Origin of the sequence: Planococcus sp. MB-3u-03, from assembly GCF_002833405.1 — a bacterium.
Lineage (GTDB): Bacteria > Bacillota > Bacilli > Bacillales_A > Planococcaceae > Planococcus.
The window spans coordinates 2640212-2870897 of the sequence record NZ_CP025135.1 but is presented as its reverse complement, the minus strand read 5'-3'; the positions used below and the strand labels follow the sequence as shown (position 1 = coordinate 2870897).

Annotated in this window: 226 protein-coding genes, 17 pseudogenes and 4 riboswitches (2 of these 247 cut by a window edge); of the genes and pseudogenes, 180 read left to right on the top strand and 63 right to left on the bottom strand. The window is 49.1% G+C overall.

The features are described from left to right. Positions 1 to 321, bottom strand: the 5' portion of a protein-coding gene (gene rluF, locus CW734_RS15620) for a 23S rRNA pseudouridine(2604) synthase RluF (protein WP_101191657.1). It extends 387 nt beyond the left edge of the window; only the first 321 of its 708 coding nucleotides appear in the window; it begins with the start codon at positions 319 to 321; its stop codon lies off the left edge, out of view. 209 nt (positions 322 to 530) lie between these two features. On the opposite strand from rluF, the gene adh reads away from it, so the two are divergent. From adh to CW734_RS15600, 4 genes are all read left to right on the top strand, one after another. Next, the gene (adh, locus tag CW734_RS15615) at positions 531 to 2051 is read left to right on the top strand and encodes an aldehyde dehydrogenase (RefSeq protein ID WP_101191655.1); all 1521 of its coding nucleotides are present in this window, start codon (positions 531 to 533) and stop codon (positions 2049 to 2051) included. A 19-nt stretch (positions 2052 to 2070) separates the two neighbouring features. Next, positions 2071 to 2430 (top strand): DUF779 domain-containing protein, encoded by a 360-nt coding sequence (locus CW734_RS15610; protein ID WP_101191653.1) that lies wholly within the window; start codon positions 2071 to 2073, stop codon positions 2428 to 2430. A 181-nt stretch (positions 2431 to 2611) separates the two neighbouring features. Then, a complete protein-coding gene (locus CW734_RS15605; RefSeq protein ID WP_058382723.1) occupies positions 2612 to 2800 on the top strand; it encodes a hypothetical protein in 189 nt (62 codons plus the stop codon). Next, the gene (locus CW734_RS15600) at positions 2793 to 3380 is read left to right on the top strand and encodes a Fic/DOC family protein (protein ID WP_101191651.1); all 588 of its coding nucleotides are present in this window, start codon (positions 2793 to 2795) and stop codon (positions 3378 to 3380) included. The genes CW734_RS15605 and CW734_RS15600 overlap by 8 nt, the downstream gene beginning before the upstream one ends. Before the next feature lie 77 nt (positions 3381 to 3457). Here CW734_RS15600 and CW734_RS15595 read toward each other — a convergent pair whose 3' ends face one another. Next, positions 3458 to 4285 (bottom strand): AAC(3) family N-acetyltransferase, encoded by an 828-nt coding sequence (locus CW734_RS15595; protein ID WP_101191649.1) that lies wholly within the window; start codon positions 4283 to 4285, stop codon positions 3458 to 3460. A gap of 136 nt (positions 4286 to 4421) precedes the next feature. Between CW734_RS15595 and CW734_RS15590 the strand changes: the two genes are divergently transcribed. Then, positions 4422 to 4898 carry an acyl-CoA thioesterase gene (locus CW734_RS15590; RefSeq protein WP_101191648.1) on the top strand — a complete coding sequence of 159 codons (477 nt, stop codon included), beginning with the start codon at positions 4422 to 4424 and terminating at the stop codon, positions 4896 to 4898. Positions 4899 to 4907: 9 nt separating this feature from the next. Here the strand turns inward: CW734_RS15590 and CW734_RS15585 are convergent, their stop codons facing one another. After that, positions 4908 to 5426 (bottom strand): DUF421 domain-containing protein, encoded by a 519-nt coding sequence (locus tag CW734_RS15585; protein WP_101191646.1) that lies wholly within the window; start codon positions 5424 to 5426, stop codon positions 4908 to 4910. Between the two features lie 340 nt (positions 5427 to 5766). Between CW734_RS15585 and CW734_RS15580 the strand changes: the two genes are divergently transcribed. Then, positions 5767 to 5979, top strand: coding sequence for a hypothetical protein (locus CW734_RS15580; protein WP_101191644.1), 213 nt, complete (start codon positions 5767 to 5769; stop codon positions 5977 to 5979). A 35-nt stretch (positions 5980 to 6014) separates the two neighbouring features. Here CW734_RS15580 and CW734_RS15575 read toward each other — a convergent pair whose 3' ends face one another. Together CW734_RS15575 and CW734_RS15570 are read right to left on the bottom strand one after the other, a co-directional pair. Next, complete coding sequence (locus CW734_RS15575; protein ID WP_101191642.1) at positions 6015 to 7034, bottom strand: SEC-C metal-binding domain-containing protein; 1020 nt, start codon at positions 7032 to 7034, stop codon at positions 6015 to 6017. A 107-nt stretch (positions 7035 to 7141) separates the two neighbouring features. Beyond that, positions 7142 to 8044: an acetamidase/formamidase family protein gene (locus tag CW734_RS15570; protein ID WP_101191640.1), complete on the bottom strand. Its 903-nt coding sequence runs from the start codon at positions 8042 to 8044 to the stop codon at positions 7142 to 7144. A gap of 177 nt (positions 8045 to 8221) precedes the next feature. Between CW734_RS15570 and lepB the strand changes: the two are divergent. The 3 genes and pseudogenes from lepB to CW734_RS15560 form a co-directional block, all read left to right on the top strand. Continuing rightward, positions 8222 to 8475 (top strand): annotated as a pseudogene (lepB, locus tag CW734_RS19490) (signal peptidase I); the annotation flags it as partial. Positions 8476 to 8564: 89 nt separating this feature from the next. Then, positions 8565 to 8723, top strand: a complete 159-nt coding sequence (locus tag CW734_RS19485) for a S26 family signal peptidase (RefSeq protein WP_269801517.1) — start codon at positions 8565 to 8567, stop codon at positions 8721 to 8723. 288 nt (positions 8724 to 9011) lie between these two features. Beyond that, complete coding sequence (locus CW734_RS15560; RefSeq protein WP_198551093.1) at positions 9012 to 11261, top strand: purple acid phosphatase family protein; 2250 nt, start codon at positions 9012 to 9014, stop codon at positions 11259 to 11261. Positions 11262 to 11294: 33 nt separating this feature from the next. Here CW734_RS15560 and CW734_RS15555 read toward each other — a convergent pair. After that, positions 11295 to 12459 (bottom strand): annotated as a pseudogene (locus CW734_RS15555) (pyridoxal phosphate-dependent aminotransferase). Between the two features lie 85 nt (positions 12460 to 12544). On the opposite strand from CW734_RS15555, the gene CW734_RS15550 reads away from it, so the two are divergent. From CW734_RS15550 to CW734_RS15515, 8 genes are all read left to right on the top strand, one after another. Then, the gene (locus CW734_RS15550; RefSeq protein WP_101191636.1) at positions 12545 to 13339 is read left to right on the top strand and encodes a carbon-nitrogen family hydrolase; all 795 of its coding nucleotides are present in this window, start codon (positions 12545 to 12547) and stop codon (positions 13337 to 13339) included. A 46-nt stretch (positions 13340 to 13385) separates the two neighbouring features. Then, positions 13386 to 13492: riboswitch (SAM riboswitch) on the top strand. A 72-nt stretch (positions 13493 to 13564) separates the two neighbouring features. Then, positions 13565 to 14578, top strand: coding sequence for a methionine ABC transporter ATP-binding protein (locus CW734_RS15545; RefSeq protein WP_101191634.1), 1014 nt, complete (start codon positions 13565 to 13567; stop codon positions 14576 to 14578). Further along, entirely contained in the window at positions 14568 to 15239 is a 672-nt protein-coding gene (locus tag CW734_RS15540) for a methionine ABC transporter permease (protein WP_101191632.1), read from the top strand. Before CW734_RS15545 ends, CW734_RS15540 begins: the two co-directional genes overlap by 11 nt. Before the next feature lie 12 nt (positions 15240 to 15251). Then, a complete protein-coding gene (locus CW734_RS15535) occupies positions 15252 to 16082 on the top strand; it encodes a MetQ/NlpA family ABC transporter substrate-binding protein (RefSeq protein WP_101191630.1) in 831 nt (276 codons plus the stop codon). A gap of 190 nt (positions 16083 to 16272) precedes the next feature. Beyond that, complete coding sequence (locus tag CW734_RS15530; RefSeq protein WP_101191628.1) at positions 16273 to 17211, top strand: carbohydrate kinase family protein; 939 nt, start codon at positions 16273 to 16275, stop codon at positions 17209 to 17211. 17 nt (positions 17212 to 17228) lie between these two features. After that, on the top strand, positions 17229 to 17675 hold the full coding sequence (locus CW734_RS15525) for an OsmC family protein (RefSeq protein WP_101191626.1): 447 nt from the start codon (positions 17229 to 17231) through the stop codon (positions 17673 to 17675). A 150-nt stretch (positions 17676 to 17825) separates the two neighbouring features. Then, positions 17826 to 19418: an ATP-binding protein gene (locus tag CW734_RS15520; protein WP_101191625.1), complete on the top strand. Its 1593-nt coding sequence runs from the start codon at positions 17826 to 17828 to the stop codon at positions 19416 to 19418. After that, complete coding sequence (locus CW734_RS15515; protein WP_101191623.1) at positions 19418 to 20086, top strand: response regulator; 669 nt, start codon at positions 19418 to 19420, stop codon at positions 20084 to 20086. The genes CW734_RS15520 and CW734_RS15515 overlap by 1 nt, the downstream gene beginning before the upstream one ends. Positions 20087 to 20229: 143 nt before the next feature. On the opposite strand, the gene CW734_RS15510 is transcribed toward CW734_RS15515, so the two are convergent. Beyond that, positions 20230 to 20442, bottom strand: a complete 213-nt coding sequence (locus CW734_RS15510; protein WP_101191621.1) for a hypothetical protein — start codon at positions 20440 to 20442, stop codon at positions 20230 to 20232. Positions 20443 to 20693: 251 nt separating this feature from the next. Here CW734_RS15510 and CW734_RS15505 point away from each other — a divergent pair, with 251 nt between their 5' ends. The 15 genes and pseudogenes from CW734_RS15505 to CW734_RS20120 all read left to right on the top strand — a co-directional run bounded on the left by CW734_RS15505 (position 20694) and on the right by CW734_RS20120 (position 32025). Further along, positions 20694 to 21674, top strand: coding sequence for a tripartite tricarboxylate transporter substrate binding protein (locus CW734_RS15505; RefSeq protein WP_101191619.1), 981 nt, complete (start codon positions 20694 to 20696; stop codon positions 21672 to 21674). Positions 21675 to 21796: 122 nt separating this feature from the next. Then, complete coding sequence (locus tag CW734_RS15500; protein ID WP_101191617.1) at positions 21797 to 22255, top strand: tripartite tricarboxylate transporter TctB family protein; 459 nt, start codon at positions 21797 to 21799, stop codon at positions 22253 to 22255. Positions 22256 to 22270: 15 nt separating this feature from the next. Then, positions 22271 to 23771: pseudogene (locus CW734_RS15495) on the top strand (tripartite tricarboxylate transporter permease). Between the two features lie 11 nt (positions 23772 to 23782). After that, complete coding sequence (locus tag CW734_RS15490; protein WP_232787094.1) at positions 23783 to 25162, top strand: SLC13 family permease; 1380 nt, start codon at positions 23783 to 23785, stop codon at positions 25160 to 25162. A gap of 140 nt (positions 25163 to 25302) precedes the next feature. Then, a complete protein-coding gene (locus CW734_RS15485) occupies positions 25303 to 25689 on the top strand; it encodes a DUF302 domain-containing protein (RefSeq protein WP_101191615.1) in 387 nt (128 codons plus the stop codon). A gap of 33 nt (positions 25690 to 25722) precedes the next feature. Then, complete coding sequence (locus CW734_RS15480) at positions 25723 to 26841, top strand: MBL fold metallo-hydrolase (RefSeq protein ID WP_101191613.1); 1119 nt, start codon at positions 25723 to 25725, stop codon at positions 26839 to 26841. 171 nt (positions 26842 to 27012) lie between these two features. Next, the gene (locus tag CW734_RS15475) at positions 27013 to 27273 is read left to right on the top strand and encodes a metal-sensitive transcriptional regulator (protein ID WP_058382748.1); all 261 of its coding nucleotides are present in this window, start codon (positions 27013 to 27015) and stop codon (positions 27271 to 27273) included. A gap of 161 nt (positions 27274 to 27434) precedes the next feature. Continuing rightward, complete coding sequence (locus CW734_RS15470) at positions 27435 to 27914, top strand: DsrE/DsrF/DrsH-like family protein (RefSeq protein WP_058382749.1); 480 nt, start codon at positions 27435 to 27437, stop codon at positions 27912 to 27914. 29 nt (positions 27915 to 27943) lie between these two features. After that, a complete protein-coding gene (locus CW734_RS15465; protein WP_058382750.1) occupies positions 27944 to 28309 on the top strand; it encodes a rhodanese-like domain-containing protein in 366 nt (121 codons plus the stop codon). Positions 28310 to 28327: 18 nt separating this feature from the next. Then, a complete protein-coding gene (locus CW734_RS15460) occupies positions 28328 to 28624 on the top strand; it encodes a rhodanese-like domain-containing protein (protein ID WP_068870424.1) in 297 nt (98 codons plus the stop codon). Between the two features lie 44 nt (positions 28625 to 28668). Further along, on the top strand, positions 28669 to 29226 hold the full coding sequence (locus CW734_RS15455; RefSeq protein WP_101191611.1) for a sulfurtransferase TusA family protein: 558 nt from the start codon (positions 28669 to 28671) through the stop codon (positions 29224 to 29226). A 103-nt stretch (positions 29227 to 29329) separates the two neighbouring features. Then, positions 29330 to 30451 carry an MBL fold metallo-hydrolase gene (locus CW734_RS15450; protein ID WP_101191610.1) on the top strand — a complete coding sequence of 374 codons (1122 nt, stop codon included), beginning with the start codon at positions 29330 to 29332 and terminating at the stop codon, positions 30449 to 30451. A gap of 311 nt (positions 30452 to 30762) precedes the next feature. Further along, positions 30763 to 30990, top strand: coding sequence for a sulfurtransferase TusA family protein (locus CW734_RS15445; protein ID WP_068870419.1), 228 nt, complete (start codon positions 30763 to 30765; stop codon positions 30988 to 30990). A gap of 59 nt (positions 30991 to 31049) precedes the next feature. Next, positions 31050 to 31826, top strand: a complete 777-nt coding sequence (locus CW734_RS15440; RefSeq protein ID WP_101191608.1) for a sulfite exporter TauE/SafE family protein — start codon at positions 31050 to 31052, stop codon at positions 31824 to 31826. Between the two features lie 73 nt (positions 31827 to 31899). Further along, positions 31900 to 32025: a hypothetical protein gene (locus CW734_RS20120; protein WP_145990613.1), complete on the top strand. Its 126-nt coding sequence runs from the start codon at positions 31900 to 31902 to the stop codon at positions 32023 to 32025. A gap of 239 nt (positions 32026 to 32264) precedes the next feature. Here CW734_RS20120 and CW734_RS15435 read toward each other — a convergent pair whose 3' ends face one another. The 4 genes from CW734_RS15435 to CW734_RS19235 all read right to left on the bottom strand — a co-directional run bounded on the left by CW734_RS15435 (position 32265) and on the right by CW734_RS19235 (position 34346). Further along, complete coding sequence (locus tag CW734_RS15435; protein WP_101191606.1) at positions 32265 to 33362, bottom strand: ABC transporter ATP-binding protein; 1098 nt, start codon at positions 33360 to 33362, stop codon at positions 32265 to 32267. Between the two features lie 65 nt (positions 33363 to 33427). Beyond that, positions 33428 to 33580, bottom strand: coding sequence for a helix-turn-helix domain-containing protein (locus CW734_RS19245; RefSeq protein WP_232787093.1), 153 nt, complete (start codon positions 33578 to 33580; stop codon positions 33428 to 33430). Positions 33581 to 33609: 29 nt separating this feature from the next. Next, positions 33610 to 33882, bottom strand: coding sequence for a hypothetical protein (locus CW734_RS19240; RefSeq protein WP_232787092.1), 273 nt, complete (start codon positions 33880 to 33882; stop codon positions 33610 to 33612). Positions 33883 to 34004: 122 nt separating this feature from the next. Next, positions 34005 to 34346, bottom strand: coding sequence for a hypothetical protein (locus tag CW734_RS19235; RefSeq protein ID WP_232787091.1), 342 nt, complete (start codon positions 34344 to 34346; stop codon positions 34005 to 34007). Positions 34347 to 34861: 515 nt separating this feature from the next. On the opposite strand from CW734_RS19235, the gene CW734_RS15425 reads away from it, so the two are divergent. The 12 genes and pseudogenes from CW734_RS15425 (at position 34862) to CW734_RS15375 (ending at position 47178) form a co-directional block, all read left to right on the top strand. After that, positions 34862 to 35065: an ATP-binding protein gene (locus CW734_RS15425; protein WP_257968680.1), complete on the top strand. Its 204-nt coding sequence runs from the start codon at positions 34862 to 34864 to the stop codon at positions 35063 to 35065. A 437-nt stretch (positions 35066 to 35502) separates the two neighbouring features. Continuing rightward, a complete protein-coding gene (locus CW734_RS15420; RefSeq protein ID WP_101191602.1) occupies positions 35503 to 36486 on the top strand; it encodes a LacI family DNA-binding transcriptional regulator in 984 nt (327 codons plus the stop codon). A 229-nt stretch (positions 36487 to 36715) separates the two neighbouring features. After that, positions 36716 to 37663, top strand: coding sequence for an ABC transporter permease (locus CW734_RS15415; RefSeq protein ID WP_101192220.1), 948 nt, complete (start codon positions 36716 to 36718; stop codon positions 37661 to 37663). 16 nt (positions 37664 to 37679) lie between these two features. After that, positions 37680 to 38571 (top strand): annotated as a pseudogene (locus CW734_RS15410) (carbohydrate ABC transporter permease). A gap of 87 nt (positions 38572 to 38658) precedes the next feature. Continuing rightward, entirely contained in the window at positions 38659 to 40188 is a 1530-nt protein-coding gene (locus CW734_RS15405) for an extracellular solute-binding protein (RefSeq protein ID WP_332871005.1), read from the top strand. A gap of 14 nt (positions 40189 to 40202) precedes the next feature. Beyond that, positions 40203 to 41666, top strand: a complete 1464-nt coding sequence (locus tag CW734_RS15400) for a glycoside hydrolase family 32 protein (protein WP_101191601.1) — start codon at positions 40203 to 40205, stop codon at positions 41664 to 41666. Between the two features lie 114 nt (positions 41667 to 41780). Beyond that, positions 41781 to 42737: a carbohydrate kinase family protein gene (locus tag CW734_RS15395; RefSeq protein WP_101191599.1), complete on the top strand. Its 957-nt coding sequence runs from the start codon at positions 41781 to 41783 to the stop codon at positions 42735 to 42737. Positions 42738 to 42810: 73 nt separating this feature from the next. Beyond that, positions 42811 to 43416, top strand: a complete 606-nt coding sequence (locus tag CW734_RS15390; protein ID WP_157824174.1) for a YesL family protein — start codon at positions 42811 to 42813, stop codon at positions 43414 to 43416. Positions 43417 to 43631: 215 nt separating this feature from the next. Beyond that, positions 43632 to 44112: pseudogene (locus CW734_RS19775) on the top strand (LysR family transcriptional regulator); the annotation flags it as partial. 345 nt (positions 44113 to 44457) lie between these two features. Beyond that, complete coding sequence (gene topB / locus CW734_RS15385; protein WP_101191595.1) at positions 44458 to 46566, top strand: type IA DNA topoisomerase; 2109 nt, start codon at positions 44458 to 44460, stop codon at positions 46564 to 46566. Between the two features lie 36 nt (positions 46567 to 46602). Continuing rightward, the gene (locus CW734_RS15380) at positions 46603 to 46809 is read left to right on the top strand and encodes a heavy-metal-associated domain-containing protein (protein WP_101191594.1); all 207 of its coding nucleotides are present in this window, start codon (positions 46603 to 46605) and stop codon (positions 46807 to 46809) included. A gap of 168 nt (positions 46810 to 46977) precedes the next feature. Continuing rightward, the gene (locus tag CW734_RS15375) at positions 46978 to 47178 is read left to right on the top strand and encodes a hypothetical protein (RefSeq protein WP_101191592.1); all 201 of its coding nucleotides are present in this window, start codon (positions 46978 to 46980) and stop codon (positions 47176 to 47178) included. 39 nt (positions 47179 to 47217) lie between these two features. Here CW734_RS15375 and CW734_RS15370 read toward each other — a convergent pair whose 3' ends face one another. Next, positions 47218 to 47922 carry a Na-translocating system protein MpsC family protein gene (locus CW734_RS15370; RefSeq protein ID WP_101191590.1) on the bottom strand — a complete coding sequence of 235 codons (705 nt, stop codon included), beginning with the start codon at positions 47920 to 47922 and terminating at the stop codon, positions 47218 to 47220. Positions 47923 to 48077: 155 nt separating this feature from the next. On the opposite strand from CW734_RS15370, the gene CW734_RS15365 reads away from it, so the two are divergent. Continuing rightward, entirely contained in the window at positions 48078 to 48563 is a 486-nt protein-coding gene (locus CW734_RS15365; protein ID WP_101191588.1) for a DUF2243 domain-containing protein, read from the top strand. Positions 48564 to 48583: 20 nt separating this feature from the next. Here CW734_RS15365 and CW734_RS15360 read toward each other — a convergent pair whose 3' ends face one another. Continuing rightward, the gene (locus tag CW734_RS15360; protein WP_101191587.1) at positions 48584 to 49168 is read right to left on the bottom strand and encodes a protein-L-isoaspartate(D-aspartate) O-methyltransferase; all 585 of its coding nucleotides are present in this window, start codon (positions 49166 to 49168) and stop codon (positions 48584 to 48586) included. Positions 49169 to 49275: 107 nt separating this feature from the next. On the opposite strand from CW734_RS15360, the gene msrA reads away from it, so the two are divergent. The 6 genes from msrA to CW734_RS15330 all read left to right on the top strand — a co-directional run bounded on the left by msrA (position 49276) and on the right by CW734_RS15330 (position 53462). Beyond that, on the top strand, positions 49276 to 49947 hold the full coding sequence (msrA, locus tag CW734_RS15355) for a peptide-methionine (S)-S-oxide reductase MsrA (RefSeq protein ID WP_101191585.1): 672 nt from the start codon (positions 49276 to 49278) through the stop codon (positions 49945 to 49947). A gap of 116 nt (positions 49948 to 50063) precedes the next feature. Then, complete coding sequence (locus tag CW734_RS15350; RefSeq protein WP_180956291.1) at positions 50064 to 50264, top strand: PLD nuclease N-terminal domain-containing protein; 201 nt, start codon at positions 50064 to 50066, stop codon at positions 50262 to 50264. Continuing rightward, the gene (locus tag CW734_RS15345) at positions 50261 to 51142 is read left to right on the top strand and encodes an ABC transporter ATP-binding protein (protein ID WP_101191584.1); all 882 of its coding nucleotides are present in this window, start codon (positions 50261 to 50263) and stop codon (positions 51140 to 51142) included. The genes CW734_RS15350 and CW734_RS15345 overlap by 4 nt, the downstream gene beginning before the upstream one ends. Continuing rightward, entirely contained in the window at positions 51139 to 51924 is a 786-nt protein-coding gene (locus CW734_RS15340; RefSeq protein WP_101191582.1) for an ABC transporter permease, read from the top strand. The genes CW734_RS15345 and CW734_RS15340 overlap by 4 nt, the downstream gene beginning before the upstream one ends. 207 nt (positions 51925 to 52131) lie before the next feature. Continuing rightward, positions 52132 to 52959, top strand: a complete 828-nt coding sequence (locus CW734_RS15335) for a metallophosphoesterase (protein WP_101191580.1) — start codon at positions 52132 to 52134, stop codon at positions 52957 to 52959. A 23-nt stretch (positions 52960 to 52982) separates the two neighbouring features. After that, positions 52983 to 53462: a GNAT family N-acetyltransferase gene (locus CW734_RS15330; protein WP_101191578.1), complete on the top strand. Its 480-nt coding sequence runs from the start codon at positions 52983 to 52985 to the stop codon at positions 53460 to 53462. A gap of 84 nt (positions 53463 to 53546) precedes the next feature. On the opposite strand, the gene CW734_RS15325 is transcribed toward CW734_RS15330, so the two are convergent. Then, a complete protein-coding gene (locus CW734_RS15325; RefSeq protein ID WP_101191576.1) occupies positions 53547 to 53873 on the bottom strand; it encodes a CHY zinc finger protein in 327 nt (108 codons plus the stop codon). Positions 53874 to 54020: 147 nt separating this feature from the next. On the opposite strand from CW734_RS15325, the gene CW734_RS15320 reads away from it, so the two are divergent. From CW734_RS15320 to CW734_RS15305, 4 genes are all read left to right on the top strand, one after another. Continuing rightward, positions 54021 to 55034 carry a GTPase gene (locus CW734_RS15320; RefSeq protein WP_101191574.1) on the top strand — a complete coding sequence of 338 codons (1014 nt, stop codon included), beginning with the start codon at positions 54021 to 54023 and terminating at the stop codon, positions 55032 to 55034. Positions 55035 to 55115: 81 nt separating this feature from the next. After that, a complete protein-coding gene (locus CW734_RS15315; RefSeq protein ID WP_101191572.1) occupies positions 55116 to 55796 on the top strand; it encodes a response regulator transcription factor in 681 nt (226 codons plus the stop codon). Continuing rightward, positions 55786 to 57189 carry a sensor histidine kinase gene (locus CW734_RS15310; RefSeq protein ID WP_101192218.1) on the top strand — a complete coding sequence of 468 codons (1404 nt, stop codon included), beginning with the start codon at positions 55786 to 55788 and terminating at the stop codon, positions 57187 to 57189. Before CW734_RS15315 ends, CW734_RS15310 begins: the two co-directional genes overlap by 11 nt. A 178-nt stretch (positions 57190 to 57367) precedes the next feature. After that, the gene (locus CW734_RS15305; protein WP_101191570.1) at positions 57368 to 58543 is read left to right on the top strand and encodes a S1C family serine protease; all 1176 of its coding nucleotides are present in this window, start codon (positions 57368 to 57370) and stop codon (positions 58541 to 58543) included. A gap of 69 nt (positions 58544 to 58612) precedes the next feature. On the opposite strand, the gene CW734_RS15300 is transcribed toward CW734_RS15305, so the two are convergent. After that, positions 58613 to 58840 (bottom strand): hypothetical protein, encoded by a 228-nt coding sequence (locus tag CW734_RS15300; protein ID WP_101191568.1) that lies wholly within the window; start codon positions 58838 to 58840, stop codon positions 58613 to 58615. Between the two features lie 55 nt (positions 58841 to 58895). Beyond that, positions 58896 to 59600 (bottom strand): type 1 glutamine amidotransferase domain-containing protein, encoded by a 705-nt coding sequence (locus CW734_RS15295; protein ID WP_101191566.1) that lies wholly within the window; start codon positions 59598 to 59600, stop codon positions 58896 to 58898. Between the two features lie 163 nt (positions 59601 to 59763). Here CW734_RS15295 and CW734_RS19480 point away from each other — a divergent pair, with 163 nt between their 5' ends. The 5 genes from CW734_RS19480 to CW734_RS15275 all read left to right on the top strand — a co-directional run bounded on the left by CW734_RS19480 (position 59764) and on the right by CW734_RS15275 (position 62662). Next, a complete protein-coding gene (locus CW734_RS19480) occupies positions 59764 to 59886 on the top strand; it encodes a hypothetical protein (RefSeq protein WP_269801467.1) in 123 nt (40 codons plus the stop codon). A 52-nt stretch (positions 59887 to 59938) separates the two neighbouring features. Beyond that, on the top strand, positions 59939 to 60520 hold the full coding sequence (locus CW734_RS15290; RefSeq protein WP_232787090.1) for an STAS domain-containing protein: 582 nt from the start codon (positions 59939 to 59941) through the stop codon (positions 60518 to 60520). Positions 60521 to 60741: 221 nt separating this feature from the next. Beyond that, positions 60742 to 61026 (top strand): hypothetical protein, encoded by a 285-nt coding sequence (locus tag CW734_RS15285; RefSeq protein WP_101191564.1) that lies wholly within the window; start codon positions 60742 to 60744, stop codon positions 61024 to 61026. 23 nt (positions 61027 to 61049) lie between these two features. Next, positions 61050 to 61880: a manganese catalase gene (locus CW734_RS15280; RefSeq protein ID WP_101191562.1), complete on the top strand. Its 831-nt coding sequence runs from the start codon at positions 61050 to 61052 to the stop codon at positions 61878 to 61880. Between the two features lie 74 nt (positions 61881 to 61954). Further along, positions 61955 to 62662, top strand: coding sequence for a YqjF family protein (locus tag CW734_RS15275; protein WP_101191560.1), 708 nt, complete (start codon positions 61955 to 61957; stop codon positions 62660 to 62662). A gap of 27 nt (positions 62663 to 62689) precedes the next feature. On the opposite strand, the gene CW734_RS15270 is transcribed toward CW734_RS15275, so the two are convergent. The 6 genes and pseudogenes from CW734_RS15270 to CW734_RS15245 all read right to left on the bottom strand — a co-directional run bounded on the left by CW734_RS15270 (position 62690) and on the right by CW734_RS15245 (position 68855). After that, positions 62690 to 63082 carry a YndM family protein gene (locus CW734_RS15270; protein WP_101191558.1) on the bottom strand — a complete coding sequence of 131 codons (393 nt, stop codon included), beginning with the start codon at positions 63080 to 63082 and terminating at the stop codon, positions 62690 to 62692. A gap of 83 nt (positions 63083 to 63165) precedes the next feature. Further along, entirely contained in the window at positions 63166 to 64041 is an 876-nt protein-coding gene (locus CW734_RS15265; protein ID WP_101191556.1) for an SDR family oxidoreductase, read from the bottom strand. A gap of 151 nt (positions 64042 to 64192) precedes the next feature. Then, a pseudogene (locus CW734_RS20115) lies at positions 64193 to 64826 on the bottom strand (superoxide dismutase family protein). Positions 64827 to 64896: 70 nt separating this feature from the next. Next, positions 64897 to 67512 carry a YfhO family protein gene (locus CW734_RS15255; protein ID WP_101191554.1) on the bottom strand — a complete coding sequence of 872 codons (2616 nt, stop codon included), beginning with the start codon at positions 67510 to 67512 and terminating at the stop codon, positions 64897 to 64899. A gap of 19 nt (positions 67513 to 67531) precedes the next feature. Continuing rightward, a complete protein-coding gene (locus CW734_RS15250) occupies positions 67532 to 67927 on the bottom strand; it encodes a GtrA family protein (RefSeq protein WP_101192217.1) in 396 nt (131 codons plus the stop codon). Then, the gene (locus CW734_RS15245; RefSeq protein WP_101191552.1) at positions 67917 to 68855 is read right to left on the bottom strand and encodes a glycosyltransferase family 2 protein; all 939 of its coding nucleotides are present in this window, start codon (positions 68853 to 68855) and stop codon (positions 67917 to 67919) included. Before CW734_RS15245 ends, CW734_RS15250 begins: the two co-directional genes overlap by 11 nt. 631 nt (positions 68856 to 69486) lie before the next feature. On the opposite strand from CW734_RS15245, the gene CW734_RS19230 reads away from it, so the two are divergent. The 5 genes and pseudogenes from CW734_RS19230 to serA all read left to right on the top strand — a co-directional run bounded on the left by CW734_RS19230 (position 69487) and on the right by serA (position 72220). After that, on the top strand, positions 69487 to 69657 hold the full coding sequence (locus tag CW734_RS19230) for a hypothetical protein (protein WP_232787089.1): 171 nt from the start codon (positions 69487 to 69489) through the stop codon (positions 69655 to 69657). Positions 69658 to 69662: 5 nt separating this feature from the next. Next, positions 69663 to 69848 carry a hypothetical protein gene (locus CW734_RS19225; protein WP_232787088.1) on the top strand — a complete coding sequence of 62 codons (186 nt, stop codon included), beginning with the start codon at positions 69663 to 69665 and terminating at the stop codon, positions 69846 to 69848. A 24-nt stretch (positions 69849 to 69872) separates the two neighbouring features. Then, positions 69873 to 70001, top strand: a pseudogene (locus CW734_RS19760) (aminotransferase class V-fold PLP-dependent enzyme); the annotation flags it as partial. A gap of 15 nt (positions 70002 to 70016) precedes the next feature. After that, entirely contained in the window at positions 70017 to 70634 is a 618-nt protein-coding gene (locus tag CW734_RS19220) for a pyridoxal-phosphate-dependent aminotransferase family protein (protein ID WP_332871002.1), read from the top strand. Next, positions 70634 to 72220, top strand: a complete 1587-nt coding sequence (gene serA / locus CW734_RS15230) for a phosphoglycerate dehydrogenase (RefSeq protein WP_101191549.1) — start codon at positions 70634 to 70636, stop codon at positions 72218 to 72220. Before CW734_RS19220 ends, serA begins: the two co-directional genes overlap by 1 nt. A 55-nt stretch (positions 72221 to 72275) precedes the next feature. Here serA and CW734_RS15225 read toward each other — a convergent pair whose 3' ends face one another. Next, positions 72276 to 73076 (bottom strand): HAD family hydrolase, encoded by an 801-nt coding sequence (locus CW734_RS15225; RefSeq protein WP_101191547.1) that lies wholly within the window; start codon positions 73074 to 73076, stop codon positions 72276 to 72278. A 306-nt stretch (positions 73077 to 73382) separates the two neighbouring features. Here CW734_RS15225 and CW734_RS15220 point away from each other — a divergent pair, with 306 nt between their 5' ends. From CW734_RS15220 to CW734_RS15060, 33 genes and pseudogenes are all read left to right on the top strand, one after another. Beyond that, a complete protein-coding gene (locus CW734_RS15220) occupies positions 73383 to 74600 on the top strand; it encodes a nitric oxide synthase oxygenase (RefSeq protein WP_101191546.1) in 1218 nt (405 codons plus the stop codon). 75 nt (positions 74601 to 74675) lie between these two features. Further along, a pseudogene (locus tag CW734_RS19755) lies at positions 74676 to 75386 on the top strand (YebC/PmpR family DNA-binding transcriptional regulator). Positions 75387 to 75605: 219 nt separating this feature from the next. Beyond that, entirely contained in the window at positions 75606 to 77195 is a 1590-nt protein-coding gene (locus tag CW734_RS15210) for a class I adenylate-forming enzyme family protein (RefSeq protein WP_232787086.1), read from the top strand. Next, a complete protein-coding gene (locus tag CW734_RS15205) occupies positions 77188 to 78414 on the top strand; it encodes an acyl-CoA dehydrogenase family protein (protein ID WP_101191544.1) in 1227 nt (408 codons plus the stop codon). The genes CW734_RS15210 and CW734_RS15205 overlap by 8 nt, the downstream gene beginning before the upstream one ends. A 34-nt stretch (positions 78415 to 78448) precedes the next feature. Further along, entirely contained in the window at positions 78449 to 79429 is a 981-nt protein-coding gene (locus tag CW734_RS15200; protein ID WP_180956290.1) for an NADPH:quinone oxidoreductase family protein, read from the top strand. Between the two features lie 13 nt (positions 79430 to 79442). Next, a complete protein-coding gene (locus CW734_RS15195) occupies positions 79443 to 80219 on the top strand; it encodes an enoyl-CoA hydratase/isomerase family protein (RefSeq protein WP_101191541.1) in 777 nt (258 codons plus the stop codon). A 57-nt stretch (positions 80220 to 80276) separates the two neighbouring features. Further along, positions 80277 to 81389 (top strand): TRAP transporter substrate-binding protein DctP, encoded by a 1113-nt coding sequence (dctP, locus tag CW734_RS15190; RefSeq protein WP_101191539.1) that lies wholly within the window; start codon positions 80277 to 80279, stop codon positions 81387 to 81389. A gap of 75 nt (positions 81390 to 81464) precedes the next feature. Beyond that, complete coding sequence (locus tag CW734_RS15185) at positions 81465 to 82787, top strand: TRAP transporter large permease (protein WP_101191537.1); 1323 nt, start codon at positions 81465 to 81467, stop codon at positions 82785 to 82787. 15 nt (positions 82788 to 82802) lie between these two features. Beyond that, on the top strand, positions 82803 to 83351 hold the full coding sequence (locus tag CW734_RS15180) for a TRAP transporter small permease (protein ID WP_101191536.1): 549 nt from the start codon (positions 82803 to 82805) through the stop codon (positions 83349 to 83351). Positions 83352 to 83375: 24 nt separating this feature from the next. Next, positions 83376 to 83969: a TetR/AcrR family transcriptional regulator gene (locus CW734_RS15175; RefSeq protein WP_101191534.1), complete on the top strand. Its 594-nt coding sequence runs from the start codon at positions 83376 to 83378 to the stop codon at positions 83967 to 83969. Positions 83970 to 83987: 18 nt separating this feature from the next. Further along, positions 83988 to 84731 (top strand): 2-phosphosulfolactate phosphatase, encoded by a 744-nt coding sequence (locus tag CW734_RS15170; RefSeq protein ID WP_101191532.1) that lies wholly within the window; start codon positions 83988 to 83990, stop codon positions 84729 to 84731. Positions 84732 to 84743: 12 nt separating this feature from the next. After that, a complete protein-coding gene (locus tag CW734_RS15165) occupies positions 84744 to 85526 on the top strand; it encodes an enoyl-CoA hydratase/isomerase family protein (RefSeq protein ID WP_232787085.1) in 783 nt (260 codons plus the stop codon). Between the two features lie 16 nt (positions 85527 to 85542). Next, positions 85543 to 86388: a 3-hydroxybutyryl-CoA dehydrogenase gene (locus tag CW734_RS15160; RefSeq protein WP_101191530.1), complete on the top strand. Its 846-nt coding sequence runs from the start codon at positions 85543 to 85545 to the stop codon at positions 86386 to 86388. Between the two features lie 16 nt (positions 86389 to 86404). Continuing rightward, positions 86405 to 87457 (top strand): phosphotransferase family protein, encoded by a 1053-nt coding sequence (locus CW734_RS15155; RefSeq protein ID WP_232787084.1) that lies wholly within the window; start codon positions 86405 to 86407, stop codon positions 87455 to 87457. A gap of 70 nt (positions 87458 to 87527) precedes the next feature. Then, positions 87528 to 87872 carry an FAS1-like dehydratase domain-containing protein gene (locus tag CW734_RS15150; protein ID WP_101191528.1) on the top strand — a complete coding sequence of 115 codons (345 nt, stop codon included), beginning with the start codon at positions 87528 to 87530 and terminating at the stop codon, positions 87870 to 87872. 78 nt (positions 87873 to 87950) lie between these two features. Beyond that, on the top strand, positions 87951 to 88310 hold the full coding sequence (locus CW734_RS15145; RefSeq protein WP_101191527.1) for a MaoC/PaaZ C-terminal domain-containing protein: 360 nt from the start codon (positions 87951 to 87953) through the stop codon (positions 88308 to 88310). A gap of 51 nt (positions 88311 to 88361) precedes the next feature. Next, on the top strand, positions 88362 to 89135 hold the full coding sequence (locus CW734_RS15140; protein ID WP_101191525.1) for an SDR family NAD(P)-dependent oxidoreductase: 774 nt from the start codon (positions 88362 to 88364) through the stop codon (positions 89133 to 89135). An 18-nt stretch (positions 89136 to 89153) separates the two neighbouring features. Further along, the gene (locus CW734_RS15135) at positions 89154 to 90536 is read left to right on the top strand and encodes a short-chain fatty acid transporter (protein WP_101191523.1); all 1383 of its coding nucleotides are present in this window, start codon (positions 89154 to 89156) and stop codon (positions 90534 to 90536) included. A 16-nt stretch (positions 90537 to 90552) separates the two neighbouring features. After that, on the top strand, positions 90553 to 91536 hold the full coding sequence (locus CW734_RS15130) for a quinone oxidoreductase family protein (RefSeq protein WP_101191521.1): 984 nt from the start codon (positions 90553 to 90555) through the stop codon (positions 91534 to 91536). Positions 91537 to 91741: 205 nt separating this feature from the next. After that, the gene (locus CW734_RS15125) at positions 91742 to 92923 is read left to right on the top strand and encodes an acetyl-CoA C-acetyltransferase (protein ID WP_101191519.1); all 1182 of its coding nucleotides are present in this window, start codon (positions 91742 to 91744) and stop codon (positions 92921 to 92923) included. After that, on the top strand, positions 92916 to 93818 hold the full coding sequence (locus tag CW734_RS15120) for an NAD(P)H-dependent flavin oxidoreductase (RefSeq protein WP_101191517.1): 903 nt from the start codon (positions 92916 to 92918) through the stop codon (positions 93816 to 93818). The genes CW734_RS15125 and CW734_RS15120 overlap by 8 nt, the downstream gene beginning before the upstream one ends. Continuing rightward, on the top strand, positions 93802 to 94620 hold the full coding sequence (locus tag CW734_RS15115; RefSeq protein WP_101191515.1) for an enoyl-CoA hydratase-related protein: 819 nt from the start codon (positions 93802 to 93804) through the stop codon (positions 94618 to 94620). Before CW734_RS15120 ends, CW734_RS15115 begins: the two co-directional genes overlap by 17 nt. A gap of 162 nt (positions 94621 to 94782) precedes the next feature. Beyond that, positions 94783 to 96195: an MBL fold metallo-hydrolase gene (locus tag CW734_RS15110; protein ID WP_101191513.1), complete on the top strand. Its 1413-nt coding sequence runs from the start codon at positions 94783 to 94785 to the stop codon at positions 96193 to 96195. Positions 96196 to 96274: 79 nt separating this feature from the next. Beyond that, positions 96275 to 96643, top strand: coding sequence for a rhodanese-like domain-containing protein (locus tag CW734_RS15105; RefSeq protein ID WP_101191511.1), 369 nt, complete (start codon positions 96275 to 96277; stop codon positions 96641 to 96643). Between the two features lie 141 nt (positions 96644 to 96784). Continuing rightward, positions 96785 to 97765 (top strand): LacI family DNA-binding transcriptional regulator, encoded by a 981-nt coding sequence (locus CW734_RS15100; RefSeq protein WP_180956289.1) that lies wholly within the window; start codon positions 96785 to 96787, stop codon positions 97763 to 97765. After that, the gene (gene rbsK, locus CW734_RS15095) at positions 97765 to 98640 is read left to right on the top strand and encodes a ribokinase (protein ID WP_101191509.1); all 876 of its coding nucleotides are present in this window, start codon (positions 97765 to 97767) and stop codon (positions 98638 to 98640) included. Before CW734_RS15100 ends, rbsK begins: the two co-directional genes overlap by 1 nt. Continuing rightward, positions 98637 to 99023: a D-ribose pyranase gene (rbsD, locus tag CW734_RS15090; protein WP_101191507.1), complete on the top strand. Its 387-nt coding sequence runs from the start codon at positions 98637 to 98639 to the stop codon at positions 99021 to 99023. The genes rbsK and rbsD overlap by 4 nt, the downstream gene beginning before the upstream one ends. A gap of 26 nt (positions 99024 to 99049) precedes the next feature. Next, positions 99050 to 100552: a sugar ABC transporter ATP-binding protein gene (locus tag CW734_RS15085; protein WP_101192212.1), complete on the top strand. Its 1503-nt coding sequence runs from the start codon at positions 99050 to 99052 to the stop codon at positions 100550 to 100552. Then, entirely contained in the window at positions 100533 to 101477 is a 945-nt protein-coding gene (locus CW734_RS15080) for an ABC transporter permease subunit (protein ID WP_232787083.1), read from the top strand. The genes CW734_RS15085 and CW734_RS15080 overlap by 20 nt, the downstream gene beginning before the upstream one ends. Before the next feature lie 12 nt (positions 101478 to 101489). Next, a complete protein-coding gene (gene rbsB, locus CW734_RS15075; RefSeq protein WP_101191503.1) occupies positions 101490 to 102413 on the top strand; it encodes a ribose ABC transporter substrate-binding protein RbsB in 924 nt (307 codons plus the stop codon). Between the two features lie 221 nt (positions 102414 to 102634). Continuing rightward, entirely contained in the window at positions 102635 to 104134 is a 1500-nt protein-coding gene (dacB, locus tag CW734_RS15070; RefSeq protein WP_101191501.1) for a D-alanyl-D-alanine carboxypeptidase/D-alanyl-D-alanine endopeptidase, read from the top strand. A 178-nt stretch (positions 104135 to 104312) separates the two neighbouring features. After that, positions 104313 to 105035 carry a gamma-glutamyl-gamma-aminobutyrate hydrolase family protein gene (locus CW734_RS15065; protein WP_101192211.1) on the top strand — a complete coding sequence of 241 codons (723 nt, stop codon included), beginning with the start codon at positions 104313 to 104315 and terminating at the stop codon, positions 105033 to 105035. Continuing rightward, positions 105036 to 106006, top strand: a pseudogene (locus CW734_RS15060) (dipeptidase). It abuts the gene before it with no gap. A 37-nt stretch (positions 106007 to 106043) separates the two neighbouring features. Here CW734_RS15060 and CW734_RS15055 read toward each other — a convergent pair. From CW734_RS15055 to CW734_RS15040, 4 genes are all read right to left on the bottom strand, one after another. Further along, on the bottom strand, positions 106044 to 106934 hold the full coding sequence (locus tag CW734_RS15055; protein WP_101191499.1) for a YihY/virulence factor BrkB family protein: 891 nt from the start codon (positions 106932 to 106934) through the stop codon (positions 106044 to 106046). Between the two features lie 111 nt (positions 106935 to 107045). Continuing rightward, positions 107046 to 107405, bottom strand: a complete 360-nt coding sequence (locus tag CW734_RS15050; protein WP_101191497.1) for a YolD-like family protein — start codon at positions 107403 to 107405, stop codon at positions 107046 to 107048. 115 nt (positions 107406 to 107520) lie between these two features. Further along, the gene (locus CW734_RS15045; protein ID WP_232787082.1) at positions 107521 to 108837 is read right to left on the bottom strand and encodes a hemolysin family protein; all 1317 of its coding nucleotides are present in this window, start codon (positions 108835 to 108837) and stop codon (positions 107521 to 107523) included. 84 nt (positions 108838 to 108921) lie between these two features. Further along, the gene (locus CW734_RS15040; RefSeq protein ID WP_101191495.1) at positions 108922 to 109551 is read right to left on the bottom strand and encodes a YfbR-like 5'-deoxynucleotidase; all 630 of its coding nucleotides are present in this window, start codon (positions 109549 to 109551) and stop codon (positions 108922 to 108924) included. 104 nt (positions 109552 to 109655) lie between these two features. On the opposite strand from CW734_RS15040, the gene CW734_RS15035 reads away from it, so the two are divergent. From CW734_RS15035 to CW734_RS15025, 3 genes are all read left to right on the top strand, one after another. Then, a complete protein-coding gene (locus CW734_RS15035) occupies positions 109656 to 110132 on the top strand; it encodes a metal-dependent hydrolase (RefSeq protein ID WP_101191494.1) in 477 nt (158 codons plus the stop codon). A gap of 62 nt (positions 110133 to 110194) precedes the next feature. Next, entirely contained in the window at positions 110195 to 110383 is a 189-nt protein-coding gene (locus tag CW734_RS15030) for a hypothetical protein (protein WP_101191492.1), read from the top strand. 239 nt (positions 110384 to 110622) lie between these two features. Continuing rightward, complete coding sequence (locus tag CW734_RS15025; RefSeq protein ID WP_101191490.1) at positions 110623 to 112266, top strand: SLC13 family permease; 1644 nt, start codon at positions 110623 to 110625, stop codon at positions 112264 to 112266. Positions 112267 to 112281: 15 nt separating this feature from the next. Here CW734_RS15025 and CW734_RS15020 read toward each other — a convergent pair whose 3' ends face one another. Continuing rightward, complete coding sequence (locus CW734_RS15020; protein WP_101192209.1) at positions 112282 to 113478, bottom strand: MFS transporter; 1197 nt, start codon at positions 113476 to 113478, stop codon at positions 112282 to 112284. A 119-nt stretch (positions 113479 to 113597) separates the two neighbouring features. Then, a complete protein-coding gene (locus tag CW734_RS15015; protein WP_058382819.1) occupies positions 113598 to 114029 on the bottom strand; it encodes a hypothetical protein in 432 nt (143 codons plus the stop codon). Positions 114030 to 114193: 164 nt separating this feature from the next. On the opposite strand from CW734_RS15015, the gene CW734_RS15010 reads away from it, so the two are divergent. From CW734_RS15010 to mdrP, 13 genes and pseudogenes are all read left to right on the top strand, one after another. Further along, a complete protein-coding gene (locus tag CW734_RS15010) occupies positions 114194 to 114871 on the top strand; it encodes an SOS response-associated peptidase (RefSeq protein ID WP_101191488.1) in 678 nt (225 codons plus the stop codon). Between the two features lie 27 nt (positions 114872 to 114898). Further along, positions 114899 to 115780: a patatin-like phospholipase family protein gene (locus CW734_RS15005; RefSeq protein WP_180956288.1), complete on the top strand. Its 882-nt coding sequence runs from the start codon at positions 114899 to 114901 to the stop codon at positions 115778 to 115780. Next, positions 115780 to 116226: a GNAT family N-acetyltransferase gene (locus CW734_RS15000; RefSeq protein ID WP_101191486.1), complete on the top strand. Its 447-nt coding sequence runs from the start codon at positions 115780 to 115782 to the stop codon at positions 116224 to 116226. The genes CW734_RS15005 and CW734_RS15000 overlap by 1 nt, the downstream gene beginning before the upstream one ends. Positions 116227 to 116375: 149 nt before the next feature. Next, complete coding sequence (locus tag CW734_RS14995) at positions 116376 to 116585, top strand: DUF896 domain-containing protein (protein ID WP_101191484.1); 210 nt, start codon at positions 116376 to 116378, stop codon at positions 116583 to 116585. 39 nt (positions 116586 to 116624) lie between these two features. After that, entirely contained in the window at positions 116625 to 117494 is an 870-nt protein-coding gene (hslO, locus tag CW734_RS14990) for an Hsp33 family molecular chaperone HslO (RefSeq protein ID WP_101191482.1), read from the top strand. A gap of 121 nt (positions 117495 to 117615) precedes the next feature. Continuing rightward, on the top strand, positions 117616 to 118218 hold the full coding sequence (locus tag CW734_RS14985; RefSeq protein ID WP_101192207.1) for an alpha/beta hydrolase: 603 nt from the start codon (positions 117616 to 117618) through the stop codon (positions 118216 to 118218). A gap of 113 nt (positions 118219 to 118331) precedes the next feature. Then, complete coding sequence (locus tag CW734_RS14980) at positions 118332 to 119303, top strand: glutaminase (protein ID WP_145990611.1); 972 nt, start codon at positions 118332 to 118334, stop codon at positions 119301 to 119303. Positions 119304 to 119459: 156 nt separating this feature from the next. After that, positions 119460 to 121508, top strand: a complete 2049-nt coding sequence (locus tag CW734_RS14975) for a catalase (protein ID WP_101191479.1) — start codon at positions 119460 to 119462, stop codon at positions 121506 to 121508. A gap of 124 nt (positions 121509 to 121632) precedes the next feature. Next, positions 121633 to 122745 (top strand): YsnF/AvaK domain-containing protein, encoded by a 1113-nt coding sequence (locus CW734_RS14970; RefSeq protein WP_101191477.1) that lies wholly within the window; start codon positions 121633 to 121635, stop codon positions 122743 to 122745. 94 nt (positions 122746 to 122839) lie between these two features. After that, on the top strand, positions 122840 to 123040 hold the full coding sequence (locus CW734_RS14965; protein ID WP_068870287.1) for a YwbE family protein: 201 nt from the start codon (positions 122840 to 122842) through the stop codon (positions 123038 to 123040). A gap of 15 nt (positions 123041 to 123055) precedes the next feature. Beyond that, the gene (locus tag CW734_RS18400) at positions 123056 to 123229 is read left to right on the top strand and encodes a hypothetical protein (RefSeq protein ID WP_157101670.1); all 174 of its coding nucleotides are present in this window, start codon (positions 123056 to 123058) and stop codon (positions 123227 to 123229) included. 76 nt (positions 123230 to 123305) lie between these two features. Then, on the top strand, positions 123306 to 125432 hold the full coding sequence (locus CW734_RS14960; RefSeq protein WP_232787081.1) for an ATP-dependent helicase: 2127 nt from the start codon (positions 123306 to 123308) through the stop codon (positions 125430 to 125432). A 31-nt stretch (positions 125433 to 125463) separates the two neighbouring features. Then, positions 125464 to 126739: pseudogene (mdrP, locus tag CW734_RS14955) on the top strand (multidrug efflux MFS transporter MdrP). A 49-nt stretch (positions 126740 to 126788) separates the two neighbouring features. On the opposite strand, the gene CW734_RS14950 reads toward mdrP, so the two are convergent. After that, positions 126789 to 127100, bottom strand: coding sequence for a DUF3243 domain-containing protein (locus CW734_RS14950; RefSeq protein ID WP_068870281.1), 312 nt, complete (start codon positions 127098 to 127100; stop codon positions 126789 to 126791). A 163-nt stretch (positions 127101 to 127263) separates the two neighbouring features. Here CW734_RS14950 and CW734_RS14945 point away from each other — a divergent pair, with 163 nt between their 5' ends. Next, positions 127264 to 128127: a VLRF1 family aeRF1-type release factor gene (locus CW734_RS14945; RefSeq protein ID WP_101191475.1), complete on the top strand. Its 864-nt coding sequence runs from the start codon at positions 127264 to 127266 to the stop codon at positions 128125 to 128127. 29 nt (positions 128128 to 128156) lie between these two features. On the opposite strand, the gene CW734_RS14940 is transcribed toward CW734_RS14945, so the two are convergent. Both CW734_RS14940 and hmpA read right to left on the bottom strand, forming a co-directional pair. Beyond that, positions 128157 to 128840 (bottom strand): IucA/IucC family C-terminal-domain containing protein, encoded by a 684-nt coding sequence (locus CW734_RS14940; protein WP_101191473.1) that lies wholly within the window; start codon positions 128838 to 128840, stop codon positions 128157 to 128159. 96 nt (positions 128841 to 128936) lie between these two features. Then, complete coding sequence (gene hmpA / locus CW734_RS14935) at positions 128937 to 130118, bottom strand: NO-inducible flavohemoprotein (protein WP_101191471.1); 1182 nt, start codon at positions 130116 to 130118, stop codon at positions 128937 to 128939. Between the two features lie 216 nt (positions 130119 to 130334). Between hmpA and CW734_RS14930 the strand changes: the two genes are divergently transcribed. Further along, positions 130335 to 130769, top strand: a complete 435-nt coding sequence (locus CW734_RS14930) for an RrF2 family transcriptional regulator (RefSeq protein ID WP_058383791.1) — start codon at positions 130335 to 130337, stop codon at positions 130767 to 130769. Between the two features lie 26 nt (positions 130770 to 130795). Here CW734_RS14930 and CW734_RS14925 read toward each other — a convergent pair whose 3' ends face one another. Both CW734_RS14925 and CW734_RS14920 read right to left on the bottom strand, forming a co-directional pair. Further along, positions 130796 to 131218, bottom strand: coding sequence for a pyridoxamine 5'-phosphate oxidase family protein (locus tag CW734_RS14925; RefSeq protein ID WP_101191469.1), 423 nt, complete (start codon positions 131216 to 131218; stop codon positions 130796 to 130798). A gap of 67 nt (positions 131219 to 131285) precedes the next feature. Further along, the gene (locus CW734_RS14920) at positions 131286 to 131516 is read right to left on the bottom strand and encodes a hypothetical protein (RefSeq protein ID WP_101191467.1); all 231 of its coding nucleotides are present in this window, start codon (positions 131514 to 131516) and stop codon (positions 131286 to 131288) included. A gap of 134 nt (positions 131517 to 131650) precedes the next feature. Between CW734_RS14920 and CW734_RS14915 the strand changes: the two genes are divergently transcribed. From CW734_RS14915 to CW734_RS14900, 4 genes are all read left to right on the top strand, one after another. Further along, positions 131651 to 132670 carry an STAS domain-containing protein gene (locus CW734_RS14915; RefSeq protein ID WP_101191465.1) on the top strand — a complete coding sequence of 340 codons (1020 nt, stop codon included), beginning with the start codon at positions 131651 to 131653 and terminating at the stop codon, positions 132668 to 132670. A gap of 146 nt (positions 132671 to 132816) precedes the next feature. Continuing rightward, positions 132817 to 132923, top strand: a riboswitch (TPP riboswitch). A gap of 87 nt (positions 132924 to 133010) precedes the next feature. After that, a complete protein-coding gene (locus CW734_RS14910; protein ID WP_157824199.1) occupies positions 133011 to 133850 on the top strand; it encodes a lipoate--protein ligase family protein in 840 nt (279 codons plus the stop codon). Next, positions 133847 to 134791 carry a lipoyl synthase gene (gene lipA / locus CW734_RS14905; RefSeq protein WP_101191463.1) on the top strand — a complete coding sequence of 315 codons (945 nt, stop codon included), beginning with the start codon at positions 133847 to 133849 and terminating at the stop codon, positions 134789 to 134791. The genes CW734_RS14910 and lipA overlap by 4 nt, the downstream gene beginning before the upstream one ends. Positions 134792 to 134838: 47 nt before the next feature. Next, positions 134839 to 135336 carry a DUF4825 domain-containing protein gene (locus tag CW734_RS14900; protein WP_101805561.1) on the top strand — a complete coding sequence of 166 codons (498 nt, stop codon included), beginning with the start codon at positions 134839 to 134841 and terminating at the stop codon, positions 135334 to 135336. A gap of 100 nt (positions 135337 to 135436) precedes the next feature. Here the strand turns inward: CW734_RS14900 and pepT are convergent. From pepT to CW734_RS14875, 5 genes and pseudogenes are all read right to left on the bottom strand, one after another. Then, a pseudogene (gene pepT, locus CW734_RS14895) lies at positions 135437 to 136654 on the bottom strand (peptidase T). Positions 136655 to 136977: 323 nt separating this feature from the next. Next, positions 136978 to 138146, bottom strand: a pseudogene (locus CW734_RS14890) (M20 family metallopeptidase). 93 nt (positions 138147 to 138239) lie between these two features. After that, positions 138240 to 139073 (bottom strand): MetQ/NlpA family ABC transporter substrate-binding protein, encoded by an 834-nt coding sequence (locus CW734_RS14885; protein ID WP_101191459.1) that lies wholly within the window; start codon positions 139071 to 139073, stop codon positions 138240 to 138242. 89 nt (positions 139074 to 139162) lie between these two features. Continuing rightward, positions 139163 to 139813 (bottom strand): methionine ABC transporter permease, encoded by a 651-nt coding sequence (locus CW734_RS14880; protein WP_101191457.1) that lies wholly within the window; start codon positions 139811 to 139813, stop codon positions 139163 to 139165. After that, complete coding sequence (locus CW734_RS14875) at positions 139803 to 140834, bottom strand: methionine ABC transporter ATP-binding protein (protein WP_101191455.1); 1032 nt, start codon at positions 140832 to 140834, stop codon at positions 139803 to 139805. Before CW734_RS14875 ends, CW734_RS14880 begins: the two co-directional genes overlap by 11 nt. Before the next feature lie 132 nt (positions 140835 to 140966). Next, positions 140967 to 141079, bottom strand: a riboswitch (SAM riboswitch). A gap of 180 nt (positions 141080 to 141259) precedes the next feature. Beyond that, a riboswitch (SAM riboswitch) is annotated at positions 141260 to 141373 on the top strand. 99 nt (positions 141374 to 141472) lie between these two features. Here CW734_RS14875 and CW734_RS14870 point away from each other — a divergent pair. Together CW734_RS14870 and metX are read left to right on the top strand one after the other, a co-directional pair. Beyond that, positions 141473 to 142762 (top strand): O-acetylhomoserine aminocarboxypropyltransferase/cysteine synthase family protein, encoded by a 1290-nt coding sequence (locus CW734_RS14870; protein WP_101191453.1) that lies wholly within the window; start codon positions 141473 to 141475, stop codon positions 142760 to 142762. Positions 142763 to 142774: 12 nt separating this feature from the next. Continuing rightward, positions 142775 to 143794: a homoserine O-acetyltransferase MetX gene (gene metX, locus CW734_RS14865; RefSeq protein ID WP_101191451.1), complete on the top strand. Its 1020-nt coding sequence runs from the start codon at positions 142775 to 142777 to the stop codon at positions 143792 to 143794. 58 nt (positions 143795 to 143852) lie between these two features. Here the strand turns inward: metX and CW734_RS14860 are convergent, their stop codons facing one another. Further along, positions 143853 to 144083 carry an excisionase family DNA-binding protein gene (locus CW734_RS14860; protein ID WP_101191449.1) on the bottom strand — a complete coding sequence of 77 codons (231 nt, stop codon included), beginning with the start codon at positions 144081 to 144083 and terminating at the stop codon, positions 143853 to 143855. 183 nt (positions 144084 to 144266) lie between these two features. Between CW734_RS14860 and CW734_RS14855 the strand changes: the two genes are divergently transcribed. The 11 genes and pseudogenes from CW734_RS14855 (at position 144267) to trhO (ending at position 157012) form a co-directional block, all read left to right on the top strand. Further along, on the top strand, positions 144267 to 145130 hold the full coding sequence (locus tag CW734_RS14855; RefSeq protein ID WP_101191448.1) for a DMT family transporter: 864 nt from the start codon (positions 144267 to 144269) through the stop codon (positions 145128 to 145130). 80 nt (positions 145131 to 145210) lie between these two features. Beyond that, positions 145211 to 145903 carry a response regulator transcription factor gene (locus tag CW734_RS14850; RefSeq protein ID WP_101191446.1) on the top strand — a complete coding sequence of 231 codons (693 nt, stop codon included), beginning with the start codon at positions 145211 to 145213 and terminating at the stop codon, positions 145901 to 145903. A gap of 137 nt (positions 145904 to 146040) precedes the next feature. Next, positions 146041 to 148185 (top strand): sensor histidine kinase, encoded by a 2145-nt coding sequence (locus CW734_RS14845; protein WP_101191444.1) that lies wholly within the window; start codon positions 146041 to 146043, stop codon positions 148183 to 148185. Between the two features lie 188 nt (positions 148186 to 148373). After that, positions 148374 to 149624: a mechanosensitive ion channel gene (locus tag CW734_RS14840; protein WP_101192205.1), complete on the top strand. Its 1251-nt coding sequence runs from the start codon at positions 148374 to 148376 to the stop codon at positions 149622 to 149624. Positions 149625 to 150087: 463 nt separating this feature from the next. Beyond that, complete coding sequence (locus CW734_RS14835) at positions 150088 to 150357, top strand: hypothetical protein (RefSeq protein WP_101191442.1); 270 nt, start codon at positions 150088 to 150090, stop codon at positions 150355 to 150357. Between the two features lie 3 nt (positions 150358 to 150360). Further along, positions 150361 to 152007, top strand: a complete 1647-nt coding sequence (locus CW734_RS14830) for a solute symporter family protein (RefSeq protein ID WP_101191440.1) — start codon at positions 150361 to 150363, stop codon at positions 152005 to 152007. Positions 152008 to 152019: 12 nt separating this feature from the next. Continuing rightward, positions 152020 to 152574 (top strand): hypothetical protein, encoded by a 555-nt coding sequence (locus CW734_RS14825; protein ID WP_232787280.1) that lies wholly within the window; start codon positions 152020 to 152022, stop codon positions 152572 to 152574. 21 nt (positions 152575 to 152595) lie between these two features. Continuing rightward, positions 152596 to 154165: pseudogene (gene mbcS / locus CW734_RS14820) on the top strand (acyl-CoA synthetase MbcS). Between the two features lie 122 nt (positions 154166 to 154287). Further along, positions 154288 to 154899, top strand: a complete 612-nt coding sequence (locus CW734_RS14815) for a DedA family protein (RefSeq protein WP_101191436.1) — start codon at positions 154288 to 154290, stop codon at positions 154897 to 154899. Positions 154900 to 154945: 46 nt separating this feature from the next. Then, positions 154946 to 155896 (top strand): 2-hydroxyacid dehydrogenase, encoded by a 951-nt coding sequence (locus tag CW734_RS14810; RefSeq protein ID WP_101191435.1) that lies wholly within the window; start codon positions 154946 to 154948, stop codon positions 155894 to 155896. A 153-nt stretch (positions 155897 to 156049) separates the two neighbouring features. After that, positions 156050 to 157012: an oxygen-dependent tRNA uridine(34) hydroxylase TrhO gene (trhO, locus tag CW734_RS14805; protein ID WP_101191433.1), complete on the top strand. Its 963-nt coding sequence runs from the start codon at positions 156050 to 156052 to the stop codon at positions 157010 to 157012. A 51-nt stretch (positions 157013 to 157063) separates the two neighbouring features. Here the strand turns inward: trhO and CW734_RS19475 are convergent, their stop codons facing one another. After that, the gene (locus tag CW734_RS19475) at positions 157064 to 157192 is read right to left on the bottom strand and encodes a hypothetical protein (protein WP_257983493.1); all 129 of its coding nucleotides are present in this window, start codon (positions 157190 to 157192) and stop codon (positions 157064 to 157066) included. After that, positions 157185 to 157979, bottom strand: a complete 795-nt coding sequence (locus tag CW734_RS14800) for a MerR family transcriptional regulator (RefSeq protein ID WP_101191431.1) — start codon at positions 157977 to 157979, stop codon at positions 157185 to 157187. Before CW734_RS14800 ends, CW734_RS19475 begins: the two co-directional genes overlap by 8 nt. A 205-nt stretch (positions 157980 to 158184) precedes the next feature. Between CW734_RS14800 and CW734_RS14795 the strand changes: the two genes are divergently transcribed. From CW734_RS14795 to CW734_RS14785, 3 genes are read left to right on the top strand one after another with little or no spacing between them, the layout of a single operon-like run. Further along, positions 158185 to 159666 (top strand): aldehyde dehydrogenase family protein, encoded by a 1482-nt coding sequence (locus CW734_RS14795; protein ID WP_101191429.1) that lies wholly within the window; start codon positions 158185 to 158187, stop codon positions 159664 to 159666. Continuing rightward, positions 159600 to 160847, top strand: coding sequence for a saccharopine dehydrogenase family protein (locus CW734_RS14790; protein ID WP_374703202.1), 1248 nt, complete (start codon positions 159600 to 159602; stop codon positions 160845 to 160847). Before CW734_RS14795 ends, CW734_RS14790 begins: the two co-directional genes overlap by 67 nt. Before the next feature lie 16 nt (positions 160848 to 160863). Then, positions 160864 to 162054: an acyl-CoA dehydrogenase family protein gene (locus tag CW734_RS14785; RefSeq protein ID WP_101191425.1), complete on the top strand. Its 1191-nt coding sequence runs from the start codon at positions 160864 to 160866 to the stop codon at positions 162052 to 162054. Positions 162055 to 162151: 97 nt separating this feature from the next. On the opposite strand, the gene CW734_RS14780 is transcribed toward CW734_RS14785, so the two are convergent. Continuing rightward, positions 162152 to 163063, bottom strand: coding sequence for a diacylglycerol/lipid kinase family protein (locus CW734_RS14780; RefSeq protein WP_101191423.1), 912 nt, complete (start codon positions 163061 to 163063; stop codon positions 162152 to 162154). Positions 163064 to 163157: 94 nt separating this feature from the next. On the opposite strand from CW734_RS14780, the gene CW734_RS14775 reads away from it, so the two are divergent. From CW734_RS14775 to CW734_RS14755, 5 genes are all read left to right on the top strand, one after another. Further along, complete coding sequence (locus CW734_RS14775) at positions 163158 to 164336, top strand: alanyl-tRNA editing protein (RefSeq protein WP_101191421.1); 1179 nt, start codon at positions 163158 to 163160, stop codon at positions 164334 to 164336. Between the two features lie 71 nt (positions 164337 to 164407). Continuing rightward, on the top strand, positions 164408 to 166546 hold the full coding sequence (locus CW734_RS14770; protein ID WP_232787080.1) for a beta-propeller domain-containing protein: 2139 nt from the start codon (positions 164408 to 164410) through the stop codon (positions 166544 to 166546). Between the two features lie 143 nt (positions 166547 to 166689). Next, positions 166690 to 167829 carry a zinc-dependent alcohol dehydrogenase gene (locus CW734_RS14765; protein WP_101191417.1) on the top strand — a complete coding sequence of 380 codons (1140 nt, stop codon included), beginning with the start codon at positions 166690 to 166692 and terminating at the stop codon, positions 167827 to 167829. 88 nt (positions 167830 to 167917) lie between these two features. Next, the gene (locus CW734_RS14760) at positions 167918 to 168673 is read left to right on the top strand and encodes a threonine/serine exporter family protein (RefSeq protein ID WP_058382863.1); all 756 of its coding nucleotides are present in this window, start codon (positions 167918 to 167920) and stop codon (positions 168671 to 168673) included. A 12-nt stretch (positions 168674 to 168685) separates the two neighbouring features. Beyond that, entirely contained in the window at positions 168686 to 169153 is a 468-nt protein-coding gene (locus CW734_RS14755; protein WP_101191415.1) for a threonine/serine exporter family protein, read from the top strand. Between the two features lie 446 nt (positions 169154 to 169599). Here CW734_RS14755 and CW734_RS14750 read toward each other — a convergent pair whose 3' ends face one another. After that, positions 169600 to 171606, bottom strand: a complete 2007-nt coding sequence (locus CW734_RS14750) for a sensor domain-containing protein (RefSeq protein ID WP_101191413.1) — start codon at positions 171604 to 171606, stop codon at positions 169600 to 169602. 267 nt (positions 171607 to 171873) lie between these two features. Here CW734_RS14750 and CW734_RS14745 point away from each other — a divergent pair, with 267 nt between their 5' ends. From CW734_RS14745 to CW734_RS14730, 4 genes and pseudogenes are all read left to right on the top strand, one after another. Continuing rightward, positions 171874 to 172785, top strand: coding sequence for a DMT family transporter (locus CW734_RS14745; RefSeq protein WP_101191411.1), 912 nt, complete (start codon positions 171874 to 171876; stop codon positions 172783 to 172785). A gap of 167 nt (positions 172786 to 172952) precedes the next feature. Further along, the gene (locus CW734_RS14740) at positions 172953 to 174677 is read left to right on the top strand and encodes an ABC transporter ATP-binding protein (RefSeq protein WP_101191409.1); all 1725 of its coding nucleotides are present in this window, start codon (positions 172953 to 172955) and stop codon (positions 174675 to 174677) included. Then, positions 174670 to 176492 (top strand): annotated as a pseudogene (locus CW734_RS14735) (ABC transporter ATP-binding protein). Before CW734_RS14740 ends, CW734_RS14735 begins: the two are co-directional and overlap by 8 nt. Before the next feature lie 109 nt (positions 176493 to 176601). After that, the gene (locus CW734_RS14730; RefSeq protein ID WP_232787079.1) at positions 176602 to 177492 is read left to right on the top strand and encodes a GNAT family N-acetyltransferase; all 891 of its coding nucleotides are present in this window, start codon (positions 176602 to 176604) and stop codon (positions 177490 to 177492) included. A 46-nt stretch (positions 177493 to 177538) separates the two neighbouring features. On the opposite strand, the gene CW734_RS14725 is transcribed toward CW734_RS14730, so the two are convergent. Beyond that, positions 177539 to 178057 (bottom strand): YusW family protein, encoded by a 519-nt coding sequence (locus CW734_RS14725; RefSeq protein WP_101191407.1) that lies wholly within the window; start codon positions 178055 to 178057, stop codon positions 177539 to 177541. Between the two features lie 146 nt (positions 178058 to 178203). On the opposite strand from CW734_RS14725, the gene kynA reads away from it, so the two are divergent. Genes kynA through CW734_RS18385 form a run of 3 tightly spaced genes read left to right on the top strand, consistent with a single transcriptional unit; the run spans position 178204 to position 179945 of the window. Next, positions 178204 to 179058: a tryptophan 2,3-dioxygenase gene (gene kynA, locus CW734_RS14720; RefSeq protein ID WP_101191405.1), complete on the top strand. Its 855-nt coding sequence runs from the start codon at positions 178204 to 178206 to the stop codon at positions 179056 to 179058. Between the two features lie 15 nt (positions 179059 to 179073). Beyond that, on the top strand, positions 179074 to 179784 hold the full coding sequence (locus CW734_RS14715) for a glycerophosphodiester phosphodiesterase (RefSeq protein WP_101191403.1): 711 nt from the start codon (positions 179074 to 179076) through the stop codon (positions 179782 to 179784). Then, positions 179781 to 179945 carry a hypothetical protein gene (locus tag CW734_RS18385; protein ID WP_157824171.1) on the top strand — a complete coding sequence of 55 codons (165 nt, stop codon included), beginning with the start codon at positions 179781 to 179783 and terminating at the stop codon, positions 179943 to 179945. The genes CW734_RS14715 and CW734_RS18385 overlap by 4 nt, the downstream gene beginning before the upstream one ends. Before the next feature lie 60 nt (positions 179946 to 180005). On the opposite strand, the gene CW734_RS14710 is transcribed toward CW734_RS18385, so the two are convergent. From CW734_RS14710 to CW734_RS14695, 4 genes and pseudogenes are all read right to left on the bottom strand, one after another. Next, positions 180006 to 181025, bottom strand: a complete 1020-nt coding sequence (locus tag CW734_RS14710) for a DUF2804 domain-containing protein (RefSeq protein WP_101191401.1) — start codon at positions 181023 to 181025, stop codon at positions 180006 to 180008. A 99-nt stretch (positions 181026 to 181124) separates the two neighbouring features. Beyond that, positions 181125 to 181988, bottom strand: coding sequence for a DegV family protein (locus CW734_RS14705; protein ID WP_101191399.1), 864 nt, complete (start codon positions 181986 to 181988; stop codon positions 181125 to 181127). Between the two features lie 109 nt (positions 181989 to 182097). After that, entirely contained in the window at positions 182098 to 182667 is a 570-nt protein-coding gene (locus CW734_RS14700; RefSeq protein WP_101191397.1) for a glycerol-3-phosphate acyltransferase, read from the bottom strand. A 75-nt stretch (positions 182668 to 182742) separates the two neighbouring features. Beyond that, positions 182743 to 184117: pseudogene (locus CW734_RS14695) on the bottom strand (dipeptidase). A 150-nt stretch (positions 184118 to 184267) separates the two neighbouring features. Here CW734_RS14695 and CW734_RS14690 point away from each other — a divergent pair. The 3 genes from CW734_RS14690 to CW734_RS14680 all read left to right on the top strand — a co-directional run bounded on the left by CW734_RS14690 (position 184268) and on the right by CW734_RS14680 (position 187775). Continuing rightward, complete coding sequence (locus CW734_RS14690) at positions 184268 to 185542, top strand: hemolysin family protein (protein WP_101191395.1); 1275 nt, start codon at positions 184268 to 184270, stop codon at positions 185540 to 185542. A gap of 137 nt (positions 185543 to 185679) precedes the next feature. Beyond that, complete coding sequence (locus CW734_RS14685) at positions 185680 to 186216, top strand: RNA polymerase sigma factor (protein WP_068870191.1); 537 nt, start codon at positions 185680 to 185682, stop codon at positions 186214 to 186216. Positions 186217 to 186326: 110 nt separating this feature from the next. Continuing rightward, positions 186327 to 187775, top strand: a complete 1449-nt coding sequence (locus tag CW734_RS14680) for a phospholipase D family protein (protein ID WP_232787078.1) — start codon at positions 186327 to 186329, stop codon at positions 187773 to 187775. Between the two features lie 714 nt (positions 187776 to 188489). Here the strand turns inward: CW734_RS14680 and CW734_RS14675 are convergent. Both CW734_RS14675 and CW734_RS14670 read right to left on the bottom strand, forming a co-directional pair. Further along, a pseudogene (locus CW734_RS14675) lies at positions 188490 to 190049 on the bottom strand (ABC-F family ATP-binding cassette domain-containing protein). Positions 190050 to 190086: 37 nt separating this feature from the next. Further along, positions 190087 to 190269 carry an SE1832 family protein gene (locus CW734_RS14670; RefSeq protein WP_101192202.1) on the bottom strand — a complete coding sequence of 61 codons (183 nt, stop codon included), beginning with the start codon at positions 190267 to 190269 and terminating at the stop codon, positions 190087 to 190089. A 159-nt stretch (positions 190270 to 190428) separates the two neighbouring features. On the opposite strand from CW734_RS14670, the gene CW734_RS14665 reads away from it, so the two are divergent. The 14 genes from CW734_RS14665 to CW734_RS14600 all read left to right on the top strand — a co-directional run bounded on the left by CW734_RS14665 (position 190429) and on the right by CW734_RS14600 (position 205532). Then, complete coding sequence (locus CW734_RS14665; protein ID WP_101191393.1) at positions 190429 to 192252, top strand: cation:proton antiporter; 1824 nt, start codon at positions 190429 to 190431, stop codon at positions 192250 to 192252. Between the two features lie 152 nt (positions 192253 to 192404). Further along, positions 192405 to 192974 (top strand): NADPH-dependent FMN reductase, encoded by a 570-nt coding sequence (locus CW734_RS14660; protein WP_101191391.1) that lies wholly within the window; start codon positions 192405 to 192407, stop codon positions 192972 to 192974. A gap of 143 nt (positions 192975 to 193117) precedes the next feature. Next, the gene (locus tag CW734_RS14655) at positions 193118 to 195277 is read left to right on the top strand and encodes a DNA topoisomerase III (protein ID WP_101191389.1); all 2160 of its coding nucleotides are present in this window, start codon (positions 193118 to 193120) and stop codon (positions 195275 to 195277) included. A gap of 14 nt (positions 195278 to 195291) precedes the next feature. After that, positions 195292 to 195780, top strand: coding sequence for a Cys-tRNA(Pro) deacylase (gene ybaK, locus CW734_RS14650; protein WP_101191387.1), 489 nt, complete (start codon positions 195292 to 195294; stop codon positions 195778 to 195780). A gap of 55 nt (positions 195781 to 195835) precedes the next feature. After that, a complete protein-coding gene (locus CW734_RS14645) occupies positions 195836 to 196480 on the top strand; it encodes a YczE/YyaS/YitT family protein (protein WP_101191385.1) in 645 nt (214 codons plus the stop codon). Between the two features lie 161 nt (positions 196481 to 196641). Further along, positions 196642 to 197277 (top strand): class I SAM-dependent methyltransferase, encoded by a 636-nt coding sequence (locus CW734_RS14640; RefSeq protein ID WP_101191383.1) that lies wholly within the window; start codon positions 196642 to 196644, stop codon positions 197275 to 197277. A 13-nt stretch (positions 197278 to 197290) separates the two neighbouring features. Next, the gene (locus CW734_RS14635; RefSeq protein ID WP_058382886.1) at positions 197291 to 197764 is read left to right on the top strand and encodes an S-ribosylhomocysteine lyase; all 474 of its coding nucleotides are present in this window, start codon (positions 197291 to 197293) and stop codon (positions 197762 to 197764) included. 11 nt (positions 197765 to 197775) lie between these two features. After that, positions 197776 to 198711, top strand: coding sequence for a PLP-dependent cysteine synthase family protein (locus CW734_RS14630; RefSeq protein ID WP_101191380.1), 936 nt, complete (start codon positions 197776 to 197778; stop codon positions 198709 to 198711). Continuing rightward, positions 198708 to 199841, top strand: a complete 1134-nt coding sequence (locus tag CW734_RS14625) for a bifunctional cystathionine gamma-lyase/homocysteine desulfhydrase (protein WP_101191378.1) — start codon at positions 198708 to 198710, stop codon at positions 199839 to 199841. The genes CW734_RS14630 and CW734_RS14625 overlap by 4 nt, the downstream gene beginning before the upstream one ends. Positions 199842 to 200089: 248 nt before the next feature. Further along, complete coding sequence (locus tag CW734_RS14620; RefSeq protein ID WP_101191376.1) at positions 200090 to 202201, top strand: immune inhibitor A domain-containing protein; 2112 nt, start codon at positions 200090 to 200092, stop codon at positions 202199 to 202201. Positions 202202 to 202349: 148 nt separating this feature from the next. After that, entirely contained in the window at positions 202350 to 202808 is a 459-nt protein-coding gene (locus tag CW734_RS14615; RefSeq protein WP_101191374.1) for a MarR family winged helix-turn-helix transcriptional regulator, read from the top strand. Beyond that, on the top strand, positions 202805 to 203830 hold the full coding sequence (locus CW734_RS14610) for a YhgE/Pip domain-containing protein (protein WP_101191372.1): 1026 nt from the start codon (positions 202805 to 202807) through the stop codon (positions 203828 to 203830). The genes CW734_RS14615 and CW734_RS14610 overlap by 4 nt, the downstream gene beginning before the upstream one ends. Then, entirely contained in the window at positions 203722 to 204264 is a 543-nt protein-coding gene (locus tag CW734_RS14605) for a YhgE/Pip family protein (RefSeq protein WP_101191370.1), read from the top strand. Before CW734_RS14610 ends, CW734_RS14605 begins: the two co-directional genes overlap by 109 nt. Positions 204265 to 204341: 77 nt before the next feature. Beyond that, the gene (locus CW734_RS14600; RefSeq protein ID WP_101191368.1) at positions 204342 to 205532 is read left to right on the top strand and encodes a glycine C-acetyltransferase; all 1191 of its coding nucleotides are present in this window, start codon (positions 204342 to 204344) and stop codon (positions 205530 to 205532) included. A 964-nt stretch (positions 205533 to 206496) separates the two neighbouring features. Here the strand turns inward: CW734_RS14600 and CW734_RS14595 are convergent. After that, positions 206497 to 207696 carry a M20 metallopeptidase family protein gene (locus CW734_RS14595; RefSeq protein WP_180956287.1) on the bottom strand — a complete coding sequence of 400 codons (1200 nt, stop codon included), beginning with the start codon at positions 207694 to 207696 and terminating at the stop codon, positions 206497 to 206499. A 147-nt stretch (positions 207697 to 207843) separates the two neighbouring features. Here CW734_RS14595 and CW734_RS14590 point away from each other — a divergent pair, with 147 nt between their 5' ends. After that, positions 207844 to 208968 carry a mandelate racemase/muconate lactonizing enzyme family protein gene (locus CW734_RS14590; protein WP_101191366.1) on the top strand — a complete coding sequence of 375 codons (1125 nt, stop codon included), beginning with the start codon at positions 207844 to 207846 and terminating at the stop codon, positions 208966 to 208968. After that, positions 208965 to 210377, top strand: coding sequence for a YfcC family protein (locus tag CW734_RS14585; protein WP_101191364.1), 1413 nt, complete (start codon positions 208965 to 208967; stop codon positions 210375 to 210377). The genes CW734_RS14590 and CW734_RS14585 overlap by 4 nt, the downstream gene beginning before the upstream one ends. Positions 210378 to 210422: 45 nt before the next feature. On the opposite strand, the gene CW734_RS14580 is transcribed toward CW734_RS14585, so the two are convergent. From CW734_RS14580 to CW734_RS14570, 3 genes are read right to left on the bottom strand one after another with little or no spacing between them, the layout of a single operon-like run. Beyond that, on the bottom strand, positions 210423 to 211172 hold the full coding sequence (locus CW734_RS14580; protein WP_101191362.1) for an amino acid ABC transporter ATP-binding protein: 750 nt from the start codon (positions 211170 to 211172) through the stop codon (positions 210423 to 210425). A 31-nt stretch (positions 211173 to 211203) separates the two neighbouring features. Next, positions 211204 to 211905, bottom strand: a complete 702-nt coding sequence (locus CW734_RS14575) for an amino acid ABC transporter permease (protein ID WP_101191360.1) — start codon at positions 211903 to 211905, stop codon at positions 211204 to 211206. After that, positions 211892 to 212710, bottom strand: coding sequence for an amino acid ABC transporter substrate-binding protein (locus CW734_RS14570; protein WP_058382898.1), 819 nt, complete (start codon positions 212708 to 212710; stop codon positions 211892 to 211894). The genes CW734_RS14575 and CW734_RS14570 overlap by 14 nt, the downstream gene beginning before the upstream one ends. A 240-nt stretch (positions 212711 to 212950) precedes the next feature. Here CW734_RS14570 and CW734_RS14565 point away from each other — a divergent pair, with 240 nt between their 5' ends. Then, positions 212951 to 213895: an L-threonine 3-dehydrogenase gene (locus CW734_RS14565; protein ID WP_101191359.1), complete on the top strand. Its 945-nt coding sequence runs from the start codon at positions 212951 to 212953 to the stop codon at positions 213893 to 213895. 49 nt (positions 213896 to 213944) lie between these two features. On the opposite strand, the gene CW734_RS14560 is transcribed toward CW734_RS14565, so the two are convergent. The 5 genes from CW734_RS14560 to CW734_RS14540 form a co-directional block, all read right to left on the bottom strand. Further along, on the bottom strand, positions 213945 to 215297 hold the full coding sequence (locus CW734_RS14560) for a YjiH family protein (RefSeq protein ID WP_101191357.1): 1353 nt from the start codon (positions 215295 to 215297) through the stop codon (positions 213945 to 213947). Between the two features lie 338 nt (positions 215298 to 215635). Continuing rightward, complete coding sequence (gene bshB2, locus CW734_RS14555; RefSeq protein WP_058382901.1) at positions 215636 to 216316, bottom strand: bacillithiol biosynthesis deacetylase BshB2; 681 nt, start codon at positions 216314 to 216316, stop codon at positions 215636 to 215638. 12 nt (positions 216317 to 216328) lie between these two features. Further along, positions 216329 to 216679 carry a YojF family protein gene (locus CW734_RS14550; protein WP_101191355.1) on the bottom strand — a complete coding sequence of 117 codons (351 nt, stop codon included), beginning with the start codon at positions 216677 to 216679 and terminating at the stop codon, positions 216329 to 216331. 182 nt (positions 216680 to 216861) lie between these two features. Continuing rightward, complete coding sequence (pdxK, locus tag CW734_RS14545; protein ID WP_058382904.1) at positions 216862 to 217695, bottom strand: pyridoxine/pyridoxal/pyridoxamine kinase; 834 nt, start codon at positions 217693 to 217695, stop codon at positions 216862 to 216864. A gap of 60 nt (positions 217696 to 217755) precedes the next feature. Then, complete coding sequence (locus CW734_RS14540) at positions 217756 to 218010, bottom strand: hypothetical protein (protein ID WP_101191353.1); 255 nt, start codon at positions 218008 to 218010, stop codon at positions 217756 to 217758. Between the two features lie 130 nt (positions 218011 to 218140). On the opposite strand from CW734_RS14540, the gene CW734_RS14535 reads away from it, so the two are divergent. From CW734_RS14535 to CW734_RS14520, 4 genes are all read left to right on the top strand, one after another. After that, positions 218141 to 218815 carry a uracil-DNA glycosylase gene (locus CW734_RS14535; protein ID WP_101191351.1) on the top strand — a complete coding sequence of 225 codons (675 nt, stop codon included), beginning with the start codon at positions 218141 to 218143 and terminating at the stop codon, positions 218813 to 218815. Positions 218816 to 218874: 59 nt separating this feature from the next. Continuing rightward, positions 218875 to 219138, top strand: coding sequence for a YwdI family protein (locus CW734_RS14530; protein ID WP_101191349.1), 264 nt, complete (start codon positions 218875 to 218877; stop codon positions 219136 to 219138). A gap of 20 nt (positions 219139 to 219158) precedes the next feature. After that, positions 219159 to 219536: a DUF423 domain-containing protein gene (locus tag CW734_RS14525; protein WP_101191347.1), complete on the top strand. Its 378-nt coding sequence runs from the start codon at positions 219159 to 219161 to the stop codon at positions 219534 to 219536. Positions 219537 to 219723: 187 nt separating this feature from the next. Beyond that, entirely contained in the window at positions 219724 to 220815 is a 1092-nt protein-coding gene (locus CW734_RS14520; protein ID WP_101191345.1) for an acyltransferase, read from the top strand. 67 nt (positions 220816 to 220882) lie between these two features. Here CW734_RS14520 and CW734_RS14515 read toward each other — a convergent pair whose 3' ends face one another. Both CW734_RS14515 and hemQ read right to left on the bottom strand, forming a co-directional pair. Further along, a complete protein-coding gene (locus tag CW734_RS14515; RefSeq protein ID WP_145990610.1) occupies positions 220883 to 221695 on the bottom strand; it encodes a beta-carotene 15,15'-monooxygenase in 813 nt (270 codons plus the stop codon). Positions 221696 to 221944: 249 nt separating this feature from the next. After that, positions 221945 to 222694 carry a hydrogen peroxide-dependent heme synthase gene (gene hemQ / locus CW734_RS14510; protein ID WP_101191342.1) on the bottom strand — a complete coding sequence of 250 codons (750 nt, stop codon included), beginning with the start codon at positions 222692 to 222694 and terminating at the stop codon, positions 221945 to 221947. Positions 222695 to 222866: 172 nt separating this feature from the next. Between hemQ and CW734_RS14505 the strand changes: the two genes are divergently transcribed. The 3 genes from CW734_RS14505 to CW734_RS14495 are packed head-to-tail and all read left to right on the top strand — an operon-like array spanning position 222867 to position 225569. Then, positions 222867 to 223688, top strand: coding sequence for an octanoyl-[GcvH]:protein N-octanoyltransferase (locus CW734_RS14505; protein ID WP_101191340.1), 822 nt, complete (start codon positions 222867 to 222869; stop codon positions 223686 to 223688). Between the two features lie 48 nt (positions 223689 to 223736). Continuing rightward, on the top strand, positions 223737 to 225041 hold the full coding sequence (locus CW734_RS14500; protein WP_101191338.1) for an HD domain-containing protein: 1305 nt from the start codon (positions 223737 to 223739) through the stop codon (positions 225039 to 225041). Beyond that, positions 225042 to 225569 carry a YwgA family protein gene (locus CW734_RS14495; protein WP_101191336.1) on the top strand — a complete coding sequence of 176 codons (528 nt, stop codon included), beginning with the start codon at positions 225042 to 225044 and terminating at the stop codon, positions 225567 to 225569. It abuts the gene before it with no gap. A gap of 434 nt (positions 225570 to 226003) precedes the next feature. Here the strand turns inward: CW734_RS14495 and CW734_RS14490 are convergent, their stop codons facing one another. After that, positions 226004 to 226189 carry a 2-hydroxymuconate tautomerase gene (locus tag CW734_RS14490; RefSeq protein ID WP_058382915.1) on the bottom strand — a complete coding sequence of 62 codons (186 nt, stop codon included), beginning with the start codon at positions 226187 to 226189 and terminating at the stop codon, positions 226004 to 226006. Between the two features lie 64 nt (positions 226190 to 226253). On the opposite strand from CW734_RS14490, the gene CW734_RS14485 reads away from it, so the two are divergent. The 5 genes and pseudogenes from CW734_RS14485 to argS all read left to right on the top strand — a co-directional run. After that, positions 226254 to 226769 (top strand): YwhD family protein, encoded by a 516-nt coding sequence (locus CW734_RS14485; protein WP_101191334.1) that lies wholly within the window; start codon positions 226254 to 226256, stop codon positions 226767 to 226769. A gap of 423 nt (positions 226770 to 227192) precedes the next feature. After that, positions 227193 to 228024: pseudogene (speE, locus tag CW734_RS14480) on the top strand (spermidine synthase). 1 nt (position 228025) lies between these two features. Beyond that, complete coding sequence (gene speB / locus CW734_RS14475; protein ID WP_101191333.1) at positions 228026 to 228898, top strand: agmatinase; 873 nt, start codon at positions 228026 to 228028, stop codon at positions 228896 to 228898. Positions 228899 to 229481: 583 nt separating this feature from the next. Beyond that, on the top strand, positions 229482 to 229892 hold the full coding sequence (locus CW734_RS14470) for a YwiB family protein (protein WP_101191331.1): 411 nt from the start codon (positions 229482 to 229484) through the stop codon (positions 229890 to 229892). Then, positions 229889 to 230686, top strand: partial view of an arginine--tRNA ligase gene (gene argS, locus CW734_RS14465; protein WP_101191329.1) — the start only. 864 nt of this gene lie beyond the right edge of the window; 798 of the gene's 1662 nt are visible here — the first part of the coding sequence; it begins with the start codon at positions 229889 to 229891; the stop codon falls past the right edge of the window. Before CW734_RS14470 ends, argS begins: the two co-directional genes overlap by 4 nt.

The following is a 230686-nucleotide window of genomic DNA, read 5'->3' as shown; positions in this document are numbered from 1 at the left end:
GATGAGTCCTTCTGAATCCTTATCGAGCCGCCCGACATGGAAGATGCGTTCAGGATGGTTGATGAAATCGACGATATTGCCTTCGATATGGCGTTCGGTCGTGCTGGTGATGCCGACCGGTTTATTGAGCGCCAGGTAAACGTAAGCACGCTTCGGCTGCTGGATGACTTTGCCGTCGACCCGTACTTCGTCTTCGTGCTCGACTTTGCTGCCGAGCTCCGCTTTTTGGCCGTTGATCTCGACGCGGCCGGCTTCGATGAATTTATCCGCCCCGCGTCGGGACGTGATGCCTGTTTCGCTGAGGAATTTATTGATTCGCATAAAAAAATCCTTTCGGTTGTATATTTCCACTGTCTGGTCCCATTATACTCCAGATGACCCTTATAAGAAAAAAATTTGTAGGCTAACAGTTGCAATTTTCCGATTTATTTGACAATATATAGAGGCGAGCCCTGAAATAAATGGTGCGCCAAGTGAAATTTGAAAGCGTATACATAACGGGGCTAAACCAAGCAAAGGGGAGATGTAGAATGGTATATGCAGTTCCAAACACAGAGGGTGCAAAAGTAAACTTTAAAGAGCAATATGATAATTATATAAACGGTGGATGGCAAGCGCCGAAAAACGGTCAGTATTTTGAAAACTTATCGCCTGTAAACGGCAAAGTGTTCACGAAAGTAGCGCGTTCAAGCGCAGAAGACGTCGAGTCGGCGCTGGATGCTGCGCACGCTGCGAGAGAAGCATGGGGGAAAACGTCCACAACAGAACGCGGCAATATCCTTTTGAAGATCGCTGACCGCATGGAAGAGAACCTGGAGATGCTGGCGGTCGCTGAAACTTGGGATAACGGGAAAGCGGTCCGTGAAACCTTGAACGCTGATATGCCGCTCGCTATCGATCACTTCCGTTATTTTGCCGGCGCGATTCGCGCCCAGGAAGGCGGCATCAGCCAAATCGACAACGACACGGTCGCTTATCACTTCCATGAGCCTCTTGGCGTGGTCGGCCAGATCATTCCCTGGAACTTCCCGCTTCTCATGGCTGTATGGAAATTGGCCCCTGCGCTTGCAGCAGGAAACTGCGTCGTCTTGAAGCCAGCTGAACAAACACCGGTCAGCATACTTGTATGGGCTGAATTGGTCGGCGATTTGCTTCCGCCGGGCGTCCTTAATATCGTCAACGGATTCGGGATTGAAACAGGCAAGCCGCTTGCATCGAGCCCGCGCATCAGCAAAATCGCCTTCACCGGGGAAACGACGACTGGTCGTATGATCATGCAGTATGCGTCGCAAAACCTCATTCCGGTGACGCTCGAACTGGGCGGGAAATCACCGAACATCTTCTTCAAGGATGTCATGGACCAGGACGATGCATTCCTTGATAAAGCGGTGGAAGGATTCGTCATGTTCGCCTTGAACCAAGGCGAGGTATGTACATGCCCATCCCGTGCCTTGATCCAGGAAGACATTTATGAGGAATTCATGAAGCGCGCCATCAAGCGCGTAGAAGAAATCAAGACCGGCAACCCGCTGGATCCGGCTACGATGATGGGAGCACAGGCATCCACTGAGCAATTGGAGAAAATCCAATCCTATCTCGAAATCGGCAAGCAGGAAGGCGCAGAAGTACTGGCAGGCGGAGAACGCAACCGACTGGAAGGTGATCTTTCAGAAGGCTTCTATATCCAGCCGACAGTCTTCAAAGGCGACAACAAAATGCGTATTTTCCAGGAAGAGATTTTCGGGCCGGTACTGGCGGTCGCTACATTCAAGACAAAAGAAGAGGCAATGGAAATCGCCAACGATACGCTTTACGGCTTAGGTGCGGGCATCTGGACGCGTGACACGAATACGGCTTACCGTTTCGGTCGCGGCATCCAGGCTGGCCGTGTATGGACAAACTGTTACCACCAGTATCCTGCACACGCAGCGTTCGGCGGCTACAAAATGTCCGGGTTTGGGCGTGAGAACCATTTGATGATGCTCAGCCATTACCAGAACACGAAGAACATGCTCGTCAGCTACAGCGAAGACAAGCTTGGATTCTTCTGATCAGAAAGAAGGGCTAGCCATGACAGAACGGGTAATCGCCACAGACGCCGCCTTGGAACTGATCAATGCCTTGAAGGAAAAACATGGACCGTTGATGTTTCATCAGTCGGGAGGCTGCTGCGACGGCAGTTCTCCGATGTGCTATCCGAAAGGTGATTTGATGGTCGGCGACCAGGACGTATTGATGGGTGCTATCGGCGACAGCGAGTTTTATATGCATAAGAGCCAGTTTGAGTATTGGAGCCATACGCAATTGATCATCGATGCCGTGCCTGGGCGCGGCGGGATGTTTTCGCTTGAAGGCGCAGAAGGCAAACGATTTTTGACCCGCTCGCGTGTCTTCACGGCAGAAGAAACCGAAGAACTGCAAAATCAATGATAAGAAAAATTCCCGGATGCTCAGCATCTGGGAATTTCTTTGTGTAAACACTGGAAAGCAGTGGGAATCAAAGAAGCAAAAAGGCGTTCGCAGAGCCATTTTAAGCATTTTTGAAGAGGGGGAATCGTGGAAAAACAAGCATCAAAATGGTATAATAACAGAATGAAAGGTGGTCATCCATGTGACGAATTTAGCTAACCGGGTATCCCATGAACAAGCAAATCACGCGATTTCCTGCGCCGCACACTCTCTCGTAACGGAAGGGTTTGATGTGACCCATGAAGACCGGAATTTTGTCCGCTCTGTCCTGACCGGAGAACGGACGGAAGCTCAATTCCACCAGGCCATCAAAGCACGCTTCGATGTCTAAATACCAGCACACGTCCATGTATTGCTACCCTGGAACTGATGTGTTGGTGAATGCATTCGATATCCGGGACGAAGACAAGTTGAAGGAATTGGAAACGGTCTACGCGCTTTACCGCTTGTCGGAACTGCAATTAAAAAAGCTGAAAGACCCAACTGATCTCGAGGTGTTCCTCGATATCCACCGCTGCCTGCTGCAGGACGTCTATCCGTTTGCCGGGAAGCTGCGTGAGGAAATGACATCCAAAGGAAGTTCGACATTCGCCCACCCTAAACACCTGGCTGGCCAGTTAAAGCAGCTTTTCGATGAATTGGCTGAAGAGGCTTATTTAAAGGGTTTAAGCAAAGACGTTTTTATTCAACGCCTCGCACATTATTTGGCGGAATTGAATGCGCTCCATCCTTTCCGTGAAGGCAATGGCAGGGCGGTCCGTGAATTTGCCCGCCAACTCGCATTGAATGCAGGCTATCGGCTGGATTGGGCGAAGATCGAAGAACCTGCTCATATCATCAATGCATTTGTGGACTCTTTCAATAAAGACAATGAGCGTCTGGAAGCTTTGCTGGAAGAAATCATCAGTTGAATGTGCCAACCGGGTGCATATCGACAGTAAAAATAGGCTGAAGCGGTAGGTTGCCTACCGCTTCAGCCTATTTTTGTTTAATTTTTTTGTTCCTGCTGTTCTTGCGGTGCTGGATTTCGTCTGAGCCAGTCGATAGCGAACTCCACAAGCGGCCGCATCTCAGTGAGCTGGGTTTCGGCTTGCCCGAGGATTCCTTCAGTGATAGTTCCAGGAAAGTCTTTGGCGATTTCCGGGAAGCGGTCTGAATCCATATCGACGCAATCGTATGCGGCCCATTGCCGCTCTCCGTTGACGTACATCGCTGCACCTTGCGGGGAAGTCGTACGTTCCGGCTGTGAAAATTCTGCATAATGGAGTGCGGTGCATGAATCGAACCCGGTGCCGATGAGCAGGATCTTCACTTGATGCGCCATCATTTTGCCAAGAGGCGAAGCGGGGCCGAACGAATCTTCCAGCGGCTGTTCAGCCATCCACTCAGCGGCAAGACGCCCCCAGGCGATGAATGAGTGAGTCGGATGGGGACTGCGGATCGTCGCCGGATGGCGGTGTAGGCATTCCGGTATTTTCCCCATTCCGCGCATATTTGTCAGATCGGGATCAAAGGCAGGCATCTGGTCGCGTGTCGGCTGATGCCAATTCTCGGGGATAGGCGGAGCCATCCAGTAGACGGGATCGGAATTATCGGCAGACTGTGAAGGCATGACGAGAGTGCCTTCAGGAGTGATGACTTCCATCAAAGCTTCAACGACTGTTTGCGCGCCTCCAGCAATCCAGCCCATCGATTTCAGCGAGGAATGGACCATCAGGTGATCGCCCGCAGCAATCCCGAGTTCCTGAAGTTGCCGCTTGAGCGAATCCTTGGATTGAAAATCGGGTGTGTTCAGAATTTGAAAAAGATCAGACATGGACTTGATTCCCCCTTTTTTCCACTTTACCATAAGGCGGAATTTCGGTTTTTATTTTTCGATTGGAATGAACCCGTAATGGATTGAAATTTTCTGGAGCGGGAATAGCCTTAAGGAAGAAAGAGGAGGAGAACACATGGAAGCGAAACCTATGCGTGAATCACGGACGATACAGACAAAGCTGGTGCTTCCGCCTGACACCAATCATATGGAATCGATTTTCGGCGGGAAAGTGCTCGCCTATATCGATGAAATTGCCGGAATCTCGGCCATGAAACATGCGAGCCGCCATATCGTCGTGACGGCTTCGATCGACTCGGTGGATTTTCTGTCGTCTGCAAAAGTTGGCGACGTTCTGGAATTGGAGGCGAACGTCACATCTACTGGCAGAACGTCGATGGAAGTGTATGTGCGCGTCAAATCGAAGAATCTGGAAACCGGCGAAGAACGTTTGACGACCGAGTCATTTTTGACGCTGGTCGCAATTGGCGAGAACGGAAAACCGACGCCGGTACCGCCGGTCTATCCTGAAACAGAAGGCGAGAAGTTGTTTTTCGAATCAGCGCCTGCGCGCCGGGAACACCGGAAACAACGCGTGAAAACGCCAAGATAAAAAAGGATCCTACAAGGGATCCTTTTTTGCGTTCTCTTTAACGTTGGCAAGCGCGCTGCCTGCTTGATTGGTGATGACCGACATGCTGCCATCGGTCTCGAGAATGACAGCTTTAACATTCTGCAAGTCGCCTTCGCCTGAATTGCGCACTGCCTGCATGATTTCAATATCTTTGATGCGTTCGTCGCGCATGGCCTGTGCTAAGAATTCGCCCTCCGAAAACAATAGCCGCGGTTCTGATTTGATCAGTTTATTGAAGCTTTTCGAACGCACTGCCGTAAACGTGATTAAATACTGCAGGACGATGAGGACGGCAAATGCGGTAAGGCCTTCCCATAGGCTCAGTTTGCTGTCGAGCAGGATGGTCGCCAAAGTCGACCCTAAAGCGACGGTCACGACGAGGTCGAAGGCATTAAGCTTCGTCAAGGTTCGTTTGCCAGAGGTTCTTAAGAATATCAATAACCCGATATACGCCAGAACACCTACCGTGACGATTCGGATAAAACTATCCCAAGTGATTTCAAACATTCAGTTCTTCCTCCTTTTGAAATATGAAAAGATAAGACGGACTTATCAACATGTGGATAAGTCCATTATTAATGAAAATCGACTGTAAATTTCGACATTTACCCACATAACTCACGGTTTTTTAATAAATATTGTGCATAACTGCTGTTTTTTCGCATATATTAAGGGCTTTCCCTACAAGCAAGGCAGTGAAACGGTATTTTGTGGATAGCTCTGATATAGGAAAGAAAAAATCAGCAGGCATGAAATAAATTCTGTCACGAAGCGGTGCGTTTTTTTCTGTTCAAGCCACCTTATTTCGGGAATAGGGGGAGTAAGAGTTAAGAGGAGAGGTGAAAAGATGGAAGCTGTCCGGAATATTTTCCGCTTTTTGGGCATGGGCGTATTTTTCCTGAGCATTGCCCTGTTTCTTTTGACAGTGTTGAACAATTGGTTTGGGTTTGCATCGGCCACTTGGCTGAGCGGCCCGTTTTGGCGCGTATATTTGTTTTTCGCAGTTTCCGGAATTTTATTGTACATCCTGATTACGTTCAGGCGAAAAAAAGACGATTAAAAAAAGCACCGGAGAGGATCCGGTGCTTTCATTACTTATTTTTTAGCTAGCAGTTCTTCGAAATAAGAACCGAACTCTTTAGAGCGTTTCAAGATCGTGCTGGACGAAACGCCGAATTTTTCACTCAAGTCTTTTGCAGAAAGCATCGGCCCTTGAATCAGTTCATGGTCCTGCAGGAAGCGCCAGTAGCCGGCAACGAGTGCTTCGGGTTTCTGGACGGTCGGCTGTTGGCTGACCAGATAGCTGTTGAGGATGCTTGTCACATTCGTTACGGTTTCTTCATCGAAGTCCGCTTCGTCGATGTGTTTTTTCAATTCGTCCATAACGGACTGGTGCTCCGGGGAAAGCTCAATGCTTTCCTCGACAGCGCCTGTCGAGTATTGGACGATATGCTCGACCACTTCGAGATAATGCTCGCGAAGATAGTCTTCGTTCGCGGAGGCGCCTTTTTCTTCAATGCGTTTTTGCAGCTGCTCAAAGAATGGGGCGAATTTGCCGACAATCGTCAAATAGCCGTTCAAGAACAGGATGCCTTGTTCGCCTGCGCGCGCATCCGGCAAAAGAATCGCAAGAAGCCCTTGGTCTTCTTCCATATCCGTCGGCGGCTGGTCTGCCATGACGTAAGTTTCGCCGGTAAAGGCATCTTTCAATTCCGCTTTTTCTGTATCCCCTGAAACCAATTGGCCAAGGAATACATGGAAGTTTGGCCATTGTTCCAACACTTCTTGCGTTGTTGGGCGCTGCGTCTGTTCAATCTGCTTAGACAGGAAGTTTTCCCATAGTTCCGGTTTTTGCATGAACAGGAAGTTTTCGATGACAAAAGCTTGTGCATCGTTTTCCGCCATCGATTTCATCAAGCGCGGCTGCCATTCCTGCTGGAGCGCGCGGAAATCCGTCAGCTGGTCACGGTTCGGGTTTTCCGAGAAGAATTGCTGTCTGACTTGGAACAGCTCTTCGTTCACCAGATCATTGATGGAAACTGTCTGTTGTTTCCCGTGACATTTTTTATATTTCTTTCCGCTGCCACATGGACACGGATCATTTCTTCCTACCATTCTAATCACCTACATTTTTTCTTGAGTGTAACATAAAATCTTTCGGCGCTCAAAAGTCTGACGATTCAGACGTCTAAATAGCCCCATATATCCTTATAATTTCCATATTACGCAAATAAACGGAAGTTCAACCCTTGCAGTACATGGTATGGAACAAAGAACCTCGCCGTCACAAGGGGATCGACCACTTGGCTGATCTGCGTTTCACCGGCTGCGCTCATGAGCATGGTCATTTCGCTGACGGATAAGTCGGATTGCGGCAGCAACAGATCGATCATCTCCTCGACCGCAGTGGAAACGGCTTCGTCTAAAGTCATCGCTGAGACGAGAAACGCCAAGCCTTCTTCATTTTCGAGCAAAGGATGCTTTAAATGGTTGCCTTTAATGACATCAAATTGGACAGTGGCACTGCCCGGTACTTCAATGCCGGAAACACTGATTTCTCCGTCACCCATCGCGGCATGGAAATCACCAAGTGCAAACAGCGCGCCTTCAGCAGCAACGGGAAAATAAAGGGTTGCGCCTTTTGTAATCAGTTTCGTATCCATGTTGCCGCCGTGTGCACCCGGCGTGCCGCATGAAACGGGTTCGCCTTCCGGTGCAACGCCGATGACGCCAATCATCGGATTCAGCGGAAGCTGCAAGCGCTCGTTGAAGACCGCCTTGCCGTTTTGGATGGGAATGATTTTTGATTCCATCTTTTCCATCCGGTGGCCCATCACGCCGAGGTCCGGACCGGTGACCATGACACCTTGCTCGCCGATTTCAAGGTCTTTGATCTCCACTTTCAAGACATCGCCGATCTCGGCTCCTTCAATGAAAATCGGCCCTGTCGCAGGATTCACTTGATTCCAGTCGATGGCTGCGACTTCCTGATCGCTCGACTGGAGTTGGTTTTTAAAGCAATCGAAAGTATTGATCTTCACGGTATCGCCGGCCGCTATCCGCAGGCTCGGGTCATGTGTATTGGAAAAAGCGTAAATGACATCTTGTGCAGGTAATGTTTTCATCAATCCCACTCCTTTAAAATTAAGATAGAAATCAATTCTATGTCTGATAATTCTTTCAACTCGCTTGTTTTCATTATCGAACAAGAAATCTCCGAGTGCAAGGCGTGAGGCGCTATAGTAAACTAAAGAAAAAAGCGGGGCGGGGGAGAGTCAGTGTACGAAGATCCGGTCAAAGAAATGCTTGTATGGATGAAAGTGCTGCTGCTGACGGCATTGATCATCTTTGGGGTCCGCCAGTTCCTGTTCGAGCCGGTCATCGTCGAAGGCGGATCGATGCAGCCGAGCTATTATGAAAACGATAAATTAGTGCTGAGCAAAGCGACAACAATCGCCAACTTCGATACAATCGTGTTTTCGCACCGGACGGCAGCCGTTTCATCAAGCGGGTCATCGGCGTGCCGGGCGACCATATCCAGATGTCGGGCGCGGAAATTATCCTGAACGGACAGCCGCTGGACGAACCCTACCTGGACGGAGGCGGAGATGACGAATTCACGGCACAGCCCCAATTGGCCAGTGAATTTTCAGTTCCCCGGATTGCTATTATGTCCTTGGTGACAATCGCGGCAATAGCACGGATTCCCGCGTGCTGGGATTTATCCAGAAACAAGACGTGATCGGTGAAGTGAAATTCCGCTTTGCGCCTTTCAGGAGTTCAGATTCGTGGAATAAACGATAAGTTTAGCAAAAGCTTTTCCGTTGAGCAGAGGCTCTTCGGGAAAGGCCTTTTGTATGGCTGTGATTTTCTTTTCTTTATATGTGGAGGAAGCATTGCTTAAGGAATGATGGCCATGGATATACAGAAAGAATGTAAATTCCTTTTAAATAGTTCTAAATATTCACATTTTTTCTTTTTTTAGTTCAATTGAATTATGCTAAAATTTAATTACTGAATATTTGAAAATAATAGATCGGATTGTTTACGAAGGGGTGGGGCAATGAAGACGATATGGCAGGGTGCAGGGCGATGGTTTCTTATAGCGATGATTGCGGGAGGGCGGCTTTTCAGCTGGGTGAGAGACACACAGAAGCGGCAGAAGGCGCACTGGAAATCGGGGCGGCGCATTTGATGGAAGGGCAGCGCCAGGCTTTTCAATCGCATCTTTCCAGCTCGCTGTTGTTTATGGACAGGGGCTTTTTGAGTAGCGAAGCGGATGATTCATACCCTGCGTCCCATATCGCCTTTGCACCTGGAAGCGATGAGTCGGAAATGAATTTTTCGTGGTATTCGCCGAGCACAACACGTCCTGGCCAAGTGCAATACGCAAAAGTTTCTTCCGGGACCGAGGATTTTCCGGAAAACGCTGCGGTAACGGTCGATGCATCGTTGAAAAACGCTACTTACGGCTATTCTGCCCATGAAACGGTGATCACCCAGCTCGAAAATGAAACGGACTATCTGTACCGTTTAGGGGATGGACGTGGCAATTGGACGCAAGCTTTCCATTTCAAGACTAAGGATCCTTCGTCATATGAATTTGTGATGGTTGCTGATCCGCAAATCGGCGCGTCTGGTGACATTGCAGAAGATCAAAGAGGATGGGAAAGAACTTTGCGTCAAGCAATTGACCGCAGTCCTGACTCGAGCTTTATCCTCTCCGCAGGCGATCAGGTTGATGCCCGCTATTCCGAAAAAGAATATGCGGCTTATTTCGCGCCTGAACCGCTGCGCAATTATCCAACGGCGACCACTATCGGCAACCATGACGATACCTATCATTACGCCTATCATTTCAATGTCCCGAATGAAAACTGGGAACTCGGCAATTACGATAATTCCGGTGGTGATTATTATTTCTCTTACGGGGATACCTTGTTCATGAATTTGAATTCCAATAGCCAGAATCCGGAAGAGCATATTCAGTTTATGGAGGAAACGGCTGAAGCGACTGCCGGGCGGGACTGGAAATGGAAGATACTCGTTTTCCATCATTCCATCTATAGCGCTGCTGCACATTCGCAAAGTGAAGTGGTGCTAAACTTGCGCGATCAGCTCGTGCCGACCATTGACGAACTCGGCTTTGATGCGGTATTGATGGGGCATGACCATTCCTATGTGAGAACTTATCAGATGGAAAATTTCCAGCCTTTGAAAAATCACATGATGCAAGGCGATGCACCGGTCAATCCGGAAGGCACCGTCTATATTACAGGGAACACGGCGAGCGGCAGTAAATTCTATGGCATGCAGACAGAACGCGAACCGTATTCAGCGGTACGCGAACAATGGGGTGTACCGACTTATATGAATATCCAAGTGGAGCCGACGCGTTTGCGCTTTGAGACCTACCGAACGGATACGGAAGAACTGGTCGATGGATACGAGATCATTAAAGATCCGTCCATCGAAACGGTCGTGCCGGCGCTTGAAAAAGTGGAACTCGAAGCGAACAGCACCGTGCTGGCTACCGAAGAGAATTCTTTCTATCCGGAAGTGGAATTGAACCTTAAAGGAGAAAACGTCGAAGGCGGGCAATACGATATTTCGCCTGACTCGGTCACGTACCGCACGAGCAGTGATGGCATCCAAATAAAAGACGGAAAAGTCCTGGCAGCAGAAGGTGCGGATCCTGGAAAAGTGGAAGTGTTTGCGGAAGTAAAAGATGGCGATAAAGTGTGGGAAAGCAATGCGATTGAATTCGAATTGGTGGCACACGAAGAAATCGGACTGCTCGAAGCAGGCAGCGAGTGGCGTTATCTGGACGATGGCAGCGACCAGAAACAAGACTGGATTGAAGCCGATTTCGATGACAGTGATTGGGCGCAAGGCGCTGGCCCGCTAGGCTTTCCGGAAGATGAAGAACGGCCGGAATTTGGCGCTGTGGAAACGCTCGTCGGCTTTGGTGGGGATGAGACCGAGAAAATCGCATTGACGTATTTCAGAGCCGCATTTGAAGTGGAAGATGCGGAAGATATCGGCGATCTCGGCTATGTGGAATTCGGTGTTGATGACGCGGTCATCCTGTATTTGAACGGAGAAGAAATTATGCGCTTCAATATGCCGGAGACTGGCGAGTTCGGTTTTGAGGACTACCAGGAAGCGGTGAGCGATGAGGATTTCGGAAGCGAAGACCGAATCGAGCGAATCTACTTGGATGAAGAGGCCCTTGCCCATCTGAAAGACGGCGAGAATGTGCTGGCTGCCCAAGTGCATCAGGATGACCGTTTCAGTTCCGACCTGTATTGGGATCTGGAAATGGTGGTTAATAAAAAATAAAAAAAAAGAAGGCGCAATGCCTTCTTTTTTTGCCTATTTAGTGAAAATCCCCAATTTCTCGATTCGTTGGATTGCTTCGATGATGCGCTGTTCATCGACCAATAGCCCGACGCGTACAAAACCTTCTCCGCCAGGGCCAAATCCACTGCCCGGCGCCACGGCGATGTCGACTTTGTCGAGTAGCAGGTCAGAGAACTCGATGCTCGTATAGCCTTCGGGGACAGGCAGCCAGGCAAAAAATGATCCCTTCGGCGCTTCGAATTCCCAGCCGATCCGGCGGCATTCATCCACCAGCGTCTGGCGTCTCTTCTCGTATAATTCATTCAGTTCCTCGACGCATTGCTGGCTGCTGTTTAATGCTTCTACAGCGGCCAGTTGGACAGCCGGAAAGATGCCGGCGAACAAATGGTCTTGGACGAGGTTGAGTGCTTCGATCATTTTGGCATTACCCACCGCAAAGCCGATGCGCCATCCGGCCATATTATACGTTTTGGACAAGGTATACATTTCGATGCCGATATCTTTGGCGCCTTTTGATTGCAGGAAGCTAACCGGCTTCTTGCCATCAAAGCCAATGCGGCCATAAGCAAAGTCATGTACAACCCCGATGCCGTTTTCTTTGGCAAACTGAATCGTTTCATCGAAAAACGCAATGTCTGCAGTCGCGCCTGTCGGGTTGTTTGGGTAGTTCAAGTACATCAGTTTGGCGCGTGCTTTCGCGGCGGCTGTCACATCGTTGTAGTCGGGGAGATAGCCGGTTTCCTGTTTCAGTTTCATCAAATCAAATTCGATATCCGCAAGCGGTGCGGCTGACAGGTAATCAGGATAGCCCGGATCCGGCAACAGCAGCGAATCGCCCGGGTTCAGCAATGCAAGCGGCAACTCGATAAAACCGATTTTCGTTCCGGACAAAATAGCGACTTCCAAATCAGGATCGATATCGACATCGTATTCTTTTTAGAAATCCGCAGCGGCTTTCCTTAACGAACTGAGGCCGCGAAACGGCGAGTAGCGATGTGTTTGAGGATCGGCTACCGCTTGTTGCATGGCCTTGACTATATGCGCAGGCGTTGGCTGATCCGGGTTGCCTTGGCCGAAATTGATGACGTCTCGTCCTTCGTCGACTGCTTTTGCCGTTTTGCAACAAGCAGGGCGAAAATTGATCCGGAAGATTTTGTAAGCGATTTGAAAAGTCCATGAAATCCTCCTCATTTTCTAAATAATTGCACTTCTATCTTAAATCTTATAGAGTTTAAGCTAAACTGTCTACAGGGGGAGAGAATATGAAAATCGCTTGTGTGCAGATGGATATCGATTTCGGAGAGCCCGAAACGAATTTTCAGCGTGTAAAAAACTATTTGGAAGAAGCGGCAGAAAACGGCGCGGAGCTCATCGTCCTGCCAGAAATGTGGAACACCGGGTATGCGTTAACGCAGCTGGACGAACTCGCGGACAGCAACGGCCGAACCGCAGATTTTCTGAAACAATTCGCCAAAGAGCATAGCGTCCATATCGTCGGAGGTTCGGTCTCTACAAAAAAAGAAGGTGGCTTCTATAATACGATGTATGTGGCCGACAACACAGGCGCGCTCGTTTCAGAATACGATAAAGCACATCGCTTCGGCTTGATGGACGAGCATATCCATCTCGAGGAAGGGCAGTCGCTCGGCACATTCGAATTAGACGGTGAGACTTTTGGCGGCGTCATTTGCTACGACATCCGCTTTCCTGAATGGCTGCGCGCACAAGTGCTGAACGGCGCGAAGGCGATCTTCGTGCCTGCGGAATGGCCGGCCGCGCGCATCGATCATTGGCGCATCCTGCTGCAGGCGCGCGCAATCGAGAATCAATGCTTCATCATTGCCGCGAACCGGATCGGCAGCGACCCGAAAAATGAGTTCGGCGGCCATTCGATGGTCATCGCGCCGTGGGGGGAAGTCCGGATGGATATGGGGCAAGAACAAGGCATTGGCTATACCGAGATCGATCTTTCGGAAGTAGACGAAGTGCGGGGGCGCATTCCGGTATTCGATGACCGCCGCGTTCCATTGTACAAAAAGTTTGAAAAATCGCATTGACAAGTCTGCGCTCCTGCAGGTAACATGGGAAATAACCAAATAACTATGCTTATCAAGAGAGACCGAGGGTAAGGCCCTATGACGTCCGGCAACCCCCATTTATTGGGAAGGTGCCAAGTCCTGCAGAATGAAATTCATTCTGAAAGATAAGTCGGAATTCTAATTTTCGATGTCTCTTTTTTGATAAAAGAGGCATTTTTTTATTTGCCTGGGGGAGTGGACAGCATGATTCAAATCGAACAACTGAGCAAAACTTATCAAACCAAGCACGGCACGGTGAAAGGTGTCGATGATGTGACGTTGGAAGTGAAGACCGGTGAAATTTTCGGCATCGTCGGCTATTCCGGCGCCGGAAAAAGTTCCCTCATCCGCTGCATCAACTTGCTTGAGCGGCCAACATCAGGCACCGTGAAAGTCGGCGGTCAGGACTTAACGAAGCTGCGTGGCGACGGATTGCGGAAAGCGCGCTTGAAAATCGGCATGATCTTCCAGCATTTCTACTTGATCAGCCAAAAGACGGTCGCTGAGAATATTTCCTTCGCCCTTCGCGCAGCAGGAACACCGAGCAAGAAAATCGGCCCACGCGTCGATGAACTGCTCGAAATGGTTGGCTTGTCGGACAAACGCAATGTCTACCCGGCACAGCTGAGCGGCGGGCAAAAGCAGCGCGTTGGCATCGCCCGTGCACTCGCCAATGAACCGGCTGTGCTGTTATGTGACGAAGCAACATCTGCACTCGACCCGAATACGACTTTATCGATCTTGCGTTTATTGAAAGACATCAACCGCAAGCTTAATATCACGATTGTATTGATTACGCATGAGATGAACGTCGTCAAGGAAATTTGCGACCGGATGGCGGTCATGCAAGGCGGGCGTGTCATCGAAGAAGGCCGTGTCTACGATATCTTTGCCGATCCAAAGACCGCTTTGACGAAGGAATTCATCTCGAGCGTCGTGTCGTTCAACGTGCCGGAAGAAATCCTGAAGAAATGCGATGGCACGATCGTCAAAGTATTGTTCAAAGGCGAAGTCGCTGGAGATGGCATCATTTCCGATATGTTGCAAAGCTATCCGGTCAAAGGGAATTTCCTGCACGGGGCGATCGAATACATCCAGGAATTGCCCCTCGGCATTTTCGTCATGGAATTGAAAGGCGCTCAAGCAGATGTGAGTCAGGCGATTCACTATCTTGAGCAGCGCGAAGCAATTGTGGAGGTGATGGAGCATGGGAATTGAATGGGGACGAATCATCGAATTATGGCCGGAAATTCAAGTGGCGTTTTACCAGACTTTAATCATGATCGGCATCTCGCTTGGAGTGGCTCTTGTCATCGGTTTGCCGCTGGGCATTTTATTGTTCATCACAGACCGCGGCTTGTTCTGGGAAAACCGCCCGGTCAATTCTGTCATCGGATTTGTCGTCAACATCGTCCGGTCGATTCCGTTCATCATTTTGCTGGTGGCGCTCATCCCGTTGACGCAATTGATTACCGGCACAACCATCGGCCCGGTCGCAGCGAGCGTTTCCTTATCGGTTGCGGCGATTCCGTTTTTCGCACGCATTGTGGAAACGGCGCTCCGGGACATCGATAAAGGCGTCATCGAAGCGGCGATCGCGGTCGGTGCCACCCCGTGGATGATCATCAAAGATGTGCTTTTGCCGGAAGCAAAAGCGAGCCTGATCCAAGGCATCACGCTGACAGTCATCAGCCTCATCGCCTATTCTGCGATGGCGGGCGTCGTCGGGGGCGGCGGCATCGGCGATTTGGCAATTCGCTTCGGTTATTACCGTTATGATAATACGATCATGATTGTCACGGTCGTCATTTTGATCGTGCTCGTCCAATTGATTCAACAGGCAGGCGACTTTACAGCCAAAAAACTCGATAAACGATAAGGGGAGAATAATATGAAGAAACTCACATGGATATTGGCAGCGAGCGCGCTTGCACTGGCCGCATGCGGCGGAGAAGAAGCGGACACAGGAACGACGGAAGGCGGCGAAGCGTCGAAAGACATCAAGCTCGGCGCGACTGCCGGCCCTTACAGTGACATGCTGAACGAAGCAATCGTCCCGGCGCTTGAAGAAAAAGGCTATACGGTCGAAACGATTGAATTCAGCGATTATATCCAGCCGAACAACGCATTGAACAACGGGGAAATCGACGCCAACTTGTTCCAGCATACGGTTTATCTGGAAAACTTCGAAACAGAAAACGATATGGATTTGAGCGCATTGATCACGGTACCGACCGCGCCAATGGGAGTCTACTCCAATGAGTTCGATTCGCTGGATGCGGTATCTGACGGAGCGACAATCGCGATTCCGAACGATCCTGTCAACGGTGCGCGGGCATTATTGATGCTGCAGGACGAAGGATTGGTCGAGCTTGATCCGGAAGCGGAAGTGCTCCAGGCTTCTGAGCGCGATGTAACGGAAAACCCGAAAAACCTCGTATTCCAGCCGATTGAAGCGGGGCAATTGCCGCGTGCAGTTGAAGGCACAGACCTTGCCGCGGTTCCAGGCAACTTCGCATTGGCTGCGGATATGGATTTGCTTGATGCGTTGGCGCTTGAAAACATGCCTGACCAGTACCGCAATGTCGTAGCCGTTGCAGCGGACAATGAAGACAGTGAACTGGCGGCGGATTTGGTGGAAATCGTCGAGTCGGAAGAATTTGAAACGGTCATCGATGAGCAATTCGAAGGCTTCGGAAAACCGGAGTGGATGGCTGAATAATGGGATAAGCCGGCTGGAGAGTTTTTTCTCCGGCTGTTTTTTTATGCGAAAACATCGGTACTACGCGCTTTTCGGGCTTTTCCCTTGCCCTGCCCGTTTTCTGCTGAAATAATAGGGAAAGTGAATTTCAACAGGCCGCTGCAAATAAGGCAGCGGGCAAGGGTTGTTCTTTGGAGAAAGGGAGAGGATTATGGAAGCTAACAGGCACGTCCTGACTTACGGCGACGCGTTTGTCGATTATATCGCAACCACCAAAAATAACGATCTGTTCGATCTGTATCTCGGAGGCGCCACCGTCAACGTCTCTGCCGGCGTCAGCCGCCTCGGGGTTCCGTCAGCATTCATCACGATCACCGGGGATGATGAGATTTCGGACTTTTTCTGCCAGGCGCTGCAGGCGGAAGGCGTCGATTTGACGCATTCAATTAAACGTCCGGAAAAGCGCATCAGCGGGGTGTATATTCATTTAACAGAAACGAACGATCGCGTCTTCGCTTCCTATGATAATGAAACGCCTGATTTGCAAGTAAAGGCAGACGAACTGGCGGGTAAAGCGTTCGAATCGGCGAGCCTGTTCCATTTTTGCTCAGGGACGCTGTTCCATCCGGAAGCGCGTGAAACGACGGCGCAGGCTTTGGAATTGGCGAAGTCTCACGATGTAATTTGTTCATACGATGTCAATATCCGGCCGCTGCGCTGGGAAAGCGAGGAGCTGTGCCGCCAGACCGTCCTGCGCTTTTTGCCGCATGCGGACATTTTGAAACTGACAGTCGAAGAATTATTGTTCCTCATGGAAGCTGATTCAATGGAAGCAGGCATCGAGCGCCTGAAGGCTTACGGGCTTCCTGTCGTTTTTGTCACGGACGGGGAACATGGCACGCACGCTGTATTTAAAGAGGAGACGATCCATGTGCCGGTTGTGCCGGTCAAGCCTGTGGATACGACAGGCGCCGGGGATGCGTTCATGGCAGGCATCATCCGTCATGTCCATTTAAACGGCATGCCAAAAAACCGGCAACAACTGATTGCTTGCGCAGACTTCGGCAATAAGCTGGGGGCCCTTTGTGCAACACGGGCGGGAGCCATCACAGCGATGCCGCGAAGCGAAGATATGGAAGATTGGGAATAGAAGAGGAGGAAACAGCAATGGCTTTGCATAGTTTTCATTTAACAGCAGACTGGCCCGGCAACCGGAACGATGTCGGGACAATCGAATCGGGGAATTTGAAGACCCAAATCTCGATTCCACCGGAAATGGACGGCCCGGGGGTCGGCACCAATCCGGACGAAATGCTGCTCGGTGCGGCAGCGACCTGCTATATCATCACGCTCGCCGCGATGATGGAGCGCAGCAAACTTGAGAAAGAGTCGCTGACGATGGAGTCGGAAGGAATCGTTGAAGTCGAAAATGGCGTCATCACCTATAAAAAGATCATCCACCGCCCGAAAGTCGTCTTGTCGGCGGAGGCAGGGGAAAAGGAATTCAAACTGGCGCACAAACTCGCGGAAAAAGCGGAATCTTCCTGCATGATCACGCGCGCCATCCAAGGAAATGTCGCAGTCGAACTGGAAGCCGATATTACAAAAGCATGAAGCGAAGCCCTGATTTTCCATTTTGGAGAACAGGGTTTTTTAGTGGGGAAATAATGTTTTTAGAGAATTCTAAGAATTTTTTCTTTCGGCCGTTTCGGGATATGGTAGACTACATTTAATGAAAAACGGTCTTTACAGGGGACGGGTGCCATGAAAAAATTATCGCTGCAAACCAAAATCATCCTGCTGACGACTTCGCTCGTGCTGTTGACGACAGTGGTATTCGGCGGGATTCTGAGCTATCAGGAAATTGCGGAAATCAAAGAGAACATCGGCCAGCGAGCGCAGGAAACGGCGATCGGTATTTCGGCCATGCCGACGATCGTCGAAGCGATGGACGACGAGGAACCGGCGCTGCAAATCCAGCCGATCGCTGAGTATTTGCGCAAGCAAGTGGGTGCAGAGTTCATCGTCATCGGCAATAGGGAGAGCATCCGTTATTCACATCCGGATCCGGAAAAGATCGGTAAACAGATGGTCGGCGGTGATAACGAGCGCGCTCTCCAAGAAGGAAAAGTCTATGTGTCCGAAGCATTCGGGTCGCTCGGCAGAAGCCTGCGCGGCAAAGCGCCGATCTATGACGGCGATGGGCGCGTCATCGGTGTGGTCTCGGTCGGTTATATGATCGAAGACATCGAAGCGATCATTTTCGGCAATATTATGGACGTGATGGCGCTGGCTCTATTGACGCTCGTCATTGGCGTCCTGGGCAGCATCCTGCTCGCAAGGAATATCCGGAAAGATACGCTGGGGCTTGAACCCCGGGAAATCGCCCGTTTGTACCAGGACCGGGAAGCTTTGCTGTCATCGATTATCGAAGGGGTCATCGCGATCGATAAAGACGGCCGCATCACGGAGTTGAACAGTTCCGCAGAAAAGATGCTCGCCATGGACCAAAGTTTTCTCCATACCCCATCCGATGAGATATTGCCGGAACTTAGGATGGGCGAAACCTTGACGACGGGGAATTCATGGAAGAATAAAGAAATCCTGATTGGCGGGACCGTTTTTATCGTCAACCAAAAGCCGATTTGGGCAGAAGGGGAAATGGTCGGCGCCGTTTCAACATTCCGTGAAAAAACGGAAGTGCAGGAAGTGCTGGAAACGCTGTCAGAAATCCGGCAATACTCGGAAAGCTTGCGGGCGCAAACGCATGAATACGCCAATAAACTGTATGCCATATCCGGGCTTCTCCAGTTGGAGGAGACCGAGGAAGCGGTCCGGCTGATCCAGCAAGAGACGAATCATCATGAAAAGCAGACGAAGCATACGTTGAATCATATCGAAGATAAAAAGGTCCAAGCGATCCTGCTCGGCAAAATGGGGAAAGCTTCCGAAGCGAAAGTCGAGCTGTCGGTGGATGAAAACAGTTCGCTAGCCAAATTGCCCGCCCATGTCGATATTTCCAAAGTCATTCACATTGTCGGGAATTTGATCGACAATGCCATTGAAGAAGTCGAGTCGAGCGACAGGAAAGAAGTGTCTTTCTTCATTACCGATATCGGCAACGACTTGGTCATCGAGGTCCAGGACAGCGGGCGCGGAATCGAAACCGGCAACCTCGACCAATTTTTCACGCAAGGATTCTCCACGAAACTTGAAAAAGCGGACAGGGGCTACGGCTTGGCGATCGTCAAACAAGCGGTTGAGGACTTGGATGGCTGGATTGAAGTGGATTCGACGCCGCAGCACGGGACGGTATTCAGCGTTTTTATCCCGAAAAAAACGATGGAGGTGGCATAATGCTGCGGGTAGTGATTGCAGAAGATGATTTTCGTGTTGCGCAAGTGCACGAGAAGTTTTTAGCGAAAATTAAACAAGTGGAACTGGCAGCAAAAGCGAAAGACTGCGCCGAAACGCTGGCGGCGGTCAAGCAAGAGCGGCCGGATTTGGTGCTATTGGATAATTACATGCCGGACGGGCTCGGCATTGAACTGATCGATGAGTTAAGGAAAGAAAGCCCGGAGACCGACATCATTCTCGTGTCGGCAGCAAACGAGCGGGAGTATATCGAAACGGCGCTGCGCAAGGGCGTAAAAGGCATCATCTTAAAACCTGCCGAACTTAATCAGTTCACTGCCACCATCGAGAAATACCGTAAAGACAGAGAAAAGCTGTCGAGCCAAGAAACCATCGACCAAGAGTATTTGGATGAACTGTTCGGCGTCAAGGCCGTCAAAAAAGAAGCGCCAGCGGTCAAAGGCATCGACCCGCTGACGATGCAGAAAGTGCAAAAGCTATTGGCGCAGTATGAAGATGGTGTAACCGCAGAGAAAATGGGCGAAGAGATGGGCGCTTCCCGCACGACTGCCAGGCGCTATCTGGAATACTTGGTGTCGACGGACGATTGTTACGCCGAGCTCGGATACGGGATTGTCGGCAGGCCGGAACGAAAATACTTTGTTAAATGAAGAGAAAGTAGAATGGCCGGTGCGAACTTCAAAGCAAAGACAAGCTTCGGAAAACTCAATTCCATACCGCTTTCATAAACAAAAAAGCAACTCCCCTAAACTGGGGAGTTGCTTTTTTTGCGTAGATGTTTCATTTTCGGCAATCAGTCTGTGTGGCATTCGAAATGGGTCATTTGCCAACCGCTTTTTTCGATTTCAGGAAATCCGCCCAAATCGTAACAGCGGCTAGCTGCTTCGGTCACTTCTACATAACTGAAATAGCTTTGTACGGCTATGGCGATTCCCATGCCGAGAAATACCATGATGCCGAGCACAAAGGCCGCCATGCCGGGAGTTATGGCTGAGATGCGTTTCATTGTCGGCCTCCTTAAGGTTCATTTTATGCTATTTCTAGCCTAGCATAATTCCCTTTGGTTTCCTATAAATGAAATATCAATAAAATGTCGATCTTTCTGTGAACTTTATGAACAAAATGTTCACAAAATCCTCTATACAGCTTATTTTGCAAACGGTTACATTCTGAAAATTCACAGTTATACTTCAACTCATAAGAAAACTACTTGAACTGAGGGGGAAATAAAATGAAGAAAACGATTTTGCTAGTGTCTTGACTGTAAGCGCTTTAGCATTTGCCGGGTGTGGATCCGAAGACACGGCTAATACAGGGGAGAAGACGGAAACTTCAGAACCGTCGAAAACGATTGAAATGGTAGCACCGGCCGGGTCAGGCGGCGGCTGGGATACGACAGCCCGTGAAGTTGCCCGTGTATTCGGCGAAACAGAAATCATCGATGAAAATATGACCGTCATCAACCGTGAAGGCGGAGGCGGAGCGATTGGTTGGGCTTACGTCCACGGAAAAGAAGGCGATGCCCACAGCATGTTCGTCGCTTCACCGCCACTGATGTTCGTTCCGCTCAACGGCCAATCGGAACACGGCCATGAAGACTTTACGCCGCTTGCCAATATGATTGCAGACTACGGCGCGTTCGCTGTCCGTGAAGATAGCGAGTTTGAAGATTTGAACGATCTATTCGACCAGATGAAAGACGATCCGGAAAGCATCACAGTTATCGGCACTTCCGCTCCAGGAAGCATGGACCATATGCAATTTGTCCGCATTGCCAAAGCGGCAGGCGTGGACCCGACAAAGATTAAATACGTTTCTGACCAAGAAGGGGGCGCTTTGACAGCGGTTCTGAATGGCTCGGTAGATGTCTTCTCCACAGGTGTCGGCGAAACAATCGAGCAAGTGCGTGCCGGCAATATCAAAGTTCTCGGTGTGACGGCAGAAGAACGCATGGAAGGGGAAGTGCTTTCCGAATTCCCGACAGCGATCGAGCAAGGCATCGATGAAAGCTTCGTCAACTGGCGCGGATTCTTCGGGCCTCCAGGCATGGACCAGGCAGCAGTCGATTATTATGAAGCTAAATTCCAGGAATTGAGTGAATCCGAAGAGTTTGCAGAAGTCCGCGAGAAGTACGGCTGGAACGAAATGTACATGGGCAGTGAAGAATATAACGAATTCCTCGAAGGCGAGAAAGAAGAAATTGCCGCATTGCTCGAGGAAATCGGATTAGGCCAATAATACAATTACTTAATAAAAGAAATTACAGCTGCCTAAGCAGTTCAAAAGTAAAAAAGTCAACAAGTGAAACCGGATCTTTGGCATTCGGTTTCTCTCTTTTCAGTTAAAAGGAGGCGTTTCGTTTGCTAGCAAGCATAAATCGGAAATTAGGGCTGCTGCTTTTCATTGTTGCGGCCGTCTATCTATATTTAAGTTTTCAATTGCCCAATTATGAATATGCCCCGATCGATGCGGATGTCATTCCGAAGGGCTTGGGCATCTTGTTATTGGTGTTGTCCGTCTTCCTGTTCTTTTCCCGTGTAGTGGAAACGGATGCGGAAAAGGCGAAGCGCAATATCCCGAAAAAAGAACTCGGGGTCATTGCCGCAGTGTTCGCTATGATTTTTGTCTACATTCTATTGTTTGAAGCGATCGGTTTTATCATCACGACGACATTGTTCATTTTCTTCTGTTCGTGGTTTTTAGGTTATAGAGCATGGAAGACAAATATATTGGTCTCTCTTCTATTCCCGATTGTTATGTATGCTATTTTCGTTTTCGCGCTGGGGATTGTATTGCCGCGCGGCATCTTGCCATTTTAAGGAGGGAGTTTCCATATGGATGCATTTCAAGGTCTATTGACCGGTTTTCAAGTTGCCTTAAGTCTAGAAGGGATCATGTTCGTGCTGATCGGCGTTGTCGTCGGCACCTTGATCGGTATGATGCCAGGCCTCGGCCCGATCAGTGCCATTGCGATCATGATTCCGATTACATACGGGATGGACCCGGCACCGGCACTCGTCATGATGGCAGGCGTCTATTACGGAGCTGTATTCGGCGGATCGACTTCTTCGATCCTGTTGAATGCACCGGGAATTTCGGGTACTGTCGCTACAGCTTTTGATGGTTATCCGATGGCCCAGCAAGGGAAGGCCGGAAAGGCGCTGGCCATTGCGGCGATTTCTTCATTCGTCGGAGGTACTGTCTCGGTCGTCCTGTTGATGCTGCTCGCCCCGGCGCTCTCGAGCGTGGCGATTTCCTTTGGGCCGCCTGCGTATTTCGCATTGATGTTCATGGGCTTGACCGCGATTTCCAGTCTATCTGAAGGTTCGACGATCAAAGCGATGATCGCAGCGGTCGCAGGCTTCATGGTCGTCACAATCGGCATCGACCCGCAGACAGGGACGCAGCGTTTTACATTCGGGAACGTCAACCTATTCGACGGGTTCGACTTTTTGATCATCGCGCTTGGCCTCTTTGCGGTCGCGGAAGTCTGCATGCTCATCCTGAACCGCAAAAACCGCAGCTTGAGCGACGACCAGAAACTGGGCAGCTTGAAGTTGTCCAAGGCGGACCTGAAAGAAATGAGCGGGCCAGTCAGCCGCCAGTCGTTCGTCGGGTTTTTGCTCGGCGTCTTGCCGGGTGCAGGAGCGACAATCGCTTCTTTCATCAGCTATATTTTCGAAAAACGAATTGCTAAAAATCCTGAAGAGTTCGGGAAAGGGTCCATCAAAGGGCTCGCAGCACCGGAAAGTTCCAATAACGCCGCGACAAGCGGTGCATTCGTTCCGCTTTTGAGCTTGGGGATTCCAGGTTCAGGGACGACGGCTGTCATGTTGGGCGCGTTCCTTGTGCTCGGCGTACAACCAGGGCCGCTCTTGATGACTGACCGCCCGGAAATCTTCTGGGGCATCATCGCTTCCATGTATCTCGGGAACGTCTTCCTGTTGATCTTGAACTTGCCGCTGATTCCATACTTGGCGAAAATCTTGAGCATCCCACGCCCTTTGCTGATTTCACTCGTCATCATGTTCAGTTTGATCGGCGTCTATTCAATCAGCTTCAATGTCTTTGACCTATATGCTGCTTGTATTCGGCTCATTTGGGTTTGCGATGCGGATATTTTCATTCCCAGCACCGCCATTCATCTTGGCATTTATCCTTGGAGGCATGATGGAGCAGGCCTTCCGCCAATCCATGACAATCTCCAACGGCAGCTTGAGCATTTTTGTCGATACTCCACTTCCGCTATCCTTGCTCTTGGTTGCACTCGTTTCACTATTGGTTCCGGCATTCCTCAAATGGAGAAGCAACAGGCTGGCATATAAACAACGTTAAGGGGTGGAAAAGTGAGAAACTCTAAGCTAGTGCCGCGTATTCTTGCTTTTCTGCTGGCCGCCGGTTTTGCTCTTTTATGGGCGTTCGGTTTATTGGATGCTTATACGGATGACCAGAAACTGACGTTGCTATTGCTTGGCATCGCAATTGGTTTGTGGACGGTAAGCGCCATGCCGCTCGCCGCTTCGAGTCTTCTGGTGCTTGGCCTGCTGCTGCTTTTCCGTTTAACGGAAGAGCCGGAGCAGGCTTTTGCCGGTTTTCTGTCGGATGCGCTTTATTTTATCCTGGCACTGACTTTGATTTCCAAAGTGCTGGTGAAAGCGAAAGCCGATCAAGTCTTTGTCGGCGTGTTATTGAAAATGAGCAAAGGGAAAGTCCAGCGGGTATTGGTCGGCTTGCCGCTATTGATCGTCTTTTTGCCGATCCTGCTGCCTTCTGCTGTCGCCAGGTTCCGCATTCTTGAGCCGATCATCGAGCAAGTGAACGACCGCTTTGCACTCGGCAAGAGAAGCGTGTTCCGCCAATTCAGCTTTTATGTCATCGGCATGATGAACCAGAACTCGACGATGATCGTTTTCACAGGCGGCGGGTTTCCGATTTTAGCGGCTCAATTGCTGAGCGATTTTGGGGGTATCCAAATTTCCTGGCTCGGCTGGTTTGTGCGCATCGCACCTGCGCTTTGGCTGTCGCTGCTATTGATCAGTTTCGGTGTCTGGTTCTTTTTCAAACGCCGCAGCGGTGCCGGGCTTCAGATGGAGCAGATGGAATTCTCTCCAGCGGCCCGCTTGCCGGAACGTTTCTGGTGGGTGATCATCCCATTTTTCGCTATGATCATCAGCTGGATCGTCATCGATCAGGAACAGATTCCACTCATAGTGGCGCCTTTCTTATTGCTCGCATATTATGCATTGCCGATGAATGGGCTTGTCGATGACCGGCTCGTCCGGGATTACGACTGGGAAACTTTCCTATTGCTCGGCGCCTCATTTTCACTTGGCTATTTAATAGAAGAAAACGGAACGGCTGGTGTCTTGGCGAGCCAATTGATTCAACTGCTGCCAGCAGGAATGGGTCAGGGGGTAAATATTATTTTTATCGCTTGTCTCATTTTCCTATTGCGCTTTTTGTTTGTCGTGCCTTCCACATCGATGATTGTCATTTTTCCGATCATCGTCAGTTTTGCAGAAATGTTGGGCTTACCGATTTTGCCGATGGCGTTTTTATTGATCATGATCATCGGCGGCGTCACCATCTTGCCGATCCATTCACCGACCACTTTTCTGGCATTTCAAAAAGGGGCATTTTCCCAGCGTGAACAGTTGCTCATTGGCAGCTTTTCAAGTGTTGTCATCACGGCAATTGCCATCCTTTTCGCGGTTTTCATCTGGTGATGAAATCCATTCACAATTGCCAAAGCCAGCCTTCAAAGAGAAGGGTGGCTTTTTTGTCTAAAAAGAGCCCATATGTTTAGTTGAAAAAATAGGGGGTAGGGTAATTTTAGAAGCGATTTAACTAAGAGGAGGCAGAAAAAATGTTTGATTATACCGTTACGACTAGCAAATCCGTAGATGAAGCAGTGGCATCACTTGAGGAAAACTTGAAAGAAGAGCAGTTCGGCGTCTTATGGAACTTCGATTTGACGTCAAAACTTCAGGAAAAGGGACAGGACTTCGATACACCATACAAGATCTTGGAAGTGTGCAACCCGAAAGAAGCGAATACGGTACTCTCTGAAAACTTGATGGTCGGCTATTTCCTGCCATGCAAAATCGTTGTTTATAAAGATGGTGAAGAAACGAAGATTGGCATGCCGAAGCCGACATCGCTGATTGGCATGGCTGAAGATGGCGGCAAATTGACTGAAGTGGCTGCAGATATCGAAAATCGCCTGATCAGCTGCATCGACCGGACCGCCTAAGTTTCGGGAATTTACGAATGGAGGAATTTTTTTATGACAGTCAAATTTACATCCGCTGAAGAAATTGCAGAAAAAGTAATGAACAATGAACCTGTTGCCATTCTCGATGTCCGCAGCAAAGAAGATGTGGAAAATTGGCATGTAGAAGGCAGCCAAGTTGAATTGCATAATATTCCATTCAATAAAATAGAAGAAAGCAGTGAAGAAATAAACAAGCTGCCGAAGGAAAAACCGCTCTATACGATGTGTGCGAAAGGCAATACATCGAAAAAAGCGGCGGAGTACCTGCAGGATCAAGGATTTGAAAACATCATTTCCATTGAAGGCGGGATGGCTTCCTGGAGTGAACAATTGGAGCCGGTGAAAATCGGCGACTTGAAGACTGGCGGTACGATCTATCAATTTGTCCGGATCGGCAAGGGTTGCCTGTCTTATTTGATCGAATCGAATGGCGAAGCGGCGGTAGTCGATGCGGCACGAATGACCAAACCGTATGAAAACTTCGCAAAAGAGCATTCAGCGAAAATCACTCATGTGTTGGATACCCATCTCCATGCCGACCACATTTCGGGAGGCAGAAAACTGGCCGAACAATTCGGCGCACAGTACCATTTGCCTCCGGAAGATGCGGATGAAGTGGTATTCGGCTATGAACCAGTTGAAGACGGCACAACCGTGGAAGTAGGGAAAGCCAAGATCAAGGCATTCTATTCGCCTGGCCACACGATCGGCAGCACCTCATTTATCGTCGACGATGAATATTTGCTGACAGGCGATATTTTATTCATCGAATCAATCGGCCGTCCGGACCTTGCAGGGAAAGCGACGGATTGGGCAGAAGACCTGCATGAAACGCTTTATGGACGCTACGATAATTTGTCGAAAGAACTGATCGTTTTGCCTGCCCATTATGCCGACATCAAAGAAATGAACGAAGACGGCAGCGTCCATAAAAAACTCAGTGACTTGTATGACCAGAACGATGGCTTGAATATTGATGGTGAAGAACGTTTTATTAAGCGTGTAACGGAAAACTTGAAAGAACAGCCGAACGCTTATGAAGATATCCGCAAAACGAATATGGGGAAAATCACCCCATCCGAAGACGAACAAAAAGAAATGGAAACCGGCCCGAACAACTGCGCGGTCTAAGCAGTGCCGGCTATACAAGGGTCCCCGCTGTATTGGCGGGGACTTTACGTGTTAAAATAGCATCAGGCAAAGTGAAAAAAACTTATGAGTTTTTCGTTTGACTTTATACCCTTAGGGGTATATTATAGGCATAACAACTTCACTTTATATTTTGAACAGGAGGCTTGTCTGATGGAATACGATAAAAAGATTGAAAACCGCCTCAAGCGGATTGAAGGCCAATTGCGCGGAGTCATCAAAATGGTCGAAGCGGACGGTGAATGCCGTGATGTAGTGACCCAGCTGTCGGCAGTAAGAAGCGCAGTGGACCGGACGATCGGAGTTATTGTCAGTGAAAACCTACAGTCTTGTGTACGCGATAGCTTAGAAAAAGGCGAAAGTACCGAAGATGTCGTAAAAGAAGCGGTCGAGCTTCTCGTAAAAAGCCGTTAAAACGGGATAAAATAAAAAAAGAAGTTTCCTGTTGACATAGCAGAATAGATGCTTTAATATACCCTATAGGGTATTAAAAAGAAGTGCGACGCCACTATAAAACGTTCTTTTTTTTGGAATAAATTATACCCATAGGGGTAATTATTGGAGGGATTTACAGAATGGCAGAACAGAAGAAGACAACAATCGTACTTTTCAGCGGGGACTATGACAAAGCAATGGCCGCTTACATTATCGCAAACGGGGCAGCAGCTTACGATCACGAAGTTACCATTTTCCATACATTCTGGGGATTGAACGCATTACGCAAAGAAAATCCGCCAGCCATCAAAAAAGGCCGCCTCGAAACAATGTTCTCGAAAATGATGCCACGCGGGGCTGATAAACTCGGTCTTTCTAATATGCAATTCGGCGGCATGGGCCCGAAACTTATTAAGCAAGTGATGAAAAAACACAATGCAATGCCTTTGCCGGATCTGATCGAGATGGCTCAGGAGCAGGACATTAAATTGGTTGCCTGCACGATGACAATGGATCTTTTAGGTTTACAGAAGGAAGAGTTGCTTGATGATATCGTCTATGCAGGAGTTGCTGCTTATCTTGGCGACGCAGAAGACGGCAACGTCAACTTGTTTATCTAACTCCCAAAAGTGGAAAGGATGAAGTATAGATGGAATGGTTGCTCTGGATTGCAGTCGGGGTTATTGCCTATTTCGCGATCTCCCGCTTTACTGCACCAACTAAAGGAATCAAGACGATGTCCACTGACGAACTGAAACCTGCACTCGGCAAGAAAGATAAGCAGTATATTGATGTCCGGACGCCTGCAGAATTCAAGGCGAATCATATTAAAGGCTTCAAGAACATTCCATTGAATGATTTGCCGAAGCGTGTGAATGAGCTGTCGAAAGATAAAGAAACACTGGTCATCTGCCAAAGCGGCATGCGCAGCAGCAGAGCGAGCCAATTATTGAAGAAAAACGGGTTTACCAATATAGTAAATATCAGAGGCGGAATGAGCAGTTACCGCGGATAATTTGAGGAGGAATTTAACATGAAAAGCATGACTACACAAGAAGTTCAGGAATACATCAAAAATAACCCCGAGGCATCGCTGATCGATGTGCGCGAAACAGAAGAAGTCGCTGCAGGAAAAATTCCTGGAGCTGAGCACATTCCATTAGGCTTGTTGGAATTCCGTTTGCAGGATATCGATAAATCAAAAGAGCATATCATGGTCTGCCGTTCGGGCAACCGCAGTGGACAGGCGACCCGCTTTCTTGAAGACCGCGGCTATAACGTCATCAATATGGACGGCGGGATGTTGGACTGGGAAGGCGACACCGAGTAATCTTCAGCCGCAGGCACTGATTTATAAAAGGAGGAAAATGATTAATGGTTCAAACAGATAAAGTATTGGACGCTAAAGGGCTTGCATGCCCAATGCCGATCGTTAAGACGAAAAAAGCGATGAAAGACCTGGCTTCCGGCGATGTGCTGGAAATCCAGGCTACCGATAAAGGGTCAACAGCCGATTTACAAGCATGGGCGAAAAGCTCAGGCCATGAATACATCGGCACGGAAACAGAAGGGGACGTTTTGATTCATTATTTGCGTAAAGACGGCGTAAGTGAAGTGGAAGAGACGATTGAAATCCCTGAAGTGTCACTTGCTGATTTCCATACACGCGTTGAAAACGGGGATTCGTTGAACATTCTGGATGTCCGCGAGCAAGAAGAATACGATGAAGCGCATATCCCTGGCGTCAAACACATTCCGCTCGGCGAAGTGGAGAACCGCATGAACGAATTGGACCAGAACGAAGAAATCTACATCATCTGCCATTCAGGCCGCAGAAGCGGGATCGCTGGCGACATGATGGCGAAAAAAGGTTTCAAGACTTTGTATAACGTAGTGCCTGGCATGCGTGATTGGACTGGCAAAACCGAGTAATCGGGCCAGTCCTGGCACCAAGCCGGAATGTTCTATGCAAGCTTGAGAAATATAGGCATTAATTTTTTTTGAAATAAAAAATACCCCGGGAGGTAATTGATAAATGTCAGTAAAAGCAATGACCGCGGCGCAAGTAGCCCGCAAAGTAATTGATAACGAACCATTGTTCATCCTTGATGTCCGCAACGGCGACGCATTCGCCGATTGGAAAATCGAAGGCGGCAACATCCAGTACTTGAACATCCCATATTTTGATTTATTAGACGGCGTTGAAGAAGTCATCGATCAATTGCCGAAAGACCGCGATATTTTGGTTGTCTGTGCCAAAGAAGGATCTTCCATCATGGTCGCAGATATGCTTGCAGATGAAGGCGTGGAAACGGCTTACCTGTCAGGCGGCATGAAAGCATGGAGCGAGCACTTGGAGCCGGTGAAAGTCGGCGATTTGAACGATGGCGGAGAGCTTTACCAATTCGTCCGCATCGGCAAAGGCTGCTTGTCTTACATGGCGATTTCCGGCGTGGAAGCGGCAGTCATTGACGCGACTCGCATGACGGATGTCTTCTTGAACTTCGCGCAGGAAAAAGGCGCACAAATCAAGCACGTATTCGATTCACATCTTCATGCAGACCATATCTCAGGTGGCCGCCAAATTGCACAAGCGACAGGCGCTACGTATTACTTGCCGCCGGCTGATGCTGAAGAAGTGGTATTCGAATATACACCACTTGAAGGTGGCTTCGAAGCAGTAGTTGGCAGCTCGAAAGTCGAAGCGCTCTATTCGCCAGGACACACCATCGGTTCGACTTCATTTATCGTAGACAATCAATACTTGATGACAGGCGATATCCTGTTCATCGATTCTATCGGACGCCCGGACCTTGCAGGACTAGCGGAAGACTGGGTCGGTGATTTGCGCGAATCCCTATACAGCCGCTACCAGGCGCTTGCAAACGAATTGTCTGTTCTGCCGGCTCACTTCATGATCATGGATGAGTTGAACGAAGACGGTAGCGTCGCCAAAAAATTGGGCGACTTGTTCAACGAAAACCACGGCTTGAATATCGAAGATGAGCAGGAATTCCGCGATATGGTAACGAAAAACTTGCCACCGCAGCCGAATGCTTACGAAGATATCCGCAAAACCAATATGGGCAAGATTACACCAGAAAACGAAATGCAACGTGAAATGGAAATCGGTCCGAACCGCTGCGCCGTACGTTAAGTTTTACCGATTACGAATTGGATAAAGAGTCAAAAAGAGCGATGAAATCAATCCAGGCGGTCGCTTTCATCTGAGATAGTCAAATAGATATGTAACAAAACAGTGCAGACTCCTTGGGGAGCAGAAACGGAGCTGGCTTTCCAACTCCGTTTCGACGAAGTGCTGAAATCCATTCGGGCGCCTAGCCCGAATTAGTTCAGCGCGAGCCCCTAGGAAAGCTAGCTGTTTTGTGGAATATCGACTGTAGTGAAATTGCATTTAGACTTATATAGCAAGTAACTATAATAAAACATTCTAAAGGAGAGATTTTGATGAACGCAGATAAAGTACTAGACGCAAAAGGCTTGGCTTGCCCAATGCCGATCGTAAAAACAAGAAAAGAAATGAAAGACATGGATTCCGGGCAAGTCTTGGAAATCCAGGCAACAGATAAAGGCGCTTCAGCAGATTTGACTGCTTGGGCAAAATCAGGCGGCCACGAACTCTTGGAACAGCAAGTCGATGGCGACGTGCTGAAGTTCTGGATCAAAAAGGGCTGAGCATCAGCCATCTAGATTGCAAAGAAAAGCAGAAATGCTTTTTGGGAAGGTGAGTTTCCATGAGTATTGATTTTATGATTGTTATTTTCTTGATCGGTTTTGTCGGTTCCTTTATTTCGGGGATGGTTGGAATCGGCGGTTCCATCATCAAGTATCCGATGCTGTTATATATCCCGGTCATGCTGGGATACACGGCATTTTCAGCACATGAAGTATCAGGCATCAGTGCCATTCAAGTATTCTTCGCGACAATCGCGGGGGTATGGGCATACCGGGGCAGTGGCTATTTGAATAAGTCCCTCATCGCCTATATGGGCGGCGCTATTCTAGTCGGGAGCTTTATCGGCGGATACGGCTCGACTCTCTTGTCTGAGTCTGCGATCAACATCGTCTATGCCATCCTGGCAACCATCGCAGTCGTCATGATGTTCATCCCGAAAAAAGGTTTGGATGACATACCGGCGGATCAAGTGACTTTCAATAAATGGATTGCTGCGAGTCTGGCGTTCATCGTCGGAATCGCGGCAGGAATCGTCGGTGCAGCAGGCGCCTTCATCCTGGTGCCGATTATGCTGGTCGTTTTGCGTATTCCAACTCGCATGACCATTGCGACTTCATTGGCAATCACATTCATCTCGTCCATCGGTTCAACGTTCGGCAAAATCGTTACCGACCAGATTCTGTATGGGCCGGCTGCCGTCATGATCGTAGCGAGTATCATCGCCGCCCCGATCGGCGCGAAAATCGGGCAAAAAGCCAACACCAAAGTATTGCAATGGATCTTGTCGCTATTGATTCTAGGCACAGCCATCAAAATCTGGCTCGATATTCTATAAGCACGAAAAGCTTCCGGCATTGAACTGCACCTCTATTGTTAGACACAACTAACAATAGAGGTGCAGTTTTTCTATGGCGAAATTTTCAGTTGAGGACAAGTTGAGGGTAGTTCGGGAATATGTGGAGGGCCATGATTCGAAAAAAGGAATGGGCAGACGTTTCTGCCTCTCTCCAAGTGGTCTGAAAACAATAGATTGACCTGTATCAGAATCATGGAAAAGAAGGCTAAATCAAAAAACATGAGTCCGGTTGAATACCAAACTCATGTCGAGCAAGCTGCTTAAATTTTCGTCTAACTTTTTCGGTTCAATTCACTTATTGGAATTGGAGATACTTAGATAACAATTAGAAGGGTTGTCTTAAAAAAGTCATGAAAACGACTTTTTGGGACAGCCCTTTGTAGAGCTTTTTGCTATAGAGGTACCAGTATCATTAACTTAGCGGATGCGCAGCTCAGACTCGCTATCAAAGAAATGTGCTTTGTTCATATCGAACGCGATTTCGATTGTCGTGTCTGCTTTAACATTGAAGCGTGAGTCGACGCGTGCTACGAAATCCTGATTGTCGACTTGAGAATAAAGGATGATTTCCGCACCCATCAATTCTGCAACGTCGATGTACGCTTTGATTTTAGTATGCGGTGAATGCTCCAGGAACAGCGGCTCATCGTGGATATCTTCAGGACGGATGCCGAGGACGAGGTCTCTCGTTTCGTAGCCTTGTTCTTTCAGCATCTTCAGCTTGCCTTCAGGAATTCGAATATTGCTGTCACCTATCACAAAGTGCTCACCGACTAATTTGCCGATCAGAAAGTTCATGGACGGCGATCCGATAAATCCGCCAACGAACATGTTTTCCGGCAAGTCGTACACTTCTTTAGGTGTACCCACTTGCTGGATAAATCCGTCTTTCATAACAACCAAGCGTGTCGCCATCGTCATAGCTTCTGTCTGGTCATGTGTTACATAGACAGTTGTTGTCTGAAGGCGGCGGTGCAATTTCTGGATTTCTGCACGCATTTGCACACGCAGTTTTGCATCCAGGTTGGATAAAGGCTCATCCATCAGGAAGACTTTTGCGTCCCGCACGATGGCACGGCCTAGAGCAACACGTTGGCGCTGACCACCAGATAGCGCTTTCGGTTTGCGGTTCAAGTAGTCATCCAATCCAAGGATTTTCGATGCATTTTCCACACGTGTTTTAATTTCATCTTTTTTCATTTTGCGCAATTTCAAACTGAACGCCATGTTTTCATAAACAGTCATGTGCGGATACAACGCGTAGTTTTGGAACACCATTGCAATGTCGCGGTCTTTTGGTGAAACGTCGTTGACTCTTCTGTCACCGATATACAAATCGCCTTCTGTAATATCTTCCAGTCCAGCGATCATGCGGAGTGTTGTTGATTTTCCGCAGCCTGAAGGGCCGACCAATACCAAAAATTCCTTATCGCGGATTTCAAGGTTAAAGTCTTTTACAGACACCACGTCTTTTTCGTATTTTTTTTTGATATTCACTAATGATAAGCCAGTCATTTGCTTTCCCCAATATTGTAATGTTGTTGGTAAAAGCATAACTGATAACCAATGCTAAGAGAATGTCAAAACTGCCTAAAATGAAAGCGTTTTTGTGCACATTTACTTTTGATCAATATCGCCAAATAGACTGCCATGGCGTGTTCAAACTTGCGGACGTCGATGCCGGTGTTTTCATGAAAGCGATCGAGCCGGTATTGCAAGCTGTTGCGGTGCATATGCAGCGCTTTTGCCGTTTCTGAAATATTTAAGTTATTGCGGACAAAGTTTGGAGCATTTTGATGGTTTCTTCATCGCCCTGATAGGACTGTAGGATGATCTGTTTGATATCATTGAGCACGGCACGATCAGATTGGCCAATCAGTAAATAAGGAACGGCATCTACATAGCCCGTCACAGCTTTAGTGGAATAAAGTGCCATGGTCTTCGCAACATCAATCACCGCTCGGTAATGAGCTGGCGCATCGTTCAAGGTATCTCGGAAAGGGCCGACAAAAATGGATTTTGACGTAAAGGTCACTCATCAAAATATCGATGATTTCCGCATAGGAGATAGGCCCATCCTCTTTGATCATGTGTTCGACAAGGATGCCTTCGTGATCATTTTCCCACAGGATGGAAACTTGCTGTGCGGAAAATCATTCACTGCTTGCTTGAATACTGCCGGACTGATCTGTTTTTTTGGATCGAAAATGGACGAAGCGATATAAAGAATCCAATGGGAATTTGATCACTTCTTCGGGTGTGGCTGAACTTACTACATCGAGCCATTTCTTTTTCATCGGTGCGAATCGGGAATTGTGGATTGTATGGAGTAAGAAATGCCGATAACAACGATAAATCTTTTTGGGCCAGCTCTGTTTCATGGATACCGACTACTACACCCTCTGCACCAGAAAACCATTTATATTCCGGATCGGCGGCAGAGGCGCCTTGTGTATAGACTTGGAGAGAAGGATAGATTTTACTCAATTGGCTGATCATCGAATTCCTCTTTTCAATACGAATTTCGTGATGGCAGTCTGATTCTTTTATTAAAATAGCTATTAAGTAAAGATCGGTTCATATTTTGATGAAAATCCGTATATTATCCCAAGTTAAAAAATAATGAACCTCAGAATACGAAACATTCTGAGGTTCATTGTTTTAATACCATAAGGAGGTAATACCGCAAATTATGAAAATACTATTTCGCTCTACTACTAGATACTTCTCCTGAAAAAGGATAAGAATTTTGTCCGCTTTTTGTGTAATTTCAGTCGTGGGAGCTGCATTTAAAACAATATAGCAATCATATTTTCTTGCTAAGGACATTGTATATTCAATTATATCTTATGTAAAATACAATTTTGTTAAAAACCGCAAGTTTACCAATTTGATCGATTGGCAGAATGTCTGTATGAAGTAGCTTAAACGGATCGGCATTTACAAAGTCCATCATAATATCAAAAAAACTTTTGAGGGCCCTGGAAAATCAACGCCTGCAAATCATTTAGGAAATATACGAAAAAGCGGTATTCATTATGACTTCGAGTAAAGGCCCAAGTAAATGGGCTGAATTCTCAGGGGATTCGACCTTAGCTACGGACATTTCAGATCGTCTTCTTCACAAAAGCGAAATTCTCACCTTTGACGAGACGCAAGACAGTATATGGGAGAGATATCGAAAAACCTTATTCACCAATCAAGGTGTAGAGTCTTAATTGATGAAAACAGTTGATTTCTACTTGACGGTTACAGCATCACGATGTTTACGCCGAAAGTGAGTTATAATTTTTTTAAAAAACTTTGCTGATTTTAAAAGTTGCACCGCTATATCCCTTTGGATATCATGTTTAAAGGAATGTTTTTATGCCTATCATTACATGTTATCATATAAATAATTCAAGCTATTGTTATTTTTAGGAGCTTTGAATTAGAAGGGGAAGCCTATTTAAGGAGTGCTAATCAAGAGGTATAAGTCTGAAAAGATGAATGTTTCACATAGATAATGAATAAAACTCATTTTTGCTTTATCAGTTGGATCACCAAGTACTTTTTATTTTCCAAGTAGTATAGCAACAGAATGGACCTATCTAAATATCTTTCAATTAGGTAAACAAAAGTTGAATTAGCAAAGAGACAGTAAAGGTGATGAATAGTGAAAAATACAAACGGAAATGTAAATCAAAAAGTAAAATTAGATGATGTTGCTAACGAAGCTGGTGTTTCGAAGACAACTGTCTCAAGAGTGCTGAATAATCGCGGTTACATAAGTGAAAAGACAAGAAAGAAAGTATATGAAGCTGTAGAACTGTTAAATTATCATCCAAATGAAATAGCTAGGTCCCTCTTTATCAATAAGACGTTTATCATTGGCCTTATTTTCCCAACTACAAACAATCCCTTTTATGGACAATTGATTTTCCATTTAGAGAATATCTGTGAATCTCTGGGCTATAAAGTATTATTATGCAATAGTGAAGGCCGTGAAGATAAAGAGAAGAGTTATCTAGAAATGCTGCAAAGACACCAAGTAGATGGAATCATAGCAGGATCTCATAATAGAGGGATTCTAGAATATAACAACCGACATCTTCCGTTGGTAGGCATTGACCGGTATTTATCCGAAAATACCCCTGTTGTATCCAGTGATAATTATGATGGTGGGAAAAAGGCTACTCAATTGTTGATCGATAAAGGGTGTAAAAAGATCATTCATATTAACGGTTCTCCTTCTTTGGAAACCCCTGCAAATTTCAGAAGAGATGCGTATGAAGATGTTATGAGAGAAAATCAATATGATCCGCTTAATTATATAATGGGTGAAAATATTATCGAAACTATTTTTGATGAGAATCCAAATATGGATGGTATTTTTGCGAGTGATGACCTTATCGCAGCAAGTGTGATAAGAGAAGCTAAGAGAAGGAATATAAAGATACCCGGTGAGTTGAAAGTGATTGGCTATGATGGTTCAGAAACAACCAGAATGCTCTTGCCGGAACTAAGTACGATTCAGCAGCCCGTAAAGGAAATTGCAGAGTTAGCCGTTCAATTATTATTGAAACAAATCAATGGTGAACCGGAATCGGAAATTGAGTGGAAGTTGCCAATAAAGTTAATTGAAAGCGAAACAACATAAAAACAAAGGGAGTCAATATTTAAAATTTTTGGTTTTTATGTTAACCGGTTGACAGAAAAACGGATGTAACTATAATCAAACTTACAAGACAACATGTCAACCGGTTAACATGTTTGTTGATAGCTAGATGTTCTGTATGATAAAACTTTGTGAAAGCGCTATCTTAATAGGTGTTAATAAAATAATATACTGCATTTTACTGATGAAGCCTAAGGAAGGGAGAAATTTTATGGCGAAAGTAGTAGCTGAGAAAACAAGCCAGGCAACCAAAAGTAAAGAAAGCCGTAAAAACTATATCAAAAATAATTTCATCCTGTATTTGTTTTTAGTACCTGCTGTTGTCCTAGTATTTATATTCAATTACATACCAATGTATGGGGTGACAATCGCCTTTAAAGATTTCAGCCCGATCGAAGGGATTATGGGAAGTGAATGGATTGGTTTCGACCATTTCATTAATTTTTTACAATCTCCCAACTTTCAGCAAATATTCATGAATACGATAAAGCTAAGCGCTTTTGAACTTCTTATCGGATTTCCTATCCCTGTCATTTTGGCACTGATGTTAAATCAGTTGAGAAGAGCCAAAGTTAAAAAAAATATTCAATTAATCATCTATGCACCGTACTTTCTTTCAACAGTAGTCATATCGGGAATGTTATTTATCTTTTTATCGCCAGCAGGCCCGATTAATGAATTTTTGACTTTATTTATGGATGAGCCCGTTGCCTTTATGACAGATCCTTCTTATTTCAGAAGCGTATTCATTGCATCCAGTGTCTGGCAGGTTGCAGGTTTTTCATCAATTATCTATGTTGCGGCATTGTCGAATGTTGATCCACAGCTTCATGATGCAGCAACAATTGACGGTGCTTCCCTTCTACAAAGAATCATTCATATTGACCTTCAAGTTTTAAAACCAACGATGGCGGTTTTGTTTATTTTAGCAATTGGCGGAATTATGGGCGTTGGTTTTGAAAAAGCGTATTTACTTCAAACAGACATGAACCTGCCTGCTTCAGAGATTATTGATACCTATGTATATAAAAGAGGCTTACAAGCTGGGGATTGGTCATTTGGAGCTGCTGTAGGATTATTCAATTCTGTTATTAGTTTGCTTCTACTAGTAGTTGCTAATACTGTTATCAAAAAAATAAATGGTGAAACACTTTACTAGAAGGGAGCGCAATTCAATGAAATCGAAAATTGATCTTGTAAATAATTCGAAAACAGATAGGATGCTCCTCTTAGTTAATAAAATCATTTTAATTTTAATTGTGCTCATTATTACTGCGCCACTTTTGTATGTGTTACTTGGCTCATTTCTGTCTCCGAATGTATTGCTGACGAAAGGCATATCATTTAGTCCGGATGACTGGACGCTTGATGGTTATATAAGGATATTTGAAGATGGCTCCATTGTTAGAGGCTTTCTTAACTCGATTCTTTATGCAGGAGGCTTTTCTATTGTATCTGTTTTGTTTTCCGTTCTTGCTGGGTACGCTTTATCCGTAGACAACTTGGCAGGGAAAAAGTTATTTATGCTTTTCTTTATTGTCACAATGTTCTTTAATGGCGGGATGATCCCTACGTATTTGCTGATTAACGATTTTGGTATTATCAATACGCCTTTGGCAATACTTTTGCCAGGGGCTGTCCGTGTATGTAATATTATCCTTTCCAGAACATATTTTAAAGGATTGCCAAATGAACTGAAAGAAGCGGCAAGAATTGATGGTGCTTCAGATCTCAAAATATTTTACAGATTATCTTGCCACTTTCCAAACCGATTATTTTGTATTAGCTTTATATGCTTTTATAGGCCAGTGGAATTCTTATTTCAACGCAATGATTTATCTCGAAGATCAATCGCTTTATCCATTACAGCTGGTATTGCGTGAAATTCTTATCCAGAATGAAGTGCAGCCTGGCATGATTGCAGATCAGCTTGCGAGGGCTGAGATTCAAAAATTGCAGAAATGATAAAGTATTCTTCTATTGTAGTTTCAAGTTTGCCTTTACTAATTATGTATCCTTTTTCCAAAAGTATTTTGAAAAGGCGTAATGGTAGGCTCATTAAAATAAGGAAAGTGGGAAATTATGATGAAAAGAGTTTAAAAGCAACTTCATTGCTGCTGATCATCGGAACAGTAATTTCTGGATGCAGCGGTGATGGCAACAATACCTGGTCAGAGGATTATGGACTTTCTGATATTTCATTTCCGTTGGAAGAAAAGTGACATTGAAAATCATGACACAAAGTTCGCCTCTAGCCCTGAAGATCCCAATGAAAAGTTGCTCAATCAGCGATTGGAAGAGAATACAAATGTTCATGTTGAATGGAGAAACTTTACAGGAGAAACATTTGGTGAGAAAAGGAATTTAGCGATGACGAGTGGGGATATGCCAGATGCAATCCACAACGCTGGTTATAGTGATTATGAGTTATTAAATCTGGCAGAAGATGGCGCGATTATTCCGCTAAACGATTTAATAGAGGAACATATGCCGAATCTGCAAGCAGTGTTGGAAAAAGCGCCGGAGTATAAAGACATGATGACGGCACCGGACGGAAATATCTATGCATTCCCTTGGATAGAAGAACTGGGCCAAGGAAAAGAAAGCATTCACTCCGTAGATAATTTTCCGTGGATAAACGTAACGTGGTTGGAGGAATTGGGGCTGGAAATGCCTACAACAACTCAGGAATTAAAAGAAGTGCTAATCGCTTTTAAAGAGAATGATCCTGCTGGAGGCGGACAAACAATTCCGATGTCATTTATTGTAAATGACGGCGGACAGGATCCAGGATTCTTATTTGGCTCGTTTGGTCTGGGTGATAATTGGGATCACACCGTTGTAACTAATGATGGAGAAGTTAGATTAACATCCAGCGATGAAGGATACAAAGAAGCTATCAATTTCATGAATGAACTGCATAAGGAAAAATTAATTGATATTGAAGCCTTTGAACAGGACTGGTCTACTTATGTAGCTAAAGGCCAAGAAGGACGCTACGGAATGTATTTTACTTGGGATAAAGCAAATATTTCAGGATCGAATGATGATTATGCGCTTATGCCCCCTTTAGAAGGTCCAAATGGCCAAAAAAATGTTGCCAGAACAAATGGGATGGGTTTTGATCGTTCGAAAATGGTTATTACAGGTGCCAACCAAAATCTTGAATTAACGGCAAAATGGGTGGATGAATTCTATGACCCCCATCAGTCTGTACAAAACAACTGGGGTACTTTTGGGGATGAAGATATGCAGAATATCTTTGAATTTGATAAAGAGCAAAATATATTAAAACACCTCAGCCTAGAAGGGACTGCGCCTGTTGAATTAAGAGAGAGAACTTCCGTTGGAGGGCCATTGGCAATACTGGACAGTTATTATGGGGAAGTAACGACAAAGCCTGATGATGCTGCTGAGAGATTGGAACAAATGAAAGAAGTTATGGTTCCGCATATGGAAGCGGATAATATATACCCGAAAGTATTTTTCAGTCTAGAAGAACTAGAGCGTCTTTCTACTATTGAAGCAGACTTAGTGCCGTATATTCAGCGGAAAAAAGCTGAATGGATTGGAAATGGATCTGTAGGGAAAGAGTGGAACGAATACTTGGAGGAATTGGATCGTCTTGGTTTACAGGAATGGCTAGAAATTAAACAAAAAGGTTACGATCGAACTGCTATGTAATGGAGGAGAACTAATTGACAAAACAAGAAATTTTACAATACAGACCTAGTTTGCATTTTGCAACAAAAAAAAATTGGTTAAATGATCCAAATGGATTGATCTATTTTAAAGGTGAATATCATTTGTTTTTTCAACATAATCCGAATGAAAATATCTGGGGCCCAATGCACTGGGGACATGCCGTCAGCAAGGATTTGATCACTTGGGAAGAGCTTGAAATAGCTTTATATCCGGATGAGCACGGAACTATTTTCTCTGGAAGTACCGTGGTGGATTGGCATAATACGACAGGATTCTTTCCAGATGAGCCAGGTTTAGTCGCTATTTTTACGCACCACCAGGATAGCGGTGCTGAAATAGTGCCCAAGCAAACGCAAAGTTTGGCGTACAGTAAAGACAATGGACGAACTTGGATGAAATATGAAGGCAATCCGGTTCTTTCTCATGTATCCAAAAGTGATTTCAGAGATCCCAAAGTTTTTCGCAACGCAGAAACAGATAAATGGATTATGTCATTAGCAACAGGCCAAACGATTTCTTTTTATTCTTCATCAAATTTAATCGATTGGGAGTTTGAAAGTGAGTTTGGTGATAACGTAGGTTCTCATGATGGGGTGTGGGAATGTCCCGATTTATTTAAACTAAAGGCGGAAGATACTGGAGAAGAAAAATGGATTTTGATCGTCAGTATCGGTGACAATGGAATTTCAAGCACGGGCTCGCGTACACAGTATTTTGTTGGTACTTTTGATGGTTCTGTCTTTACTTCGGAACATGATGACATCAGATGGCTGGACCATGGGCGGGACAATTATGCGGGTGTTAGCTTTTCAGATATTCCGGAGGAAGATGGTCGCCGAATTTATCTGGGGTGGATGAGCAATTGGAGATATGCCAATGTGGTGCCTACGGATGGCTGGAGACATCAGATGACGATACCAAGAGAGCTGCGCCTTCGAAACGTAGAAGGGAAATACAAAGTCATTCAATTCCCAGTGGAAGAACTCGGTTCTTATTTTGAAAAAACAGTAGATCTTCAAAATTATGAAGTAAATACTTCTCAGCCAAAGAAAATCGAAGTGAATGAGCGATATGTGGACTTATTTTTGGATGTAGAGAACGATGCGGAGCAATTTGGCATTACATTGAATCATACGTCAACCCACATCACTACAATCGAGTATGATGCATTAAATAACGTGATCTTATTAAATAGAAGAAATTCCGGAAATGTCGAATTTTCCGATATGTTCTCGACGGACCAAGAACTTAAAATGAGTGAGAGAAACCAAGTGCAATTACGGGTGATTATTGATAAATGCTCCGTTGAAATCTTTATTAATGATGGCACTTATGCGATAACAAGTTTAGTTTATCCGGACGAAACCTGTGAAAGCATAACGCTTTATAGCCGGGGTGGCAAAACGACCGTAAAAAATGGGTATGTTGCAATTCCTACTAAACATGTAACATTATAAAATAGGAAGTTTCATATGGTTTAGTTATTTAGGAAAGAGGAAGCATTTGATTGTTTCCTCTTTTTTAAATTTAAAGAATAAGGTCGTTTGAAAATTAATGAGGGGAGTAGGAGTATGAATAAAAAGCCGTCTGTAGTTTGTATCGGAGAGTTGTTAATCGATTTTTATTGTAAAGATGCAGAAGATAATTTAGTGGACGGGAATATTTTTGAAAAACAGGCGGGTGGAGCACCTGCTAATGTGTGTGCAGCCATTGTGAAATTAGGTGGAACTGCGTTGTTCTGCGGCAAAGTGGGAAACGATCCGTTTGGCAAGTTTCTGAAAAACACGTTGGAAAAAATACATGTGGATACTTCCATGCTTGTATTTGACGATGTGAACCCGACTACTTTGGCTTTTGTTTCTTTGATGGAGAATGGGGAACGGGACTTTTTTTTCAATAGGGGAGCCGACGCATATTTAAATGAAGAAGAGGTGGATAAAGGGAAGTTACAGGAAGCTGCCATCCTCCATTTTGGATCTGCCACCGCTTTATTGGAAGGGTCGTTCCAATTGACATACTTGAATACAATGAAGTTGGCAAAAAAAGATGGGCAATTTGTTTCGTTTGATCCTAATTACCGTTCAGATCTCTGGAAAGGAAAAAAATCCGATTTTATAGAGTTAACGAAACAGGGAATTGCCATAGCTGACTTTGTAAAAGTCAGTCAGGAAGAATTAGCGATTATTACGGGTACAGAGGATTATAATGTCGGAATCCAGATTTTGCACCAAGTGGGGCCAAGCTTAATCGCCCTTACACTAGGGAAAAAGGGAACGTTAATTTCCAATCGCCATAAGCAAGAACTAGTTTCAAGCATTGAAATAGATTCTATAGATACGACAGGTGCGGGGGACGCGTTTGTTGGCGCAATGCTATACCAGCTTGCCCAAGAGAAGGATCCCAAAGAAGTTTTGCAGGACTTTGAGAAAATCAAAAAAATGACGTATATAAGCAATAAAGTTGGCGCAATTGTTTGTACACGAGTAGGGGCAATTTCTGCTCTCCCAACTTTGGATGAAGTCATCTAATAGATCGGTAGACAAATCGATGCAATCAGCTGTAGAATCGATTTTACCGGCGTAAATGGGGGTACATGGAATTATGTTTGGCACACAATGGTATATGCGATTAGGGAATTGGGGATTTAATTTAGTGTTGTTAAATTTATTATGGTTATTATTTTCCTTTTCCGGTTTGGTGGTATTAGGAATTTTTCCTGCGACTGCCGCGTTATTTGCGGTTATGCGGCTTATGATCATGGAAACAGATAATGGTTCCATGATCAAGTTGTTTTGGGCTAAATTTAAAGAGGAGTTTGTAGCAGCCAATGTTGTGGGGTATATGATGCTGCTAATTGGACTGGTGTTGTATACGGATTTAAAAGTACTGCATTATGTAAATCAGGATATGCTCTATACAATCTTGATGAGCACGACAATGGTTGTTATATTCGTATACCTTCTCAGTTTGTTGTACATCTTCTCAGTTTTTGTTCATTATAATTTAAAGGTTTGGCAGTATCCAAAGCATGCATTCATTCTTGTCATTGCCCGGCCAATGCATACGTTAATAATGGCTATTCTTGTCGTCTTCATCCTTTTCTTGTATCTGCAATTACCAGTATTGATCGTTCTTTTTGGAATAAGCTTGATTAGTTATGTATTGATGAAATTCTCCTATTTATCTTTTTCAAAGGAAAAAGTCTAATCGAAAATTAGTTATTCAAAAGTCTCCTGTTTTATAACAATCAATATTAAATTTACTGAAAGAAATCCATGTTGTTTAATCCAATACAAAATGGATTTTTTTATTTACCCTAAAATTTTGACTTGCAAGGTTTTTGGAAATTTTGTTCTAAGTCAACACATACGGCGAACGTTTCCGAACAAACAATGGACTAAAGATGAACAAACTCCCCTGACAAATTGGAGAATCGCTTGCTGGATTTTGGCATTTTCATCGAACCAGCGGACAAACAGAAATACGATTATATAAAACTGTCAGCGACTGACCTATGCGGTGTATGGATGCGAAAAGACCGGCCCTCGTATAAAAGCCGTGTATTCAACCTAACGACTTGATGGATAAGCCTTCGTTAATCTCACGTCCAACAGCAGCCAGCAACGAAAATTTCCGGAGGGGTTGGGGAAGCATTGATGACCTCAATGTTATTGGAACATATAATTTGATTTACAACGCGGCATTGATAGTGGAAGAAAACATTGGCTATGCAATTTGTCTGGATAAGTTAGTGAATAAAACCGGGAATAGCAATCACTCCTTCCGAAACTAAAAGCGAACTTAAATATCATTTGGAAAAAGCACCAAGTGTTCTCCAGTGCCGCCAATATGTTTTTAGAACAACTTCGAAATAATATAAAAAAATCTGCCCCAACAGACTGAAGGTAAGTTTCCAATTTAACTTAAAAGTAAGCGGTGAAGGCTAGGTTTGTTAGTAATTGAAATCTAGAATACATTACTGGCAAGTTTAAAATCATGAACGAAAGTTCAACATTTAAATTGAAACTCCACTAACCTTGTCCTTACGGGATAGTTGGGGTTTTTCGATGCATATGCAAAGCAATACTTAAAATAAAGGCAAACCAGGACCTGAAATGACAAGCGAAGTGGTTAATAGATTGAAAAAATCTTGCGCGGCCATGCCGTGTTCTGTAAAACAGTTTTTCATTTGGAATTTGTACCGGAAAGAGTACAATGAAACAAAGAGCATGGGAAAGGAAGAACAGCATGAAACCAGTAATTGTAGCCGAAAAACCGAGCCAGGCGAAAGCGTATGGCGATGCATTCAAGACGGTGAAGCGGGAAGGCTATATGGAAGTGGCGGCGAATCCGATTTTTCCAGAAGGTGCGTTCATTACGTGGGGCATCGGCCATCTCGTCGAACTCAAAGAGCCGAAAGCCTACGACCCGAAATGGGGCAAATGGTCGCTCGCGTCTTTGCCGATTCTGCCGGTCGAATACCAATTCCAAGTAGCGCGCGGCAAATCGAAGCAATTCAATATCATTAAGAAACTCCTGAAAGAAACCGATACCGTCATCAATGCCTGCGATGTGGACCGCGAAGGCTCAAATATTTTCTATAGCATCTACCGCCAAACCGGCGTGCGCGGCAAACAAATCAAACGTCTGTGGATCAATTCACTCGAAGTCGACGAAGTGCGCGAAGGGTTCCGCAATTTGCGCGACAATGAGGAAGACTTGCGCCTGTATGAGGAAGCGCGTGCGCGCCAAATCAGTGACTGGCTGGTTGGCATGAACGGCTCGCGGCTTTACTCGCTGCTGCTTCAAGAACGCGGCATCCACGAAGTCTTTGCTATTGGTCGCGTCCAGACGCCGACGGTATTTTTGATCTATCAGCGCCAAAAGGAAATCGAAGCCTTCAAACCCGAGCCATTTTATGAAATCGAAGGGAAGTTCAAGTCCGCGAAAGGCAGCTATAAAGGAAAAGCGAAACTGAAAGCGAAAGAGCGCAAAAAAGCGGAAGAGCTCTTGGCCACCCATGAATTGACGGACGGCAAAGCGCAAGGCCATATCAAAGAATTGAAGACGGCGGAAAAGCATATCCCGCCGCAGCCTCTGCATTCCTTATCGAGCCTGCAGGCAGCAGCAAACCGGAAATGGAAATACAGCCCGCAAAAAGTGTTGTCGGCGATGCAGAAGCTCTATGAGAAGAAGCTCGTCAGCTATCCGCGGACCGATTCGCGCCATATCACGTCGGCGGTATTTGGCTATCTGTCAGCCCAAGTGGAAAGTTACCAAAAGCTCATCGATGCCCCGTTTCCGATTGCCTCGAAAACGCCGAAAAAGCGTTTTGTCGATAACTCGAAAGTGCAGGAACACTACGCCATCATCCCGACGAAGAGTTTGCCGACAGCCCGTAAAATAGAAGGGTTGCCGCAGGATGAACGGAATTTATACGAAGAAGTGATGCGTACGGCACTCGGCATGTTCCACCGGGATTACCGCTATGCCGAAACGAAAGTCGTGACTGATGTCAAAGGGCTCGAATTCCATACGACGGGCCGGACAGAGCTCGACAAAGGCTGGAAATCCTTATTTCCAACATCCAAAGAAGCGAAGCAGGATCCGCCGCTTCCCGAATTGGCCCTCCATGAGCAAGTAGCGGCAGCGGTTGCCATTGTCGAAGGCATGACGACTCCGCCAAAGCCCTATACGGAAGGGCAGCTGATCGCCATGATGAAAACCTGCGGGAAGTTCGCGGAAGACATAGCCGACAGCGAAATCCTTAAGGAAGTCGAAGGGCTCGGAACAGAAGCGACGCGCAGCGGCATCATTGAAACGATCAAACGGCATAATTATATTGAGGTTAAGAGAAACATCGTATCAGTCACCGAAAAAGGGCGCATGCTGTGTCAGGCCATTGAAGGGAATTTGCTATCAAGCCCGTCGATGACGGCAAAATGGGAAAGCTATTTGAAAAAAATCGGCAAAGGCGAAGGTTCGTCGGAAGTTTTTCTCGCCACGATCGGCAAGTTTATCGAGAAGCTGCTGCAGGACGTGCCGGAGCAATTGCGCAGCAACGGCATGCCGGACCAGATGCCGGCATTGCAAGGAACGGAAATTGCGGTATGCCCGCGCTGCCGGAAAGGATCGATTGTTTCCCGCAGGGGCTCGTATGGCTGTACGGAACATGCCAATGGCTGCAAGCAATCGTTCCCGGCGGTGTTTTTGAAAAAAAGGCTGACCGCCAAACATATCGAATACTTATGCACCAAAGGGAAAACACCGGTTATTAAAGGGTTTGTTTCGAAGAACGGCAAAAAGTTCAACGCCAGCCTGGAACTGGAAGAAGGTAAACTGAAAATGAAGTTTTGATATTTCCCGGGAAATGCACAGAAAGGAGAATCGATGATGAGAAAAATGACGATGTATGTAAAAGAAGCGAAATCACAACGCCCAATTCACGAACTGGAAGATTTATTGCTGAAAGAACCAGGCGTTGAACGGGCTTTAGTTGATGTGGAAGACGGCGAAGTCAAACTGGAGCTGGACGAAACCAAGGTCAAAGAAAGCCAGATTATCCGTCTTATCAAAGAGGCCGGCTTCCATTTGGAGTGATTTCTTTGCCACATGGTGCGTGTTCATGTACAATAGGAATCATTGAAATGCAACAATTGTATATAACAGGTCAAATGCCGCGGACTATAGTGCCGGAGGCAAAGCCGAAAAGATTCCTTTCATTTTGAGAGGATCTTTTCGGCTTTTTTTATAGGGGGGGAAGCAGTAATGGGTTATTTTGTAGATCATCGAACGAAAAAAATCCATCATAGCCAGTTTGCAGGAGATAGCTGTGGCTTTTTGCAAACGCCTATAGATCAAAGAGAATTTACGGATAAAGCAGATTATGTGGAGAACTTGGCGGAAACAGAATATGAGTATTGCCCGTATTGCCAAACGGCACAGTCCACTGTCGGACAAATGGGATAAGCAAAGAAAAAAGCCGCCTCATGGGCGGCTTTTTTGATGTCAGCTATATTTTTTGGGTTCGAGCAGGACGAGTATATAGCTTATATCTGTGGAGAATTCCCAGTCGAGGAAAATTTCACGGATGTCCCGGTTGAGCAATTCAGGAAATTGGGTTTCCTTCAAAAGCAAGCGCTTCTCGAGCGGCCGTTTCACTTGTTTCAGTTCTTCGGCCAGGCCACTGCGAATCAATTCACGTTCGATCTCCACAAGAAAGCCAGTCCGTTCGATCAATAAGGTCCGGTCATTCAACCAGAACAACTCGGTGCTTTCGGGTTTTTTTTCGGCTTTTCGGCTGGCTTCCACTACTGACTCTTGGAGTGCTTCTTGCGTCGTTTCAGACTGCCAGTCAAATTCAGCGGCAGCTTCCCGGTTTTCCATGACCCCGATGAGCATGCCGGTCTGGTTTTCCAGATGCCAATCGGCATAGATCGATTCGACTTTTTCGCCCGAAGCACGGGAGAAGGCATCGCAAATATCTGGTTTCAGTTCTTCGATCAGCAAGTGGCGGATCTCCATCACACGTTTGAACTCGCTTTTTTGGAGCAGAATCTTTTCTGTCGGGCTTAGGAATCCTCTGAGATGTACGATGACAAAGGGTGGTTTCACAATAACGAATACAGAAGTCGGGCCTTTCCCGAAGTGTTCACGGATGACGGTTGAAATATAGCCGCCGATTTCGCTTTGCATGGTTTTGGAATTCTGCAAATGGGTCGCCTCCTTGGATAATGTAATACGTGTGGGGGATGCAATATTTATTTTGGGCGTGCAATGCCCTGAACGGCCAACAACGATTAATTGGCTGATAGAGCGGGTATAAATGGAAAAACAGGTATGGACGGAATTCAAAAGGGGTGGATTGAATGGTTTCGGCAGAACGCAAGACAGATCTTACGACAGCAAGAAACCGGCGCGTCCACACTTCCCGGAACTTTTGGGCGGGCTTATTGTTCGGAGCTGGGATGTTTTCAGTGCTCGAACAAAGCATTTTCCACTTTTTCTTGCAATGGCATCATTTCTACGAAGGCAATGGTCCCCAAGCGATTTTGACCGGGGAAGGGATTTACCAGGTCATCGGCTGGGCCTTGACGGTTTTATCGTTATGGATCGCTGCAGATTTGGCCAGGCGAAAAGCCTTTTGGCCAGCGCGCTTTTCAGGAAGCGCGTTAATCGGAGGCGGCGTGCTGCTGATTTTCGACAGCCTGGTGTTCCGCCTGCTGTTGAATCTGCATACAGTCAGGGACACCGGCGCCCCCGTTTTCTATGAATCGCTATGGCTCGGAACAGCCGCTTTCCTATTTTTGCTCGGCTGGTCAGTCTTGCGTAATGCCTCAAAAGATGGCGATTGATGCCCTTCATTTTCTATTCCCTAGTTTTCATACTTCCCCTTCAATGGCACAAAGCGGACAGCTTCGAGCGCTGTCTTTTCCAATTTTCCATCGATGGATTTATCGATGGCGAGAAGGTCCTGGCTGTATCGACTGCCAACAGGAATGATCATGCGGCCGTCGTCAGCCAATTGGTCTACCAATTCTTTTGGAATATCCGAAGCAGCGGCAGTGACGATGATCCGGTCGTACGGTGCATGTTCAGGCCAGCCGAGGCTGCCATCGCCCAGCAGGAAAAAGATGTTTTCGAATCCTTTCGCTTCGAGCCGTTTTTTTGCGCTCTCAGATAGCTGAGGGATTTTTTCGACTGTATAGACTTCATTCGAAAAGGCTGCCAGCAGCGCCGTCTGAAAACCAGATCCTGTGCCGATCTCCAGTACTTTGTGATGGTCTTCGAGATCGAGGGCAAGCGTCATTTCCAACACGAGGGAAGGTTGTGAAATCGTCTGGCCATATCCGATCGGCAAAGCTTCGTCGCGCTCGGCATCTTGCTGGTGGCGATCCATGAACGAACGCCGGTCGAGTGAGCGGAAATAAGCGGTGATGTCCTGTTTACGCGCAGTCATTCAGATACACCTGCTTTCGTTCGATTTGTTTTATGGACTCCTTGCTACTATCATAAGGAAAAATGGCCCGAAGCACAAAGGGCGGCTCTTAAGGAGAGGAAATGGATATGGAGAACACAACGATTTCAACGCTTGAACAGGATTTCCCAGATACAGCGAATCTCGAAACCGCAACCTTCGGAATGGGCTGCTTTTGGAGCCCGGATGCGCAGTTCGGTTCATTGCCTGGCGTAATCCGGACACGGACCGGCTATGCAGGCGGCACTTCGGACAATCCGACATACCGGCAGATGGGAGACCATACAGAAACCATCCAAGTGGAATTTGATCCCAGACAGATTCACTTTGAAGAGATCGTGAGGGAATTTTGGAGCAGCCATTACCCGAACCGCGACGCTTATAAAGGGCGCCAATATATTTCCTTGATGTTTTGGCAGTCTGAAGAGCAAAAGCACATCCTTGAGAGACTGAAGAAAGAAAAAGAACAGCAACTGAATGAGCCGGTCGAAACGGAGATCCGGCCGTTCGACGGATTTACGGAAGCGGAGGAGCGCCATCAGAAATATTATTTGAAGCGCTATCCGAAAGCGCTCGAACAATTGGCTGAACTTTATCCAGATGCGGGTCTGCTGACGCAATCGACTTTCGCTGCCCGGCTGAACGGATTCGTCAAAGGCTTCGGCAGCCGCCAGCAATTGCTGGAGGAAATCAACGGATGGCCGATCGCCAAAGAACATCGGGATGCTCTTCGGCAACTGCTGCTAAAGCTGAAATGGTGAATCAATGAATGCTGTAGGACCGCTGATGGCGGTCCTTTTTTATGCAACAAATGCAGGGAGAGCAGGCAGACGCAGCGAAATAACAACAGAGGCAAAAGAAGGGCAGGGGAAGGAACATGGACATGGTGGATGAACGCACAATTCTATTGGTGCTGCCTATTCTGGTTTTGCAGATCGCATTGATGATATTCGCATTAGTGGATTTGATTAGAAACCCGAATCCGAATGGTCCGAAGTGGATGTGGGCAGCGATCATCGTCTTGTTGAATATCATCGGGCCGATTCTGTACTTTGTCATAGGGAGGCGGAATTATTGAACGTATTGGAAGTCAGGTCATTATCAAAGCGCTTCGGCACCGAACAAGCAGTGGACGGATTGGGCTTTGAACTTGCAGAAGGCAGTGCGACGGCATTGATTGGGCCAAACGGTGCCGGGAAGACTACGACGCTGTCGATGCTTGCGGGGCTGTTGGAAGCGACCACAGGAGAAATCCAGCGCAAGAAAAACTTATCGATCGGCTTTTTGCCGCAATATCCGCGATTCTTTCCCTGGCTCACGGCTTTGGAGTTTACGGAAATGGCCGCCAAGCTGAGCGGCGTCGATTCGAAAAAAGCCCGCCAGCAGGCAGAACGGACTCTGGGCTTTGTAGGACTAGGCCAAGTGGCCAATAAGAAAATCGGCGGTTTTTCAGGAGGCATGAAGCAGCGGCTCGGTCTGGCACAGGCGATGGTGCACCAGCCGAGCCTGCTGCTTTTGGACGAACCGATTTCTTCCTTGGACCCGACTGGGCGGAGGGAAGTGATGGAGCTATTGAAATCATTGCTCGGGCAAACGACGATTCTTTACTCTACCCATATTTTGAACGATGCGGAAGAAATGACGGACCAGCTATTGTTTATGCAGAATGGGCGCTTGGTGGAACACGGTTCCCTTAGTCAGATGCGCAGCCGTTATGCAGACCCGCAAATTCGGATTCGCTTTGAAAACACTAACGCTGCGGAAAGGTTTGTGCGCGAATCGCCTTGGCCAGCTGCCATTAAGGGCACAGCAGCCATTATTCCTATAAAAGCAGAAGGGCCGATCATGCAGGATGTGTTCCGCTTCCTGTCAGTCAAGAGCTTGCCTGTTGTCGGCGTCGAGCAAGAGACCGCCAGCCTGGAAGATATTTTCCTGAAGGTGGTGGCAGGGAAATGAAGCAATTTTCGACACTGCTATTGAAGGAATGGCGTGAGAACCTGCGCAATTATAAGATATTCTGGATTCCCGTCGTCTTCATTCTGTTGGGCGTCACAGAACCTTTATCAAATTATTACCTTCCTCAGATTCTCGATGCGACAGGCGGTTTGCCAGACGGTGCCGTCATCGAACTGCCGGATCCTGAACCCGAACAATTACTGGTGGCGGTCATGGGTCAATTTCAGCTGATCGGCATGCTTGTCCTCGTTCTCGCTTATATGGGCAGTATTGCTGACGAGCGTAGAAACGGCACGGCCACTCTTTTATATGTACGTCCTTTATCGTATGTATCCTATTTTCTCAGCAAATGGCTGATGGCTTCCATCGTGGCATTGATCAGCGTGTGGGCTGGCTTTTTGGCAGGTTATTATTACACCGCTGTGCTGTTTTCAGCGGTGCCGTTCGGAGAGTTCGTGGCATTTGCGGCGACTTATAGTTTATGGATGGTGCTGGTCGTCACCTTGGTTTTATTCGCGAGTGCGGCTATGCCGAATGCGGGCTTGGCTGCTGGGTTGACGCTTGCCGCATTGCTTATTCTACAGCTTGTTGACAGCCTGTTCGGCAGCCGCTGGGAATGGTCGCCGTTAAAGCTTCCGAATTATGCGGCATCCTTCCTGGATATCGGGCCGGATGCGACAGCGCTGACCTGGACGCTCGCCATCTCGCTTGTATGCCTGATAGGACTGGCGGCACTGGGCATTTGGTTCTCGAAAAGAAACCGTGCAAAAACGAAAGTTTGAAGCGATCAGCTGCGTTAGCTGATTGCTTTTCTTTTGGGTGAATGCTGGTAGAATAAGAACAGGATTTGGCGCAGCGCTAATGAACTTTCATGCTGCAGTGGAATTTCCGTTCCGTGCAGGCCATTCAAGCGAAAAGGCTATGCTTGCCAAACCGGGACTCGTACACAATGGATACACGGGCCATACTAATGAATTGAGGAATAGAATATGAAGAAACTGATCGCATTGATTTTTGTGGCATTGCTCCTGCTGGGGTTTGCCTGGGTCAATAATAACTGGATTGTCGCGACCGAATATTCGGTCCAATCGGAAAAAGTGCCGGATGCATTTGCCGGCAAACGCATCGTCCAAGTATCGGACCTTCACAATGCTGAATTTGGAGACCAACAGCAATCCCTGTTGGATAAAGTCGAAGCGGCAAATCCCGATGTTATTTTCATTACCGGAGATTTGATCGACAGTGACCGCTACGATTTAGAGAGAAGCTTGGCAGCTGTCGACGGGCTGGTGGAGATGAGCGAAGTGTATTATGTCATCGGCAACCACGAAGTGTCATCAAATCGGCTGGATGATGAAATCGTTCCCGCACTCGAAGAACGCGGTGTAGAAGTGCTGCGCAATCGCTCGGTCATGTGGGAGCAGGACGGGGAAGCTATACAAATTGCAGGTATCGACGATCCATTGATGGATATCTATCTGCATGAAGAGGAGTTCACGCGCAACAGCATCGCAGAAGCCGGGCTTAACGACGCCTTTACCTTGCTGCTTGCCCATCGGCCCGAACAATTGGAGACTTACGCTAGCGAAGGCATCGATGTCGTTTTTGCCGGCCATGCACATGGCGGCCAGATTCGCTTTCCCGGCCTTGGCGGCTTGATTGCCCCTGGGCAAGGCTGGTTTCCGAGCATGACAGAAGGCGTATTCGAATCAGGTGATACACAGCTTGTGTTGAGCCGGGGCCTTGGAAATAGTGGATTTCCGCTGCGCGTTTTCAATTTGCCCGAAGTCGTGGTCGTAACGTTAGAGAATGAATAACTAGTGTAGGGGGACCGATTTTCGTGATTAGAAAAAGTGAAGTGACGCTCCATTGCTATACCAAAAGAACAGATGTCTCCTATAATCTGCCAGCGGACCAGCAGGAATTCACTATGATGCCGCAGGACCTCATCAAGCGGGATGCGGGGAATCCGGAAAAGCATCTAATCGTCATACGCGCACGCGGCGAAGTGGCCGGATTTTTCGAGCTGGATGAATCGGAGGACCGAAAACGCTATTCCGATAATCCGAAAGCTTTGCTTTTGCGCGGTTATTCCGTCAATCCGAAATTTCAAGGACGCGGCATCGCGACCGGCTCTCTTGAAGCGTTGCCGGCTTTTCTGCAAAAAGAATTCGAAGCTTTTGACGAAGTCGTGCTCGGTGTCAATGCGCGCAATACCGCTGCACAGAATCTCTATAAAAAAGCCGGGTTTGAAGATACCGGCAGAAGAGTAATGGGCAAAAAAGGAGAGCAATTCGCGATGTGCCTGAAAGTGAACTGACCCATTCAAAACCGCCCGAAAAGCTTTGGGAATCCAGCTTTTCGGGCGGTTATTTTATTAGTTGGAATTATATCCCAAGTCATTTTAAACTTCGAAATATAAATGTTTATGGAGGCTGCAGCCTGGATTGAACGCGGCTGCGCAACACGGGCAGGAAGAAGCGCAATCGAGATAGTCGCGTATGGACAGCTCGTTGCCACATGCCCCGCATAGAATGGCTTTTTCGTGGAACTGCTCTTTTGGCCAGACGGATGTGTTGCTGCAGCCGAATGCAGCGTGGCATGCAAAGCAAGCGAAGTAATCTCCGCAGCAATGGAAGCGGATGGCGATCCGGTCGATTTCCGAATGGTAATGGCGGCAGCGGGTTTCAGGATCGACATCGAGCCCGATGACATGAGGGTGTTCACACATGGACAGGCACTCCTTTTTAATTCACATATTTCTTTCATGCTACTATGAAATAGGGCTGGTGGCGAGTGCAGGGGATGGCTGAAAATGGTCGCGAACGCCGGAAGCCTTTATAATAGGGATAAGTATCTTGAAGGAGGAGACTGGCCAATGGTTAAGGAATTCGAAGATGAAGTCATGCGTGCGATGGATAAAGTGTTTGAAGATGAGATGAAAAAAGTGAGCGATACGCTCGAGCAGGATTTGCTGATCTCATTGATTGGTGAAGTCAATGCCGGGAAATCGACGACGGTGAATAAAATCATCGGTGAAGACATTGCCAGCACCAACCCGATGCCTGGCGAAACGGTCAGCGTGGACCCTTATAATATCCGCGGCCTCGAAAACATCAAGTTCATGGATACACCGGGGCTCAATGACCCGAATGATGAAAACCCGAAAAAGACTTTGGAGTTCGTCCAGCAATCGGATGTCGTGCTATTTTTCCTGAATGCTGCCGGAACGGTCTTTTCAGATAGTGAAAAACAAAAATTCGCCGAGATCGAAAAACATAATAAAGACATCCTCATTGTCCTCAATAAAATCGATGCGGCAGAAGATATCCCGTCGATCATCAGATTCATCAAAGGGCACACAAACAATAAATACAAAGTGATCCCGGTATCTTCAAAAACGGGAGAGAATTTGGATCTGCTGAAAAAGGAAATTTTGCTGTTGCTGGAAAAGAAGGGGAAAGACCTGCTCTTCGCCAAAAGCATGAAAGAGAAATCGTCTGCCGCCACGCGCTGGATCGTGGGGGCCGGGGTCTCAGCAGGAATCATCGGCGCATCACCGATTCCTGGATCGGACGTATTGCCGCTGACAACGCTGCAGGTCGGACTCATTGTCAAACTGTCGAATCTGTACGATAAGCCTTTGACGAAAAAAGCAGCGAAAGACATGATCGTCATTACTGCAACGCAGACGATCGGCCATACCCTCTACCGGCAGGCTTTGAAGTTTGTGCCTGGGGCAGGTTCGATCATCGGCGGTACAGTGGCGAGCTCCATGACACTGGCGCTCGGTTACGGCGTGAAATATGCGTACGAAAACAATATCGCCATCGATTATGAAATGATCGGCAGCCTCTATGATAAGCTGAAAAAGCGAGAAAAGAATGCTTAAACCACGTGGCCGTCCTTCGTTTTCAGGGCGGCTTTTTGGGTTTGACACGGACATTGGACCGGAAATCTGGAGGTGGGAATCATGAAAATCTTGGTAGTGGAAGATAACCCGAGTGTCAGCTCGATGCTTGAATTGTTTTTTTCAAAAGAGGGGCTTGAAGGTGAATTCGCTGGAGACGGGCTGGAAGGCTACCGAAAATTCCAGGAAGGGGATTTTGACCTGCTGATCCTGGATTGGATGCTTCCAGGAATGGACGGCATCACTCTATGCCGGAAAATCCGGGAGACAGGGAGTGAAGTCCCCATCATCATGCTGACAGCGAAAGACAGTGAATCCGACCAAGTGATCGGCTTTGAAATGGGAGCAGATGATTATGTGACCAAGCCATTCAGCCCTTTGACCTTGATGGCGCGCATCAAAGCTGTGACCAGAAGGGCGCGAAAAGGCGAAGCGGCTGAGGACGGCATCCGCACATCCCATTTCCATGTCAGGAAAGAAACACGCGAAGTCGTCAAAGACGGCCAAGCAATCGACAATCTAACGCCAAAGGAATTCGATCTGCTGGTCTTTTTCCTGCAGCATCCGAAGCAAGTGTTCAGCCGGGAGCAATTGCTCGAACAGGTATGGGGCTATCAGTTCTACGGCGATGAACGGACGGTTGATGTCCATATCAAACGGCTGCGCAAAAAAATTCCGGAAGGGGACCAGCTCTTCCATACGGTGTGGGGAGTAGGTTATAAATTTGAAGAACTTGCGAGTTAAGTATTTCTATCAATTGATCGCGAGCCATATGGGCGTCCTCGTGTTTGCGGTGGCCATTTTAAGCACGCTGTTCATTTTTTACGGCGAGCGGGTGGCGTATTCGGACAAGGCGGAGGAGTTGGAGCGCTACGGCGAGCAGATCCTCCAAGAACTGGAACAGGCACGCCCAGGGACGGATCTGCAATCCTATGTAACGGTGCTTGAAGCGCAGAACATCAATTTCATCGTCTTCGACCAGCAAAGCCGGATCCTTTATCCGATCAACGGCAATTTTCCGTCGGTCGAGCTGACTCCTGAAGAATGGAATGTCATCGAGCGCGGCGAAACCTTGGTCGTCTATCGGGATGTCGAACGCTTTGAGCGGTCAATGACATTCGTGGCGCTGCCATATGTTGAAGGCAGCACGCTGGCAGGAGGGGTGTTATTGGCTTCGCCTGTAAGCGGCATTCGTGAAATGGTGACGGAATTGAACCGGACGCTGGTCGCAGTGATCGCCATTTCCCTGCCATTCGCCTTGCTGCTTAGCCTACTATTGGCAAAAATCCACGTAACGCGCCTGCAGCGCATGCGCAAAGCGACTTCGATGATCAGTGAAGGGCATTACCAAGTCAATTTACCGGAATCGAATTTTGATGAATTTGGAGATTTGGCACATGACTTCAATGTCATGGCGGACAAATTACAGCGTTCCAATGAAGAAATCGAACAGCTCGAAAACCGCAGGCGGCGCTTCATGGCCGATGTGTCGCATGAGATGAGGACGCCGCTTACGACCATCGCCGGCATTATCGAAGGATTGAAGAGCGGCATGATCGAAGAACAGCAGCGCGAAAAAGGCATCCGTCTCGTGAGCGATGAGACGAAGCGGCTTATGCGCCTCGTCAATGAAAATCTGGATTATGAGAAAATCCGGTCGAATCAAGTGACGCTCATGAAAGAGGAGATTGAAGCGGCCGAGCTCTTGGAAATTATTCAAGAACAGCTGCAATTACAGGCAGCCGAAAAAGGCGACCGCTTGTTGATCGAAGCCGAGCCTGGCAAGATGATCTATGGGGATATGGACCGGCTGATCCAAATCCTGGTGAACATCGTCAAGAACAGCATCCAATTCACTGATGGCGGGGACATTTTCCTGCGTGCCCGTGCAGAATCGGAGGTGACCGTGCTGGAAGTGGAAGATACCGGGAACGGCATCGAGGTTGATGAACTGGAGATGATTTGGCGCCGTTTCTATAAAGCGGATGTTTCGCGCGGAAGCGGCCAGTTCGGGCTGGGCCTTTCCATCGTCCGGCAATTGGTCAATTTGCACGACGGGGAAATCTCGGTGGAAAGCGAAAAAGGCAAGGGCACCAAGTTCACCATCCGCCTGCCGCATAAACCATCAGATAAGTAATTGAAACAGTGAAAGCCTGCCGTGTGTTGCGGCGGGCTTTTTCGCATCCGTCCACCTCGAAAACTTTACATTTCTGTTGCATGTTTGGTCATAATTTTTTCATATCTGCTTTGTATGATAAGACTATCGAAAGCCACAAGGCAGACGGCCAACAATCATTAAAGGGGATGGGAAAATAATGGGTTACTATAATACACCGCGTCAGAATGACCAAAAGAATCCGTGGAAACGCTATATGGCTTCCAGTTTCGGGGGCGTACTGGCAGGCGCATTGCTGGTCGGGACACTGGTCACAGGAACGGATTTGGGCGAAACAGAATCTGCGACTGCGGGCGTTCAAACCAGTGAACTGCAAAACGAGTCAGCGATTGTCACCACAGACGTCACGGAAACCGTCGAGCAGACGGCAGATGCAGTGGTTGGCGTTTCCAACCTGCAAGCGGGCAATAATCCGTTCGCACAAACTTCTACGCAAGAAGCAGGGGCGGGATCCGGCGTCATCTATAAAAAGCAAGGCGATGATGCATACGTTGTCACGAACCATCACGTAGTGGAAGGCGCTAAAGAAGTCGTCGTGACCTTGGCGGACGGTGAAGAGCTTGAAGCGGAAGTGCTCGGTTCGGATGTATGGACCGATCTCGCAGTCCTGAAAGTCCCGGGAGCGCAAATTGACACGATCGCAGAGTTTGGCGATTCCTCAGTGCTGAAATCAGGAGAGCCCGTCATTGCCATCGGCAACCCGCTCGGCCTTCAATTTTCGGGATCGGTGACGACAGGCGTCATTTCCGGTACGGAACGTGCTGTCCCGATCGACATCAATAAAGACGGCCAGGAAGACTGGCAGTCGGAAGTGCTTCAAACCGATGCCGCGATCAATCCCGGCAACAGTGGCGGCGCATTATTGAATGCACAAGGCCAAGTCATCGGCATCAACTCGATGAAAATCGCACAGGACGCAGTGGAAGGAATTGGCCTTGCCATTCCAATTAACTCCGCGATCCCGATCATCTCCGAACTTGAAGGGGAAGGGGAAGTGTCCCGTCCGTCTCTAGGCGTAGCATTGCTTGAACTCGAACAGATACCTGCAGAAATCAGAAATGCGGAATTGAACCTCCCGGCTGAAGTGGAAGACGGCATTGTCGTCCAATCTGTACAGGAAGGATCCGGCGCCGACGAAGCGGGAATCGAAGCGAAAGATACCATCGTTGAATTGAACGGACAGGCAGTCACTTCCGTCTTGGAACTTCGTCAATATCTCTATACGGAAGTGAAAGAAGAAGGGGCAGTGACGGTCAAAGCTTACCGGAACGGCGAACTGAAAACTTTTGAAGTCCAGTTGAGTGAACAAATTTAATGTGGCATATAAAAAAGCGGCGGACAGGAAATCCTGTCTGCCGCTTTTTACGTGAACTTGGCAATGCAATCAATTCCCGAACAGGCCGAACCAGTCAAAACCGATCGCAAATCCGACAATCACCAAGACAGCGATGGCGAAAATGATCAATCCGAGCTGCAATGGCTTGTAACCTGTTGTTCTTGGCTCTTCAAGCCCTTCCTTTTCTACGGGCGGCTTGCGCTCCAATTCCTGCTCGCTCGTTTTCATATATTCCTGTTCTTTGTCCTTGTCGTTGTGGTTATTTTTGTTATCCATTTGTTCTCCTCCTCCAATGCTTGCTATATTTTTCAGGCCTATCGCTTCGGCGTACTCACTTCAAGTGTTTGTCGAGTTGATGTTCTTCCATTTCGGTCAGCTTCCTCGCCAACTCGCGGCCGAATGCCTGTGAGGAACCGGGATCGCGGCCAGTCAGGAGGCGGTCGCTGCCCCAAACAATGTATTCATCTTGCCCGTCGCCTTTGTCGTATTGCGCAATTTTTCCCATTTCATCTTCCAGGCTAAACGGCAATAGCCCGTCCACTTCTTCCGGTTCCATATCATTCGGATAGCCCGTCACTTTCAATCCTTGCAATAAGGGCTTGCCGTCTTTCGTTTTTGTAAAGACGAGCGGGGCTGGGCCGTGGCAGACAGCGGAAATGATGCCGCCTGTTTCGTGGACGACGTTGATGACGGCGTGAAGATTTTCATCATGCGCCAAATCGAACATGGCGCCATGGCCGCCGACAATCATGATGGCATCGTAATCGCTCGCTTTGACATCCACGACTGGGGTTGTCTTATCCGCAATGCCGGAGTCGTATAATTTTTTGTATTTGCCCTCTGGATCGTATGCTGAATCGAGGCTCAGGGGGTCGACAACCGGTTTGCCGCCGTCGATGGAAGCTAGGCCTACCGAATGGCCCGCTTTTTCAAGTTCCGCCAAGGGCTCGAATAATTCTTCCGCCCACCAGCCGGTTACGTAATTATGCTCTTCGTTTGAATAGCCGCTTGATAATACTGCCAATACTTTTGCCATTTGGGTATCCTCTCCATTTCTTTAGAAAGCTCTTGTTTCTACATTTACCCTTTGACGGATTCCTGAAACTTCCGGAAGTTCCCGGTTTTGGCTGCGTGCAAAGCTGTGCTAAAATAATATGAGTAAAATTTGAGGTGAACTAATTTATATGGAGAAAATGGAAGTGGATACACAGATTCAGCTGCTTGAAGCCATGTTGGACGGCAGCAAAGTCGGCACCATCGTCACGGATCCTGAAAAGAAGACAACCCGATCATTTACGCAAACCACACATTTACGGAAATGACAGGTTACGAAAAGAAGAAATTCTTGGGCGCAACTGCCGGTTCCTGCAAGGGTTGAAAACGGCTCCGGAAGCCGTCGACCAAATACGGCAAGCGATCAGGAGCCAGGAAAAGTTGACCGTGGTTCTGCGCAACTACCGGAAAGACGGAACGCCGTTTTGGAACCGGCTGGCGATCTCGCCGGTGACAGTCGAAGGAAAACTCTATTTCATCGGCACCCAGACGGATATCACGGTTGAGCGAATGCAGCAGGAAGCGATTACCGCCAATGAAAGCGAAATAGAGAAACTGATGCTGCCGATTTTATCGATCCAACCGAACGTGGCAACGGTTGCGCTAGTCGGGACGATGAACCTGCAGCGTTTTGAAACCTTGAAAGTGAAGTTGTGCGAATATGTCAGCGAGCACAGGATTGAACACGCGCTTCTCGACATAACAGGATTGACCTGGAACGAGGAATCTCCGCTCCACTGGTTCACGCAAATTTGCGAAGCGCTCCGCATCATGGGGAGCCAGCTATACATCACGGGCGTCACCCCTCAGGCAGCAACTGAATTGGTACGTGACCTCGACCGGGAGAATATGCTGAAAACTTATTCGAGCATCGAGAAAGCCTTGGCTGAGATTAATGAATAAAATAGCGTTTTTGATTGAGCCTCATTCAAATGGAATGAGGTTTTTTCTGTGAAAAATTTCTAATTAGCGATGCACTAATGGTGCTTTACGCTCTGAAACTTGTACGGTTCCATTACTATATGGTCAATTAATTGAAAAGATAGTTTATTTCGTTTCGGTCTGGTATTTCGGGGTACATAACTAGGGAATAGAAATTCCAGGTTTTCCAAGGAGGCGTAACGATGGGTAAAGAGCAGAACCAGCGTGAAGGACCTGAGAATCAAGTGAATTCAGACACGGATGAAAAGAAATTCAATGCAGGCGGAAATAGTTCGGATTATGATGGAGGCCAGCCTCAGGACAGTATTCGAGGCAGCGAAGGCCGAGTCGATGAAAAGCAATCGATCGAGAAAAAACAGCAGCAGAAGAAAGAATTCAATGCTGGGGGCAACGATTCGGATTACGATGGTGGCCATCCGAAAGATGCTAATAAAGGCAGCGAAGGACGGATAGAGGACGATAAATGACCATACTAAGAGGAGGAAGTTAAATGTTCTTCAATAGAAAAGAGTTGCAATTCGAAGCAAAACCGGATAAGCCGGATCCGATATTTGCAAAGCAGCTGCAGGAAGTCATCGGCGGGCAGTTCGGCGAAATGTCTGTGGCCATGCAATATTTATTCCAGGGATGGAACACAAGAGGAAATGAAAAATACAAAGATTTGCTGATGGACACGGGGACAGAAGAGCTCGGCCATATTGAAATGCTCGCGACCATGGTAGCCCAATTGCTCGAAGGCGCACCGGTTTACGAACAGGAAAAAGCGGCAAGCGATCCGGTGATCGGGGCGATCATGGGTGGCATGAACCCGCATCATGCAATCGTTTCGGGTCTTGGCGCGACACCTGAGAACAGTGCAGGGGTGCCGTGGAGCGGGGGATATATCATTGCAAGCGGCAATTTGCTTGCCGATTTCCGCGCGAATGTCACAGCAGAATCCCAAGGCCGCCTTCAAGTCGCACGCTTGTACAGCATGACCGACGACAAAGGGGTAAAAGACTTGCTGTCCTTCTTGCTGGCTCGCGATACTATGCACCAAAACCAGTGGATTGCGGCAATCCGCGACTTGGAAGAAAAAGAAGGTAGCGTGATCGTGCCTTCCACAGTGCCGCCGGAATGGGAAGCGACGGAGTATTCCCATACGCTTTATAATTTCTCGGAAGGCGAAGACAGTGCACAGCTTCCGTGGATGAGCGGCAATGCGCCAGACGGCCATCCATTCAAGTACGGGCAGCCGGAAGCATTCGGCCAGAAACCGGTCTTGAAGCCGGGACCGCTGGAGTCGCATGATACACTTCCGGAAGACAAATTAAAAGGTTAGAAACATCGAGCGGGACGGGGAATCTATCTTCGTCCCGTTTTAGTTATGGATCTTTTTAAAAGGGGGAGGCATAGATGAAAAAACCATGGATCATGGCACAGACATGGCGGGATCTCGTGTTTTTGCATTGGCCGATTTCGCCTGAGGCACTGCGCCCGTACGTACCGGCAGAGCTCGAAATCGATTTATTCGAAGGCCGGGCATGGATCGGGGTCGTCCCGTTCATTGCCGATCACACGCGCCTGCGCTTTTCCTTGCCTTTTCCCATCGCAGGGACGTACCGTGAATTGAATGTCAGAACATATGTAACGTATAACGGCCGGCCCGGAGTCTATTTCTTCAGCCTGGATGCCGATAGCTTGCTAGTTGTAAAGGCGGCAAGTGCAGGAGGGTTTCTTCCTTATCGATATGCCCGTATGAAAGTTGTGAAAAAAGACAGACGCTATGTGTTTATGAGCCGTCTTGCTGCATCCGGAACCGGAGAGGGGTTCCGGATGGGCTTTACGCCAAGCGCCGGGATATTGAAGGCGTCTGAGCTCGAGCGATGGCTGACGGAACGTTATCGTTTGTGGACAAAGCCGAAAGCTGTCCTGTACCGTGTGGATATTGCGCATGCTCCTTGGCAGCTGCAGAATGTCCATATTGAAATAGCTGAAAACTCACTTGCGCAATTTCTGCCTGTTGGCTGGCATGCCAAGGAACCGCTAGCCCATTTCTCAGCGGTCCAGAAAACACGGTTTTATCCGCCTGTTCCTGAAAGCAAAACAAAAGCCGATCATTAAAAATGATCGGCTTTTGTTTATTTGTTTTTATTTTCGGTTCGGCTCTTGTTTTAAAGTATGGGATGTTTCTTTTTGCTCCCATAGGCGTTTTTTCAAGTAGATATGGTAGAACCATTCGCCCGCAGCAATCAGCAACGCTGTGTAGATAGCTGCAGCGACCAAGGAGAAATCCGGATTTTCGATCAGGAATTCTCCAAGGAGCCAAACAATCAGGAATGCGAGCACTAAATCGCCGCCAGTTGCGATCTTATTGGATGTACGGGGAAATATCAACATATCGCCGGCATATCCAACGGCTGTAATCACTAAACTGATTACGAAAATGTCGAATACACGAACTCCGTAAATCAGTCCAAGAACCAGAAATACGACCGCAAAGCTCATTGCAAATTTCATCAAGATTGCTTCGATGTGCTTCATGCCATGCCCTCCTATACAACTTTTTTTGAATAGGTGTCTTCATTCCAATACTCTATTGGATTTTGTTATGCAAAAAGATCATCTCATGAACTGATAAAGTCTCCTCCGTTTACGTGAATCGCTTGGCCAGTAACGTAAGTCGAGTCAGCGGAGGCGAGATAGACATAAGCCGGAGCGAGTTCAGCAGGCTGCCCGCGCCGCTCCATCGGCGTATCGCCGCCGTGTTCGCCGACTTTTTCGGCGCTGAATGTTGCCGGGATGAGCGGTGTCCAAATCGGGCCCGGGGCGACCGAGTTGACTCGGATGCCCTGTTCGCTGATATTGGCGGATAAAGAACGGGTGAAGCTCGTTATCGCGCCTTTGGTGGACGAGTAATCAATCAATTCAGGCGAGCCGCGGTAAGCGGTCACCGATGAGGTATTGATGATGCTGTCGCCTTTGGATAGGTGCGGCAAAGCGGCTTGGGTCAAATAAAACATGCTGAAAATATTTGTCTCGAAAGTTTCCCGCAATTGTTCGGGGCTGATATCAAGGAAATCGTCTTTCGGGAATTGCTTCCCCGCATTGTTGACAAGAATATTCAATTGGCCAAATTCACCGATTACATCAACCACCAATTGATGGCAATTCTCGACTTGGCTCACATCCGTTGCGAATTTCTGGGCTTCTGCACCGTAGGCTTTCACGGCTTCGATGGTTTTATCCGCGTCATCGTGTTCATCAAGGTAGGCGATGGCGATACTGGCACCTTCTTTCGCATAAGCGATTGCTACAGCACGCCCGATTCCACTGTCGCCGCCTGTAATCAATGCGACTTTCCCTTCCAATTTGCCGGCGCCTTTGTAATGCTCGTCATCATATATCGGTTCCGGAGACATTTCGCTTTCTATCCCAGGCTGATGGTCTTGTTCCTGGGGATCAACTTGGTCATGGATTTTTTCATATTTATCTTTTGACATATAGATGTCCTCCTCGTTATCAATATATGGTAGTTATTCCCGTTCCATTTCATGCTAAACGCGAAGAAAACCTTAACTCCAGCCGGCAGAGAATTAAGTGTCACCCTAAAAAAACAGCCGGAGAAGATTCCCAGGCTGTTTTAAAAATTACTTATTCAGCTGTCACCACGCCGCAAGCGACGCGTTCACCGGAATCTCCGGAAGGATCGGTTTGGCCGTCATCTTCTGAAGCGTGGATGACGAGCGCTGTTCCGCCTTCTTTCAACAATGAGTTATCTTCGCCGATTTGCAAAGTGACGTTTTCTGCGGTCAGTTCGTCCGTTGAAGTGCCATCATCGGCCACTTCGATATTCTGGAGGTCGCCTGCATGAGGGCCGTCCGGGTTATCATGTCCATGGCTTGCGCCTGTCGGGTTGAAATGTCCGCCTGCTGATTCGAAATCAGGCGCTTCACATTCCTTCTTCATGGAAATGGATGCCGTGCATGCCAGGCTCCAATCCTTCTACATTCAATTTGACCATGACCCCATTATCTTCTTCCGTCAATTCGGCAGTGCCGGTCGCGTCCCCGTCGGCATTGAGGAATTCAACCGTCAGCAATTGAATTTCGCTGGCTCCTTCCGATTCGCCTCCTGAACCATCCTGTGGCTCACCTTCCTGTTCTTCGACTTCCTCTTCTTGCGGTTCGGCCCCGTCCGTTTCCGTTGGAGGTTCCGTTGTGTCGTCACCGCATGCCGCCAGCAGCAGTAAAAGGCCTAAAAGCATAAGCATCAACCATGATTTCATCGCATTTTCTCCTTCCTCCTAGAAATTGTTATTACCTTACCTTACACATGTAGGAGGGGAGCTAAACCCGTTAATTCGTCATGGTGTCTTTTGGCTCATGCCCACGGGCTTCTTTTCTTTTTCGCCGGCGCAGCCAAAACAGTCCGATCGCGAGCGATGCCAAACTGATGAACAGGGAAGGCAAAAAGAACGGCGGGCGATAGCGCAGCTCAATTTCGTTCATGCCGTCTTCGAGAGGAACCCCTAAAAACGCGTAATTGGCTTTCAGCACATCGACCGGTTCATTATTGATGGTCGCCTGCCAACCTCTTTCGTAAGGAATCGATAAATTGAGGAAAGGTGCTCCATCTTGATTATCGTAAGTGACGTCGACCTGGCTGCCGTCGATCTTCAAGTTGCTGGTGCGGTCTGCCAATGCATTTTGCTCTCTCAAAAGGGCGTAGGGCTCTTTCACTATTTCAATATCCGTAAGTTTGTAAGTTCCCTCAGGCATGCGGATTTCAATTCTTTCTGCAGCCTCGACACGGATCGTCAAGTCATCGACGAAAGTCTTGTAAATCGACTGGTTGGACTTGCGGGTCGTCCGGAACTCATTGACTTCGAGCGGAAAACCTTGGTCTGCTGCGGTATTCTCCAGATGGAAAGAGATGTACAAATCGCCTTCTTCAGGAACTTCATCGAGCAGCAAATCGATCCCGCCGGTTTCTTCGGAGATATCGAGCAAGCCCTCATCATAGCTTGCGCCCGACTCTTCGATTTCATAATCAGCTTCTCCGGGGAAGCGGTCGGGAAGGGGCTCAGGTTCTATGTTTTCATCCAAGACGATTCCGCTGAGCATGGCGTGTTCACGCAGCAATGGCGGCTCATCCGCTAGCTGGGCCTCTTGATAAACCTGGAAGGCCGGGCGTGCGAAAGGCAGTGGATAGCGGTTTTGGTAGGCGATGAAATTTTCGGTAGCGGCAAATTTGCGGAAACCGTATGGCACATTCGGATCGTTCCGCTCGCGTATCGCATAATTGCCTTGCAACAGGCTGTGGAGATTGCTGCGGTTGCCGAGTGTGGCGTAACGGCTGACGCTTTCCCGGCCCATATCGATTTCCAAATCGTATAAATAGAAATACAGCAAGTTCTTGTTCAAGATGCTGGAGTATGCACTCAGCCCTTGGAAATCCTGGACAATCGGCGTGTTATTGCGGACGCCTTCCATCCAGTCGATTCGGTACATCTCGCTCGTTTCCCGTTCTTGGATTTCATCGATCAAGGCGCGTACTTCGGTGTTATCGTAATCATCGCCTGTGATCAAATCTTCATCGACATCCGAGATGTTTCCAGCATCCAGCAGTTTTTCGCTCTGATAGACATTCGCAGTCGCCAAAACCAAAGCGAGCAGCAAAGCCGCCAATAACGGTTTTTGCAATCGCTGCCGAATGGCGGGCGCTGCCAACGCGGCTGCCAAGGTCAAGATGAGGCCGGCCCATGCCAGGCGGGGGTAAAGTGTGGTGAATTCAAGTGTGCCGTCTTGCCATGCAAACCAGCCATAAAAGAGGGCTGCCAAAATCGCGGCTCGGACAACTTCCTCCAAGCGAAGCTTATGGAAATGATCCAGGCCGCTGGCGATTGCCCCAGCCGACACAAACGAGATGAAATATTCCCAGCGATGTTGCGGGGCCGAGAACCCATTGAAGATACTGCCGACCATGGGGCTGTGGTAAAGAACAATAGTCACTATGCCGATCAACGCAAAAAGCCGGAAACGGTGAAGCTTGTACAGCGATGGAATGAACAAAAATAGCATGAACATGGCCGGCAACAGGACATAGCGGCTCATGAAGAGGATGTTTTCCGTCGCTTCGAACCATGGAATATCCTGCTGGAAAGCGGGGCGGTGATTGTTCAAGAACGCATAGACGGAAGGGATGAACGACACCATGGACATGCCGGCGCCAATCACTCCCGCCATCAAGAACAATGCAACGGCCTTTTTCCATTTCGTTTCCGTCTTTTCAAGCGGAATGAACATGCGGAATAAAATATAGATGCCTGCCAACAGGAAATTGATGTATGCGAAATAGAAATTGTCGATCATCGAAATCGCGATCGCGAACATAAACCAGCCGGGTTTTTGTTCCCGGAAGATTTTTTCAGCTCCGAAAATCAGCAAGGGCAGCCAGATGAATGCATCCGCGAAAAACTCCCAAAATGCGGTGTGGCGGAAGTACATCCCTGAAATCCCGTAGATGCTTGCCCCGACAAATGCCGATAAACGTGTTATACGCATATAGCGGAATAAGATGTAGGCGACGATCAAGACGATTGTCAACCTGGCGACGCTGATGAACACAGAAGCATTAGCCCAGAACAGGACATCGGGGTCCCCGATCAATTGAAGGGCATCAAGCAGATAAACAATCAAGATTGTAGTGATATACACGAAAGAAGTGGAAAAATAATAGGACAGTTCGCTGAATATGCCAGCGCCGAGGCCGAAATCAAAGGAATAAAAGAATTCGCCGCGCGTGTAGTGGTCATAAAGCAATTGCTTGAACGGCATCATCTGGGCAAGGCCGTCGTTGGGCCCGGCCATGTACTGGTTTTGAGTCCATTGAAACAGAAAGACGCCATGGCCGATCACGGCCATGGCTAGAAATGCAACTGTCAGTAGAAGATAGGGACGAAAAGAGCGCATAATGCCACCGTCTTTATGGTTATTTGGATTGCGCCGGCGCTTTAAGGATTTTCCCCGAAACGGCAAAGGTCACGGGAATAGTGAAAATCACTGCGGCAAATGGCGCGATATTGCTGTTGATGTGTAAGAATTCCACAAATATGAAAATCAAGAATGTGGAAACGGACATATTCACGACTTGTGTTAACGGGAAATACAAGTATTTCTTCAAAGTCGGTTTTACGCGATACGTTACGTAAGTGTTTAAGAAAAACGAGATGTTCAAGCTGATCAAGAATCCGATGATATGAGACAGCATATAGGCCCAGTCGAGCACATTATGCAAAAACAGGTAGATGGAGTAATAGCTGAGCGTGTTGACGACCCCAACAAAAACAAAGCGGGTGAACTCCGTATTCAAGCGCTTAAGATTCATCGTATTCATCCACATTGCTCATCTCGACCAAGAAATGCGGCCGCTGCTTTGTCTCGTTATAGATGCGCCCGACGTATTCGCCGATGACGCCAAGGCTGATCAATTGAATGCCGCCAAGCAGCAGGATCGCCGTGATGGTCGTGAAATAACCGGGTGCGATGACGCCCCGCACCATGATTTGGTAGAACGTAAAAGCGATATAAAGCAAGGATAGGAACAACACGAGAAATCCTGTGTAAAAACAGATGCGCAAGGGTTTCATATTAAATGAAATGATCCCGTCGATGCCGTAATTGACGAGGCTGCTGAAGGACCATTTGGAATCGCCTTCTGCGCGCAAGACGTTTTCATAGCTGATGGTTTTCTTGCTGAGGCCTATCCATGAGTAGATGCCTTTGGAAAAACGATTGCTCTCACTGAGTGACAGGATGGAATTGATGGCTTTGCGGCTCAAGAGGCGGAAATCGCCTTCGCCGTCTTCGAAGCTGACATCAGTTACAGAATTGACCACTTTATAGTATAGGGAAGAAAAGGCGCTGCGCAATTTCGAATCTCCCTTGCGAGAACGCTTGGCGACGACTTGATGGAAGCCGTCTTCATAGCCTTGGATCATTTCGCAGATGAGTGTGGGAGGGTGCTGCATATCGCTGTCCATCAGGATGGCAGCATCTCCTTTGATTCGTTTCATCCCTGCGAACATGGCGGATTCCTTCCCGAAATTGCGGGATAGGGAAATATATTTTACGGTTTCGTGTTGATTGGCGAGTTTGAGTATTTCATCTAAAGTTCCGTCACTGCTGCCGTCATTGATAAACATGATTTCATACAGATAGGGAAGCGGCTCAAGTTCTTGCACCAAAGTCTTGTACATCGAAGCGATGTTCGCTTCTTCGTTGAAAGCTGGCACAATAATAGAGATCAGCTTCATAATGGTGTTCTCCTTTCAATGGGCATTCAAAATCTTCCCTGAAAATCCATTTACCCATTTTTCAGGACATTATTCCTGGAAAATGAAACAAAGGAAAAGGGAAGCTCTATTCATTATACGCAAAATGAAGCCTACTGGCATGTGCGGGCCATCGCAGTTGAATTATCTCAGAATGCGGAATTCTCAGAAAGGACAAGCCGGAGGAGAAAATATTTTGCCGCAATCCCTATAGCAGCAGCGGCATTGGAAACGCTTGCAAAGAAATCTTAATATTTTTATATATTGACAATAGTTTTTCCGTATATGATGGACTCAATTCAATTATATCGATTAACTATTGCGACGGAGATAGGCCGTGTGCAGAGGAATCCAAAGAGAGCTGATGGATGGTGCGAATCAGCGGTTCCGGCATTCGGCAGCACTCCCGAATAGATGTGCTGAAACTGTAGTAGGCCCATCCGCTTCATGCCCGTTACGCATGATATTAATGAGGCTGCCTGCATGCTGGGCAGTGAATTAGGTGGTACCGCGACTAGAGACTTCTTCCCCTTGCATCTTGGATGTGGGGCGTAGAGTCTTTTTGTATACAAATTTCCAGAATCAATTTTTCAAATCGAAAGGGGACATTATCATGCTGACAGACCAACAAATTTTGCGAATTCCAGGACCGACACCGATTCCGCCAAGTGTAGGGCGTGCCATGGCACAACCGATGATCGGACACCGCGGGGAAAGCACGTATTCATTGATCAGAGATATCCGCCCGAAATTGAAAAAGTATTTGGCACAAAAGAAGAAGTGATGATTTTGACAGGCAGCGGAACTTCCGCGTTGGAAAGTGCAGTAGTCAATACCGTGGCACCAGGCGAAGAAGTAATGGTGCTTGTCACCGGTGCATTCGGCGAGCGTTTCGCTAAAATCTGCCAAGCCTACGGAATCAAGACACATGTTTCAATGTGGAATGGGGACAAGCGGTGGATCCGGAAGCCGTGAAAACTTCCTTGGCGAACATCCGACATCCGCGTCATTTTCTCCACATTCTGCGAAACCTCAACTGGTGTCTTAAACCCGATCAAAGAACTTGCCGAAACGGTAAAACAAGTATCGGATGCGCTGATCGTCGTTGATGGCGTTTCATGCGTAGCGGGTACGGAGACGGAAATGGACAAATGGGGCATCGATGTTGTCGTCACCGGTTCCCAAAAGCGTTCATGCTGCCGGCAGGGCTCGCATTCATCGCAGCGAGCAAGCGTGCATGGAAGAAAATCGAAGCCAATCCGCAGCCGCGCTTTTTTGGATTTGAAAAGCACCGCGACAATATCGAAAAGACACAACGCCGTTCACGCCGGCGATCTCCATCCTTTACGGCTTGCAGCAAGTATTGAATTTATTGAGGAAGAAGGGCTGGAGAACGTTTACCGCCGCCACCGTTTGATGCGCGACATGACACGCGCTGCCTTCAAAGCGCTGAACGTCCGTTTGCTGACAAGCGACGAGGACGCATCGCCCACCGTTACCGCTGTGTATCCGGAAGATTTTGACGCAGAAAAATTCCGTAAAGTGCTGAAAGAAGAGTTTGCCATTGAATTTGCCGGCGGCCAGCAGCATCTCGCGAAAAGCATTTTCCGCATCGGGCATATGGGGTATTGCTCTCCAGCGGAAGTGCTGCAGGCACTCGCCGCATCGGAAGTCGTCTTGAAAAAGCTTGGACAAGATATCACGCTTGGCGCAGGCATCGCAGCCGCGCAGCAAGTCTTTTTGGAAGGGAAGGATAAGTAATGACATTTCACGTATTGATCAGCGATCCCCTATCAGAAGAAGGCGTATATCCACTACGCCACGCCGACGGCATTAACATCGTCATGGAGACGAATTTGTCTGAAGCTGAACTTGCTGAACGCATTGACGGATTCGATGCATTGCTCGTCCGCAGCCAGACCCAAGTGACGCGTGAACTTATCGAAAAAGCATCCAATTTGAAAATCATCGGCCGCGCAGGCGTCGGAGTCGATAACATCGATTTGGCAGCGGCAACCGAGCACGGCATCATTGTCGTCAACGCACCGGATGGCAATACCAACTCGGCCGCCGAACATACGATGGCGATGCTCATGGGGATGGCACGCAAAATTCCACAAGCCTATAATTCCCTGAAGCAAGGCAAATGGGACCGCAAAGCCTATGTCGGCGTCGAATTGAAAAACAAAACGCTCGGCGTCGTCGGTTTCGGCCGCATCGGCCAGGAAGTGGCGGCGCGTGCCAAGGGCCAACGGATGAACATCATTGCCTACGATCCATTTTTGACTGCTGAAAAAGCGGAAAAGCTTGGCGTCGACTTCGGTTCGGTGGAAGATGTCTTGAAAGCGGCTGACTTTGTTACAGTCCACACGCCGCTACTCAAAGAAACCAAGCATTTGATCAACGCGGAAGCTTTTAAAGTGATGAAAGACGGCGTGCAGATCATCAACTGTGCACGCGGCGGCATCATCGACGAAAGCGCCCTGTATGATGCGGTGAAGTCCGGCAAAGTGGCCGGTGCCGCACTCGATGTGTTCGAACAAGAGCCAATGGTCGATTTCCGCTTGCTGGAATTGCCGGAGATCATCGCGACGCCTCACCTCGGGGCGAGCACATTCGAAGCGCAGGAAAGCGTCGCGGTCGACGTCAGCCAAGATGTTGTCAGCTTCGTCAAATACGGCACCGTCCGGAATTCTGTTAACTTGCCGTCTGTACCGAAAGAAATCATGAAACGCATCGAGCCGTATTTCGATTTGGCTGAACGCATCGGCACCTTCCTCACCGACTTGACCGGCGAAACGGCGGATGAAGTGAACGTCTATTATTCTGGCGAGCTCGCGAACCTGGAAGTCGGCCCCTTGACGCGCAATATGCTCAAAGGGATGCTTAAGCGCCATCTCGGCAAACACGTCAATGACGTCAATGCGATGTATATCGCCAATCAAAAAGGCATTCATGTCAACGAACACAAATCGACCGAATCCCGAGGCTTTACTAATCTCATCACTGTCGAAGTGAAAACGCAGAGCGGCACGCGGAAAGCATCCGGCACGCTATTGAACGGGCAAGGCGCTCGGATCGTCAAAGTGGATGATTACATCGTCGACTTCCTGCCGAACGGCCACCTGTTGTTCATCCGCCATAATGACCGTCCGGGCGTCATCGGCCGCGTCGGGACATTGCTCGGCGCAGAAGACATCAATATCGCGACGATGCAGGTTGGGCGTTCGAATGTCGGCGGCGACGCGATCATGATGCTGTCGATCGATAAGCACGCCGATCCGGAAGATTTGGAAGGATTGAAGAAACTCGAAGAAATCGAAAGCGTTACGGCAATCGATCTATAAAAATAAAGCGCCTGCCCCGAATGTGTCAAGAGAGCAATCGGGGCAGGCGCTTTTCTTATGCAGATGTGGTTTCCAGCTTGTCGAGCAAGGGCAATAGCTCTTTCAGGCTGTCAATTTCATGCGTTGCGACAACCGTTTCATGAGGGGCTTTTTGCTCTCGGTTCAGCCAGACGGACGGGATGCCGGCACGCTCAGCTCCGAGGATATCCGTCAGCGGATTGTCGCCGACCATCAAGACGTCTTCCGGGGCATAGCCGAACTTCGACAAGGCGTGCTCGAAGATAGAAGCATCGGGCTTGCCGCGTCCGAATGCGCCGGAGATGACAATATGGTCGAAATACGGCGCGATTTCCGGTGTGATGTCGAGTTTGATCTGCTGCAGGCTCGGCGACCCATTCGTCAACAGCAATAAATCGAAACGGCCTTTCAATTGATCGAGCACTTCCAAACTGTCTTCGTAGAGAATGGGATTGCGTTTTCTGGCTTCCGGGAAATACTCGGCTAGCTGTTTCCCTAAGACAGGATCATCGATGCCGATGCGTTTCAGCCCGAGCGTCCAGGCCTCTTGTTGATAGCCTGGGGCGACTTCTTTAAGTTGCTGGAAATCGTCTCCCGAATCATCGAAACGCCCCCACAGCCCTTCGAACGGGTTGATGCCGATCATTTGGGTAAAGGCATGTGTCGAATAGCCCGCATACAGTTTCCGGGCTTCTTCCCGCACCGCTTGTTCGAGTCTGCTGCAATCGGCGCCTGCCTGTTCGGCCGCCCACTCGCACGTTTCGCGGAAGGCTTCTTTCACGCTTTGCTGATCCCATAATAAAGTATCGTCCAAATCAAAGAAAATCGCTTTCACCATATCGAACCACTCCCTTGCTATTTTATTATGTATCAATTAGATGGATCTTATAAAAGAGTGGAAGGCGGCGGAGTCTATGCCCTGGCAGCTGGCAGCGCGACGTCCTGTCGCGCCAGCTGCATGACCCACATCCTGTGGGCCCGAAAGCGTCCGCCTGAAGCGACTGCAGCGCTCTCTTTTAATTTTCAAAATACTTAATTCACTTTTTATAGTGTACTAAAGCGCGGCTGAAAATCAAAGAGTTGTCACAAATCTGGCGACCGCCGTCCCATTCCGGTGGTACGATGTACGGAAAGGAGTGAAACTATGGATAAGCTTGCACAACGCCCTCTGTTATTCGAAGAGGCAGCTCATTTCATTGAAACTTGCTATTTGGAACTGGGAAAAGGCGAACAGGAAATCCGCCGTCGTGTAGAGGAAATTGAACAGGAAATCGAGTCTTCGGGCAGCTATTTACATACAATGGAAGAATTACAGCATGGGGCGCGCATGGCGTGGCGCAATAACAACCGCTGCATCGGGCGTTTGTTTTGGCAGACTTTAGAAATTTTTGATGAACGTGAAGCGGAAACGGAAGAACAAGTATTTTCGGCCATCGTCCGCCATTTGCGCTTTGCATTCAACGGAGGGCAAATCCGCCCGGCCATTACAATTTTCAAGCAGTCAGACAAAAGCGGGATGCGCATCTGGAACCATCAATTATTGCGCTATGCAGGATATGAACGGGACGGCCGGATCGTCGGCGACTCCTCGTCTCTTGCATTTACCAAACAATGCGAGGCACTGGGATGGCAAGGGGCGGGAAGTGAGTTCGACTTATTGCCAGTGGTGATCGGTGAAGCCGGCAAGCAGCCCAAATGGTTCGAGCTGCCAGCCGAGGCCAAGCCTGAAGTGGCGATCGGACATCCTGACTGGCCAGCTGTGGCGGAGCTCGGGCTGAAATGGTATGCAGTGCCGCTCATATCCGATATGAAGCTTGAAATCGGGGGCATTGAATACTGTATGGCGCCGTTCAATGGCTGGTATATGGGAACGGAAATTGGCGCACGCAATTTAGCGGACGAAGATCGCTATGACCTGTTGCCGACAATGGCGGAAATCATGGGGCTCGACACGAGTTCGCAGCGGACGCTATGGAAAGATAAAGCGCTCGTCGAATTGAACGTGGCGGTGCTTGAATCATTTGCGAATGCGGGCGTGACCATCGTCGATCATCATACCGCCGCCAAGCAGTTCAAGAATTTCGAGAAAATCGAAGAACGGGAAGGGCGTCAAGTCACCGGGAATTGGGCATGGCTGATTCCGCCGGTGTCGCCGGCAACTACGCATATTTTCCATAAGCCTTATAACAACGACGTCGTCAAACCGAATTATTTTACCAGCAAACGCCTTATGGGGAATGAAAATTCAATCGCTTTGACTGTCCCGCTGGAGCTATTCACAGCTGGGATAGCCAAAGCGATTTTAATGCGGACAAGGAAAATAAGCAGGTGGAAGACGGTTTTTAAGGCTGAAGGTCGATAGAGCGGAAGGTATTGTATTATAATAGAATGAAATGATGTTCTTCATCGTAAGAAATTTGAGAAAGAAGGAATAACAATGGGACGCAAATGGAATAATATTAAAGAGAAAAGCTTCCAAAGATGCCAACACAAGCCGAATCTATGCAAAATTCGGCCGTGAAATATATGTAGCCGCCAAGCAAGGCGAGCCGGATCCGGAATCGAATCAGGCATTGAAAGTCGTGCTGGGCGTGCCAAAACCTATAACGTGCCAAGAGCCATCATCGATCGCGCTGTCGAAAAGCAAAGGCGGATCGGAAGAGAACTACGACGAGCTGCGTTACGAAGGATTCGGACCGAACGGCTCGATGGTCATTGTCGATACCTTGACCAACAACGTCAACCGCACCGCTTCCGACGTGCGCGCAGCATTCGGCAAAACGGCGGCAATATGGGCGTCAGCGGATCGGTAGCCTATATGTTCGACCATACGGCGGTTATCGGCGTAGAAGGCAAGTCGGCCGACGAAGCGCTGGAGCTATTGATGGAAGCAGATATTGACGTGCGCGACATCCTCGAAGAAGAAGGCACCGTCATCGTCTATGCAGAACCGGATCAATTCCACTTGGTGCAAGAAGCGTTCAAAGCGGACGGCGTCACCGACTTCACGGTCGCTGAATTGACGATGCTTCCGCAGAATGAATTGCCGCTGTCAGAAGAAGACCAGGCGCAATTCGAAAAGATGGTCGATGCCATCGAAGACCTCGAAGACGTCCAGCAGGTCTATCACAACGTCGACTTGGTATAAAAAATTCCATAAACCAGTCAACTTCTGTCCAACAATGGGCAGAAGTTTTTTTGCGATAATTAATAAAAAGAATATTTAAAATAATTTAAAAATTAACTTGTAATTCAAAATATTAAAACGTATACTTTTTTTGAATCAACGTTTAATAAATGACCGGAAAGTTTATTTTTTTCAGACAAGATGTAAGGGTTTACATTTTCTTTAAAAGGAGGCTTTCGTTTGGCAGCTATTGAAACGATGGAACTTTTTGGGCGGGCCGAAGTGAAGGTGTTTGCACAGCGCCCTTCGACAATCGGCCAGTTGCTTGCAGATACTGTGGCACGCTACGCAGAAAAACCAGCAGTCGTCACGGAACAACAGACTTTAAGCTACAGGGAGCTTGACGGGCAATCGACCACGCTTGCCGCCAACCTTCAGCAGCGCGGCATTCAAGTGGGTGACCGGGTGGGTGCGGTGGTCGGAAACTGCGCTGAGTTTCCAGTCGTCGTCTTCGCTTGTGCCAAGGCCGGGGCGATCATGGTACCGATCAATGTCAAACTGCAAGTCGAAGAGCTGCAATACATTATCGGGCATTCCAAGCCGAAGCTCTTGATTGTAGAAGCGGAATATGCGGAGAAAGTGAAAGAAGCCACTGTAAACAGCGGGCTGCAGGATGCTGAACACCCCGAACTCTTTATCATCGGAGGCGAGAATTCCTACGGCCAATTGCTGGATGAGTCGGCTGCATTTAAACAGGTGGACGTCGGCGAAGAGGACGGCGCATTCATCCTCTATACGTCGGGGACGACCGGCCGGCCTAAAGGCGCGGTGCTGGCACATATCAATGCGGTGCACAGCGTGATGAATTACAAACGCCGCTTTGAGACCGACGATTCGATGAAAACGCTGGTCGCTGTCCCGATGTTCCATGTGACAGGGCTGGTCGGACAGCTGCTCCATATGTTTTATGTCGGGGGTACGGTCTACAGCATGAGGCGCTATCAAAATGAAAGCTATATCGAGCTGATCTTGAAACACGAAATCAATTTCCTATTCAATGTGCCGACCATTTTCATCATGATGTCGACGAGCGAAGAATTCCAGCAGCATTCGTTCAACTTTGTGAAGAAAGTGGCGTTCGGCGGTTCCCCGATCTACCAACAGACCTTCCAAATGTTGAAAAAAGCGTTCCCGAATGCACAGCTTCACAATGCATATGGGGCGACGGAAACAACATCTCCCGCTACTTTGATGCCGGTGAGTTATCCCGAGTCGAAAGTGACGTCGGTCGGCTTGCCGGTCGAAGTCGCAGACATCAAAATCGTCGACCCGGAAGGACGCACCGTGGCGAACGGGGAATCCGGCGAATTGTATATCAAAGGGCCGATGATCATCAAGGAATACTGGGACAACCCGGCCGCCAACCAGTCGAGCTTCACCGACGGCTACTGGCATTCAGGCGACCTTGGCATTATGGATAATGACGGCTATGTCTATATCCGTGACCGCAAAAAAGACATGATCAACCGCGGCGGCGAGAAGATTTTCTCCATCGAAGTGGAGGATGCGCTGAAGAGCCATCCGGATGTCGTCGAAGCAGCTGTCATCGGAGAACCGGACCCGGTGTTCGGCGAGAAAGTGAAAGCGTTTGTCGTCGGGCCGAAACTCGATTCCGAAGATTTCACGGAATTGCAGGCGCATTGCAGAAAGACGCTCGCAAAATTCAAGGTGCCGGAACAGTTTGTTCTTTTGGAAAGCCTGCCGCGCAATGCGTCAGGAAAGATATTGAAAAACACATTAAAAGAAACAGGGGGCCGATCAAATGCTTAAGGAATTATCGCCAAAAGCGGAACAATTACGCCAGGAACTACTGAAATTCATGGATGACTATGTCTATCCGGCTGAACAGACAGTAAAAGAATACAAGGAAACTGCAAGCGACCGCTGGACTATTCCGCCGATCATCGAAGAGCTGAAGCAAAAAGCGAAAGCGCAAGGTTTATGGAACCTCTTCCTCGACCATCCGGAATACGGGGCAGGATTATCAAATTATGAGTATTCCCATTTATGTGAAATTATGGGGCGTTCACTCATCGCCCCGGAAATCTTCAACTGCAACGCGCCGGATACAGGCAATATGGAGGTATTCGTGAAATATGGAACGGATGAGCAGAAAAAGCAATGGCTAGAACCCTTATTGAACGGCGAAATCCGCTCGTGCTTCTCCATGACAGAGCCGGATGTCGCTTCATCCGACGCCACCAATATCCAAAGCAGCATCGTCCGCGACGGCGATGAATATGTCATCAACGCTAAGAAGTGGTGGACGACAGGTGCCATGGACCCGCGCTGCAGCATTGCGATCGTCATGGGAAAAACCGACCCGGATGCTGAAAAGCACAAGCAGCAGTCGATGATCCTTGTGCCATTTGATACGCCAGGCGTCAAGATTGTCCGCCCGCTTACCGTGTTCGGCTATGATGATGCGCCGCAAGGGCATGCAGAAGTGCATTACGAAAATGTCCGCGTCCCGGCGAGCAATATGCTGCTTGGCGAAGGACGAGGATTCGAGATCGCACAAGGCCGCCTCGGGCCAGGACGCATCCATCACTGCATGCGTGCAATCGGCGCTGCCGAACGTGCACTTGAATTATTGTGCAGACGGGCGGAAAGCCGCGTCGCCTTCGGTTCGACATTGGCAGAAAAAGACGTCATCAAGGAAATCATCGCCGAAAGCCGCATCGAAATCGAACAGGCACGGCTTTTGACCTTGAACGCCGCGCACAAGATCGATGAGCACGGTGCGAAAGCCGCACGCAAAGAAATCGCCATGATTAAAATCTCCGCCCCGCGCGTGTCGATCAATGTCATCGACCGGGCGATGCAAGTATTCGGCGGAGCCGGGCTGACAGAAGATTTCCCGCTCGCAGAACATTACGCAAACGCACGCACGCTGCGTCTTGTCGATGGGCCGGATCAAGTCCACTTGCGCGATGTTGGGCGCCTTGAACTGCGTGAGCAATTGAAAGCGAATGAAGCACGGCAATAACAGTTTGCAAACAAAACGGATGGGAGTGATGACAGTGAAAGCGTGGCAAGTGACAGAGCTCGGCGACCCGGAACAGGCTTTAGCCGTTGCAGAATTGCCGAAGCCAAGCCCAGGAGCGGGTGAAGCGCTCATCAAAGTGGAAGCGGCAGCGCTGAATTTCTTTGATATTCTGCAATGCCAAGGGAAATATCAGGAACGTCCAGAGCTTCCTTTTACGCCGGGGGCGGAGATTGCCGGAACGATCGAAGCGCTCGGTGAAGGCACACAGGGCGAAATCGGCCAACGTGTTCTCGCGACGCCGATGCTGCCAAGCGGCGGCCTCGCCGAATGGGCAGTCGTCAAACAAGAAGGGATCTTCCCAATTCCGGATGAACTTTCCTATGCAGAAGCGGCAGCGCTATTCATTACGTACCAAACAGCCTATTTTGCCTTGCATCGCTCAGGCCATTTGAAAAAAGGCGAAGTATTGCTGGTCCATGCCGCATCAGGCGGTGTCGGCTCGGCCGCGGTTCAGCTCGGCAAAGCAGCAGGCGCGACTGTCATCGCGACTGCCGGAAGTGCGGATAAGCTTGCGGTATGCAAAGAACTTGGAGCGGATATCGTCATCAATTACCGCGAAGAGGATTTCGTCCCGAAAGTGAAAGAAGCGACCGGCGGCAAAGGGGCAGATGTTATTTTCGATCCTGTCGGCGGTGATACCTTCGATCGTTCAAGAAAATGCATCGCCTTTGAAGGGCGTATCCTGGTCATCGGTTTTGCCGGAGGGCGAATCGCCGATGCACCGACCAACCATGCCTTGATCAAAAATTATTCGATTGTCGGCGTGCATTTCGGCTTGTTCCGCAATTTGATGCCGGACCAAGTGATGAAAGCCCATCACGAGTTGATGGCGTTGTATAAAGAAGGAGCCATCAAGCCGCTCATCTATAAAGAATTCGCATTCGATGAAGTCATCGACGCACTCGATCAGCTCGGCAGCCGAAAAACATACGGGAAATTAGTGGTTACGCCATAAAGGGGGAAAGCCTATGGGAAATCTTGTCCAAACTGAAGTGAACGGATCCATCGCAAGGCTCCATATGAACCGGCCGGATAAACTCAACGCCTTATCGCGGGAAATGGTCGCAGAAATGCTCGCAGCGCTCAAGCAATTGGAAAGGAATCCGGCTGTCAATGCCATTGTCCTGTCAGGGGAAGGAAAAGCATTTTCTGCAGGGGGCGACATTGCCTCGATGAAGTCATTGGGCAGCGCGCACGAAGTTGCTGAATGGATCGATTTTGTCTCCAGTTTATCGAAAGCTTTGATGGACAGCGATAAACCTATTATCGCTGCGGTTCACGGCTATGCCGCAGGAGCAGGTTTCAGCTTGGCGCTCGCCGCGGATTTCATCGTGGCAGACGAAGACGCAAAGTTCGCTTTGAGCTTCTCGAATATCGGCCTCATTCCCGACCTCGGGCTCATTAAAGCGCTCCGCAAACGAATCAGCCCACCGCTCGCGAAGGAATGGATCGCTTCCGCAAAAGTGATCAGCGCACAAGAAGCGCAACATCACGGTTTGATCAATCGTATATCGAGCGGGGATGTCGGCCAAGCCGCTGTGGAATTTGCTGAATTTCTCGCAGCAGGGCCAGCCGTCAGCAATAAATACGTCAAATACTTGGTCAACCATTTGGATGAATTGCCGCAGGAAGCGGCATTCATGCAAGAAAATCTCATCCAGACGCTGCTTCTCCAGACTGAAGACCATAAAGAAGGCGTCGCTGCTTTCTTTGAGAAACGCAAACCTGAATTTCAAGGGAAATAATGTAAGCGTTACCATTAGATGCGGCCACGGCACAAAAACCGGATGGAGGTATTTTCTATGAAAAAACACGGTTCTCGTTTTTTAGCAGCAGGTGCAGCAATGACTCTTCTACTTGCAGGATGCGGCGGTGGAGATTCTGAGGGCGGCGGTTCGGAAGGGGAAACGATTACACTTCGCGCAGCCACAGGATTAAGCGCGCAGCATGCCTGGTGGGAAGCTTCGATGGTTCCCTGGATGGAGCGGGTCGAGGAATTGACGGATGGCCAAGTGCAATTTGAAACCTTCACAGGCGGTGAATTGGTTTCGGTTCCGGATGAAGGCGACGCCCTTCAAAGTGGAACGGTTGATGTCGCTTTGGTGTTGCCGATCTATCAGCCGGACCAATTCCCGATGGCTGAAGTGACGATGCTGCCACTTAACCATTCCGATACCATGATCGCTTCAAACGCCTGGAAAAAGCTTCTGGAAAGTGAAGAAGAACTGGCGGATGGGCAAACTTATACGGAGATGCAATTCGGTGATTTTAAAGTATTCCCAGTATCGACGACACAGGAATATTCCATTTCCACGACAGGGCATGAATTCAATTCGGTCAGCGATGTCGAGGGAACTTCCCTTCGCACGCCTTCCCGCATCCATGAAATGTATGCCGCGAAAACCGGCATCAATAGCGTGACCATGCCAGCTGTCGAAATCTACGATGCCCTCAGCCGCGGCACGTTTGAAGGCGCATTCTACAGCATCGCCGACTGGACCGGATACGGCTTCCAGGATCTGTTCCGCTATACAGTCACAGGCATCAACTTCGGACATTTCAATGCATTTATCGGCATGAGCCAAAGCAAATGGGATGAACTTCCAGAGAATGTCCAGGAAGCGATGACTCAAGCCAATGAAGATATTTTCGAAGCCGGTGCCCAGGAATGGATGGACCGCGCTGAAGCGATTATCCCGGAAAATGAAGAAAACGGCGGCAAGTTCGTCGAATTCAGTGAATTGGACCAGGAAGTGCAGGATCACTTCAATACAGGGATTGAAGACACCTGGACAGATTACGCACAACTCCTGGAAGATAATGGGTTGCCGGGTAATGAAGTGGTCAAAATGTGGAGAGATCTCTTGATTGAAGAAGGCGGAGAAGTGCCGGAAGCGGTCATGAATTTGGAATAAGCAAGCAAGAAGAGGATAGCGCATTGAGGTGTCGCGTATCCTCTTTTTCCATAATGGAGGCAAGGAGGCCAGAGAATGGACAATTTACTGGTTATTGGAATCATTTTGGCCATGATGATCGTTTTGCTGCTGGCGGGGTTGTATATCCACTCCGTTTTGTTGGCGAGCGGCATCATCGGGCTGATTCTTTTGGAAGGGTTCGGCATTCTGCCGGGTCTTCTCGGCAACGAACCGTTCAACCGCGTGGCCAGTTATACCTTGACGACGATTCCGTTGTTTGTGTTGATGGCACAATTCATCCTGCAATCGGGGCTCGTCCAGGACATCTTTTATATGGTTCGTAAAGTATCGAAAGGAAAGAATAGTTTGCTCGGCGTGCTGACTTTGATTATCGGTGGATTATTGGGTGCGGTTTCGGGATCTGGGACAGCCACTTCCGCATCGCTTGGCCAAGTCGCCATTCCGGAACTCCGCAAGCACGGCTATAGCGCACCGCTCGCTGGGGCAGTCGCTGCTTCAGGCGGGTCGCTTTCAGGGATCATCCCGCCGAGCATCATCTTGATCCTTTACGGGGTCGCGACCGAAACGCCGGTCGGAAGTTTATTCGTCGGCGCATTCATTCCAGGGATTTTAACGATGTTGGTGTTTATCGCTGTCATGCTCGTCTATTTCCAGTTGGGCAAGAAAAAACAGCAGTCAGCACAGGAAGAAGTGATCGAGGAGACAGCGACGGAAGAAAAAGTACCGGTTCTTCGCCTGATCATCGCGAGCGTTATTGCCGTGGCGATCGTGTTCATCATTTTCGGGGGCATTTATTCAGGCGTCTTTACGCCGACCGAAGCGGGTGCTGTCGGGGCGTTTGTCGGTTTGATTGCGGCATTTTTATTGGGCAAAGTCAATTTCGCGTTCTTTAAAACCTCTTTAATTGAAACAGTGAAGCTGACAGGGATGGTCATGATCATCATGATCGGCGCGCAAATCTTCGGGCGCTTTGTTTCCTTGTCCTTACTGCCAAGGCGATTGATTGAATGGATTGAACCGATCATGGATACGCCGGCGCTCGTATTGATCGCCATTTCCATCGTGTTGTTCATCATGTTCATGTTCATCGAAGGGGCAGCGGTCATTTTGATGTCGATTCCTGTGCTCCTGCCGATCATTGTCGAATTGCAAGTCGATATCTTATGGTTTGGGGTATTTGTGGCAGTCATTTGTACCATTGGTTTGATTACACCGCCGGTCGGGCTAAGCGTCTATGCGGTCGCCGGTGTCAGCGGCATCAGTTCAGGTTCGATTTTCCGCTTGACGACGGTCTTTGCTTTGGTAGCGATGGTGGTCGTGACAGGATTGATGATCGCATTCCCGGGCCTCGCCACATGGCTGCCGAATTCAATGTAGCAAAAGGAGGGAAGCATGATGAAAGGTGTATGGAAAGCGTATCGGCTTTTTCACTATTTAAAGCTTATCGGCATTTGGATCAGCGGCATCGCCGTCGTAGCGATGATGTTATTGATCGTCTACGACGTGATGATGCGCACGCTGTTCTCGAGCTCGATCCGGGGCGGATTTGAAATCATCCAGAACTATATGATGCCGCTGGTTGTTTTTCCCGGTCTCGCTTATGTCTATTCTTCAGGGGTCTTGCCGAAGATGGATTTACTTCTCGACCGTTTCGGGGCAGGCATGCAAAAAGCGATCATTCTGCTGATGATTTTGCTGGAGCTTTTTGTCCTGGTGCTGATTGTCCAGTTCAGCTGGGCTTATGCAATGGACGGGCTCGAGAGGGAAATTGCGTTCCCGGCGGCAGGAACATTGTATCCGCTGTATCCGTTTTTCTTCTTGATTCCGATTGCGTTTGGAATGATTGTCATCGAAAACCTGTTTATCCTGATTCGAAACATACTGGAGAAGAAACCGAGCCTATTAATGGAAGAACCGAAAGGGCCAGTGGAGGATCTCTAATAAACCAGCAAATGAGGGAGTGGAATGAATCTACGGGAACGTAAAGCAGCAAAGAAACGGGAGGATATCCTTCGTTCAGCCAGTTTGGTCATTTCACGGCAGGGCTATCATAATGCAACGATGGAAGACATTGCCGCTGAATTATTGATGACAAAAGGGGCTCTCTATTATTACTTCAAAAACAAGGAAGAATTATTGTATCGCTGCCACGACTTGATCTTGACGGAAGCGAAAGAAAAGATGGAAGAGATTGTGCAAGCGGACGTGCCATCTGTCGAGAAGATGCGCAGGGCCTTGCGCCATCACATTGAAGTAGCGATTCGCGAAAAAGAAGTCTTCAATTTGATCGTTAAACCCGAAACGACTTTTTCCGAGGACAATATTCCGGAAATTATCGAAAAGCGCGATGACTATGCAAAACTGTTCGACCAAATCATCGACGAAGGCGTCGAACGCGGAGAATTTGAAGTGCCGGAGAAGAAGATGGCACGAATGATCATTTTGGGGGCAACCAACTGGATTCAAGTATGGTATTCGCCTGAAGGCAAGTATGCGCCTGAAGATGTGGAAGAAATCTACGCTGATCATTTATTGAAAATGCTGATGAAAACATCCTGATTTGAAGGAATTGATGGAATGAGAAAAATACACGTCATCACCCAGAAGGAAGCGGTGAGGGAAGAGCGGCTTGCAGGATGCACAGCCGCAGTGATCGATGTGTTCCTGGCGACGTCGACAATCATTTTTCTATTGGACCGCAATTACGAGCCGGTGCATGCGGTTCTCGGAAGCGAGCAGGCGCTTGAATTGTCAAAGTTGCAAGAGGCAGAGCATCTATTGCTCGGTGAATCGAAAGGCGAAGGGCTCAAAGGTTTTGATTACCCTGATCCGTGCGCGTTAGAACACAGTCCGGAGCGGCAGGCGGCGATTATTTGCTCGACGAACGGCACGATCGCCATTGAAAAAGCGAAAAACGCAAAGAGATTATACATTTCTTCCTTGGTGAACGGTCACCGTGTAGCTGAACGCATCCACCAGGAGCAGGACGGCTCATCGATTGTGCTCGTCTGTTCAGGAAATGATGACCGTTTCTCGATGGAAGATTTTATCGGTGCCGGCCAATTGGTCGAACATCTGCACAATCGGGGAGGCTATGAGCTGTCGGATGCTGCGAAGCTTGCCCAAAAAGCGTATCGCAATTCTCATGCGGAAAGCTTCAACGAATTACTGGACAGCGAAACGGCGAATTTGCTCAAGCGCTTTAATTTTCCTGAAGCGGCAGAGTTCGTCATCCGCCATCACGAAAAGCTGGATGTGGTGCCGGTCTATGAAGATGGCATGATCGTCAAAGAGCGCAAGCAAGTGAGAAATGCAGAATAAAGGAGGAACCCTATGACGAAGCATTGGGATGCTGTACATCTGGAAACAACTGATTCCATCGCGGTGGTCACGCTAGATCACCAGCCGCTCAATGTATTGAGCGATGCGGTTTTGGAACAGTTGGAACAAGCCTTTGATGCTTTGCAGGAAACACAGGTGCGGGCGGTCGTGCTGCGCTCGGCAAGCGCCAAGGCATTTGCTGCCGGCGCGGACATCAGCCAATTTCCGGAACTGACTAAAATGAGCGGCATCGAATTGCTGGAAAAGGGAAAACGGATTTTCGACAAGCTGACGGAAGGGAAAGCCCCTGTCATCTGCGCAGTTCATGGCTTAGCGCTTGGTGCAGGGCTGGAACTGGCACTTGCCTGCGACATACGCATTGCGGACCACAGCGCAAAATTCGGGCTGCCTGAAACGGGTCTTGGCATATTGCCAGGATACGGCGGAACACAGCGGCTTTCCCGTCTGGTCGGACCCGGAAAAGCGAAGGAACTCGTCCTCTCAGGAGTTTGGCTCAACGGACAGGAAGCTTACGAAGCGAAACTCGTTGAGCGGCTGGTGCCAGAGGGGCAAGCGTTTGAAACGGCTTATGCATTGGCGGAACAAATTGCCGGAAAAGGGCCGCTTGCAGTCGCCTTCGCAAAAGAAGCGATTGATGAAGGCTTGGATTTGCCTCTATCCGAAGCGCAGTTTTTGGAAACGCGGATGTTCGCGAAGCTGGTCGGCACGGAAGACATGGATGAAGGCGTTCAAGCCTTCATTGAAAAACGCAAACCGAATTTCACAGGGAAATGATGAGGGGGATGAACAAATGGAGCGATTGGCAGTAATCGGCGCCGGGACAATGGGGAACGGGATCGCGCAAGTCGGTGCAGAAGGCGGCATGGACGTCATTTTATATGATCTCGATCCGGCAGGGCTGGAACGCGGGATGCAGCGTATCGACAAAACGCTGCGCCGCAATGTCGAAAAAGGGCGCATGACCGAAGAACAGCGTGAAACCGTCTGGGAGCGGATCCGCCCCAGCACGGATATCAATGACTTAAAAGAGATGGATATCGTCATCGAAGCAATCATCGAAAAACTCGAACCGAAAAAGGAATTATTCGAAAAGCTCAATCGCATTTGCCAAGCGCAGACGATTTTCGCAACGAATACGTCGGGCTTGAGCATTACGGAGATGGCTGCAAGCTCGGGCCGCAGCGCACAAGTCGTCGGCATGCATTTCTTCAACCCGGTGCCGATCATGAAACTGGTCGAAATCATCCGGGCCGAACAGACGAGCGATGAAACCTTCGAGCGGGCGCACGAAATTGCACAGCGCTTCAACAAGACCGCGATTTCGGTGAAGGAAGCGCCTTTATTTGCAGTAAACCGGATCTTGACGCCGATGATCAACGAAGCGGTCTTTGTGTTGATGGAAGGGATCGCTTCGGCTGAAGATATCGATAAGGGCATGGAGCTTGGCGCAAACCATCCGATCGGACCGCTCGCTTTGGCTGATTTGATCGGTCTCGATACGATGCTGTTTGTAGCCGAAACACTTTACGAGGAAACGAAAGACTCGAAATACAGGCCGGCACCTTTGATGAAACAATACGTGCGCGCCGGCAAGCTCGGCAGAAAGTCGGGAGAAGGATTCTTCAAATACGAATGACATGGAGGGCGTCAATATGAGCGAGGCAACACCGAACACGAAAAAAACACAGGAAGTCGATTGGCAGAAAGTCGAGCGTTCCCTGCGAAATGCAATGCCGGACTTGCCACAAGGCGAGATGACGGTCCGCCAATTTTCTGAAGGCTATTCGAACCTCACGTACTTGTTGCAGATTGGAGACTGGGAAGGTGTATTGAGGCGTCCGCCTTTTGGGGAGATTCCGCCTAAAGCGCATGATATGGAGCGCGAATTCAAGATGCTCGAAAAAGTGCATCCGGTTTTCCCGCTTGCCCCTGAACCCTATGTATATTGTGAAGATCCGGAAGTGATGGACAAGCATTTTTATGTCATGGAGAAAAAACAGGGGCTCGTCATCGATGAAGAACTTCCGGAAGTGTACGGAAGCCCGGAACAAGCAGGGCCGGTCATTTCAAAAAATGTCATTTCGACATTGGTCCAGCTGCAGGCGATCGATTACAAAGAAGCCGGGCTCGCCGAGATGGGCAAACCGGAAGGATTCATGGAGCGCCAAGTGAAGGGCTGGATCAAACGCTATCATAATGCAAAAACCGATGATGTCGAAGGGCTTAAAGAGCTGGAGCAATGGCTCACGGCAAATATCCCCGTTAATGAAGAAACGACGATTGTCCATAATGACTTCAAATTGAACAATATGGTGATTGATGAAGAAAGCCCAGGGCTGGCAACGGGCGTTCTCGACTGGGAACTGTCGACGATCGGCGACCCACTTAGCGATGTCGGGTCGACTTTGGCCTATTGGGGCCAGGCGGAAGACGCAGACATCGGCATCAATATCATCTCGAGCCAGCCAGGCTTTTACAGCCGCAAGGAATTCGTGGAAGAGTATGCCAAGCAAAGCGGACGCGACGTGTCGAATATCAACTATTATCTAGCGTTCGGGTTTTACAAACTGGCCGGAATTTTGCAGCAAATCTATTACCGCTGGAAAAACGGCGAAATTGAAGATGAGCGTTTCCGCCATTTGAATAAAGCGGTCGCGAACTTGATCGATATGGCGAACCGGACGCGCAGGGGAGAAGTGTTATAACAAGCAATTGTAGCGCTTCTTCTCGCTGATTGAAGTGAAGCGGACGAGCCGGAATGAGGAGGGAAATGGAATGGAACAGGAATTTCACTACGCGCCGTTTCGCGTAGAAGCCGGGAAGATTCGCGAGTTCGCACTGGCACTCGGCTTAAGGAATCCGATTTATTTTGACAGGCAAGCAGCACTGGATGCGGGATATCCGGATATTCCGGCTCCGCCTACATACACAACAGTCATCGATTTCTGGAATGAACGGGATTTCTATCAATTATTCGCGGCCTGGGGACTGGACCCGAATGACATTTTGCACGGAGAGCAAAGTTTCGAATACGAAAAGAATATTATCAGCGGCGATGTCATTTCAGCAACGGCCGTGCTGACGGATCGATTCGATAAAAAGACAAGCGCTTTTACCTGATTGAAACGACTTACCGCAACCAAGACCATGAAGTCGTCCGCATCGGGCGGGCCACCTTAATCGAAAGGCGGGAACAGCATGGCGCAGAATTTGCCGGACATCCAAAAACAAGCACTCGCGCCGATTGATATGGTGCGCTATTCAGGTGCTTCAGGCGATTTTAATGAAATCCACACGGTACCGAAAGTCGCCCGCAGCAAAGGATTCAAGGAACCGATCGTCCACGGCATGTTATTGATGGGCTGGGCTGCAGATGCACTGGATGAGTGGTTTCCGGGCAGGAAGCTGAGTAAATTCACCGTGCGTTTTGTCGGCATGGCACATGCAGGGGAAGCGTTCGTTATTGAAGGGGTATTGACGACGGATAATACCGGTGAGCTGCAGATCAAAGATGCTTCCGGAACAGGAAAGCTCGTCGGAAGCTTTGAAATGGAATGACTAGCTTTTTAATTAACGGAATATTTTTATAACTAGAGAGGGGAGATAAGAGTGGAGGAATTTAGCTATCCAAGCTTCGACCTGACCGGGCAAAAAGCACTCGTTACCGGAGGCAGCAAAGGCATCGGCCTGGCCATTGCAGCTGGGCTCGCCCATGCCGGTGCTAAAGTGCTCATTACCGGACGCGATGAAACAGTGCTCAAGGAAGCGGCGGATGAAATGAAAGCCCTAAAACTGGATGTTTCCTGGAAGTCTGCGGACGTAACATCGAAACAAGCCGTCTCCGAATTATTCGAATTCATCGATGCTGATTTCGGGGGAGTGGACATTCTCGTCAATAATGCCGGAATGAACATACGTAAGCCACTTGTAGAAGTGGAGGAAGAAGACTGGGACCTGGTGCTCGGTACCAATTTAAAAGGCATCTTCCTGGTCGGCCAGCAAGCCGCAAAGCGGATGATCGGCCAAAAAAGCGGCTGCATCATCAATATTTCTTCTATTATGGGGCAAGTTGGCAATCCGCTCCAGACGAGCTATGCGGCAAGTAAAGGCGGGATCAACCAATTGACGAAAGTGTGGGCAGCGGAACTCGCTGAACATAATATCCGCGTCAACGCCTTGGCGCCCGCTTATATCAAAACACCGATGACAGAACCGTTTCTAAAGGATCCGGAACGGCTGGAAAAATTGGTCAGCAGAACCATGCTGAAGCGGATGGGTGAAGCGGGCGAGATGATCGGGCCGGCTTTATTCCTGGCATCGGAAGCATCCAGCTATGTGACGGGACAGATTCTTTATGTAGATGGCGGATGGACCGCCAATTAGATACTGGGGGGAAAGACGATGGAAAATGGAAGAAATACGGAGAGAGATCCAGTTTTAGAGAAACAGCAGAACAATCCGCTCGCCAAAGTAGCGAATGTGTTCGCCAAAATCGCCGAGAAATGGCTGCCGGATGCATTCGTATTCGCGGTATTGCTGACGGCGATCGCATTTATTGCAGGGGTGCTCTTTACGGATTCCGGGCCGATCGATATGATGCGCCATTGGGGAGACGGCATGTGGGGCCTTTTGACTTTTACGGCCCAGATCATCACGACCTTCGTATTGAGTTATGCTCTGGCTTTGACGCCGACCGTTTCGAAGGCGCTTGAGAAAATCGCCGGCATCCCTAAAGGGCCGAATTCCGCGATTTTGATGGTGACTTTCACGGCGCTTGGCGCGTCTCTCATCAGCTGGGCTTTCGGCCTTGTCGTGGCGGGCATCATCGCGAAACTGGTCGCAAAGAAAGTGCGCGACGTCGATTACCGTGTGCTCGTCGCTGCAGGATATTCAGGGTTTTTGATCTGGGAAGGCGGCTTGTCTTCTTCACCAGCACTATTTGTCGCGACCGCAGGGCACGTGTTTGAAGGGGATATCGGAATTGTCCCGATATCGGAGACGCTATTATCGGCAGTGAATATTGCGATTGTCGTAATCCTCTTCTTCACGCTTCCTTTCGTCATGCGCTTTATCCATCCGCGCAATCCGGAAGACCGCTATTTGGTAGATCCGGCGCGTTTGGAAGACCCGGTCACAGAAGAAGCCGTACAAGATCATGAGGATTATCCAAACGACAAAATCGAGAAGTCCCGCCTCATTCCATTGATTGGCGGATTCCTCGGCTTAAGTTATTTGATCAACCATTTCTATATGAATGGCTTCTCGCTCGATTTGAATACAGTCAACTTGATCTTCTTGACGGCCGCGCTTCTCATGTTCGGAAATGTCCGGGAGCTGACAGCAGGATTATTGAAATCCGTCAGCAGCGTCGGCCAGTTCGTGCTTCAATATCCGTTCTATGCAGGGATTATGGGCATGCTCGGTGCGTCAGGGCTGGCTGTCATGATGTCGAATTTCTTCATTGATATTTCAAATGAAACGACCTTGCCTCTCTTTACCTTCTTATCGGCAGGAATATTGAACATCTTCATCCCGTCAGGCGGCGGACAATGGGCGGTTCAGGCACCGATCATGCTTCCGGCCGCGCTTGAAATGGGCGTCGATCCGGCGAAAATCGTCATGGCTGTCGCTTGGGGAGATAGCTGGACGAATATGATCCAGCCGTTCTGGGCTATTCCGCTGCTCGCGATTGCCGGCTTGAAAATCCGCGACATCATGGGCTACACGATGATCGCCTTGATTTATGGCGGCTTGGTCATCGGTGCCTGCTTGCTGATTTTCTAATGAAAGGGGCATTCATATGAAAGCGATCATTGCAGAAACGACCGGCCCTCCTGAAGTGCTGAAGCTTCAGGAAGCGCCGAAACCAATAGCGAAAGACCATGAAGTGCTCATTAAAGTCGAAGCGATCAGTGTCAATTTTGCCGATATTAAAGCGCGTCTCGGACAATATCATGGCGTGGCAAATAACGAGCCGTTCACGCCAGGGCTGGATTGCGCAGGCATCGTAGAAGAAACAGGCAGCGCAGTGACCGGCTTTTCAGCAGGAGACCGGGTGCGCGCTTTCCCAGCTTCCGGGTCCTATGCGGAATATGTCGTCGCTTCTGACCAGCTTGTCTACAAGATCCCGGACAGCGTCTCCTTTGAGGAAGCGGCAGCGACCTTGACTGTCGGCATCACTGCCTATAATGTGCTGCACGAAGTCGCCCGGATACAGCCGGGTGAATCAGTCTTGATCCACGCAGCAGCCGGCGGCATCGGCACGACCGCGATCCAATTGGCGAAACTTGCTGGCATCTCGGAAATCTACGGAACGGTCGGCAGTGAAGAGAAGATGAAAGTGGCGGAAGACCTTGGCGCTATTGCGGTCAATTATCGTGAGAGTAACTTCGCGGAAGTGGTCGCTGAACTGACGGGCGGCAAAGGTGTCGACGTCATCTTAGATACGATCGCCGGTGAAAACTTCGAGCGCAGCCTGGATATCCTGGCACCGTTCGGCCGCATTGTGTCATTCGGCCATGCCAATGAAGGATCTGTTCCAGGAACGGTCAAAACAGACGCACTTCATTCAAGTTGCCGGGCGGTACTTGGGTACAGCACTGGCACCTACCGCAAGCAGCGTCCAGGGTTTTTGAAGAATGCAGAAGCGGCAATCAGCGAACTGCTCGAACAGCGTCAGCTGAACGTGTCGATCACTGGGCGTTATCCGCTGGAACAAGCAGCGCAAGCCCATGCGCTTATGGAAAGCCGGAAAAGTACAGGGAAACTGGTATTGCTTCCTTAACAATAGAAGAAGACTCGTCATGGGTCTTCTTTTTCTGGTGTTGTGCAATTGGAGTTAAACAAAGCGTTAAATTTTAAATGGAAGGTAAAATATTTTTGCAAATGGAGATACTGGGCGGTATGATTGAATGGAAAATTAAATTTTCTGACAAGTTGAATGAAAATATGTAAGCCCTTTCAATTGGGTGCGAAAAGGAGAAATGGACATGAAACATGTATATCTAGTAGATGGTGCAAGAACGGCATTCGGGGCATTCGGCGGGTCGTTTGCGAATACAGATGCGACAGAGCTCGGCACAGCAACAGCGGTGGAAGCGCTCAAAAGAGCGAATGTCAAAGCGGAAGATGTGGATCATGTCATTTACGGCAATGTCATCCAGTCGAATGTCAATGCAGCTTATCTTGCGCGCCATATCGGATTGAATGCAGGCGTTCCCCAGGAAGTGCCGGCCCTGACCTTGAACCGGCTTTGCGGATCCGGTGCGCAGGCGGTCGTTTCCGCAGCGCAGCATATTTTGCTCGGCGAAGCGGATATCGTCCTGGCTGGCGGCGCGGAGAATATGTCGATGTCGCCTTATGCGAACTTCACACAGCGTTTCAGCAAGGCGAAGATGGGGCCGATGCAGTTTGAGGATATGCTGCTCGCGACGCTGACCGACCAATATACGGGCAGCGGGATGGGGATGACAGCCGAGAAACTGGCGGAGCAATACGGTATTTCCCGTGAAGCCCAAGATGAATTTGCGGTCGAATCAAACCAGCGGGCAACTAGAGCGGCAACTGGCGGACAGTTTGACGAAGAAACTGTCGGCGTCGAAGTGAAAACGCGAAAAGGCACGGTTGTGGTCGATAAAGACGAACACATCAAACCGGATGCCAATACGGAGGGCTTATCGAAACTGCGCCCGTCGTTCAAGAAAGACGGTTCTGTCACAGCGGGCAATGCTTCAGGCATCAATGACGGTGCGGCGTCTCTTGTTGTGGCGGGGGAAGATGCAGTCAAAAAGCATGGCTTATCGCCTGTCGCCCGCATCGTGTCCTGGCATATTGCCGGCGTCGATCCGACGATCATGGGCATCGGCCCGGTCCCTGCCATCCGCCGTGCACTGGAAAAAGCGGAATTGACGATTGATGATATCGATTTGGTCGAAGTGAACGAAGCGTTCGCGGCGCAATATTTGGCAGTGGAAAAAGAGCTCGGGCTGGATCGTTCAAAAGTGAACGTCAACGGTGGGGCGATTGCGCTTGGCCATCCGGTTGGCGCGAGCGGCGCACGTATCTTGCTGTCAGCGGCTTATGAATTGAAGCGGCGCGGCGGAAAATATGCAGTCGCGAGCCTATGCATCGGCGGTGGACAGGGAATTGCGGTGGTGATTGAACATGACTAAACTGCCTGTTATCGTGGCGCCGATGTTTCTCGTATCGACGCCTCAAATGGTCATTGAATCAGGGCGTGCCGGCGTCATCGGTTCCTTTCCTTTATTGAATGCGCGTCCCGCGGAAGAATGCGCGAGATGGCTCGTTGAAGTGAAAGAAGCGCTCGGCGATATTCCATGGGCGGTCAATTTCATCAGCCACCGCGGCTCGAACAAGCGCTACGATGAAGATGTCGAATTGATCCGCGAGCATCAGCCGCCGATTGTCATCACCTCGCTCGGATCGCCCGCAGAAGTGCTTGAAATCGTCCACGCATACGGCGGCCTTGTCTATTCCGATGTGGCAAACGCCAAGCATGCGAAAAAAGCGGCACAAAGCGGCGTCGATGGATTGATCCTTGTGTGCGCGGGAGCCGGCGGGCACGGGGGCACACTTAATCCGTTCGCTTTCATTGCAGCGGTCAAAAAGTTCTTCGACGGCACGATCATCCTGTCGGGTTCTTTGTCCACCGGGCAAGATGTGGCAGCTGCTTTATTGATGGGCGCAGATTATGCCTATATGGGTACGCGTTTTTTGGCGGTCAAAGAAAGCAGCGCTCCCGAAGAGTATAAGCAGATGGTGATTGATTCCTCAATCGAAGATATTTTATATACCGATTCATTCAGCGGCGTTCCGGTGAATGTCCTCATCCCGAGCCTTGAAAAACAAGGGATCGATCCGAAAACCTTGAAGCCGAAAAAGGAAGTCGACCTATCCCATCTCGTCAATGCCAAGGCGTGGCGGGATATTTGGTCGGCCGGACATGGCGTGACGACAGTGACGAAGCGCGAGACGGTCAAGGAGGCCGTCGGGCAATTGGAACGGGAATACGAAGAAGGAGTGAAGGCGCTTGTACGAAACCATTAAAACCGAATTATCGGACGGGATCCTGACATTGACCTTGAACCGTCCCGATAAAATGAATGCCTATACGGAACAAATGAACGAAGAGCTATTGGATTTCTACCGCAAAGTGGATGACGACGACGAAGTGCGCGTCATTGTCGTGACTGGTGCCGGTCGGGCGTTTTGTGCCGGGATGGACTTATCGGACGGCGGCTCGACCTTCGCTTCCGAACAAAGCGCGGAAGAATATCGGGACCTCGGCGGGCAGGTCAGCAACCGAGTTTATGAAGTGAAAAAACCGATCATCGCCGCCATCAATGGCCCTGCGGTCGGCATCGGCATGACCATGACTTTGCCGATGGATATCCGCATCGTCAAAAAGGATGCAAAAATCGGCTTCGTCTTCGGGCGTCGCGGTATCAGTCCGGAAGCTTCATCCGGCTGGTTTTTGCCGCGCATCGTCGGCATCGGAAAAGCACTCGAATGGACTTTGACGGGCCGCTATATTCCGACTTCAGAAGCGGTGGAAGCGGGGCTCATGCAATATGAATCGGAAGACCCGCTTGAAAAAGCATATGAAATTGCGCGGGACATTGCAGAAAATACTGCCGCCACCTCCAATAGCTTTACGCGCCAATTATTGTGGAAAATGCTTGGTGCAGATCATCCACATGAGTCGCATCTCGCAGAATCGAAGTTCCTCCACTGGGCGGGGCAAAATGCTGATGCGGATGAAGGCATCCAATCCTTTGTCGACAAGCGCAAAGCCGAGTTTCCGATGAAAGCGAGCGAACTTCCTGATTTCTTCAATGTGAAAAAATGATACGCCTTTAAGCTTCAAGAGCGCAGTTGCTGCCCTCCTGGAGCTTTTTTTAATGTGTTGAAGGAAGTCGATAAAAATGTGAAGCATATGTGTTTACATCTTATACCCTATGGGGTATATTAAGCTTAAGAAAACGAAAACAAACAAAAGGAGATTGATTCCATGTTATTACGATATTTCTATGACGAAAAATTGGCTCACGCATCTTATGTAGTAGGGTGCCAAAAAACAGGCGAAGCAGTCGTCGTTGATCCGATGCGCGATATCACAGCATACGAAGAACTGGCGAAAGAAGAGAAACTGAATATTGTCGGCGCTCTTGAAACGCATATCCATGCTGACTTTGTATCCGGGTCACGGGAACTGAACGACCGTTTCGGCACGAAGCTCTATGTTTCGGATGAAGGCGATGCCGATTGGAAATATCAGAACCTGGATGGAATCAGCCATCAATTATTGAAAGACGGCGATCAGTTCAAGATCGGCAACTTGGTCTTTGACGTGATGCATACGCCAGGCCATACCCCGGAGAGCATTTCCTTCCTATTAACGGATAAAGGCGGATCTGCGGATAAGCCGATGGGCATCTTCACAGGCGACTTCGTCTTTGTTGGCGACGTCGGGCGCCCGGATCTTCTCGAAAAAGCGGCAGACATTCAAGGTACGTCCGATTCCGGTGCGGCGTCGATGTTCAAATCCATCGAACGCTTCAAGGCGCTTCCGGATTATTTGCAAGTTTGGCCAGCGCATGGTGCCGGATCCGCTTGCGGTAAAGCGCTCGGCGCGGTACCATCGACGACAGTCGGTTACGAAAAAGCCTTTAACTGGGCGATGCAATTCGATGATGAAGCTTCCTTCAAGAAAGCTTTGCTCGAAGGCCAGCCGGAACCGCCGTATTACTTCGCAGTGATGAAATCAGTCAATAAAGTCGGCCAAAAACTGATCAAAGACTTGCCGGAACTGAAAGAAATTACATCAGCCGCAGATATTGAAGCGCTTCTTGCTGAAGGCAAACAAGTACTCGATATGCGCCCGGCAGATGCCTACAGTAAAGGGCATATCCAAGGGACGCTCAACATCCCGTTCAATAATTCCTTCACGAACTGGGCTGGCTGGATTGTCGACTATGACAAGCCGCTGTACTTGCTTCTCGATACGAAAGTGCTCGATGAAGCATTGGTCGCCCTCCGTTCAGTCGGAATCGATGAAGTCTACGGCTTTGCGGAAGCGGACAGCCTCATGGCACAAGCCGAAAACTTGGCTTCTTATGAAAACGTCTCGCCATCCGAAGCGAATGAAATGGTCGAAAATAGCGAAGCATATGTACTTGATGTCCGCAATCAGACAGAGTTTGACGAAGGGCATATCGACAACGCCCAGCACATCATGGTCGGCACCTTGAAAAATCGCTTGGATGAAGTCGATACAGACAAAACGATCATTGTCCAATGCCAGGCCGGCGCCCGTTCCGCAATCGCGGCAAGTGTCCTGAAAGCGAATGGCATCGATAAGCTGGTCAATATGACAGGCGGCTACAGCAAATGGCAGCAAGAAGTAGCATCTGTTAAACAATAATAGGGACATAACCGCTTAAGCTTCGGCTTCGGCGGTTTTCCTTTGAAAAAACACAATCCAGAAGGGGAAGATCGAAACAATGAGTATTGGCATCCCGATTGCGCTGCTGGCTCTTGCCAGCTTCAACGGTTTTTATAAACGCTATGTCACGGCCAAAGGGGTCAAGCACGATTGTGCAGACAACTTGAAAGAAAATAACGATATTCTCTTGCTGGATGTGAGAGCCTATAATATTTCCTATAAAGATCCCATCGAAGGCGCATTCGAACTGCCGGTCGCTTATTTCATCCGCAGCTACGAAGAAATACCGGACCGGCCGATCCACATCATCGCTTCTGATGAAATGGAAAAGAATATGGCTGTCCGCTTGCTGCGGAAAAAAGGGAAAAACCTTATCAGCTATAGCCTAACCGAGGAAAATTGCGGCGAGCGGATGCTGGCCCACTGATCTTCTCACCCCGACATTAATTGTCGGGGTTTTTTTATGGACTTCGGAACAGGGGAAATGAAAAATCGCGTTGACAAGAAGAAAGGGAAGTTTTATAGTATGTGTAACCGGTTACACATAACCCGAGAATGGAGAAGAGCGATGACAACGATCAGAGATGTAGCGAAAAAAGCAGGCGTTTCCGTTGCGACAGTTTCACGTTTTTTGAACGGCAGCGGCTATGTCAGCGCAGATGCCGCCAAAGCGGTGACAGAAGCGGTCGAGGAATTGGAATATGAACTGAATCCGGTTGCACGCTCTTTGAACACGAAACGCTCCAATTTGATCGGGCTCATTTTGCCGGACATCACGAACCCGTTTTTTCCTGAGCTCGCACGGGCTGTGGAAGATGTGGCCTTGAGCTACGGCTATACGGTGATTTTATGTAACTCCGATGAAGATCCGAAAAAAGAGAAAAATTATATCGAAACCTTGAAGAAAAAATACATCGCCGGCTTTATCGTAACCTCCAACCAGCTGGAAGCTCCACATTATGTAAATACCAAGCTGCCAATTGTAGCGCTTGACCGGGCGATCAATGAAAAAATCCCGGTCGTCTCATCGAATAATAAGGAAGGTGCGGTGCTTGGGACGAATGCGCTGCTCGAGCGCGGATGCCAAAACATCCTGTTCCTGAGAGGGCCGGAAGCGCTGAACCCGGCGAACGACCGTTATGAAGGATTTATGGAAGCGATCGGAAAAGCGCATGTCGATCACCGCATTGTCACTTGCCCGTTCCATTATGCCGATTCGCAAAAGATCGTTGAACGGGAATTGCAGAACGATCCGGGAATCGACGGCATATTCGCTTCAAGCGATGTGTCGGCAGCAGGGGCTTTGAAAGCGGCTGTCCTGCTCGGTAGAAAAGTGCCGGACGATTTGCAGATTGTCGGATTCGATGGCATCGCAATGGGCGAGATGCTGTCGCCGGGGCTCTCGACCGTCGCACAAGACGTTTACAAAATGGGCGCAATCGCCACCCGCGTTTTGATCAAGCGGATTGAGAATAAGCCCGTGGAAGAAAGCTTCTATGAAATTCCGGTCAAGCTTGTCTTACGTGGCACAACAAGGAGTGTGGAATGATGATTACAGTAGTAGGCAGCATCAATATGGACCTTGTGGTCGGAACGGAACGCTTTCCGAAGCAAGGTGAAACGGTGCTAGGGAATTTATATACGACCGTGCCTGGCGGAAAAGGCGCCAATCAGGCAGTCGCAGCAGCGAGGCTCGGCGACCAAGTCCATATCGTCGGGGCAGTCGGCAGCGACGCATTCGGTACACAGCTTCTCGATGGGCTGGAAAAAGAGCAAATCAATACACAAGGTGTCAAAAAAACGAATGGGGCGAGCGGCATCGCCAATATCCTATTGTCAGAAGGCGACAACCGTATCATCGTCGTCCCAGGTGCCAACCACGAACTGACGAAATCCGACATCGATGCACAGAAAAAGGTAATCGAAAAAAGTTCGCTGGTCATCCTGCAGTTGGAACTGCCGATTCCGGTCGTGGAATATACGCTGCAGCTTGCCAAAGAACTCGGCGTGCCCGTTATTTTGAATCCAGCGCCAGCTGGTGGATTCACGGAGGCGATGAAACAAGCGGACTTTTTGACGCCGAATGAAACCGAAGCGGAAGAGCTGTTCGGCACGAATTGGGAACTTGAACTGGAACGTTATCCGAATCGCATGGTCGTGACGCTTGGAAAAAACGGTGCCCGCTATTTCGATGGCGATAAGCATGTAACAGTAGAAGGATTTCCGACACAAGCGGTCGATACGACGGGGGCGGGAGATACTTTTAACGGCGCCTTGGCAGTTGCACTAGCCGAAGGCAGCGAGTTCAAGGAAGCTGTCCGCTTCGCCAACGCCGCTGCCTCCTTATCGGTGGAGAAATTCGGGGCGCAAGGCGGCATGCCGAACCGCACGGAAGTCGTTTCCCGGATGGAGGCAGCAAAATGAAAAAACAAGGCATAATCAATCGCGACATCGCCGGTCATTTGGCACGGTTCGGGCATACGGATCTGCTTGTCATTGCCGATTGCGGGCTGCCGGTGCCGGAACATGTGCCATGCGTAGATTTATCATACCGCATCGGAGAGCCTTCTTTTGAGACGGTGCTGGATACAGTGCTTGAGGATTTTGAAGCGGAAGCGGCTTATATTGCCCGGGAAATAAGCGATCACAATAAAGGCTTGGAAGCTGGCATGCAACAGCAATTGGATTGCCGCTACTTGAGCCACGAGGAATTGAAGGCGATGAGCCATAACGCCAAACTGATCATCCGCACAGGGGAAGCAAGCCCTTATGCGAATGTCATTCTCCAGTCGGGCGTCATCTTTTAATGAGGCAGGTGAACGAAATGATCAATATGATCAACATGACCGATATTTGCAAGTCGTTCAGCGGCAACGCCGTCTTGAAAAACGTCCATTTCTCTCTTCATCAAGGCGAAATCCACGCCTTGATGGGCGAGAACGGGGCCGGCAAATCGACCTTGATGAAAATCATGTCCGGCATCTACACGCGTGACTCCGGAACGGTGGAAGTAAAAGGCAAAAAAGTCGAATTCACTTCGCCGAAGCAGGCGGAAGCGGAAGGCATCGCCGTCATCCACCAGGAATTGAATATCCTGCCGCACCTGTCGATTGCGGACAACCTCTTTCTTGGCCGCGAGGAAACCGTCGGGCGCACAGGAATCCTGAAGACAAAAGACATGGAACGCAAAACGAAAAAGATCCTGGGGGATTTAGGGCTCGATATCGACCCTTCGCTTTCCGCGAGCACATTGTCTGTCGGACAGCAGCAATTGGTGGAAATCGGCAAAGCTTTGTCGATGGATGCAGAAATGATCATTATGGACGAACCGACCGCTGCGCTGACGGACCGGGAAATCGAAACTTTATTCGTGACTATTCGCGACCTGCAAAAGCGCGGCGTCTCTTTCGTCTATATTTCTCACCGCATGGAAGAAATTTTTTCGCTATGCGACCGCATCACCATTTTGCGCGACGGTGAATTCGTCGGTGAACGGAAGATCAGCGAAACCAGCTTCGAAGAAATTGTCCAGTTGATGGTCGGCCGTGAACTTGGCGACCGTTTCCCTGAACGAAGCTCCACGATCGGGGACGTGAAACTGTCAGTTAAAGGCTTGTCGCGGAAAGATTGCTTTGAAGACATTTCCTTCGATATCCATAAAGGGGAAATCGTTTCGATTGCAGGGCTAATGGGAGCCGGGCGCACAGAAGTGGCGCAGTCTTTATTCGGTTATAAGAAAGCGGATACAGGAACCGTGGAACTTGATGGCAAGCCAGCGAAAATCGACAATCCGCAAAAAGCGAAAGAACTCGGCATCGGTTATGTAACCGAAGACCGTAAATCCGAAGGCTTGATCGTCGATTTTACAGTAGAGGAAAACATCAGCATGGCAAACTTTGAATCCATTTCCAAAAAGGGTTTGCTGTCGAAAGACAAAGAACGCAGCTTGTACGACCGGATGGTGAAACGCCTTGGAATCCGGACATCGGGGCCTGACCAGGCTGCCAAATCGCTCAGCGGAGGCAACCAGCAAAAAGTCGTCATCGCGAAATGGCTCGGCATCGAACCCGATGTGCTCATCCTCGATGAGCCGACACGGGGAGTCGATGTCGGTGCGAAGAAAGAGATTTATTCGATCATCAACGAATTGGCCGCTCGCGGCGTCGCCATCTTGATGATCTCTTCCGAACTTCCGGAAGTGATCGGCATGGCCGACCGTGTGCTCGTCATGCACGAAGGCAAGTTGACGGCAGATCTGCCGAAGCAGAAAATGACTCAGGAAACGATTATGCATTATGCAACAGGAGGTGGGAAACTTGAAGCTGAAGTCCGCTAATACAAGCTTGTTCCAAAAAATCGCGCCGTTCATCGGTTTGATTTTGATCATCATCATCATTACCGCAATTAACCCGAGTTTTCTATCCATGAGCAATATCTTGAACGTCCTCCGGCAAGTGTCGATCAATGCGTTGATCGCATTCGGCATGACCTTCGTCATCTTGACCGGCGGAATCGACTTATCGATCGGTTCTATTTTGGCGCTTACGGGTGCTGTGACAGCCGGCATGATGGCTTCAGGAATTGACCCGATCTTGGCGATGCTATTGGGGCTGTTCCTCGGGGCAGTTCTCGGAGCCATCAACGGTGTCATCATCGCGAAGGGGAAAGTGGCGCCATTCATCGCGACGCTTGCGACGATGACCATTTATCGGGGCTTGACGCTCGTCTACACAGAAGGCCGGCCGATTTCAGGGCTTGGCGACAGCATGGCTTTCCAGATGCTTGGAAAAGGCTATTTCCTCGGCATCCCGGTTCCAGTCGTGACGATGCTCATCAGTTTCGGGATCCTTTACTTCATTCTGAAGAAAACGACATTCGGACGCCGCGTTTACGCAGTGGGCGGCAACGAGGAAGCTTCTGTGCTTTCCGGAATCAATGCCGACCGCATCAAGATTTATGTATATTCCTTAGTCGGTGCGCTTGCTGGTTTGGCTTCTTTGATCTTGACTTCGCGTTTGAATTCAGCGCAGCCGACAGCCGGCCAGATGTTTGAGCTTGATGCCATCGCAGCTGTTGTACTTGGTGGAACGAGTTTGACAGGCGGCCGCGGGTGGATCGTCGGTACTTTGATCGGGGCGCTGATCATCGGCGTCTTGAACAACGGATTGAATTTAATCGGGGTTTCCTCCTTCTTCCAGCAAGTGGTGAAGGGTGCAGTTATATTGCTTGCAGTATTGCTAGACCGTAAAAAAACAGCATAAGGAGTGGTAGAAATGAAGAAAATGCTATTGATGTTCGTCCTTTTGGCAATGATGGTTTTGGCCGCATGTACCATGGATGCACCAGGTTCGGATTCAGAAGAAACAACGGGCGGCGAAGAAGCGAGCGGCGATTACACAGTCGGCTTCTCGATCTCGACATTGAACAACCCGTTCTTCGTGACATTGAGCGAAGGAGCGGAAGCTAAAGCTTCTGAACTTGGCGCAAGCCTATCGGTTGTCGATGCACAAGATGATGCATCGAAACAGGCAAGTGATGTAGAAGACTTGATCCAGCAAGGCGTAGACATGATTCTGATCAACCCTGTCGATTCTGAGGCAGTTGCTTCAGCCGTGGCTTCGGCCAATAATGCCGACATCCCGGTCATTACAGTAGACCGCAGCGCAGAAAGTGGCGAAGTCGTTTCCCACATTGCTTCGGATAACGTAGCGGGTGGCGAAATGGCTGCTGAACATTTGTTGTCGCTTGTCGGTGACGGAGCACAAGTAGCTGAACTTGAAGGGGTCCCTGGATCTTCTGCAGCGCGTGAACGCGGAGAAGGTTTCAATAATATCGCAGCGGACAGCATGGACGTCGTTGCCAAGCAAACGGCGAACTTCAACCGTGCAGAAGGTTTGTCGGTCATGGAAAATATCCTGCAAGCAAACCCTGATGTAACCGGAGTGTTTGCACATAACGACGAAATGGCGCTTGGCGCGCTTGAAGCGATTGAAGCTTCGGGCAAAGACGTTACAGTTGTTGGATTCGACGCGACAGATGATGCTGTTGCAGCAGTAGAAGAAGGCCGGCTTGCCGGAACGATTGCCCAGAAACCGGAAATGATCGGGGAAATGGCTGTCGAAACAGCAATCCAGCACTTGGACGGCGAAGAAGTGGAAGCATCGATTCCAGTAGAATTGGAATTGATCGAGGAATAATGAAGAAACCGCATCGGCAATTTGCCGGTGCGGTTTTTTAATGCAGCTAGGCTGAAAGAACCTAGCGAAAAAGAAACAAAGAAAAATATAGATTTTATTTGGATTTTTTTACTATTAATATAAAATAGTAGTAAGCCATTAGTTCTGATTATTCAGGTATCAGAAAATTCTTACTTTATTTGTGGTACATTTTTTGTAAACCACTTGGAGGAGGAAGTAAAATGGCGAAATTGAATCGATGGAGAGCAGCGGGATTGCTCGTGCTGGCAGGGGCTTTGGCGGCATCCCCGCTGCAGATGGGAAGTGATGGGGAAATGGCAGGAGCAGACAGTGAATATGCAGCGTTAACTGCGCAAGTGAATGATATTCTGCAAGATGAAAGCTTGGACGGCGCGCTAGCAGGGGTCAGCATCCGAAAAGCGGACAGTAGGGAAAAAATATACGATCATTTTGGGGACATCCGACTGAAACCGGCATCCAATATGAAGCTGTTCACCTTGGCGGCGGCACTTGAAACTTTGGGGGAAGATCATCGGTTCTCGACAGAACTGCATACTGATGGGGATCTGAAAGGCAAAGTGCTGCAAGGCAATCTTTACTTGAAAGGCAAAGGCGACCCGACATTGCTCGAGGAGGATTTCGAGCGCTTTGCAAAAGAATTGAAAGCACAAGGCATACATAAAGTGAAGGGCGACTTGATCGGCGACGATAGCTGGTTCGATGATGAACGTTTGTCTGAAGACATGACATGGAAAAACGAAGTGTATTATGTCGGAGCCCAAGTATCCGCATTGACCGCCTCACCGAATAAAGATTACGACGCGGGGTCGATTATCGTGGAAGCGAACGCCGGAGATGCGGCAGGAGATGAGGTGCGGGTAAGTTTGTCGCCCGAGACGGATTATGTGACGATCACCAATAACGCCCAAACAGTGGCAGCTGGCGAACCGAAAACACTGAGCATCACGAGAGACCATGGCACGAATGAAATCATTGTGGAAGGCAATATCCCGGAACAGGGCAGCCGGACGCGTGAGTGGATCGCAGTCGATGAACCGTCAGGATACGCGCTCAGCTTGTTCGAAAAGGCACTCGATAAGGAAGGCGTCGAGTTGATCGGGAACTCACAAACGGAGATGGGCGTAACGCCATCTGATAGTCGCATGTTGGTAGAGCATCAATCGATGACGCTTGCGGAACTGTCGATCCCGTTCATGAAACTGAGCAATAACGGACACGGTGAAGCGTTGGCGAAACAAATGGGCCGCGTGGTGAATGGAGAGGGCAGCTGGGAAGCCGGGCTTGAAGTGATGGAGGCAACGGCCGATAAGCTTGGCGTCAATGTCGACACGATCCATCTGCGCGACGCTTCCGGAATGTCCCACGTCAATTTGATTCCAGCAAATGAAATTTCGCAGTTACTGGCCGGGACACAGGACGAGCCATGGTTCGATACGTTCCTCGAATCCTTGCCGGTCGCAGGAGCTTCTGAACGCCTTGTCGGCGGAACCTTGCGCAACCGCATGAAAGGCACAGCCGCAGAAGGCAACGTCCAGGCTAAAACCGGCAGCTTATCCTCGGTTTCTTCTCTGGCCGGCTATGCAACGACCCAAGACGGCGAACGGCTGGTCTTTGCGATCATCCTGAACAATGATTTGGCGAATGTCACGCCGATCGAAAACGCGATTGCCGAAGCGATTGCTGGATATCAAGCCGAGTGATGAGCAAGAGCTTCGGAGGACGATGAAAATCAGTTTTAACAGAAACAGCGGCGGAAGGCTTCGCGTCTTTTGCGGGCTGTTTCTTTTTGATGGGAAAGATTGGATTGTTCTTTCCATCCTGAAAAAACTTCTGTATGGTGAATATATCAAGTATTCAAACAACTTAGGAGTGATGGAAATGAGACCGATCATCGGCATTACCGCGTCAAAGGAATTAGGGAAAGATGAATACAATGTAGAGCTTGCGGACACAGAAGCGATTGTCCGGGCGGGCGGCTTGCCGATCATGCTTCCGCATATTGAAGGGCAGGCGGAACTGGAAGAACTCGCCGAGCACATCGACGGATTGTTCCTTGCGGGCGGCTGGGATATTGATCCGACATTATTCGGCGAAGAGCCGCATCCGGGTCTTGGCGTCATCATTCCCTCACGCGACCGCTTCGAGCTGGAGCTGCTGGAGAAAGTGATGGAGAAGAACAAACCGGTGTTGGCGATTTGCCGAGGCGCCCAGATCTTGAATATCGCAGCCGGCGGTGACATGTATCAGGATACGCCGTCTCAGCTGGCTGGTAACCTGCTGCAACATCAGCAGCGTGCGCCGAAAGAACATGGCTCGCATTTTGTCGAAGTTGCGGAAGGTTCGCTATTGCACCGGTTGACGGATTCTCTGAAGCTCAAAGTCAATAGCCGCCACCACCAGTCGAATCGCCGAGTGCCGGATCATTATCTCGTTTCCGGAATCGCAAGCGACGGAGTCATAGAAGCGATTGAAAGCAAAGAGCATGGTTTCGCCCTTGGGCTGCAATGGCATCCGGAAAATATGGCGCGTGCAGGCGACGCAGCGTCTCTGCGTATCTTCGAAGGTTTTGTCAGCGCATGTACAGAAGAAGGGGATGAGTGAGTGCAGATCATCGATACACATTGCGACGCGCTACTGAAGCTTCAGGTGGCGAAGCGCAACGAATTGTTTCGGGGAAAGCCGTTGCATTTTAAGGATGCGGAAGAGCTCGACACTAATTTCCAACGTTTGCAGCAAGGGGGCGTCAAAGTCCAGTTTTTCGCGGTATTTGTGCATCCGGAACTGCCGGACAATGAAAAATGGCAGCACGCATTGGAGCAGGTCGATTTGTTCTACAGCGAAGTGCTTGGCCAGCCGCTCATGAAACACATCCGCAACTGGGAAGACATCGACACGCTGGGCCCGGGAGAAATCGGGGCAGTGCTCGCGCTCGAGGGGGCGGATGCTTTCGGAAACGACCTTGCGAAATTGCGGCATCTCTACAGGCTCGGCGTGCTGTCGCTCGGGCTGACATGGAATTTCGCCAATCTTTGCGCGGACGGTGTCGGAGAGCCCAGAGGCGGCGGGTTGACGCTGCTCGGCAAGCAAGTGGTGCAGCTGAATAATGACCATCGTGTTTTCACGGACGTGTCCCATTTGTCGCTTGCGGGATTTTGGGAGGTGATGGAACTCGCCGATTATCCGATTGCGAGCCATTCCAATACACGGAAGTTATGCGAGCATCCACGCAATCTGGACGACGGGCAAATCGAGGCGATGTTCTCGCGCAACGGCTTGATCGATGTGGTGTTCTGTCCAGAATTCATCAACCCGGGGAGCCAGCAGGCGACGATCGAGGATTTGCTGCGCCATATCGAACGTCTTTGTACGCTCGGTGGAGAACGCCATATTGGCCTGGGATCTGATTTCGACGGGATTTTCGATCACGTCACGGGGCTTGAAAACGCTTCGGCGTACCCGAATTTAATCGAAGCCTTGCAAAAACGCTATTCGAAACCCAAGTGGAACGGTTTGCGTTCCGGAATTTCTTGGCGCATCGGCCGGGTATCAGGGAAGCAAGCAGCAAAATATAAAAGCCATCCGCTAATGAGTCAGCGGATGGCTTTTGCCTTAATACTTATTCATGGAAGACTCTGTTTCGCCAGATTCGGCAGCTTGCAGTTTGCTTTCTTCCGAATCGCTCTTGGCGTGTTTCCGGCGGTGCAGAATCGCATTGATTTCAGCGCCGATAACCAGGATCAAGCCTGTGAGGAAGAACCACAGGATCAAGACAATCAATCCGCCGAGGCTTCCGTAAGTGGCTGAATAGCTTCCGAAATTCGATACATAAAATGAGAAGCCAAGGGAGACCAGCTGCCACAGGATCGTAGCGATGACTGCCCCGATGAGGACTTCCTTGAACGGGAAGTGCTTATTCGGCGCAAATTTGTAAAGTAGCGCCAATACGAGGCTCATGACCACGATGGAAATGACCCAGCGAAGCACCTGGAAAATGATTTCTGTCTGCTGCGGAAGATTCAGGAATTGATTGATCATATCGATGATCGTGCCGCCGAAGATCGGCAGTACAAGCGCAACGATGACAGCAACCAGCATGAACAGCGTCAATACGATTGCCAGCCCTTTCTTCACGAAGAAAGAACGGGTTTCTTCCACGTCATATGCTTGGTTCGTTGCATCCATGAATGCAGTCAGGGCATTCGAAGCGGACCAAAGCGTACCAAGGATACCGAAAGTCAATAGGCCGCCGGACGGTGTCGTCACGACGCTGACGATGGTATCTTCGAATGTTGAAGCGACTTCACCTGGCAGGACGGTGCCGATAAAATCGACAGCCCGCTGCGGGTCGATCTGTAAATACGGCAGGATGGCCAGCAATAAAATCAATAATGGGACAATTGCCAGTAGATAGTAATATGCCTGGGCTGCCGCAAGTGTCGTCGCATGGTCTTTCTTGAATTCTTTGCCAAGTTCCTTGGCAAAAGACGTCACTTTGCTCATAACTTTATACCTCCATTTGTTTTGTAAAGTTATTAAGTATATGCCCGCTGCAACCAGGAAATAACCTTAAAAAAGAAAATTGTCCGTTTTTTACTTCATTCAGGAAGAGTTTTAATCGATCATTCTGACGCCAAGAAGGTCGGCAAAAGCGATTCGGACAACATCAGCACCCGATGAAATCTCTATGGTTTGATTGGATAGGCCGACTGAAGCGATGGTTCCGGATACGGCTCCCGGCCCATCGTCCCAATAGCGCATTTCGACCATGCATTGCCGCTGGTAGGCGATGCCGATTTCCTCCTGCAATAAACCGAGCTCTTCTTCATCGAGGCGGGGTTTATGCTTGGAAGGCTCATCGGCTTCCCACTCCCGCAGCATCCGGACATGTTCCGGCAGCATCAGCGCCCCCCATTTCAATTGCCCCCTGTCCAATACGTCCCCTTTAACCGTCAAATGCCGGTTCTTTTTCATCTTCAGCACTCCTTTCTAAAATATAAGAACACTTGTTCTTATCGTAAAGAAAGAACGGCTAATGGTCAATTACTTCTTTTCCATAAAAAAACAAGGCGCCTAAAGGCAGCCCTGTTTATGCGTTGATTTCCGGTTCTTCGAGTTTCTCGAAAGCGATCTTGAGGATATGGTGGTTTTCCATAGCAACGATTTCCCAATGATAGCCGCCTTTTTCGAATGAATCTCCAGCTTCAGCTTCGATGAGCTGATGCTGCATCCAGCCGGCGATGGTATCGATTTCGTCGCTGTCGGCAAATTTCAGGCTGAAGCGTTCTTCCAAGTCTTTCAACAGGACGCGGCCATTCACCACATACCGGGTGTCGCTTTCTTTCACGATTTCAGCTTCCTCTTCTTCATCAAACTCATCCCGGATTTCCCCGACGATCTCCTCGAGAATGTCTTCCATCGTGATCAGCCCCGACGTGCCGCCGTATTCGTCGATGACCAGCGCGATGTGGGTGCGGTCTTTCTGCATTTTCACGAGCGCCATCTGCAGCGGTGTCGTTTCATGGAAATACGGAAGGTCATGGACGAGTTCGGTCATCTGGACATCGTTATTGATCGCATAATGGGTCAGTACTTCCTTGGCATTGATGAAGCCGATCAAGTCGTCTTTATCACCGTCGCGCGCAATCGGATAGCGTGTAAAGCGGTGCTCCCGAAGTTCTGCCAGCAATTCATCAGTGGACAAATCATCCGGAAAAGCGACCATTTGCGTGCGCGGGATCATGACGTCCTTGGCGCTGCGTTCATCAAATGCAAAGATGTTCTGCATATAGGAAAGCTCCGTCTGGTTGATTTCGCCGCTCTGGAAGCTCTGTGCCATGATGATCTTCAGTTCTTCCTCTGAATGGGCTTGCTGTTCGCCGGCAGGTTCAACGCCAAACATGCGAAGCAGCAGGCGGGCAGAGCCGTTCAAGACGAAAATGAACGGATACATGATTTTCCCAAAGATATAAAGCGCTGGGGCCAGCGACAAAGTCATTCGTTCCGCAAATTGCAATGCCAGCGATTTTGGCGCCAATTCCCCGATGACGACGTGCAAAAATGTCACCAGTGCAAAAGCGAATGCGAACGACACGATCGTCGAAACCGCTGAAGGGACACCGAGCCAGTCGAATAGCGGATGAAGCAGCCGTTCGACAGTCGGTTCCCCGAGCCATCCGAGGCCGAGGGCGGTCACGGTGATGCCGAGCTGGCAAGCGGACAAATAATAGTCCAGATCGCTGACGACTTTCTTGACAGTGACGGCTTTTTTATTGCCTTCCTCGATCAGCTGCTCGATGCGTGACATGCGGACTTTGACGACAGCAAATTCCGTACCGACGAAAAATGCGGTTAATGCAATGAGTAAGACGAGAAGAGCTAAATTCAGTAAAAGTATGGGGTCCAATAAATTCCCTTAAATAAGGGATTCACCTCCGAGATAGTTTCTTTTAATTTATCACAATTTACATAATGGTGCTGAGGAATTGTATCAATGTGCGTCGAGAACGCGCTTTGTAATTTTGCGGATATCGATCGCTGTATCTTCCGTCATGATGTCATCGAGTATCACTTCGCGGAAATAAGTGACACTCGCGGTAAGCGGAAGGTCGAGGATCTTGCTGAGGGCAATGCGGTACATTTTCAGGAATTCCTTATCGGTATTGCCGCGCTTCAGTTCCGCAAACGCTTCGTAGAATTGGTCGAGCTTATCGGCGAACTCCAATAGCCGGCCTTCGAGCGATTCGTCTTTGCCTTCTTTCATGCGGTCAAAAAAGACTTCCTGGAATTCTTCCGGAATTTCTTTCAGGATGAATTTCTCCATCATCCCTTCCTCGACTCTCGCAAGGATTTCCTTGAGTTCAGGAGATGCATATTTCACGGGGGTTTTGATGTCCCCGATAAATACTTCGGCAAAGTCATGGTTGATGGTCCGCTCGTACAGGGATTTCCAGTCGACAGGTCGGCCTTCGCGCTCTTCAATCGTCGCGAAAAACATCGCATACTGGCTGACTTTCCAGGAATGCGCGGCGACGTTATGCTCTTCAAACTTGAACCTGCCCGGGGCCCGGATGATCCGCTCCAAATCATTTAATGAGGTGAAAAAACGATGTATTCCCATGAAAAACGACTCCTTTTTGCTGATTTCGATGTCTTCAGCATACCCGAAAAACGGTATAATAGAAATTATAGAGTGATTCAAACGGAAAAGGAGCGCAATCAGCTATGACAGGAAAAACACACATCACGGGCGGCATCGCAGCCAGTCTGGCATTTGCGCAAGTTTCCCATTACGAGCCCGCCATCTTATTGATCGGCGGAGTTGCCGGGGCGTTGATCCCGGATATTTGCCACGGTTCGAGCAAAATCGGCAGGAGCCTGCCGATTTTATCGAAGCTGATCAGCACATTGTTCGGCCACCGGACTTTCACCCATAGCTTGCTGTTTTTGCTGCTCATGACGGCATTGTTTCAAGCAGTGTTGCCGAATGAAGCTTTGGCGGCGGGCATTCTTGTCGGCATGATCAGCCACATCGTACTGGACATGGCGACAAAAAGGGGCGTAAAACTATTGTTTCCACTGCGCGTGACGGTGCGCTTTCCACTTACGACATCGACTGGGAGCTTTACGGAACATCTGGTGTTTGCTGCCTTATCGGTGCTGTCGGTTTATTTCGGCTATAACCTATTCAACTTTGCGTAATAAGTTTTAAGCAGTATTCTTCGGGAATAGGAGGGGAAAGCAGTCCAAGAGGAGGAAGTACAATGCCTAGAGACGAATTTTCCAAAGATGCCAACCCATCGAGGAATACTGACCGAAGAAAACGTGAAGAGTTCGAAGGGATTGACCGTGAATCGAAAGAAGACGGACAGAAGATGAGAAAAGAAGGCGCCCACAGCAATACAGGCGTCGGCGATGAACGCAATCCGATCGGCGAATCGGAAAGTGAATAATGACATGAAGGGAAGCTGCCGGAAATCGACCGGCAGCTTCTTTTTTTAGGCCAAGGACTGATTAAGCGAAGCACAACCGGTTCACGAAAAAAAGATGGGCAGCATGAGGACGGTTTCAAAAAATGAGAGCACTCTCGCCAGATAGCATCTCAGCTCTTGTCCTAAAAAATGAAAACGGCTACACTTAAACAGGTGGAATAATTAAACAATTTTTATTATTTGAAAAATGGAGGGATAAAATGATTTCAACAACGTGGAATTGGATGTGGGAAAAGCACGATCAAACAAAAGACATGCTGCGCTTTTTTGCCAAGCCCGGCTCGACTCCACCAGGGGACGACCGCGACCGTGCAGAAGATGCGGGTACATACGATGAGCGCTTCAAGAAGAAAAGCTATAATAAGCCGCAGCTGGTCGGGCTGATCCTTGGCCCTTTGCTGTTCATCTTGACGATGCTGTTCGTGAATCCGGAAGGGTTGACGCCAGAAGCGAAGGCGATCCTTGCCAGCACCATTTGGATTGCGACTTGGTGGATTACCGAAGCGATCCCGATTCCAGCCACTTCGCTGTTGCCGATTGTGTTGTTTCCTTTAACTGGGGGATTGGACGTTGGGGTCACCACTTCCGCTTATGGCAACGACACGATTTTCCTGTTCATGGGCGGCTTCATGATCGCCTTGACGATGGAAAAATGGAACCTGCATAAACGCATTGCCTTGACGATCATTTCATTGATCGGGACGAACACCGAGCGGATCATTCTTGGGTTCATGGTGGCGACCGGGTTCTTGTCGATGTGGATTTCCAACACCGCTACCGCCATGATGATGGTGCCGATCGGGCTGGCCATTATTTACCAGGTGTCAGAAGCATTGAAACATGATGACTCGATCGACACCTCACAGGAAAACTTCGGGTTTGGCAAAGCGCTCATGCTCGGCATCGCTTATTCCGCATCACTTGGCGGAATCGCGACCTTGATCGGGACGCCGCCGAATACTTTGCTTGCCGGTGCGGTCAATGAAATCTACGGCATTGAAATCACTTTTGCCGAGTGGATGCTGTTCGGCGTGCCGGTAGCGTGGATTTTTATCTTCGTGGCTTGGTTCTATTTGATCAAGATCGCTTTCCCATTGAAGTTGAAGGAATTGCCGGGAGGCAGTGCGGTCATTAAAGAACAGAAGGCAGAGCTCGGCAAAGCTTCCTACGAGGAAAAAATCGTTTTCGCGGTCTTCCTGCTGGCAGCATTTTCATGGATCACCCGCTCATTCCTGCTGGTGGAATTTTTGCCTGGCTTGAACGATGCGATGGTCGGATTGATTGCTGCATTGATCTTGTTTGCTGTTCCTTCGAAAAACCGCAGAGGCGACAATTTGCTGGACTGGGCGACAGCCGTTAAATTGCCATGGGGCATCCTCCTGCTCTTCGGTGGGGGTTTGGCGATCGCTGCAGGCTTCACCGAGTCAGGCCTATCTGAATGGGTAGGCGGCCAGTTAATCGGCCTGCAAGGAATCAATGTCTTGATTATCGTTCTTGTCGTTGCGGCATTTGTACTGTTCTTGACAGAAATCACCTCCAATACGGCTACGGCATCGATGATGTTCCCAATCATGGCGTCATTGGCAGTCGCGCTCGGCATCCATCCGTATGCGCTGATGGTAACGGCCGCTGTGACTGCGTCTTGTGCATTCATGCTCCCGGTTGCGACACCACCAAATGCCGTCGTCTTCGGTTCAGGGTATTTGAAAATCATCGATATGGCCCGTGCCGGATTCATCCTGAACGTCTTCGGGATTGTCTTTGTCGGCCTGGCGGTCTACTACTTCCTGCCGCTCGTCTGGGGCATCGATTTATTGAGCACCCCCGCACAGTTCCTTGAATAAACTAAAAGAGCCGCCTCATGCAATCGAGGCGGCTCTTTTTCTGTACCAAGTAACGATCAACACATAAAGCGCAGGCATCACTGCGCAAAGAAGAATTAGTACGTTCCATCCGAAGCGGGTCCAGATGGGGCTGAGCAATGAACTTCCGGCGGCGACGCCGATATAATATGACACGAGATACAAGCTAGATGCGCTGCCTTTATGATGCGTGGCTTGCTGGCCGACAGAAGCGGCGGTCAGTGAATGGGCCGTGAAAAACCCGAGGCAAGTCACGCATAAGCCGACTGCGACCATCCATAGTTCAGGCCCGAGCGTCATCAACACGCCTGCAGAAAAAATGAACACGCCGATAATGCGCACGCGCTTCAAGCCGAATGCTTCAGCAGCGCGCCCGGCAAGCGGCGAGCCAATGACCCCGATGCCGTAAGCGAAGAACAGATAGGAAATCGCCTGCAGCGACATGGAGAATGGCGGGGCTTCAAGGTGAAACGGCAAATAGGTCCAAACCCCGGTGAATGCGATTTGGAGAATCGCGCCGAGGCCGAACACAATGAGCAGTGCCGGATTTCTTAAATGGAACAGGAAACCTTCGATATCTTTTGAAAAGCTCAGCTCGCTCGGTTCAAAATGGTGCGAAGGCGGCAATAGCAAAAAGACGGCGATAAACAAGGCGATGCCGGTCACGCCGAATGCGAAAAAGGTCAATTGCCAGGAAAACGCATCCGTGAGAAATCCGGTCAGGACGCGCCCGAGCATGCCGCCGAGTGCATTGCTCGATATGTATAAAGCTGTGGCATAGGCGATGTTTTTACGGTCGATCTCCTCGCTGATATAGGCGAGCGCTGCAGCCGGGACCCCGGCAAGCGCAAAGCCCTGGATCAAGCGCAGCGCGAGAAACACGGTGAACGATTCGACATACGGCAGGATGAAAAACGGGATGGCGGAGCCGAGCAGCGACCAGATGATATAGGAGCGCCGCCCGTTGCGGTCAGAGAAGAACCCGAGAATGACCAGTCCCGCAATCAATCCGATGATGGTCAGGGAAAGGGACAGGCTAGAAGTTGAAACCGATACCCCGAAATCCGAGACGAATACCGGCAGCAAAGGCTGGACGGCATACATATTGGCGAAAATAAATAACGATGCCAACAGCAGGCTCGCAATGATTTTCCAGAATTCACGGTCGCGTACAGTGTATGTGGGTTTTTCCATGGAGACACTCACTTCCATTTCGTCAAAGCTTCTGCCATCCATTCTATCACTCATTGACAAATAAGTGGGAGCGGCAAAAAGGGTGTAAAAAAGCCCGCATGAAAAATGCGGGCTGGGCGTTAAAGCTTATTGAAATACGCAAGAATTTGTTTGCGGGTAGGTTCTTGCAGGCGATAGCGCAATTCCTTGTTTTGGGTATTCACGAGATGATAGGCCGGGTTTTCGACAACCGTAAACTTCCAATGCGGCTTCACGTTCTTTTTCTTCAATTGCAGTTCAGGAGGCATCATCTTATCAGTGAAACTTTCAAGTTTCGCCATCAGGAACGTATCCATATAACGCACAATAACAAACCCTTGGTGTTTCTCAGGGTCATATTTCGAGAGATTGTATTCACTTACATCAAAGCCTTTTTCGTAACGTTGCACAGACGGAGAAAGGACAAAAAAGTCCTCATTGTAAAAAACATTCGAGTTGCCGAATTGCTTGAGGCCCAATTCCTCAACCAAAAGATCCTTATTGACCAAATTCATTTCGCGCGCAGTAGCCATGCAATTCCTCCTCATTTCCTTATAGTCTCTCCATTATAACATTCTTTTGGATTGTACGCAGAAAGGGCGTACCTAAAGGAATGCACAGCAGATTGCTAGAGAAGTTTGAAAAATCTGTTATATTGGAGTTAAGCCAATCCACTTAGAAAAAGGAGAGGATTTCAGTGTGCGGAAGATTTGCGTTATATGCAGATTACGAAGCCTTGCTTGAGCGTTTTGAGATAGAAGAAGCCGCGCTCGACCGGGCTTCCTACGAAGAGAATTACAATGTGGCGCCCTCCCAGCAGATCGCTGCGGTCATCAATGACGGCAAGCGCAACCGGCTTGGCACATTCCGTTGGGGGCTCATCCCGTCATGGGCAAAAGACCAGAAAATCGGCTACAAGATGATCAATGCCCGCGCGGAGACCGCGGCAGAAAAGCCGAGTTTCCGAAATGCCTTCAAGAAAAAGCGCTGCCTCATTCCGGCAAGTGCATTTTACGAATGGAAAAAAGGGCAGGATGGCAAAACACCGATGCTCATCCATTTGGAGGACGATGAATTGTTCGCATTTGCAGGGCTATGGGAGTCGTGGGAATCGCCAGAAGGGGAATTGATCCATAGCTGCACGATTTTGACGACACAGCCGAATGCATTGATGGCGGAGATTCATGACCGCATGCCGGTGATTTTATCCAAGGAAGCGGAGAAAACCTGGCTCGATCCGAATATCCAGGACCCCGAGCTATTGCAGAAGCTCATCAAGCCTTACGAAGCGGCAGAGTTGGAAGCATATGAAGTATCCGCCGCGGTCAACTCGCCAAAAAACACAGGACAGGAATTGATTCGGAAAATCGGATGATCACACTTTCATGCAAAGGGGAGGGTCATGGTGAAAAGCGGGTTGATCTTGGAAGGCGGAGGCATGAGGGGCGTCTATACGGCTGGCGTGCTGCAGAAGTTCATGGAAGAGGGGCTATTTACGGATTATGTCATCGGTGTATCGGCCGGGGCTTGCAATGCCGTTTCGTATCTTTCCCGGCAAAGCGGCAGAAACCGGACAGTGATGATCGATTATGTCACGCATCCCGATTATATTTCTATGAAGAACTTCCTCAAGAAACGGGAATTGTTCGGCATGAATTTGATTTTCGACGATATCCCGAACCGGCTTGTGCCGTTTGACTATGGCGGATTCGGTGCAGCTGCGGAAGAATTCGTGGTCGGAACGACGGATTGTATGACGGGAGAAGCAATCTACTACCGCAAGCCGCTGCCCCCGGAAGATTTGCTCACAGTCGTGCGGGCATCGAGTTCGCTGCCATTCATGTCGCGCCCTGTGGAATATAATGGCCGGCTGCTTATGGATGGCAGCCTGGCCGATCCACTGCCGATCAAACAAGCCTTGTCGGACGGCGTGACCAAGCCGATCATCGTGATGACGCGTGAAAAGAGCTATCGGAAGCGCCATACGCCCCTTATGCGCCTCGCCCCCACATTTGCCCGGCAGTATCCAGGCCTTGCACGGGCGCTCGAGGAACGGCAGCGCATCTACAACGAATCGCTGGAGCAGATAGAGGCGCTTGAAGCACAAGATGATGCCATTATCGTACGCCCCCGCAATTTGCACAGGCTGCGCGGCATCGAGCGGGACCAGGAGCGGCTTGCGGCTTTGTATGTCCAAGGCTACCGGGATGCAGAGCTGGTCGTGCCCCGTGCGAAAAAATTCATCCATGCACAAAATGCATTAAGTTTGGAAAGGAGCTTGTGATGATTACCGAAATAGACCAGACAGATGAGAAAATTGCACGCGACATCCAGTCGATCCAGCGTCCGGCTTACCGGATCGAAGCGGAACTGATGGGGTTTCATGATATTCCTCATATTTCCGAGACGGTTGATGAAATCCAGCAAAGCGAAGAGACCTTTCTCGGCTATCAAGACGGCTATTTGAAAGGGTTCATTTCCTATAAAGAAGAAGACGGTGTCGTCGATATTTATCGGCTTGTTGTGGATCCGCTCCAGTTTCGCCAAGGGATCGCCCGCAGCCTGGTGGACCATCTCCTCCAGCAAAAGAATGCAGCGGAGTTCATTGTCAGTACAGGCACCGCAAATGTGCCGGCCCGAAAACTATATGAATCATTCGGCTTCCGGGAAGAAGAAACCTTCGAAGTCGCACCAGGCGTCACATGCACTCAATTCCGCCTGGCTGTTTGACCGCCTGCCGCCGCAGTTCTTTTGAGGGCTGCAGGCGGTTTTTTGTGCTTTCAGGAGCTGCAGGCACATTTATTTATTTTTAATTCGAGATAATATAAAATGAAGGAAGTGGATATGTCCCTGTCCGCACAGAAAGGAGTGCGATTCAGATGATTAAGATCTTGCCGCGCATTAATGAATTGGCGCAAAAAGAGCGCAGCTATGGATTGAGTTATGCGGAAATCCGGGAGCAGCAAGTGCTCCGCCGCGAGTATCTCCAAGAAATCCGTGGACAAGTCGAGACAACCGTAACGAATATGACGGTTATCGACCCGCTCGGCGCAGATGTCACGCCAAACAAAGTCAAAGACTTGAAATAAACGAACAAACCCAAACGATTTCAGAGAGGAAGAAAATAGATGAACGATTATTTAGTGAAAGCATTGGCTTACGATGGCCAGATCCGCGCCTTCGCAACGCGCACGACAGAAACGGTGAATGAGGCACAGCGCCGCCATTACACATGGCCAACTGCATCCGCTGCGCTTGGCCGTTCGATGACAGCAAGCGTCATGCTCGGTGCAATGCTGAAAGGCGAAGAGAAGTTGACGATTAAAATCAATGGGGGCGGCCCGCTCGGCACGATTCTCGTTGACGCCAACGCAAAAGGCGAAGTACGTGGCTATGTGTCCAATCCCCAAACCCATTTTGATTTGAACGAGCAAGGCAAACTCGATGTCCGCCGGGCAGTCGGGACAGAAGGGACACTGACTGTCTCCAAAGATATCGGTTTGCAGCATCCGTATGTCGGCCAAGTGCCGATCATCTCAGGTGAGCTTGGAGACGATTTCACCCATTATATCGTGACTTCCGAACAGACGCCTTCCTCTGTCGGTGTCGGCGTTATTGTCAACCCCGACAACACCATCCTGGCTTCAGGCGGCTTCATGATCCAATTGATGCCGGGGACTGATGAAAAAGTGATTAGCCAGCTTGAACAGCGCCTGACCGAAATCCCGACCATCTCGAATATGGTGCGTGCCGGTTTGACGCCTGAAGACATCCTAGACGAAGTATTGGGCAAAGAAAATGTCAAAGCGCTCGATACGATGCCGGTGAATTTCCAATGCCAATGCTCGCGCGAACGCATTCATAATGCCATCCAAGGCCTTGGAACTGCAGAAATCGAAGATATTATCGTGACAGAAGGCAAAGCGGAAGCACAATGCCATTTCTGCAACGAAACCTATGTATTTACGAAAGATCAATTGCAGGATATGTTGTCTTAATTAACTCTATGTAAAGCCTGTGGAAGATTCCGCAGGCTTTTTGATTTGGAAGCGTAAGGTGGATATGATATGATGTTATTATCTCGAATTAAAGATAATATAAATGGGAGGTTTTTACATGATGAAACATATTTACAACCCACCAGCGGATGCGTCCAAGCCGACATTCCTGCTGTTGCACGGAACAGGTGGAACAGAAACGGACTTATTGCCGGCAGCAGGGCATATCGATCCGGAAGCAGGCGTGCTGAGCGTTCGCGGGAATGTGTCGGAAAACGGCATGCCACGTTTTTTCAAACGCTTGTCTGAAGGCGTGTTCGATATGGAAGATTTGCGCGAACGGACAGAAGAATTGCATCAGTTTATCGGCCAGGCAGCCGATGAATACGGCTTTGACCGCAATAATGTCATTGCGCTCGGCTATTCGAATGGCGCAAACATTGCCGCGAACCTGTTGTTCTCGTACGAAGATTCATTGAAATCAGCGATTTTGCACCACCCGATGGTACCGGACCGCAATAAGGAATTGCCGAATTTGGATGGCACCCGCGTCTTTATCGCCGCGGGGACGAACGACCCGATTTGCCCGAAAGAAGAATCGGAAGATCTGGAAAAGCTGCTGAGTGGAGCAGGCGCAGAAGTGAGCCTGCATTGGGAAAATAACGGGCACCAGCTGACGATGGACGAATTGGTTGCAGCTAAAGCTTGGTACGAAAAAGGGTAAATAAAACTCCTCCGGCTCTGGGGGAGTTTTTTTTTGAGCCTGATTTCGTTCCGCATGCTTTGACAACCACGACATGCTTCGGTCATGATTAATGAAAACGAACTGGAGGAGGGATGGCGGTGCAAAACAATCCGCGCATCACCGAGCAACTTGAAGCTTGGGTGAAAGAAAACAAAGGGCATGCCGTTCTCGGCACCACGGCCCAGTACATACCTGCCTTGGGAAAAGTCGACCCGGGCAAACTAGGGATTTGCATGATCGATGAAGATGGCCATTATTATTGTGCGGGGGACACCGACGCCGAGTTCACCCTGCAGAGCATATCCAAAGCACTGACGTTTGTTGCGCTCAGTTGCCATTACGGTTTGGAGTTCGTATTGGAACGGGTGGACGTGGAGCCAACAGGTGAAGCATTCAACTCCATCGTGCCATTTGAAATCCACCGGCCGAACAAGCCGTTCAACCCGTTCATCAATGCAGGAGCCATCACGATTTCTTCTTTGCTGCCGGGACAGAATGCACAGAAGAAGTTCGACTATTTAAAAGGGTTTCTTGAAGAACTGCTTGGCCACCCGATCGAGATCGACAAGGAAGTCTATGATTCGGAATGGGGCACTTCTCACCGCAACCGGGCACTTGCTTATTATTTGAAGGAAGCGAACTTCCTGGAACTTGAAGTGGAAGAAGCACTCGACATCTACATCAGTCAATGCGCCATCAAAGTGTCAGTGAAAGACCTGGCGCTTCTCGGTTTGATCCTTGCCTATGACGGCTACAACCCGATCACGAAAGTGAAGCATTTTTCCGAAGAAATCGCACAGGTGACGAAAGTATTGATGGTCACTTGCGGCATGTATAATTCATCCGGGAATTTCGCTGCGCATGTCGGCATTCCGGCGAAAAGCGGCGTTTCAGGCGGCATCATGGCGGCCGTTCCACCCAAGCTCCATTCGCAAACCTATGAATTCCGCGCAGGAGCGGGGATCGGCGTTTATGGCCCGGCGATTGATGTTCAAGGGAACAGCGCAGCCGGCACAATGATGCTCCGGCAAATTTCAAAAGAGTGGGATTTAAGCATTTTTTGATAAAAATACCAAAACCGTGCAGGGCCTTGCAGTGAATCTATTTCACTGCAAGGCCTTTTATCATGGTTTTTTTCGATTTTTCTATTTATTTGTTTCCGGTTTGGATAGGGGGTACAGAAAGACTAAGGGATACATAAAAAGATGAGGAGTGGAAAAATGGCACAAGATCCGAAAAAAGTCGATGAAAACAGCAAGAACGAGCAATTGGAGCAGTACCGTTCAGATGACAGCGGCAAGGATTTGACGACGAATCAAGGGTTGAAACTATCGGAGGATGAATTTTCCTTAAAAGCGGGTGAACGCGGGCCGACGTTGATGGAGGACTTTCATTTCCGGGAAAAAATGACCCATTTCGACCATGAGCGCATTCCAGAGCGCGTGGTCCATGCGCGCGGATTCGCGGCACACGGTGAATTCGAAGCTTATGAGTCGCTCGAGCATTTGACGAAAGCGAAGTTTTTGTCGAAAAAAGGCAAGAAAACGCCGGTCTTCGTCCGTTTTTCAACCGTAGCGGGATCACGCGGTTCAGCAGAGACGGTGCGGGACGCGCGCGGCTTTGCGACGAAGTTCTACACGGAGGAAGGCAATTACGATTTAGTCGGCAATAACATCCCGGTCTTCTTTATCCAGGATGCGATCAAGTTCCCGGACTTGGTCCATGCATTCAAGCCCGAGCCGCATAATGAAATTCCGCAGGCTGCGACAGCCCATGATACGTTCTGGGATTTTGTCGCGAACAACCAGGAAGCAGCCCATATGGTCATGTGGACGATGTCTGACCGCGCCATTCCGAGGAGCTTCCGGACAATGGATGGATTCGGCGTCCATGCATTCCGTTTCATCAATGCCGAAGGAAAATCCCATTTCGTGAAATTCACGTGGAAATCCACGCTCGGTGTCCATTCGCTCGTATGGGATGAAGCCCAGAAGATCAACGGGAAAAACCCCGACTTCCACCGGGCTGACCTGCATGAAGCCATCGAAAGCGGCGATTATCCGGAATATGAATTGGGCGTCCAGATCGTTCCGGAAGAGGATGAGCATAAGTTCGATTTCGATTTGCTCGATGCGACAAAAATGTGGCCGCAGGAAGAGATTCCGATCCAGATCATCGGCAAGATGACCTTGAACCGCAATGTCGATAACGTCTTTGCGGAAACCGAGCAAGTCGCATTCCATCCAGGCCATGTGGTCCCAGGAATCGATTTCTCGAACGACCCGCTTCTTCAAGGGCGGCTGTTCTCCTATACGGATACACAATTGATCCGCCTGGGCGGGCCGAATTTCCATGAATTGCCGATCAACCGAGGCGTTTGCCCGTTCCACAATAACCAGCGCGATGGCTATGGCCGCCAAACCATCAATAAAGGGAAAGTATCCTATCAGAAGAGCTCCTTCACCAATAACACGCCGGCGCCTGTCAGCGAAGCGGAAGGCGGGTATGCCCATTACCAGGAAAAAGTGGAAGGCCGCAAAGTGCGCAAGCGCAGTGAAAGCTTTAAAGACCACTTCTCGCAAGCCACGATGTTCTGGAACAGCATGAGCGATGCGGAAAAACAACATATCATCGAAGCGTTCAGCTTCGAGCTCGGCAAATGCGACAGCATCGATATCCGCCAACAGATCGTGGACATGTATGCGAACGTCAATCTCAAGCTGGCACAGGAAATTGCTGCCAACATCGGCGTCAAAGCCCCTGAGACAGGAAATACCGATACGAGCAAAAAATCACCTGCGTTAAGCCAGGAAAATACGGTTAAGTCAGCCAAGACGCGCAAGGTTGGCGTCATCGTAGCCCCTGACTTCAACGGCAAGGAAGTCATGGAAGTATTGGAGCAGCTTGAATCCAAAGGCCTTCAATATGAAATCATCAGCGAGAAGCAAGGCAAGCTGGATGCAGGAAACGGCAAACAACTGAAAATCGACCATACCTTCACGACAGCGGACCCGGTATTGTTCGACGCCATCTATGCAGTAGGCGGCCCCGATGTCAGCAAGAAGTTCGCCCGGAACACCGCTTATTATGTAACGGAAGCGTTCGGGCACTTCAAGCCGATCGGTGCAACACATGAAGGCAAGAAATGGCTGGATGCCAATGGCTACACCGGCGAACCGGGAGTCGTCACGGATGATTCCATGAAAGGATTCGCAGATAGCTTTATCGAGGCAATCACAGCGCACCGCCACTGGACTCGGGAAGTTTGATAAAATATGGTGGAAAAGTAGTATTTTGGCACATTTCGAACCGAATATGTTTAATAACATAACTGAGGGGTATTTTCAAGACTAGAAAGCAAAAAAACTTCTCAAAAAAATGGAGGAATTTGAAATGGCTAACAATAAATTCATGGGAACATTCGACACAGAAACAGAAGTACTGAAAAAAATCGAAGACATGAAAGCGCAAGGCTCACGTGAAGAAGACATGTACGTGATGGCCCGCAACGAAGACCAGATTTCAATGGTACGCGGAAGAACAGACGTGGATTATAAATCATCTGAAGGCAATTGGATGGATAAATTCATGGGCTTCCTATCAGGCAATGAACCGACGCGTGAAGCCTTCTCCAATATGGGTGTAGACGAAGCGGAAGCAGACCGCTACTATAACGAAGTGCAAAACGGCAAGATCCTCTTGTTCGTCGACCGCGAGTTCGGCGCGAACTATGAAGGGGCAGCGCCTTACGATAACACAAGCTACGGCAATGTCGACAGCACGACAAGTACTACGAAAGTCGACAACTCGGCAGTGGCACGTGATGGCTTGACTGTAGATACAAATGAAAGCAATGACATGGCGTACAACACAGAGCGCGACGCACTCGGCTCCGAAACGGCCGGCGTCGACAAAGAGCGCGGTACAGGATTTGGCCTGGGAGCGGAAGACCGCACTACAACTGACGCCCATGCGGCAGGCACTCACCGTGCAACTTCGGATTTCAATGATGATGTAACGAACCGCAACCGCACAGTCGAAGATATCGACCGCGACTTGGAACGTGCAGGATCTGAAGAAGAACGCCTGCGTTTGCATGAAGAGCGTTTGCAAGTCAATAAAGAACGCGTCCAAACGGGCGAAGTCCATGTCGACAAGCATGTCGTCGAGGAAGAGCAGACACTTGAAGTGCCGGTGGAGCGTGAGGAAGTATATGTGGAGCGCCGCCCGGTGAATGAAGAAACGACTGGCACGCATAACTATACGGAAGGCGAAGATATTCACGTACCGGTTTCCGAAGAGCGTGTAGACGTGACGAAGAAAGATGTAGTATCTGAAGAAATTTCCATCGGGAAAAACAAAGTACAGGATACAGAACATGTCAGTGAAACAGTCCGTAAAGAACAAGCTGACATCCATAAAGACGGCGACTTGGTTGAAGAAGACGAATTTGACCGCAAAGACCGTACAGACCGTACAGACCGTACAGACCGCGACAGATTATAAGCAAGCTGGATGAAAAGCGGAGGGGCCTTCCCTCCGCTTTTTTGTATGGCCAGGGTAATTCGATTATAATGGAAGCAAGCTTGGAGGGATGAAGATGGACGGGAAAAAAAGAAGCGATGTAAAGCCAGGGCTTGAAGTGAACGTGATCTTGAAAAAAGACCAGCGGACCGGCAAGAAAACGAAAGGCGTCGTCAAGGATTTATTGACGAACTCCGCGACGCATCCTCACGGCATTAAAGTGCGCCTCGAGGATGGGCAAGTCGGCCGTGTTTGTGAAATTCTGGACGGCAAGTGAAAGGAAGGGATTTGCATGAGCGATCAAAAGAACAGCGATCTGCAATCATCTGACCCGAGAAGGATCGGGGCGAACCGCACGAGCAAAGCACAGGACGAAAAAGAGCGTGTCCATGAAGATCTGGCGACTAGAAAAGACAAGCGCCAAACAGGCGACCCCGCCAAACCCCATGAACGCAATTTTATTTGAACGGAAAGCAGGCCGCTTAAATGGGCCTGCTTTTGTGCTATCATGAAAGAGATTGCCACGCAAAAAGGAGTCTACCATGAGCGATTTTTTTGAACGGAAAAAACAAGAGCTCGGAGTCGAGCTGAATAAAATACAGAAAAAAGCGGTGACCAAGACAGAAGGGCCGCTATTGCTTCTCGCATGTCCCGGTTCCGGGAAAACGACAACCATGATCATGCGGATCGGCTATTTGATCGAGGAAAAGGGCGTCCAGCCGAAGCGCATCAAAGCCATCACGTTCAGCCGGGCATCGGCAACCGATATGCTGGAACGCTATGCGCGGTTCTTTCCAGGCCTTGCGCCGGTGGACTTTCGACTATACACAGCCTGGCTTTTCAAATCACCAGGAATACTTATCTGCCGGCGATTACTTGATGATCGAGGGCGGCGACTCGAACCGCCTCAACAAAAACGCTTATTGAAGGATATTTATGCCCGTGAGAATGACGAGCCGATCACCGACGACCAATTGGAGGAATTGGTGTCGTTCATCAGTTTCGTGAAAAACAAGATGGTGCCGAAAAGAAAGTGGAAAACACTTGATGAACCATTCCCGGGTGCCATCGATATTTTGACGGTCTACGAAGAGTTCAAAGAAAACCACGAACCGCGGCTCGTCGATTTCGATGATATGCTGACGATCGCTTTTGAAGCATTGGACACAGACCGCAAACTGCTGTCGAAGTATCAGAAACGCTGGGATTACGTCATGACCGATGAAAGCCAGGACACTTCCATGGTCCAGCACGCCATCGTTGAAAAGCTGGTCGAAAACCATCGCAATCTATGTGTCGTGGCGGATGACGACCAGTCGATTTACACGTGGCGGGCGGCGGAGCCAAGCTATTTGCTCAAATTCCGCCAAGTGTACCCGGATGCCTACATCATGAAGATGGAACGCAATTACCGCTCATCCGGCACTATCGTCAGTACAGCCAATCAATTCATCAAGGCCAATAAACTGCGTCATGATAAAAACATGTTCACCGACAGGCCGGAAGGCGGACCGATCGTCATTCGCCGCCTTGCTTCCCAAGAAGCGCAGCTGAAGTATCTGTTGAAAGAACTTTCCGCTCTCGAGGAATACGGAAATGTTGCAATTCTGTACCGCAATAACTCTTCGTCAACTTTATTGATGGATGAGCTGGACCGCCTCGGCATCCCTTTCTATATGAAAGATGCGGACAACCGCTTTTTCAGCCATTGGATCGTCCAGGACATCCTAAACTTCATGCGTTTCAGTTTGCGCCCGGAGCGGGTGGATTTATACTCCAAAGTCGCTTCGAAGACGAACGCCTATTGGTCGGCGTCCCAGCTTAAGCAATTGGGGAGGATGCAGCCGACAAAGCGGCATGCTTTCGAAGAAATCACTTTGGCCATCACGATGAAGGATTACCAGCTGCGGATTATTACGGAACAGCGCAGATCGATGGACGCATTGAAGGACATGAAGCCTTTGAAAGTGATCCAGGCAATTCGCCGCGATATGGGCTACGACCAGATGCTCAAGAGCCGCGCAGAGAAATTCGGTATGAAGCTCGATTATTTGCAGCAGATCCTCAGCACGCTCGAACAAATCGCCGAACCGCTTCCCACGATGATGGCTTTTGCGAAACGCTTGAAACAGCTCGAGGAAGTGACAAGGCAGGCGAAAACCGAAAAGGCCGATGATATGCTGACATTGTCCACGCTGCACAGCTCAAAAGGCTTGGAGTTTGACCGGGTCTATTTGATCGATTTAGTCGAAGGGATTGTGCCAACAGAAGAAGACGCCGATGATCCCGCTTTGCTGGAGGAAGCCAGGCGCTTGTTCTATGTTGGCATGACAAGGGCGAAACGCCATCTGGAATTGCTCAGTTACGACAAGGAGTCGCGCTTTGTGGAAGAAGTGCGGCGCATCGCCTTGCCGAAAATGAAGAAAGCGGAAACGTTCAACCGTTCCGCAACGAAAGCGCCGAAAACGAAAATTACAGTGCCGCACAACCCGGACGCTGTCAGTTCCACAGAGGAATTGCAGGTGGGGGCGCAAATTCGCCATCGCGTCTTCGGGAATGGGCGGATTACGGAGTTGGACGACGAGAAAGTCGGCATCCAGTTTGCCAAAGAGCATAAAGAATTTCTATTGGAAATTTGCCTGCAATATCAATTGCTTGAACTGGTGTGATGAAGATAGACGCAGAAGTGAGGAAATATAGATGAAGATCAGGGATTGGAACCGCAGTCTGAAAGTCCGGCTGGTGGGCGAGTTTTTCATGAATACAAGTTTTTGGATGGTATTCCCGTTCTTGGCGATTTATTTTGCCGAAGAGTTCGGGAAAGGGCTGGCGGGGCTATTGTTGATCGTCTCCCAAATGTTTTCCGTAGCTGCCAATTTATTTGGCGGCTATTTTGCTGACCGTTTCGGGCGCAAGCGAATGCTCGTGTCCGCTGCTGTGGCACAGGGTTTTGCGTTCTTGCTGTTCGCTGCGGCAAACTCGCCGTGGCTCAGTTCGCCCGAACTCAGTTTCGTGGCGTTCACGCTGGCCGGCATGTGCGGTTCCTTGTACTGGCCAGCGAGCCAGGCGATGATTGCGGACGTCATTCCTGAAAAATACCGGAGCGATGTATTTGCGGTGTTCTATACGACCTTGAATATTGCCGTCGTTATCGGCCCTTTATTCGGTGCTGTGCTGTTTTTCTCTTATCGTTTCGAGTTGCTGTTGGCAGTTGCCATCATTTCGATGCTGCTCGGGCTATTATTGCGCCTGTACACTGAAGAGACCTTATCGGCTGAAGTTATGGATAAATGGAAAGAAGGGGAGCGACTGGATGGAGAGGCGCACATTGCTTTCGCAAGTGAAGGATTACGGCATCATCTTGAAAGACCGTGTCTTTTTATTGTTTGTCGTAGCGGGAGTATTGGGAGCGCAGACCTTCATGCAACTGGACCTTGTCATCCCGGTCTACTTGAAGGAAACGATTGACCGCCAAACGATCCTGGACTTCCTGGGTCGTGAATGGTCGGTGACCGGGGAAACGTCTTTCGGTATCCTGCTTGCGGAGAATGGCTTGATTGTGGCACTTCTGACAGTCGTCATTACGCGTTGGATGACCAAGTTCCCCGAGAAATGGGTGTTCTTCTTCTCGGCCATGTTGTTTGGATTGTCGATGGCGATTTTCCCGATGACATCATGGTTTTGGATGTTCTTCGTGGCGATGGCGGTCTTCACATTCGCTGAATTGATGATTGTCGGGCTGCAGCAGAGCTTCATTTCCAAACTTGCGCCCGAATCGATGCGCGGCCAGTATTTCGCCGCGGCGAGCCTGCGCTATACGATTGGCCGGATGATTGCGCCGGTCTCCATCCCGATGACTGCCTGGTTCGGGTTCGGCTGGACATTTATCATCCTTGGGGCATTCGCGGTGTTGAGCGGATTCGTTTATCTATGGATGTTCCATTTATATGAAAAAAGAGCTGCCATAAGCGCATAGCTGAGCGTAGGAAAAAGCCTGAGCGGTTAAGCTCAGGCTTTTTGCGTGATCAGTTCTGTTCTTTTGCCAACTTGACTAGCATATGGGCGAGCATATGCTGCTCTTCTTTGTCGCCTACTTGCCATAAGCGCTGCAATAGGTACTCTTCGCTATTTTTCGGGTCTTCTTTTTTCGCCAGGTAATCGGCTACTTTAGACGCCAGCTGCGCGATGCGCTCTTCGCTTAAGCCCATTTTCTCGCCCATCTGAACTTTATCGCCCAAATAGTCGATGAAAGTCGAGAATTCCGCTAAAATCTGTTCTTTCTTCTTATTATCCGTATTGCTCAATTTCTCTTCTACTTTTTTATCAATGTTTTCCATGTATAATTCACTCCTCGTCATTTTTTGTTGCTAGTAATTGTTTACCACAGACAGGACAATTTAAACGTTGGAATATTGAAAAAGAAAAGGGTGGCTGCCGTTTAAGCACAGGCGGTTGGGGTATTCAGATAACAAGTAAGGATTAAAGGAGGATGATGGGTGAATGACATTATACGACGAAATCCAAGAGCTGAAACAATTCGAATGTGAAGACCGCTGTGTATTGAGTGTATATCTCAATACGAACCCGGCAGACCGTGAAGCACAGAACGGGGCCTGGAAGATCCAGTTGAAGAACGGCCTGAAGCGCCTCGACGAGTATTTGACCGCCTCAAAAGATGAAAAGGAATTGAAAGCCTACAAAGAATTACGTAAAAAAGTGGAAAAGGAAATATTGGACAATCAAGGCGACCTCCAGAAGGGTGTCGTTATTTTTGCATCCACTCAAGACGACCTGTTTTGGGTGAAGCATTTGCAGATTTCCGTCAAAACCGATTTCCAATGGGAAAACAAACCGGCACTCGACCAATTGCGCTATATCTACAAAGCATATCCATATGCAGGCGTGATCCTGCCGAGCTTCAAAGGCATCCGCGTGCTTGATACATCTGTCGGCATCGTCAATGAAGAAGTCTATTACGAATTCGACGCAGGCCTTGAAGTATGGACTGAGCAAAAAGGCGTCAGAAGCTCGGGGCGCATCCAAGGCCGCAGCGGCGCTGGTTCGACTGGCGGCGGCGCTGCTGGCGGAAACAGCCCGGTCATCGGGGGAAGCGGCGGGGGAAGCCCTGTCGATGAACTCGACCACCGTTTAAAAGAAAACTTGGACCGTTTCTATAAAGACATGGGCGCGAAAATCGAGAAGTTGAAAAAAGAGCGGCGCTGGGAAGAAATCCACGTCATCGGGGAAGCTGAGCACGCCCAGTCATTTTCGAAAGCGCTCCACAAAAAGCCCAACAGCTGCATCCATAAAAACCTGATCAATAATAGTGCAGACAAGATTCTGCATGAAGTTTTCGAGAAATAATAAAAAGCTCCGGCCCAGCCGGAGCTTTTTTAATGGGGTTGTGGGCAAAACGTGCATGTATCGAACGCCGCCAATTCCTTATACAAGCAGCAAGTTTTCCGCATTGGCACGGAGACTGCCCGTTCAAGGGGCGTGGTGCCGATGAAATTGCGCCACTGGGATTTGCGGAGGGGTTCCCAATTCTGGTCTTCCATCAGCCATTCGAGATCTTCAGCGGCCATCCGCGGATAGTGTCTTTGAAGGTTTGCGTAATACCAAGCAAGTGAGCCGAGCACATTTTCCCAGCACGTAATCGGCGATATCTTTGCGTGGCGGCGCAATTGCCGGAGCAGCGCATCTGTCTGCCCGATCAATACATACCGGAAAGCTTCGCTTCTTTGTTCAGCGGGAATTTCAATGAAATCAGCTGACTCGACGTGAAAAGAAATGAGCGGCAAGCCGTAATTCTGTATCCGGCCATAGCCAAGTTTTTCAGGCGGGGTCTTGAAATATCCGCCCTGCTGGTGGATTAAGCTGAATTGGGCCGTCACGAATAATGCGATTTGGCGAAAAAAATAAGAAACAGCCACTCCATTGTTTTCCGTTCCGCTCCAGTCCTTTAACTCTTCAATCAATATCTCCGGATTGGAAGAAGAAAAGGGATGGGCAGGAAGCCGGTCGACGATGACCGATTGCATTTGGAGTGCTTGTTTAACGGCCATAGGCAAGTGCATCTCAATTCCCCCTTTTTCTCCATGCTACCGGAATAGGGCGGGGCTGCCAAGCATCAAAAAAGCCGCTTCCCTCAATCGGGAAGCGGCTTTTGCTGTTTAGACGGATTGCAGGGCTACAGCAGGGCCGAAGAATTCATAGTGGATCTGTTCATCGGACATGCCGAGTGCACGCAATTCGCTGATCATTTTCTCCATGAATGGAACCGGTCCGCAAACGTATACTTCGCCGCTTGCATCGACCATATCTTCCAGGATTTCACGAGTGATATAGCCTTGCGGTTCATCGGAATACAAAGTTTTGTATTTTGCATTGTCCATTGTGGCGACGTATTTTTGGACGTCTTTGTCGAATGCATGCAAAGTTTCATTACGTGCTGCATGAAGGAATGAAACCGGGCGTTCCGGTGTTTGCGTTGCAACGGTTTCGAACATGCTCATCATCGGCGTGATACCTACGCCGCCGCTGACGAATGCCACTGGCGTTTCGCGTTTTGTATCGAGCACGAATTCGCCGGCAGGCGCACTCACTTCGATGGTGTCGCCTTCGTTCATGTTTTCGTGCAAGTAGACGGAAACCATTCCGTTCGGGTCGTTATCGGCTTCGCGTTTGACGGAAATGCGGAACTCATCCGGACGTGATGCTTGTGACAAGCTGTATTGGCGGTTGAAAAGGAATTCTTCTCCAGGGATCGCAAGGCGAACCGTGATGTATTGGCCAGCTTCATAGCTCGGCACATTCTTGCCATCAGCCGGTTTTAGATAGAACGAAGTGATGTTTTCGCTTTCTTTCACTTTGCGTGCAATGGTGAAGTCTTTGAAGAAGCTCCAGCCGTTTTCCTGGGTTTCGGATTTTTCGTACATGCCGTTTTCGATGCTGATGAAGACATCGGCAATGACGCCGTATGCTTCTGCCCAGGCATTGATGATCTCATCTGTCGCCGCATCGCCAAGTACTTCTTTGATCGCTTTCAGCAAGTATTCCCCGACGATTGGGTAATGTTCAGCTTTAACGCCAAGGCTGACGTGTTTATTGGCGATCTGGACAACTGCTGGAAGGATCGCTTCGAGATTATCGATATGCACCGCAGCTGCATACACAGTATTGGCAAGCGCCGTTTGCTGGCGGCCTTGTTTTTGGTTGGCTTGGTTAAAAATATTTAAAAGTTCCGGATGCGCTTCGAACATATTGCTGTAAAAAACGGTGGTGATGGTTTTTCCGTGTTCAGCTAATACAGGGGCAGTGGATTTGACAATGGTTCTTGTTTGTTCGGATAACATAGTCAATCTCTCCTTTTGTTTTCTATAATCCCACTATAAACCGAAAGGAGTTTAAAAGATATATTTAAAATACATCTTTAAAATTTAGACACATTTCATTTCACAGAAAAGTCACACATGGAATAATGGGCTGAAAAAGCCCCGATTCTGCAGATGCGTTTCCTTTCCAGAAATTATGGCGGCGCGTATAATAAACGTGCAGGGAAGGTGAAACCAATGAGATTAACGATGTATACGGATTATTCATTGCGCGTACTCATCTATTTGGGAACAAAAGAAGATGGCAAACTGACAACCATACAGGAAATTTCCGATGCTTATCATATATCGAAAAACCATTTGATGAAAGTGACATTCGAACTCGGCAAAGCGGGATTTATCGAGACGGTCAGGGGCAGGGGAGGCGGCATTCGTTTGGCGGACCGTCCCGAGAACATCAATGTCGGCAAGGTCGTCCGTAAAATGGAAGAAGATTTCCACTTGGTGGAATGTTTCAATCCAGAGACCAATATGTGCCCGATTTCCCCGATCTGCGGGCTACGTGGTGTTCTCGGCAAGGCACTGCATGCGTATCTGTCAGTATTGGATGAATACAATTTGCAAGATCTTCTATTTAATAAAGAAGGATTACGTGATTTATTGCGCACGTAAAAAGCCTCCGATAGCGGAGGCTTTTTTTATAATTCGATTGTTTGTGGATCTTTGCCTTTGCGGTTCATTAAACGGACACGCGTTGGCGTAATTGCCAGGATGATCAAGTTGGGGTCTTCTGGGCCATCGAACCAGCCGGTCAAGTGTTCGTTCCACACTTTGTCGATCAGCTCACGGTCATCCCGCAGCGACATCTGGCCTTCGATTTCTAGGAAGCTATCGCCGACGCCTTCCCCTTCGTAGCCAAGCAGGATATGGGCGTTAGGATTCTTCTCGAGCTCGTCCACTTTCTGTGTCTGCTTGCTTGTAGCCGTGTACAATGTAAATTCGTCATTGAAGAATGTCATATAACGGGAATGCGGCTTGTTGTCTTTGATCGTTGCCAAAGTCCCGATCATGCTGTCTTCCAAAATTTTCAATGCTTGTTGTTTTAATTCTTGTTGTGCCATTCAAATCTCTCCTTTACAGTAGTATCGTTTGCCAGGAAAACTGCGGGCGATAAGCCCGCAGAAGAAATCATTCTGGATGTTTTTCCTCGCTTGCTGAATCATCTTTCGTATCACGGGGATTTTTTTCGTCTTTCATGTCCTGCTTCAAGTCTTCCAATGGGATGGAATCCACATTCATTTCTTCTTCGTGCATTTCTGTCATGGTTTCTTTATCTGTCTTAACTTGCTCAGGATTGTCCATTGGAGCTCCGTCGCTTGTTTTTCGTTCCTTTTCGTTGAAACGGTCTTTTTCTGCCATCGTTAGCACCTCTCCTTTAGCGTTCTTGTCTATCTATTCCTTAATTGGAGTGCTTTAAAACATTAGAACTTGCTGGGGATACCCGGCTGGCGTATGATTATTTAATAGTGCTAAATAAGGAGGATGGCTATACAATGACGCAACAAACGAAGGTAAACGTGGGCGGCCTGGATTTTGAATGGGATCTCCCACAAGGGCGCTTCCTCTTTGAAGGGCAGAATTCCGTACTGTTCTGGACTTCCACTGCGATGAAAATGTTCTTTGATTCCATCGAGGAAATCTCTGGGGAAGACGCAGCAACTGTCGTTTTGGAGTCGACAGGATTTCGCCAAGGCCAGGTAGTGGGGGATTATTTCCACAAAATGGGCGGGATTTCCGTTTTTAAAGCTTCGGAACTTATAACCAATACATATGCATCAGCTGGCTGGGGATTGGCATCCATCCGCAATTTGGATATAGAAGCCGCCACTTTGGAAGTGACGCTGAAAAACAGCTGGGAATATCAGATCAATGTGGCACAAGGAAAAAAGACCGGCGGCAGTTTCTTGCCGGCCCATTACGCGGGAATCTTCAGCTCGCTCCTCGGCCGCAGCATTTGGTATGAAGTGGTCCACTCGCAGATTGAAGGGCATGATGAATGCCTGATCCGCTATTTCCCGTCAGAAGAGACGATTGAAAAGAACATCCATACACTGGCACGCCGCAAAGAATCGGAGAAAATCCGCGAACTCGAACAGCTGGTGGATGAAAAGACAGCGGATCTCCATGACATGATCCGGGAAATCACTTCACCGCTTATTCCAGTGCTCGAAGATATTGTGGTCGTTCCGCTTCTCGGACGCTATGATGAAGCGCGTGCTGAAGAGTTATTGACCAAAACGCTTGAGAATTTGCCGAAATACAAAGCGCGTTACTTGCTCCTCGATTTGACCGGGCTGAATGAAAGTTTCAACCAGCATGCGGCGATGCTGATCGAAAAATTAGGGTCGGCCGCGAATTTGATCGGGACGAAAACGGTGCTGGCCGGTATTTCACCGCACACCAGCATGACCATCACAGAAGCGGGCGTAGACCTCTCTGGCTATGAATGCTTCCGTACGCTTCAACACAGCATCCACTTCGCGTTGGCGCAGAACGGCAAGACGATTATCTAATAATAAAGATTTCCCTATCAGCAAAACGTATAGGGAAATCTTTTTTGGATATTTTTGAATAAATTGGATAAAAATATAAAGAAAATACTATTTAGTATATTGAGATTTCTTGAAAGAAATGATAAGCTCGAGAAGAACTATACATAGCTGACCACTGGGGGAGCCGGAATTGACTGGCTGAGACGAGCGAATGCTTGGACCCCTTGAACCTGATCTGGACCATGCCAGCGTAGGGAAGTGGTACGTATGCTTCCTTTTGCCTGCATACACCGCTTCCCCATGGAAAGCGGTGTTTTTTTATGGGCTTTGGAGTCATGCATAAGCTGAGAGGAGTTGAGATATTTTGGACGAAACATGGGGCTATATGGAGTCGGGGCTTTGCACGCCGGCCCACAATATGGCAATGGACGAAGCATTGATGAACTGGCAGCGCAAGACGGGCATGAAACCTGTGCTCAGGTTTTACGGATGGGCGCCAGCCGGGATTTCAGTGGGATTTTTCCAGAAACTGAATGGCAGCATCGATCTCGAAAAAGCTGCGCAATTGGGCATACCCTTGGTCAGGAGGCAGACCGGCGGAAAAGCCGTACTCCACGATCAGGAATTGACTTACAGCGTAGTGATTCCGGAACATCATCCATCCATGCCGAAATCAGTAAAAGAAGCGTATTTGGTCATTTCCCGAGGCTTACTTGAAGGTTACCGCAATTTAGGGATTCAAGCACAACTCGCTGCGGAGAGGAAGCGTTCGAAAGAATCTTCAGCGGTATGCTTTGAAGAACCGTCTTGGCATGAATTGACTGTTGAGGGCAGGAAAGCGGCAGGAAGCGCGCAGACAAGAAAACAAGGCATCATTTTGCAGCACGGATCTATTCCGCTGCAGCTGGATGAAAACCGTTTGTTCGAATTGTTTGTCTACCCGAGTGAAGCGGTGAAGGAAAGGGCGCGCCAAGCTTTCCGCACACGCGCCGTCGCGATCAACGAACTCCTGCAAGAACCGGCAAGCTTAGAAGAAGTACAACAGGCATTCAAGGATGGATTTGAAACGGGGCTTGGCATCCTTTTGGAAAAATTCGAACCACCAGCTGAACTGCTAGAAGAAGTGCGCGTGCTCGAAGCCAAATACGCAAGCGAAGAATGGAACCACCGACGAGAAGAGAAAGGGGAACTTATGCGATGACAAAAACAAAGCAGCGTGAACGTAAACCCGAATGGCTGAAAGTGAAATTGAACACGAACGAAACTTATAATGATCTGAAGAAATTGATGCGCGAGAAAAAATTGAACACGGTATGCGAGGAAGCAAAATGCCCGAATATCCATGAATGCTGGAGTGAACGCCGCACCGCGACCTTCATGATTCTGGGAGATACATGCACAAGAGCGTGCCGGTTCTGCGCGGTCAAAACCGGCTTGCCGAACGAACTGGATTGGGGCGAGCCGGAGCGCGTAGCGGAATCGACGGAAATCATGAACTTGAAGCATGTCGTCGTTACAGCGGTGGCCCGCGATGATTTGAAAGACGGCGGGGCTGCAGTTTTTGCGGAAACCGTCCGTGCCATTCACCGGAAAATGCCGGAAACGACCGTCGAGATTTTGCCGTCCGATATGAAAGGCGATTACGAGAGCCTGCATATGTTGATGAGCAGCGAACCGGATATTTTCAACCATAATATCGAAACGGTGCGCCGCCTGACGAAGCGCGTCCGTGCGAGAGCGACCTACGATCGTTCACTGGAATTGCTATTGCGGGTCAAGGAAATCGCACCGCATGTGCCGACCAAATCAAGCATCATGGTTGGGCTCGGGGAAACGAAAGAAGAGATTATCGAAGCGATGGATGATCTGTTGGCGCACAAAGTCGACATCATGACGATCGGCCAATATTTGCAACCGACATTGAAGCATTTGGACGTCGTCCGTTACTACCATCCGGACGAGTTCCAGGAGTTGAAGGAAATCGCATTGGCGAAAGGTTTCAAGCATTGCGAAGCCGGCCCGATGGTGCGTTCTTCATATCATGCGGATGAGCAAGTAAACGAAACCGCTGTCCAGAAACGCATCAAATACATGAAAGGCGTCGAATCAACGGGCGCGAAAATCGACCGCATCGAATTTTGAAATAGCGGAGCGGGTCTATAGAAACCTTTCTTAGAGGAGGGCTTGAATTGAGAAAAATACTTGCTGCGGCTATGCTGTTATCCACCGCGCTGTTCGTTATGAGCGCATGCAGCCCGTTGCTTGCGGCAGAGGAACCAGACCTCTTCGAATATGAAGGGGCGGCAGTCGGGAATAACAGTGCCGTTCTCAACACCCTTAACAGGCTGCCGGGTGCAGAGCATTTTACAGGCTTTGAACTGGAGACGAAACAACAGCCTTATGGAGTCACCGCCTCTTACGATTGGGAAAAGGCAACATTATCGGATAAGGAAACAGCGGCACATAATGCGACTTATTTGTTTACGCTGATCGACAATGTGGAGTGGGTCCAATTTGACTTCGACACAGGAGCAGACGTGGAACAATACCAACTGACGAGAGAGCAATTGCAAGCTTGGTATGAAGTGGATTTGACCGAAATTGATGAGCAAGAGAAATTAGAAGAGCTGCTCGAACAATATTTGGATGAAGACCAAAAAATTGATGCGCTGTTGACACAATCCTAAAACTGCATGAAACCTAAAAAGAGCAGCGGCATTAGGCCGCTGCTTTTTTGTGTTGAATCGTACTGAAAAAATTTCCCGGGAAATGGATAGGGGAACCCGGTTATTTGGCGATTTTTGCAACTTCCACAATCACTTGAGTCGCTTTTTCCATGTTTTCAGCGGAGATGAACTCGAATTTGCCGTGATAGTTTTCGCCACCTGTGAAGATGTTCGGTGTCGGCAAGCCCATATAAGATAACTGGGATCCGTCCGTGCCACCGCGTACAGGGATGATGTCTGGAGAAAGCCCCAATGTCTTCATCGCTTGTTCGGCCTGATCGACGATTTCCATTACCGGTTCGATTTTCTCGCGCATATTATAGTATTGGTCTTCGAGCTCGAGTTCGATCGCTTCTTCCCCGAATTCTTTTTGCAATGCGGCCGCCACTTGCTCCATATGGCGTTTTTTTGCTTCGAATTTGTCTTTATCGAAATCGCGCACAATGTACTGAAGCACTGCTTGTTCGACGGAACCATTGAAGTTGTTCAAATGGATAAAGCCTTCGTAGCCTTCCGTTTTCTCAGGAACTTCATCAGATGGCATTTCAGCCTGGAAGCGCGTCGCGACCGTAATGGCGTTGACCATCTTGTCTTTGGCGGAACCGGGGTGGACGCTGGTTCCGTGGACTGTCAATTTCGCGCTCGCGGCATTAAAGCTCTCGTATTGAAGCTCGCCAAGCGGCCCACCGTCCATCGTATACGCGTAGTCTGCGCCGAAACGGTCGACATCGAATTTATGCGGGCCGCGGCCGATTTCCTCATCCGGCGTGAAACCGACACGGATTTTGCCGTGCTCAATTTCAGGGTGTTCGATCAAATGTTCCATCGCGGTCATGATTTCGGCTATTCCTGCTTTATTGTCGGCACCGAGCAAAGTCGTGCCGTCTGTCGTGATCAAAGTATGGCCGACGTAATTCTGCAAGGCCGGGAAATCGCCCGTTTTCATCGTCACTTTGTCGTTTAATGAAATGTCTTTCCCGTCGTACTATTCGATACGCTGCGGGTTGACGCCTTTTCCGGTGAAGTCGGTCGCCGTGTCGACATGTGCCAGAAAGCAGATGTCAGGTCGCGGTTCTGCAGGGTTCGCCGGCAAAGTGCCGAATAAATAGCCGTGGTCGTCCACTTCGACTTCCTCCAAGCCGATGTTCTTCATTTCTTTTTCCAATTCAGCGAGTAAATCCCATTGCCCCGGTGTAGAGGGAGTTGCGTCATTTTCGAAATCGGATTGCGTGTCGATTTTGGCGTAGCGAATCAGGCGTTCGATCAAGTTTTCGATCATGGTAGAGCCTCCTATGTATGTATGACTACATTTTAACACGAAATTCGAAATACATAGAAAACCTCGAAAGCCTTTCAAGTTACGTTCCAGCCGGACGCTTTCCGCGGGCACGGCCTCAGCCGCTTCGTCGCTGACGCTCCTGCAGGGTCTTCGGCTCGCGCTGGTCCCGAAGGAGTCGCCGGCTTGCACTCCACTAGCGTCGAATAATTATTTATTCAACTCGCTTTTATTTTCATTAGAATTAACTAGGATATTAAATAATTTGTAAATGAAAAGCTATGACTTCCTTAACACCTCTAAAAACCAGCGCAGGGGCGCTGGTTTTAATCTTGTTGTTTGGTGGCAAGTGACCGGATATGGGCTTGCTTGACTTGCGCCAATAACGCGTGTTCAGTCAGCAAACGGTAACCTGTTTGCGCCAATGCTTTGGCGCCTTTGATCAAGGCTTCATCGCCTGCTTTCGAACGGGCGGCTTCCCGGAATTCTTCGGTATGGGCAATGAGGCTTTCGGGTCCGATTTTGATATAGCCGTGGGCAGTCGGCACTTCATAGCTGATATTGCCGGCATCGGTCGAACCGAGCCCGGAAATGCGCGAAGCGGCTACTGTGTCGCCTAGTGTTTCAAGTTCGGCTTTTAGGATTTCATCGAGCTCAGGCGTGACAACAAGATCCTTCACTTCATTCTGGAAACGTTCGATTTCGACACGGGCACCTGTTGCAAGGGCAGCGCCTTCAGCGATGGCACGCACTTTTTCGCCGTCTCGGCGGTCTTTTCCAAGAATCTCCGCGGATGTAGAAGCGGGCAGAGGCGTATTCCGGAATGATATTCGGCGCGTCGCCTCCGTGCGTGATGATGCCATGCACCCGTGCATCATCCGGTAATTGTTGGCGAAGGGCATTGATGCCGTTGAACAATTGAAGCACGGCATCGAGTGCATTGATGCCTTTTTCAGGAGACCCGGCAGCATGGGCCGGCTTGCCGTAGAAATGAAAACTCAGCGGGTCGACGGCGAGCGAAGGGCCTGTAACCGCCGAGTTTCCAGACGGGTGAAGCATCAATGCGGCATCGATTTTTCGAGAAGTCCGTGTTTGACGAAACTTCCTTTCGCGCTGCCATTCGGCCCGCCTTCTTCAGCGGGGTGCCGAGGACGACGACGCGCCCGCCGGTCAATTCAAGGTTTTACTGAGCGCAATCGCGGCTGCAACACTGGTCGTGCCGATAATATTGTGCCCACATGCATGCCCGATGCCCGGCAAGGCGTCGTATTCAGCAAGAAACGCGACGGTCGGTCCAGGCTTTGGCTGTCGCGGACTGCGTAAAAGCGGTGTGGTGGCCAGCGACACCGTATTCAACCTGGAATCCCGCTTCTTCAAGCAATCCGGTCAACAGTCCGCTCGCGAACACTTCTTCGTTGCCGATTTCCGGATTTTCATGGATGGCATGGCTGATGCGTAAATACTGTGCACGGTTCTTGTCGATCGATTCCGTAATTGTCTCGCGCTTCGCTAATGATGGTCATGTGATCGTCCCCCTCAAATGAAATTTCTTTTTTTAACGGCATGCAACTGCAGTTCGTTCGTTTATTTATTTGTAGTCGACTAATTCTTCAACTGAAACGAAAGTCGGGATTTGAGCGCCTTCTGTATGCTCGATGACAAACTCAGCTGTATCTTCTTCCTGGTACAATTCGACGATGCGCTGATACGCTTCGTTATCTTCTTCGCCAGCTTGTGCGGCGATCAGGTTGATATAAGGTTTTGCCGTATCGCTTTCACGGGCAATCGGATCTTCTGTCGGGTTCAAGCCTGCGTCGACTGCGATGCCGTTATTGACGATGGAAGCAGCGACGTCAGCCATAGCGCGAGGCGTATGGGCGGAAGTCATCGGGACAACTTCGATATTTTTCGGGTTGTCGATGATGTCTTCTTCCGTTCCGGTCAACCCGGCATCGTCGGATAACGTGATGAGCCCGGATTCATCGAGCAGGAGCAATGCACGGCCCATGTTGGTCGCTTCGTTCGGCATTGCGATTTGTGCGCCTTCGGGAAGTTCTTCGATCGATTCATATTTATCGGAATACAAGCCCATCGGTGCAATGACGGTAGAGCCGATCGGCACGATGTCGACATTATGCTCTTCGACAAACTCATCGAAATAAGAGATGGTCTGGAAAGCATTCAAGTCAAGTTCGCCTTCAGCGAGTGCCAAGTTCGGCGCAACATAATCCGAGAAGGTGATGATATCGAGCTCGATGCCTTCTTTAGCGGCTTTGTCGCCGACATAATCCCAGATCGTCGTGTCCGATCCGCTGATGCCTAGTGTCACTTTCGTCGTTTCTCCAGCTGAGCTATCATCTCCGCACGCGGTGAGAAGAGCGGCTACGCCTGCTGTTGCTAAAAGAGCTGTAATTTTTTTCATGATGAAATCCTCCAATGTGTTTTTAAAGTAGTGGTGCTGATGAATAAATAAATCGCTTTATTGAATTTGATTGACGTGCATAAAAGAACTTAGCTCCGGCGCACTCTGCGGGACATGAGGTTGCCGAGTGATTGGACGCCTTGGACAAGGACGACCAGAATGGCGACAGTCAAGAGCATGACCAATGTGTCGAAGCGCTGATAGCCGTAAGTAATGGCCAAGTCGCCGAGTCCGCCGCCACCGATCGCACCGGCCATGGCGGATGCGCCGATCAAGCCGACGATGGCGATGGTCAATGCCAGGACAAGGGAGCTGAGCGCTTCTGGGATAAGGAAGCGGAAAATGATCTGGCCGGGAGAAGCGCCCATCGCCTGGGCTGCTTCGATGACGCCTTTATCGACTTCAAGCAATGAGTTTTCGATAAGGCGGGCGATATACGGCCCTGCGTAAAATACCAATGGAACGATGGCGGCGGCCGTGCCGATCGATGTGCCGACAATGACGCGCGTCAATGGAATGATGGCGACCATCAAGATGATGAACGGAACCGAGCGGAATATATTAATGACGATGTTCAATACGTTAAATACGGCTTCATTTTCGAGCAGGTGGCCCTTTCTCGTGACGACCAGCAAGATGCCAAGCGGCAAGCCAATGAATAGTGAGAAAACGAATGATGCACCCGTCATGTAAAGCGTCTCCCATAAAGCTTCTAAAATTTGCGATTGATCAACCTGCATGTTGCTGAACCTCCTCTACTTGAATATTGTCGTTTCGGATTGAGGCGAGTGCCCGGTCGATTTCTGCGGGTGCGCCGTCGAACTCGACAATCAAGTTGCCGTATGGAATGCCTTGGAGTTCTGTAATGTTACCGAACAGCACATTCAAATCGAGCTGGAATTCACGCGATACTCTTGACATGAATGGTTGGCCGACTGAATTCCCGGTAAACTGCACACGGTATATTGGCCGGGTGCCGTCGTTATAACGGATCTGCTCAAGCAGCGAATCCGGCAATTCGTCGTTCATGACAGAACGGACGAAACGCTTTGTCGTCGCGTGCTGAGGATTGGTGAACACTTCAAACACGCTGCCTTGCTCGATGACGCGGCCTTCTTCAAGCACGGCCACTTTGTCGCAAATTTCCCTGATAACGCCCATTTCGTGAGTGATGAGTAAGATGGTGATATTGTATTCCTGGTTGATGCGGCGCAGTAGATCCAGTATGGACTGAGTCGTCTGCGGGTCGAGTGCTGAGGTTGCTTCATCGCACAGCAATATCGAAGGGTTCGTTGCGAGTGCTCTCGCAATGCCAATGCGCTGCTTTTGCCCGCCGGACAATTGATCCGGGTATTTTTTCGCTTGGTCGGCAAGCCCGACAAAATCCAAAAGTTCCGCCACTTTCCGGTCGACTTCCGCTTTTGGGGTCTTGGCCAGGAGCAGCGGCATCGCGATATTATGGTGCACTGTTTTGGAGTTCAGCAAATTGAAATGCTGGAAGATCATGCCGATGTCTTTTCGCGTATCGCGGATTTTGCGTGCGCTTAAAGTGGAAATATCTTCTCCGTGGATGAGCACGCGTCCTTGCGACGGCCGCTCGAGCAAATTCACCGTGCGGATCAATGAGCTTTTCCCCGCGCCGCTAAATCCGATGACGCCGTAAATTTCGCCGGTCTCGACGGTCAAATCGATGCCATTGAGTGCATGGACTTGCTGCTTGCCGGATACGTAAGTTTTCTTGACTGCTTCAAATTGAATCATGGTGTCCCTCCTGTGGCTGCAAATAACGATTCGAATGAGTGCGAACGAACACTTTCTTGAAATAACAACAAAAAGCCCTCTTTTTTCTTATGCGCAAGAAAAAAGAGGGCTCCAAAGTATGAAACCATCTCATTCTCATCTTCCAAATGCCGAAGCATTTGCAGGAATTAGCACAGTTTTCGCTGGTTTGCGAATCTGCTGCCGAAACGTCATAGGGCCTGTCCCTCGATTTCTCTGGATAAGAAAGTGATGTAAGCTATTCAATTCATTGATTCCTACTCTATTTCGAAATAGCGAAAAGTCAATAGCTTTCATGTAATTTTTGGAAGATAAGTTATTTATAGTAGTTAAAATTTTTAGAAAATATGCTTGACTTTAGCCGAGGCTGTCCACTATACTTTTCAACAAGCAAAAATAACTGAATACTCTTATCACGAGAGGCGGAGGAATAGGCCCTACGATGCCCGGCAACCAACAGGCTCATGTCTGGAAAGGTGCTAAATCCTACAGCGCGCATTTGCGTCGCTGAAAGATAAGAGGAGGCAAATCCGCATATGACGGCCCTCTTCTTTCTGAAGAGGGTCTTTTTGTGTCCTCCTCAAACCGAAAAAACTATCAGAAAACAGGAGGAATTGACAATGACAAACTTTAAACCAGAAACTCTTCTATTACACGGCGGCCAAGAACCGGATCCAGTAACAGGCGCTCGCGGCGTACCGGTCCATAAAACGACTTCTTATGTATTCAAAGATACCGAACACGCACAAAACCTATTCGGCTTGAAAGAAGCGGGCAATATCTACTCACGCATCATGAATCCGACAGTCGATGTGTTTGAACAGCGCGTCGCACTTCTTGAAGGCGGCACTGCTGCAGTAGCTTTGTCTTCAGGAATGGCAGCCATTGCATTCTCAGTGTTGAATATTGCTGAAGCGGGAGATGAAATTGTTGCCGACAGCAATTTATATGGAGGAACTTATAATCTATTTGCCAACACATTACCGCGCTATGGCATTAACGTAAAATTCGTCGATGCCACCGACCCTGAAAATTTCCGTGCAGCGATCACGGACAAAACGAAAGCCTTGTTCGGTGAAATTATCGGAAATCCAAGTTTGAACGTGTTCGACGTCGAGAAAGTAGCCAATATCGCACATGAAAATGGCGTACCGCTTTTGATCGATAATACATTCGCGTCGCCTTTCGTCAGCAACCCGATCGAATTCGGTGCAGACGTGGTCATCCATTCCGCCACGAAATGGATCGGCGGCCACGGGACGACAATCGGCGGGGTAGCGGTCGACGCCGGACGCTTTAACTGGGACAACCCGCGCTTTCCGAATTACACGGAGCCGGATGAATCCTACCACGGCATCCGTTTCGGAATCGATGTACCGGAAGCGGCATTCGCGACGAAATTACGCGTCCAGCTGTTGCGCGATTTCGGTCCATCGCTCAGTGCGGACAGCGCCCATGCACTGCTTCAGGGACTTGAAACTTTGCATCTACGGATTCCACGCCACGCGACGAATGCACAAAAAGTCGCGGAATATTTGAAAGACCATCCGCAAGTCGAGTGGGTCAATTACCTTGGCCTTGAAGGACATCCATCCAAAACACTTGCTGATAAATATTTGAAAGACAGCTATGGTTCGATCGTCAACTTCGGCATCAAAGGCGGACGGGAAGCCGGCCGCAAAGTGATTGATGGCGTTAATTTATGGTCGCACGTGGCGAATGTCGGCGATGCCAAATCATTGATCATCCATCCGGCGTCCACGACACACCAGCAATTGACAGCAGAAGAGTTGAAAAACAGCGGTGTAACGGAAGAGTTGATCCGTTTGTCTGTAGGATTGGAAAACCACGAAGATTTAATCGCTGATTTGGAGCAAGCGATCCAAGTAGCAGTACTCGAGAACGCGTAAGGAGGGATTCGGATGACGACAGTATCCATCGGCCAGCTGAAACTTGAATCGGATCAACTATTGCCCGAAGTGGAATTGGCGTATGAACGCGTCGGAGAAAGTTCTGCACCGGCGATTCTGGTTTGCCACGCGCTGACGGGCGATCAATATGCAGTGGGAACTGCAGATCAACCCGGCTGGTGGGCAGGGCTGATCGGCCCAGGAAAAGCGGTGGATACCGGGCAGTTCCAAGTCATCACTTTCAATGTACTCGGCGGCTGCAGCGGTTCGACCGGCCCGCTTTCGATCAACCCGGAAACCGGTGAACCTTACCGAGCGTCATTTCCTGAACTGACCATCCGGGATATGGTGAGAGCGGAGCGGAAAGCCTTGGAGCTGCTAGGCATCAACCATTTGGCAGCGGTGATCGGCGGTTCTCTCGGCGGCATGAAAGCCTTGGAATGGGCGAGCCTGTACCCTGAGTTTCTGGATACGGCAATTACGCTCGCCGTAACGCCATATTACGGAGATTATGGTGTGGCGTTCAATCATATCGGCATCCAGGCGATCGAAAACGATCCCGAGTTCCAGTCAGGTAATTATCACCCGGAAACCAGGCTGAAAGGATTTGAAATCGCCCGCATGGCCGGCATGGTGACGTATCGGAGCAGCCAGTTATTCAATGGTCGCTTCGGCCGTGCACGCTGCGGAGAAGAATTTGAAGTTCAATCCTATTTGGATTACCAGGGGCGTAAATTGGCAGGGCGTTTTGACCCGAATAGCTATCTCGTTTTGCTGAAAGCCATGAATACACACGATGTGGAAGAAGTGGAATTAGCCGCCGAGCTGTTATCGATCTCCTATAGCCACGATTTATTGTATCCAGGAGAATTGATGATTCCTTGGGTCGAAAATCAGCCCAATGCGAAATGGGAGAAAATTGAAACAGATTTTGGCCATGACGGCTTCTTGGTGGAATTCGAAAAATGGGCACATCACGTACAGGCTCAATTGCAGAAAACGGTGAATGCCAAAAGCCATGTATTAGCATAAACCTGTCCATCAAAAAAAGATCGAAGCCTAAACGGCTCCGATCTTTTTTTGCGTTTCGTCAATCCTCGTCTTTAATATCGATATCATCGGGGATTGGCGTAGCGCGCCACTCTTCCAGCTCAAGTTTTGCGATTTCCAGCTGTTTGAAATGGCTCTCGAATTGGGAGGTGTTGATCAAGTATTGTTCTCCGTCATGGACTGCGCGGATCCGGCCTTCAAGTACGTAACGGTTGACTTGCTCTTCCGGCATCGACAAAAAAACGGCAGTTTCCGGGACTGTCATATACATGCGATCGCCTCCTCTTTTCTTCTATTATAATGCTATTTGAACCCTATCTCAAACCATCCGTGCCGTGGTATGTTTATGGAGTGTGAATGAATTTTCCATAATCTAGTACAAGCATGGCCATTTTTACAGCGATGCTTTTAAAAAACATTTTAAATTATAGAGAGAGAAAGCGGTGGGAAGCTGATGCAAATTAAGGCATACATATGGGTATTATTCGCAGCGATGCTTTGGGGCACGACAGGGACAGCCCAAACTTTCCTGGTGGGGGAAGCCCATCCGTTGACGATTGGTGCAGTTCGCCTCGCAATCGGCGGTTTTGGCCTTCTGGCATTTGTGTGGATTTCAGGAAAGCTGAGTGGCGTAAGGATTCCGTGGCTTTGGGTCGGGCTTTCCGCATTGTGCATGGCCTTGTTTCAGCCTTTCTTTTTTTCAGCCGTGCAATTGACGGGCGTCGCGATCGGGACGGTCGTGGCAATCGGCAGCGCGCCAGCTTTTTCGGGAATATTGGAAGCGCTCGTATTGAAGCGCAAACCAGAGCGAGTGTGGGTATTTTCAAGCGTCTTGTCTGTAGCCGGCTGCATTTTGCTTTTTGCGAACCGGGATAGTTATATCGTCGACCCGCTCGGCGTGATGCTCGGGCTGTTAGCGGGATTGGCGTTTGCAGGATATGCCATGTTCAGCAAAAATGTCTTAGGCCTGATGGAAGTAGTGCCCGCAGTGGCTGTGATCTTTTCGCTCAGTGGTCTTGGCTTATTGCCGTTCCTGTTTTTCCTGGATACCGGCTATTTAGCGGAACCGAAAAACTTGATGATCGTTGCTTATTTGGGCCTTGCCGCGACAAGCCTTGCTTATTTATTATTTTCGAGCGGATTGAAAACCATTCCTTCCTCATCGGCGGTCACCTTATCGCTAGCAGAGCCGCTGACAGCTTCTGTATTGGGGGTTGCCGTAGTCGGTGAAGCGTTAAGCGGACAGTCTTGGTTCGGGATTGCGCTGTTGATTGGCGGCATTGCGCTGCTGGCATTCGGCAAAAACCGCAAAGCTTAAGAATTTCTTCAGAATTTGAATGGGCTTCGCTTAAGAATTTCATTTTATACTTAAGCCAGAACTGAAAAGAGGTGGAACGTGTGGAACAGCTGACAGTCATGGTGGCAGATGATGACCAGGAAATCCGGGAAGGCATCAGCATCTATTTGAAAAATGAAGGCTTTCTGGTAGTAGGGGCAGCAGATGGGCAGGAAGCGCTCGATTTGCTGGAAACGACGCAAGTGCATCTCGTCATCATGGATATCATGATGCCGAAGCTTGACGGCATTCATTCAACATTCAAGATTCGTGAAAAACGCAATATCCCGATCATCATGCTGAGTGCCAGAAGCGAGGATTCTGATAAGATCCACGGGTTGTCGATCGGTGCGGATGATTATGTGACCAAGCCTTTCCATCCGATGGAATTGATGGCACGGGTGAAATCACAACTCAGACGTTACGTGAAGCTTGGAGATTATGGGCAGTCCAGCCATACACTTGAAATCGACGGATTGAGGCTGGATTCAGAGTCGAAAACGGTTGCGGTAGACGGCGCAGAAATTCGCATGACACCGACGGAGTTCAATATAACCGAGTTGTTGATGCAGCATCCTGGCCGTGTCTTTTCCATCGGTGAGATCTACGAGCGGGTCTGGCGGGAGCCGGCATATAATGCAGAAAACATCGTCGCTGTACATATCCGTAAAATCCGGGAGAAGATCGAAGCGGATCCGAAAAATCCGAGGTATGTAAAGGTGGTGTGGGGCATTGGCTACAAAATGGAAAAATGATCTTTGGTCTGTCGCTGCGATTGCGGTTGCTGCGATATGCCTCGTCTACTGCTCTTCTTTTATTTTGGACTTTGTCATCAAGTCTCCAGAAGAATTGCTTGCCACACTTCGCCACTTAACAAAAGGAGACATATGATATGAAGAAATGGATGTGGCTTGCAGGCATTTCCTTGTTGCTCTTATGCTTATGGACCGTCACGGAAAAAGGATCGGGTTATTTCGGCAAGGCTTACACGGACACAGAAGATTTTCATTACGATTTCGCCAGATTTACGGAAGGGCTGCTGCTGTTCGAACTCGCCCCGCCGAAATCCACTGTCGATCAATCGGTCGCTTCCTGGGAAATCGACCAGTACCGCATGGATAATAACTCCCTGACTGACCAGATCCAGATGGTTCGGGATCAATATGCGGATGCAATTTCAGCAGCAGAGGAAGAAGGCGATAACTCTTTAGTGGAAGAATTGGAAGAGCAGCGCGGAGAGGAAATTTTATCTGTGCGTGAAAACTTTTCCGACGACGAAGCAGCGAAAAAAGCGATTATCGAACAACGCGAAGCGGATTACGAGGAAGTGCTGGGGCAACTGGCTTCACAAAAGGCCCAATTTGAAGGCCAGGCTGCGGGCTATGTCTATCAATTAAGGGATTTGGACAGCGGTGAAGTATTCACCAAAGGAACAATCAACGATGAGCCCTTTTTCGAACAAGTGTATTCTGCACAAGAGCCGCTTTATTTCAGCAATGGCTATTGGAGTTTTGACTTTCCATACGACGATGCCAACAGTACGCTGGCTGATAACCGGTTTTCAGGGGTCATCCAAATACCGGAAAAAGGAGTAGCAGGTGCTTCGGTGATCAGCGGGATAAACCAATTCCGACTGCTCAAGTTCTTTCTGTATTTCCTATTGGCCTCGGCAGTAGCCGGCGCTTGGTGGTTTTTTAAAAAGCGCCCCGTGCGGACAGCCTGGTATACCGGGTTAACCAGCTATCACAAATGGCAAAAACTTGCGGTCGAGTGGAAGCTTATCGGGTTCACCGTATCGGCGATGCTCGCCTTGGCCGCTGCGAACCATTTCGCGGCAGTGTTGACAAGGCCGTGGGAAAGCGGGAGCGGCTCTTTCCTGGAAGTCTTTATCGCACTGGCACTCGCAGTGCTGTTCTGGTCGCTAAGTATATTGCAGGCAATTTGGCTATGGCAGCATTTCGGCAAATGGAGCTGCTTTAAAGAAGAGATTCAACAAAGTTTCACCGCTTCCCAGGTTTACTCGGCGAAAGATGCGTTTCTCAACCGCACAATCGGTTTTCAGATGGCCTGGGTGCTAGCGGTAGTGTTTTTATGGGGCGCCGGAACAGCGCTTATGATATTACAACCGGTCGTGGTGATTGTTTGGCTGCCGGCTACATTATTGATCGGGCTGCCGTCGCTATTATTTTTGATGACGCGCTTCGGTTATTTGAACCGCTTGCTCAAAGGGACGGAACAACTGGCTGCCGGAAGCTTGGGAGCGGATTTGAAAATAAAAGGCAAGTCGCCGCTTGGCCGCCATGCCGCCCATTTGAATGTTTTGCGGGAAGGTTACAAGGCATCGGTATCGGAACAGGCAAAAAGCGAACGCCTGAAAACCGAGCTGATTACCAATGTCAGCCATGACCTCCGCACGCCGCTCACTTCGATTATCACCTATACGGATCTATTGAAAAATGAAGATCTAGGAAATGAAGAGCGGCGAAAATACGTCGACATACTCGACCGGAAATCAGAGCGCTTGAAAGTACTCATTGAAGATTTATTTGAAGTTTCAAAAATGGCTAGCGGAAACGCAGAACTCTCAAAGCAACGCTTGGATATGAAGCAACTGGTCACACAAGCCTTGGCAGAGCATGAGGAAGCGGTACAGGAAGCGGAACTCGACGTCCGCATCGCGGCTCCGGACCATCCCGTATACGCTTCGGTCGATGGCCAGAAGTGGTGGCGCCTTCTCGATAATTTGATCTTGAACGCCACCAAATATTCATTGCCGGGAAGCCGTGTCTATATTGCGCTGACAGAGCAAACTGGTGAACTGGTCATGACGATGAAAAACGTCACGCGCTACGAATTGGGCGACAATACAGAAGAATTGCTCGAACGCTTCAAGCGCGGCGACACCTCGCGGCAAACCAAAGGATCGGGGCTCGGGCTCGCTATCGCCCAGTCCATCGTGGATCTTCACGGCGGGCAGATGAAACTGGAGGTGGACGGAGATCTGTTCAAAGTAACCGTCCTGCTGCCAAATCATTAATGGATGAATGAACACAATAAACCACCGACAGGATTCCCGTCGGCGGTTTATTGTGTTCGTTCGGGAGCGCCACCGTCATTTTAAAATTAAATTGGCATTAGGGCCGGAATGCCGCCAGATTGCGTTTAGGAAAAAATATAAGGGGGATACTAAAAATGAACCATTAAATTGTAAAGGAGATGACACATTTGAATGATGTAACCAATTCATTCCAGAATGTCGGGAATACGATCATCAACTACATCCCGAACATTCTCGGCGCCCTATTATTGCTTGTCGTTGCGTGGCTCGTCGCTACCATCGTTAAAGCGATCTTCTCGAAAGGGTTGAAAAAAATCGGTGCTGACAACGCCATGGTAAAAGGCCATATGGCTAAAACGAAGGAAGACGCGGATGACAAACTGGACTCTATCGGAAAAATTCTTTATTATTTGATTTTCATCCTGTTCATTCCAAGTGTATTGCAAGCACTCGACATGCATAACGTCGCCCAGCCGATCTCGAACATGATGGACAAGTTCCTGGCATTCCTGCCGAACCTGTTCATGGCGCTCTTGATCTTGGTGATTGGCTACTTTATCGCGAAGTTTGTTAAAAAATTGGTGGAAAGCTTATTGGCCACGATGAACATCGACAAATGGTTCAATAAAATGACCAATAAATCCGGCACGAACGAGCGGGTGGCTCCAAGCGACCAAAACACGCTTGCTAAAGTTTTAGCGAATGTGGTCTTTGTCATCGTGCTCATCCCGATCGTAACGGTAGCGCTCGAAACCTTGAACATCGATTCGATTTCACAACCGATCGTATCAATGCTCAACCAGGTACTTGGCATGATCCCGAATATCTTTGTCGGCATCATCCTCATCCTTGCCGGTGTCTTCATCGCAAAATTCGTCGCAGACTTGCTGATCGGTCTATTGAACGGCACAGGGATCAACCGCTTCTCTTCATATTTGAGCCCTGACAAGAACAAAGAGCCTTCATTCGACATTGCCCAGATCATCGGTAAAGTCGTCCAGGCGATTATCATTATCTTCTTCGTGGTTGAAGCCATGAATGTCTTGCAGCTAGATGTGTTGAATTCCATCGGCAGCGCAATCATCGCGTACTTGCCGCTATTGATCAGCTCATTGATCATCCTCGGGCTTGGGCTCGTTGGAGGCAGCATGCTCGGGAATTACATCACGCGCGCTTCGGGCAATCGATTGTTCGGCGGCATCGTAAAATATGCAATTTTCATCATTGCAATTTTCATGACGCTTGACCAATTGAACTTTGCTTCAAGCATTGTCAACCTGGCCTTCCTATTCATCATTGCAGGTCTCGCAGTTGCCTTCGCCATCGCATTCGGAATTGGCGGCCGCGACTTTGCGAAAAACCAATTGGCTAAAATGGAAAAGAAAATGAAAGAAGAAGACAATAAACCGAATATGTAAGTCAACTTCTTCTGCGCCTGGCATATGCCAAGGCGCAGTTTTTTTGTGCATTTATATGGCACTAGAGTGAGGGAGAATGAGAAGTTTGGCTAAAATGAATAATTAAACATTGGAATGCATAAAGTTTGTCAGAAAAATCCTTTTTTAGTTTGAATAAATTGTATATTTGTATAGCGATCATTTCATGGGCGATAACCGACTTAAAAGCTTTATGTACAAGAGTTAAAGAGATAATTAGCTTAGTTATGAGAACCAATAAGCAGAAAAATAGTTCAAAAAGGTTATTAATATAATTGTTTAAATTTTATAAAAATTCAGTTGACTATCATTTATGCAAGCGGTTACAATCAAGAGAGTTATTGAGATAATAATTTTGAAGGGGGATCGCATGCATAAAATCTGAGCGAACGCTCAGTCTGGGGTGTATGAAGAGAGAAATCACACAAATTGGAGGGGAAGAGTCATGAAAGCTTACAAAAAAGAAGTCCAATTTACGATTTGGATGACGGCAGCATTTATTCTGGTGGGGAATGTTGGCCTGATCTTTTCAATTTTTCCGGTGGACGCCATGCTGTTCGGCTTTCCGGTCATGTACATCGTCCCTATCTTGATGGGCTGGTTCGGCGTTTTTCTGCTGACGCTTGTTGCAGGGAAAATCGGCAACCGCATCGATGACGAGATCGAAAGAGAAAATGACACGCTCGGCAATGCCGACGAAGCAAAGGAAGTGTAAGCGATGGAGCAGAACTGGCAACTGGATAATCCAATACTTGGACTCGTGGTCGTAGGCGCGACATTCGTCTTATTTTACATCGTCGGCTTCATTTCGAATCGCCAAAGCAAGTCAGCTAAAGAATTGTACGTGGGCGGATCGAATGTCGGGGCGATCACGAATGGCTTGGCGATGGCTGCTACATACATGAGTTTGGCAACATTTTTAGGTATTACCGCTCTTATTTTACAATTACAGGTTCCTTTTATTATGTTGTGGATTCAATTGATCTTGGCGATTCCGTTGATTACGATCATTTACGGAACGAGTTTGCGCCGCATGGGTGCGTTTTCGCCGACTCATTTCATCCGTGACCGTTACGGTACAACGGCGTCTATCATCGCCGCATTGTTCATGATCCTGGTTTCGATCATGTATGCGCTCGGCCAGATGATCGGCATCGCGATTACGTTTGAGACATTGCTCGGCATTCCATATATTACTGGGCTGTTCATCTTCGGTATCTTGATCGTCGGCTACATCACGATCGGGGGGATGGCAGGGGCAACGAATAACGCCGCCATTCAGATGGTCATCATCGCTTTGATGTTCATCGTGCCGCTTGCAGCGATCATGAAAGCGATCGGTGCTTCAGGCTGGTATTTCCCGCCATTGCTTTATTCGGACATGGTTCCGGCGATGATGGACGCATTGCCGACATTCTTTGATTACCAATTCTCGCCGAAATGGTATTTCTCCATCATTCCAGCGCTGACGATCGGGGCACTCGGCTTGCCTCACTTGGCGATGCGCGTCTACACAGCTTCTTCATTGAAGAGTGCGCGCTCTGCGATGGTCTGGTTTGCGTTTATTCTCGGTTTGGTTTTCTCCGCGACGTATGCGATGGGCTTTGTCGGCGTCTTTGCGACAACTACGCAAGGCGTGACAATTTCCGACGGGGATGCAGACAAATTGACGATCATTTTGAATATGGTCTATAACCCGGAATGGGTGACAGCGCTTGTCATTGCCGGTGCAATTTCTGCCGGACTCTCGACATTGAGCGGGAACTTGCTCGCGATCGGCGCATTGATTTCACAGGACATCATCTCTACATTGAAACCGAATATCTCGCAGCGTTTGAACTTGCGCATCGGGTTTATCGCGATTTTTGCAGGGGGCATTGCGAGTATCCTGCTTGCGATTAACCCGCCCGCTTTCCTTGTTGTCAGTATCCTGTGGGCGTTCGGGTTGGCTGGTGTCACCAATGCGCCGCTGATTATTGTCGGCGTCTGGTGGAAAGAGGCGAATAAATTCGGTGCGATTGCAGCGTCTGTCGTCGGCGGTGCCATCTATATCATCGTCTCGCCATTCGTTTTCCCGAGCATCGTATTGACGGGGCATGGCGTGACCGACGGGATGGGGCTATCCGGCGCAATGCTTGCTGTGCCGATCAGCTTTATCTTATTGATTGTGGTTTCTTATATCACCAACCGCATTCCGTCGCTTTCCGGAAAATTGACGAAACAAGCCGATATCGAATTGATCGAGCGCATCCATGGCTGGAAAGATATTAAGGCTTACCGTTATAACAGCACGATCGGTGCAGGAATCACAGTCGTCGTTTCTGCGGCTGTAGCAATCTGGGCGCTAATGCCTTGGGGAATGTAAATGGCAAAGGGAGTGGCAAAGTTGGTTGGAAAAATGATAAGCCTGGATGATCCTTCTTACCGGTCATTCCTGGAATTACCGAAAACCGAAGCGGTGAGCCAGATTTTACTGCTCATCGTGGGAGTGGGCTACGGCGCGATCTCAATCGCGTCGCAAGCCTCATACATAAGCAGTTTTGATTCTGCTTTATTGCAGAATTTGCTCGTTCCGGCAATCTTCATCATTTTTGGGATCTTGACGGCGTTTATCACGAAAGTCGGCATGGCAGCGCTGTTGTGGGCGGGTTCCAAAGCATTGGGCGGAACTGCGAAATACCGCGCCATCAGCTTGGTGACTCCGGTTGCGCTGCTTCCAGGCTTGCTCGGCGCACCGCATTTGGCCGGTCTTGGCGATGGTTCGTTAGGGGTAAATCTCTTGCTGCTCATCTGTGTGGTGTGGATGTATCTGGTCAGCGTGAAGATCATCCAAACCGTACAAGGATTCACTGCAACAAAAGCGTATTTGTCTGCCGGGATGGCATTCCTGTTTCTGGCAAGCGTCTATTATTTGGTGATTCCTGCGAGTTGAATAAGAAAAGGAGGAAATTAGATGAATGTTGAACAATTGATTGCACCAGAACAATACAATATTACTTCTGAATTGGAAGCATATAAAAATGATGCCGAGCGGATTGCGGTACGCTGGTTTGATGCGGATAATAACCGCACGGAACTTTCTTATCAAGATCTTTTTTCCAAAATGAACCAGTATGCACAAGCTTTCATGAAACTAGGCCTCAATAAGGGAGATCGTGTCCTCATCATCCTGCCGCGGATTCCCGAAGCGTATATTACGTATTTGGCGTGCTTGCGTGCGGGGCTTGTCGCGATTCCGTGTTCTGAAATGCTGCGCAAAAAAGATTTGGGCTATCGCATGGAGCATTCCGGCGCAAAAGCGATCATCGCACATTACAAAACGACAGCTGAAACGAACTCCATTGAAGAGAAATATGATGCATTGGACAATAAATTGATTGTCGGGGGAACGGAAAAAGGGTGGCAATCGCTGGAACAAATGGCTGCTGCAGAATCGGAGCAATTTGAAGCGGTCGACACGAACCGGGAAGATATGGCGTTTCTATCGTATACATCCGGTACGACCGGCAATCCAAAAGGAGTCGTGCATGTTCATGGGTGGGGCTACGCTCACGTCCGGACGGCTGCGACGGAATGGCTTGGCGTGCAAAGCGGCGACATCGTTTGGGCAACCGCAGCTCCAGGCTGGCAAAAATGGATATGGAGCCCGTTCCTTTCTACGATCACTCTCGGGGCGACGGCGCTTGTCTATAACGGCGCTTTCGACGCACTGAAATATTTGGACATCCTGAAAGAAGAAAAAGTCAATGTGCTGTGCTGTACGCCGACTGAATATCGCATCATGGCAAAAGTCGAAAACTTGAACGATTATAAATTGCCTCATCTGCGCAGTGCTGTTTCTGCCGGTGAGCCACTCAACCGCCAAGTGATCGATGCTTTCCAGGAAGCTTTCCAATTGAATGTGCGCGATGGTTACGGACAGACAGAAAATACTCTGCTCGTGTGCATCTTGCAGGATATGGACATGAAACCTGGTTCGATGGGCAAACCGACGCCAGGAAATCCGGTTGATATCATCAATGAAGACGGGCAGCCCGCGGCACCGGGGGAAGTCGGCGACATTGCCGTACACAAAAGCTGTCCGGCACTGTTTCGTGAATATTACCGGGACCCGGAACGGACGAAAGCTTCTTTCCGCGGCGAATGGTATTTGACGGGCGATCAGGCTTCGCGCGATGAAGAAGGCTATTTCTGGTTTGAAGGCCGCAGCGACGATATCATCATTTCTTCTGGCTATACAATCGGGCCGTTTGAAGTGGAAGACGCGCTCATGAAGCATCCGGCCGTACAGGAATGCGCAGTCGTGGCAGCGCCGGATGAAATTCGCGGCAATATTGTCAAAGCGTTTGTCGTGCTGAGAGACGGAGGCACACAGGACGAAGCGATGGTCAAGGAATTGCAGGATCATGTCAAAGGAATTACCGCACCTTATAAATACCCGCGTGTCATCGAATTTTGACGGAGCTGCCGAAAACGACTTCCGGAAAATTCGCCGTGTGGAATTGCGTAAAATGAACGCTTAAATAAGCCGCTGAAACAAGCGCGGCTTTTTCCTGCTGTTTAAGATGGGTGAGTTTCGTCAATATATATAGATAGACGGACATGTGGAAACATCGGGCGTCCGGACATTTAGAGGGGGCCTCCTATGGAACAGTGGATTACATCGATTGTGGAAAATTACGGCTATTTCGGGATTTTCCTGCTTATCTTGCTGGAGAACGTGTTTCCGCCGGTGCCGTCAGAAGTGGTTCTGACAGCTGGCGGGTTTATGACAACTACCACCAGCCTTAACGTGTGGGGTGTCATCCTATCAGCGACGGCAGGGTCTGTTGCCGGCGCTGTCATGCTCTATGGGCTCGGGCTCCTATTGGATGTAGAACGGCTGGAACAGATCATCGACAAACACGGCAATTGGCTGCGTTTGAAAAAAGCAGATCTCTACAAAGCGGATCGCTGGTTTGACCGCTTCGGGGTGTTTGCGGTATTTATCGGGCGGCTGATTCCGCTTGTCCGCAGCCTCATATCAATTCCAGCAGGCATGTCCAATATGAAGTTCGTTTTATTTTTGGCTTTTACGACAGCCGGCACTTTGATCTGGAATACGGTGCTCGTCTATATCGGGCAGGCGGTCGGGGAGAACCGGGAAGAAATCCTGGAGCAATTGGGCATTTATTCGAATATCGTCTATGCTTTGCTTTTTGCCGGTGCCATTATCGGATTGTGGCTGTTTAAGAAAAAGCGCAGCGCAGGGCGGTAAATATTATGGATAGGAAAGTTAATCAGGAGAAGGGTGGAGGAGTTTCATGAAACCGATTTTATTCATTACCCAACAATTGCCGGAAGAGGCAGTGGCGGATTTGCACGATGTCTACGAAGTGCGCATGTGGCCGGAAGAGGAACGGAATGCGCCGCGTGAAAAATTGCTTGAAGAAGCAAAGGAAGCGAAGGCGCTGTGGACGATGCTCGGCGATGAAATCGACCGTGAGCTATTCGAGTCGGCACCGAACTTGAAAATCGTCGTGAATTTGGCAGTTGGTTATAATAATATCGATCTTGATGCAGCGAGAGAACATAAAGTGATCGTCACGAATACACCTGATGTCTTGACTGAGACAACGGCTGACTTAACATTTGCTTTGATGCTGGCCACGGCCCGCCGCTTGATCGAAGCGGAAAAGACAGTGAGAAACGGCGAATGGCAAGCTTGGACGCCGATGGGATTGACCGGGCAGAACGTTCACGGCACCACTGTCGGGATTGTCGGCATGGGACGCATCGGGGAAGCGGTGTGCATGCGGGCGCAAGGCTTCAACATGGAAGTCATCTATCATAACCGGACGCGCAAAAGCTTGGAAGAAGCCCAATATGCGGAGCTTGATGATTTATTGAAACGCTCCGATTTCGTTGTGGTCCTTGCGCCGCTTACCGAACAAACGAAAGGCATGATCGGCGAACGTGAGCTATCCTTGATGAAAGAGACTGCGATTCTCATCAATTGCGGCAGAGGCGGTATTGTCGATGAACAGGCCCTTTATGAAGCATTGAAGAATAAATCCATTTGGGGAGCGGGGCTTGATGTGTTCGAACAAGAGCCGCTGCCGCTGGACCACCCGCTTCAAACGCTCGACAATTTGACGGTTACGCCACATATCGGAAGCGCAACGGTGCAGACGCGCTATGCGATGATGCAATTGAACAAAGAAGCGTTGCAAGCTTGCGCAAACAGCAAACCGGTCAAGAACCGGGTGTGCTGAAAAAAACAGTCCCGCTTTACGGGGCTGTTTTTTATACGCCTGCGGGATGAAGCTTCAAGAAATATTGAATTTTTTCGCGCGTTGGGGTAAAATAGGCTAGGTTTTTCCTGTATCAAGGAAATGTGCCAAATCGAAAATCAGGAGGTATGATTCATGCAAAATCATACACATAATGTCTTACTGTACTATCTATACACCCCGATTGAAAATCCCGAAGAGTTCGCCGCCGAGCATTTGGCTGCCTGTAAGGAAATCGGATTGAAAGGCCGCATCCTCGTATCGGACGAAGGAATCAACGGCACATGCTCCGGCACGATCGAGCAAACTGAACAATACATGGATATGTTGAAGAGCGATTCGCGTTTTGCTGATATCGTCTTTAAAATCGACGAAGCGGATGGACATGCTTTCAAAAAAATGCACGTCCGTGCTAAAAATGAAATCGTCCACCTTGGACTTGAAGAAGATATTAACCCAAATGAATTGACCGGCAATTATTTGGAGCCGGCAGAATTTTATAAATTGATGCAAGACCAGGATACAGTGGTCATCGATGCACGCAATGACTACGAGTACGACTTGGGCCATTTCCGCGGCGCTGTGCGTCCCGATGTTGAAACCTTCCGTGATTTACCGGAATGGATCCGTGAAAACAAAGAGCAATTCGAAGGCAAGAAAATCCTGACCTATTGCACAGGCGGCATTCGCTGTGAAAAATTCTCAGGCTGGATGAAACGTGAAGGCTTTGATGACGTCAACCAACTTCACGGCGGCATTGTCACGTACGGTAAAGACCCGGAAGTACAGGGCAAGCTTTGGGACGGGCAATTGTACGTCTTCGATGAGCGCATCGCTGTGCCGGTCAATCGCGTCGAGCATACCGTTGTCGGAAAAGACCATTTCACGGGCGAACCTTGTGAACGTTATGTCAACTGCGCAAACCCTGAATGCAACGCGAAGATTTTGTCTTCAGAAGAAAACGAGCACAAATACATGCGTTCGTGTTCAGATGAATGCCGCGAGCATCCACGCAACCGCTATGCTTTTGAGCATGGATTGACAGGCGAAGAAGTAAAACAGCGCCTGGATGCATTAAAAGAAACTGCACAATCATAAGCGATCGAAAAAGCCTGAACGGCATTATCCGTTCAGGCTTTTCTTTATGGATTAATTTTCGAGTTCTGCTGCACAATCGTGGCAAATCAATTCGCCGTCGATATAGACGCCGTCCAAAAATCCGTCGCGGCAATAAACATCTTTGCCGCAATTGCTGCAGGGGCCGATGAGTTCACGCATGCTGTAAGGCATTCGCGTGCACGTGCATCGCGTCTTTCAGATAGTCGGATAGGCCGTCGCCATGCTGGTCAATGGTACGCGAAAAGCGGCTGTCGTTAGCATAAAGATTGGCCAAATTGCGGAACATATTCGGCGTGCATTCATAGAAGCGGTCAAGCAGATGGTAATATGCGGCCATTTCCTTCTGCACTTCAGCTGCGTCAGCCGGCAGCTGCATAAGGCTTGCGACGGTGCTGTAAATGCGGTTCGCTTCACGGTCGATTTCTTCCAGGTTCTCGGCTTCTTTCTGCGGTTTTGCTGCCTCGGGTTCCGAAGCCTCCAGGACAGAAGTCTCTTCCTTGATGTTTTCAAGGTCGTCCTTGACGGATACTTCAATTTCCGGTTTCTGGTATAGGTCGATGCGATCCGGCGTATGGCGGATGGAGAACGCAGAAAATCGCTGTTCGTTGCTTAGGGACTCCCCGGATAAAAACTCCTCTTGCGTCATGCGTGCGTTATCGATCAACTGCTCGATGCGGAATTTTTTCTGTTCAAGCAATTCGATATGGCGTGCCATGGCATATTCTGCATCATAGCCATTTTTTATGATTTCCTGGATTTTCTTCAATGAAAATCCGAGTTCTTTAAGGAATAGGATTTGCTGCAGCAATTTCAAGTCGTCGTCGCTGTAATAGCGATATCGGTTCGATCCTTTATTGCTCGGTTTCATTAAATCGATGCTATCATAATGGTGCAGTGTCCGTACGCTGACGCCTGCGATTTTTGCCACTTCTTGTACTTTGTACATTTCAATCACCTCTACTCTTGATTAGACTATGACGAATGGTCAGTGTCAACCGTTTCCGGGTAATTTTATTGCAAAGGCGCCCGAATATGACCGACTTTGCAAAGTTATGGAAGGAAGTTATGAAAGCATGTAGGAGTTTTCCGTTTTGTAGGGAATAGAGTAAATGGTGAAAGCGTTTACATTTATTGTAGAAAGGGGTAATTCGATGAAACTGACGAATTTTGTAAATGGGGAGTTCCAGCAGCAGGCAGGCGCTGATTTTGTGCCTGTCGTCAACCCGGCAACAGGCGAAGAGTTGGCAGCGGTACAGCGGTCAACTGCCGATGATGTAGAGGGAGCGGTGAAAGCAGCCAAAGCAGCCCAGAAAAAATGGGCGCTTGTCCCGGCACCGAAACGAGCGGATTATCTATATGAAATCGGGCGCTTGATGAAACAACGGAAAGAACAGCTCGCGACGGTGCTGACGAAAGAAATGGGGAAAGTGATCGAAGAAGGCCGTGGCGAGGTTCAGGAAGGCATCGATATGGCGTTTTATATGGCAGGCGAGGGCAGAAGGTTATTTGGCGAGACGACGCCTTCGGAACTTGCGGATAAATTTGCGATGAGTGTCCGTGCGCCGATCGGTGTCGTCGGGCTCATCACCCCATGGAATTTTCCTGTGGCGATCGCAACGTGGAAATCTTTCCCGGCGATCGTGGCGGGCAATACATTCATCTGGAAACCGGCGACTGAAACGCCAATGATGGCTTATGAAATGGCCAAGATATTCAAGGAAGCCGGCCTGCCGGATGGTGTCGCGAATATCGTTTTCGGTTCCGGTTCAGAAGTCGGGACGGCGATGATCGAGCATCGTGATATCCGGGTCATTTCATTTACGGGCTCGACGGATACAGGACGTAAAGTAGCAGAACTAGGCGGTCGCCATTTGAAGAAAGTGTCGCTTGAGATGGGCGGGAAAAACGCGGTCATCGTCATGGACGATGCGGATTTGGACCTCGCCGTCGACGGTATTTTATGGAGTGCGTTCGGCACAGCTGGCCAGCGCTGTACCGCCTGCAGCCGCGTCATCGTCCATCGGGATGTCAAAGAACAGCTGCAGCAGCGCCTGCTCGAAAAGATGGACAAATTGACGATTGGCGACGGCATGGATGAATCCGTTAAAATCGGGCCTGTCATCAATAAGAAAGCGCTGGAAAAAATCCATTCCTATATTGAAATCGGCAAAGAAGAAGGCGCAGAACTCGTCAGGGGCGGCGAAATTTTAACGGGTGGCCATTACGATCAAGGCAACTATTACGCACCGACATTGTTTGCGGGCGTAACGCCGGGAATGCGTATTGCACAGGAAGAAATTTTCGGGCCGGTCATTTCCTTGATTGAAGTTGCAAGTTTTGAAGAAGCGATCGAAGTGAACAACGGCGTCATTTACGGATTGTCGAGTTCGATTTTCACAGCGGATGTCAACCGGGCATTCAAAGCGCAGCGCGACCTTGATACCGGAATCGTCTACATCAACGCTGGAACGACTGGGGCTGAAATCCATTTGCCGTTCGGCGGCACGAAAGGCACCGGCAACGGCCACCGCGATTCAGGCGTCGCGGCGCTAGATGTCTTTACCGAATGGAAAAGCGTCTATGTAGACTTCAGCGGCAAATTGCAACGGGCACAGATCGACAACGAAGCATAAAGGGGGCGGCGGAGATGAAATTTGCGGTACTCGGAGCTGGATTGATGGGGAAACAAGCAGCGCGTGATTTACTTCGCAATGAGCAGGTGGAGAAAGTGATTCTGGCGGACCGGACAACGGAAAAAGCGGAAGCGTTCCGCCGGCAATTTGACGATCCGCGGCTTGAAATCGCCAAGATGGATGCAAGCCATGATGACGAACTAAAGCAAGTCATCGCACAGGCAGATGTCGTGATCAATGCGCTGTTCTATACCTTTAATGAGAAAGTGGCAGAAATCGCCATCGAATGTGGGGTTCATTCCGTCGACCTCGGCGGGCATATCGGCGGCGCTACGGATAAGGTGCTTGCCATGCACGAGCAAGCGGCCAGCCAAGGCGTGACCGTCATACCGGATCTTGGCGTTGCGCCAGGGATGATCAATATTTTAACCGGCTATGGGGCGAGCCAATTGGACGAGGTCGAATCGATCCGCATTTATGTTGGGGGCATTCCGCTCCAACCGGAACCGCCGCTCGAATACAAACATGTATTCTCTCTCGAAGGCGTTTTCGACCATTACACCGATCCGTCGCACGTCATCCGTGGTGGTGAACTGGAAGAAGTCGAGTCGCTATCGGAAATCGAGCCGATCGCGTTCGAAGGGTTCAATGAGCTGGAAGCATTCCATACTTCAGGCGGCACATCGACCTTGACGAAGACGTCCCGTGACGTGGATTCGCTGGAATACAAAACGATCCGCTACCGGGGGCATGCCGAAAAGTTCCGTTTGCTCGTCGAATTGGGCTTGACGAATCGTGAAGGAAAAGTGACCGCCGGCGGGCATGAAGTGTCACTCCGCGAAGTGCTGCTGAAAGTGCTTGAGCCGATTACAGAACTTGGCGACGAGAAAGATGCGGTGCTTTTGCGCGTCACAGTTTCCGGGTTGAAAGAGCAAGAGGAATGCACATACCGATATGAAATGGTGACCATTCGCGATGAGTCAACCGGTGTGACGGCGATGGCGCAGGCCACGGCCTACAGCATTTCTGTTGTGGCGCAGATGATCGCGGATGGGCGCATCCAAAAACGCGGCGTCTATCCGCCCGAGCAAGTAGTGCCGGGTGCTGAATACATCGCGGAAATGAAGCGGCGCGGCGTAACCATTGAAGAAACGGTGCAACGGGCAACGCATCATAATTAGCAAGGGGGAAAACGGCATGGATTTTGAACATAGCGAAGAGCAAGAGATGCTGCGTAAAACCGTCCGGAAGTTTGTCGATGATGAAATAATGCCGCATATAAAAGACTGGGACACCGAGGGACATTTCCCCGAATCGATTTGGAAGCGCTTGGCCGATCTCGGTTTGATGGGCGTGTGCATTCCGGAAGCATACGGTGGAAGCGGCATGGATTATAATTCACTGGCCATCGTCTGCGAAGAGCTGGAGCGCGGTGACACCACGTTCCGTACGGCCGTTTCTGTCCATACCGGCCTGAATTCACTGTCGCTTCTGCAATGGGGCACAGAAGAGCAAAAGCAGAAATTTTTGGTGCCGCAGGCAAAAGGCGAAAAAATCGGCGCGTTCGGGCTGACGGAGCCAGGAGCCGGATCGGACGTGGCCGCGCTTTCAACTACCGCCAAACGCGACGGAGATGACTATGTGTTGAATGGGCAGAAAACATGGATTTCACTCTGTGACCAAGCAGACCATTTCCTCGTTTTCGCCTATGTTGATAAAGAGAAATCGCATAAAGGAATCAGTGCTTTTATCGTAGAACGTGACCGTGAAGGCTTTTCATCCAAAGCAATCAAAGGGAAATACGGCATACGGGCAGGCAATACAGGAGAATTGTTCATGGAAGATGTGCGCATTCCAGCAGGCAACCGGCTCGGAGAAGAAGGAGAAGGGTTCAAGATTGCGATGGCTTCACTCGACAATGGCCGTTTCACGGTTGCTGCCGGCGCATGCGGCTTGATGATGGCCTGTTTGGAAGCAAGCCTGGATTATTGCAAGACGCGCACGACCTTCGGAAAGCCGATCGGTGAGCATCAGCTGGTACAGCAAATGCTTGCTAATATGGAAGCAGGCTATCAAATGAGCCGATTGCTCGTTTACCGCGCCGGCGAATTGAAGAACAGCGGCAAGCGCAATACGCGCGAAACCTCGCTCGCCAAATGGCAGGCATGCAATTTTGCCAATAAAGCGGCAGATGACGCGGTGCAGATTCACGGTGCTTATGGCTATTCCGATGATTATCCAGTCGCCCGCTACCTGCGCAATTCCAAAGCGCCGGTCATTTACGAAGGCACCCGGGAAATTCATACGCTCATGCAGGCGGACTATGTGCTCGGCAACCGTGTAGACAAGGAATTGAACCAGATGCTGCCTGCCTGGCCGTTCGAATGAATTTTTGGATTCGATTCGCAGTCTTTTCAGTGAAAAATAAAAAAGAACGGGCATAGAGCCCGTTCCTTCAACTGCCGAGTAGCATCCGGCAGTTTTTTTACGTAAAAATATCTTCTTCGTTCGGCACAAGCAAATTGAGCTTTCCCGGTTGGACACTGATTGATGCCGGTGTCTTCATATAGATTTCACCGTCCGTGTCGATATCCATCGGGGCGTCTGTGCGAATGTCGATTTCTCGTCCCTGCAGATGGATGATGTGCTCGAGATCTTCTGCAGTAAGGTTGGGTTTGGATAATGAAAACCATTCGCGAATGGCGGCGAACGAAGAGCTTTGGATAATGAATACATCCAAGAGCCCATCAGCGGGGTCAATGCTTTGCATCGGGAACAAATGGGTACCAATGGATTTCCCGTTCATGGCCAGCACCAAAACGGCTTCTTCTTCGTACGCTTGACCGTCGATCACCAGCGATACATTAAACGGTTCTGCTTGCCTCATCGTCTGCATTGCGCTCATGAAATAGCTGAGCTTGCCGTAGCGTTCCTTCAGGTCGGGATCGATATTGAAGGAAGCATCTGTGATCAAGCCGATGCCTGCGAAGTTCAAAAACGTCCCTTTGTTGATGGTCGCCGTATCGACTTGCTGCAATTTGCCTTGGCTTAAGCTTTTCGCGGCCTCGTCGAGGTACAACGGAATGTTCATCGTGCGCGCAAAATCGTTGCACGTCCCGCTTGGCAAAATTCCGAGGGGCGGCGGGTTGTCGAGTGAGCTGAGTGCGTGTGCGGCCAGGTGGACAGTGCCATCGCCGCCTGCGACAAACAATGCGTCGGCGCGTTCGGCGGCAGAACGACAGACCGATTCCAGTTCTTCCGGGGAATCGGTCTTGATCAGCTCCAGTGTTTTCGAAGATGCGGCGAGTTGCGGCACGGCCAAGCCCATAACCGCATCTAACGTGGACGCGCCTGCCTGAGCATTATACAATAATACGGAATGCGTGAATCCGGCCATGCGTAAGTCCTCCATTTTTCATCATTACTCAACCATTCCACTAATGAAGGGCTAGTAAACGCATCAACGGAATTCCGTAAAAAGGAGTGCTCATATGACGAGGAAATTATATTACGACGATCCTTATTTAAGAGAAATAACTGTTCAAGTGGCCGAGTCGGCAGCTGATGAAGGCGGGCAGTATGTAGTTCTCGACCAAACCTGCTTTTATCCGGAAGGCGGCGGGCAGCCAGCGGACCAGGGGATGATTGGAACTGCCGCAGTGCTTGATGTCCAAAATCATGGCGGGGAAATCCGCCATTACCTGGACCGGCCCCTGGAACTGGGCGAATACAAGGCGGCGCTGGATTGGAACAGAAGATGGGACCATATGCAGCAGCATGCCGGCCAGCATCTTTTGAGCGCGTTATTGGAAGATCGCCATGGCTACCGGACCACCAGTTTCCATCTCGGGAAAGAGCGGGTATCGATTGATCTGCATAAAGCCTCCATCGACCGGGCAACATTGCGGCAAGTGGAACTTGAAGCAAACCGCATCATTAGCCGTCATTTACCAATCCGCACGCGTTTTGTAAATGACCAGCAGCTTGAGCAATTGCATCTCCGGAAGCCGGCCGCTGTCAGGGGCGACATCCGCCTGGTGGAAATGGAAGGCATCGATTTGAATGCATGCGGCGGCACACATCCTGACAATACCGCGGGAATAGGGCTGCTGAAAATTCTTGGGACGGAAAAAGCGAAAGGCGGCACGCGGCTGTATTTTCTATGCGGAGAGCGAGCGCTCGAACATTTTAGCAAATTGAGCGACGCGGGCGATGCATTGATCGGGAAGCTGAATGCCTCGCTCACTGAACTGGTGCAAGCAGCAGATGCGTTATTATCAGAGAAAATTGCGGCGGACAAGGAAATAGTGGAGTTGAAAAAACAGCTGCTGCTAGCAGAAGCTAAAGCGTTAACGCCGGAATCCGGCATCGCGATCCGGAATTTCGGCGACCGGCCAGTCAAGGAACTGCAGCAGCTGGCGCGCCTGGCGACTGAAGAATACCCGTCTGTCTGCCTGTTGTTTGCAGCACACGCAGAAGGCAGCATTCGGTTGGTATGTGCCCGCGGCAATGAATCATCCGCCGATATGAGAGAGACCTTGAAACGCTTGCTTCAAGAAACAGATGGCAAGGGTGGCGGAACCCCTGCACTTGCGCAAGGCGGCGGCAATACAGAAGAGCCGTTCGAACGCTTCCGGGAAATTTTCAACGAAATTCATGCCAATGACTGAACGCAAGCTGTAACCTTTTGGAGGCGTAAAGGGTCTAATGGGTAAATGGCACGGGAAAGGTCGTGGTGTTCGTGAAATGGAGCAGAGCCTGGTGGATAGCGGCGATTCTTTTAGTATTTTCAGGTATAGCTTTTGTTATGCTGACGGAAAATGTAGCCATCAGCGGATCCTCCACAGCCCTTTCAGAATCCGGCTGGCGGGCCAATTTCTCAGCGCCGCTCGATGCGGATGCGATCGAAAAAGGCGCCGTCTACCTTACGGGTGCAGATGGCCAAAAGCTCGATCTCGATATGCAGTTGGCGAATGGCGGCCGGATGCTTGAAATTCCGGACATCGCAAGCGGAGACTATACGCTTCATGTCACCAAATCAGCCTTATCGAGCAGTTTCCTGAAAAGCCTTTCGACAAACCAACTCGAGTTCACGATACAAGACGAAGTCCAAAACCTGGCGGGGGAAGAGGAATTGCGTACTTATTTTACGCGATTGCTGAATCTCCAAAAAGACAATCCATTCTACCGCGGCTTCGGTGAAGGGGTGGAAGAAGCGGAGGACAGTGCATCAGGCGAGTCGGGCGGAATGGGAGGCGGCGACCATTCGTCCACAAATAACCAGGTCGAAGGCATCGATGAAGGGGATATTGTGCAAACGGATGGCGATTATTTATATTCCGTCAGCGAGTCGCGTGTGGTGATTTCCGATATCAGAGACCCGGAAAACATGGAGCTTGCAGCAGTCTTGGAGTTTGACGGGGAAACGTATCCAGAGGAATTATTCTTATCCGGCGAGACGCTTGCCGTCATTTCAAGCCGCTTTTCGCTCATGGAAACCGAAGGAGATGCGGAAATGGAAAGCTTTATGCCTTATTCCGGCATCACAGCTGTCTCTCTCTATGATGTAACTTCACCTGACAATCCGGAGCTGATCCGCGAATTTGGCAATGAAGGCACATTCAATAATGCGAGGCTATCAAACGGCATCCTGTATTATGTCAGTAATGTGTTTCCGAATTACTGGATATTGGAGGAGCAGCCTGATATCGAACTGCGGCCAAGACTATTCGATTCCGCACAAGGTGGAGAGCTTGAACCCTTGCCTTATGAAGACCTGACCATCCTGCCAGGAACGATGGAAGGAAGCTATAGCGTCATCACCTCCGTTAGCCTGGAAGCGCCCGCCTCAAACGAAATTTCCACAAAAGGCTTTTTGGGTGGCAATGAACAAATGTATATGAACGAACAGCATCTCTATTTGACAGCTTCTGCGTTTGAGACGGCTGAAGGGGAGTTTGAAGATACGGCGCTTTGGGTGCCGCAACAAGCGGATACGGAAATTTTTAAATTCGGCTTGGACGGCATCTCGGTGGAATTTATCGCTTCGGCCCGTGTGCAAGGGTCTCTATTGAACCAGTTTTCGATGGATGAATTCGAAGGCCATTTCCGTTTAGCGACAACAGAAGGAGTCGACTGGGCACCGGCTTCCGAACCGAAAAACCACCTGTTCATTTTGAACGAACAATTGGAACAAGTTGGTTCAGTGGAAAACTTGGCGCCGAGCGAACGCATCTACTCGGTCCGCTTTATCGGCAGCAAAGCCTATATGGTGACTTTCCGTGAGACCGATCCGCTGTTTGCGATCGACGTTTCAGATCCTGCCGATCCAGAAGTATTGGGTGAATTAAAAATTCCTGGATTTTCCAATTACTTGCATCCGCTTGATGACAAGCATTTGATCGGGTTTGGCTACGATACAAAAATCGAGCCAGTCAAAGGGGGCGGCGAGCCGCGCATCGTGACGGGCGGGATGAAGATCTCGCTGTTCGATGTCAGCGATATGGGTGATCCCAAGGAAACCGATACGGAAATCATCGGCGGCCCTGGGACCTATTCTGCTTTGCAATATGACCACAAAGCTTTATTCCGTAATGAACAGCAAAGCTTATTCGGTTTTCCGGTATCGATCTATAAAGGAGACGGCATGGAGTATATCGAATTTCAGGCAGAAGGGGCTTTAATTTACTCGATCACCCCAGAAGGAATCGAGCTATCAGCCGATTTGACCCAAGCATCCGACCAGCCCTATGAAGACTGGAATACATCGGTCCAGCGCCTGGCTTATGCAAAAGACGCCTTGTATACAGTGGCGAATACTGAAGTCAGAAGCTATCGCTTGTCGGATTTCGAACCTCTCGGTACATTGCCCCTGCAATAAAAAATGATGGATAAGAGCGGATCTCTTCTAAAGAGATCCGCTCTTTATGGTTTCGAGCCGGGGCAGGATAAAAAAGATGTTTGTACTGACAGAAAACGGGAATAACAGAAATATTCTGACATCAGTAAACGGGAGGGAAAAACATGAAGGCAGTAACGTTTCAAGGAACGAAAGACATGCAAGTCAAAGAAGTCAAAGATCCGGAACTTCAAAAACGTGATGACATCATCGTAAAAATAACTTCCACCGCCATTTGCGGGACAGACCTGCACATCTATCAAGGGGCATTGCCTACCACCAAGAATACCGTCATCGGCCATGAACCGATGGGCATTGTCGAAGAAGCGGGACCAGACGTCACCAAAGTGAAAAAAGGCGACCGAATCGTCCTTCCATTTAATATTAGCTGCGGCCATTGCTTCTATTGCTCACATGAAATGGAAAGCCAATGCGACAATTCAAACGGCAATCCCCATTTTGATACGGGTGCCTATTTCGGGTTGACGGAACGCTATGGCGATTATTCAGGCGGCCAGGCTGAATATTTGCGAGTGCCCTACGCTAACTTCATGCCATTGGTCATTCCGGAATCTTCAGAGCTCGAAGATGAACAGGTCCTATTCCTGTCAGACGTACTGCCGACAGCCTGGTGGAGCGTCGAGAACGCAGGTGTCAAAGAAGGTGACACGGTCGTCGTTCTCGGCTGCGGACCAATCGGCCTCATGACCCAGAAGTTTGCCTGGATGAAAGGGGCGGCAAGGGTTATTGCGGTAGATGAATTGCCGTACCGGATGGAAAAAGCGAAAAAGATGAATAATGTGGAAATCGTTGACTTCAGCCAGCATGATAATACGGGGGCGCTGATCCACGAGATTACAAAAGGCGGCGCACGAGTTGTCATTGATTGTGTGGGGATGGACGGCAAGAAATCGACTGCGGAAGCCGTTCAGCAAAAGCTGATGCTGCAAGGCGGGACGCTAAGCGCAATCGATATCGCGAAAGATGCCGTCAGCAAGTTCGGGACCATCCAATTGACGGGCGTCTACGGATTGACCTATAATCAATTCCCACTCGGCAATTTGTTCGAACGCAACGTAACGATGAAAATGGGGCAAGCACCGGTCATCCATTTGATGCCGATGCTCCTCGACAAGATCGAAAAAGGCGAGTTCGATCCGCGTGAAATCATTTCACACATCGTGCCGCTCGATCAAGCGAGTGAAGCGTACCGGATTTTCAACGACCACGAAGACGAGTGTACCAAAGTCATTTTAAAACCATAAAATATGCCGATGAAACGCCCCGGTAACCGGAGCGTTTTAATTTTGCCTTGCCTGCGGTATGATGGTACAGAAGAAAAGGGGAGACCAGATGGCCGAAATATCGGAAGTCAGAAGAGAACTTGCGCTGGATTGTTTTCTGTTGGCCGGAAAAGTCATGATGGAAAGCGGCGCGGAGACATACCGGGTGGAAGATACGATGATCCGGATGGCGGTTTCGCAAAATATGATGGATTCCCATTGCTTTGTGACTCCAGCGGGCATCATGTTTTCCCCGAGCAATGATTTGCCGACGCGCTTTGTCCGCATCCATGGGCGCCGTACCGACCTCGAAAGGGTGGCGCGTGTCAATGCCGTATCGAGGCGTCTCGTGGCGGGCCAGCTGACATTGCAGCAGGCGTATGAAGAAATGACGGAAATCGAAAAAAACCATTACTTGTTCCCTTTGTGGCTGCAAGTGCTCGCAGCTGCAGTTGCCAGTGCCTGCTTCCTGATTTTGATGGGCGGTGGCTGGGCGGACATTCCTTTCGCTTTTGTCATCGGGGGAATCGGATTTTATATTGTGGAAATGGTACTCGTGAAAACAAGGGTCAAGTTTTTCGCGGAATTTATCGGAGCGGTCGCCATCGGTACTTTAGCGGTGCTCGTTGTGAATAGTGGATTCGGGAACGATCCCGATACGATCATCATCGGTTCGGTCATGCCACTGGTGCCCGGCTTGCTGATCACCAACGCCGTACGCGACATGATGGCCGGCCATTTTGTATCGGGCCTATCAATGGGTGCGGAAGCTTTTCTGACGGCATTCGCCATCGGAGCCGGCATCGCCATCGTATTGTCATTTTAAGGAGGAGATCGAATGAACTGGCCTTTAGAGGCGTTTCTAAGTTTTTTGGCAGCCGGCGCATTCGGCATCATTTTCAATATCCCAAGAAAGACGCTTATCAGTTGCGGGCTTGTCGGGATGAGCGGCTGGCTTTTCTACCGGAGTTATTTCCTCATGTTTGATGACCCGATTCAAGCAACCTTCGCCGGCGCTTTTATTGTCGCGATCGTTGCGCACATCTTGGCGAAGATCTTTAAGATGCCGATGATCATTTTCAGTGTCGCCGGCATCATTCCGCTCGTTCCTGGAAGCCGTGCATACAATGCGATGCGCAATATCGTGGAGAATGATTACATGGAAGCGGTCGATTTCGCTGTACAGGCATTGATGATTTCGGGTGCCATCGCCATGGGCCTGGTGTTCGCGGAAGTGCTCATGCAATTATATTTCAAGCATCAAGCAAGACGGACCCAGAAAAAAATGGGCTTTACACAGGAATAATCCATAACGAACAGGCAGCCTCATTTGTGGGCAGCCTGTTTTTTTGTTCAGGATATGACAATAACGCCTCAACCCGACGCTACCCCCGGGAAGCGATTTCCCCATGAGTCGGCAACTTGTAAAAAAGCAAACTCCTGTAGACACGCCGCAGTCAGTGAAATGTATAAGCTGCCGAGCGCACAGGGGGAGCCGACGCAGTAGGAGAAAAGCTGCACCCAATAATCGTATGAACCGGCTTGCTCAACTTTCGCTACGCTCAAGCATCGCAGATGAATTGGCTCAATTTACTTTCGCCAATTCATTGTAGCCAAAGGCCAACCCAAAGCGAGGCAGCGAATATCCGTATGATGCGAACTCCAATAATTTAAAATTCCTATACTAAATTTTCAATCCTAACAGAACAAAAATCCCCACACCGCGGATTGCCCGCAGTCTGGGGAGGGAGGTTATTTTAGCCACTTCTCGAGTTCCTGGGCGCTCATCGGATGGCTGATGATATAGCCTTGGATGCTATTGCAATCCATTGCCCGAAGCAGTTCAAGCTGTTCGTTCGTTTCGACCCCTTCAGCGGTCACTTGAAAATCAAGCGATTTGCCGAACTGGATCATCCCTTTAATCATTTTCTGCATTTTTTCCTGTTTCGTGATCGACTGGATGATGGTCCGGTCGATCTTCAATGAGGAAATAGGCAATAACAGCATATAACGGAAAGACGCATAGCCTGTCCCGAAATCATCGAGTGCAAATTGTACGCCTTGCTGGTTCAGGCGGTTCATTTGCTGCATGATCGGGCGTTCCGCTTCCGCTTCAAGCGCGAATTTCTCTGTAATCTCGATCATCAAGGAATGGGGATCGCAATTATTCGCTTTCATTTGCTCGATCAGCATGCTCGCCATATCCTTATCGCGGAATTCGCGGATGGAGGAGTTGATGCTGATGCGCAAATCGATCCCTTTCGCTTTCCAATCTTTTAGCTGTGCACAAGCGGTCTCCAATACGAAACTGCCGATTTCATGGATCATGCCATTTTCTTCCGCAATCGGAATGAGTTCATCGGGCGTCACGACGCCGATTTCATCGTCATTCCAGCGGACGAGCGCTTCCACGCTTTCGACATTGCCAGTCGAGAGATTAACTTGTGGCTGATACAGCAATTGCAGGTTTTTCCGGTCCAGTGCATGGACAAGGCGTTTTTCAATGAGTGCTTTTCGGTTCAGGCGTTCGTGGTCGTCTGCTGTCAAAGTGGAAATGGCGCTGCCGCCGCGGTCTTTGACTTTCTTGATTGTCGCATAGGAAGCTTTGATCAAGTGGACGAAGCTCTGCTGGTCTTCCGGGTATTTCGTGATGGCGCCGCTGACGGTCAAAGGAACTGCTGTGCCGCCGATATAGATCGGGTGCTGCTGCAAATAAGGCAGGAAGCCCTCGATGAACCAGTTCGGCAAAGGCGTGATCAACGCGAATTCATGAAGCCCGGCGCGTGTAATCAATGAATCCGAGAAATACATGCGCAAGCGTTTCGTGAATTCGATAAGCAATTCATTTTCAGTATCGGTATCCGATACATCACGCAAGGTGTAGAATCGGTCGATGTCGAGGAACAGAAAAGAGAAATGACGCCCTTCCTTTATATGTTCCGCGACAGCTTGTTCAAGGCGGTGGCGGTTTTCAAGCCCTGTAATCGGGTCGATAAATGCGATTTCCTCAAGGTGCTTTTGGGCGTGCTTCGTTTCGGTGATGTCTTTTTCAAGGAAAATATAATACGCATCTTCCTCAGACAATTGCATCGGAATCGCCGTCAGGTCGACCCAATACGTTTCACCGTCTTTTGTCGCTTTTTTCGCTTCGCCGTTCCATACTTGCCCCTCTTTCAGGCTTTCCAGAATCGAATCGACGAACTCGATGTCTTCTTCGCTGTCATGGAACATTTGCCATACGGGTTTGCCGAGCACGCGTTTCGGGGTCCATTTGCTGAGTTTCAGGAAATGGGGATTCGCGTAAGTGACAAGAAACTCTTGATCGAAATAAGTCATCATGAACGAGTCATCCAGCCCGTGGCGAAGATGGCTCAATTCTCTTGCCGCCGAGTCGGCGCTTACGCTATCATCGATCTCATAGATCGTCAGGAGAAAACGTTCGCCATGCGATGTGAACGCTTTCGTGACAACTGTGGAATAGCTCTGCCCGCCGCTGCCAAGACCGATTTCCATATTTTCGAATCGGACAGGGTCTGTGCTTTCCAACAGCATTTCCCAAGGCTGTTTATGGAAAGCGGCTTGTTCTGGATTCATATAGGAAAAGGGTTGGCCTTTAGCGGTTTCTGTATTTAGTTGAAAGATGCGTTCGGCGTGCCCGTTGAACCAAGTGATGAGTCCTTCTTGATCGAAAATGATGATAGGGAAGGGAATATGGTTATATGCTAGGGTTTGTGCCAAAAAATCCTGCTTTTCACTCATTAACTGACGCTCCTTAACCGTTTTGTACTTTCATTATAAAGAAGAAAAGGTCTTTCGTCACCACTTTACAAAAATATAATACGGGAATTTTAGCACAGAAAAGCTACTATCCTTTTTTAGCCTCTCATGAGAGAATAGGCATGATTCGATTGAAAATTTAGGGAATCGACTAATTTGTCCCGATTTTAAAGGCTTGAACGGATAAAAAGAGCTGAATTAGCCAATTCGTCACGGGTTGGTTTTTTCATATGGAAGGAGTGGGGGCGAATGGAACGTCTAAAAGGAGTAACCATGATACTGATAGGGGCGATGCTTTGGGGAGCCACAGGGCCGCTCATGGAATGGACACTCGATGTTTACCCGATCACTGTGCCATTTCTTCTGACCATCCGGCTCATCGTCGCTGGCATCGTATTGCTGTTGTTTTTAAAAATGAAGAAGGTACAGGTGACGTCGATTTTCCGGCAAAAGATATGGACACGCCCCTTATTGATCTTTTCAGTAGCCGGTATGCTTGGAGTCCAATACAGTTTCGTCGCAGCGATCGATACGAGCAATGCCGTCTTTGCCACATTGATGCAATTTCTCGCACCGGTCTATGTCATCGTCTTCGTTTCCATGCGCCTGCGCAAATGGCCACCGGTCTACCAGGTGCTTGGCATGCTCGGCACGCTCGCCGGCTTGTTTCTATTATTGACGGATGGCCGCTTGGATTCCTTGGTCATCAGCGGAGAAGCACTGTTTTGGGGAGTTCTTGTCGGTTTGGCATTTACGTTCTACACGCTTTACCCTGCCAGGCTGATGCAGGAATGGGGCGTCTTGCTCGTCGTCGGCTGGTCCATGCTGTTCGGCGGGATCTTTCTCGGGATCATCAATCCGATTTTCCTGTCGGATGAATGGGGGCTGTTGGCAGATCCGACGCTCATTTTGGCGATCATCGCGATTATTGTGGTCGGCACGATGGCGTTTGTGCTGTTTTTGAGCAGCATGCGATTCATCTCGCCTGTGGAGACGAGCATTTTATCCGCGATGGAGCCATTGACGGCGATGGTCATTTCGCTTGTCTGGTTCGGCCATTTTCTATCCCCGCTGCAAATCGGGGGAGCTGTTCTCATGTTGGTCTTCGTCACTTGGCTATCTTTTGCGGGCAGTGAAAAAACCGCCGAAGACCGCTCTTGAGTGGGGGCATGCAGCAAAATGCTGCGTGCCTTTTTTGGTGCTCACGCTCAAAAAACATTCGGTTTTAGGCATGACAAAAAAAGGGATATCTCTACCTGATATCTGAAAATTATGGCATACTAGTTTTAAATAAAGTTCGAGTTTCGAAATGTTCAGGAGGCACCCTTATGAAAACTGTTTTTTCTTATACTAAACCATATTCATTTTTGATCGGCGTCGCCTTGTTCCTGATGCTCCTGGAGTTGGTCGTAGAGCTTTTGCAGCCATTGGTCATTGCGAGCATCATCGATGACGGCATCGTGGCAGGTGACCAGGATACGATCATTCGCTTGGGGCTTGTGCTAATAGGCTTGTCATTAATCGCTTTTTTATCGGGTGTCGCCAATTCATATTTCGCTTCCCATGTATCCCATAGCTTCTCTTTTGATGTCAGGCGAAAAGTTTATGAGCGCGTCCAGTCTTTCTCGCTGGCAATGTTCAATAAATTTCCAGCATCAGGCCTCATCACACGGCTGACGAGTGATATCCAGCTGATCCAGCAAGTGCTGTATATGAGCTTGCGCATCATGCTGCGCGCACCGTTGCTTGTCATCGGGAGCATGGTCATGGCGTTTGTCGTCAATGCACAATTGGCGATTTACTTGATCATCGTCTTTCCGGTCTTATTGGCATTTTTATATGTCATGGTACGAAAAGGCGTCGTCTATTTCAGCTTCGTTCAGCAACGGTTAGATAAGGTCAACCGCATGGTGCAGGAAAACCTGCAAGCGGTCCGGCTGATCAAAGCATATTTGCGCGGCAAGTATGAAGCGAACCGCTTTTCGGAAGTGGCGGGTGCACTCAAGACCGATACGGTCAAAGCGTTCCGCATCATGGAAATTATCTTGCCGATTCTGCTGTTCGGCATGAACGTGTCGCTACTCGCGGTTGTCTGGTTCGGGGCTTTTGAGATCCAGAGCGGAGACGCGCAAATCGGTGAATTGGTCGCCATCGTCAATTACGCGATGCGCATGACCGGCGCCTTTTCGATGTTCTCGTTCATCATTATGGCGTTTGCGCGTGCCATGGCATCTACTGGCCGCATCGAAGAAATCCTGTTGGCGGATGATGGCGGCGAAGAATCGAATGGTGCAACTGTGCCGGTTAGAGAAGGGACCGTCCGTTTTGACGATGTTTCCTTTACCTATCCAGGCACTTCGCGAAGAGTGCTTGAAAACATTAGCTTTGAACTGGCGCCACGCGAGAAACTGGCCATCATGGGCGCCACGGGATCCGGGAAAACCTCGTTATTGCAGTTGATTCCGAGATTCTATGAAGCGACCGAAGGAAGCGTATCAGTACACGGCCGTGACGTCCGCGAGTGGGACCTTCAGGAATTGCGCAAGACGATCGGGCTTGTGCCTCAGCAATCGATGCTCTTTACCGGCAGCATTTCCAATAACCTGTCTTGGGGCAAAGAGCACGCGGAGCTTCCGGAACTTACAGAGGCCGCAGAAAAAGCCCAAATTGACGAGACGGTCCAGCGCTTCCCGAAAGGCTATGAAACGCGCGTCGGCCAAAAGGGCGTCAATTTATCCGGCGGCCAGAAGCAGCGCTTGTCGATCGCACGGGCATTGGTCCGCAAACCGTCGATCTTGATTCTCGATGACAGTACCAGCGCGCTTGATGTGAAGACCGAATCTGCGCTGTGGGCGGAGCTCGACAAAGAACAAGCGACGACGCTGCTGGTGACGCAGAAAGTGCGGACGGCGATGCGCGCTGACCGTATCCTGCTGTTGGAGGACGGCGTCGCTTCAGCTTACGGTACTCACGAAGAATTGCTGGATAGCTCTTCTTTGTATCGTGAAATTGCGCTGTCCCAGCAAGCGGAGGAGGTGGATGAATATGTTTAATGCGATCCGCCGGCCTTTTGGTTATGAGCCGGTATTGACGAAGGAAGATTTAAAGAAATCACCGGATAAAAAGAATGAACGCGCGAAAAACTGGAAATCCACCTTGCTGCGGATCTGGAAGCTGGTGGACGAACAGCGCACGCTATTGATCATCGTTCTGTCGCTTGTGTTCATCAGTTCCGCGATGGCACTGCTTGGACCGCTTTTGATCGGTTATATCATCGATACCTATATCGTGCCGGGTGCATTTGAAGGCATGGGCTTGATCATCGGCTGGCTTATCATGGTCTATGTGCTCCATTCGGTTTCTCTCTATTTGCAGAACTACTGGATGGTCGGCATCGCCCAGCAAGTCATCTATCAAATGCGCGCGGGGCTCTTTGGGCATCTGCAGCGCTTGCCGGTGTCGTTTTTCGATAAGCGACAGCACGGCGAATTGATGAGCCGTATGACCAATGATATCGAAAACGTTTCGTCGACGCTCAACACGTCGTTCATTCAAGTGTTCTCGAGCATTTTGACGCTGGTCGGGACGGCGGTGGTGATGGTGTTTCTCAGCCCGGTCCTCACCGTATTGACGTTCATCATCATCCCAATCATGTATTGGGCCGTTCGCTGGATCACCAAGCGTACGGGCCCTTTGTATAAAGAACAGCAAAAAGCGGTCGGGGATTTGAATGGCATGATTGAAGAAACCATTTCCGGACAGAAAATCGTCAAAGCCTTTTCCCAGGAAGACCGCGTCATGGATGAGTTTTTGGTCAAAGTGAACGCCTCCGCCGCACCGGTTTCTGGGCTTGGACCTATGCCGGGTTCATTCCGAAAGTGATGAACTTCCTGAACAACGGCAGTTTTGCGCTCGTTGCAGGTGTCGGCGGATTGCTCGCCTTGAACGGCTCGGTCACCATCGGCGTCATCGTTATCTTCACCGAGTATTCACGTCAGTTTACGCGGCCGTTGAACGATTTGGCGAACCAATTCAACACGGTGCTCTCGGCCATTGCGGGGGCTGAACGTGTATTTGCCATCATGGACGAAGCAGAAGAAGCGGACGATACGAAAAACAACGCTGATAAGCGGCTTGAAGGAAAAGTCGAATTCGATAATGTGTCTTTCAAATACGAAGGCGCGGAAGAAGAATGGACCATCCGTGATTTAAGCTTTACGGTTGAAACCGGGCAGACGGCGGCATTCGTCGGTGCGACAGGTGCCGGCAAAACGACGGTCATGCAGCTATTGGCGAGATTTTACGATGTCGATGAAGGTGAGATCCGCATCGACGGCACGCCGATTGGTGCGATGCCGCGCGAAACTTTGCGCAAGCAGATTGCCTTCGTCTTGCAGGACCCGTTCCTGTTCGAAGCTTCGGTCAGCGACAATATCCGCTACGGCAAGCTCGATGCGAGCGACGAAGAAGTGGTGGAAGCGGCGAAAAAAGCCAATGCCCACGACTTCATCTCCAAGCTGCCGGAAGGCTACGATACGGTGCTGTCTGGTGACGGTTCGATGATCAGCCAAGGGCAGAAGCAACTCTTGTCGATTGCCCGGGCGCTCATTGCCGATCCGGTCATTTTGCTGCTTGATGAGGCGACGAGTTCGATTGATACAGTGACGGAGCTGAAAATCCAGGAAGCGCTCGAACGCCTTATGGAAGGGCGCACGAGTTTCGTCATCGCCCACCGCTTGAACACGGTGAGAAAGGCGGATTTCGTCTATGTCATGGAGCTCGGCAAATTGGTCGAAGCAGGCAGCCAGGACGAATTGCTGGAAAAAGGCGGCTTGTATGCCACCATGCTGGCAGATGCAAAATTATAACGGAACCTAAGCAGAAGGCGGGGGAAGATCCCGGCTTCTGCTTTTTTAATGGAAATGAAGAGACAGTGGAAGTAAGCTTAATTTCAGGAATCAGGTGGCGGCAAGCGCTTTGGGCAGTTATGATAAGAAGAAAAAGGAAGGCGGGATGGAAATGGAATTGTCCCTGTCGATTGCGTCGTTTCCGCTGGATGCGGAGACTGCCGGGGAAATGGAGCAGCTGATTGACGGCGAGCCGGAAGAATGCCGGACCTTGCTGCAAAATGAATTATGGCAAAAGCCGTTTGCGAAAGGATTTGCGGTGCTCGCTTACACCGATAGTGGGGAACTGGTAGCCTGTGCGGCAGCGGCGGATTTGGTCGGCGTGAACCATTACGAATGGTCAGCATTTGTCACACCGGATTACCGCCGCCTTGGGCTGGCAACAGCTTTGGCTGACGGCGTGCGGCATTCCCTCGAACAGCGCGGAGCGGAAAGTGAACTCGCGGCTTTTACTGAAAACGAAGCATCGGATGCTTGGTTGATGGGCCTCGGTTATAACCGGTCTTTTCAGGAATTGCAGTTTGAAGCTGCGCCTCTTCCTGCTTACGAACTCAGTGAGGGAGTGGAGATTATTCCGTATGAAGAAAAGCATTTGGATGAATTGGCTGCTCTTTTGCATGCGGCTTTTGATGAATCGGTTCTCCCGGTCCTTGAGCATAACCTGGCCGATCCGGAACGCCAGATCTATGTGATGCGCCAAAATGGAAAACTTATAGCTACAGCTACAATGAGCATGGAAGATCGGGCCTTGTGGCTGACGGCGCTTGCGGTTTCCCCGGATACACAGCGTTCAGGCTACGGGCAAATCTTTTTGCACTGGGCAAGGCATATAGCGCACGAGAAGAAATTAGAGCGCGTATTGATTGAAGTCGAAATCGAAAACAGGGCCTGGCCGGTCTATGAAAAGGCAGGCTTTTCAAAACTCTATACAATTTCATACTGGCAGCGCCCGCTGCAGTAAAAAACTGCCCGGCGGATGATTCAGCCGGACAGTTATGTTCTAGCGCTTATTGATTTGTTTGTTCGTAGTTTATATCGGAGCCGTCTGCATAGTCTACTTCAATTTCGATTTTCTTGAAGCCAGGGTCGATACCGAAAGCTTCGACGACTTGGCTGATGACTTCATCATCCGGTGTGTCAGGCGTTAAGTTTAACTGGGACAAGCCTTGTTCCAGTTCATTGAAAGCTTCATCGCCTGTCAGGTCAACACCGTCGACTGTGTTCTCATATTCGGCTTCTACCTGGCCGCGCTCTTCTTCGTAGCTAAGGTCTAGGGCGTCATCCTGATCGGGCATATCGACATCAACGGACAAATCAGTGAATCCGTATGTTTCACCATCCGCAGTTGCTTCAGTTCCGCCGCTTGGAGAAGCATCTTCAGTCGATTCTGCTTCCGGCGCTGCCGTTTCTTCAGCGGCCTCGTCTGTGACGGGCTGCGTGACTTCCTCGTCATCGCCGCAAGCTGCCAGGGCAAGTGCGGAAGACATGATAAGGGCAGGGAAAATCAATTTTTTGTTTTTTGTCATAACATAAAACTCCCTTTCAATTTTACTGTTTACTGTTCTATTCCCGAAATTATGGGAAGTAAGCAATGAAAAATGTAAAAAAGTATCGTACGATAGAAACCACTAGCAGAGTCGAGCACAAGCTGAGCTTGAATGGAGTCATTGAAATGGACAAATACAAAAACGGGCAGAACATCGCCGCTGCAAACGAACAAAATATCCGTACGGATTTCAAGGAAAGCATGACTTACGGTGATTATTTGCATCTCGACAAGCTGTTGTCTGCACAGGACGGTGTCAGCGGACACCACGATGAATCGCTTTTCATCATCATCCACCAAGTATCGGAACTGTGGATGAAGCTGATCTTGCATGAATTGTCGGCGGCCATCCGCCATATCGATGCGGATGATCTGCAGCCGGCATTCAAGCAATTGGCACGCGTATCGCGCATCCAATCGCAGATCATCCAAGGCTGGGATGTGCTGTCGACCTTGACGCCTGCCGAATACCTGGAGTTCCGGGATGACCTCGGCAATGCGAGCGGCTTTCAGTCCTACCAGTACCGCATGATCGAATTTGCGCTCGGCTACAAAACGAAGCATGTCTTGAGTATTTACGAAAAAGACCCGGCCTTGCATGAACAATTAACACAAGCGTTCCACGCGCCGGGCTTATACGATGCCGCTATCCAAAAATTGGCGCGCAGCGGATTCAAGATTGATGAAAGCGTGCTATCGCGCGATGTCAATAAGGTATACGAGCCGAATGACAGCGTCCGGGAAGCGTGGAAGGAAATTTACCACAATGTCGACGAGCATTGGGAGCTGTATCAATTGGCAGAGAAATTAGTCGATATTGAAGATTGGCTTCAACAATGGCGTTTCCGCCACATGAAAACGGTTGAACGGATCATTGGCTTCAAGCCAGGGACGGGCGGGTCGTCAGGCGTCAATTATTTGAAAAAAGTATTGGATCAATATTTCTTCCCGGAACTTTGGCAAATCCGGACAGACGTCTAAAAAGGAGGCTGGCTTATGGAAATTTTTGCGCATCGTGGAAGTTCGGGCACGCATCCGGAAAATACGCTGCCTGCTTTTGCGGAAGCTGCTGCATTGCCGGTTCATGGCGTGGAACTGGACGTCCATTTGTCGAAAGACGGTGAACTCGTCGTCATCCATGATGAAAAAGTGAACCGCACCACCAATGGCAAAGGCTATGTGAAAGACATGGCGCTTGCCGAACTGAAGAAACTGGACGCCGGAAGCTGGAAAGCAGGCGAATGGGGTGGAACTGCAATTCCGACATTGTCAGAGGTTTTCGAGCTATTTAAAGACACTCGGCATGTTTTGAATGTGGAGCTTAAAACGGATATTTTTCCTTATCCAGGTGCCGTGGAAAAAGTGGCAAGACTTGCAGCACAACAAGGCATCGAAAATCGGCTTATCATTTCTTCATTCAATCATTCGGACGTAAAATTGGCAGTAGATCGCCATCACGTGCCAGGGGCGATTTTGGCTTCCAATATTTTAGTGGATATGGCCGCTTATGCACAGACAGTCGGAACGAAACGGCTTCATTTGTCGCTGCCATATGCGCTTCGCCACGGTGCCGAATTGGTCGAAAAAGGCTGTGTGGTCTATGTCTATACAGTCAACCGGCTGGACTACGCTGAGCAATTACAGCAGATCGGTGTCTCGGGCATCTTCACGGATTATCCGGAAAAAATGCTAGAGGAATTGAAATGAAACTAGCTGCATTGAGCATCTGGATGGTTGCAGCACTGATTTTGGGATTTGCCGGCGCTGCCGGCTGGCCGCTCGTCGCAGGATTGTTCCTGCTGCCTGTTTTTTATATCGGCAAGCCCTGGTATAGCAGCATTACGGAGAAAATAGCCGAACGCAAATAGAAAACCGCCTTATGGGTGTCGATTTGACATCCATAAGGCGGTTTTTCGTTTGGGATTTACTTACCACTTTGCGTAATGTTCTTCTACAGATCCGAGCAATTGGTGGATTTTCAATTTCTTGCCGTCTGCGTAGCGAACATAGCCATTATAATAGCCGAACAATTGATGAATTTCCGATTTTACAAGACGCGCATCCGATTTTGACACGCGCTCGTAAAAAGGGCTGAACGTCAATTTGACATCATCAGTCAATTTTGTGTGGATCAGCCATGGTTTCTTGAAATCTTCGGCATCATAACGAAAAATGACATCTTCGCTGATTTTGGTCATACGGCCATTGACGAAAAAGGCGTTTTCCGTCATGCCCGTGCCGTCTGTCCATTTGCCGCCGAAATTCAAGCCGATCACTTTCCCGAGTGAGCGTTGGGAGGCCATGCCCCAATTCCAGACGGCAGTGCGCGGCCATACGCCCCGCCCGTAATCCAAAACGGAAAAGCTGTCCATTTCGTCAAAATCATAACGCTTTGGCCCGATTTGGACCGTTCCGTTTGTCGGCAGCGCATGATGTTTTGAGGTGAATTGGAATGTTTGGCGATTCCACGGGATGACCACGTTCAGCGACTCCATTTCAGCCGGATGGGCGATTGTCAGTGAGGCATGTAATTTCTCCCCGTCGAAATCGGGGATGGTTACTGCCAAGCGGGTTTTGCCATCCTCATAGATGGAATGGACGGATATCTCCGAATTGTGGAAAAGCGAGCTGTCCAACACACTGTCGGATAAGCGCAAATTCCTGGAATACGGCACCATGACCGTTTTTTCGAAAAAGCGTTGCGTTTCATAGTTAAGGAAATAGACAAAGCAGACAGCGGCATAATCCAAATGGCAGATGGTGGCGGAAAAAACGATTTCATCACCGAATACACACCAATAATTCCATTTTTTCTTGCGCATGAAATTGCCTTTCAAATTACATTCGACGAGCGGCTTCTTGGCGTAGCCGATGGCGTTAGGATTCAATTGGCCTTTGGCATCACATAATTTAACGTGTTCTGTAAGTTCCCGTTCCACATGTTGCATCGAATCCACCTCACTGTCTTCATATGCCCTTATTGTATCAGAAATTTCCGGATTTTCCCGGAAAAATACTGCAAGATGGGCCCAAAGACTAGCGTTTTCTTATACGTGGGCAGGCGGCCGTCTCCACATGAAGGCTAAGGTGCCTTCTCCGGCATGAACGGCCAGCGATGAACTCAAGTTGCCGATTAGTACTTCCGCTTCAGGCGCGAATTTCAAAAGTTCCGTTTTCAATTCTTCGGCTTGTTCAGGGATATGGCCATGCATGATTTGGAAATACTTGATGCCGTATTGGTCGTGGTCCGCTTTGGCGCGCTCGAGCAAATACGATAGCGCTTTTTTATGGGAGCGTACTTTGTCAATCGGTTCAAGCTCGCCTTTCTCGGTAATTTGAACGATCGGCTTGATCTTCAAGACACTGCCGATATAATACTGGGCGCCGCTCATCCGGCCGCCTTTATACAATTGGCTCAAATTGCCGATCAGGATGAAATTGCGAAAATCTGTCGTTTCTTGTTCAAGGCGCTGGGTGATCTCTTCCGCGGAAAGGCCTTGATCCTGAAGCGCCAACCCGCGCTCGAGAAGCCCGGATAGCCCGTATGACAAGGCGAGTGAATCGACGGTGTACACTTTGAAATCCGTCATTTCAGCACCGGTCATGGAAGAAGCGATCGTGCCGCTCAACTTAGCCGAAGCATGGACAGCGATGGCACATTCGTATTCCTCTTTCAGCTTTTCATAAAGTTCCGCAAACTTTCCTGCAGAAGGCTGGGAGGTTTTCGGGAAGTCTTTCGAGCTTTTCATGCGTGCATAGAGCTCGTCGTTCGAGAGGTCGATGCCATCGTCAATAAATTCTTCCGAGCCGAAATGAATATTCAGCGGGACAATATAGACATCGGGGTGCGATTTGAATTGTTCTGTGACATATCCGGTCGTATCCATGATCCATGCAATTGGTTTTTTCATCGTAAAACCCCTATCTATTGAGTGTTTTGAATAATAAAACTATAACACGGATAATAATATGGTCCTAGCTTTCTTGAATAAAAATCTCCAAAAGCAGGGAGGATAGGCTTCATTTAGAAGGAAAGCGCTTTTCGATCGAAACTTTAATATCGGCCTTGTGGCGAATTACAATAATAATAATGGCCAGAAACAACGGCCAGACAACTGACTGCACCTGAAACGCGAAAGCGACTGCAAAAAAGGCGCTGAAGCCTGCGAGCATCGATAAAGTAGCGCTTTTCAACCATGGATAGAAAGCGAATGACAAGACAATCATCGCCAAAAATAAATCGGGCGTCAGCCAAAATGCGACACCGGCAAAAGTTGAGATCCCTTTGCCGCCGCGCCCTTTGCGCCATAACGGATAGATGTGCCCGATGACTGAAAGCAATCCCGCAATAGCAACGGACAATAAAGAGAATTCGAGCCAAAGCCCTGCCCACACGACGATTGAACCTTTCAGGAAATCGCCGAGAAACACCAACAGGGAGGCTCTGCGCCCGAGTACAGCTAAGGCATTGCGGGCGCCGGGATTTCCGCTGCCTGAAGAAGTCAGGTCTACACCTTTCCATTTCCCTATCCATAGTGCAGTCAAAACAGTGCCAAGCAAATAACTACCTATCCAATACAAAATAACCATCGTATCCCTCCAACCAATAAACATTGCGGCAAGAAAATGAATGGCCTCCCCGGTTCGGGAAGGCCATAGGTTTTCTTAAGCAAGCGTTGATGCTTCAAACAAGTAATCGCTGATGACACGGAGCCCTTTATCAAAGTTCTCCAAATGGAAATGTTCATTTGGGGCATGGAAATTTTCTGACGCAAGGCCGAAGCCCATCAAGACGACAGGGAAACCAAGAATTTCATCGAACGCAGCGACGATCGGAATCGAACCGCCCATGCGCGTGAAGGCGGTCGGCACTTGATAGACCTTTTCATACGAGCGGCCCGCTGCCTGGATCGCTGGATGGTCATATGGCGTGAGGAATGGCTTGCCTTTATCGAATTCGGTGATGTCGACCGTGACGCCTGCCGGCTTGTGCGCTTCAACATGCGCTTTCAACTTAGCAATGATGTCGTCTGGGTCCTGGTCAGGGACGAGGCGGCAAGTGATTTTCGAGCTGGCTTCAGCCGGCAACACGGTCTTGATGCCTTCGCCGGAAAATCCGCCAGTGATGCCGTTGACTTCGAGTGTTGGGCGGATCCACGTCCGCTCGACGAATGAGTAGCCTTTCTCACCGAAATCTTCTGAGATGCCGATTGCCTGCTTTTCGTTCTCCAAATCGAAATCAAGTGCGGCGAATTCCGCGCGTTCCTCGTCCGAGACGGGACGGACATCGTCGTAGAAGCCTTCGACTTGAATGACGCCTTCTTTGTCGCGGAACGATTCGAGAATTTCCACAATGGCGTGCAATGGGTTTTGGACAGCGCCACCGTAAAGGCCGGAATGCAAATCGCCTTTAGGGCCTTTGACGTCGATCTGTATACCCGCAAGCCCGCGCAGCCCGTAACAGACAGCTGGGCGCCCTGGACCTTGCATGCCGGTGTCGGAAATGACGATGATGTCAGCAGCGAGTTTTTCTTTATTGTCTTCGACGTATTTCGGCAAGCTCGGGCTGCCGATCTCTTCTTCGCCTTCGAGGATGAACTTGATATTGACGGGAAGTTCGCCGTTTAAATGAAGAAGTGCTTCGACCGCTTTTACATGCATAAATACTTGGCCCTTATCGTCGCTTGCGCCGCGTGCATACAATTTATTGTCGCGTACATGCGGATCGAATGGCGGTGTTTCCCACAAATGAAGCGGGTCGACCGGTTGGACATCGTAATGGCCGTATACAAGAATCGTCGGTTTGCCCTCTGCATGGAGCCAGTCGGCGTAGACCACCGGATGGCCGTCGGTTTCATCGATGCTTGCATTTTCAAGCCCGGCTTTCGTCAATGATTTGATAAGCCAGTCGGCGCCTTTTTGCATATCGGCTTTATGTTCGGAAAGGAGCTGACCGATGGAATGCGCAAAAACTTTTCAATTCTTCGAGATGTGCCTGGCGGTGATCTTTGAAGTATTTATCGATTTGAGTGGCGTTCATGAAATCCCTACTTTCCAGTATTTTTAGTATGTGGAAATTATAGCATAGCTAAGTTGTCCTTTTCGACAAGAGGAAAATTGCTGTGGTATTATGGATAATACGGAAACAGATCGAAAAAATTTGATATGTACGTTACTGGAGGAAGTAAATTTGTTTATAGCATTGGCATTATTTCTGATCATGTCGTTTTTCCTGTCGGGAAGCGAAACGGCACTCACGGCAGTTAATAGGATGAAGGTCCATCTTCGCGCGGAGCAAGGGGATGTCAAAGCCCAGAAGCTCGAAAAATTAATCGCGAAGCCGGACCGAATGATTACGACTATTTTGATCGGTAATAATATTTCCAATATCATGCTGCCTACACTTGTCACGACCATTGCCATCACGGAAGGATGGGAGGTCGGATTGGCGACAGCCATCTTGACGGTTGTACTGATCATTTTCGGGGAAGTGCTGCCAAAGACCATTGCAGCGACGTTTGCGGATAAAATCGCTTATATCGTCGCGCCAATCATCTCCTTTTTGGTCCTAATCTTTAAACCCTTGACGTGGCTGCTTGCGCAGTTTACGAATATCTTCATCCGCATCATCTCCAAAGGCAGCGTCAAAGAAGCGACGATGACCAAAGAAGAGCTGCGCACGATGGTCGATATTGCGTCGACAGAAGGAACCTTTGAAGCCGACGAATCGGAACGTATCAAAGGGGTGCTCGACTTTCCACATAAAGACGTGTCGGATGTCATGTCGACACACCGCACGGACACGGTCGGCATTTCCATAGAGATGACCTACGAAGAAGTCCGCGACTTGATTTTGGATTCTTCATATACGCGTTACCCTGTCTATGAAGAAAGCATGGACAATGTCGTTGGGTTGTTCTATTCCAAAAAACTCATCGAATGGTCGATGAACCCGAACTTGACCTTAGCGGAATTGATGGATGACAATCCATTATTCGTCGTGCAATCGGTGAGCGTCGAAAAAGTATTCAAATTGATGATGGCGAAGAAAAAGCATATGGCCGTCATCCTGGACGAATACGGTGGAACGCTCGGGATCGTGACACACGAGGACATTATCGAGGAAATGATCGGGCAGGATATTGAAGACGAGACGGACGCCGAAGACGATGAACTGGTCTTTGAAATCAACGACAGCCAATTGTCATGCCATGGCCGCCTGGAAATTGAAGATGTCAATGAAATGTTCGGAGTCGAAGTGCCGGAAGACCATGACACGATTGCTGGCTTTGTCATGCAGCAGCTTGGCCATGTGCCGGAAGTCGGCGAAGAATTCACTTACGAAAACTTGCACGTAGTCGTCAATGAAATGGACAGAAACCGCATCGAGCGGCTGACGATCACAAAACTCGCTGAACCTGAAGAACGGGAAACGATCAGCGAAAACGCAGCCAAAAGACAATAAGCAAAAGTCGTCCCGAATGTGGGGCGGCTTTTTTATTTCTTACAACATTGTAAGGAGACTGAAAGAGGGAACGATAGAGCGTAAGCCTAAACTCAGGCACAATAAGGGCATAAGATCACCGGACGGAGGTAACATCGATGGAAGAGCTATATGCCGAATATAACCGCTATATCTATCATTTATGCCTAAAACTTACCCGCAACAAAGCTGAAGCTGAAGACTTGATGCAGGAAGTATGGCTGAAAGTAGTACGCTATGAATCATCAATCGCCGAAGTCGACCACGCCAAAGCTTGGTTGACGACCATTTGCATGAATACATTCCGTGACCGCTACCGCAAAAACGTGCGCCGCAGCAAACACATCGCCAACCAGCCGGAAGGACTCGACGTCTCTCTTCTGGATTTGATCCCAACTGATGAGACTGGGACAGCTGAATTATTGGAAAAACAAGATGTCTCTGTCATGATCCGCCACAAGATTTCGGAACTGGATGCGATTTACCGGACGACGATCGTTTACTTTTACGTCCATCAATATTCACTCGTTGAAATCGCAGAGACGATGAAAGTATCGATCGGTACGGTGAAATCCCGCCTGCACCGAGGCAAACAGCGCTTGAAAGACATGCTCATGGAAGACGTAAGAACACGCGAATACGTCGTAATTGCCTAGTATACTCCGAACCCCAGCCGAATAGTGGCTGGGGTTTTGATATGGAAAATAATAACTGATATTTTTCTATGACTCTTCCGCTTATAATGAAGCAAAGGAGCGGGAGAGACATGAGAAAAATCAAGAATTACAGCAAGCGTCGGCGTATTATCATGGGAATCATAGGGATACTTGCTGCGCTGTACATAATTGTCATCATTTGGCATACGTTTAAACCCTTGCCGGAAGGCGTGTCATTCGCAGGCGAGCTGCACAGTGCCGAGCAAGTGGAGATGATTTATGACCTCAGTTTTGCGCAGGATAAAAACGGCAAGGGCTTGCAACATGAAATGAGGATTTTTGATGAAATTAACGGTTTGATCAATCGGGCGGACGAATTTTTAGTCCTCGATTTTTTCTTATTCGATAATTTCAATGACCAGGACGAAGAGTTTCCTGCCATTGCGGAACGTTTGGCCGATCACTTGATAGCAAAAAAGCAGGAAAATCCGGATTTTCAAATTTATTTTATTTCGGACCCGTTGAACACGGGTTATGGGTCGTACGACAGCCTCCTTCTTTCTGCACTTGAAGCGGAAGGGATAGAAGTCATCCTGACAGACCTCGACAAATTGCGCGATTCGATGCCTTTATATTCAGGGCTGTACCGGGTGATTTTCCAGTGGTTCGATAACGACGGAAAAGGCTGGATAAAAAATGGGATGTCGAGCGATGCTCCCGATATGACACTCTCGTCCTATATGAAGTTGATGAATGTTAAGGCGAATCATCGCAAAACCATCATTTCTGAAAAAGAGGCGATTGTCAGCTCCGCCAATCCGCATAACGTAAGTGGCTTCCACGGCAATATGGCTTTTCGGGTGAGCGGGCCTGTACTAGACGATATGCTCGAAGCTGAAGAAGCGGTATCCCACATGTCTGGAGGCCCCGATTTCCCGCGGGCACAGGCGCCTGAACAGCAGGGAGAGTACGGTGTTCAATACGTCACCGAACGCCAAGTGCAAAAAGCTTTGCTGGAGCATATCAATGATACCGAGCCGGGCGACAGCATCCGCATGGCCATGTTTTATTTGTCCGAAAGCGATATTATGGACAGCTTGGTCGAGGCTACCAACCGGGGAGTGGATGTCCGGCTCGTGCTGGACCCCAATGCGAACGCATTCGGAAACGAAAAGACCGGGTTGCCTAACCGCCCCGCGGTCCACGAAATGCGCGCCGCAACCGATGATGAAATGCAAGTGCGCTGGTACAACGCTGTGATCGGGCAATTCCATACAAAAGCGACAATGATCAAGAAACAGGAAGAAACGGTCATTGTCAGCGGAGCAGCCAATCTGACAGAAAGGGCCTTAAGGGATTATAACCTGGAAGCGGATATCCTGATCAAAGCGCCGACCGACAGCGAACTGGTCGGGGATCTCAACACTTATTTCGACCGGCTTTGGGACAATGAAGATGCTCTTTATACGCTGGATGTAGAAGAATATCAAGACGACTTCACCTTCTGGCAGCGCGGCATCTATAACTTCCAAAAACTCTTCAAGCTGACGACTTATTGAATGTAAGTAAGTAAGTAAGTAAGTAAGTAAGTAAGTAAGTAAGTAAGTAAAAAATATGAGAAACATAGTTAGTATAAATAGCTTGCGCTATTCGACTGCGTTACAGGGGCACGCTTGCCGGGGGGCGGGTGTTGAGCCAATGTGCCAAAGTGCATGACACATTTGTCTCGCCAGCCCGCTCGGTCCCCCAGGCGTCGGCCCCTTCCACTTCGTCTCTAGTTTTAGAGGAAAAGAAAACTTCTTCTGTCCACTCGATAGAAAATGAGGAAACGCTTCATGTTTTGTAGCTCGTATCACTTGGATCAAAGAGAATGCGATTTTCAATCCTCATCTTCCAACAAGATATTCGGTTCAAGCACCAACGTGTCATATGCTGCATCATTAGGAAGCGATTCCCCCCTAGCCGGCAACTAGTTACAGAAGCAGATCTGATTAAACACAAGAAACTCAATGAAATCTTACAGCCGCCCAGCGACAAGGGTGAGCCGACGCAGTAAGACAAGCGTTCTTCTTGGCTTACGGCTAAAGGCCAACCCAAAGCAAGGCGGCGAATAGTGAGATGAAGCAAAAATAGAATGTGAGAACGATTCCACAATCAAACTCTCGATCTCTTTTTTTTACTACTCATTCGCGCAGAGTTTTCTCGTAAGCTGTTTATATTCAATGAAAAAACCCGCTGTACACAAGATTTCATGTGTGCAGCGGGTTTTTGGTTTACTCTTCTATTTGCTTGCCGGCTTCGATCCATTCCTCGACGTTCCATACTTTCGTGGCAAGGCCATCGTAGAAATCCGGTTCGTGGCTGACGAGGACGATTGTGCCTTTATAGGCTTGCATCGCGCGCTTCAGTTCGGCTTTCGCATCGATGTCCAAGTGGTTCGTCGGTTCATCAAAGATCAGCCAATTGCTTTCTTCAAGCATCAATTTGCACAAGCGCACTTTCGCTTGCTCGCCGCCGCTCAATTGGTTCATCGGGCGGCCGATGTGTTCGCTCTTCAATCCGGTGCGGGCAGGGCGCCGCGCACTTGGCCCTGGTCCATTGAAGGATAGGCATCCCAGATCTCGTCAATCGGGCGATGCGTCGGTGCTTTGACTTCCTGTTCGAAATAACTAGGCGTCAAGTATTCCCCGCGGATGACGTCCCCATCAAGCGGCTTGATCTTGCCGAGCATCGTCTTGAGCAAAGTCGATTTCCCGACACCGTTCATGCCGACGAGCGCGATTTTTCGCCACGTTCGATCATGAACGACAAAGGCGGCAACAAGGGCTTGTCGTAGCCGATGCGGAGCGCTTCCGCTTCGACAACGTAGCGGCTTGGGCTGCGTGTTTCCTTAAAGGCGAATTGCGGTTTGGCCGCCATTTCCGGTTTTCGATGCGGTCCATGCGGTCCAATTGCTTCTGGCGTGATTTCGCGCGTCCGGTAGTCGAAGCGCGCTTTGTTTTTGCGATGAAGGTCTCGGTTTTCTTGATCATGTCTTCTTGTTTTTCATAAGCTTCGAGATGCTGCTTTTTCGCCAATTCCGCAAGCTCGATGAACTTTTCGTAAGAGGCGGTGTAGCGGTTCAGGCGGGAGAATTCCAAGTGGAAAATAACCCCAGTTACTGAACTCATGAATTCCGTATCATGCGAGATGAGCAGGAAAGCATGCGGATAGTTTTTCAAGTAATTGACGAGCCACTGGATATGTTCTTCATCCAGATAGTTGGTCGGCTCATCCAGCAATAGCACTTTCGGTTTTTCCAGCAATAGTTTGGCTAATAAAAGCTTGGTCCGTTGTCCGCCGGAAAGCGATTCGACGCTGCGTTCAAGCCCGATAGCATCGAGTCCGAGCCCGCGTGCGATTTCTTCCACTTTGACGTCCAAAGTATAGAAATCGCCAGCATCGAGTGCGTCCTGCACTTCCGCCATCTGCTCAAGCAAAGTTTCGAGCTGTTCTGGATCGGCTTCGCCCATTTTCATGGCGATATCGTTCAATTCTTTTTCTTTTTCATAAAGCGGCAAGAAGGCATCCTGCAAAGTTTGGCGGATGGTTCGTCCTGGCGCCAGCTGCGTGTGCTGATCCAAATACCCGTAATGGGTTTTCGGCTGCCATTCGACTTTTCCTTCGTCATGGATTTGCTTGCCTGTCAAAATATTCATCAGTGTCGATTTTCCGACGCCGTTCGCCCCGACGAGACCGACATGTTCACCTTCAACTAAACGAAAAGAAATGTCGTTGAATAAGGTACGGTCACCGAATGTGTGGCTCAGGTTTTCTACTGTTAATAAACTCATATATGTGTTCCTCCACTTTCCATAAAAAAAACCGCGGTTAAAGTTCCGCGAGTTTTTTGTTTAATTCCGCAAGACGTTGTTCCATTTTTTCAAGCCGCGCTTCGGCTTTATCGATCATTTTAGTGTGGCCAGTCGATTCGAGTTTTTCAATATCACCCTGTTGGCGCATGTAATCGTCCTTTAATTCAGCAATGGCGTATTCGATTTCCTGCTTGTTCAACAAAATCACCCTAGTTTTTCTCTGTATTGTACCATAAATAGAGAAAATTTAAATGGATACGCTTGGCTTCTCGCTTTCATTGCGCACTACAACTCCTTTATAATAACAAAAAATGAAAAAAGGAAGTGAGATGCCATCGACAGTTTATTGTTTGATATCATGTTAATTATTTTCCTCGGCGTTCTGTCACAATGGATCGCCTGGCGTCTCCGCCTTCCAGCGATTGTGTTGATGTCGATTGCCGGGTTGTTGATCGGCCCAATATTTGGCGTGATTTCCCCGGAAGAAAGTTTCGGGGATTTATTCCGGCCGCTTGTGTCGCTTGCGGTTGCCATCATCTTGTTTGAAGGCAGCTTGAACTTGAATTTCAAGGAGATCCGCGGATTCAATAAGCCGGTGTGGCGGATCGTTACATTCGGCGCTTTACTTGCCTGGGCGGGAGGCACTTTGGCTTCCCATTATGTCGCTGGCCTTTCGTGGGCAGTGTCATTTGTCATCGGCGGCCTGTTTATCGTGACAGGGCCGACCGTCATCATGCCGCTGCTTCGCCAAGCTAAACTGAAAGCCCGGCCTGCAGCTTTATTGAAATGGGAAGGCATCATCGTCGACCCATTCGGTGCGTTATTGGCTTTGTTTGCATTCCAATTCGTGTTATTTGCAGAAGGGGATGTCACGGCGGCTGCATTCGGCCTGTTCTTCCTGGCTTCGCTGTTCGCTACCGTAATCGGTGCCGGCGCAGGGCTCGGGATGGGCTGGATGTTCGAACGTGGCCAAATTCCGGAATTCCTTAAATCGCCGATGGTGTTCGGCGTAGTGCTGTTGACGTTTGTTATCTCGGATATCGTGATGCACGAAACCGGCTTGCTTGCGGTAACGGCAATGGGGATGGTCATGGCCAATATGAACATCAGCTCCATCAACGATATGCGGCATTTCAAAGAGACGATGTCCATTCTATTGATATCCAGCGTGTTTTTGATGCTGACAGCTTCACTCAGCATGGAAGTCCTGTTTGAAATCTTCAATTGGTCCATCATTTCCTTTGTGTTGGTCATGCTATTTATCGTCCGGCCCTTGTCCATCTGGGTGTCGACAATCGGCACCGACTTGAGCTGGCAGGAAAAAGCCTTGGTCGGGTGGATCGCACCTCGAGGCATTGTTGCACTGACCGTCTCCGGCTATTTCGCCAGCGTCTTATTGGATGCCGGGTTCGAGGACGCGGAACTTTTGACCGCGCTGACCTTTGCGCTCGTGTTCTCCACAGTAGTTGCGCACGGCTTTTCCATTACCTGGGTCGGACGCAAATTGGGGCTCGCTTCCTCAGAAGAGCCTGGGATCATTATCGTTGGGGCCAGCAAGTTCACTATTGCGCTGGCGAAAGCCCTCTATGATATGGGTAAAAATGTGCTGCTCATCGATGATTCCTGGGGCCGCCTGCAAAAAGCGCGTCAGTATGGGATTAAAACATACGTCGGGAATATTTTATCGGAGCACACTGAGTATGAAGTGGAATTCACGCCTTACGAGAAGATGCTTGTGGCATCGGAGACGGATTCCTTCAACGCGCTTGTCGTCAATAACTTCGTTCCGGAAATGGGCCGCATCAATTTGTTCCAGACGGCGCTTCACCAAGGGGATCCTGCTGATTTCCATTCCTCATTAAGCGGGCGGATTCTTTTCGCCGAAGATTGGAATATTCACGTGCTTGATGAGAAAGAAGAGCAAGGCTACGCCATCCGTTCCACGAAATTGACTGAGCGCTTTACTTATGAAGAATTCAATAAGAGATGGTCGGCCAATACGATTCCGTTATTCATCGAAACGGCACAAGGAAACATCGAATTCTTCACTTCCGATAAAGTATTGGAGCCGAAGCAAGGCGATACCATTGTCAGCTTCACAGGCCCAGAGCGCGATTCCGACCGCATCCAAGAACGTTTGGAGAATAAACGCATCAAAAAGGATTCTCAGACTAAAGAATGAAATCTTTCATTATAAGCCCTATCGATACGCACGGGGAATGCGTCTTTGCTATGATAAACAATAGCTGCAGCATACACTGCACCAGATAATCAATGGGAAAAGGCAGTGGAACCCGCTGCCCGCTTACACGTAGTCAAGGAGGATTCAGGATCATGAAGATTTTATTAGTGGATGGAACAATACTGGGGCGCAAGACCGGCGCTGTATTGGAACAGGTCAAAGTCTATCTCGAGCGAGAGAATCCAGAGATGGAATTGAGCATTTTGAATATGAGCGAATATGAGCATCAATTCGTGGATGGCCGCCCGAACGCGGAATACAACGACAGCATGCGTGAAATGGTACAGCGTTTTGAAGAAGCGGACGGCTATATCATTGCCTCGCCGATTTTCCAAGGCTCGATTCCAGGTGTCTTGAAAAACGCATTCGACATGCTGCACCCACGGACGATGCGCTACAAACCGGTGTCGATCGTCGCAAATGGCGGCACGTATCAGCATCACTTGGTCATCGAAAATCAGCTGAAACCGATTCTTGATTATTTCCGCTGCCTCGTGACGCCGAACTACGTCTACACGCACACAAGCCATTTCGATGACACGAACGCCATCATCAATGACGATGTCCATGACCGCCTGCGCGAACTAGCTCGCGTATTTGTGCAATATGCAGAAATGAGCACCCATTTATCAAAAGAAACACTCGATATTGACGACCATTAAAAAAAACCTCCCTCGGGAGGTTTTTTTTATGGCCAGAATACAGGGATTGATGGACTAAAACATAAGGCCAATCAAATGCGCTTCCTCCACAAGAGCGGGGAGAAGATGCTATACTAGACGCTGTAGAAAAGGGGTTTTAGCTTATGAAATCAGTAGTTCTTGCAGAAAAGCCATCCGTTGCGCGCGATATTGCGCGAGTGCTCGGATGCTCCCAAAAGGGAAACGGCTTTTTAGAAGGCAAACAATATATCGTCACGTGGGCACTTGGCCATTTGGTGACGCATGCACAACCGGAACAATACAATAACGACTTGAAAGAATGGAAGATGGAAAGCCTGCCGATTCTTCCGGAGCCGTTCAAATTGGTCCCGATCAAACAGACCATGAAGCAATACAATGCAGTCAAAGCGCAATTGAACCGCAGCGATGTGAAAGAAGTCATCATCGCGACCGATGCAGGGCGTGAAGGGGAGCTGGTCGCCCGCTGGATTTTGGAACAAGCAAAAGTCAACAAGCCGGTGAAGCGGCTATGGATTTCATCTGTCACCGATAAAGCGATCAAAGACGGCTTCCAAAACCTGAAGGACGGCAAAGCTTATGAAAGCTTATTCCAGGCGGCGGTCGCCCGTGCGGAAGCCGACTGGGTGGTGGGCATCAATGCGACGCGTGCACTGACCGTGAAGCATAATGCCCAATTGTCGACAGGCCGCGTGCAGACGCCGACACTGGCGATGATTGCGCAGCGCGAACAAGACATCCGCAACTTCCAGCCAAAACCTTATTACGGCCTTCAGGCAATCAGCGACAATGCATCGTTCACCTGGACGGACGGGAAATCGACGCAGAGTTTCGATAAAGAGCGGATCGACCGTTTATTCGGCAAGCTCGATACAGCGAATAAAGGCACGGTGACGGACGTGAAAATCACGCCAAAAAAACAACCGGCGCCGCCACTATTCGATTTGACCGAATTGCAAAAAGAAGCGTATAAACGCTATAGCTGGTCCGCCAAAGAAACGCTCAATACTTTGCAGAACCTTTATGAACGCTATAAAATCGTCACGTATCCGCGTACGGACTCGAAGCATTTGACGAGCGATATGAAAGACACGTTAAAAGAGAATATCAAAGCGGTACAGGTCGGGGAATACCGTTCGCTTGCGAACACGGCATTGAAAAGTGCAGGCGTTCCGCAAAAAGGCGTCATCGACGATGCAAAAGTGTCGGATCACCACGCCATCATCCCGACTGAAGAAACACCGATGCTCCACGAGCTCAGCGACAAGGAATACAAATTGTACGATATGATCGTCCGCCGCTTCCTGGCCGTCTTCCTGCCACAGCATGAATACGACCGGACGACCGTTACGCTAGATGTCTCAGGTGAAAGCTTCCAGGCAAAAGGCAATACGATCCGCAACGATGGCTGGAAGCGTGTCTATAGCGACGCCGACGAGGAAGGCGAGTCGACTTTGCCGCCATTCGAACAAGGACAGGCCGTGGAATTGAAAGGCATCACCTTGACCGAAGGCAAAACCAAGCCGCCTGCATTCTTCAATGAAGGAACTTTGCTTGGGGCGATGGAAAACCCGGCCCAGTTCATGGCGGGGGAATCGAAAGCGCTGATCCAGACGCTCGGTGAAACCGGCGGCCTCGGAACTGTCGCCACGCGTGCCGACATTATCGACAAATTATTCAATAGCTTCCTGATCGAGAAAAAAGGCAAGGACTTGACGATTACGTCGAAAGGGCGCCAGCTATTGGAACTCGTCCCAGAAGACTTGAAATCACCGAAATTGACGGCGGATTGGGAAACGCAATTGACGAAAATCGCCAAAGGCCAGTTGAAGAAAGAGCAGTTCATGGAAGAAATGGTCGCCTTTTCGAAAAAGTCGGTAGCTGAGATCAAATCCAGCGACAAGAAATTCAAACACGATAACATCACCGGCAAAATGTGCCCGGACTGCGGCAAGCCGCTTCTTGAAGTGAATGGCAAACGCGGCAAGATGCACGTATGCCAAGACCGCGAATGCGGCTTCAAGAAAAACGTCTCGATGCAGACGAATGCTCGCTGCCCGAATTGCCATAAACGAATGGACATGGTCGGAGATGGCGACAATAAAATGTTCGTCTGCAAATGCGGACACCGTGAAAAATTATCAGCATTTGAAAAACGCAAAAAAGCAGGACAATCGAAAGCAAACAAGAAAGATGTTAACAAGTATTTGAAGAAACAAGACGAGCCGCCGCAAAACACGGCAATGGCGGATGCCTTGAAGAAACTGCTCGAGCAAAACGACTGACAGGAGGGGGCAAGGTGGCGAAAAAAGCAGCAAAAACCAACGCCGCACGCATATTGGACCGTGAAAAAATCGATTATGAGCCGCTTCAGTACAGCACCGATGACGGGAAAATCGATGGGGTATCGGTTGCGGCGAAAATCGGAGCACCTGTAGAGACTGTCTATAAGACACTCGTGGCAGCGGGGTCCTCCAAGGATCATTACGTATTTCTCGTGCCGGTCGCCGAAGAGCTGGATTTAAAACTGGCCGCAAAAGCCTGCGGCGAAAAGAAAATCGAGATGGTGCCGGTCAAAGAGATTTTACCGCTCACGGGTTACGTGCGCGGAGGCTGTTCCCCGTTCGGCATGAAAAAGCCGTTCAGGACATTCGTCGCCGAACAAGCCTCCCAGTTGAATGAAATTATCGTTTCTGCCGGAAAAGTCGGGGCACAGTTGAAACTGGCACCGGAAGATTTGCTGAAAGCAACACGAGGTGAGTTTGCGGAATTGACGGTGAAGCCGTAAGTGTTTCCTGTTCGCTGCTCCGGCGTATAGGATTCAGAAGAAAGAAGGATAAAGAATGAAAGTGTCTATGTATTACCGGTGGCTGTTTTTCCTGTTCGGCATGATGTTGCTGGGCCTCGGAATCTCCATGACCATCAAAGGCTATCGTCTCGGCATCGGGCCGTGGGATGTTTTGCATGTCGGCTTGTACGAGAATTTCGGCCTGACAATCGGCACGTGGTCGATCATTGCGGGATTTACACTGATCAGCACTACGTCTCTCGTGCGCCGAAGATGGCCCCAGTTCGGGACTTGGCTAAATATGCTGCTGATCGGTTTGTTTATCGATTTATTCAATTTCCTTCTCCCGGATATCCATTCGCTAATCGGGCAAATCCTGATTTTTATAGCGGGGATTTTTGTGATGGGCTATGGTGTCGGCATGTACGTCTCACCCAAGATGGGAGCTGGCCCACGAGATGACTTGATGCTGATCTTGGTTCAGAAAACAGGGTTCAGCGTCAGCACCATCCGGACAGCGATTGAAGTGATTGTTGCGCTTCTGGGTTGGATGCTCGGAGGACCTGTGGGAATCGGTACCGTGGTGAGTGCACTATTGATCGGCAGGATTGTACAGAAATCACTCGTGCAATGTGAATCTTTATTGAAATGGCTCATTTTAAAGCATCAAAAAGACGTTCCACCGGTGTTGAAAATATAAAGTTGAAAGGCCTAGCGTATGCTAGGTCTTTTTTATATGCGGTTCTAATGAACCCAGAAAAACCTGGCAGTTGAACTAGACAATAGCATATGTTATAAATAAAACCAAGTAACATTATTGGTTTAGTTTAAAATAACATCCAAGAGAGCGAGAGTGCCGATATGGGAAGAGAATTTGTTGAGATATTTGATGAATGGGTGCACACATATGATGACTCGGTAAGTGGGCATGACCCGGAATATAAAGCAGTTTTCGAAAATTACCAGGAGATTCTATCGGCGGTCGCGAAGAAAGCTAAGGAGCCAGTCGTGGAATTTGGCGTCGGCACGGGCAATTTGACTTCAGCACTGCTCCAAGAAGGGCACACCGTAACTGGCATCGAGCCGAATGGCGCCATGCGAAACGTAGCCGCACAAAAATTTCCTGAGCTCGATATAATGGATGGCGACTTTTTGGCATTTGATTTGCCTCAGAAGCCGAACAGCTTCGTCAGCAGTTATGCCTTCCATCATCTGACGGATGAAGAAAAAGCCCAGGCAATTCAGCAATATGCCGAGCTATTGCCTTCGGGCGGGAAAATCGTTTTCGCCGATACCGTATTCGAATCAGCTGAGGCCAAACTCGGGCGCATCGTTTACGAAGAAGGGGAAGGCCATGCGAATCTTGTCGAAGACTTGAAGCGCGAACATTATACAACTGTGCCTGTATTGGAAATGATTTTTCAGGAACATGGATTTGACGTTATATTTACACGCTTAAATGACTATGTATTTTTGATCGATGCGACTAAACGATGAGAGGGAGATTCCAATGAAAAAAATGAATGTAGAAAGCTTTAACCTAGACCATACAAAAGTAGCGGCACCTTATGTCCGCCTAGCTGGTGAAAAAACAGGATCAAACGGAGATACCATCAAAAAATACGATATCCGTTTCAAGCAGCCGAACAAAGAACATATGGATATGCCGGGGCTTCACTCACTTGAGCACATGATGGCGGAGCATAGCCGCAACCATTCGGACCAAATCATCGACATCGGGCCAATGGGCTGCCAAACGGGCTTTTACTTGTCAGTTATCAACCACGATGACTACGAAGACATTTTACGCATTCTCGAAGCGACTTTGACGGATGTCATTGCGGCAGACGAGGTACCAGCATGCAACGAAGTGCAATGCGGTTGGGCGGCAAGCCATAGCTTAGAAGGCGCACATGAACTAGCTAAAGAAATGCTGGCGAAAAAAGACGAGTGGCGCCAAGTATTCAAAGAAGAAACTGCATAAGGGGAATCAGCATGGAATACGCAACAGAGATTCAGCAATTGATCGGCCGTACGCCGGTCCTGGAGTTGACACATAGCACGATTCCGAACGGCTGCCGGATATTCGCCAAGTTGGAATTTTTCAACCCGGGTGGCAGCGTCAAAGACCGACTCGGTGTAGCGTTGATTGCTGATGCGGAGAAACGCGGAGAGCTCAAAGCGGGCGGCACGATTGTCGAGCCGACTGCCGGCAACACGGGCATCGGACTTGCGATTGCGGCAATCGGCAAAGGCTACCGCCTGAAGCTGGTTGTCCCGCAAAAGTTCAGCATGGAAAAACAAACGCTCATGCGCGCATTAGGTGCTGAAGTGATCAATACGCCGACCGCCGATGGCATAAAAGGCGCCATCAAAAAAGCGACTGAAATAGCTGAGCAAGAAGGCGCGTTCATGCCGGCGCAATTCGCAAACGCCGCCAATCCGGACACCTACGTCCAGACGCTTGGCCCTGAACTTTGGGAGCAGATGGACGGCAAGATCGACATCTTTGTCGCTGGTGCAGGATCCGGCGGTACGTTTATGGGCACGTCGCGTTTTCTGAAAGCACAAAATCCGAAAATCAAAACGGTGATCGTGGAACCGGAAGGATCGATTTTAAATGGCGGCGAGTCCGGCCCGCACAAAACTGAGGGCATCGGCATGGAATTGCTTCCGCCGTTTATGGATACGGAGTATTTCGGTACCATCCACACCATTACTGATAAAGCCGCGTTCGCCGCAGTAGCTGAACTTGCCCAAAGCGAAGGGTTGCTCGTCGGCAGTTCATCGGGTGCAGCGTTTGTAGCAGCGCTAAAAGAAGCAGAAAATGCCCCATTTGGCAGCTCCATCGCGACAGTCTTTGCCGATTCGAGCGAGCGTTACTTGAGTCAGGACATTTACGGGGCTCTTTTTAAGGAGGAACAACAATGAAACCGAAAACAAGATTGATCCATGGCGGCATCTTCGGAGACGAAGCGACAGGCGCCGTATCCACACCGATCTACCAAGTGAGTACCTATAAACAAGAAGCAGTCGGGAAGTTCAAGGGCTATGAATATTCACGCACCGGCAACCCAACGCGCCATGCACTTGAAGAACTCATTGCAGATGTCGAATACGGCCACGCCGGTTTTGCGTTCGGCTCGGGAATGGCGGCTATTTCTTCTGTTATGATGCTGTTTTCAGCAGGCGACCACGTCATCTTGACGGATGATGTGTACGGCGGAACGTATCGCGTGATGAACAAAGTGCTGAACCGCTTCGGGCTCGAATTTACATTCGTCGATACGGGTGATTTGGAGCAAGTGAAAGCTGCCGTACAGGAAAATACGAAAGCGATCTTTATTGAAACACCGACCAATCCGTTGTTGAAAGTGACGGATATCGGAGCAGTCGCGACGTTCGCCAAAGGGAGCGGGCTGTTGACGATTGTCGACAATACATTCATGACGCCTTATTTCCAAAACCCAATCTCGCTTGGGGCGGATATCGTCTTGCATAGCGCAACGAAATACATCGGCGGCCATAGCGATGTCGTCGCGGGGCTTGTCGTTGTCAATACGGCACAACTGGCAGAAGAATTGCATTTCGTCCAAAATTCCGTTGGCGCAATTCTTGGGCCGCAAGATTCGTGGCTGTTGATGCGCGGACTGAAAACGCTCGGCATCCGCATGGAAGAGACCAATGGCAATGCGCAGAAAATCGCAGAGTTCCTTGATGGACATGAAGCGGTTGAAGCGGTCATTTATCCTGGGCTCGATAACCATTCAGGCAAAGCCTTGATGGAAAAACAAGCACGCGGCTTCGGCGGAATGATTTCCTTTGACGTCGGCAGCAAAGAAAAAGCGGATGACTTGTTGGCCAAACTGAAATACTTCACCTTAGCGGAAAGCCTGGGTGCGGTGGAAAGTCTGATCTCCGTTCCGGCGCAGATGACGCATGCCTCGATTCCTGAAGACCGCCGTGCAGAACTCGGCATCACAGAAGGCTTGGTGCGTATTTCGGTTGGAATTGAAGATGTGGAAGATTTAATAGAAGACTTGCAGCAAGCATTAGCATAGATTTTTAAAAGAAAGCGGGCAGATGCCCGCTTTTTTTAATGGAATTCTATAGATTTTAATAAAACTAAAAGACTGCCAAATCAGAATATTAATATAATTTACCTAGTGAATGCGCAATGTAGGTATAACCAATATCCTTTATTTCGGGTAACGAAATAAATAGTTTACCCTATTCAGCAAGACCGAAAGAAGTGGTAATCTTTAGAAAGAAAAAATATTCTGATATTTCTGGAAGGAGATACATATTCATGAAAAAAAGCAAATGGTTCCCGATTCTATCAGCGAGCGCACTGGCGCTTTCGCTTTATTCCCCAGCAGCAAGTGCTGCACCGGTTGAGGAGCTGCCGTCACTCGGGGCTTGGGATGAGGATCGCTACGGCGAACGCATCGACATTGACCAAGAGCTGAATCGCCTGACAAATGACGAGACGTTCCAAAAAGAAGCCGAGAAGCGCATTAAAGATCAAGCTGGTGAATTGAATGATGAATCCGCAGACGGTGAAGAAAATGCTGCGGCAAGTGAGCATTTCACTGAAGATCACGGCACGAAGTTGTTCTTGGACCGCAACTTGGCATTTAAAGAATTTACGCTTCGCAGCATTGGCGATAATGTAGAAATTTGGGTTGCGAATGATTTAGCATACGGCCCGGATAACCCGAAACCGGCTGACATCGTCACGCAAGCGCAAGTGGATAAATTGAAGGCTGAATTCGACAGCAATATCTATCCGGTCGCGACCGACTTCTTCGGCACGCCGGATACGCTGGATGGCTCAAAGTCGCCGCTTCCTGGCATGGTTGGCCTACCAGAAGGTTATTATGAAGGATCCGATAAAGTGATCATGCTAGTCGATAACGTCCAAGACGAAGGCTGGAACGATCCATCCTATCCGTTCTTCGTAGCTGGCTTCTTCTGGCAAACGCTTGAAAACTATACGGACCGCAATATCATCACAATCGATACCAATTCATGGGAAACGCGTCTGGAGAGCACGTTCTTCGGCACGACGATTCACGAGCTTCAGCATTTAATCCAAGCCGATAACGACGGCGCAGAAGAAACATGGGTCAACGAAGGCATGTCGACATTCTCTGAATTCCTCGGCGGCTATGGCCACGGTGAAGGGTCGATCAACTTCTATTTGGACCACCCGGAAAACTCGCTCGTAAACTGGGATGAGCATGGAACAGCGGCAACTGGCCCTGAAACGATCGCAGATTACGGACAGGTCTATCTGTTCACGCTTTATATGTACGATAAGTTCGGCCAGGAGTTCATCCGTGAAATCGCAACCGACGGGACGACTCAAGGCATCGCAAGCATCGATAAAGTATTGGAAGACTACGGCACAAACAAAACATTCACTGAGCTATACCAAGACTTCATGACTGCATTGACGCTCGATGACGACACGGTCAGCAAGGATTATAAATTCGACAGCATCGATTTGCGTGAACTGCCAGTCGGTGACGGCGTCCGAGGCAAGACCGTCGACTTCGAGAAAGCAAAAACCTTTGAAAAAGAAGGCGTTCCGGCATGGGGCGGAGACTTTAAGGAATTCGACTTGGACCGTACAGTGCGCGGCATGAAGTTCGACGGCGTGGACTTCCTGCCATTGCAATGGGACACGGTCGCCAATCCGCTAGACGCTTCTGAGCAAGTGCTTCACGCGAATAACGGCGACGAAGCAGACCAAGCCTTGATCTTCGGGGCAACGGTTCCAGCTGACAACGCGACCTTGAGCTTCGAGCATTATTACAATATCGAAGAGCAATGGGATTTTGCAGCAGTCCAAGTGTCTACGGATAACGGCGAAACGTGGAAATCACTCGAGAACGAAAACACGCGTTCCGATGTAGTGGAAGAAGGCTACCCGACGATCAAAGAGAACGTACCAGGCTTCACAGGCGAGAAAACGAATTGGTCTACTGAAACATTCGATTTGGCTGAATACGCAGGACAAGACGTATTGGTCTCGTTCCGCAACTTGACGGACTGGGGTTCCAACGAAGCAGGCTGGTTCGTGAAAAACATCGAACTAGGCAGCTTCACGGCAGATGGAACGTCGACAGAGCCATTCCAATCACTTGGCCAGTTGAAAGGCGAGTATGTCGACTTCACAACGACATTCATTCAAACGAAGAAAAATGGCAAGCAGCGCGTATTTAATGTCGATCCGTACAATGTAACGGAAAAAGAAGCACTCGACTTGCAGCAAGTGCTGCGTGAAGGCAATTTGAAAATGATCACTTCTTATGCAGCAGCGCCAGACCAGAAAGAAGCAAAAGAATTTACGTACGAAGTACTGTACAAAGAAGATAAAAGCAAAGGTAAAGGAAAAGGCAATAACAAAAAATAAGTGATGATGAGAGCGGGCAGTTGCCCGCTCTTTTTTTGCTGTGTTTTTTACAGCTAGATCCATCGTTACAGCAAAGAGCGAAGTAAATACTTGAATATATAGTACAGCGGGTGTACTATAAAAAGAAATAAGTACAGGGGGTATACTAATGTCTCAGGAACTATTCACGGCGTACTCGAAATTCAGTGAAGCCATTTTGGAAGTAAATGCCTATGTAGCAGATATATTCGCTAATCATGAAGAGTTAAAAGCCTATTCTCCGCAACAATTGCAGACTTTGCGGATCATCAAAAAAAATCCAGCCATTTCCCAAAGTGAGATCGCGGATATCCAGGGAGTCTTTAAAACAGCCATCTCCAACCGAATCAGGAAATTGGAGCAAGATGGCTTAATTGCCATCTTGACCAATCAGGATCTACGTAAAAAAGCCATTTCAATTACTCAAAAAGGAACGGAACTATTGGTGATAAGCGAGACAGTCATCTTTGAAAATCTGAATGAGTTGCTGGCGGAACGCTTTACAGGTGATGAGATCATAAAGTTCACTAGCCAATTGGATGAAATCGTCAATTGTTTGAAAATGGAAAAGGATGGCGAAAAACAATGATTCATGAACTGAAAACGGTTTTCTCGAAAAAAATGCTGATTATCTCGCTAATAGCTGTCATGTTTTTACCGGTTATCTACAGCGCTTCGTTTTTGACCTCAATGTGGGATCCATATGGAAAAACGGAGGATCTTCCAATTGCGGTCGTCAATGAAGACCAAGAAGTTGAATTAGAAGGGGAAAGCATTCATATCGGTGAGGAGATTGTGGCCGAGCTTAAAGGCAATGATGATTTTGAGTGGCATTTCGTCGGAAGTGATGAAGCACATGCTGGTGTGGTCAAAGGGGATTATTATGCTTCCATTACTTTGCCCGAAGATTTTTCGAGTAATGCTTCCTCACTTTTGACCGACGAGCCGAAAGAAATGGCTTTGGATGTGGAGACCAATCCAGGCTATAGTTACTCTGGTAAATCGATTGCGGACCAAAGCATCTTGGCCGTGGAAACGGCAGTAGCTTCCGAAGTCCGGGAATTATACACCGAAAAAGTATTTGAAACGGTAAACGACATGAATGACGGCTATAAAGAAGCTTCATCCGGTGCAGGGGAGTTAGCGGACGGGGCGGAGCAGCTGGCAGAATCGGCAGGGCAATTAGGGGATGGCATGGAAGCCCTTGCCGCCCAAGCACCTTCACCGCTAGCTGCAGAGCTTGAAAAACTAATCGAAGGAAACAAGCAGATCAGCCAAGGCATCGATGAATTAGGCAGTGGATCAGCGAGTTTGAGCGATGAGTTGTCCGCAGCGTCGGAAGAAATTTCAGCGTATGCGTTTGAAACGGCAAATGCCAAGCTCATCAGCGAACCCGTGGAGGTAAATAAAGAGACCGTAACTGAAGTCGAAAACTATGGCCAGAGCTTTGCGCCTTATATTATTGCGCTCAGCTTGTTTGTCGGGGCAATCGCTTTTCGACCATTTATCCTTTCCGGACACGCGACCGTGAATCGACGACACTGCTTATTTGGTGGGGCAGTAAACTATCGGTCATATTGGCACAAGGAACGTTCCAAGCGGCTTTATTAGCTGTGTTCATATTGAAAGTCTTGGATATCCCTGTGGAAAATCTAGGGTCTTTCCTGTTGATTCTCTTTGTCATTTCGAATACGTGGATGTTCATCTTGTCTGTTTTGGTTGCTGCATTCGATAAAGTGGGAAACTTCCTGGGAATCTTGCTGTTGGTTTTGCAGCTTGGTGCCAGTGAAGGAACCTTTCCGATCCAATTGACGAATGGCTTTTTCCAAGCTGTCCACCCATATTCCCCCATGACGTATGCAATCAAAGCATTGAGAGAGTCGATTTTCGGCTTTGAAGGAAATGTTCCGTTCGAACAAGCATTATGGATTCTTGTGGCTATTTTATTGGCGATGATTTTGCTCTTAGGGGCCGTCTATTATTTCCGCTTCCAGAAAGAACGGAAAACAGCATCTGAATTAGCAAAAAGAGGAGCGGCCGTCTGAGGCCCGCTTTTTCTTTTGGAAAAAATCCCGGTGTGATAAGATGGAGTCAGAATTTGTTTTTTGAAAGGAAGAGGACTGTGTCGAAAAAATTAGATGCGTTTTTGGAAGAAAACTTAACGGAATTGAAAGAACAAGGCCTATATAATGAGATCGATCCGGTAGAAGGCCCGAACGGAGCGATTATAAAAATCGGCGGCAAGGACCTGATCAACTTATCATCAAACAACTATTTGGGGCTTGCAACAGATGAAGACTTGAAGAAAGTGGCGATTCAAGCGATCGAAAAATACGGAGTCGGCGCTGGCGCTGTCCGTACCATCAACGGGACACTCGACTTGCACGTGGAATTAGAAGAGAAATTGGCTGAGTTCAAAGGAACCGAAGCGGCGATTTCATTCCAATCCGGCTTCAACTGCAATATGGCTGCGATTTCTGCAGTCATGGACAAGAACGATGCAATCCTGTCCGATCAATTGAACCATGCGTCAATCATCGACGGCTGCCGCTTGTCAAAAGCGAAAATCATCGCGTTCAAACACTCTGATATGGAAGACCTTCGCCAGAAAGCGAAAGAAGCGACTGAATCTGGCCAGTACAATAAAGTAATGGTCATCACAGACGGCGTCTTCTCGATGGACGGCGATATCGCGAAGCTTCCGGAAATCGTGGAAATTGCAAAAGAGTTTGACTTGATCACGTACGTTGACGACGCGCATGGTTCAGGCGTCACAGGTAAAGGGAAAGGTACTGTGAAGCATTTCGGCTTGGAAAAAGAAGTCGACATGCAGATGGGGACACTCTCGAAAGCAGTCGGAGTTGTCGGCGGTTATGTAGCCGGCAAGAAGCAATTGATCGACTGGCTGCGCGTGCGCTCCCGCCCATTCTTGTTCTCGACAGCAGTAACGCCAGGGGACGTCGCAGCGACGACGGCCGCAGTTCAAAAAATCATCGATTCGACAGAACTTCACGACAAGCTTTGGGACAACGGCGATTATTTGAAGAAAGGCTTGAAAGAGCTTGGCTTCGATATCGGCGATTCTGCAACACCGATCACGCCATGCATCATCGGTGACGAGAAATTGACCCAACAGTTCTCGAAACGCTTGTTCGAAGAAGGCGTCTACGCGAAATCGATCGTCTTCCCGACGGTTCCACGCGGCACTGGCCGTGTGCGCAACATGCCAACAGCGGCTCATACGAAAGAAATGCTCGACGAAGCGATCGAGATCTACGCAAAAGTCGGCAAAGAACTGAATGTCATCAAGTAATACCACACCCGCACAGCTAATTGAGTTGTGCGGGTTTTTTTGAGCTTATGAAGAGTAAGGACGAGTAGGGGGGAGATTGCGCTTCAAGGGGCCTGCAGGATGCGAGTCATGCAGCTGGAGCGACAGGACGTCGCGTTGTCAGCTGCCCGGGGATGGGGCGGGTGTTGAGCCAATGTGCCGCAAAGAACGCGGCACATTTGTCTCGCCAGCCCGCGCGGTCCCTCAGGCGTCGGCCCCTTTTCGCTCCATCTCTAGTTTTAGAGAGGAAATGAAATGCATTTGGCACTGGACTTAGTGCGAATAATTTTGTGCTGCTTCGCAAGTCCAAATTGGATAGCTATGGCAACTTCACCACTAGCAAGTCTAGCTAAGCGCCCCCACCAACGGATGCATCCAATCAACAGCGATACTTCCTCGGAAGTAAAGTCCAATGAAATCTAAAAGCCGAACCGTGCAGAAGGGCGAGCCGAAGCCATAAGACGAGCGCTTTTCTCGGCTTATTGCGGGAGGCCAGCCCAAAGCGGGAGGCGGCTAGTTCATGACGAAGCATATATCGGACCATTCATCACGCTCTCAAGTCCAATTAAGCAGCTGCATCCTGTGGATGAAATTAGCTTTGATTAGCTTTGCAAAATCAAACTGAATGGTCGGGATGGATTTTGCAATTATCAATTACAACTAAGCGTCATGACCAGCGGATGAAGTCAATTAACAGCGATACTTCCTCGCATGCAATATCCAAAAAATCTAAAAGCCGAACCGCGCACAAGGGCGAGCCGAAGCTATAAGACGAGCGTTCTTCTCAGCTTATGGCGGGAGGCCAGCCCTAAGCGGGCGGTGTCTGCTTGAAGATGAAGCAACCAATGGACATTATACCTCGCTCACTTGTCTCACTAGCAGTTTGTTTCGGTTAGCTTACAATAAAATCCCCCTCCAGCAATCGGCTGAAGGGGGATATGCTTTATTATTCGGCAGAATCGCTTTCTGCTTGCTGGGCATTGAAATAGATGGAAGCGAAGACTTTTGCGGTTGTGTTCATCGCGTCTTCATTGAAATCGAAATTTTCGTGGTGGTGCGGATAGACGAGCGCTTCATTTGCCATTTTCGCGCCGACAAAGAAGTACGCCCCTGGCTTCACTTGTGTATAATACGCAAAATCTTCGACCGGCATGATCGGGTCGATGTCGATGACATTGTCTTCACCGACGACAGGGCGAGCGGAAGTGCGGACGATTTCTGCCGCTTCCGGGTGGTTCCACAGCGAATCGTAGCCAGTCTCGACAATCACTTCAGCGCGTGCGCCCATGGCAGCGGCGACGTTTTCAGCGACTGAGCGCACGCGTTCGCTGGCGAGCTTGCGCAGTTCCGGGTCGAACACGCGGATTGTGCCTTCCATGACGGCTTTGCTTGGAATGACATTGTCAGCATCTCCCGCATGAAATTTGCCGATCGACACGACAAGTTCTTTCAGCGGGTCGGCATTGCGGCTGACAATCGATTGCAGTGCGACCATGATGTGGCTCGCGGCAAGGATCGGATCGATGCCGGTATGCGGTTCTGCGCCGTGGGTTCCGGAGCCGTAGACATTGATTTTGATGGCGTCTTCAGAAGCTTGCAAGTAGCCATCACGAAGATAGACTTTGCCGGATTCCATTTTGCTTTGGAGATGCGCACCGAATACACGGTCGACGCCATCCAAGCATCCGTCTTCGATCATCGCGCGCGCACCGCCTGGGGACAGCTCTTCGCCGAATTGATGGATCAGCACGATCGTTCCGGGCAGTTCGTCTTTGATCGCCATCATTGCTTTCGCAAAGCCGAGGAGGCCGGCAGTATGGCCATCGTGGCCGCAAGCATGCATGACGCCTGGAATCGTCGATTTATAAGAAGCCTCTTTTTGGTCGTCGATCGGAAGCGCGTCAAAGTCAGCGCGGAAAGCGATTGTCTTGCCGGGTTTGCCGCCGCGGATCGTTCCGACGACGCCTCGTCCGCCGACACCCCGGCGCACTTCAACACCCATTTCCTCTAAGCGATCTGCGATATAAGCGGGCGTTTCCACTTCCTGATGGGACAGTTCCGGGTGCATATGGAGATGGCGGCGGATATCCACCATTTCTGTTTGTAGAGAATCAATCATGGTATCGGTTTGTTTTAATAAGTTCATCAATCATAAACTCCTTTATCCTGCAAAAATTTTAAACACACACTGACGCCATTATACGCCGTATTCCATGAAGCATCAAAATTATTACGCTATTGCAAAAGTTTTATAGTATAATCATACAAGACTACTTATAATTGGGGCTTCATTATGAAAATCACTCAAGCACGATTGCATGCAGTGCGCTTTCCTTTGCATGAACCATTTATCATCTCCTATGCGACCTATCCGGATATGCCGTCTTTGATTCTTGAACTGGAAACGGATAATGGCTTGGTCGGTTACGGGGAGGCGGTGCCGGATGAACACGTAACGGGCGAATATTTCACAGCGAGCTACGAAGTGCTGAAGGAATTATTCCTGCCGGCTGTGATCGGAATGAACCCGTTCGATATTGAAGCAATCCATCATAAGATGAACGGAATTTTGACGGGCAACCCGGCCGCGAAAGCAGCGGTTGATATCGCTTGCTACGACTTGATGGGGAAAGCTTCGGGACAGCCTGTCTATAATTTGCTCGGCGGGCAGTCGAAAGAGCATTTATCCTATCCGCGCGTTTTGAGCATCGAATCGCCTGAAATCATGGCGAAAAAAGCGAAGCAGGCAGTGGAGGCGGGCTATGGTTCGTTGAAATTGAAAGTCGGGTCAGGAATTGCACAATTGGATGTTGAACGAATCCTGGCAGTACGTAAGGAAGTCGGGGACTCCGTGCCGATCCGCGTCGATGTCAACCAAGGATGGAAATCGGTCGGGACAGCGGTCTCGGCGATCCGCCAGCTTGAAATGGCTGGGCTCAGCTGGGTCGAGCAGCCGATTCGTATGGGCGATATCCGCGGCTTGGCGGAAGTGCGGCAGAAAACAGCGGTGCCGATTATGGCGGATGAAACAGTCCAATCGATGGAAGATTTACTCGAAATCATCCGTCTCGATGCAGCCGATGTCATCAATATCAAATTGATGAAATGCGGCGGGATTTTCCATGCGGTGCAAATGGCGAAAACCGCTGAAGCTGCCGGTATGCTATGCCAGATCGGCTCGATGGTCGAATCGTCGGTTGCATCAAGCGCCGGCTATCACGCGGCGATGTCGCGAATCAATATCGAAAGCACCGAGCTGACAGGGCCGCTCCTATTCAGTGAAGAAATCGGCGACTTGAAATACGAGCATCCGCATGTGCTCTTGAGCGGCAAGCCAGGGCTCGGGATTGAAGTCGATCCGGAGAAGCTGAAGAAATTGACGGTCACATCTTGTGCAGTGGGGGGCGATTTTGCATGACGGCAAAACCCCAAAAGCTTAAAAAAAGCAGAGATAAGATTCCGCATACATATGCGATTTTATTTTTGATCATGATCGCAGCGATGGTCGCCTCGTATTTGATTCCAGCAGGGCAATACGAACGGGAGGAAGTGGATGGGCGCACAGTCGTCATCGACAATTCCTTCGCGGAAGTGGAACAAAGCCCGGTCGGATTCTTTGAATTGTTCAAAGCGATTCCGACTGGGATGTCTGAAGCTTCAAGCATCATCTTCTATATCTTCCTGGTCGGCGGTGCGTTCGGCATCATCCGTGCGACAGGGGCGATCGAATCCGGTATCGCCAAGGTGGTCGATAAGCTTGAGAAGCGCGAAAAGTTTTTGATCCCGATCATCATGATCCTGTTTTCTGTATTAGGTGCCACAATTGGGATGGCCGAAGAAGTCATCATCTTTGTGCCGATCGGCATTGCAGTTGCACGGGCGATCGGCTTTGACGCCATGACGGGAACTGCGATGGTATCGCTCGGTGCGGCATCCGGTTTTATCGGCGGCATGCTCAATCCGTTTACCGTTGGGATTGCACAAGGCATCGCGGAATTGCAGATTTTCTCTGGAATCGGCTTCCGCTTCGGGGCGTATATTTTCTTCCTCGGCTTCGCGATCTGGTATGTCATGCGCTATGCGGCGAAAGTGAAAAAAGACCCGACGCAAAGCGTCATCTATGAAATTGAGAAACGCGCACAGAAATCATCGACAAAAGACCAGGCGGAAGCGCTCGGTGCGTTCAACTGGCGCCACGGCATGGTGTTCGTGTTCCTTGCAGTCGGCCTTGGCATCAATGTCTACGGCGTATTTGAATGGGGCTGGTATTTGACGGAACTTGCCGCTTCGTTTGTCATCATTGGCTTTGCGGCAGGGCTTGTCGGGAACTTAGGTGTCAACCGCATGTTCGATGCTTTTGTCGACGGCATGAAATTGGTCGTCTTCGGTGCATTGATTGTCGGGTTTGCCCGTGCGATTCTGGTCATCATGGAGCAAGGGGTCATCATGGATACGATGATCCACGGCTTATCAAGCGTCATCAGCGGCTTGCCGAATGCTTTGACGGTCATCGGCATGTTCTTCACACAAGTCGTCATCAACTTCTTCATTCCTTCCGGAAGCGGCCAGGCGGCAACGACAATGCCGATCATGACGCCGCTGTCGGATCTATTGTCCATCGAACGCCAAGTGGCGGTGCTTGCGTATCAATACGGGGACGGAATCACGAACTCCATCATCCCGACATCCGCAGCTTTAATGGGTTATTTGGCGGTTGCCGGAATCCCTTATGAAAAATGGGTGAAATTTGTTTGGAAACTGGTCGTCGGCTGGCTGGTGATTGCGCTCGTCGCACTCGTCATCGCCGTCATGATAGGCGTATCCTGAATACAAAAAATCCCCAGTGCCAAGTGCACTGGGGATTTTCTTTGTTTAAATGGTATCCGTGTCTTGAATTAAATTCAAGAAGCGTTTCGTGCGTTCTTCCTGAGGCCGATTGAACACGGCGTCCGGTGTGCCGCGTTCGACAATCCGTCCGCTGTCCATGAAAAGCACTTCGTCGGCGGCGCCTTTCGCGAAACGCATTTCATGGGTTACGACGACCATCGTCATGCCTTCTTGCGCCAAATCTTTCATGACTTGCAGTACTTCACCGACGAGTTCCGGGTCGAGTGCGGAAGTTGGCTCATCGAACAGCATGACTTTCGGTTCGAGTGCCAGCGCGCGGGCGATGCCGACGCGTTGCTGCTGGCCGCCTGACAGCTGGTGTGGATAAGTATCGGCTTTATCCGACAGCCCGACTTTCTCGAGCAACGCCAAAGCTTTCTCTTTTGCCTGTGCTTTGTCTTTTTTCTGGACAGTGACCGGACCTTCTAGAATATTATCAAGTGCAGTCATATGCGGAAACAAATTGTAATGCTGGAACACCATCGCGGATTGCTTGCGGAACGCCGTGATCTGCTTTTTGGACATCGGCTTCGAGAAATCAGCAACAAGCCCGCCGATTTCAACAGTACCGGCGCTCGGCTTTTCCAAGATGTTGAGGCAGCGGAGAAATGTGGTCTTCCCTGAACCGGAAGGGCCGATGACGACGATGGTCTGTCCTTTTTCGACGTCGAGGTCGATGCCTTTCAGCACTTCCAGCTCGCCGAAGCTTTTATGCAAATTTTTAATTGAAATCATAATAAACTCCTATCTATGAATCGATCTGGATTTAACGGGAAACATAACGGTCAAAGCGGTTTTCCAATCGTCCTTGGACGAGTGACAGCGAGAAGCAAATGATCCAGTAGATCAATGCTGCCTGCCCGTAAAGAAGCAGAAATTCGTAATTGGTCGCAGCGATCTGCTGGGCGACGCGGAACATTTCAGTCACCAAGATCAACGCGGCAAGGGATGTGTCCTTGACCAGGCTGATGAACGTATTTGATAGCGGCGGGACCGAGACGCGTGATGCTTGAGGCAAAATCACGCGCCGCAAAGTTTGGGAATAGGACATGCCGATTGTATCGGCTGCTTCCCATTGGCCTTTAGGAATCGACAAAATCGCCGCACGAATGACTTCCGAAGCGTAGGCACCGACGTTCAATGAGAATCCGATGACGGCAGCCGGGAAGGGGTCGATGGTGACGCCGATCGTCGGCAAGCCGTAAAACAGGATGAACAATTGGACGAGCAGCGGCGTGCCCCGGATGATCGAGACATAGACGCGCGCAATCCATTGGAAAATCCGGACGGTGGAGATGCGGGCAAGCGCAGTGACGATGGCCAGGAATAGCCCGAGGATAAAAGAAATGACCGAAAGCGGCAAAGTGAATTGCACAGCCGCTTCGATCAAAGGCAAGAAGGAGGACTGGGCGATGTCGCCGAGCCGCTCCAACCGTTCAGGGTTTGAGAAAATGCTATTCAAGTACATTTTCGCCGAACCACTTATTAGAGATTTCTTCGTATGTGCCATCTTCGATCATTTCAGCAAGTGCCTCATTTGCTGCTTCAACGAAGGTATCATTGCCTTTTCTGAACAATAACGCGCTTTGCGCCGCATCGCCGGATTCATCGACGACTTTAATGCCCGCATCCGGACGCTGGTTCTGGAAATCAAGCACAGTCAAGTTGTCGTTGACTGTCGCATCGACACGTCCTGATACCAATAATTCGATTGCCTGGTTAAAGCCTTCAACGCCTTCAAGCTCTGCGCCGTAAGAAGTAGCCGTTTCTGCGTAGTTGCTTGTCAATGACTGTGCCGAGAGCTTGCCTTCCAAATCATCGAAGCTTTGGATTTCTTCATTGCCTTCGGCTACGACGAGAACTGCCGTCGAAGTGATGTATGGATCTGAAAAATCATAGCTTTCCTGGCGTTCTTCGTTAATGCCGACTTGGTTGGCGACCATGTCAAAACGCTCTGCATCGAGACCTGCAAACATCGCATCCCATTGCGTTTCGAGGAATTCGGCTTCGACGCCCAGGCGTTCAGCGACTTCACGGGCGATTTCTACGTCAAACCCTGTCAATTCTCCGCTGTCATCATGGAATGTGAAAGGAGGGTATGTTCCTTCAGTGCCGATGACCAAAGTTCCTTCTTCCTGGATTTCAGCGAGCAAGTCCGTTTCGCCTTCTGTGCTGCTGCCCGAGTCTGTGTTGTCTGCATTATCGGAAGAGCCGCAAGCTGCTAGGAATAATGCAGCTGCACCGATCGGCAAAAATGCCCATTGTTTCTTCATCGATGGTTCCCCATTTCGTTAAATTATTGCCTTTATGGCGTTGTTGTTCTATTTAAGCATAATAAAGCTTACCTGTATAGTAGGTTTAATCAGCGGAGCAAAATAAGCAAAAGCCATTGTTTTTTTAAAGAGAACAATTTATAATGACTCTAACGAAAAGCTTGATATGAAAGCATTTAAAAAGATAAAAATGTCTTTTTAGAGCGGACAAATGTTTTATAGAAAAGGAGTGCTTGAAAAATGAAACGAATCATGGTGACAGGAGCTTTAGGGCAAATCGGCTCGGAATTAGTAGGCAAATTGCGCGACACATATGGTGCGGAAAATGTATTGGCAACCGATATCCGGCCATCCGACAATCAAGACGGGCCTTTCGAAATCTTGGATGTGACAGACGCAGAACGCATGCTGACTTTAGCGCGTGACTTCAATGCGGATACGATGATCCATATGGCAGCGCTATTGTCTGCGACTGCAGAAGAAAAGCCGCTGCTTGCATGGAACTTGAATATGGGCGGATTGGTCAATGCCCTTGAAGCAGCCCGTGAACTCGATATGCAATTTTTCACGCCGAGCTCGATCGGCGCATTCGGCCCCTCAACGCCGAAAAACGACACTCCGCAAGACACGCTTCAACGCCCGACGACGATGTACGGCGTCAATAAGGTAGCGGGGGAATTGCTTTGCGATTATTACTTCACGAAATTCGGCGTCGATACCCGCGGCCTTCGTTTCCCTGGCTTGATCTCGAACGTTGCGCCTCCAGGCGGCGGAACGACAGACTATGCCGTAGATATCTATTACCAGGCAATCGAAAAAGGCAGCTACACTTCCTATATCGCAGAAGGCACCCGCATGGACATGATGTACATGCCGGATGCGCTTCAGGCGATTATCGACTTGATGGAAGCCGATGCAGATAAGCTCGTGCACCGCAACGCATTCAACGTCACGGCGATGAGCTTTGAACCTGAAGAGATTGCGGCATCGATCCGCAAGCACATCCCGGATTTCAAATTGAGCTATGATGTCGACCCAACGCGCCAGGCGATCGCTGCCAGCTGGCCGGATAGCATCGATGCCAGTGCCGCAAAAGACGAATGGAACTTCAAAACAGAGTACGACTTGGACGCCATGACGGCAGACATGCTGGAGAAACTAAAGCAAAAATTACAGCAAGCATAATAAAAAGGCGCTTTTCCGAAACCGGAAAAGCGCCTTTTCTATAGCGTGATTAGAACAATAGGTGTGCCACGCCGACAACGATCGGCAAGGCGATGACTGTGCGCAAAAGGAAGACAATGATCAAATCGAAAATATTGACCGGGATTTTGGAGCCGAGCAACAAGCCCCCGACTTCAGACATATAGATCAATTGCGTAACAGACATGGTTGCGACGACAAAGCGCGTCATTTCGGACTCGATGCCTGCACCGAGAATAGCCGGCAGGAACATATCCGCAAAACCGACGACCATCAATTGTGCAGCTTCTGCAGCTTCTGGGACGCCGAGAAGGTTCAAATAAGGTTCAAATGGTGCGCCGAGAATGACGAATGTTGAGGTGTATTCCGCAAGAATCAAGGCGATGGTACCAAACGCCATGACGACAGGCGCGACCCCGATCCACATATCGAGTACGTTCTTCATGCCATCGGAGAAGAAATTAGCAACAGAGCGGTTGCGGTTCGCCTTTTCGAGTGCTTTTTCAAGTCCGTGTGATGCCAAGCCTTGCCCATCCGGTACATCCTCTGAGAGCGATTCTTGCGGGGAGCCATCCATGAATTCCGTTTTTTTCTGTGCCAGCGGATAAATGCGCGGCATAATGAGCGCCAAGATCAATCCGGCAAGAATAACGGTACCGTAATATGGAAGGAAATAAGAGCCAAGGCCGATTTCTTCGATAACAACGATGGCAAACGTGATCGAGACGACAGAGAAGGTCGTTCCGATAATCGCGGCCTCGCGCTGTGTGTATTTATTGTCTTCATATTGCTTGCTCGTCAGCAGGACACCGATCGTGCCATCGCCGACCCATGAGGCAAGCGCATCAATAGAAGAACGGCCCGGGAGGCGGAATAGAGGGCGCATGATTTTGACCATCATGGTGCCGAAAAACTCAAGCAGGCCGAAGTTCATCAAAAGCGGCAAGAACAGGCCGGCAAAAAGGAAGATCGTGAATAGGAATGAAAGCAGTCCGCTTCCTGACAACAGCAAGCCGCCTGTATTTTCGTTCCAAACTGGCTCAGGACCGACTTGGAATAATACCATGAAAGCAAAAACAGCAGCGACAACCCGCGTCAATGTCCAGAACAGGTTGACGTTGAACAATTTCTCGAAAAATGGAACGGTATCGGAGGTGTTCTCTTTCTTGGCGATAAAGGCCAAAGAGCCGAGGGCAGCAATGATTAAAATGACCAGCATTACCCAAGGGACGAACGATTCGATCTGGCCGGCCATAAGATCTGCCAGTACGGCGATCGTGACTTTCCATCCTTCATCTGTCGGAATCGGAACGAGGAACAAAAGGATCCCCAGGAAAGACGGAATCAGGAATAATAACCAAGTAGAAACTGAAAACTTTTTCAAAATAGTATTCCCCTTTTCTTTTTGTTGTATGAATAATCGTGATTTATACTAATTATACAACACTTCCCCCTTTGGAACCGCTGTCATTAGTAATGTTTATATTATCTGAAAACATCAGAAAATAATAGTATTTTTAAGAAAGAAAATCTTATTGCCGAATATGGATAATATTGGCGGAGCATCTCCAGCTGTTTATTTTTGGGTAAAAAGATGAATGGCATCGCTGTTTGGCGTGTCATTCGCCAGCCTGGAATCTCTGCACAATTGATTTAGCAAAATTAAAAAAATCCCGCCTAACAGGTCTTTTCGACGTGCAGGGCGGGATTCGGTTCACGATCTTATTCGAAATCCTGGTCCCAACGGTAAGTGTAGAACCGTTCAAGGGTCAGCCAGTTTTCGGTTTCGGTATCGCCGTTTTGCAGCTTGTGCTCCATTTCTTCGAGCATCCACGCAGTTTGCGAGATATGGGCTTTCATCGAATTCATCTTATGCTCGCGTACAGGCTTGATATCGTACACAATATCAGGCTCACCGAGCACATCCAGCGTATTGTTAGCGAACGCCACACAATGGAGTTTCGGGCGGTCTTCCATGCGGCGAACGGCACGAACTACGGCGCGCGCCGTTGCTTCGTGGTCAGGGTGCACCGCGAAATCTGGATAGAACGTGATGATCAGGGAAGGATTGGTTTCTTCAATAAGCTCTTCCATCATGCGCACCATTTTTTCATCGTCTTCGAACTCTAGGGTCTTGTCGCGTAAGCCCATCATGCGAAGATCGGTCAAGCCCATCGCTTCGGCGGAGGCGAGAAGTTCTTTCTTACGGATGGCAGGCAAAGATTCACGCGTCGCAAACGGCGGGTTGCCGAGATTGCGGCCCATTTCGCCAAGTGTCAAACAGGCGTATGTAACGGGCGTTCCTTGTTGGATATGGGTCGTGATCGTTCCCGACACTCCGAACGCTTCGTCGTCGGGGTGGGGGAAGATGACCAGTACATGTCGTTCTTTCGGGATGGTCATTAAAATTCCTCCTTAATAGCTGAACGGTGTTTCGCTGAGTTGCAGCGCCACCGCCAATTTTCCGGTTCCGTCATGGCCTGCGAGCAGCAAACGGCCTTCTTCATCGATTTCAAAATGGGTGATGCCTTGTGCGTATACCCAGCCTTGCGGAAGTTTCAGCCCAACACGATGCGGGCTGTCGCCGACGACTTTCCCCAGTTTGAAGTTAATGACGACGTTGCGGATGAATGCCCCAGCGTTGAAAAAGCCTTCATTGAAATGGCTGGCGTAGCTGCCATTCGTCGTTTCCAGGTGAAGGTAGACGTCCTTGCCGACGAATGAATCGATCGCCGCTTGGAGTTGGTTGACTTCTACTAGTTCCATGGTGTTCCTCCTAATTAAATCGGTATTCTATCAGTATAAGGAACTCTGCGGATGATTGCGATTAGTACGCTCTGCGTTATGAAGAATGATAGGAGAGTTCGTTTTAAACTATCTTGGTGCGGTTAAAGGAACAAATTAAAAAAGGAGGGCGCCTGTGCGCCCTCCTTTTAAATCTGATTGAATTATAGTTCTACAACGTCCACTTCAGCTTTGTGGAATTTATTCGCAGCTCCGTGCATGACGGGGCCAACGTATTCATTCAGCTTCCAGCCGTGCGCAATCGCTGTAGAAACAAAGATTTTCGCGTTGTATACCGCATCTTTGACCGATTGGCCGTTGGCAAGATTGGCCGTAATCGCCGCAGCGAACGTACAGCCGGCGCCGTGGTTGTAAGTCGTATCGGTTTTCTCAGCCGTCAACAGGTAATGTTTTTCTCCGTCATAGAGAAGGTCGGCTGCTTTTTCGTGTTTCAATTGCTTGCCGCCTTTGATCACGACGAACTTCGCACCGTGTGAATGGATTTTTTCCGCCGCTTTTTGCAGGTCTTCGACTGTGTGAAGTGTGCCGAGTCCTGACAATTGACCAGCTTCTACAAGGTTCGGTGTTACGACTTTTGCGTGCGGCAGCAAGTATTTAACCATCGCATCGACATTTTCAGGGAATAGCACTTCGTCTTCGCCTTTACATGCCATCACCGGGTCGATGACAACATCGGTAATGCCGGATGCTTCGATGGCCTTACCAGCCATTTCGATGATATCGACGGTCGGCAACATGCCGGTTTTCAAGGAGTCGATCCCAGTGGAGAATGCTGTTTTCAACTGGGCATCTAGCGTGTCAAGCGCGATCGGGTGGATACCATGGCTCCAATGGTTGTCCGGGTCCATCGTGACGATGACCGTTAAAGCATTCATGCCGTATGTGCCGTGTTCCTGGAACGTCTTCAAGTCGGCCTGGATGCCAGCGCCGCCGGAAGTATCGGATCCTGCAATGGTGAGTGTCTTTTTGAGTGTCATAAGTCAATCTCCTTTAGGCTATTTAGTCATAGAGCTAATTTTATAGAAATTTTGCGCCATTTACAACGGTTTGGGCCTGTGCGGCCAAGCCAAAGCCAGCACTGTCGCAATGGAAGTAAGGGAAAATAACAGCGTGATGCCCCCGATTACCCAATGCCCGCTAGTGAATAGGCCAACTGCCATTACTAATGTTAAAATGGCTGCGAGAACAATCAGGCCGATCAAGCAGCCCATGCCGGCGCGTTTGGCGCTTTCGGGTGCGCTATCGCCTTTCGTTTTGGAAATATCAGAAATCCTTTGACGCCAGTCTGCCATATGTATTTCGCCCCTTTTCTCCATCGTAACACGGCGGGGTGGCGAATTGAAGCGCTTGCAGACGAAGAAGACTAGAGAAAAAGAGATCGGGTATTGAAAAGAAAAGTTATTTATCGGAGGAGTAGATATCATGACCAAGCAAATTTTCAGCAATGACTGGCAGGAAATCTTAGGAGAAGAATTCGGCAAAAGTTATTACAGAGAGTTGAGGGAGTTCTTAAAAGAAGAATATGCCAATGAAACCATATATCCGGTAAAAGAGAATATTTGGAATGCCTTTGAACATACGGCTTATGAAGATGTCAAAGCAGTCATCCTCGGGCAAGACCCCTACCATGGGCCGAATCAAGCGCACGGCTTGAGCTTTTCCGTTCAGCCAGGCATCGCACATCCGCCGAGCCTGCGTAATATCTTCAAAGAACTCGAAGACGACATTGGCTGTGAAAAGCCGGTGGATGGGACTTTGACGAAATGGTCTGACCAAGGGGTGCTCATGCTCAACACCGTCTTGACGGTAAGGCAAGGGCAAGCGCATTCGCACCAGAAAAAAGGATGGGAGCAGTTTACGGATGAAGTTATCCGGAAATTATCGGAACGTGAAGCGCCGGTTATCTTCATTTTATGGGGCAAACCGGCGCAGATGAAAAAACGCCTGATCGATACCGAACGCCACGACATCATCGAAGCCCCGCATCCGAGCCCACTCAGTGCACATCGTGGATTTTTCGGCAGTAAGCCGTTCTCAAAAGTGAACAAGCTGTTACAATCGCGCGGTGAAGAACCGATTGATTTCTGCCTGGACTGACGAATCCGGCAGGCACGTGGTAAACTGTATGGGACTAACAGCGAGAGGGGCCATGACACATGGGCATCGAAACGACACGCATTTTAGACGAAATCGATAAGCATACAGCCCGCGCGCGAGGGAGCGAACCCGAAAAGATCCGGGAATCCCTTGCCGCAATCCGAGCCTTATGCGACCTGCTTCTCGAAGACGGCATGCAAGCGCCAAAGAAACCGCGCGCCATGCCGCTTCAGACGGACCCGGTGAACCGGCCGCAGTCGGTTCCCGCGGCCACGAGGCTTCAGGAAGAAGGGGCGAACGGCGATTCGCTTTTTGAATTTTAAATGGAAAGAGGACGAAACAAATGAAATTTTTCTTGATAGCGGGAGCGGTCAATGGACTGCTGGCCGTCGCATTTGGCGCTTTCGGGGCGCATATGCTCGAAGGCCGCGTAGCGGATAAATATTTGGATACATGGCAGACAGCGGTGCAATACCAAATGTTCCATTCCATCGGCTTGATTGCCGTCGCCATTTTGATGAGCTCCGCGCTCATCGGCCCGCTCGGTTCACTGAACTGGGCTGGGTATTTGATGCTTGCCGGAATCGTGATTTTCTCGGGCAGCTTGTATGTCTTGAGCTTGACGGGCATCAGTGTGCTTGGCGCCATCACGCCAATCGGCGGCGTCGCGTTCATCGCGGGATGGGTTATGCTTATCATCGCCGCCATGAAAGCCTTGTAATTAGAAAAAGACAGCTGCCTGCATGGCAAATGCAGGCAGCTTTTTTTATTGGAAAGAACATTTCCATTGCTCAGAAGAATGGAAATTTTAACAGATTAGGTTAAGTTTTTGTAAATATGTTGTATCCCTATTACGGGTAGTCATACAATGGATAAGGTTTGATTAACGGATAAGGGTGTAGATACATATGAAACAGCAAGCACATATTTTTGATATACATGTCATGAGGGCAGTGGGCTGCTTGATGGTCGTGCTCGTCCATGTATCCGCATTGTATTATGTCCAGCGCGGGGAATGGGAGGATGTCATTTTATTCCTCAACCAGGCGAGCCGTTTCGGGACACCGATCTTCGCTATCGTCAGCGGTCTGCTGTTATTTTTGCAAGCAAAAAACAAAGGGTTTTTCTTCCAGCGCTTCGTCACGTCGCGTCTGCAGAAAATCGTCATTCCCTTCCTGTTCTGGACAGCCTTTTACTTGTTTTATTTGTGGGTGGTCTTCGGAGCGAACCCGCTGGACGCAGGAATCAAGCGCTTTTTGTTTGAAGTGGCGTTTGGGGAGACGTATTCCCATCTTTATTTCATTTCCATCGTGCTGCAATTTTATTTGATTTTTCCTTTGCTGCAATTGATCAAGGGCAAGGCGGCTTGGATCATTGCACTGGTTGCATCGGCTATTGTTCATATCTACGCGATGAAGTATATGGACCCGACGCAATTTGATGGGCTGCTTGCCATGATTATGGAACAGCGCGCCTTTTTGCCGAAATGGATCTTCTTCTTCGTCTTTGGCGGGTTTCTTGCTTATAACTGGGAAGCTGCGAAACAATGGGCCTATAAATGGAGAATCGGTTTATTTGTCGGGGTACTGCTGATTCTCTATTTCGCGGCAGTCGAATATGAATGGGGACGTTACATAGGATCCAATCGTGTTTCCAATATCATCAATTTACCGATCCTCATTTTGTTCATTATGGCCATTTCCGAGAAAGTGGCACGAAATCCGCTGCTTCACACGCTTGCCTCAAGGCTTGGCGCAATGTCGATGGGGATCTATTTGATCCACCCGTTCGTCATCAATATGCTGCAGCGCAATTTGCCGGATGAAGTTTGGACGCTTTCCTTATTTCCGCTATGGTATGTAGTGGTCATGGCCATCACGGTCGGAATCATCATGCTCGTCCAGAAATTGCCGTTCGGCCGCGTCATTTTGACGGTGCCTGCTGTCAAGAAGGTTAAACCAGCTACAGAGAACGGGAATAAAGGCTTAACGGAAGCGTAAAAAAGCCGTTTAGACAAATGAATTACATAAAAAAAGTTGCCTGCAGGTGCGGGCAACTTTTTTGTTTTCATTTCGCTCCGTCCAGCAATCTCCTCAGTTTTTCGGGATCGTCCACTTTCAACGCGATTTGCGAGACTGGTTGCGTTTTGCCGAAAAACAGCACCGCCTGCTGGGGCATGTTGAAATCGATCACGACCTGAGGTTCCGGTTCTTCAAAATCTTTGGCGACGAATGCCAGTGCATTGGCCTCGGGTTTTGCGCCCCAACGCACCGCTCGAATCGATTCGAGCGGTGCACTGATTCGTTTGTTCAACCCTAACGATACATGCAAGTTTCCATCCTTGATGGTCAAGGGATTCAATCGGGTGGCTTGAATATCGCCAATGAAATAAATGACACTATAGACATTCAAGATGAGCAGGACGATAGAAAGTAAAGCGGATTTATCGTGGAGCCACCAATGGATGCCGATGGTCTCAATGACGATGGCGTGGATGAGCATGATGTTAAATGCGATGGAGCTAGTGTTTTTATGGAGAGTGATGGATGCTGGGTCTTCTGGAGGCTGTTTTTTCCATGTACAGAAGGCATAGTAAAACGCGAGCGCTTCAGACAGGACGATATGGATCAGCGGATTCGGCTTGACGTTCTCATGCACTGCAGGAAATAAGGCGAAAAGCGGGCTGCCGGATTGTTTAAGCATGGAACGCCGAATTTTTGAAATGTGGATGAGCAATAACCCGAGCAAGGCCAATTCTGCCGCCAGCACGAGCATTTCGATTGCGAGGCCAATGTAGAATATTGGAGCGAAGGGTTCGAAATACAGCGCAGGAATGATGAAGCGCGCAGCGATCAACCCGGCGGCTATGACTGCAAGCAAAAAAAAGGGGAGCGGTAGACCAAGAGATTGCTGATCAATACGAGAAGCAAGAAAGCGAAAGCCCATTTTGCATAATGTGTCTGGCGTATCACGAACATACAAACACCTCGTTTTTCTTTTAGTATACCCAATAAATGGAAGGTTTCGATAGTGGAAGTATGGCGGAAAATCGAAAGTCTGCTTAGGTAGAGGCCATGGAATAAAAAAAGCACCGCATCCTCTCATCAGGATGCGGTGCTTTGGAGAAATTTATACTTCAAGGAATTTTGCAGTTTTCTCTTTGTCGAGAATCGTGCCGACGTAGAATGAACCGAATTCGCCGTAGCGGGCGGATACTTCATCGAAACGCATTTCGTAGACAAGCTTCTTGAATTGGAGAACGTCTTCTGCAAACAGTGTAACGCCCCACTCGTAATCATCGAACCCGACAGAGCCGGAAATGATTTGTTTGACTTTGCCTGCGTAGCTGCGGCCGATTTTGCCGTGTGACAGCATCAAATCTTTACGCTCCTGCATCGGCAGCATGTACCAATTGTCGTTGCCTTCGCGGCGCTTGTCCATTGGATAGAAGCAAATGTACTGGGAGCGTTGAAGCTCTGGGTACAGACGCGAACGGACATGCGGATTTTGATAAGGGTCTTCATTGCTTTCGCCTGACAGGTAGTTCGACAACTCGACGACAGAAACGTAAGAATAAGTCGGCACTGTGTAGGCGATCAAGGTCAATTTATTGTATTCGGTTTCGAGCTCGCGCAATTCATCCATCGTTTCACGCAAAAGCATGAGCATGAGGTCGGCTTTTTGGCCGATGATGGAATAAAGGGCGTGGGCACCGGTTTTGTTTTCGTCAGCTTGGTTAACTTTTTCCATGAAATTATTGAACTCGTCGATCGCGAATTGGCGCTCTTCGTCGTCCAGCATTTTCCACGCGACCCAGTCCATTGAACGGAAATCGTGGAGCACGTACCAGCCGTCTAATGTGATTGCTGCTTCATTCATCAGTAGAACACTCCTTTTATGTGAATCTCTCTTCCACAGTTTATCATATGCAAGACGCAAGTTCCTATCCGAATGCGGCCTGTCACCAATTTGACATGGCCGCAGCGCCTTTTCAGCCTGCACTGAAAAGGGTAAACTGAAAAGAGTGAACTTAAAAGAGGAGAATGACAGCATGGCTTTATTTATGGAAGAGAAAAAATGGCGTTTTTGGGACCAGTCCTTGAGCGCGCGCAAACGTTCGGCGCTTGAATCGTTTGCGGCGGACGATACGCTATGTGAACTGGTCGGCTCGCAGAAAAGCCCGCCGACGGTCCGGACCTGGGTGCACGATGACACAGTGGTTCTCGGCATCCAGGACCACCGCTTGCCTCATATCGATCAAGCGATGGCGGGCCTGGAAGACAATGGCTATCAGGCAATCGTCAGGAATTCCGGCGGCCTGGCCGTTGTCCTCGATTCCGGCGTTTTGAATATTTCCATCGTCCTGTCGGAAAAAGAAGGCGCCATCGACATTCCGCAAGGCTACGATTTGATGGTCGAGCTCGTTGAAGCGTTATTTCCGGAAGCGGAAATCGACGCCTACGAAATCGTCGGTTCATATTGCCCGGGCAGTTACGACCTGAGCATCGGCGGCAAGAAATTCGCCGGCATCTCCCAGCGTCGCATCCGCCGCGGCATCGCCGTGCAAGTGTATTTGTGCATCGAAGGAAGCGGGGCGGGACGGGCGGAAGTGATCCGCGAGTTTTACGAAGCGGGCAAGCAAGGGGAAGAGACCAAATTCAGCTACCCGGAGATCCAGCCAGAAGTGATGGCGTCGCTCAGCGAACTGCTCGGCCGCGACATCACCGTTCCTGAAGTGGTGCTCGATTTGCATGCGCTGCTTGGCTCGCCTGCTCCGATGCCGCTTCAGGAAGAAGAATTTGAATTGTATTCGTTTTATTTGAAACGGGTGCTTGAACGCAATGAAAAAATGCTCGAACGGACGCTTGAATGAGCGTTCGTTTCGTGTAAAATAACCAGTACGATTCGAGGAGGAGTGCCCGTGAGCTACGCGACACAAAAATTAGCTGAAGAAAAAGTGTTCAAAGATCCGGTTCACCGGTATATCCATGTGCGTGACCAAGTGATTTGGGACCTCGTCAATTCGAAAGAATTCCAACGCCTGCGCCGCATCAAACAACTCGGGACATCCTACCTCGTCTTCCACGGGGCGGAGCATAGCCGCTTCAATCATTCACTCGGCGTCTATGAAATCGTCCGGCGCATCTCAGACGATGTGTTCCACGGCCGCCCGGAATGGGATGAAAGCGAGCGCTTGACGGTCTTATGCGCAGCGCTCCTTCACGACCTTGGGCATGGCCCGTTTTCACATTCGTTTGAAAAAGTATTCAACGTGGACCACGAGGAATTCACGCGTGCGATTTTGACCGGTGATACCGAAGTGAACAGCATCTTGAAAAAAGTATCGCCTGATTTTCCGGCGCATGTAGCGGAAGTCATCGCTAAGACCTATTCGAATAAACAAGTGGTCTCGCTTATTTCCAGCCAGATCGATGCCGACCGGATGGATTATTTGCAGCGAGATGCGTATTATACAGGCGTTTCCTACGGCCATTTCGATATGGAACGCATCTTGCGCGTCATGCGGCCGCTCGATGACCAAGTCGTCATCAAATCGAGCGGCATGCACGCGGTCGAAGACTATATCATGAGCCGCTACCAAATGTACTGGCAAGTGTATTTCCACCCGGTTGCGAGAAGTGCCGAAGTCATTTTGCGGAAGATTTTACAGCGAGCTAAGGAATTGAGCGAAAGCGGCTACGAATTCCAGCAGCCGCCCACCCATTTTCTCGCCTTTTTCGACCGTAGCTTCACGCTCGACGATTATTTGGCGCTCGATGAAGGCGTCTTGATGACCTACTTCCAGTTGTGGATAAACGAGCGCGACCCGATCCTCGCTGACCTGTGCGATCGTTTCGTCAATCGCCGCTTGTTCCAGTATGTCGATTTCGATCCCGGGACGGATTATAAAAAACTCGGGGAGCTTTCAGCTTTGTTCAAGAAAGCCGGCATCGATCCCGAATATTACTTGATCGATGATTCGACTTCCGACCTGCCCTATGATTTCTACCGGCCGGGGGAAGAGGAAGAACGGCTGCCGATCCAATTATTGATGCCAAACGGCGATATTAAGGAATTGTCGCGGCTGTCCCAGATTGTCGACGCCATTTCCGGCAAACGCCGAACCGATTATAAATTGTATTTTCCAGCGGAACTGCTTATCGACGGCAAGAAAAAAGCCATCAAGCAGCAAATCCTGGAAATGCTCAGAGAAGGAGGGATTTAGTTGCTCCAAGAACATGCAAGAATCGTCGATTTTATCGCGACGGCCGAAGGAGTAACCGGCCGAAAGAAACTGCAGAAAATGGTCTATATCATGAAAAAGCTCAATGTCCCGTTCAAGGAGAAATACGAATTCCATATTTATGGGCCTTACTCGGAAGAATTGACGGCACGGATCGAGGAATTATGCGATATGGGCTTTTTATCGGAAGCGCTCGAAGACAAAGGTTCCTATGTACAATATAAATACGCAGTAACGGACGAAGGCATGGAATTCCGCAATGCCGTCGGCGCTTCAATTCCGAAAAACCCTGAAGCCGCCGCTTTGCTCAATGCCAAAAGCGCGCGTTTCCTGGAGTTGGCCTCGACGCTTTTATACTTCGGCCATCTAGAGCGTGATGAGCAGATCGCCAAGTTACATAGCGTCAAAGGCAAGCTCAACTTCACCGAAGCCGAAATCGAGGAAGCCTATCGTTTTCTCGGCGAACTCGAGCAATTGAAACATTCGTGTATTGGCCGTTATCTTTTATAGATTATTTTGAGTTGGAGAAGGAAGTGTTGAGGCGATCGTTTTATCGGTGGCTTCCGTTGGCTAGCAAGCTACTTGCCCGTTGAGAAAGCTATGAAATTTTCTTTTTGCTCTAAAACTAGCGACGAAGCGAAGGGGGCTGACGCCTGTGGGACCGAGCGGGCTGGCGAGACGAAGGCGGTGCTCTTCCGCCTTGGCTCAACACCCGCCCCACGGCAAGCAGCCCCTGCAGCGCAGTCGAATGACGTTAGCAATTGCTATCTTTTTTTTACAAGACTTATAATGCGATAGTTGCTTTGTCGAATCCTTAGGTGAAAAAGTAATACAGCTTTTCAGCCACTCTCAAATTAGAGACCAAGCAGAATGTGCTGGGCGGGTACAGTGAGAGAAGCCCATTTATGTGCGCATAAAAAAAACTCCCCTCGGGGAGTTTTTCTCTACTCGTCGTTCAACAGCTTGCCGTTGACCGCGTATTCGCTTTTTTTCAAGTCTTCGAGGAACACAAAAACCTTTTCTGGTGGGGCATCGATTGTTTCGGATACAGCGGCTGTGACCTTTTCGACTAGTGCGCGTTTTTGCTCGTCTGTGCGGCCTTCGAGCATTTTTACAGTTACGTATGGCATAATGGATGCAGCTCCTTTTCATTGGATGTTAGCATTATCATATCAGAATGGAGGAATTGTACAAATGGCAAATGAAGAAAAGCCCAAAAAGAAATTGGGATTCACCATTATAAAAGACGATCCGACAGATGGGCATAAAGGATACGGCATCGGTTCCTTATCGCTTGAGAACGTTTCGCCGCTCATCATCGACGTCGAAGAACAAGACGCTGTGCTTGATATCGGCGCGATGCACGCGAGAAGCCAGACGGAACGCGGCATCAAATTCACGACCAACCGCGAAGATTCTGCAGGCGGAAAAGATTATTGGCTCGTATGGATCACCATCGACTTTAATCCGGCAGGGCCTTATTATGCGGGCGTTACGGCATGTGAAATGGTCGTCAACCGCGAAAAGCGGCGCGGCTATAAGATTTTAGCGGACCATGTCAATTTGATGGATAAGTCGATGAAGCGGAAAATCATCGTCGACCATATGGATGCGCCTTCGAAAAAAGTGCTCGCTGATTATTTGAAGACCCACAACCCAGAAATGTGGGAACGCAGCCTAGAACAATTGCACAATGATTTGTCACAATAAGACTGGATTCTTGAACGAAATGTGAAAGATGAAATTCGGTCCTTCCGGCAGTTGAAGTTGAGGCGGAAAAAGTAAACTGAGAGTACAGCTTTTCATCTAGAAAGCTAGGACACCTGATAGCGGGCAAGTGCTATGAGCCATTGCGACAAACCCAAGCCCAATGCCTCATGTCACTTTCTCCGCGCCCATCAGGCCAAAAGGTTTTCTGTGCAGGGAATCGATTCCTTTGCAGAAAGCCTTTTGCATGCAACGAAACAGAATCTCGACCAAGTCTCCCACGTGGGCACCGGTCGCGTTCGCGATGCATAGTCCACGCCAAATCGGGTAAAGAAAAGTGGCGGAAAAGAGTATTGCACTTTTGCGGAAAACACTTATACTTTGTAAAGTGATTTCAATCTGATAAATAAAGGAGTTTGATTATACATGGCAGGATTCTGGTATACCGAAAACAAACCGAAAACTTCGGCATTACAATGAAAATCAATAAAACGCTTCATACAGAACAAACAGATTTCCAATATTTAGAAATGGCTGAAACAGCAGAATGGGGCAATATGCTGTTCTTGGATGGCATGGTCATGACTTCTGAAAAGACGAATTTGTCTACCACGAAATGGTGGCGCACGTGCCTTTGTTCACGCACCCGAACCCGGAGAACGTATTGGTCGTTGGAGGCGGAGACGGCGGCGTCATCCGTGAAATCCTGAAACACCCATCCGTGAAAAAAGCGACGCTCGTCGACATCGACGGCAAAGTCATCGAGTACTCGAAAAAATTCTTGCCATCGATCGCATCCGGCTTAGAAGATGCACGCGTTGAAGTAATCGTCGGCGACGGCTTCATGCACATCGCGGAATCGGAAAATGAATTCGACGTCATCATGGTCGATTCCACTGAACCGGTCGGGCCGGCAGTGAATTTGTTCTCGAAAGGCTTCTACGCTGGCATTTCGAAAGCCTTGAAAGAAGACGGCATCTTTGTGGCACAATCGGACAATCCGTGGTTCACGCCGGATTTGATCAAGCAAGTGCAAAGCGATGTCAGAGAGATTTTCCCGATTACGAAATTATACCTCGCGAACATCCCGACTTACCCGAGCGGTTTGTGGTCGTTCACGATCGGTTCGAAAAAATACAACCCGCTTGAAGTGCCAGCTGAGCGATTCCACGATATCGAAACAAAATATTACACACCGGAATTGCACAACGCGGCATTCGTTTTGCCGAAATTTGTGAAAGATTTGACGGGTGAATAAGATGCGTTTTGACGAAACCTATTCAGGAAAAGTATTCATCAAAAGCCATCCGAATTACGAAGAGTCGAAAGCAGTCCTTTACGGCATGCCGATGGACTGGACCGTCAGCTACCGCCCGGGATCGCGTTTTGGCCCGAATAAAATCCGCGAAGTCTCAATTGGGCTGGAAGAATACAGCCCGTACCTGGACCGCGAGCTTGAAGATGTGAAATTCTTCGATGCGGGAGATATCCCGTTGCCATTCGGCAATCCGGAAAAATCCCTTCTCGAGATCGAGACGTATGTGCACACGTTGTTGGCTGATGGGAAAATCCCAATGGGCATGGGCGGCGAGCATTTGGTGTCATTGCCGGTCATGAAAGCAGTCGCGAGCCGCTACGACGATCTTGCCATCATTCATTTCGATGCGCATACCGATCTCCGTGAAAACTATGAAGGCGAAGAATATTCGCATTCAACGCCGATCCGTAAAATTGCCGATCACATCGGCCCGAAAAACGTCTACTCGTTCGGCATCCGTTCAGGAATGAAAGAAGAATTCGAATGGGCGAAAGAGCAAGGCATGCATTTGTATAAATTCGAAGTGCTCGCGCCCTTGAAACAAGTACTGCCGACACTCGACGGCCGTCCGGTCTACATTACGATCGATATGGACGTGCTCGATCCAGCACACGCGCCAGGCACTGGGACGGTCGACGCTGGCGGCATCACATCGCGCGAACTGCTCGCGTCCATCCATGCCATCGCAGCATCGGGCGTCAACGTCGTCGGCTTCGACCTCGTTGAACTCGCGCCAGTTTACGATCATTCCGATCAAACAGCGAACACGGCGAGCAAACTCATCCGCGAAATGATTCTTGGCTGGGTTAAATAAGAAAAGCGGAAGCGCCTGTCCAGCTCCGACAGGCATAAGACAATCTGGCGAAGCGGCGCTTTTTGCCGCACAGCCAGAGTGGCTTATGGCCCCGAGGAGCTAGGCGCTGGAGCTAGACAATAAGAAAAGCGAAAGCGCCTGTTCAGCTCCGACAGGCGTAAGACGAATGACCGAAGCGGCGCTCTTTGCCGCACAGGGCAGTCGGCTTACGACCCGAGAGGCAAGCCGCTGGAGCTAGACAAGAAGAAAAGCGGAAGGGCCCGTGTAGATTTGACGGGCATAAGACGGTCTGGCGAAGCGGCGCTCTTTGCCGCACAGCCAGAATGGCTTATGACCCCGAGAATCTGGGCGCTGGAGCTAGACAAGAAGAAAAGCGGAAGCGCCTTTCCAATTCCAAAAACGAAAACAAAGCCGGCCTGTATTTAACAGGCCGGCTTTGTTTTGCCTAAAACTAAATCACGGCAATGGAAAGCCCTTTGTCATTTATAGAAGCATCGGAGGAGCTGGCTCGGATTAGATTGAAAAAACGGCGCCAATCGGGCTATAATGAAAAGGTTATTATTTATCGGAAAGGCGGATGCACATGAAGAAATCGGTGAAAATCAAATTGACGACGATCATCCGCCAGCCGGGTGCTGAAGATCAAGTGATGGAACTGCGTTCAGAAGGCGTTCTGACCGTGAAAAATGGACGCCGCTATCTGCAATACGATGAGCGGCAAGATGATCTCGATATCCGGACAACGGTCAAACTCGGTGAAACGGATGCGGTCGTGATGCGCAGCGGAGGTTTGCAGATGCGCCTGCCGTTTCTGTTGGATAAGGAACAGACCGGCAATTTGCGCCACGGGGAAGAATCGTTCATGCTCACGACCAAAGCACATGAACTCATCATGACGGAAAGCCGTTTCAAAGTGCGCTATGACTTAGCGCTCGGAAACGATTTTGCCGGCGAATACGAAATGGAAATACAGTTTACGGAGGGAACCAAATGAACGCAGTAGAACAAGTACAGCAAAACATTAAACAGGCGATCGCCGAAGCGGTCCAAAAAGCGGGACTTACAGAAGAACCGGTTCAGGTCCAATTGGAATCGCCGAGAGATAAAGCGAACGGCGATTACGCAACAAACGTGGCCATGCAATTGACGCGTCTTGCGAAAAAGCCGCCGCGCGCAATCGCAGAAGCCATCGTGGAAAACTTGGACACCCAGTCAGCGAATATCGAAAAAGTCGAAATCGCAGGCCCTGGCTTCATCAACATCATCATCAAAAAAGATTATTTGAACGATGTCATCAAAACTGTACTTGAGCAAGGCGAAGAGTATGGCCGCTCGAACTCCGGCAACAGCCAGCGCGTCCAAGTCGAGTTCGTCTCTGCGAACCCGACAGGCGATCTTCATCTGGGTCACGCACGCGGTTCCTCTGTTGGCGATTCCATGTGCAATATCCTGGATCTTGCCGGCTATGACGTGTCCCGTGAATACTACATCAACGATGCAGGCAACCAGATCAATAATTTGGCGCTATCGATCGAAGGACGCTATTTCGAAGCGCTTGGCAAAGGCGAAAGCATGCCTGAAGACGGCTACCGCGGACAGGACATCATCGATATCGCTGCGGCACTCGTTGAAGAGCACGGCGATAAATTCCTTCATATGACAGAACAAGAACGCTATAAAGCATTCCGTGAACACGGCTTGAAAGTGGAGCTTGCGAAATTGCAGAAAGACTTGGCAGATTTCCGCGTCCATTTTGATGTGTGGTATTCGGAAACATCCCTTTACGAA

Excerpts from the sequence above, each read along its gene's own strand:
- CW734_RS15475 (WP_058382748.1), top strand. The coding sequence starts at position 27,013 with ATGGAATACGATAAAAAGATTGAAAACCGCCTCAAGCGGATTGAAGGC.
- msrA (WP_101191585.1), top strand. The coding sequence starts at position 49,276 with ATGGAGAACACAACGATTTCAACGCTTGAACAGGATTTCCCAGATACA.
- CW734_RS14780 (WP_101191423.1), bottom strand. The coding sequence starts at position 163,063 with ATGGCCGGATTCACGCATTCCGTATTATTGTATAATGCTCAGGCAGGC.
- lipA (WP_101191463.1), top strand. The coding sequence starts at position 133,847 with ATGACAAAAACAAAGCAGCGTGAACGTAAACCCGAATGGCTGAAAGTG.
- CW734_RS14755 (WP_101191415.1), top strand. The coding sequence starts at position 168,686 with ATGAACTGGCCTTTAGAGGCGTTTCTAAGTTTTTTGGCAGCCGGCGCA.
- CW734_RS19220 (WP_332871002.1), top strand. The coding sequence starts at position 70,017 with ATGGACAAATGGGGCATCGATGTTGTCGTCACCGGTTCCCAAAAGCGT.
- CW734_RS15030 (WP_101191492.1), top strand. The coding sequence starts at position 110,195 with ATGCCTAGAGACGAATTTTCCAAAGATGCCAACCCATCGAGGAATACT.
- CW734_RS15450 (WP_101191610.1), top strand. The coding sequence starts at position 29,330 with ATGTCAGTAAAAGCAATGACCGCGGCGCAAGTAGCCCGCAAAGTAATT.
- dacB (WP_101191501.1), top strand. The coding sequence starts at position 102,635 with ATGGCGAAATTGAATCGATGGAGAGCAGCGGGATTGCTCGTGCTGGCA.
- CW734_RS15150 (WP_101191528.1), top strand. The coding sequence starts at position 87,528 with ATGGAACAGGAATTTCACTACGCGCCGTTTCGCGTAGAAGCCGGGAAG.
- CW734_RS15135 (WP_101191523.1), top strand. The coding sequence starts at position 89,154 with ATGGAAAATGGAAGAAATACGGAGAGAGATCCAGTTTTAGAGAAACAG.
- CW734_RS14830 (WP_101191440.1), top strand. The coding sequence starts at position 150,361 with ATGGAGCAGAACTGGCAACTGGATAATCCAATACTTGGACTCGTGGTC.
- CW734_RS15540 (WP_101191632.1), top strand. The coding sequence starts at position 14,568 with ATGGGAATTGAATGGGGACGAATCATCGAATTATGGCCGGAAATTCAA.
- CW734_RS14880 (WP_101191457.1), bottom strand. The coding sequence starts at position 139,813 with ATGCAGGTTGATCAATCGCAAATTTTAGAAGCTTTATGGGAGACGCTT.
- CW734_RS14655 (WP_101191389.1), top strand. The coding sequence starts at position 193,118 with ATGAAATCAGTAGTTCTTGCAGAAAAGCCATCCGTTGCGCGCGATATT.
- trhO (WP_101191433.1), top strand. The coding sequence starts at position 156,050 with ATGCAAAATCATACACATAATGTCTTACTGTACTATCTATACACCCCG.
- CW734_RS19235 (WP_232787091.1), bottom strand. The coding sequence starts at position 34,346 with ATGATCAGCCAATTGAGTAAAATCTATCCTTCTCTCCAAGTCTATACA.
- CW734_RS15350 (WP_180956291.1), top strand. The coding sequence starts at position 50,064 with ATGGACATGGTGGATGAACGCACAATTCTATTGGTGCTGCCTATTCTG.
- CW734_RS15255 (WP_101191554.1), bottom strand. The coding sequence starts at position 67,512 with ATGCGCTCTTTTCGTCCCTATCTTCTACTGACAGTTGCATTTCTAGCC.
- CW734_RS14985 (WP_101192207.1), top strand. The coding sequence starts at position 117,616 with ATGAAACATATTTACAACCCACCAGCGGATGCGTCCAAGCCGACATTC.
- kynA (WP_101191405.1), top strand. The coding sequence starts at position 178,204 with ATGGACAAATACAAAAACGGGCAGAACATCGCCGCTGCAAACGAACAA.
- CW734_RS15295 (WP_101191566.1), bottom strand. The coding sequence starts at position 59,600 with ATGGCAAAAGTATTGGCAGTATTATCAAGCGGCTATTCAAACGAAGAG.
- CW734_RS14970 (WP_101191477.1), top strand. The coding sequence starts at position 121,633 with ATGGCTAACAATAAATTCATGGGAACATTCGACACAGAAACAGAAGTA.
- CW734_RS15530 (WP_101191628.1), top strand. The coding sequence starts at position 16,273 with ATGGAAGCTAACAGGCACGTCCTGACTTACGGCGACGCGTTTGTCGAT.
- CW734_RS15440 (WP_101191608.1), top strand. The coding sequence starts at position 31,050 with ATGAGTATTGATTTTATGATTGTTATTTTCTTGATCGGTTTTGTCGGT.
- dctP (WP_101191539.1), top strand. The coding sequence starts at position 80,277 with ATGAAAAAACACGGTTCTCGTTTTTTAGCAGCAGGTGCAGCAATGACT.
- CW734_RS15590 (WP_101191648.1), top strand. The coding sequence starts at position 4,422 with ATGGAAGCGAAACCTATGCGTGAATCACGGACGATACAGACAAAGCTG.
- CW734_RS15025 (WP_101191490.1), top strand. The coding sequence starts at position 110,623 with ATGATTTCAACAACGTGGAATTGGATGTGGGAAAAGCACGATCAAACA.
- CW734_RS15125 (WP_101191519.1), top strand. The coding sequence starts at position 91,742 with ATGAAACATGTATATCTAGTAGATGGTGCAAGAACGGCATTCGGGGCA.
- CW734_RS14975 (WP_101191479.1), top strand. The coding sequence starts at position 119,460 with ATGGCACAAGATCCGAAAAAAGTCGATGAAAACAGCAAGAACGAGCAA.
- CW734_RS15610 (WP_101191653.1), top strand. The coding sequence starts at position 2,071 with ATGACAGAACGGGTAATCGCCACAGACGCCGCCTTGGAACTGATCAAT.
- rbsK (WP_101191509.1), top strand. The coding sequence starts at position 97,765 with ATGATTACAGTAGTAGGCAGCATCAATATGGACCTTGTGGTCGGAACG.
- CW734_RS15375 (WP_101191592.1), top strand. The coding sequence starts at position 46,978 with ATGGGTTATTTTGTAGATCATCGAACGAAAAAAATCCATCATAGCCAG.
- CW734_RS15480 (WP_101191613.1), top strand. The coding sequence starts at position 25,723 with ATGACAGTCAAATTTACATCCGCTGAAGAAATTGCAGAAAAAGTAATG.
- CW734_RS14980 (WP_145990611.1), top strand. The coding sequence starts at position 118,332 with ATGGCGGTGCAAAACAATCCGCGCATCACCGAGCAACTTGAAGCTTGG.
- CW734_RS14845 (WP_101191444.1), top strand. The coding sequence starts at position 146,041 with ATGAAGAAATGGATGTGGCTTGCAGGCATTTCCTTGTTGCTCTTATGC.
- hmpA (WP_101191471.1), bottom strand. The coding sequence starts at position 130,118 with ATGTTATCCGAACAAACAAGAACCATTGTCAAATCCACTGCCCCTGTA.
- rbsD (WP_101191507.1), top strand. The coding sequence starts at position 98,637 with ATGAAAAAACAAGGCATAATCAATCGCGACATCGCCGGTCATTTGGCA.
- CW734_RS14920 (WP_101191467.1), bottom strand. The coding sequence starts at position 131,516 with ATGGCAGAAAAAGACCGTTTCAACGAAAAGGAACGAAAAACAAGCGAC.
- CW734_RS14870 (WP_101191453.1), top strand. The coding sequence starts at position 141,473 with ATGACAAACTTTAAACCAGAAACTCTTCTATTACACGGCGGCCAAGAA.
- CW734_RS14505 (WP_101191340.1), top strand. The coding sequence starts at position 222,867 with ATGGCTTTATTTATGGAAGAGAAAAAATGGCGTTTTTGGGACCAGTCC.
- CW734_RS15405 (WP_332871005.1), top strand. The coding sequence starts at position 38,659 with ATGGCAACAATACCTGGTCAGAGGATTATGGACTTTCTGATATTTCAT.
- CW734_RS14595 (WP_180956287.1), bottom strand. The coding sequence starts at position 207,696 with ATGAACTTATTAAAACAAACCGATACCATGATTGATTCTCTACAAACA.
- CW734_RS15145 (WP_101191527.1), top strand. The coding sequence starts at position 87,951 with ATGGCGCAGAATTTGCCGGACATCCAAAAACAAGCACTCGCGCCGATT.
- CW734_RS14800 (WP_101191431.1), bottom strand. The coding sequence starts at position 157,979 with ATGTACAAAGTACAAGAAGTGGCAAAAATCGCAGGCGTCAGCGTACGG.
- CW734_RS15015 (WP_058382819.1), bottom strand. The coding sequence starts at position 114,029 with ATGGCTACTGCGCGCGAAATGAATTTGGTCAATAAGGATCTTTTGGTT.
- CW734_RS15550 (WP_101191636.1), top strand. The coding sequence starts at position 12,545 with ATGAAAATCGCTTGTGTGCAGATGGATATCGATTTCGGAGAGCCCGAA.
- CW734_RS15320 (WP_101191574.1), top strand. The coding sequence starts at position 54,021 with ATGGTTAAGGAATTCGAAGATGAAGTCATGCGTGCGATGGATAAAGTG.
- CW734_RS14785 (WP_101191425.1), top strand. The coding sequence starts at position 160,864 with ATGGATTTTGAACATAGCGAAGAGCAAGAGATGCTGCGTAAAACCGTC.
- CW734_RS15040 (WP_101191495.1), bottom strand. The coding sequence starts at position 109,551 with ATGGGAATACATCGTTTTTTCACCTCATTAAATGATTTGGAGCGGATC.
- CW734_RS14940 (WP_101191473.1), bottom strand. The coding sequence starts at position 128,840 with ATGCACTTGCCTATGGCCGTTAAACAAGCACTCCAAATGCAATCGGTC.
- CW734_RS15160 (WP_101191530.1), top strand. The coding sequence starts at position 85,543 with ATGGAGCGATTGGCAGTAATCGGCGCCGGGACAATGGGGAACGGGATC.
- CW734_RS15575 (WP_101191642.1), bottom strand. The coding sequence starts at position 7,034 with ATGGTAGGAAGAAATGATCCGTGTCCATGTGGCAGCGGAAAGAAATAT.
- CW734_RS15325 (WP_101191576.1), bottom strand. The coding sequence starts at position 53,873 with ATGTGTGAACACCCTCATGTCATCGGGCTCGATGTCGATCCTGAAACC.
- CW734_RS14815 (WP_101191436.1), top strand. The coding sequence starts at position 154,288 with ATGGAACAGTGGATTACATCGATTGTGGAAAATTACGGCTATTTCGGG.
- CW734_RS14590 (WP_101191366.1), top strand. The coding sequence starts at position 207,844 with ATGAAAATCACTCAAGCACGATTGCATGCAGTGCGCTTTCCTTTGCAT.
- CW734_RS14835 (WP_101191442.1), top strand. The coding sequence starts at position 150,088 with ATGAAAGCTTACAAAAAAGAAGTCCAATTTACGATTTGGATGACGGCA.
- CW734_RS14885 (WP_101191459.1), bottom strand. The coding sequence starts at position 139,073 with ATGAAAAAAATTACAGCTCTTTTAGCAACAGCAGGCGTAGCCGCTCTT.
- CW734_RS15020 (WP_101192209.1), bottom strand. The coding sequence starts at position 113,478 with ATGGAAAAACCCACATACACTGTACGCGACCGTGAATTCTGGAAAATC.
- CW734_RS14765 (WP_101191417.1), top strand. The coding sequence starts at position 166,690 with ATGAAGGCAGTAACGTTTCAAGGAACGAAAGACATGCAAGTCAAAGAA.
- CW734_RS15110 (WP_101191513.1), top strand. The coding sequence starts at position 94,783 with ATGTTATTACGATATTTCTATGACGAAAAATTGGCTCACGCATCTTAT.
- CW734_RS15175 (WP_101191534.1), top strand. The coding sequence starts at position 83,376 with ATGAATCTACGGGAACGTAAAGCAGCAAAGAAACGGGAGGATATCCTT.
- CW734_RS14740 (WP_101191409.1), top strand. The coding sequence starts at position 172,953 with ATGAAAACTGTTTTTTCTTATACTAAACCATATTCATTTTTGATCGGC.
- CW734_RS15195 (WP_101191541.1), top strand. The coding sequence starts at position 79,443 with ATGGGAAATCTTGTCCAAACTGAAGTGAACGGATCCATCGCAAGGCTC.
- CW734_RS15270 (WP_101191558.1), bottom strand. The coding sequence starts at position 63,082 with ATGAAGCACATCGAAGCAATCTTGATGAAATTTGCAATGAGCTTTGCG.
- serA (WP_101191549.1), top strand. The coding sequence starts at position 70,634 with ATGACATTTCACGTATTGATCAGCGATCCCCTATCAGAAGAAGGCGTA.
- CW734_RS14665 (WP_101191393.1), top strand. The coding sequence starts at position 190,429 with ATGTTAATTATTTTCCTCGGCGTTCTGTCACAATGGATCGCCTGGCGT.
- CW734_RS14520 (WP_101191345.1), top strand. The coding sequence starts at position 219,724 with ATGAAACAGCAAGCACATATTTTTGATATACATGTCATGAGGGCAGTG.
- CW734_RS15305 (WP_101191570.1), top strand. The coding sequence starts at position 57,368 with ATGGGTTACTATAATACACCGCGTCAGAATGACCAAAAGAATCCGTGG.
- CW734_RS14965 (WP_068870287.1), top strand. The coding sequence starts at position 122,840 with ATGGACGGGAAAAAAAGAAGCGATGTAAAGCCAGGGCTTGAAGTGAAC.
- CW734_RS14610 (WP_101191372.1), top strand. The coding sequence starts at position 202,805 with ATGATTCATGAACTGAAAACGGTTTTCTCGAAAAAAATGCTGATTATC.
- CW734_RS15205 (WP_101191544.1), top strand. The coding sequence starts at position 77,188 with ATGCTTAAGGAATTATCGCCAAAAGCGGAACAATTACGCCAGGAACTA.
- CW734_RS14950 (WP_068870281.1), bottom strand. The coding sequence starts at position 127,100 with ATGGAAAACATTGATAAAAAAGTAGAAGAGAAATTGAGCAATACGGAT.
- CW734_RS14705 (WP_101191399.1), bottom strand. The coding sequence starts at position 181,988 with ATGAAAAAACCAATTGCATGGATCATGGATACGACCGGATATGTCACA.
- CW734_RS15280 (WP_101191562.1), top strand. The coding sequence starts at position 61,050 with ATGTTCTTCAATAGAAAAGAGTTGCAATTCGAAGCAAAACCGGATAAG.
- CW734_RS15515 (WP_101191623.1), top strand. The coding sequence starts at position 19,418 with ATGCTGCGGGTAGTGATTGCAGAAGATGATTTTCGTGTTGCGCAAGTG.
- CW734_RS14745 (WP_101191411.1), top strand. The coding sequence starts at position 171,874 with ATGGAACGTCTAAAAGGAGTAACCATGATACTGATAGGGGCGATGCTT.
- CW734_RS19245 (WP_232787093.1), bottom strand. The coding sequence starts at position 33,580 with ATGCACCGCAACAGCTTGCAATACCGGCTCGATCGCTTTCATGAAAAC.
- CW734_RS15220 (WP_101191546.1), top strand. The coding sequence starts at position 73,383 with ATGGATAAGCTTGCACAACGCCCTCTGTTATTCGAAGAGGCAGCTCAT.
- CW734_RS15170 (WP_101191532.1), top strand. The coding sequence starts at position 83,988 with ATGAGAAAAATACACGTCATCACCCAGAAGGAAGCGGTGAGGGAAGAG.
- CW734_RS14680 (WP_232787078.1), top strand. The coding sequence starts at position 186,327 with ATGAGAAAAATCAAGAATTACAGCAAGCGTCGGCGTATTATCATGGGA.
- CW734_RS14795 (WP_101191429.1), top strand. The coding sequence starts at position 158,185 with ATGAAACTGACGAATTTTGTAAATGGGGAGTTCCAGCAGCAGGCAGGC.
- CW734_RS15285 (WP_101191564.1), top strand. The coding sequence starts at position 60,742 with ATGGGTAAAGAGCAGAACCAGCGTGAAGGACCTGAGAATCAAGTGAAT.
- CW734_RS15085 (WP_101192212.1), top strand. The coding sequence starts at position 99,050 with ATGATCAACATGACCGATATTTGCAAGTCGTTCAGCGGCAACGCCGTC.
- CW734_RS14915 (WP_101191465.1), top strand. The coding sequence starts at position 131,651 with ATGACGCAACAAACGAAGGTAAACGTGGGCGGCCTGGATTTTGAATGG.
- CW734_RS14790 (WP_374703202.1), top strand. The coding sequence starts at position 159,600 with ATGGAAAAGCGTCTATGTAGACTTCAGCGGCAAATTGCAACGGGCACA.
- CW734_RS14620 (WP_101191376.1), top strand. The coding sequence starts at position 200,090 with ATGAAAAAAAGCAAATGGTTCCCGATTCTATCAGCGAGCGCACTGGCG.
- CW734_RS15545 (WP_101191634.1), top strand. The coding sequence starts at position 13,565 with ATGATTCAAATCGAACAACTGAGCAAAACTTATCAAACCAAGCACGGC.
- CW734_RS14700 (WP_101191397.1), bottom strand. The coding sequence starts at position 182,667 with ATGGTTATTTTGTATTGGATAGGTAGTTATTTGCTTGGCACTGTTTTG.
- CW734_RS18400 (WP_157101670.1), top strand. The coding sequence starts at position 123,056 with ATGAGCGATCAAAAGAACAGCGATCTGCAATCATCTGACCCGAGAAGG.
- CW734_RS15035 (WP_101191494.1), top strand. The coding sequence starts at position 109,656 with ATGACAGGAAAAACACACATCACGGGCGGCATCGCAGCCAGTCTGGCA.
- CW734_RS15455 (WP_101191611.1), top strand. The coding sequence starts at position 28,669 with ATGGTTCAAACAGATAAAGTATTGGACGCTAAAGGGCTTGCATGCCCA.
- CW734_RS15250 (WP_101192217.1), bottom strand. The coding sequence starts at position 67,927 with ATGAATCTTAAGCGCTTGAATACGGAGTTCACCCGCTTTGTTTTTGTT.
- CW734_RS15185 (WP_101191537.1), top strand. The coding sequence starts at position 81,465 with ATGGACAATTTACTGGTTATTGGAATCATTTTGGCCATGATGATCGTT.
- CW734_RS15130 (WP_101191521.1), top strand. The coding sequence starts at position 90,553 with ATGAAAGCGATCATTGCAGAAACGACCGGCCCTCCTGAAGTGCTGAAG.
- rbsB (WP_101191503.1), top strand. The coding sequence starts at position 101,490 with ATGAAGAAAATGCTATTGATGTTCGTCCTTTTGGCAATGATGGTTTTG.
- CW734_RS15245 (WP_101191552.1), bottom strand. The coding sequence starts at position 68,855 with ATGAAGCTGATCTCTATTATTGTGCCAGCTTTCAACGAAGAAGCGAAC.
- CW734_RS15415 (WP_101192220.1), top strand. The coding sequence starts at position 36,716 with ATGGCGAAAGTAGTAGCTGAGAAAACAAGCCAGGCAACCAAAAGTAAA.
- bshB2 (WP_058382901.1), bottom strand. The coding sequence starts at position 216,316 with ATGACCATCCCGAAAGAACGACATGTACTGGTCATCTTCCCCCACCCC.
- CW734_RS15435 (WP_101191606.1), bottom strand. The coding sequence starts at position 33,362 with ATGACTGGCTTATCATTAGTGAATATCAAAAAAAAATACGAAAAAGAC.
- CW734_RS15460 (WP_068870424.1), top strand. The coding sequence starts at position 28,328 with ATGAAAAGCATGACTACACAAGAAGTTCAGGAATACATCAAAAATAAC.
- CW734_RS19475 (WP_257983493.1), bottom strand. The coding sequence starts at position 157,192 with ATGCGTGAACTCATCGGCCCCTGCAGCAATTGCGGCAAAGATGTTTAT.
- CW734_RS14715 (WP_101191403.1), top strand. The coding sequence starts at position 179,074 with ATGGAAATTTTTGCGCATCGTGGAAGTTCGGGCACGCATCCGGAAAAT.
- CW734_RS14575 (WP_101191360.1), bottom strand. The coding sequence starts at position 211,905 with ATGTACTTGAATAGCATTTTCTCAAACCCTGAACGGTTGGAGCGGCTC.
- CW734_RS18385 (WP_157824171.1), top strand. The coding sequence starts at position 179,781 with ATGAAACTAGCTGCATTGAGCATCTGGATGGTTGCAGCACTGATTTTG.
- CW734_RS14995 (WP_101191484.1), top strand. The coding sequence starts at position 116,376 with ATGATTAAGATCTTGCCGCGCATTAATGAATTGGCGCAAAAAGAGCGC.
- CW734_RS14875 (WP_101191455.1), bottom strand. The coding sequence starts at position 140,834 with ATGATTCAATTTGAAGCAGTCAAGAAAACTTACGTATCCGGCAAGCAG.
- CW734_RS14925 (WP_101191469.1), bottom strand. The coding sequence starts at position 131,218 with ATGGCACAACAAGAATTAAAACAACAAGCATTGAAAATTTTGGAAGAC.
- CW734_RS15335 (WP_101191580.1), top strand. The coding sequence starts at position 52,132 with ATGAAGAAACTGATCGCATTGATTTTTGTGGCATTGCTCCTGCTGGGG.
- CW734_RS15315 (WP_101191572.1), top strand. The coding sequence starts at position 55,116 with ATGAAAATCTTGGTAGTGGAAGATAACCCGAGTGTCAGCTCGATGCTT.
- metX (WP_101191451.1), top strand. The coding sequence starts at position 142,775 with ATGACGACAGTATCCATCGGCCAGCTGAAACTTGAATCGGATCAACTA.
- CW734_RS15340 (WP_101191582.1), top strand. The coding sequence starts at position 51,139 with ATGAAGCAATTTTCGACACTGCTATTGAAGGAATGGCGTGAGAACCTG.
- CW734_RS15485 (WP_101191615.1), top strand. The coding sequence starts at position 25,303 with ATGTTTGATTATACCGTTACGACTAGCAAATCCGTAGATGAAGCAGTG.
- CW734_RS14750 (WP_101191413.1), bottom strand. The coding sequence starts at position 171,606 with ATGAGTGAAAAGCAGGATTTTTTGGCACAAACCCTAGCATATAACCAT.
- CW734_RS15100 (WP_180956289.1), top strand. The coding sequence starts at position 96,785 with ATGACAACGATCAGAGATGTAGCGAAAAAAGCAGGCGTTTCCGTTGCG.
- CW734_RS15535 (WP_101191630.1), top strand. The coding sequence starts at position 15,252 with ATGAAGAAACTCACATGGATATTGGCAGCGAGCGCGCTTGCACTGGCC.
- CW734_RS15155 (WP_232787084.1), top strand. The coding sequence starts at position 86,405 with ATGAGCGAGGCAACACCGAACACGAAAAAAACACAGGAAGTCGATTGG.
- CW734_RS15105 (WP_101191511.1), top strand. The coding sequence starts at position 96,275 with ATGAGTATTGGCATCCCGATTGCGCTGCTGGCTCTTGCCAGCTTCAAC.
- CW734_RS15465 (WP_058382750.1), top strand. The coding sequence starts at position 27,944 with ATGGAATGGTTGCTCTGGATTGCAGTCGGGGTTATTGCCTATTTCGCG.
- CW734_RS15005 (WP_180956288.1), top strand. The coding sequence starts at position 114,899 with ATGGTGAAAAGCGGGTTGATCTTGGAAGGCGGAGGCATGAGGGGCGTC.
- hemQ (WP_101191342.1), bottom strand. The coding sequence starts at position 222,694 with ATGAATGAAGCAGCAATCACATTAGACGGCTGGTACGTGCTCCACGAT.
- CW734_RS14810 (WP_101191435.1), top strand. The coding sequence starts at position 154,946 with ATGAAACCGATTTTATTCATTACCCAACAATTGCCGGAAGAGGCAGTG.
- CW734_RS14640 (WP_101191383.1), top strand. The coding sequence starts at position 196,642 with ATGGGAAGAGAATTTGTTGAGATATTTGATGAATGGGTGCACACATAT.
- CW734_RS14725 (WP_101191407.1), bottom strand. The coding sequence starts at position 178,057 with ATGACAAAAAACAAAAAATTGATTTTCCCTGCCCTTATCATGTCTTCC.
- CW734_RS15560 (WP_198551093.1), top strand. The coding sequence starts at position 9,012 with ATGGTTTCTTATAGCGATGATTGCGGGAGGGCGGCTTTTCAGCTGGGT.
- pdxK (WP_058382904.1), bottom strand. The coding sequence starts at position 217,695 with ATGACACTCAAAAAGACACTCACCATTGCAGGATCCGATACTTCCGGC.
- CW734_RS15380 (WP_101191594.1), top strand. The coding sequence starts at position 46,603 with ATGAGAAAAATGACGATGTATGTAAAAGAAGCGAAATCACAACGCCCA.
- CW734_RS15300 (WP_101191568.1), bottom strand. The coding sequence starts at position 58,840 with ATGGATAACAAAAATAACCACAACGACAAGGACAAAGAACAGGAATAT.
- CW734_RS14535 (WP_101191351.1), top strand. The coding sequence starts at position 218,141 with ATGACCAAGCAAATTTTCAGCAATGACTGGCAGGAAATCTTAGGAGAA.
- CW734_RS15180 (WP_101191536.1), top strand. The coding sequence starts at position 82,803 with ATGATGAAAGGTGTATGGAAAGCGTATCGGCTTTTTCACTATTTAAAG.
- CW734_RS14660 (WP_101191391.1), top strand. The coding sequence starts at position 192,405 with ATGAAGATTTTATTAGTGGATGGAACAATACTGGGGCGCAAGACCGGC.
- CW734_RS15445 (WP_068870419.1), top strand. The coding sequence starts at position 30,763 with ATGAACGCAGATAAAGTACTAGACGCAAAAGGCTTGGCTTGCCCAATG.
- CW734_RS14945 (WP_101191475.1), top strand. The coding sequence starts at position 127,264 with ATGACATTATACGACGAAATCCAAGAGCTGAAACAATTCGAATGTGAA.
- CW734_RS15275 (WP_101191560.1), top strand. The coding sequence starts at position 61,955 with ATGAAAAAACCATGGATCATGGCACAGACATGGCGGGATCTCGTGTTT.
- CW734_RS14855 (WP_101191448.1), top strand. The coding sequence starts at position 144,267 with ATGCAAATTAAGGCATACATATGGGTATTATTCGCAGCGATGCTTTGG.
- CW734_RS14760 (WP_058382863.1), top strand. The coding sequence starts at position 167,918 with ATGGCCGAAATATCGGAAGTCAGAAGAGAACTTGCGCTGGATTGTTTT.
- speB (WP_101191333.1), top strand. The coding sequence starts at position 228,026 with ATGCGTTTTGACGAAACCTATTCAGGAAAAGTATTCATCAAAAGCCAT.
- CW734_RS15570 (WP_101191640.1), bottom strand. The coding sequence starts at position 8,044 with ATGAAAACATTACCTGCACAAGATGTCATTTACGCTTTTTCCAATACA.
- CW734_RS15595 (WP_101191649.1), bottom strand. The coding sequence starts at position 4,285 with ATGTCTGATCTTTTTCAAATTCTGAACACACCCGATTTTCAATCCAAG.
- CW734_RS14550 (WP_101191355.1), bottom strand. The coding sequence starts at position 216,679 with ATGGAACTAGTAGAAGTCAACCAACTCCAAGCGGCGATCGATTCATTC.
- CW734_RS15050 (WP_101191497.1), bottom strand. The coding sequence starts at position 107,405 with ATGAAAAAGAACCGGCATTTGACGGTTAAAGGGGACGTATTGGACAGG.
- adh (WP_101191655.1), top strand. The coding sequence starts at position 531 with ATGGTATATGCAGTTCCAAACACAGAGGGTGCAAAAGTAAACTTTAAA.
- CW734_RS14775 (WP_101191421.1), top strand. The coding sequence starts at position 163,158 with ATGACGAGGAAATTATATTACGACGATCCTTATTTAAGAGAAATAACT.
- CW734_RS15000 (WP_101191486.1), top strand. The coding sequence starts at position 115,780 with ATGATTACCGAAATAGACCAGACAGATGAGAAAATTGCACGCGACATC.
- CW734_RS15365 (WP_101191588.1), top strand. The coding sequence starts at position 48,078 with ATGGTTTCGGCAGAACGCAAGACAGATCTTACGACAGCAAGAAACCGG.
- CW734_RS14635 (WP_058382886.1), top strand. The coding sequence starts at position 197,291 with ATGAAAAAAATGAATGTAGAAAGCTTTAACCTAGACCATACAAAAGTA.
- CW734_RS15600 (WP_101191651.1), top strand. The coding sequence starts at position 2,793 with ATGTCTAAATACCAGCACACGTCCATGTATTGCTACCCTGGAACTGAT.
- CW734_RS14530 (WP_101191349.1), top strand. The coding sequence starts at position 218,875 with ATGGGCATCGAAACGACACGCATTTTAGACGAAATCGATAAGCATACA.
- CW734_RS14585 (WP_101191364.1), top strand. The coding sequence starts at position 208,965 with ATGACGGCAAAACCCCAAAAGCTTAAAAAAAGCAGAGATAAGATTCCG.
- CW734_RS14490 (WP_058382915.1), bottom strand. The coding sequence starts at position 226,189 with ATGCCATACGTAACTGTAAAAATGCTCGAAGGCCGCACAGACGAGCAA.
- CW734_RS15165 (WP_232787085.1), top strand. The coding sequence starts at position 84,744 with ATGACGAAGCATTGGGATGCTGTACATCTGGAAACAACTGATTCCATC.
- CW734_RS15520 (WP_101191625.1), top strand. The coding sequence starts at position 17,826 with ATGAAAAAATTATCGCTGCAAACCAAAATCATCCTGCTGACGACTTCG.
- CW734_RS14685 (WP_068870191.1), top strand. The coding sequence starts at position 185,680 with ATGGAAGAGCTATATGCCGAATATAACCGCTATATCTATCATTTATGC.
- CW734_RS14630 (WP_101191380.1), top strand. The coding sequence starts at position 197,776 with ATGGAATACGCAACAGAGATTCAGCAATTGATCGGCCGTACGCCGGTC.
- CW734_RS14565 (WP_101191359.1), top strand. The coding sequence starts at position 212,951 with ATGAAACGAATCATGGTGACAGGAGCTTTAGGGCAAATCGGCTCGGAA.
- CW734_RS15120 (WP_101191517.1), top strand. The coding sequence starts at position 92,916 with ATGACTAAACTGCCTGTTATCGTGGCGCCGATGTTTCTCGTATCGACG.
- CW734_RS15265 (WP_101191556.1), bottom strand. The coding sequence starts at position 64,041 with ATGTCAAAAGATAAATATGAAAAAATCCATGACCAAGTTGATCCCCAG.
- CW734_RS14645 (WP_101191385.1), top strand. The coding sequence starts at position 195,836 with ATGAAAGTGTCTATGTATTACCGGTGGCTGTTTTTCCTGTTCGGCATG.
- CW734_RS14615 (WP_101191374.1), top strand. The coding sequence starts at position 202,350 with ATGTCTCAGGAACTATTCACGGCGTACTCGAAATTCAGTGAAGCCATT.
- CW734_RS14625 (WP_101191378.1), top strand. The coding sequence starts at position 198,708 with ATGAAACCGAAAACAAGATTGATCCATGGCGGCATCTTCGGAGACGAA.
- CW734_RS14485 (WP_101191334.1), top strand. The coding sequence starts at position 226,254 with ATGGCAAATGAAGAAAAGCCCAAAAAGAAATTGGGATTCACCATTATA.
- CW734_RS15360 (WP_101191587.1), bottom strand. The coding sequence starts at position 49,168 with ATGACTGCGCGTAAACAGGACATCACCGCTTATTTCCGCTCACTCGAC.
- CW734_RS14710 (WP_101191401.1), bottom strand. The coding sequence starts at position 181,025 with ATGCAACATGTGGAACGGGAACTTACAGAACACGTTAAATTATGTGAT.
- topB (WP_101191595.1), top strand. The coding sequence starts at position 44,458 with ATGAAACCAGTAATTGTAGCCGAAAAACCGAGCCAGGCGAAAGCGTAT.
- CW734_RS20120 (WP_145990613.1), top strand. The coding sequence starts at position 31,900 with ATGGCGAAATTTTCAGTTGAGGACAAGTTGAGGGTAGTTCGGGAATAT.
- CW734_RS19230 (WP_232787089.1), top strand. The coding sequence starts at position 69,487 with ATGCTGACAGACCAACAAATTTTGCGAATTCCAGGACCGACACCGATT.
- CW734_RS15395 (WP_101191599.1), top strand. The coding sequence starts at position 41,781 with ATGAATAAAAAGCCGTCTGTAGTTTGTATCGGAGAGTTGTTAATCGAT.
- CW734_RS15470 (WP_058382749.1), top strand. The coding sequence starts at position 27,435 with ATGGCAGAACAGAAGAAGACAACAATCGTACTTTTCAGCGGGGACTAT.
- CW734_RS15585 (WP_101191646.1), bottom strand. The coding sequence starts at position 5,426 with ATGTTTGAAATCACTTGGGATAGTTTTATCCGAATCGTCACGGTAGGT.
- CW734_RS15225 (WP_101191547.1), bottom strand. The coding sequence starts at position 73,076 with ATGGTGAAAGCGATTTTCTTTGATTTGGACGATACTTTATTATGGGAT.
- CW734_RS14540 (WP_101191353.1), bottom strand. The coding sequence starts at position 218,010 with ATGGCAGACTGGCGTCAAAGGATTTCTGATATTTCCAAAACGAAAGGC.
- CW734_RS14570 (WP_058382898.1), bottom strand. The coding sequence starts at position 212,710 with ATGAAGAAACAATGGGCATTTTTGCCGATCGGTGCAGCTGCATTATTC.
- CW734_RS14960 (WP_232787081.1), top strand. The coding sequence starts at position 123,306 with ATGAGCGATTTTTTTGAACGGAAAAAACAAGAGCTCGGAGTCGAGCTG.
- CW734_RS15065 (WP_101192211.1), top strand. The coding sequence starts at position 104,313 with ATGAGACCGATCATCGGCATTACCGCGTCAAAGGAATTAGGGAAAGAT.
- CW734_RS14930 (WP_058383791.1), top strand. The coding sequence starts at position 130,335 with ATGAGATTAACGATGTATACGGATTATTCATTGCGCGTACTCATCTAT.
- CW734_RS15390 (WP_157824174.1), top strand. The coding sequence starts at position 42,811 with ATGTTTGGCACACAATGGTATATGCGATTAGGGAATTGGGGATTTAAT.
- CW734_RS15510 (WP_101191621.1), bottom strand. The coding sequence starts at position 20,442 with ATGAAACGCATCTCAGCCATAACTCCCGGCATGGCGGCCTTTGTGCTC.
- CW734_RS15525 (WP_101191626.1), top strand. The coding sequence starts at position 17,229 with ATGGCTTTGCATAGTTTTCATTTAACAGCAGACTGGCCCGGCAACCGG.
- CW734_RS14860 (WP_101191449.1), bottom strand. The coding sequence starts at position 144,083 with ATGTATATGACAGTCCCGGAAACTGCCGTTTTTTTGTCGATGCCGGAA.
- hslO (WP_101191482.1), top strand. The coding sequence starts at position 116,625 with ATGAACGATTATTTAGTGAAAGCATTGGCTTACGATGGCCAGATCCGC.
- CW734_RS14525 (WP_101191347.1), top strand. The coding sequence starts at position 219,159 with ATGAAATTTTTCTTGATAGCGGGAGCGGTCAATGGACTGCTGGCCGTC.
- CW734_RS14580 (WP_101191362.1), bottom strand. The coding sequence starts at position 211,172 with ATGATTTCAATTAAAAATTTGCATAAAAGCTTCGGCGAGCTGGAAGTG.
- CW734_RS15055 (WP_101191499.1), bottom strand. The coding sequence starts at position 106,934 with ATGAGCAAAGTGACGTCTTTTGCCAAGGAACTTGGCAAAGAATTCAAG.
- CW734_RS14470 (WP_101191331.1), top strand. The coding sequence starts at position 229,482 with ATGAAGAAATCGGTGAAAATCAAATTGACGACGATCATCCGCCAGCCG.
- CW734_RS15580 (WP_101191644.1), top strand. The coding sequence starts at position 5,767 with ATGGAAGCTGTCCGGAATATTTTCCGCTTTTTGGGCATGGGCGTATTT.